Raw genomic sequence first — 182,725 nt, 5'->3', positions numbered from 1 at the left:
TAGAACCCGACCCATTTAGTGCGTGCCTCCCGACACAACACCCCAGGTCACAGCCCCGCAGACCCCAGAATCAGCCAACCGTGGCCCAAGTCGGGCCCCGGGCCGCCATGATCGATGACGGTTCCGGGGCTCTAAGTTGGTCGAGACACAGGCAGTGCCTCCGGCGGGGCGCTCGGGCGCTCTGGGATGGTGGCGCCATCCCGACAACCTCCGTCCGGGCGAAGCCGAGTAGGTGGGGCCTGCCCGGTCAAGGTCGTTCAGACAGTGGGGTGCTCCACCTTGACCGGGCAGGCCCCACCTACTCCACCAGGGTGCGGACGAAGGCCGACGGGATGGCTAGCTAGTATGCCCAGCGAGGGCGCAAGGTAGTTGGTCGAACACACCTGCTGAGCCCGTCATGATGCTTCGGACGTCCTGGTGGCGTTCGTACGGCTCAAAGCGTCGAGCTGCAAGGTGAGGCTGAGCTCGCCGTATAATCCGACGAGCGTGTCCAAGCTCGCAGATGGATCGTAACTCTTCCACATGCGGATAATCGAGTCAGCAATTTCTCCTATGGTCTTGACCGTCAGCGCGCAGATGATGTGGATGTCGTCGGACCTTGCCCCGGAATGCAAGATGCCGTCCTGGTCGATAGTCAGTAGGCCGCCGAGGGAGTCTGCGTGGACGCTGTGGTTGGCGCCAGCCAGGAGTGCGCTGTGCCCCTTTAGGTCTGCAATCTTCTCGAGGTGCCAGAACTGCGGCTTTTCGATGCCCAGCTTGCGCCTTGCGACCTCCGTAGCCCATCCGTAGGTGTTGGAGTAGTTCGGGCCGTAGCGGCGAATCAGCCGGGCAGCCATCTTTTCGATCTTGGGTTGCATCTGGGCCCACTCGTCCTCGTCGGGAAAGTACTCACGAGGCTTTTTCGCGACAAGGACCCAGCGATGGTCTATATATCTGGCCGCTGTCCCGCGAGGCCCCTTCCTCAAGACTGCTGCCACCACGTCTAGCTCGTAGAGGGTTCGCCACCGTGCGTACGCACCACCAGGAAACCCAGCCCGCAACATGGCGCAAATTTCATGGCCGACGCTAACTGCTCTCGAAAGTAGGGCCGAAGCTGCGTATTGCACTGCGTGAGGGGGCCGCTTCGAATGTTGAAATCGTCCCGTCGTCAGAAGTCGAGTTGCTGCGTACGTGATTGCGAGTATTGAATCTAGAGCCCTGAAGGCAAGAAAGAACTTCTCGCCGAGATTGCGCTCAAACCTCGCTCTGCTTTCCCACGTGCGGTCCGCAAGAGCTAGCAAGTCATCTTCGAAATCCGCGACGGATTCCTCTATCTGTCGGAAGACGTCGTGCTCATCGTCCGCTGCCGTCAGGTCGTGCTCGGTAGATAGGGTCAGGTCAAGTAGTGCTTGAAAATATCCGTCGTAGGGATCGGCGACCATGCACTGAGCATGCACTAGGCATGCTCGGTCGGGCCTCCCCATTTCGGCATCCACGTTGGACGAGGGGTCGGATCTTGCCCGCCCTGCCCCCTGTGTGGGACCGGCCGGCTGGCGGCCGCCCCGGCAACGCCGAGGGAGTCGCAAGATCATGCCGTCTACAGGCCGTCTGAGGTGAACCAACGGCGACCAACGATGACAATCGACGGCAGATCCCGCCGCAGGTCAGAGGCAGTTCGACCCGATTGCAGCGGATACGCTGATGGCCTTCCACATTGCAACGCCAAGTAATCGGGGTTGACCTGCAGCCCGAATGCCGGCGAGTACCGCTGACAGGAAGGCCCGCTAAGGTCCACTGTCGTCCGGCTTCGTGTTCGTCGGGCAGGACGGAGCCCTTGATGCAGAGAGCCCCGCGACTCGCCGTCGCCCTGGCGATCGGCCTGCTCGTACCGGCGCCGGTCGCCGGCTGTTCCCGCATCTTCGGGTGCGCGCCCCGGCCTCCCGACGACATCACCGTGTCCAACCTGGCAGGTGTCTACACCGGCGCCGCGGGCGGAAGGATCGAGCTGACCGAGGACGGCCACTACCGCGCCAGCAAGCTGTCGCCGGCCGCGGACGGCCAGCCCGAAGAGGGTACGTGGACCCTCGACCTCGACTCGGAGAGCACCGAGGACATGATGCTGGGCGACATCCAGCTGTGGATCTCCGGTGACCGGGAGGAGCCGTGGCTGTACCGCTTCGACGGCGATCCCGACCGGTGCCACCTCATCGAGTTCCACCGGAAGAGGTGACCTCCGGCGCGCGGGGGTGCGTGCGGAGCGCCCCGACCCTGCGCACACCGGCCGGCTGAAATGGGCGCGCGGCCACGCGTACCACGTGTCAGGATCTTCAGCATGCCTGGTCGCGCGCTGAGCTTCGGAGCGAGGGCGGGAGCGTACGAGGAGTTCCGCCCGGGCTATCCCGCGGAGCTCGGTGACCTGGTGCTGGCGTACGCGGGTCAACCGGTCCGGACCGCCCTGGAGATCGGCGCGGGGACCGGCAAGGCGACCCGGCTGTTCGCCGGCCGGGGGATCACCGTCACCGCGACGGACCCGGACGGGGCCATGCTCGCCGAGTTGCGCCGGCAGGTGCCGGCGGAGGTGCGGATCCTGCGGGCCGCGTTCGAGGACCTGCCACCGGGCGAGCGCTATGAGTTGGTCTACGCGGCGGCGGCCCTGCACTGGACCGAGCCGCGGGGCCGGTGGTCGCGGATGGCCGGACTGGTGGCCCCGGACGGCGTGTTCGCCTCGTTCGGCGGGCAGGTCCAGCTGGCCGACCCGGCCCTGCGGCGGGCCGTCGACGCGGCCCGGTCCCCCTTTCTCAGCAGCGACGAGATTCCCTCTCCGGACGGGACGCCGCCGGAGCACCACATGCAGTGGCCGGGCACGGAGCTGCAACGCTCGGCGTGGTTCGCCGACGTCCGGCAGTCGGTGATCGAGCGGCGGTTCACGATGAGCGCCGCCGACTACGTCGGCTACCTCTCCACCGTCTCGGCCTACCTCCAGCTGCCCGAGCCCGCGCGGGAGCAGGTGTTCGCCGGCATCCGGCGGGTGCTGCCGGAGACGGTCGGGATCGCCGCCGACATCACCGTCCACCTCGCCCGCCGCCAGCCCGACCGGTAGCGCCCCCGGAGGGACCGACCGGTAGTGCCCCCGGAGGGACCGGCCGGTAGCGCCCCCGGGAGGGGCCCGACCGGTAGCGCCCGGAAGCCGCCCGGCGGGGCCAGGCGAGCGCCGGGGGAGCCGGCCGGGCGGCGAGCGCCCCGGAAGCCGCCCGGACGGGCGAGACGAGTGCCCGGGGAGCCGAGGAACGCCGCGATACCGGCGCGCTGGTCGGGGCCGTCGCCGGCTGGGCGGCGGCCCCGGCCGGCGGTTCAGTACGCGTAGGTCACCGAGACGGTGGTGCTGGGGCAGTTCTTCGCCCAACTGGTCAGCGCGCTCTTCTCCGCGCTGTCCACGGTGAGCCGCCAGCGGATCTTCACGGCGACCCATTCCTTGACGTAGCGGCAGCGGGCGGAGGCGTACGGCGGCAGCCAGGTCGCCGGGTCCTGGTCGCCCTTGGCCTGGTTCACGTTGTCGGTGACCGCGGCCAGGGCCCGGGCGTCGCCCAGGTCGTTGGCGTAGGCCTGGCGGCGGCTGGTGGTCCAGGACCGGGCGCCGGAGTCCCAGGCCTCGGCCAGCGGCACCATGTGGTCGATGTCGAGGTCGCTGGTGAGGGTCCAGTAGGCGTTGTCGTAGTAGGAGTACCAGCGGCCGCCGGAGAGGGTGCAGGTGCCGCTGATGCTCGGCGCGGTCACGGCCTCGGCGAGGAGGGCTTCGTTGCGGGTGGTGCAGCCGTCGCCGTCGGCGTCGATCCAGTGGGGGAACAGGTCGCGGCTGTAGCCGGTGCGGACCTCGGTAGCGACCGGGAGGCCGCCGACGGCGGTGCTGAGGGAGGCGGAGTAGCCGGCGGCCGGGGTCGGCTGGGCGAGGCCGAGGGTGGCGGCCAGGATCGCGCCGAGGCTGATGGCCGTCGCGCGGAGGGTGCGGGTCATGGTGCTCCGTCCGATCGGGGGAAGGGTGGCACCTATATAGACCGGCCTGGAAGTAACGGTCTAGATCAATTTGAGTGAACGGCGGTTGAGGGCCGGACATACCTTCTGCGCCGTTGCGTCTGTCGTGTTCACCGCGGCTTTAACCGTTCCCAGGCGGATGGGCGCATGCTGGGGGATGCTGGCCTCACGGCATCGGGCCGTGGACCAGATCGAGGAGAGGGGCGGGGATGGCCGACGACACCCCTTCGCAGCTTCCGTCGGAGCCGCCCATGGCCGTACGCGAGCCGGCCGCCGCGTCTCCCGCCGGCCCGCCGAGCAGCCTGGACCTCTGGGCCCGGGCACAGGTGCTGCACCGCTGCTTCGGCGACGACGACGGCGAACCGCACATCATGCGCGGCCTGGACTAGTCGGGGCTCGCCCCCGCCGCCCGGTCAGCCGCCGGGCGGCCCTTCGGCGCGCCACGGCACGTCCGGCCGGCCCCCGTTCACCCCGCTGTGCCGCGCCGGGGAGCCATCGGAGTCAGGGGCGGGAGCGGTTGACCCGGGCGGAGCCGAGCAGGGCGGCGGTGGGCAGCCGCAGCGTCCCGTCGGCGTCCCGGTAGGCGGCGGTGAGCCGGTCGTACTCCTGGCGGATGCGCGCCTGGACGGCGGCCGGCTGCCGTTGGATCAGCAGGCCCGCGCTGCCGATGCCGGCGGCCGGGCCGGCCCACCAGTCCTCCGGGTCGGCCTGGTGCGTCCAGGTCAGGGTCCGGCAGCGCACGTCGGCCAGCCCCGCCCCGGCCAGCAGGCCGGCCAGGCCCGACTCGGTGCGCGGAAAGTCCCGCTCGGGCGCGAGCCGGGGCAGGTCGGCCGGCGGGGTTCCGCCGGCGGCGGCGACGGCCTCGCCCCACAGCCGCTGCAGCGGCGGGTGCGGCGACGGCCAGACCGTCACCGCCACCCGCCCGCCCGGGCGTACCACCCGGCACAGCTCGGCCAGCGCCGCGGCCGGGTTCCCGACGTGGTTGAGCACGAAGTTCGCCACCGCCGCGTCGCACACGGCGGCCGGGAACGGCAGGTCCGGCAGGGCCGCGGCGCAGCGCCGCGCATCCGGTGCCTGCCGCCCGGCCGCGTCGAGCATGCTCGCCTCGGCGTCGACCGCCACCACCCGGGCGGCGCGGGCCAGCGCGGCCGCCGCGACGGTGCCGGGCCCGGTGCCGGCGTCGAGCATCAGCCGTCCGGCCCGCACCGCCGCCGCGTCCAGCAGCGCCGGCGTCGGGTACGCGCAGAGCCGGGCGAAGCTGCGCTCGTACGCCTGCGCCCGGCCCGCCCAGCGGGACCGCTCGTGCCGGTCGTACTCCGTGTCGATCATGCGTCGAGGGTAGCCCCGGCCCTCAGACCAGCAGGTCCTTGTAGTAGACGCTCGCGGTGCGGGCGCCCGAGTCGCCGCCGGCGAAGCCGAAGCAGAGCCGCGCCGAGCTGGCGTCCCCGGTGGGCAGCTGGATGGCCATGCCCTCCGGCTCCCGGAACGGGAGGGTGTAGCCGGCCTTGGTAAGCCCGCGGTCGACCTGGGCGCCGGTGTTGAGGTCCACCACCGTGATGTACGTGTTGCCGGTGCCCTCGACCGAGTCGTACGTGCCGTACGCCGAACCCTCCAGCATGTACAGGTAGCTGCCGAGCGCGGTGTAGCCCTGGAACGGCCGGGCGGAGCCCACGGTCGTCGGCTGGGCGACGCTGGCCAGCGGGGTGTAGGTGCGGGCGCGTACGTCGGCCAGGTTGTAGACGTTGTAGCGGAAGCCGCTGCTGACCTTGTGCCGCAGGATGAGCCGGTTGGTGGTCGGGTCGATGGCGCAGGTGTTGTTGGTGGAGCCGCTGACCGGCCGGTGCTTCTCCAGCCCGCTGGTCGAGGTGGTGAACACGGCGCCGGGGGTGAACTTGAACCGGGTGATGGCGGTGCCCCACTGGTCGACCGAGTCGGTCTCGGTCCACAGGTAGGCGGTGCTGCCGACCGGCTCCACGCCGATCTGCACGCCGTGGCCGAAGCCCTTCAGGTACATGAAGGTGATCTTGTTGCCGGCCAGGTCGAGCTGGGTGACGCAGAGGTCGCCGTTGGCGGCCCGGGTGGCCCCCGGCACCGGGGCGCTCTCGCCCGGCAGTTGGACGCCGCCCTGCACCACCTGCACCGTGTAGATCCGCTTGTTGACGTTGTCGAAGGCGAGCGACTGCAGCACCGTGACGTTGTGCAGCCGCTTCTCGCGGATCAGCTTGTCCGAGGCGTCGCTCAGGTCGAACCGCCGGGACGCGGGGACCGACGCCAGCGCCGGACGGGCGGCGGCCGCGCCGAACGTGGCCCCGGCGGCGCCCACGCCGGCGGCGCGCAGCAGGGTTCGACGGTTGATCAGGTGCTCCATGGTAATCCCCCGTGCATCGAGATCAGACGATCGGCACACCCTACCGGCGGGGTGCCGGCCCGGCTGTCCCGTCTCGCGGTACGCGGCCAGGAGCACGCGTCTCCTACCCTGGCGGTCATGACGACAGTGCTGGTGACCCTTGCGGTGGTGGCGGTGCTGGTGGCGGCGGTGGTCGGCGTCGTGCTGCGGCGCGACCGGGGCCGGTCCGCGCCGGACGAGGACCGGTCGGCGGCGCACGACGCGGAGGCCCGCCGCCAGCGGTACGAGGCACAGCGCCACGCCGCCCAGTCGCACACCGTCCGGCGGGACATGCCGAACAGCATGTGACGGACCGCCCGGCCGGCGTCGGCGCTCGCGGTGCGGCACGGGCGGGTGAACGATGCCCGTCGCGCACGCGTGCTCCCCGGTGGGCATCAACGGCGCGCGGTCGGGGTACTTGCGCAGCCACAGTGACTCAGCCGGGGAGGCGACCGTGCGCGAGAAGGCGGGACGTCGGTGGCCGGGCCCGCTCGCGGGGCTCCTGGTGGCCGTGGTGGTGGCGGCCGGGTGCATGGGCGGCGGCCTCGACTCCGGTGAGCCGGGGGAGCCCGGCTCGCGGCAGCCGGCCTCCCCGGGCGCGGACACCACCCGGGCCGACGGCACCACCAGCGTCGCCGAGTTCAAGCAGGACTTCACCGACGCCGTCGGCATCGCCGAGCGCTACTGGACCGAGCGGTTCCGCGCCTCCGGTGAGCGGTTCCAGCCGATCCGTCGGGTGGTGCCCTACACCCGGGCGGGGGAGGTGTCCTGCGGCGGCGAGGGGCTGCCGCGCAACAACGCCGTCTACTGCTCGGCCGGCGACTTCATCGCCTACGACGTGAACTGGTCGGTGGCGGCGTTCCGGCAGGTCGGTGACGCGTTCCTGTTCTACCTCCTCGGCCACGAGTACGCCCACGGCGTGCAGGTGCGCCTCGGCGTCCGCTACAACTTCACCATCCAGCAGGAGTTGCAGGCCGACTGCATGGCCGGCGCCTACATCGGGGACAACGTGCGGTCCCGGACGCTCACCCTCGACCAGGGCGACCTGGACGAATTCCGGGAGGGGCTGCTGGCGGTCGGCGACGACCCGGACCAGCCGTGGTTCGCCGAGGGCTCGCACGGCACCGCCGAGCAGCGCACCGACTCGTTCTTCCGCGGCTACCGGGACTCCCTGGACGCCTGCGGGCTCGGATGATGCCGCAGGTCACCCTCGCGCGGGAGCCCGGCCACCGGACCCGGCCCGGCTGAGAGGATCAGCGGGTACGCCCACCCGAGGAGGCCCCCGCTGAGCAGCAAGCATCCCGCCGCCGTGCTCTTCGACATGGACGGCACCCTGGTCGACAGCGAGAAGCTCTGGGACGTCGCGTTGCAGGAGTTGGCGGCCGTCTACGGCGGCACCCTCTCCGACGCCGCCCGCGTGGCGATCATCGGGACCAGCATGGCCGACTCGATGCGGATCCTGCACGACGACCTGGGCCAGCCGGAGCGCGACCCGCAGGCCAGCGCCGACTGGATCAACGCCCGCATCCTGGAGCTGTTCCGCACCGGCCTGCGCTGGCGGCCGGGCGCGCTGGCGCTGCTGCGGGCGGTCCGCGCCGCGGGAATCCCCACCGCCCTGGTCACCTCCAGCGGCCGGCCACTGGTCGAGGTCGCCCTGGACACCCTGGGCCGGGACAGCTTCGACGCCGTGGTCTGCGGCGACGAGGTGGACGCGGCGAAGCCGCACCCCGAGCCGTACCTGACCGCCGCCCGGCTGCTCGGCGTGCCGATCGCGCGCTGCGTGGCGATCGAGGACTCGCCCACCGGGGTGGCCAGCGCGCTGGCCGCCGGCGCCGCCGTGCTGGCCGTGCCGGCCGAGGTGCCGCTGCCGCCGACCGCGGGCGTACACCAGCTGGCCAGCCTGACCGGGGCGGACCTGGAACTGCTCGCGGCGCTGCTCGGCGAACCGCCGGCCTGACCGGCGCCGGCCGGCCCGACCACGCGCGACGGCCCCCGCCACCTCGGGTGGCGGGGGCCGTTTGCGGCCCGTGGGCGGGGTCAGTCGTGCGCGATGGCCCCCAGCACGTTGATCCGCGCGGCGCGGATCGCGGGCAGCACCGCGGCGACCACACCGATGATCGCGGCCATGATCAGGAAGGTCACCATCTGACCCCAGGGCAGGATCAGGTCGGTGATGCCCTCGTCCTTGAGCGCCTCCACCACCGCCGCGCCGAGACCCGTGCCGACCACCACGCCGAGCAGCGCGCCGAAGATGGAGATCACCACCGCTTCCACCGTGATCATCCGCATGGTCTGGGCGCGTCGCAGACCGATCGCCCGCAACAGGCCCAGCTCCCGGGTCCGTTCCAGCACCGACAGCGCGAGCGTGTTGATGATGCCCAGCACCGCGATCACGATGGCCAGCGCCAACAGGATCTGGATCATCTGGAGCAGGGAGTCCAGCTGGCCGGTCTGCTGCTCGATGAACGCGGCCAGGTCGACCACCGACACCTCGGGGCTGTCCGCCAGCAGCCGCTCGACCTGCGGCTGCACCGTGTCCACCGACGTGCCGGGGGCGAGCTGCAGGAAGCCCTGGATGGGCTGCGGGATGGCGAGGTCCGCCGCCGCCTGCGGCGGCAGGGTCACCGGGTTGGTCAGTTGCGAACTGGAGTAGATGCCGCTGACCGTGTAGGTGCGGGCCTCGCCGCGGGCCAGCTGCACCGGCACCGCCGAACCGACCGTGAGGTTGCGGGCCTTCGCGGTGTCCGAGCTGACCAGCATCTGGTCCGGCGCCAGCCGGCTGATGTCACCGGCGGTGGCCTTCGCCCCGAAGACCTGCTGCAGCGCCGCCACGTTGCTCGACACCGCCACCCAGGTCCGCTCGCCGCCGACCACCGCCATGTCGCCGTACTCGCCGTCGACCATCCGCACGCCCGGGATCGCGGCGGCCTTCTCCAGCACCGCCGGGTCGAAGCTCGCCGGACGCGGACCGGACGACGCCCCGGCGATCACCAGGTCCGCCTTGATGGTGTCCTGGGCCAGGGCGCCGATGCTGCCCTTGGCCGAGTCCAGGATCACCGTCACGCCGGTGACCAGGGCGATGCCCACCATCAGCGCGGCGGCGGTGATCGCGGTGCGGCGCGGGTTGCGGCCCGAGTTGAGCCGGCCCAGCTTGCCCGGCACCGACCAGGAGAACACCGCGCCCAGCAGCGAGACCACCGGCCGGCTGATCACCGGCGTCAGCAGCGCCACCCCGATGAACGCGAACAGCACGCCGCCGAGGATGGTCGCCAGGGTGCTGCCGCCGGCGTGCCCGCCGAGGCCGAGGAAGAGCAGCACCGCGCCGATGCCGGTGACCACCGCGCCGCCGATGGTGACCTTGGTCAGCGGCCGGTCCGGCGTGGCGACGTCCTGCATCGCGGCGATCGGCGGGATGCGCGAGGCGCGCACCGCCGGCAGCAGCGCGGCGACCACCGTGATCAGCATGCCGACGCCGAACGCGCCGATCACCGCCGACGGCGGCACGCCCAGCCCGGCCAGGGTGAGACCCCCGGCGAGCTGACCGAACAGGTACGCCAGCAGCGCGCCCACCCCGATGCCGGCGGCGAGCCCCAGCACCGAGGCGATCAGGCCCACGGCGAGCGCCTCCAGCACCACCGAGCCGATGACCTGCCGGCCGCTGGCCCCGATCGCCCGCATCAGGGCCAGCTCACGGGTGCGCTGGGCCACGATGATCGAGAACGTGTTGAGGATCAGGAACGTGCCGACCAGCAGCGCCACCGCGGCGAACCCGAGGAGGATCTTGTTGAAGAACGACAACCCCTCCTTCAGGCCGGCCGCGGCGTCGTCGGCGAGCTGCTCGCCGGTCTTGACCTGGTAGTCGGCGCCCAACGTGCGGGCCACCTCGTCGCGCAGCGCCGTCGGCGACGTGCCGCCGGCGGCCTGGACGCTGACGCTGCTGAACACGTCGGGCTTGCCGAGCATCAGCTGCTGCGCCACCGGAGTGGTGAAGTAGATCTCGTTGGCGCCGCCGATCGAGTCCCGGCCACCGCTGTAGCCGAACACGCCGACGATCGTGAACTCCTTCTTCGGCGCCAGGGTCAGCACGCCGACCCGGTCGCCGACCGCTACCTTGCCCGCCTTGGCCAGCGCGGCGTTGACCACGATCTCGTCGTCGGCCTGCGGCGCGTGGCCCTCGCGCAGCTCCAGCAGGTCGCCCTCACCGAGCCAGTTCTCGCCCAGCTGCGGCGGGCCGAACGAGGAGACCACCTTGCCGTTGCTGCCGATCAGGCGGGCGCCCTCGGCGGCGACCACGCCCTTGGCGTCGGCGACGCCGGGCACCGTCTTGACCCGGTCGAGCACGGTCGCCGGCATCGGGGTGCTCACCGGTGTCCCCTCCGCCCCGGAGACGTCGATCTTCGGCTTCGCCTCGACGCTCACGTCGACCTCGGAGTACGCGTCGGCGAAGACCGCGTCGAAGGACCGCCCGAGCGTGTCGGTGAGCACGAACGCGCCGGAGACGAACATGACGCCGAGCACCACCGCCACGCCGGACAGCAGCAGGCGCAGCTTGCGCGCCAGCAGGCTCTTGAGCGTTGCCCGCAGCATCAGTTGCCCACCTCGGCCGGGGTGTCCAGCTTCTTCATGGTGTCCAGCACCGTCTCCGCGGTCGGCTCGATCAGCTCGGAGACGATCTCACCGTCGGCCAGGAAGACCACCCGGTCGGCGTACGCGGCCGCGGTCGGGTCGTGGGTGACCATCACGATGGTCTGGCCGTGCTCGCGTACCGAGTTGCGCAGGAAGTTCAGCACCTCGGCGCCGGAGCGGGAGTCCAGGTTGCCGGTCGGCTCGTCCGCGAAGATCACCTCGGGCCGGGCGACCAGCGCCCGCGCGCACGCCACCCGCTGCTGCTGGCCGCCGGAGAGCTGCGCCGGCCGGTGCCCCAGCCGGTCCCGCAGGCCGACCGTGTCGATCACCGTGTCGTACCAGGCCGGGTCCGGCTTGCGGCCGGCGATCGACAGCGGCAGCAGGATGTTCTCCTGGGCGGTGAGCGTGGGCAGCAGGTTGAACTGCTGGAAGATGAAGCCGACCTTGTCCCGGCGCAGCTTCGTCAGCCCGGAGTCGCCGAGCCCGGTCACCGTGGTCTCGCCGATCATGACGGTGCCGCGGGTCACCGAGTCCAGCCCGGCCAGGCAGTGCATCAGCGTGGACTTGCCCGAGCCGGACGGGCCCATGATCGCGGTGAACCGGCCCCGCTCGAACTCGGCGCTCACCCCCCGCAGCGCGACGACCTGCGCCTCGCCGCTGCCGTACACCTTCCACACGTCGTTGGCCCGGGCCGCGGCCTGCGCCTGCTGCCCCACCGTCGCGGTCACGTCATCTACCTCTTCCGTCTGATTCTCAAAATTTCCGCACCGCCCCCGCTGACCGGTGCGACCGTTCCATCCTCGACGCCGCGGCCGGGAGATCCGTCCGTCTCCGGACGTATCCGGTGCCGAAATCCCGGTGCGGGTCACCCCCGAGACCGGCTCAGGGTCATCCCCGACCGCCGCCCCGCGAGCACGGTGGCGAGGCTATGCCCTCACGTTGCGTGATGGTCAACCGTGCCACCCGGCTGATGGTCACGGTAGGTGACCGTCGCCACCCCGCCGCCGGGTCAGCCGCCCGGCCGCACCAGCCCCGTCTCGTACGCCAGCACCACGGCCTGCACCCGGTCGCGCAGCCCCAACTTGGTCAACACGTGCCCGACGTGGGTCTTGATGGTGGTCTCGCTGACCGTCAGCGCCCGGGCGATCTCCGCGTTCGACAGCCCTCGCGCCACCTGCACCAGCACCTCGCGCTCCCGCTCGGTCAGCGCGTCCAGCGCCTTCGGCGGGGTGGCCGCCGGGTCGGGCAGCGCGTCGGCGAACCGGTCCAGCAGCCGGCGCAGGATGCGCGGCGCCACCACCGCCTCCCCGGCCGCCACCGTGCGGATCGCGGTCACCAGGTCCTCGGCCGGCACGTCCTTGGCCAGGAACCCGCTCGCCCCGGCGCGCAGCGCGCCGACCACGTACTCGTCCAGGTCGAAGGTGGTGAGGATGAGCACCCGCACCGGCAGCCGGGCGTCGACGATGGCCCGGGTCGCCGCCACCCCGTCCATCCGGGGCATCCGGATGTCCATCAGCACCACGTCCGGCAGCAGCCGGCGGGACAGCTCCACCGCCTCCAGGCCGTCCCCGGCCTCGGCCACGATGTCCAGGTCGTCCTCGGTGCCCAGCACCATCCGGAACCCGGTCCGCAGCAACGGCTGGTCGTCGGCGAGCAGGACACGCACCGGCCGGCCCGTGCTGTCGGTCATCCCCGTCCCCCCGTCGCCGCGCCCGCCGGGACCGCCCCGGCGGAGTCCAGCGGGATCCGCGCGTACACCCGGAAGCCGCCGCCGGGCCGCGGGCCCGTCCGCAGGATCCCACCGTAGAGGGCGACCCGCTCGCGCATCCCGACCAGCCCGTGCCCGATCCGGTCGGTCGCCGGCGCGGGCCCCCGCCCGGTGTCGGTCACCTCCACCGCCAGCCAGCCGTCGCCCCAGGTCAGCTCGACCTCCGCGGTGGCCCGCCCGCCGTGCTTGAGGGTGTTGGTCAGCGCCTCCTGGATGACCCGGTAGACCGCCAGCGCCACGCCCTCCTCCAGCGCGGCGGGCGTCCCGTCCACCCGCAGCGTCACCGGCAGCCCGGCCTCCCGGACCTGCTCGACGAGGGCCTCGATGCCGGTCAGCCCCGGCTGCGGGGCCAGCTCGGCCGCCGGCTCGGCGTCGGTGCGCAGCACGTCCAGCAGCCGGCGCAGCTCCCGCAGGGTCGCCCGGCCGGTCTCCTCGATGGTGGCCATCGCCCCGTCGGCGGCCTGCGGGTCCCGGTGCAGCACCCGCCGCGCCCCGGTCGCCAGGACGCCCATCACGCTGACGTGGTGGGCCACCACGTCGTGCAGCTCCCGGGCGATCCGCCGCCGCTCGTCGGCGACGGCCTGCTCGGCCAGGGACCGCTGGGTGGACTCGGCGATCCGGGCCCGCTCCCGCAGCATCCGGGTCGACTGCCGGCGCGCCTGCACCGCCCGGCCCACCGCGAACGCCACCCCGGCGGTGAGCAGGTTGTTGAGCAGCAGGTACGCCGGACCCATGTCGAGCACGCCGTCCAGCGGGACGGCCAGGTTGGCCAGCAGCACCGGCACCCACAGCAGCAGCGCGGCCAGCACGGCCGGGCGCAGCGGCCGGTGGGCGGCCATCGTGTAGGTGAGCACCACGAAGGCCAGCCCCTGGGTGCCCGGCGCGTGCCGCAGCAGCACCGGCAGGGCCAGGGTCGCCACCGCCGCCACCACCGCCGGCCACGGCGCGACCCGGCGCACCGCCACCGGGGCGGCGGCGAGCACGCTGCCGCCCAGCGCGGCCCAGAGCTGCCCGGGCCGCAGCTCCTGCGGCATGAGCAGCAGGAACGCGGCGTCCAGCGCCGCCAGGACGAGGGCGAGGCCGGTGTCGGCGGCCAGCGGTCGACGCCGGAGCCACCCCGGCAGCCGGTTGGTCATGCCACGACGCTAGCCGCCACCCGGCCGGACCCGTCGTCGCCGAAGCCGAACCCGGCCTCCTCCGGAAGGAGGAGGGTCACTCGTCCGCCCCCGGCGCCGCCGGCCGGGACCGGGCGTCGGTGAGCGGGTCGCCGCCACCGGCGACCGGGAACGGCGGCGGGGTGCCGCCGAAGCTCGGGCAGCGCGCCTGGTGGCTGCACCAGTCGCAGAGCCGGCTCGGTCGGGGCCGGAAATCCTGCCGGGCGGTGGCCTGCTCGATCGCCTGCCAGAGCGCCACCACCGTGCGCTCGAAGCGCAGCAGCTCCTCGGCGTCGGGGGCGTAGTCGCACACCTCGGCGTCCTTCAGGTAGAGCAGCCGCAGCACCCGGGGCACCACGCCCCGGGTCCGCCACAGCACCAGGGCGTAGAACTTGAGCTGGAACAGCGCCCGCGCCTCGAACGCCTCGCGCGGCGCCCCGCCGGTCTTGTAGTCGACCACCCGCAGCGCGCCGTCCGGGGCCACGTCGAGCCGGTCCAGGTAGCCGCGGATCAGCAGCTCCCCGTCGACCACCGCGGAGATCAACGCCTCCCGCTCGGCCGGCTCCAGCCGGCGCGGGTCCTCCACCGCGAAGTAGCCCTCCAGCAGGCTCGCCGCCGAGCGGAGGAAATCGGCCTGCGCCGTGGCGTCGCCCTCGGCGAACAGGGTGGCCAGCTCCGGCTGCTCGGCGACCAGCCGGTCCCACTGCGGGGAAACCAGGTCACCGGCGGACCGCGGGGTGCGCGCCGCCGCCGGCAGGTCGAACAGCCGCTCCAGCACCGCGTGCACCAGGGTGCCCCGGGCCTGCTCCACGGTCGGCCGCTCGGGCAGCCGGTCGATGCTGCGGAACCGGTAGAGCAGCGGACAGGTCTTGAAGTCCGCCGCCCGTGACGGCGACAGCGAGGCCCGCACCGAGGGCGGCTCCGCCGCCGGGGGAAGGGGCTGCGCGTCGATCACCGGTTCCGCCGTCATGCCCGGAAGGTTAGGGCACCGGTGTGACAGGGCGGCCGTCGCCGCACCGGGGCATGATCCGCCGCGCGTACCATCAGGCCGGTGGAGCGCAGCAGCCGACCGTCCCGCCGGCCCGGGCTGACCGTCGGTCGGGTGTGCGGCGTCCCGCTGCGCGTCGACGCGTCGATGCTGCTGCTCACCGCCGTCGTCACCGTGCTGTACGCGGCCCTCGCCCGCCGCCAGCTCGACCTCGGCCAGCTCGGCGGCTACCTGGTCGCGCTGGGCTTCGTGATCTCCCTGCTCGGCTCGGTGCTGCTGCACGAGCTGGGGCACGCGCTCACCGCCCGCCGGCACGGCATCGGCGTGCGCGGGATCACCCTGGAGCTGCTCGGCGGCTACACCGAGATGGACCGGGACGCCCCCAGCCCCCGCGTCGACCTGCTGGTCTCGCTGGCCGGCCCGGCCGTCTCCGCGGTCCTCGGCGCCGCCGGCGTGGCCGCCACCCTGGCCCTGCCCGGCGGCACCCTGGCCCACCAGCTCGCCTTCCAACTGGCGGTCAGCAACGTGGTGGTCGCCGTGTTCAACAGCCTGCCCGGGCTCCCGCTCGACGGCGGCCGGGCGTTGCGGGCCGCGGTCTGGGCGCTCACCCGGGACCGGCACCTGGGCACCGAGGTCGCCGGCTGGGTCGGCCGGGCCGTGGCGGTGGTCACCCTGGCCCTGGTCGTCCTGCTCACCCTGCGCCGCGCCGTCGCCCCGCTCGCGCTGCCGCTGGTGCTGCTCGTCGCGGTCACCCTGTGGCGCGGCGCCGGGCAGTCCATCCGGATGGCCCGGATCGGCCGGCGCCTGCCGCTGGTCGACCTCGCCCGGCTGGCCCGCCCGGTGTTCCCGGTACCCAGCGGCACCCCGCTGGCGGAGGCGCAGCGCCGCCGCGCCGAGGGCGTCGATCCGGCCGCCGCGCTCGCCGTGGCCGACGCCACCGGCCGGCCGGTCGCCCTGGTCGACCCGGCCCGGGCCGACGCCGTACCCCCGGAACGGCGGCCGTGGCTCGCGGTGGACGCGGTCTGCCGCGACCTGGCCGGCCTGCCCGCCCTCCCGGTCGGCGCGGACGGCGAGCACGTGCTGGAGACCCTGCGCACCCACCCGGGCGCACAGTACGTCGTGACGGCAGGCGAAGATGTGGTCGGCGTCCTGCACATCGCGGATCTGGCCCAGCTCCTGGAACCCAAACGGAAGACGAACACGTGACCGCTCATTCCCCGACCGCCCCGGCGCTGCCTCCTGTGCACCGGGGGCCGTTCCGGCCCGGCGACCGGGTGCAGCTGACCGACCCCAAGGGCCGGATGCACACCGTGACGCTGGAACCCGGCAAGGAGTTCCACACCCACCGGGGGATCCTCAAGCACGACGCGCTGATCGGCCTGCCCGACGGCAGCGTGGTCACCACCGCCGGCGGCGGCACCGCGTTCCTGGCGCTGCGGCCGCTGCTGTCGGACTACGTGCTGTCCATGCCGCGCGGCGCCCAGGTGATCTATCCGAAGGACTCGGCGCAGATCGTGGCCATGGGCGACATCTTCCCCGGCGCCAAGGTCCTCGAGGCGGGCGCCGGCTCCGGCGCGCTCTCCTGCTCGTTGCTGCGCGCCGTGGGCACCGAGGGCGAGCTGCACTCCTGGGAGCTGCGGGAGGACTTCGCCGAGATCGCCAAGCGCAACGTGGAGGCCTTCTTCGCCGGCCCGCACCCGGCCTGGCGGCTGCACGTCGGTGACGTCGCGCAGTGCCAGGAGACCGGCTTCGACCGGATCATCCTGGACATGCTCACCCCGTGGGAGACCCTCGACATGGTCGAGCGGGCGCTCGTGCCCGGCGGCGTCTTCATCGGCTACGTGGCCACCACCCCGCAGCTGTCCGAGCTGGTCGAGGCGCTGCGCGAGCGCGGCGGGTGGACCGAGCCGCGGGCGTGGGAGTCCCTGGTGCGCGACTGGCACGCCGAAGGGCTGGCCGTCCGCCCCGACCACCGCATGATCGCGCACACCGCCTTCCTGGTCTCCGCGCGCAAGCTCGCCCCCGGGGTCACCGCGCCGCCGCGGCGGCGCAAACCCAGCAAGGGCACCGAGGCGTACGTCCAGCGCCGGCAGGCGCTGCGCGAGGCGGAACTGGCCCGCCGGGTGGCCGCCGAGGAGCCGGCGCAGGGCCAGCCGTGACCCCCCGGCGCGGACGGGGATGAGCGGGTGGATCATGTGTCCGGGGGACGGCGCCGGACGGGCGGAGACGGTGGCATGAGCGAGCGGATCGGTGGACGGGATCACCGGGAGGCGTGGGCATGAGCAGCCCCGGCTACGGCAACGGCGACCTGCCCGCGGTCTTTCCCGACTGGTCGCCCTACGCCGACCTGGAGTCGGCGGCCCGGGCCTACCTGCGCGACCCGGACATCGCCCTGGACGCCCTCGGCGGGGTGCTGCGCGGCGCGTCGGTGCTCGGCTTCACCCTGGAACGCTTCGTCAACGAGGTCAACGGGGTGTGGCAGGAGGTCGTCGTCTGCGACGGCAGCCGGCTGGTGCTCTGGCACGGCGAGGACGTCCCGCCGGGGGAGGGGCCGCCCGGGTCGATGACCTCCTCGTTGCGGGTGGTGCCGGTCTCCACGGTCACCGAGGTCGGCTGCCGGCGCCGGCTCACCCGCGCCGACAACGGCGAGGTCCGGGTCGACAGCATCGACGTCTACCTGCTGCTCAGCTCGCTGGACGAGGCCCCGCCCGGTGACGAGGCGGTCGGCGCGCCCCGGCACGACGCGCTGCGTTTCGGCAAGACCCTCGACGACGGCGGGGCCGGGCAGATCGCCCGGCTGGAGGAGTTCGCCCGGCTCGTCGCCTCGGTGGTCGGCCGCCCCCTGCTCTGACCGACGCACGCGGGCCGGGGACGTCGCCGTCCCCGGCCCGCGCTGTCGATCGTGCTGGCTGCTCCGCCCGGTCGGGCCTCAGTCCTCGGCCTCGGGCCCGGCCACCTCGACGCCGTCGCCGCGCACCACGTGGATGCACTCGCCCGGGCACTCCTTCGCCGAGTCGATCACCTCGAGGCGCAGGTGCTCGGGCACGTCCACCCGCGCGCCGGGGGTCAACCGCAGCTCGCCGTCGGCGCCCTTGACGTACGCCAGGCCGTCGACGTCGAACTCGAAGACCTCCGGCGCGTACTGCACGCACAGCCCGTCACCGGTGCAGAGGTCCTGGTCGACCCAGACCTGAAGCTGGTCCGTCGCGACGTCGGTCACGAAGCACCCCCCATGTTCTCCCGTCCCACCCCCCGACGGTACCCGAACGCCCGTACCCGCCCGCCGAGCAGCCCTTGGCGATCAAGCTTCGGTGACGAGCGCGTTGCGGAGGACCGAATCGGGCTCATAGCGGCTAGTGTTAGCTCAGAACGTTCAAGCCCCCCGGGGAGGTGGGACGTGGCACGCAGCGACGACGCGGACTCGCGCGCCGCACGGTGGGAGAAGGAGGCCCACGATCTCTCCACGCAGGTCGCGTTCCTGCAAGAGGAACTCGCTCTGGTGCGGCGCAAGTTGACCGAAAGCCCCCGACACGTCCGGCAGCTCGAGGAGCGGCTGGCGGCCACCCAGGCCCAGTTGGCGCGGCTGACCGAGAACAACGAACGGCTCGTGAGCACCCTCAAGGAGGCTCGCGCGCAGATCGTGACGCTCAAGGAGGAGATCGACCGCCTCGCCCAGCCACCGAGTGGCTACGGCGTATTCCTGGCCAAGCATGACGACGGCACGGTGGACGTGTTCACCGGCGGGCGCAAGCTCCGGGTGGCCGTCTCACCCTCGTTGGAGGTCGACGAGCTGCGTCGCGGCCAGGAGGTCCTGCTCAACGACGCGCTCAACATCGTCGACGCGCTCGGCTACGAGCGGGTCGGCGAGGTCGTGATGCTCAAGGAGATCCTCGCGGGTCCCGACGGCGCTCCGGGCGACCGGGCCCTGGTGGTCTCCCACTCCGACGAGGAGCGGATCGTGCACCTCGCCGAGACCCTGATCGGTTCGCCGATCCGGGCCGGCGACTCGCTGATGATCGAGCCCCGCTCGGCGTACGCCTACGAGCGGATCCCCAAGAGCGAGGTCGAGGAGCTGGTCCTGGAGGAGGTGCCCGACGTCGACTACACCGACATCGGCGGCCTCCAGGCGCAGATCGAGCAGATCCGCGACGCGGTGGAGCTGCCGTTCCTGCACGCCGACCTGTTCCGCGAGCACCAGCTCCGGCCGCCCAAGGGCATCCTGCTCTACGGCCCGCCCGGCTGCGGCAAGACGCTGATCGCCAAGGCGGTGGCCAACTCGCTGGCCAAGAAGATCGCCGAGCGGGAGGGCAAGGAGCGGCACACCAGCTTCTTCCTCAACATCAAGGGCCCGGAGCTGCTCAACAAGTACGTCGGCGAGACCGAGCGGCACATCCGGCTGATCTTCCAGCGGGCCCGGGAGAAGGCCGGCGAGGGCACCCCGGTGATCGTGTTCTTCGACGAGATGGACTCGGTGTTCCGCACCCGCGGTTCCGGCGTCTCCTCCGACGTGGAGAACACCATCGTCCCGCAGCTGCTCAGCGAGATCGACGGCGTGGAGGGCCTGGAGAACGTCATCGTCATCGGCGCCTCCAACCGGGAAGACATGATCGACCCGGCGATCCTGCGCCCCGGTCGGCTCGACGTGAAGATCAAGATCGAGCGGCCGGACGCCGAGGCGGCCAAGGACATCTTCTCCAAGTACATCCTCGCCGGCCTGCCCCTGCACGCCGACGACCTCGCCGAGCACGGCGCCGACCCCCAGGCCACCGTCGCCGCGATGATCGACGCGGTGGTGCTGCGGATGTACTCGGAGACCGAGGAGAACCGCTTCCTCGAGGTCACCTACGCCAACGGCGACAAGGAAGTCCTCTACTTCAAGGACTTCAACTCCGGCGCGATGATCCAGAACATCGTCGACCGGGGCAAGAAGATGGCCATCAAGGAGTTCCTCACCTCGGGGCGCAAGGGCCTGCGGCTGCAGCACCTGCTCGACGCCTGCGTCGACGAGTTCCGCGAGAACGAGGACCTGCCCAACACCACCAACCCCGACGACTGGGCGCGCATCTCCGGCAAGAAGGGCGAGCGGATCGTCTACATCCGCACGCTCGTCTCCGGCGGCAAGGGCGCCGAGGCCGGGCGGTCGATAGAGACCGCCAGCAACACCGGCCAGTACCTGTAACCCCACAGCGACACCGAAGGGCCCGCGGCGCACCCGCCGCGGGCCCTTCGCACGTCCGCGCGGCGCCGCCCGCGCCCGCCCCGGCCGCGGCGCGCGTCCGCGCGGCGCCGGCCACGTCGCACGCGCGGGCCCCGCCGCGCCACCTTCCCGGGTGACGGCGACTACGCTCGACGTGACGGGGACCGGGACGGCGAGCGGAGCGGGCAGGTCGATGAGCGTCAGACGGATCATGGGCACCGAGGTCGAGTACGGCATCTCCGTTCCCGGCCAGGCCGGAGCCAACCCGATGGTCACCTCCTCGCAGGTGGTCAACGCCTACGGGGCGCGCCCCGAACTCAACCGGGGCGGCCGGGCCCGCTGGGACTACGAGGAGGAGTCGCCGCTGCGCGACGCCCGGGGCTTCACCTACTCCGGTGCCGCGTACGACCCGGCCGAGGCGCTCGCCGACGAGGACCTGGGGCTCGCCAACGTGATACTCACCAACGGCGCCCGGCTCTACGTCGACCACGCGCACCCGGAGTACTCCACGCCCGAGGTGACCAACCCGCTGGACGTGGTGCGCTGGGACAAGGCCGGCGAGCGGGTGATGGCCGAGGCGGCGCGGCGGGCCGCCACCATCCCCGGCACCCACCCGATCCACCTCTACAAGAACAACACCGACAACAAGGGCGCCAGCTACGGTGCCCACGAGAACTACCTCATGCGCCGGCAGACCCCGTTCGCCGACATCGTGGCGTACCTGACGCCGTTCTTCGTCACCCGGCAGATCGTCTGCGGTGCGGGCCGGGTCGGCATCGGCCAGGACGGCGGCCAGAGCGGCTTCCAGATCTCCCAGCGTGCCGACTTCTTCGAGGTCGAGGTGGGGCTGGAGACCACCCTCAAGCGGCCCATCATCAACACCCGGGACGAGCCGCACGCCGACGCCGACAAGTACCGCCGGCTGCACGTGATCATCGGAGACGCCAACCTCTCCGAGATCTCCACGTACCTCAAGGTGGGCACCACGGCGCTGATCCTCACCATGATCGAGGAGAAGGCGCTCGGCGCCGACCTCGGCATCGCCGACCCGGTCAGCGAGCTGCGCGCGGTCAGCCACGACCCGGGGCTCACGCACCTCATGCGGCTGCGCGACGGCCGCCGGCTCACCGCGCTGGACGTGCAGTGGGCCTACCTGGAGCGGGTCCGGTCCTTCGTGGACGACCGCTACGGCGACGACGTGGACGCGCAGACCGCCGACGTGCTGGACCGCTGGGAGAGCGTGCTGGACCGGCTCGGCCGGGACGCCTTCGAGTGCGCCGACGAGCTGGACTGGGTGGCCAAGCTGCGGCTGCTGGAGGGCTACCGGGAGCGGGAGAAGCTCGGCTGGGGCGCGCACAAGCTCCAGCTGGTCGACCTGCAGTACTCCGACGTGCGCCCGGAGAAGGGCCTCTACCACCGGCTGGTCTCCCGCGGCTCGATGAAGACGCTGCTCACCGACGAGCAGACCCGCGCCGCGATGACCGAGCCGCCGGAGGACACCCGGGCCTACTTCCGGGGCCGCTGCCTGGCCCAGTACGCCTCCGAGGTGGTCGCCGCGAGCTGGGACTCGGTCATCTTCGACGTGGGCCGGGAGTCGCTGGTGCGGGTGCCGATGATGGAGCCCGAGCGGGGCACCCGCAAGCACGTCGGGGAGCTGTTCGACCGCTGCGCGAGCGCCAAGGACCTGCTGGAGATGCTGACCGGCGGCTGAGCCGGATGCCGGAAAGCCCGTCGAGTGCCGGAACCCGGCGCGCGACGGGCTTTTCGTCGTCTCCGCGAGGTAAGTTGATCGCAGGGCGATCGTGGAGGAGGCACCACCATGGCGACGCAAGAGGGCGGGCAGACCCAGTCCGGCAAGTCGCACGAGGAGGTCGAGGAGGTTACCGCGCAGGCCAACCCCGAGGTTGCCGAGCGGCACGCCGAGATCACCGAGGACGTCGACGACCTGCTCGACGAGATCGACTCCGTCCTGGAGGAAAACGCAGAAGAGTTCGTCCGCGGATACGTACAAAAAGGCGGGGAGTGAATATATCGGGGCGAAACAGACATGTCGCTTCCGGTGGATGATCAGGACGGGAAACGCCGCTGCCGCGATTGCGAGGAGTGGAAGCCGCTCGACGAGTTCTGTGCGGGCAGCAAGCGTTCGAGCGGCCGCGGCAGCTGCTGCAAACCGTGCTTCAACGCGCGCTCGAAGGCCACCCGCAACATGTGGACCACGATCATCGCACCGGATGGGTGCGCGGGATACTCTGCTTCAACTGCAATGGTGGTCTTGGCCAGTTCCGGGACAGTCCGGCGAGGCTGGCCAGGGCGATCACGTACCTGAGAGGAACCACGTGGCAGCGGGTTTTGATCCATCCGGGCGTCTTCCAGATGTGTTCACCAACGCGGGGACGTCCTCCTTCACAGCGTTCCTGAGCAAGGTGGCCCCCGAGATGCTGCCCGGCCGTCGGCCGCTGCCGCCCGGCATGGCCGCCGACCTGGCGCCGCACGCGACGACCATCGTGGCCATCTCGGCCGCCGGTGGCGTGGTGATGGCCGGCGACCGGCGCGCCACGATGGGCAATCTGATCGCCCAGCGGGACATCGAGAAGGTGCACCCGGCCGACGCGTACTCGCTGGTCGGCATCGCGGGCACCGCGGGCATCGGCATCGAGCTGATGCGACTGTTCCAGGTGGAGCTGGAGCACTACGAGAAGATCGAGGGCGCGATGCTCTCGCTCGACGGCAAGGCCAACCGGCTGGCCTCGATGATCCGGGGCAACCTGGGCGCGGCGATGCAGGGCCTCGCGGTGATCCCGCTCTTCGCCGGGTTCGACCTGGCCGCCGGCGACCCGGTGCGGGCCGGCCGGATCTTCAGCTTCGACGTGACCGGCGGCCCCTACGAGGAGACCGGCTACGACGCGATCGGTTCGGGCTCGCTCTTCGCCAAGTCGGCGCTCAAGAAGCGGTTCCGGGCCGGCCTCTCGGTCGACGACGCAATGCGGCTGGCCGTGGAGGCGCTCTACGACGCGGCCGACGACGACACCGCCACCGGCGGTCCGGACCTGACCCGCCGGATCTACCCGGTGGTGATGACCGCGACGGCGGACGGCACCCACCGGCTCACCGACGCCGAGACGGCGGCGATCGCCGAGAGCGTCGTGGCCGGCCGGATGGAGAACCCCGGCGGCTGAGCCGTCCGCGCGCCCACCTGACCCGTCAGCAGTCCCCAGCACAGCGCCCGAAGGAGAACCGCCGCCGTGGCCATGCAGTTCTACGCCTCGCCCGAGCAGATCATGCGCGACCGCTCCGAGCTGGCCCGCAAGGGCATCGCCCGGGGCCGCAGCGCGGTGGTCCTGAGCTACGACGGTGGGGTGCTCTTCGTCGCGGAGAACCTCTCCAGCACCCTGCACAAGGTCAGCGAGATCTACGACCGGATCGGTTTCGCCGCGGTGGGCCGGTACAACGAGTTCGAGAACCTGCGCCGGGCCGGGGTGCGGATGGCCGACCTGAACGGCCTGAGCTACGACCGCCGGGACGTGACCGGTCTGGCGCTGGCCAACGCCTACGCGCAGACGCTGGGAGCGATCTTCACCGAGCAGTCGAAGCCGTTCGAGGTGGAGATCTGCGTGGCGGAAGTGGGCGCGATCCCGGACGACGACGCGCTCTACCGGGTGACCTACGACGGCTCGGTGAACGACGAGCCGGGCCGGATGGCGATGGGCGGCCAGGCCGAGGCGATCACCGGGGTGCTGAAGAACGAGCACCGGCCGGAGATGTCGCTCTCCGAGGCGGTCCGGGCCGCGATGAAGGCGCTGAGCAGCGTCGGTGGTGAGGGCGGATCGGCGCGTACCATCGCCGCCAACCAGTTGGAGGTGGCGGTGCTGGACCGCCGCCGGGTGGGCCGGACGTTCCGGCGGATCACCGGGACGGCGTTGACCGCCCTGCTGGAGGGGGACCCGGCCGCGGACGCCGCGCCGGCGGCGGGGCGGGCGAAGACCCCGACGGTGCCCACCGAGGAGGCGAAGAAGCCGACCACGTCGGCGGGCTCGGCGGACCTGGAGGGCCCGCAGGACGAGGCCGGCGAGTAGTCCCGGACGGAGACCACGCCGGCCCCCGGGACGAAGCCGCGAGCGGCCCTGGGCTGAGCCGCACGCAGGCCAGGCACGAGACCGCGCCGGCCCCGGGGACGAGGCCGCGAGCGGCCCGGGCTGTGGCGGCGGCGGGGCAGGCACGAGAGCGCCGCCGGGCCGGGGAGGAATCCTCGGGACCGGCGCGATCCCGGAGCGGGGTGGGACGGCGACGTCCGTGGCCGCGTCCACCTGGGACCGGCACGCGAGCCCGCCCGCCGGCCGCCCGCGAGGAGGTCACGTCGCGCCGCCCGCTGCGCGTACGCCGGGTCGGAAAGCGGCACCCGCGGCGACCCGGATCGGCCCGGACGGCGACCGCCCCGACGGTGGGATGCGCGCGCGGTGGGAATGGTCGGGCCGATACCGGCCGGACCGGCGCAGTGAGCGCTGCCCATCCGCGGCCTCGGGCGGCTAATGTCACATCATGGAGCGGCGAATCTTCGGCCTCGAGACCGAGTACGGCGTCACCTGCACCTACCGCGGGCAGCGTCGGCTTTCCCCCGACGAGGTCGCGCGGTACCTGTTCCGGCGGGTGGTGTCGTGGGGCCGGTCGAGCAATGTGTTCCTGCGCAACGGAGCCCGCCTCTACCTGGACGTGGGCTCGCACCCGGAGTACGCGACGCCGGAGTGCGACGCGGTGACGGATCTGGTGGCCCACGACCGGGCCGGCGAGCGGATCCTGGAAGGGCTGCTCGTCGACGCGGAGAAGCGGCTGCACGACGAGGGCATCGCGGGCGAGATCTACCTGTTCAAGAACAACACCGACTCGGCCGGCAACTCGTACGGCTGCCACGAGAACTATCTGGTCTCCCGGCACGGCGAGTTCGGCCGCCTCGCCGACGTGCTGATCCCGTTCCTGGTCACCCGGCAGTTGATCTGTGGCGCCGGCAAGGTGCTGCAGACGCCGCGCGGCGCGGTCTACTGCCTCTCCCAGCGGGCCGAGCACATCTGGGAGGGCGTCTCCTCGGCGACCACCCGGAGCCGGCCGATCATCAACACCCGGGACGAGCCGCACGCCGACGCGGAGCGGTACCGCCGGCTGCACGTGATCGTCGGTGACTCGAACATGAACGAGGTCACCACGCTGCTGAAGGTCGGCACCGCCGACATCGTGCTGCGAATGATCGAGGCCGGGGTGGTGATGCGGGACCTGACGCTGGAGAACCCGATCCGGGCGATCCGCGAGGTGTCGCACGACATCACCGGTCGGCGCAAGGTGCGGTTGGCCTCCGGCAAGGAGGTCAGCGCCCTGGAGATCCAGGAGGAGTACCTGGCCAAGGCCACCGAGTTCGTGGAGCGCCGGGGCGGGGACCAGACCGCCAAGCGGGTGGTCGACCTGTGGGCGCGGGTGCTGCGCTCGGTGGAGACCGGCGACCTGGACCCGGTGGCCCGGGAGATCGACTGGGTCACCAAGCTGAAGCTGATCGAGCGGTACCAGCGCAAGCACGACCTGCCGCTGTCGCACCCGCGGGTGGCGCAGATGGACCTGGCGTACCACGACCTGCGGCGCGGCCGGGGCCTGTACGGGCTGCTGGAGCGGCGCGGCGAGGTGGACCGGGTGGCCACCGACCCGGAGATCTTCGAGGCGAAGGAAACCCCGCCGCAGACCACCCGGGCGCGGCTGCGCGGCGAGTTCATCCGGCACGCCCAGGAGAAGCGGCGGGACTTCACCGTGGACTGGGTGCACCTGAAGCTGAACGACCAGGCGCAGCGCACGGTGCTGTGCAAGGACCCGTTCCGGGCGTACGACGAGCGGGTGGAGCGGCTGATCGCCAGCATGTGAGGCGCGGCGGCCGGTGCCCCGGTGCCGGCCGCCCCGCCACCGGTACGCTGGCACGGCGATGAACACTTCCGAACCCTCCGGCCGCGACGGCGGCGCGCGCCCGGACCGCGACCGCGGCACCGAGAAGCTCAACTGGATCGACCGGCGCCGGGAGAAGATCCGCGCCGAGGTCGAGCGGAACCGCCGTGGCGAGTACACGGTGCCGACCTGGGTGCTGGCGGCGGCGCTGGTGCTGATCGTGGGCGCCTGGCTGGCGCTGATCTTCTTCGCCGGCTGAGCCGGCCGGCCGCGGCGCCGGCCGTGGTTGACCGCGGGTTGACCGGGGGCGTTCTGTCGGGGGTCGGGGTTAGCCTCGCCGGCGACGGGAACGGATTGCCTGCCGCCCCGTCCGTCGCTGGGAGGGGTGCCGGGTGTCCACGCGGAGCGCGCCCGCGGTGCCGTCGCTGTCGCGCCGGGCGCTGAACCGGGCCACCCTCGCCCGGCAGTTCCTGCTCGACCGGACACAACTGCCGGCCCTGGACGTGGTGCGCCGGCTGGTCGGGTTGCAGGGCCAGGTGCCGACCGCGCCGTACCTGGGGTTGTGGTCCCGGGTGAGCGGGTTTCGTCGCGACGACCTGACCGGGCTGCTGCTGCGGCGGCAGGTGGTGCGGGCGACCACCGTGCGCGGCACCCTGCACGTGACCGCCGCGGACGATTACCGGTGGCTGCGTCCGCTGCTGCAACCGCTGATGGCGCGGCTGCAACGGCAGTTCATGGGCCGGGCCACCGCCGGCGTGGATCCGGCCGAGCTGGTGGCGTACGCCGCCGCGCTGCTGGCCGAGGAGCCGCTGAGCCGGACCCGGCTGCGGGAGTTGCTGGCCCGGCGCTGGCCGGACCGGGACCGCAGCGCCCTGCTGCACTCCGTGCAGTACCTGCTGCCGCTGGTGCACCTGCCGCCGGCGGGCACCTGGGGCGGCCGGGTGGACGGCCCGTGCGCCCTGGCCGACGAGTGGCTCACCGCCGCGCCGGCCCCGGCCGACCCGGTCGTCCTGGTCCGTCGCTACCTGGCCGCGTTCGGGCCGGCGTCGGTACGGGACGTGCAGGCGTGGTCGGGGCTGACCCGGTTGGCCGAGGTGATCGAGCGGATCCGGGGCGAGCTACGGGTCTTCCGGGACGAGCAGGGGCGCGAACTGTTCGACCTGCCCGACGCGGCGCGGCCCGACCCGGACAACCCGGTGCCGCCCCGGCTGCTGCCGGAGTACGACAACCTCCTGCTGGGCCACGCCGACCGGACCCGGGTGCTCGGCGACGCGGAACGCCGACGGGTGATCACTCCGGCGGTGGCCGCGACGGTGCTGGTGGACGGGTTCGTGGCCGGCACCTGGACGATCGTGCGAGGAGACGGCACGGCGACCCTCGCGGTGCGGCTGTTCGGCCGGCTCGAGCCGGCGGACCGGGACGCGCTGGAGGCGGAGGCGCGACGGCTGCTCGCCTTCGCCTGTCCCGAGTTGCTCGACCTGGCGGTGCGGATCGGCCCGGCCGGGTCTTGACCCGTACCGGCCCGCATGATCGTCTGTCGGCGACAGTGGGGAGCGTGGACCGGATGGCACACATCGACCTCGGCCTCGACGAGCGGGAGCACCCGGGCATCCGGGGACTGACCCGGTTCCGGCCGGAGACCGCCGGGCCGCTCAACGCGCTGGCCGAGGCGCTGCTGCGCGCCCCGCACCCGACCCTGTCGCCGGGGGAGCGGGAGCTGATCGCGGCGTACGTGTCGGATCTGAACGACTGTGGTTTCTGCGCGGCGTCGCACGGGGCGACCGCGGCGGCTCAGTTGCCGGCGGGGGAGTCGCTGGTCGGGCAGGTCCGCGCCGATCCGGAGAGCGCCCCGGTGAGCGGGCGGCTGCGGGCGCTGCTGCGGATCGCGGCGGCCGTGCAGCGGGGCGGACGGGAGGTCACCGTCGAGCTGGTCGACGCGGCCCGGGCCGCGGGCGCGACCGACCTGGAGGTGCACGACACGGTGCTGATCGCGGCCGCGTTCTGCATGTACAACCGGTACGTCGACGGGCTGGGCGCGTTCACCCCGGACGATCCCGAGGCATACCGCCGTTCGGCCGGCTTCCTGGTCCGGCACGGCTACCTGGCCGGCTGAGCCGCGGTCAGCGGGTGAGCGCGGCGGCGTGCCGGCCGGCGGCGGCCGCGGCCAGGAAGTAGGCGTGGTCGGCGTCCAGGCCGCGGCCCATCGTGGACAGCCCGACCGGGCTGGCCCGCAGCGCCGCGTCGAGGCCGTCGGTGGGCACCGTGACGATCCGGTGCCGGCCGGCCAGCGGGGCCAGCGCCGCCGCGACCTCTTCGGCCAGCGCCGGATCGAGGTCGTCGGGGACCACCAGGTCCGCCGGGGCCAGGGCCACCCGCCCGTACGCGGTGAGGCTGTGGTGGGAGACGCCGCGGTGCCGGGGGCGGGGGTCGGCGGCGGAGAGGCGCAGCGAACCGACCGGGTGCCCGCCCAGCGCGGCGACGGCGTTGACCGCCTCGCCGACGGCCACCCCGGAGAAGCCCCAGCGGGTGCCGGTGCCGAGGTTGCCCGGGCCCTGGGCGACGATCGCGACGTCGGCGCGCAGCACGTGCCGGGCGGCGAGCAGGCCGCTGTGCAGGGTGCTGGCCTCCAGGTCGCCGCCGAAGGCCTGGCCGACGCTGATCGTGCCGGCGAGCCGGTCGGCGAGCCCGGCGAGGGTGCGGGAGAACCAGGCGGGTAGCGCCCCGCCGTCGGTGAGCAGGTAGGCCACCCGGGCGTCGGGGGCGTCGGCGTGCACGCCGGCGAGGATCGCCGGCAGCGCGGAGTGCAGGTCGGCGGTGACCACCGGCAGCCCGTCCAGGCTCTCCGCGGCGGCGAGCAGCGCGTGGTGCGGGCTGGCCTCCTCGTCCACCCCGAGCAGGATCGGCTGCAACGGCGTGTAGCGGGCCTTGACCAGGTGGCCGGCGGCCCGGGTGTCGGCGGGCTGCGGCGGGTCGGCGGGGAGCCGGTCGGGCAGGGCGACGACCAGGGCGTACCCGCCGGTGCCGAGCCCCATCAGCAGGGCGCCGGCGTTGAGCAGCACCCGGTCACCGGGCTGCGGGTCGCCGACCAGCGCCGGGTAGGCGAGGGCGCGCATCCGGGCGCCGTCGGGCAGGTCGACGTCGAGTTCCACCGCTCCGGCCCAGCGCCGCCGCACCGCCGTGACCGTGCCGGACCGCCATCGCACCATGCCCGGCACGCTATCGGCCCGCGCCGGGTCGGGGCACGGCCGGGTCGGGACACGGCGGGGTCGGGGGCACGGCGGGGGCACGGCCGGGTCGGGGGCACGGCGGGGTCGGGGGCATGGCCGGATCGGGGGTACGGCCGGGGCGTCGGGGGCCGCCGGTCAGGGCGGGCCGGGGACGCCGCCGGGGCCGTCCGGGCGGGCGTCGTCCTCCTGGACCAGCCGCGTCCCGCGCCGGGCCGCGCCGGGCCGGGAACGGGTGGGGTCGAGGAAGACGTACCCGATCTCCGGGAACTGCTCGGTGAGCCGGCGCTCGGCCTGGTCGGCGGCGGCCTCGATGTCGGCGCCGCTGGCCTCGTCGTCGAAGTCGACCTTGGCGGCGACCAGGATGTCCGCCGGGCCGAGGAACATGGTCATCAGGGTGTCCACCCGGTCGACGTGCGGCAGGGCGGACAGCTCGCGCTCGATCCGCCGGTGCACCCGGTCGGAGACCGCCCGGCCGACCAGCAGCGAGATGTTGCTGCGGGCCAGGATGCCGGCGACCACCAGCAGCAGCACGCCGATCAGGATCGAGGCGAGGCCGTCGTAGAGTTCGTCGCCGGTGAGGTGGGACAGGGTCAGGCCGGCGGCGGCGAGCAGCAGGCCGATCAGCGCGGCGCTGTCCTCCAGGAAGACCGCCTTGACCGTGGTGTCGGCGGTCAGCCGCAGGTAGCGGTGCGGGCTGGCGCGCCACCGGCGGGACGCGCGGCGGATCTGCCGCACCGCCCGGGCCAGCGAGATCGACTCGATGACGAAGGAGAGCGCCAGCACGATGTACGAGGCCGTGTAGTTGCCGGTGTGCTCGTGCACCAGGATGGTGGTCACGCCGTGGGTGATGGCGAAGCCGGCCCCGACCACGAAGGTGAACAGCGCGGCGAGGAACGCCCAGACGTAGCTCTCCTTGCCGTACCCGAACGGGTGCCGCCGGTCGGCGGGGCGGGCGCCCCGGCGCAGCGCCAGGTAGAGCAGCACCTCGGTGGTGGTGTCGGCGACCGAGTGGGCGGCCTCGCTGAGCATCGCCGCGGAGCCGGAGATCAGGCCGGCGACGAGCTTGGCGACCGCGATGGCGAGGTTCGCCGCGCCGGCCACCACGACCGTGCCGACGCTCTCGCTCGTGACCTCCGTCTCCGACATGCGCTTCACCCTATGGCGGCTCCCGCCGGCCCGCCCGGCGGGCGCGACGGGCCGCCGGGCGGGGTGACCGGGATCGCGCACCCGTGCGCCGCGCCCGCGCGGGTGCGCGCTCACGGCGTGCGGGCTGCTAGCGTTCTCCACGTGTCGCGGACCCGTACCGAACGCCTGGTCAACCTGGTGATCTGTCTGCTCTCCACGCGACGGTTCCTGACCGCCGCGCAGATCGCCGCGACCGTGCCCGGCTACGAGCACGATCCGGACGACGCCAAGGACCACGAGGCGTTCCAGCGCAAGTTCGAGCGGGACAAGGCGGAGCTGCGGGAGCTGGGGGTGCCGCTGGAGACCGGGACGGCCAGCGTCTTCGACGCCGAGCCCGGCTACCGGATCGCCCACCGGGAGTACGCGCTGCCGGACATCCCGCTGGAGCCGGACGAGGCGGCCGCCGTGGGCATCGCCGCCCGGCTCTGGCAGCACGCCGGGCTGGCCGCCGCCGCGTCGTCCGGGCTGGCCAAGCTGCGCGCCGCCGGCATCGCGGTGGACCCGCAGGCCACCCTCGGCCTGGAGCCGATGGTGACGGTCGACCCGGCGTTCGCCCCGCTGACCGCCGCCGCCCGGGACCGCCGGGAGGTCACCTTCGACTACCGGGTGCCCGACCGGGACGCCCCGACCCGCCGCCGGCTGCAGCCCTGGGGCGTGGTCTGCTGGCGCGGCCGGTGGTACGTGGTCGGCCACGACCTGGACCGGGCCGCCACCCGCTGCTTCCGGCTCTCCCGGGTGGTGGGCGCGGTGCGCGCCACCGGCGAACCCGGCGCGTACCAGCCGCCCGCCGGGGTGGACCTGATCAGTCACGTGGCCCGCTGGTCCGGGCCGGTGGAGCGGACCGGGCGGGCCACCGTGCTGGTGGCGCCCGGCCGGGCCGCCGGGTTGCGCCGCTGGGCGGTGGAGTCCACCGCCGGGCCCGACGGCGACCGGCTCGTCCTGCCGTACGCGGAGGCGGACTTCCTGGCCGGCCAGCTGACCGGGTACGGCCCGGACGTGCGGGTGCTGGACCCGCCGGAGGTGCGCGAGGCGGTCATCCAGCGGCTGAAGGAGATCGCCGCCCGGCACGACGAGCTGGCGGTGGCCGGGGGAACCCGGTGACCCGCCCGGCGGCCCGTGCCGGCCGCACCTCGGCGGACCGGCTGGCCCGGCTGCTGAACCTGGTGCCCTACCTGCTGGCCCGCCCCGGCATCGAGATCGCCGAGGCGGCGTCCGACCTCGGGGTGACCGAGAAGCAGTTGCGGGAGGACCTGGAGCTGCTCTGGGTGTGCGGGCTGCCCGGCTACGGTCCGGGTGACCTGATCGACATGGCGTTCGACGGCGACCGGGTCACCATCACCTACGACGCGGGCATCGACCGGCCGCTGCGGCTCACCCCGGACGAGGCGCTCGCGCTGGTGGTGGCGCTGCGGATGCTCGCCGAGACCCCCGGGGTGGCCAACCGGGAGGCCGTCGAACGGGCCCTGGCCAAGATCGAGGACGCGGCCGGTGACCTGGCCGGCGCGCCGGTGGAGGTGCGGCTGCCCGGCGACACCGCCCGGGCGCGCGAGCTGCGCGCCGCCGTGGAGCGGGGCCGGGCGCTGCGGATCACCTATTACACGGCGGCCCGGGACGAGACCACCGAGCGGACCATCGACCCGCTGCGGATGCTGATGGTCGGCGGCCGGGCGTACGTGGAGGCGTGGTGCCGCCGGGCCGAGGCGGTGCGGCTGTTCCGGGCGGACCGGATCGACGCGATCCGCGAGCTGCCGGAGGCGGCCGTGGTGCCGCCGCAGGCCCGCCCGCACGACCTCAGCGACGGGGTGTTCCGCCCCTCGCCCGACCTGCCGCTGATCACCCTGCGGATCGGCCGGGGCGAGCGGTGGATCACCGAGTACTACCCGTGCGAGCGGGTCGAGGCCGACGGCGAGCAGTGGCTGGTGTCGCTGCGGGTCACCGACCTGGGCTGGGCCCGGCGGTTCGTGCTGGGGCTGGGCTCGGACGTGACGGTGCTGGCCCCGGCGGAACTGGCCGAGCAGGTCCGCGCCCAGGCGGTGGCGGCGCTCGACGCGTACGCCACGCCGGGCCGCGCCGACCCGGCGGCGGCCGGCGTCCGGGAGTAGGGTGACCGCCGTGGTGACCTGGATCGTGCTCGGCGTCGTGCTGTTCGCCCTCGTGGTGCTGGCCCTGGCCGTCCGGCCGGTGCTGGCCCGGCTGCCCCGGCTGCGCCGGGCGGCGCTGGCCCTGCAACGCCAGCAGGCCGGCGCGACGGCGCTGCAGTCCGCGGCCGAGGCGCTCCAGGAGCGGGCGGTGGCGTTGCAGGAGCGCGCGGCCGAGGCGCAGCAGCGCACGGCGCTGATCAAGGCAAAGCGCGGAAAGTGATCGACAACGGTCGGTTCCCTGCTCGGTAGCTGCGCGTTCCGCGGGGCTTCGCGCACGATCGCGCCGCCGCGGGTGGTTGACGGGACGCGGCGAGTTGGTCGAGACTTCACCGGCCGGTCCCGCACCGAGGGACCCGGCGGGGGTGGCAAGCCTCGTCGACGCACGTACGATGGGCTGCGACCATCCCTCACCACACCTGAGCGACTGGAGCTTTCCCATGGGTGCCCTCAAGCCGTGGCACATCGCCGTACTCGTGGTCGTGCTGATCCTGCTCTTCGGCGCGAAGCGGCTCCCCGACGCGGCCCGTTCGCTGGGCCGCTCGCTGCGGATCATCAAGGCCGAGACCAAGAGCCTGCACGAGGACGGTGACCTGGCCGAGAAGGCCGACGCGCAGGCCGGCTACCAGCCGCTCCCGCCGCAGGCCGCCCCGCAGCAGCAGTACGTGCAGCAGCCGCCGCAGCAGCAGTACGCCCAGCCGGTCGACCCGGTGCAGCGCATCCGCGAAAACTGATCCGAGAGGGCCTCACCACCGTGGCCTTCGGGTTGAAGAAGCGCGGCCCGAGCACCTTCGAACGGGCCGCCGATGGCTCGATGACGCTCATGGAGCACATCCGTGAGCTGCGCAACCGACTGTTCCGGGCGTCGCTGGGCATCGTCGTCGGTCTGATCGCCGGTTTCTGGCTGGCCGAACCGGTCTTCATGCTGCTCAAGCGGCCGTACTGCCGGCTGCCCGACACCACGAACGCCGAGGGGAAGTGTCAGGACCTGCTGGCGCTGGCGCCGACGACGGGTTTCCTGCTGACGGTGAAGCTGGCGCTCTGGCTCGGCCTGATCATCGGCGGGCCGGTCTGGCTCTACCAGCTCTGGGCGTTCATCGCACCGGGCCTGCACCGGCACGAGCGCAAGTGGGCGTACGTCTTCGTGGCGATCGCCGCGCCGCTGTTCGCGGCCGGCGGGGTGCTGGCCTACTTCGTGGTCGACAAGGGCCTCGGGTTCCTCATGGAGGCCGGTGTCGGTGGCCTGTCCAACCAGTTCGAGGTCAGCGCCTACATCGCCTTCGTGACGAACATGATCCTGCTGTTCGGGGTCGCGTTCGAGTTCCCGCTGATCCTGCTCATGCTCAACTTCACCGGGGTGGCCAGCGCGCGGCGGCTGCTCAGCTGGTGGCGTGCGGTGATCTTCATATCCTTCGCGTTCGCGGCGATCGCCACACCCGACCCGGGTCCGTTCGGCATGACGCTGCTCGCCAGCGCGCTCTCCCTGCTCTATTTCGTCGCCGTCGGAGTGGCCTTCCTCAACGACAAGCGGCGCGGCCGGGGCCGGGAGATGTACGCGGGCGTCGCGGACGACGAGGTGTCGCCGCTGGACCTCTCCGTCGAGCCGGTCGAGGCCGCCGGGCGGGTCGAGGCGACCGCGCCGGTCGGTGCGCCGCAGCCGATCACCGCTCCGGCACCGATCGAACGCCGCTACGACGACATGACCTGACCGGGTCCGGGCCGTACCGGCACGGAACGCCGCTCCCGCTCTCGGGGGCGGCGTCTTCCGTCTTCGGCCGGTGCGCCCGCGGGCCCGGCCGGGAGCCGGCCCGCCGGGCGGGCGTCATCGGCAGGTCCGGCGCGGCCCGGGTGACCGGGCCGGGCTCAGACGATCCGGAGGACGCTGCCCGGCGGCGGGGCCGGCACCGCGTCCGGGTGCAGGACTGCCGCGATCGCCTCGACGCCGTCGACCAGGCGCGGGCCGGCCCGCACGATCAGGGCGTCGGCGTCCATGGCCCAGACCTGCGCGGCGGGCAGGTGCGGGGCCACCGACGCGGCCTGCCCGGCGGCCCCGTCCAGCCGGAAGCCGCACGGGGTCACCAGCACCACCTCCGGCCCGGCGGCGGCCAGGGCCGCCCAGGTGGTCGGCGTGGACCGGGCCCCGGGATGGGCGGCCACCGGCTCGCCACCGGCGGCCCGCACCAGGTCCGGGATCCAGTGACCACCGCCGAACGGCGGGTCGATCCACTCGACGACCGCGACCCGCGGCCGCGGCCGCCCGGCCACCGCCGCGTGCACCGCGGCGAGCCGGGCCCGCAGGCCGTCCACCAGGGCCTCGGCCCGATCGGGTACGCGGGCCGCCGCGCCGACGTCGAGAATGCTGCGCAGCACGTCGTCCAGGGTGTGCGGGTCGAGCGAGAGCACGTCGGCCCGGCAGCCCAGATGCGCCACGGCGTCCTCGACCTGCCCGGACGGCAGGGCGCAGACCCGGCACAGGTCCTGGGTGAGGATCAGATCGGGGTCCAGCCCGGCCAGCGCGCCGGCGTGCAGCGTGTACAGGTCCGCGCCGGCGGCCACCTGGCTCCGGACGTACGCGTCGATCTCGCCCGGGCTCATGCCCCGGGTGTCCCGGCCGCCGACCACCACGGTGACGCCGGACCGGTGCTCGGCCGGCACCTCGCACTCGAAGGTGACCCCGACCAGGTGCTCGCCGAGGCCGAGGGCGTAGACGATCTCGGTGGCGGAGGGGAGCAGGGAGACCAGGCGCATCCCGACATCCTGCCCGCCCGCGCCCCGGCAGTCGCACCGGCCCCGCAGTTCCCTCGATCCGGCCTGCGCTTCGGGGCCCGGCGATAGGCTGAGGCGGCGCCGGACCCGGGCATCTCCGGCGGATCGCCCGGGCCGGCAGGGTGACGTCCCTGCTCGAGAGGCGGGTGCGGTGTCTGATCCGATCGAGGCGTTCTTCACGTCGCTCGCCGGGCAGGCCCCGGGACGGCTGCACCGGCGCACGGCCGGCACGATCCGCTTCGAGCTGACCGGGGGCGACGCGGTCGAGCACTGGCACCTGACGATCGCCGACGGCCGGATCGCGGTGAGCCGGCGGGAGCAGCCGGCCGACACGGTGATCCGCAGCGACCGCGACGTCTTCGACCGGATGGCGCGCGGCGAGGCCCGGCCGCTCACCGCCTGGATGCGCAACGACTTCACCGCGGAGGGCCGGTTCCGCTTCGTGGTGCTGCTGGCGCGGCTCTTCCCGCCGCCGGCGGGCCCCGGGCGACCGGGTGCCCGGCTACCGGGGCGGGCCGGTGACACGACCGGGGCGGCGGAATGACGGACAACCTGGTCCGGGTGCTGGACGGCAACATCTTCGTGCTCAGCGAGGACAACGGTGACCTCGAGGCGACCGTCGCCAACCCGTGCGGCTTCTTCGACTTCGACACCCGCTTCCTGTCCCGGTGGCGGCTCAGCCTCAACGGCGAAGGGCTGCACCCGCTCTCCATCGCCGAGCGGGACCACGTCATGCTCCGCTTCTTCCTGGTACCGGGGCGGCCGACGCACTACGTGGACGCCCGGTCCTCGGTGATCCGCGAGCGCACGATCACCGGCGGCGCCTTCGTGGAGCGGCTCACCGTGATCAACCATCACCACGAGCCGGTGGACCTCACCGTCCGGCTCGACGTGGCCAGCGACTTCGCCCCGCTGCTGTCGGTCGGGCACGAGCGCGCCCCGGCGGGCCGGTTCTACCGGCAGGTCGAGGACGGCCGGCTGCGCCTCGGCTACCTGCGCGAGCGGTTCCGGCGCGAGACGCTGGTGTCCAGCAGCGAGCCGGTCGGGGTCGACGAGCAGGGCCTCACGTACGCCCTGCGGCTGGGGCCGAAGGAGACCTGGACCACGAGCCTGCGGGTGGAGGCGCTGGTGCTCGGCCCGGACGGCCGGGACGTGCGGGACCTGCTGGACCGGCCGCCCCGCCGCACCGTCGCGCAGCGGCAGGAGGACCTGCACGCGTGGCTGGCCCGGGCGCCCACGCTGAGCTGCGAATGGGACGCGGTGGCGAGCGCCTACCGGCGCAGCCTGGTGGACCTCGCGGCGCTGCGCTACTCGCCGCTGACCCTGCCGGACCAGGTCATCCCGGCCGCCGGGCTGCCCTGGGCGGCCACCATCACCGGCCGGGACAGCATCGTGACCAGCTTCGAGGCGCTGCCGGTGGCGCCCGAACTGGCCGCCGCGACGCTGCGGATGCTCGGCATCGACCAGGGCTCCGTGCGCGACGACTTCCGGGACGAGGAGCCCGGCAAGATCCTGCGCGAGTTCCGCTACGGCGAGACGGTGGCCTTCGAGGAGCACCCGGAGTCCCCGTACTTCGGCAGCGCCGACACCACCCCGCTGTACGTGATCCTGCTCGACGAGTACGAGCGGTGGACCGGCGACGCGGACCTGGTCCGCGATTTCGAGGACGAGGCGCGCGCCGCGCTGCGCTGGATCGACGAGTACGGCGACCTGCTCGGCGACGGCTACCTGCGGTACCGGCGGCGCAACCAGCGGACCGGGTGCGACAACCAGGGCTGGAAGGACTCGCCGGAGGCGATCTGCCACGCCGACGGCCGGCTGGCCGAGCCCCCGGTGGCGACCTGCGAGCTGCAGGGGTACGCGTACGACGCGAAGCTGCGCGGGGCCCGGCTGGCCCGGGAGTTCTGGCACGACCCCGGCTACGCCGACGAACTCGAGCGGCAGGCCGCGGCGCTGCGGGACCGGTTCAACCGGGACTTCTGGATCGCCGACCGGGGTCACTACGCGCTGGCCCTGGACGGTGCCGGCGAGCAGGTCGACGCGCTCGCGTCGAACATGGGGCACCTGCTGTGGAGCGGCATCGTGCCGCAGTCGCGGGCGGCCCGGGTGGCCGCCCACCTGATGGGCCCGGAGCTCTTCTCCGGTTGGGGGGTGCGCACGCTGGCCACCGGGCAGGCCCGGTACAACCCGCTCAGCCACCACCTGGGCGCGGTGTGGCCGTTCGACAACGCGCTGATCGCCTGGGGTCTGCGCCGGTACGGCTTCACCGAGGAGGCCGGCCGGATCGCCGAGGGGATCATCGCCGTGGCCGGGCACTTCCGGGGCCGGCTGCCGGGCTCGTTCGCCGGCTACGACCGGGACCTGACCGACTACCCGGTGCGCTGTCCGACCGCCAACAGCCCGCAGGCGATGGCGACCGGCGCGCCGTTCCTGCTGCTGCGGGCCGTGCTCGGGTTGGAGCCGGCCGGGCGGCACCTGCTGATGGCTCCCCGGGTGCCGGCCCGGTTCGGCCGGGTGGAACTGCTCGACGTACCCGGCCGCTGGGGCCGCATCGACGTGATCGGCAGCGGACTGGCCCGGGACGGGCGGTGAGCGGTACCGGGCCGCGGCCCGGGGTGCCGGCGGTGCTCGTCACGTTCGGTGCCCGCCGTCGTCGGGCCCGGCCCGGTCCGTGATTGGATGGCGGCATGCGGTTGACGGTGACAGACGTGCCGGAGCGGGAGCGGTTCGAGGCACGGGACGAGAGCGGGACGACGGCCGGGTTCGTCACCTACCAGCTGACCGGCACGATCATCGCCTACACGCACACCGAGGTCGACCCGGCGTTCGAGGGCCAGGGTGTCGGATCGACCCTCGCCCGCGCCGTGATGGACGACGCCCGGGAGCGGGGGCGCACGGTGGTGCCGATCTGCCCCTTCCTCAGCGGGTGGTTGGAGAAGCACCCCGAGTACGACGGGATCGTGGCCCGGTCGACCCGCCGGGCCAAGTGACCCGGGGCGGCTCGCCGGGCGCCGGTTCGGGGGTCCGCGCCATCTGGTGAGCGGGGCGGCCCGTGCCGTACGGTGCTCGCCGTGACCGCGCACGATCATGTCCCGGCCGGCCCCGTCGCCGTGCTCGCCAACCCGACCGCCGGGCGGGGCCGGCACCGTGGCCTGCTGCCCCGCCTGCTGGACCGGCTGGCTGACGCCGGCCGCCCGGTCCGGCTGCTGGAGGCGACCGGCCCGGCGGAGGCCGAGGCGGCCTGCCACGCGGCGGTCGCCGAGGGCGCCGGCGCGCTCGTCGCGGTGGGCGGGGACGGCACGGTGCACCGGGCGGTGCAGGCGGTCGCCGGCACGGCGGTCCCGTTCGGCCCGGTCCCGGCCGGCACGGGCAACGACTTCGCGGTCGACACCGGGTTCCCGGCCGACCCGCTCGACGCCGTCGAGGTGATCGCCGGCGCGTTGCGCGCGGGCCGGAGCCGCCCGGTCGACCTGGCCCGGGTGGCCGGCGTCGACGGTGCCGACCGCTGGTACGGGGCGGTGCTGGCGGCCGGGTTCGACGCGATCGTCAACGAGCGGGCCAACCGGATGCGCTGGCCGCGCGGTCCCCGCCGGTACGACCTGGCGATCCTGGTGGAGCTGGCCCGGCTGCGGCCGCGCCGCTACCGGCTGACCCTCGACGGGGTGACGCACGAGCTGGACGCGGTGCTGGTGGCGGTCGGCAACGCGGCCAGTTACGGCGGCGGCATGCGGATCTGCCCGGACGCCGACCCGACCGACGGGCTGCTGGACGTGGTGGTCGGCGGCCGGTTCGACCGGCTCACCCTGATGCGGGTCAAGCCCCGCATCTATCAGGGCACCCACGTCACCCACCCGTTGGTGCGCACGTTCCGGGCCCGCACCGTGGAGGTGGACGCGGCGGGCATCACCACCTACGTCGACGGGGAGCGGGCGCTGGAGCTGCCGGTGCGGATCAGCGCCGTGCCGGCGGCGCTGCGACTGCTGCGCTGAGCGCGATCTCCCGGTCCGGGTCGGGCGGGGTGTCGGGCGGCGCCGGGGCGGGCGCGCCGGCCCGGACCGCGCCGATGCTCGCCGCGATCACCAGGCCGATGGCCAGCACCTCCACCGGGTGCAGCGCCTGGCCGAGCACGGACCAGCCGGCCAGCGCGGCGATCGCCGGGCCGAGGCTCATCAGCACCGCGAACGTCGCGGTGGGCAGCCGCCGCAGCGCCAGCAGCTCCAGGGTGTACGGCAGCACCGAGGCGAGCAGGGCCAGGCCGGTGCCGAGCCCCAGCACCGCCGGGTGCCAGAGCCTCCCGCCGGCCCCGACCAGCCCGAACGGCAGGGTGACCAGGGCGGCCACGCCCAGCGCCAGGGCGAGCCCGTCGGCGCGCGGGAAGCGCCCGCCGACCCGGGCGGAGCAGATGATGTACGCCGCCCACAGCGCCCCCGCGCCGAGCGCCAGCCCGGCCCCGAACGGGTCGAGCCGGTCGAACCCGCCCTGGCCGAGCAGGGCCACCCCGGCCAGGGCCAGCGCGGCCCAGCACCAGGCGGCGAGCCGCCGGGCGGTGACCACCGACAGCGCCAGCGGCCCGAGCACCTCCAGGGTGACCGCCGGGCCGAGCGGGATCCGCTCGATGGCCTGGTAGAAGATCGAGTTCATGCCGGCCAGGGCCAGCCCGAAGGCGACCACGGCGGCCCAGTCGGCCCGACCGTGGCCGCGCAGCCGCGGCCGGCACACCGCCAGCATCAGCACCGCGCCGATGGCCAGGCGCAGGGTCACCGCCCCGGCCACCCCGGTCCGCGGGAAGATCAGCGCGGCGACCGCCGACCCGAACTGCACCGACAGCGCCCCGCCGAGCACCAGCCCGACCGCGCCCGCCCGGCTGGTCGAGAGGCGGCCCGGCGGGCGCGGGCGAAAGGGGCGGTCGGCCGGCATGCCCCTGACGCTATCCGTTCCTGCCAGCGGCGCCGGCGGCGGGACCGCGGGTCGTCAGGCGGGTCCGCGCCGGGCGCCGCGGGTGGTCAGGCGGGCCGGGCGCCGGCCAGCCGGTCCAGCCATTCGCCGAGCAGGGCCCGCTCGGCGGGGCTGAGCTCGGCGCCGAGCGTCGGCAGGGCGGTCCGCAGCGCGACCGCGTGCCGGACCGCGCCGGCGGTGGCGTGACCCTCGGTGCCGTCCGTGCAGACGGCGGCGAGGACGGCTTCCCGGGTGGCGACGGCGAGGGTGGCGTCGCGGTCCGCCGGCGGGGTCTCGATGAGGCTGAGGGTGACTCCCCGGGCGGCGGCGTGGAGCATGCCGGCGGCCCGCTCGACGGTGACGCGCAGCCGGCCCACCTCGGCCACCCGGATGACGAGCTGGCGGACGATGTCGCCGGCCACCCGCGCGGCGGTGGGCAGCAGACCGGGGCGGGGGTCGCCGTACATGAGGGTGTAGAAGGCGGGGTTGGCGAGCCCGAACTCGACGTGCAGGTCCCAGCCGTGTCGCAGGTCGTCCACCGGGTCGGCGGCCGGCTCGCGGTTCGACTGGGCGTGCAGGTAGGTGGCGAAGCCGTAGCTGGCGGCGGCGTCGAGCAGGCCCCGCATGTCGCCGAACTGCCGGTAGATGGTCGGCGCCTGCACCCCGGCCGCCCGGCTGACGGCGCGGGTGGTCACCGCCTCCCGGCCGCTCTCGGCCAGCAGCCGCGCGGCGGCGCGGACGATGCGGTCGCGGGACGAGTTCTCCACCCTGGCCACGATAGCCGTGTTATGCAGGTCATGTTAGCGGCGTTCCGTTATCCCGGATATCGTGATGGCGTTATCACCGATACCAGGCCGGAGGTAGGACATGAACGAGCAGCTCAGGGTCGCGATCGTCACCGGTGGCTCGCGCGGCATCGGGCGGGCGGTGGCCCAGCGGCTGGCCCGCGCCGGACAGGCCGTGGTGGTCGGCTACGCCGGAAACGAGGCGGCGGCCGAGCAGACCGTCGAGGCGATCCGGGCGGCCGGCGGCCGGGCCGTGGCGGTCCGCGGCGACGTGGCCGAGGAGGCCGACGTCCAGCGCCTCTTCGACCGCGCCGAGCACGAGTACGGCGGCGTCGACGTGGTGGTCAACTGTGCCGGGGTCATGGTCCTCGCCCCGGTTGCCGAGCTGGACCTCGCCGAGCTGGAACGGATGCACCGCACCAACGTGCGGGGCACCTTCGTGGTCAACCAGCAGGCCGCCCGCCGGGTACGCGCCGGCGGGGCGATCGTCAACGTCTCCACCTCGGTCACCCGCCTCAAGGCGCCCACCTACGCCGGGTACGTGGCGTCCAAGGCCGCCGTCGAGGCGATCGCCCTGGTCCTCGCCCGCGAGCTGCGCGGCCGGGACATCACGGTGAACACCGTCGCGCCGGGACCGACCAGCACCGAGCTCTTCCTCAACGGCAAGGACGCCGCCACCATCGAGCGGACGGCGATGGCGAACCCGATGGAGCGGCTGGGCACGCCCGAGGACCTGGCCGAGGTGGTCGCGTTCCTGGCCGGCCCCGGCCGCTGGGTGAACGGCCAGACCGTCTACGCGAACGGGGGCGCCGCCTGAGCCGGACCGGTCAGCCGCGCAGCGCGAGGTCGAGCACCCCGCCGAGCCCGTTGGGGCGGCCGGCGTCGGCGCAGGGCAGCACCAGCACCGCGCAGCCGGCCCGTACCGCGCCCGCGTCGGCCGGCGTGTCGCCCACCATCAGCGTCTGCTCCGGGTCCACCCCGAGCATCCCGCACGCCCGCAGGAAGATCCCCGGGTCCGGCTTGCAGCGCCCGACCTCGTAGGACAGCGCGTACGCGTCGACCAGCCCGTCCAGCCCCCAGGCGGCGAAGAGGGGCCGGATGTCGAAGCCGATGTTGCTGACCACGCCGACCTTCACGTCGCCCTGCCGCAGCGCCTTCAGCACCGCCTCGGTGTCCGGGTACGGCACCCAGCCCTCGGGCACCAGCAGCCGGTCGTAGAGCGCGTCGGCGAAGCCCTCGATGCCCGCGTCGACGGTCTCCGCCAGCCCGGTGAAGGCAGCCCGGTGGGCGTGCGGGTAGAGGTCACGGTCGGCCCACAGCTCGGCCAGCCGGGGCGGCACCCGGGCGGGCAGCGGGCCACCCGCCCGGCCGGCGGTGAGCAGCCGGTCCGCCAGCGACGTGGCCCGCGCCCGGTCCAGCTCCACCCCGCAGGACCCGGCGGCGGCCAACACCCAGTCCAGGGGGTCCTCCACCTGGGCGAGGGTGCCGTGGAAGTCGAGGAGCACCGCCGCCACCGGCCGGCGGGACGGGCTCGGGCGGTCGGCGTCGTCGGCGCCGCTCGAGGCGATGGGCGGTTCGGCATGGTCCGGCACGTCGTGCACCCTACCGACCCGCTCCGACCGGCCTGCCGGACGGCCTTGACCGGTGGTCGTCGGCGGCACCGATTAATCTTGACGACATGTCGAGCCCCGCCGAGCGGTACGCCGCGGCGCGCCGCCGGGCCGCGCAGGCCTCCGCCTTCCCGGCCCTGGACGAGTTCGCCCGCGATCTGGGGTTCGACCTCGACGACTTCCAGCGGGAGGCGTGCGAGGCGCTGGAGCGCGGCAGCGGCGTGCTGGTCTGCGCCCCCACCGGCGCCGGCAAGACGGTGGTCGGCGAGTTCGCCGTACACCTCGCCCTGCGGGGCGGCCCCGGCGCGGCGGCGGCTGCCGACGGAGGCGAGGGGGCGACCACCCGGCGCAAGTGCTTCTACACCACGCCGATCAAGGCGCTGTCCAACCAGAAGTACCACGACCTGATCGACCGCTACGGCGCCGAGCAGGTCGGCCTGCTCACCGGCGACAACGCGATCAACGGCGACGCGCCGGTGGTGGTGATGACCACCGAGGTGCTGCGCAACATGCTCTACGCCGGCTCGGCCACCCTCAAGGGCCTGGCGTACGTGGTGATGGACGAGGTGCACTACCTCGCCGACCGGTTCCGCGGCGGGGTCTGGGAAGAGGTGATCATCCACCTGCCCGCCTCGGTCACCCTGGTCTCGCTCTCCGCCACCGTCTCCAACGCCGAGGAGTTCGCCGACTGGCTGGTCACCGTCCGCGGCGAGACCGCCGTGGTGGTCAGCGAGCACCGGCCGGTGCCGCTGTGGCAGCACATGCTGGTCGGCAGGCGGATGTTCGACCTGTTCCACGACGCCGACGCCGCGCGCAAGCACGACGTGCACCCGGAGCTGCTGCGCTACACCCGGGACACGGTGCGCCGGCTGGAGTTGGGGGAGGGGCGCAGCGCCGGCCCCGGCGGCGGCCGGCGCGGCCCGCGCTGGCGCGGCCCGATGCGCCCGGACATCGTCGACCGGCTCGACCGGGAGGGCCTGCTCCCGGCGATCCTGTTCATCTTCAGCCGGGCCGGCTGCGACGCGGCCGTGCAGCAGTGCCTCGCCGCCGGGCTACGGCTGACCTCACCCGAGGAGCGCGCCGAGATCCGCCGGGTGGTCGAGGCCCGGATCACCGCCATCCCCGGCGAGGACCTCTCCGTGCTCGGCTACTGGGAGTGGCTCGACGGGCTGGAGCGCGGCCTGGCGTCCCACCACGCCGGCATGCTGCCGGCGTTCAAGGAGGTCGTCGAGGAGCTGTTCGTCCGCGGCCTGGTCAAGGCGGTCTTCGCCACCGAGACCCTGGCGCTGGGCATCAACATGCCGGCCCGCTGCGTGGTGCTGGAGCGCCTGGTCAAGTTCAACGGCGAGGCGCACGTCGACCTCACCCCGGGGGAATACACCCAGCTCACCGGCCGGGCCGGCCGGCGCGGCATCGACGTGGAGGGGCACGCGGTGGTGGTCTGGTCGCCGGAGACCGACCCCCGGCACGTGGCCGGCCTCGCCTCCACCCGGACCTACCCGCTGCGGTCCAGCTTCCGCCCGTCGTACAACATGGCGGTCAACCTGGTCGGCACGGTCGGCGCGGAGCCGGCCCGGGCGCTGCTGGAGTCCTCCTTCGCCCAGTTCCAGGCGGACCGGTCGGTGGTCGGCCTGGCCCGGCAGGTGCAGCGCAACACCGAGACCATCGACGCGTACGGCGCGGAGGCGGCCTGCCACCACGGCGACTTCGACGAGTACTTCGGGCTGCGGGTGGCCATCGCCGACCGGGAGCGCGCCATCGCCCGGCAGGGGCAGAGCCAGCGCAAGGCGGCGGCCGTCGCCTCGCTGGAGCGGCTGCGGGTCGGTGACGTGATCCGGGTGCCGTCGGGCCGGCGCGCCGGCCTGGCCGTGGTGCTCGACCCGGCAACCGGCGGCTTCGGCGAGCCGCGTCCGCTGGTGCTCACCCAGGACCGCTGGGCCGGCCGGGTCAGCCCCGGCGACTTCACCAGCCCCGCCGAGGTGCTCACCCGGATCCGGGTGCCCAAGCACTTCAACCACCGCTCCCCGGCGGCCCGGCGCGACCTGGCCGCGGCGGTCAGCGGCACCGGGCTGGACCGGCACGGCGGGCGGCGGGGCGGGCGGTCCCGGCAGGCCGTCGGCGAGGACCACCGGCTCAGCCAGCTCCGCGCCGAGCTGCGCGCCCACCCCTGCCACGCCTGCCCGGACCGGGAGGAGCACGCCCGCTGGGCGGAGCGGCGCCGCCGCCTGGAGCGCGACACCGAGGAGCTGCGTCAGCGGGTCGCCGGCCGGACCGGCTCGCTGGCCCGGACGTTCGACCGGATCGTGGCGCTGCTGACCGCGCGCGGCTACCTCTCCGCCGCCGGCGAGGTGACCGACGCGGGCCGGATGCTGGGCCGGATCTGGACCGAGGCCGACCTGCTGGTCGCCGAGTGCCTGCGCCGCGGGGTCTGGGACGGGCTCTCCCCGGCCGAGCTGGCCGCCGCGGTCTCCGTGGTGGTCTTCGAGGCCCGCCGGGACGTCGACGAACGGGCCTCCCTGCCGCGCGGCGCGGTCGGCGACGCGGTCGACGAGACGTTGAAGCTGTGGGGCGACATCGAGGCCGACGAGGCCGCCCGGGGGCTGGCCGTCACCCGCGAGCCGGACCTCGGCTTCGCCTGGCCGATCTACCGCTGGGCGCGGGGGGAGGCCCTCGCCAAGGTGCTGGCCAGCGGCCACCAGATCGACGGGGAGATGCCGGCCGGGGACTTCGTCCGCTGGGCCCGGCAGGTCGTCGACCTGCTCGGCCAACTGGCCGACTCCGGGGGCGCGTCGGCGGAGCTGCGCGGCACCGCCCGGCAGGCGATCGCGGCGGTCAACCGGGGCGTGCTGGCCTACCACGCCGTCGCCTGACCGTCACCGCCGACCGGGCGGCAGGTGGCGCAGCCGCCAGCCACGGTCGTGGCGTCGGTGCTGCTCGGCGGGTGGTCAGCCGCGGTCGGCGAGGGCGTCCACCAGCCGCCGGCACGAGCCGGCGAGGTTCCACCGCTGCGCCAGCTCCAGCAGCCGGTCCGGGTCGGCCGGGGCGGCCGGCAGCGCGGTGCGCAGCGCCGGCAGCGGCACGTCGGTGGCGACCCGCACCACCTTCGGCGCCACGGCCAGGTAGTCGCGCGCGGCGGCCAGCTTGGCGCGCAGCCCGGGGGCGAAGCCGCTCTCGCCGTCGTCCAGGGCGGCGAGGATCCCGTCCAGCCCGCCGTACCGCTCGATCAGCCGGGCGGCCGTCTTTTCGCCGACCCCGGGCACCCCGGGCAGCCCGTCGCTGGGGTCGCCGCGCAGGGCGGCGAAGTCGGCGTACCGGTCGGCGGGGACCCCGTAGCGGGCCCGGACCGCGGCGTCGTCGCAGTCGTCGAGCTTGGACACGCCGCGTCCGATGTAGAGCAGCCGCACCTGGCGGGCGTCGTCGACCAGCTGGAACAGGTCCCGGTCGCCGGAGACCACCTCCACCGGGCCGGGCTGGGTCACCGACAGGGTGCCGAGCACGTCGTCCGCCTCGTAGCCGGTCGCGCCGACCGCGGTGATGCCGAGCGCGTCGAGCACCTCGAGGATCATCGGCACCTGGGGGGAGAGGGTGTCGGGCACCACCTCGCCGCCCTCCGGCGCGACCCGGTGCGCCTTGTACGTCGGCAGCAGCTCGACCCGCCACGCCGGCCGCCAGTCGTAGTCGAGCGCGCAGAGCATCCGGTCCGGCCGGCGGGTGCGGACGAGCTGGGCGAGCATGTCGAGGAAGCCGCGGACGGCGTTGACCGGCTGGCCGTCGTCGGTCCTTGCCGCCGACTCCGGGATGCCGAAGTAGGCGCGGAAGTAGAGGCTGGGGGAGTCGATCAACAGGATCGGGGGTTGGTGGGCCACCTCGACAGCCTGGCACAGCCCTCCGACGGGTTGGGGGAGGCGGGAGAGCGCCCGGTCAGCCGGCCGAAACGCGCTCCCGCTCGGCCAGCTCGCCGAATGCGCAGGTCGGATCGATTTCCGGAAGGTTTTCCGAAAAACAGTCCGGAAGTTCTTGGTGGTCCCGGGTGCGGCGGCCTAGACTCCGAGCCGGGCAACTAGATCCGTGGTTGTCTATCTCGTCCCGAGGGTCCGGGCCGTCGTCGTGGCGCCTCGCCGGCGAGCGCGCAGGTGACAGGGCATCCCTGCGCGGCGTCCCACCACGTCAGGAGATCCCGGAAGGACCCTCCCGTGAGACACAGGATCAGACTGCTCGGCGCGGCCCTCGTCGCCGCCGGGCTGGCCGCGCTGGCGGCCCTCGCCGCTCCCGGCCCCGCCTCGGCGGCCGCCCTGACCGAGGTGACCAACTTCGGCACCAACCCGAGCAACCTGCGGATGTACCTCTACGTGCCGGACCGGGTCGCGCCGCAGCCCGCCCTCGTGGTGGTCATCCACTACTGCACCGGTTCCGGACCGGCGATGTACTCCGGCACCCAGTTCGCCTCGCTGGCCGACCGGTACGGCTACATCGTGGTCTACCCGTCGGTGACCCGCAGCAGCCAGTGCTTCGACGTCTCGTCCCCGCAGGCGCTGCGCCGCGACGGCGGCAGCGACCCGGTCGGCATCAACTCGATGGTCAGCTACGTCCGGCAGCGCTACAACGTGGACCCGAACCGGATCTTCGCCACCGGCACCTCGTCCGGGGCCATGATGACCAACGTGATGCTCGGTCTCTACCCGGACGTGTTCAGCGCCGGGGCGGCCTTCGCCGGGGTGCCGTTCGGCTGCTTCGCCACCACCAACGGTTCCGAGTGGAACAGCGAGTGCGCCAACGGTCAGGTCATCAAGACCGCCCAGCAGTGGGGCGACCTGGTCCGCAACGCGTACCCGGGGTACAACGGCCGGCGGCCCCGGATGCAGCTGTGGCACGGGACCAACGACGAGACGCTGCGCTACCCGAACTTCGGCGAAGAGATCAAGCAGTGGACCAACGTGCAGGGCCTGAGCCAGACCCCCACGTACACCGACAGTCCACAGTCCGGCTACACCCGCACCCGCTACGGCGGCAGCGGCGGCACCGCGCCGGTCGAGGCGATCAGCATGCAGGGCGTGACGCACAACCTGCCGGTCGACGCCGCGCAGGCGATCCGCTTCTTCGGCCTCGACGGCAGCACCCCGACGACGCCGCCGCCCACCACGCCGCCGCCGACGACTCCGCCCCCGACCACGCCACCCCCGACCACGCCGTCGCCGACGACGCCACCGCCCACCACGCCGCCGCCGACGAGCGGGTGCCGGGTCGGGTACACCGTCAACGCCTGGAACACCGGTCTCACCACGGACGTGACGATCACCAACACCTCGGCCACCCCGGTCAACGGCTGGAGCCTGGCGTTCACCCTGCCCGCGGGGCAGACCATCACCGGGGGCTGGAACGCCACGTACGCGCCGGCCAGCGGCGCGGTGACGGCCCGCAACGTCTCCTACAACGCCACCATTCCGGCCAACGGGTCGGTCAGCATCGGATTCCAGGCCACCCACACCGGTAACCCCGGCAAACCCACCTCGTTCACCCTCAACGGCACGCCCTGCGCGATCGCCTGACCGGCCACGGTCGCCGGGCGCCCCGCGGGCGCCCGGCGACCGTCGGGTTGGTGACACCCGCCCTGCCGGTGTGGCGGATGCGCCGGCGACCGCGGTCCTGATCAACTCATCGGTGGTGTTGACCGACGGTCGTCCCCCGCTCACCGGCGGTGGTCGGCGGGCTCGGGGCATCGTCGCCGACGAGCCGGATGGACCATGGTGCTCACCACTCGCCAGCCCCGCCCCGCCGCCCGGGGCTGGAGCCTCTTCGTCAGCCTCGCCCTGGTCGCCGCCTCGGTGCTGGCGCTCAGCCTCGGCGGCCAGCGGAGCGCCACCGTGGCGGACTTCCTCAGCCGCACCCCGGTGGCCCACCGCGACCTGCGGGTCGGGGTGTTCGGCGACCAGCCGCTGCTCGGCAGCGTCGACTCCCGCGGTCGGCGGGTCGGCTTCGACGTCGAACTGGCCGCCGCCCTGGCCCGGTCCCTGGGTATCCAGCCGTTCTACGTGCCGCTGGCCCCGCAGGAGCGGCTGCGCGCGCTGGTCGAGCGCCGGGTCGACGTCGTGTTCGCCGGCCTGCTGATGACCGCCGAGCGGCGCCGGACCATCGACTTCGCCGGCCCGTACCTGACCGGCGACATCGTCGCGCTCGCCCAGCGCTCCTGGTCGGGCCGGCTGGCCGGCGCCCGGGTCTGCACGGTCGAGGGTTCCACGGTGGACGACCTGCTCACCGGCCGCCGGGTGACCCTGACCCACCGGCGCGGCCAGCGCGACTGCGTGGACGACGTGCGCGCCGGCCGGGTCGACGCCACCGTCGGCGACGAGATCACCCTGCGTGGTCAGGCCTATCCCGTCGGCGGGGCACTGCACGTCTTCCCGCTCGGCGCTGGGCTGCCAGAGCAGCGCTACGGGATCGGGGTCACCCCCGGCGACCGCTACCTCCGGGCGCTCGTCGACTCCTTCCTGCTGGCCAGCTTCGGCAAGGGGGAGGCCGGCGCCTGGCAACGGGTCGCGGACCGCACCCTCGTACCGGCCGGTTACACCCGGGGCCAGCCGCGCCCGGAAGGGACGTTGCTGCGCGGCGCCGACGACGGCGAGCCGGTGGCCGGCGCGGCGGTGCTGCCGCCCGTCGTCGCGCCCGCCGCCAGCACACCGGCGCGGCGACGGCGCCCGGCGCGCCGGGGCCGCGGAGCCGCGCCGCCCCGCCGGCCGTGGCCGCCGAGGCGTCCGGTCGCGGACCCGCCGGAGCACCCGGCCGGCACCACCGTGGTCGACCGCTCGCCGGCCTGGTCCCTGCTGCTGGGCGTGCCGGTGGCGGTGTCCGCCTTGTACCTGTGGATCCAGTCCGGCGGCGACCGGCAGTTCACGCTGATGCTGGCCGACAGCGTGAACCCGATCACCTTCCTGGCCACGGTGAGCCTCTCGGTGGTGTGGATCTTCTTCGCCGTGCCGGCCATGGTCTGCACCGTCGGCGCGGTCGTGCTGGCCAGCGCCACCGACGCCGCGGACCGGCGCGCGCTGTGCCGGCGGCATCCGGTGGCCCGGTGGACGGCGCGTACGCCCCCGTGGGCGATCGGCCTGAGCGTGCTCACCGCGGCGCTCAGCACGCCCCTGGTGCTCCTACCGGCGTGGGGGTTCGCGCTGTACCTCGCCGTGCGGCCGGCCGCCGCCGGCCGGTGGCGCACGCCGCTGGCGGCGGTGCTGCTCGCCGTGCCGGCCGTCGCGATCGGCGCGGCGGCGTGGCGGGAGGGCGAGGCGGCGCTGGTGCTGATCGCCGGCTGGCCGGTGCCGGCGCTGCTGCTGGCCGGCGGGGGCACCGTGCACCGCGCCGCCGTGGCCACCTTCGTGCGGGCCGGCGGCGCGCTGGCCGCCGTGCTCGCCGTCGGCGTGCTGTACGCGGTGGTGACCACCCCGATCCTGCCGACCACCGCGATCCAGGTCGCCCGCCCGGTGGCCGCCACACCGACCGGCGCCCCCGCCGCCGACCCGGACACCGCCACCGGCGGCACCGCGGTCCGTCAGGTGCGCGGGTACGTGGTCTCGGTGGACGGGGAGACCACCACGATCCTGTCCGACCTGGGCGGTGTGGAGATCCTGCCCAACGCCGACATCGTGTCCCGGATCTCCTGTCCCAGCTTCACCGACCTGCCCGGCGACTCGGCGGCCCTGGCCGGGCTGCCGGTACGCGAGTCGCTGCTCAAGGCCCTCGCCCGGCGGCAACGGCCGGCCGCGTTGCAGGACCCGCGCTGTGTGGTCGGCCGGACCTCGGCACCGGACGAGGGGGCAGGCATGACGCCGGCCCCGACGGGTAGGCCAGGCGGGTAGCCGAGAGTCCAGCCGGAACGGGGTGAGTCTGCGATGAAGGTACGACGCTCCCTGCGTGGACTGAAGCGGAAGGTCGGCTCGATCGTGGTCCGCCGGCGCGGCAAGCTTTTCGTGATCAACAAGGCCGATCCCCGGCAGAAGTCCCGGCAGGGCTGACGGCGGACGGGGGACGATGGACATCCTGATCACCGGCGCGGGCAGTGGCCTGGGGCGGGGCGCCGCGCTCGGGCTGGCCCGGGCGGGGCACCACGTGATCGCCGGGGCGGAGATCTGGCCGCAGGTGCGGGCGCTGCGCGACGAGGCGCGGCGGGAGGGGTTGACCCTCGAGGCGATCAAGCTGGACGTGACCGACCAGACCGACCGGGCCGCCGCGCTGCGGCACCGGGTGGACATCCTGGTGCTCAACGCGGGCGTGCAGGAGGCCGGTGCCGTGGTGGAGATACCCATGTCCCGGGTCCGGCGGTCCTTCGAGGTGAACGTCTTCGGCCACCTGCACCTGGTCCAGGGCTTCGCCCCGCAGTTGCTCGACCGGGGCGCCGGCAAGGTGATCTGGGTGTCGTCCGCGGTGGGCATCCGGACCCGCCCCTGGGTCGGCGTGTACGCCGCCACGAAACACGCCATCGAGGCGCTGGCCTGGGCGATGAAGGGTGAGCTGGAGCCGCGTGGCGTCCGGGTGGCCACGATCAACCCGGGCCCGTACCGCACCGGCTACAACGACACCGGCGTCGAGGCGATGGACCAGTGGTGGGACGGGTCGAGCGCGCTGCTGGACCGCCCGGACCTGAGCGACTACCTGGCGCACCAGGACGATCCGCAGGAGATGGTCGACGAGATGGTGCGGGTCATCCCGGCCGCGCACCACCCGTACCGGACCACCCGTCCGGAGGGACTCCGGGAGCGGTTGCGGGAGTTCGAGGCACAGGTCTGGGACGCCGGCACCTGATCGCGTGCGGAAGCCGGCCCGGGCTTCGTTCCGGACTTTTCACAAGCCGCGAAAAAAGGCCGCCGGGGCCGGCGGTTTCATTGACATGCGTCACCGGCCGGGGAACTCTCCACCCGAACGGGCGGGTCACCCGACGCGGGGCCCGCCGTCCCGGCTCCCCACCCGTCCCGGAGAGACCCATGTCACCGGTCCCACCCCGCCCACCCCGCCCCCGCGCCCACCGCCTGCTCACCGCCCTGACCGCCCTGCTCACGGCGGCCGGACTGCTCGCACCGACCCCCGCCCGCGCGGCCGATCCGCTGCTGTCGCAGGGCCGCCCGACGAGCGCCTCGTCGGTGGAGAACGCCGGCAACCCCGCGACCAACGCCACCGACGGCAACGCGGGCACCCGCTGGTCCAGCGCCTTCGCCGATCCACAGTGGCTCCAGGTCGACCTGGGCGCCACCGCCACCATCTCCCGGGTCGTGCTGACCTGGGAGGCGGCGTACGGCCGGGCGTACCAGATCCAGACCTCGACCGACGGCGCCGCCTGGACCACCGTCTACGCCACCACCAGCGGTGACGGCGGCACCGACGACCTCACCGTCAGCGGCACCGGCCGGTACGTGCGGATGTACGGCACGGCCCGGGCCACCGCCTACGGCTACTCGCTCTGGGAGTTCCAGGTCTACGGCACCATTGGCGGCGGCAGCGGCTGCGACACCACCGGCAACGTCGCCCAGGGCCGCCCCGCCACCGCCTCCTCCACCGAGAACGCCGGCACACCCGCCGGGGCGGCGGTCGACGGCAACACCGGCACCCGCTGGTCCAGCGCCGCCGCCGACCCGCAGTGGCTCCAGGTCGACCTGGGCAGCGTGCGGACCCTCTGCCAGGTCGTGCTGACCTGGGAGGCGGCGTACGGCCGGGCGTACCAGATCCAGACCTCGACCGACGGCGCCGCCTGGACCACCGGCTACGCCACCACCACCGGCGACGGCGGCACCGACACCCTGACCGTCAGCGGCACCGGCCGGTACGTGCGGATGTACGGCACCGCCCGGGCGACCGCCTGGGGCTACTCGCTGTGGGAGTTCGCCGTGCACACCACCGGAGGGGGGACCATCCCCGGCGGCGGGTCGCTCGGACCCAACGTCATCACCTTCGACCCGTCGATGTCCGCCGCCACCATCCAGGGCCAGCTCGACGCGGTCTTCCGCACCCAGGAGTCCAACCAGTTCGGCACCCAGCGGTACGCGCTGATGTTCAAGCCCGGCGACTACTCCGGGATCAACGCGCAGATCGGTTTCTACACCTCGATCATGGGGCTGGGCCGGAACCCCGACGACGTGCGCATCCACGGCGACATCACGGTCGACGCGGGCTGGTTCAACGGCAACGCCACCCAGAACTTCTGGCGCTCGGCGGCCAACCTGGAGGTCTTCCCGTCCGCCGGGTTCACCCGCTGGGCGGTCTCCCAGGCCGCGCCGTTCCGCCGGATGGACATCCAGGGCGACCTCAACCTCGCCCCGAACGGCTACGGCTGGGCCAGCGGCGGCTACATCGCCGACAGCCGGGTCACCGGCGTCGTGCAGCCCTACTCCCAGCAGCAGTGGTACACCCGGGACAGCAACGTCGGCGGCTACCTCAACGCGGTCTGGAACATGACCAACTCCGGGGTGATCGGCGCGCCGGCCACCAGCTTCCCGAACCCGGCGTACACCACCCTCGCGCAGACCCCGGTCAGCCGGGACATCCCGTACCTGTACCTCGACGGGGCCGGCGCCTACCAGGTCTTCGTCCCGTCCACCCGGACCAACGCCGCCGGCGCCTCCTGGCTGGGCGGCGCGACCCCGGGCACCTCGATCCCGCTGAGCCAGTTCTACGTCGCCCGCCCCGGCGACTCCACCGCGACCATCAACGCGGCCCTGGCCCAGGGCCTGAACCTGCTGTTCACGCCGGGCGTCTACCCGGTGACCGAGACGATCGCGGTGACCCGGCCGGGCACCGTGGTGCTCGGTCTGGGCTTCGCGACGCTGATCCCGCAGAACGGGGTCACCGCCATGTCGGTCGCCGATGTCGACGGGGTGCGGCTGGCCGGCCTGCTCTTCGACGCCGGCCCGGTCAACTCCCCGGTGCTGCTCCAGGTCGGGCCGGCCGGCGCGACCGCCCGGCACAACGCCAACCCGACCTCGATCCAGGACGTCTTCTTCCGGATCGGCGGCGCGGGCCCCGGCAAGGCCACCACCAGCCTGGTGGTGAACCAGCACGACGCCCTGATCGACCACATCTGGGCCTGGCGGGCCGACCACGGCAGCGGCGTCGGCTGGACGGTGAACACCGCCGACACCGGCCTGATCGTCAACGGCAACTACGTCACCGCGCTCGGCCTCTTCGTCGAGCACTACCAGCGGTACGAGGTGATCTGGAACGGCAACAACGGCCGGACCATCTTCTTCCAGAACGAGTTGCCGTACGACCCGCCGAGCGCGTCGGCCTGGATGAACGGCTCGACGGTCGGCTACGCGGCGTTCAAGGTGGCCAACCCGGTCACCGCGTTCGAGGGCTGGGGGATGGGCAGCTACTGCTACTTCAACGTCGATCCCAGCATCGCCGCATACCACGGGTTCGAGGCGCCGACCGCGGCCGGCGTCCGCTTCCACGACCTGCTGACCGTCTCGCTCGGCGGCAACGGTTCGATCACCCACGTCATCAACGACACCGGCGGCACCGCGCAGGGCACCGCCACGGTGCCGGTGAACCTGGTCAGCTATCCGTGACCCGACCCGGCCGCGTGAGCTGCGGAAGCAGAAGTCGCCGCCCGGCGACGCCGCCGCGTACGGCGACTTGGCCAGGTCCGCCGAACAGGTCGCGTACGCCCGGGCCACCGGGCCGCCGGAGTACGCGTAGACGTTGGGCGCGTTCACCACCTGGATGCTGTCCGACCGGACCGGCCCCCAGTCGTGGTAGAAGTCCAGCTCGCCGGTCGCCCCGTCGACATGGTGGGGGACCGGCCGCTGGTCGGGGTGGTCCACGTCCACCGCGGCCTCCCGGGCCAGCACCACGGTCTGGTCCACCAGCTTCTTCGGGACGCCGTCGGTCCCTGCGCCCGCCGAATCCTCGCCGCCGGCCGCGTCGGTGCCGGACGGCGTGGCGGACGGGCCGTCGCCGGTCGCGCCGGCCGGCGCGGTGCGGGGCGTGGGCGCGGACCGGTCGGCCGGTGCGCCGCCCGTCCCGAGCGGGCCGGCGGTGGCGGTCTCCGGGGACCGGTCCAGCACCGCCCCGGCCCCGGCGGCGCCGCCGGCCAGGCAGGCGAGCGCCAGCAGGACCGTGGCGACCGTGGGCCGGCGGCGCCGCAGTTGCAGCGCGAACAGCAGCAGGACGATCACCACCGCGACGGCGACCAGCAGCAGGTCCTGGTGCAGCACGGCGATCGCCAGGCCGGCCACGCCGCCGACGTCGGCCACGATGCCCAGCGGGCGCATCGGCGACGGCACGCGTCGCTCGGCCGGCTCGCCGGTGGCCGGCTCCGGCGGCGGGACAGGATGGGTCATCGGGCTCCTCCGGGACGGCGCGCGACCGTGACGGTCGGTACCCGCACGGTCGCGCTACGGCGCGGTCATGCTGCCACGACGGTGGCCCCGCCCGGAGTCCCGACACCCGCCCGAGGGGTCCGCAGTCGGCATTCCGACTCCCTCCACCGGCCCGACAACGCGGGATGGGCGGCCCCGGCCGTGCCGAGGCGCTCCGGCCGGGCGCACCGGATCAGCGGCGAGCTGCCGGGCGGTCGGCCGGCGCCGGCGGCGCGCCGGTCGAGGGGCCGGGGCCGGACGACCGGGCACCGGCCAGCGGCCTGGTCGCCGCGAAGCCGGCCAGCGCCGCGTAGATCCGGGCGGAGTCGACCAGGGCGGAGAAGTGCGAGGCGGAGTTGCCGCCCCGGTAGCGGGTGGGGATCTCCACCTGCTCGATCGGCCACCCGTCGCGGACCGCGTGCAGCAGGACGTTCATCTCGTACTCGAAGCGGCTGCCCGGGATCGCGGCGAGCCGGTCGAGCAGCCGCGCCGGGTACGCCCGCAGCCCGGTCTGGGTGTCCCGCAGCGGGCAGCCGGTGGCCAGGTGGAACGCCTCCCGGGTGACCGCGTTGCCGAACCGGCTGCGCAGCGGCACGTCGCCGGCGAAGCGGCGCACGCCGAGCGTCAGCGCGCCGGTGTCCCGCATCCGCTGCGCGACGAGCCTGACGTCGCCGGCCCGGTGCTGCCCGTCGGCGTCCACGCACACCACGTCGCGGCCCGGGTGGTGGCTGGCCACGTACCGGAAGCCGGTCTTGAGCACCACGCCCTTGCCCCGGTTGACCCGGCGGCGCAGCACCGTGCAGCCCCGCTCGCGGGCCGCCGCGAGCACAGCCGTCGCGCCCGGGCCGCTGCCGTCGTCCACCACGACCGGAGGCCCGTCCCAGCCGGCGTCGGCCAGGTCGTCGACCAGACGCAGCAGGTCCTTGCCCGGCTGGTACACCGGCACCAGAACGATCACCGAACCTCCCGCGCGTCGAACGCTCCGGCGGCTACGGCCGCCGTCGTGGATCAGCTCCACCGATCGACGTCCGTCCTACCCGGAGCACCGGGCGGCCAATCACCGCGGCGCACGGGCGTCCGCCGCGAGGTCTCGCCTCGTCCGAAGCCGCCACGCCGTCGACCGCCCGCAGGGGCGACCACAGCTCACCCTGCGGGCCGACCACCCGGCACGGCGGCCACCAGGCGGGCTGGGCAGCACCCGGCCGGCGACCGGCGGCGGGCCGGGGCGCTACCGCCGGGTCCAGCCGCTGAGCAGCCGCGCGGAGCGGGCGATGCCGCGCTCCCGGCGCAGCAACCCGGCCGGGGTGTGCACGCCGAGGTAGCCGAGCCGGGCGGCGGCCCGGATCGCCCGCTCGCGACGCCGGGCCCGACCGGTGGCGGTGTCCGCCGCCGCGACCTCCAGCAGCGCCGCGCCGGACAGGCGCAGCACCTTGCCGGCGAGGAACCGGATCCGGGGCAGGTGCCAGGGGTGCGACACCAGGCCGAGAGGGCGCGCCGGGTCGAACTCGTGCCCGGCGAGCAGGCCGTCCTCGACGGTGTGCACCAGGTTCTGCAGGGTGGTCCGGGAGCGGGTCTCGGCGTGCAGGTCGGCGTACCGGTCCAGGCCGGCGGCGCGGGCCCGGGCCAGCATGAGCTCGGCCTCGCGGCACCCGGCCGGCGGGCAGGCCGCTTCGGGGCTGCCCAGGGGCCACCCGCCGGTGAAGACGACGCGGGGCAGGGCGGCGCGGCGGAACTCGGCGGCGTGCGCCGTGACGTACGCGACGGCCGCCCGGGTGCGCGCCTCGCCCTCGGCGGTCAGCCGGTGACCGTGGCCGTCCGCCACCACGCCGCAGCCGAAGACCAGCAGCACCGTGGCGGTCGGTGAGGTCATCCCCCCACGGTACGTCCGGGGCCGGCCGGATCCCCGTCCGCCTCGGGTGGCCAGGGTGGCTCGCCGACCCCGGTGATCCGCACGCCGCCCCACGGGTCGACCTCGGCCAGCCGGGCCCGGCAGACCCGCTCGCCGACGCGTACCGGCACGTCGCGGCGGCCGGAGCGGAGCAGCCGGACCATCCGGGGGTCCGGTTCGATCCGCCCGGCCCAGTGGTAGCGGCCGTCGACCGGTTCCCAGCGGGCGGCCGCGTGCAGCCGTACCGCGGTGTCGGCGACCCACGCCGGGCCGTGGTAGCTCACCGGTCGACCGGCTCGTGCGCGCGGGCCAGCTCGGCGGGCAGGTCGGCGCCGCGCCGCACCCCCTCGATGCCGCTCCACAGCAGGGTGGTCAGGTAGTCGGTGAGGGCCTCCCGGCGGATCGGCTGGCCGTGCGTGGTCCACCAGTCGCCGACCGCCTGCACGAAGCCGACCAGCCCGTACGCCCACGGCTCCGCGGGGCCGGCGTCCAGGCCGAGCGCGCGCAGCCGGTCCCCGATGGCCCGGGCCAGCCCGGCGGCGACCTGGCGGCTGGTGCCGGCGACCACCTGGTGGATGCCGGGGTGGCCGGCCTGGTGCATGAGGAACCGGTAGAGCGTCGGCTCGGACTCGATCACCCGCAGGTACGCGTCGATGGTCGCCTCGACCAGCGCGCGCTCCTCGCGGACCTGCTCGATGGCGGGGGCGATGCTGTCCACGACGCGGGTCGCCACCACCTCGCTGACCGCGAGCCAGAGCTGCGCCTTGTCCGCGAAGTACCGGTAGAGGACCGGTTTGGTGACGCCGGCGGTGGCGGCCACCTGGTCCATGTCGACCTGTGGGCCGTGGCGGAGCAGCGCCTGCACGGCGGCCCCGATCAGCTCCTGCCGGCGCTGCTCGCGGTGGCCGGCCCAGCGGTCCCGCCGCCCGGCGCGGGGCTCCCCGGCGGGGTCCGGGGCATTGACATCAGTGGAGGTGGGTCGCATGCTACCACTCGTAACAGTTACCCGAAGTTACGTCAATGGGGAGGGGCCATGGAGGGCACGTCGACCGGCTTCCCGCGCGAGGCCGTCGCCACCCGGCTGCTCGCCGCCTCGGTGCGCACCAGCTACGACCCCACCGTCGACATCGACTGGACGGCGCCACCCCGGCCCGACGCGTACTGGCTGCCGCCGCAGCGCAGCAGCCTCTACGGCACGGCCCTGTGGGAAGGGCTCAGCGAGGCGCAGCGCATCGAGCTGACCAAGCACGAGGTGGCCAGCGCGGCCAGCGCCGGGCTGTGGTTCGAGACGATCCTCATGCAGATGCTGATCCGGCACTACTACGACGCCGACCCGACCAGCCGGCACGCCCAGTACGCGCTCACCGAGGTCGCCGACGAGTGCCGGCACTCCATCATGTTCGGCCGGCTCATCGAGGCCACCGGCTGCCCGGTCTACCGGGCCGACCGGGTGGACCACGCGCTCGGCCGCTGGCTCAAGGCCACCGCGACCGGGCCGCAGATGTACGCGGCCATCCTCATCGCCGAGGAGATCCTCGACGCCTTCCAGCGGGAGATCATGGCCGACGAGTCGTTGCAGCCGCTGATCCGGATGGTGTCCCGGATCCACGTGGTCGAGGAGGCCCGCCACGTCCGCTTCGCCCGGGACGAGCTGGCCCGCCAGGTCGAGTCCGCCGGCCCGGTCGCGCTCGGCTACGCGCGGCTGGTGATCGGTCGGGCCGCGTACTCCATCACCCGCCGCCTGGTCCACCCGCAGGCGTACGCGGCGGTCGGCATCGCGCCCGAGGTCGGCCAGGCCGCGGCCCGCGCGAACCCGCACTGGCAGGCGACGCTGCGCTGGTCCGCGCAGCGGATCGCCGACCACCTCACCGAGCTGGGCCTGGTGGCCGGCCCCGGCCGGCTGCTCTGGCGCCGCGCCGGCCTGATCGAGGGCTGAGGGCGACCGGCGGCGACCCCGAGGCGCCGCCGCCGGTCGCGGCCGTCAGGAGGTGGGGAAGCTGTCCGGGGTACGGATGCGGTTGCGCATGAAGTTCCCCGAGTCGGTGAGCACCGCGGTGCCGGCGTAGCTGCCGCCGTTGCAGGTGCCCGGCCGGAACGCGGCGCTGCCCTCGCCGGCGTCGGAGTACGTCCAGTTCGCGTAGCTGATCTTCAGGCGGTCGAGCAGGTCGAGCCAGGTGGTGCTGCTGGCGGCGTCGACCGCGCCGTCACCGGTGTAGGTGACCGTGCCGAACTCGGTCACGAACAGCGGCAGCCGGGAGGCCGCCCGCTGCAGCTCGTTGCGGTAGGTGTCCTGGTGTGACGCCGCGTAGAAGTGGAACGTGTACATGATGTTGTCGGCCCGGACCGGGTTGTTGACGATCTCGTCGGAGTTGCCGCCCTCGGAGACGCCCAGCGACGACCAGCCCCGGGTGCCGACGATGACCACGGCGTCCGGGTCGTTGGCCCGGATCACCGGGATGACCTGCTCGGCGTAGTTCTTGATGGTGGACCAGCTCACGCCGTTCGGCTCGTTGGTGATCTCGTAGATCACGTTCTTCTTGGCGGCGTTGCGGGCCGACACCGCGGCGAAGAAGGTCTTGGCCCGGTCCAGGTTGTACATCGGGTCGCCGGGGGTCAGCGTGTGGAAGTCGATCAGCGCGTACAGGCCGCGCGCCTCCGCCTTGTCCACCAGCGTGTTGACCTGGTTGGTGAAGCCGCTCGGGTTGGTCTCGTAACCCTTCTCCTGCACGTACATCGAGATGCGCAGCAGGTCGGCCTGCCAGTCGTCGGCGAGCGCGTCGAGCGAGGCGTCGTTGTAGCAGTTGGCGAACCACTGCAACCCGTGGGTGCTCATGCCGCGCAACTGGATCGGCCGGCCGTACTGGTTGCAGAGGTTGACCCCGCAGACCCGGAGCTGGCCGTTGATCGCCACCGGCGTGGTGCCGGTCGGTGGCGGGGGAGTGGTCGGCGGCGGGGTGGTCGGCGGGGGAGTCGTGGGCGGCGGGGTGGTCGGCGGCGGCGTGGTCGGCGGGGCGGTGCTGGGGCTGATCCCGCCGGTGCAGGTCGTGCCGTTGAGGGTGAACGCGGTCGGCGCCGGGTTCGCCGTGGTCCACGCGCCGTTGAAGCCGATCGTGGTGCTCGCCCCGCTGCCGAGCGCGCCGTTGTAGCTCATGTTCTGCGCGGTGACCGCGCTGCCGCTCTGCTGCCAGGTCGCCGACCAGCCCTGCGTGACGCGCTGGCCCGAGTCGGGGAAGGTGAAACCCAGGGTCCAGGCGCTCACCGGGTCGCCCAGGTTCTGGATGGTGAGGTTGGCGGTGAAGCCGCCCGGCCAGGAGTTGGTGGTGTAGGTGACGGCGCAGCCGGTCGCCGCCGCGGCGGTGGTCATCGGCAGCACGGCGGTCGCGGCCAGGGCGAGGGCGCCGACGGCGCCGCTCACCAGAAGGGTGCGCCGGGGCGGGCGCGGAATCGAGGACATGCGGGTCGTCCCATCTGCGGGGTGGGGAGTGGACGGTGCCCGTCGCGAACTCGCCCGGTGAGTCGGACGCGGCGGCAGCCTCGGGAGCGCTCCCACGACGATAGAGGGGTGCGCCGCGCGGTGCAAGGTCGTCGATGTCCGCCCGGCCGCCGCTTGGTGGCGTGGCACCGGCCGCGCCCGGTGGCGGGGCGGGTGGTGTCCACGCTCACGGGCGGCGTACCGCCCCGGTCTCGCGGTTTCTCGCCCGTAATGCGTACGTCTGGGCGATACATCCATCGGCCGTTCGGTTGATATGGCCGCAACCTTTGGTCTAGGGTGACTGGCACAACCGGTGCTTGGGGAGCACCAGTTCTCCTCGGACAGGAAGGGCAGCATGACCACGACGACCATCGCGCCGACGACCACCGAGGCGCACCGTGCGGCGGTGACCGGCGAGGAGACCCGCGCCAGTGAGCTGATCGCGGCCCTGGCCGCGCTGCCCGAGGGGCACCCGGAGCGGCCGGCGCTGCGCAACCAGGTCATCGAGGCGTGGCTGCCGCTGGCCAACCACCTCGCCGCCCGCTACAGCGGCCGGGGCGAGCCGACCGGCGACCTGGCCCAGACCGCCGCCCTCGGGCTGATCAAGGCGGTGGACCGGTTCGACGCCTCCCGGGGCGTGGACTTCGCCGGCTTCGCCATCCCGACCATCCTCGGCGAGATCAAGCGGCACTTCCGCGACCGCACCTGGAACATCCGGGTCCCGCGCCGCCTCCAGGAGCTGCGGCTGCGCATCTCCGAGGCGAACGGCACCCTCACCCAGACCCTCAACCGGGCGCCGACCGTCGCCGACATCGCCGCCCACCTCGACATCACCGAGGAAGAGGTGCTCGAGGGCCTGGAGGGCGCCCGCGCCTACAACGCCGTCTCGCTCTCCACCCCGATCGGCGACGGCGAGAGCGCCACCGAGCTGGGCGACACCCTGGGCGCCGAGGACAACGAGTACGAGCTGGCCGAGCTGCGCGCCTCGCTCGGCCCCGCGCTGGCCACCCTCGACGAGCGCGAGCAGAAGATCCTCACCCTGCGCTTCTACGGCAACCTGACCCAGAGCGAGATCGCCGCCCGGGTCGGCGTGTCCCAGATGCACGTCTCCCGGCTGCTCGCCCGCGCGCTGACCAAGCTGCGCGGCCAGCTCACCGAGGCCTGATCCACCCCGGGCGGACCAACCGCCCGGCACCCGCCTTCCGGTCCGGCGAGCGCTACCGCCTCGCCCCCGGCCCCACGCACCGCCACCGGCTCCCTCCGGTGGCGGTGCGTTTCTGTCCACCCGCCCGGCGGCCCACCGGCCCACCCGCCCGGCGCCCGGCTCAGCGGCTGACCGGCTGACCGGCCTGGCTTTCGGCTGCGCCCGCCCCGCCGTCCAGCGGGCCGGGGCGGGCTTGTGCATACTTGCGCGGATGCAATCATTGCCGAGCGCCATCCGCCGCTCGGCTGTCAGTTTCGAAGGCGGTAGTGGTGGTCGACCAGACGATCCCGCGGCGACGCGAAGCGGCCCCGACGACCGGGGCGCCGGTGGCCGATCCGGGCCTGCGCCAACTGCTGGCCGGGCTCACCGCGGTACGGGACGGCGACTTCGGCACCCGGCTGCCGGAGGACGCCGAAGGGCTGCTCGGCGAGATCGCCACCGTCTTCAACGGGATGGTGGACCAGCTCTCCCTGTTCACCTCCGAGGTGACCCGGGTGGCCCGGGAGGTGGGCACCGAGGGTCAGCTCGGCGGCCAGGCGGACGTGCCGGGCGTCTCGGGCACCTGGAAGGACCTGACCGACTCGGTGAACGCCATGGCCGGCAACCTGACCGACCAGGTCCGCGACATCGCCGAGGTGGCCACCGCGGTGGCCCGGGGTGACCTGTCGCAGAAGATCACCGTCGACGTGCGCGGCGAGATCCTGGAGCTGAAGGTCACCATCAACACGATGGTGGACCAGCTCTCGTCGTTCGCCGACGAGGTGACCCGGGTGGCGCGCGAGGTCGGCAGCGAGGGCCGGCTCGGCGGCCAGGCCGAGGTGCCGGGCGTGGCCGGCACCTGGCGTGACCTCACCGACTCGGTGAACTTCATGGCCGGCAACCTGACCAGCCAGGTCCGCAACATCGCCCAGGTGACCACCGCGGTGGCCCGGGGTGACCTGTCGCAGAAGATCACCGTCGACGCCCGGGGCGAGATCCTCGAACTCAAGAGCACCATCAACACGATGGTGGACCAGCTCTCGTCGTTCGCCGACGAAGTCACCCGGGTGGCCCGCGAGGTCGGCACCGACGGCCGGCTCGGCGGTCAGGCGCAGGTCAGCGGGGTCGCCGGCACCTGGCGTGACCTGACCGACTCGGTGAACTCGATGGCCGGCAACCTCACCGACCAGGTCCGCAGCATCGCCCAGGTGGCCACCGCGGTGGCCCGGGGTGACCTGTCGCAGAAGATCACCGTGACCGCGCACGGCGAGATCCTGGAGCTGAAGAGCACCATCAACACGATGGTGGACCAGCTCTCGTCGTTCGCCGACGAGGTCACCCGGGTGGCCCGGGAGGTGGGCACCGAGGGCCGGCTCGGCGGCCAGGCCGACGTGAAGGGCGTCTCCGGCACCTGGAAGGACCTGACCGAGTCGGTGAACGTCATGGCGGACAACCTCACCGCCCAGGTACGCAGCATCGCCGAGGTCACCACCGCGGTCGCGAAGGGCGACCTCACCCAGAAGATCCGGGTGGACGCCCGCGGCGAGATCCTCGCCCTGAAGGAGACCATCAACACGATGGTCGACCAGCTGTCCGCGTTCGCCGACGAGGTGACCCGGGTGGCCCGGGAGGTCGGCACCGAGGGCCGGCTCGGCGGCCAGGCCCGGGTCTCCAACGTGGCCGGCACCTGGAAGGACCTGACCGACAACGTCAACGAGATGGCGAACAACCTCACCAACCAGGTGCGGTCCATCGCGTTGGTCGCCACCGCCGTGGCCCAGGGCGACCTGAGCCGGCAGATCACCGTCGAGGCCAAGGGCGAGGTCGCCGTGCTCGCCCAGACCATCAACACCATGGTCGGTACGCTCGGCGCGTTCGCCGACGAGGTGACCCGGGTGGCCCGGGAGGTGGGCACCGAGGGCCGGCTGGGCGGCCAGGCCCGGGTGCCCAACGTGGCCGGCACCTGGAAGGACCTGACCGACAACGTCAACTCGATGGCGAACAACCTCACCGGCCAGGTGCGCAACATCGCCCAGGTGACCACCGCGGTGGCGCAGGGCGACCTGACCAAGAAGATCGACGTCGACGCGCGCGGCGAGATCCTGGAACTCAAGACCACCATCAACACCATGGTCGACCAGCTCTCCAGCTTCGCCGCCGAGGTGACCCGGGTGGCCCGGGAGGTCGGCAGCGAGGGGCGCCTCGGCGGTCAGGCCGAGGTCGAGGGGGTCTCCGGCACCTGGAAGCGGTTGACCGAGAACGTCAACGAGCTGGCCGGCAACCTCACCCGGCAGGTGCGCGCCATCGCCGAGGTGACCAGCGCGGTGGCCACCGGCGACCTGACCCGCTCGATCACGGTGGACGCCTCCGGCGAGGTCGCCGAGCTCAAGGACAACATCAACTCGATGGTGGAGTCGCTGCGCGAGACCACCCGGACCAACCAGGAACAGGACTGGCTCAAGACCAACCTCGCCCGCATCTCCGGTCTGATGCAGGGCCACCGGGACCTGGAGGTGGTCGCCGGGCTGGTGATGAACGAGCTGGCCCCGCTGGTCTCCGCGCAGCTCGGCACGTTCCTGCTGGTCGACGACGGCCCCGGCGGCCGGGGCCTGCGGGTGGTCGGCGGGTACGGCCACGACGCCACCCGCCGCCGGTTCGTCCTCGGCGACTCCCTGGTCGGCCAGGCCGCCCTGAGCAAGCGGGCCATCGTGGTCGACGCGGTGCCGGCCGACTACGTCACGGTCTCGTCCAGCCTGGGCGCCGCCGCGCCGCTGCACCTGATGGTGCTGCCGATCCTCTTCGAGGACCAGGTGCTCGGCGTCATCGAGCTGGCCGGCATGGGCCGGTTCACCGAGATCCAGCGGGACTTCCTCGAGCAGCTCACCGAGACCATCGGCGTCAACGTGAACACCATCGTGGCCAACGCGCGGACCGACGTGCTGCTCACCGAGTCCCAGCGGCTCGCCGCCGAGCTGCGGACCCGCTCGGAGGAGTTGCAGGCCCGCTCGGAGGAACTTCAGCGGTCCAACGCCGAGCTGGAGGAGAAGGCCGCGCTGCTGGCCCGGCAGAACCACGACATCGAGACGAAGAACTCCGAGATCGAGCAGGCCCGCCAGGAGTTGGAGGCCCGCGCCCAGCAGCTGGCGCTCGCCTCGAAGTACAAGTCCGAGTTCCTGGCCAACATGAGCCACGAGCTGCGTACGCCGCTGAACTCGCTGCTCATCCTCGCGCAGCTGCTGGCGCAGAACCCCAACCGCAACCTCACCGCCAAGCAGGTGGAGTACGCCACCGTCATCCACTCCGCCGGCACCGACCTGCTCCAGCTGATCAACGACATCCTCGACCTGTCCAAGGTCGAGGCCGGCAAGATGGACATCAACCCGGAGACGTTCGAGCTGTCCGCGCTGCGCGACTACGTGGACGCCACGTTCCGCCCGCTGACCACCCCGCGCGGGCTGGAGCTGGATCTGGTCACCGGCCCGGACGTGCCGGACCGGCTGCACACCGACGAGCAGCGGCTGCGGCAGGTGCTGCGCAACCTGGTCTCCAACGCGGTGAAGTTCACCGAGCAGGGTCGGGTGCAGCTGCGCATCGAACGGGCCCGGCCCGAGGAGCTGCCGGCGGACCTGCCGCCGGCGGAGACGATCATCGCGTTCCGGGTCATCGACACCGGCATCGGCATCGCCGAGCAGCACCTGACCGCCATCTTCGACGCGTTCCAGCAGGCCGACGGCACCACCAGCCGGCGCTACGGCGGCACCGGCCTGGGGTTGTCGATCAGCCGGGAGATCGCCCGGCTGCTCGGCGGGCAGATCACCGCGCAGAGCGTGCTGGGCCAGGGCAGCACCTTCACCCTCTACCTGCCCAGCACCATCGCCGCCCCGCTGCCGGCGCAGAGCGTCACCGCGCCGGTCACCGGGGCTGCCGCGCCGCTCGGCGGGGCCGCCGCGCCGGGGGAGGCGCAGCGCTGGGTGGAGCAGCAGCAGCGCCGGGTGCTGGTCCTCGAGACGCACGAGAAGGGGCTGCTCACGCTCCTGGCCCGAGGTGTGGTGGCGGAGACCGGCGGGCCGGTGGAGGTGACCACCGCGGTCACCGTCGAGGCGGCCGTGCGTACCCTCGCCGGGCACCGCCATCAGCTGGTCGTGGTGCGGCTCGACGCGGGCGACGACCAGGGCGGCGCGCTGCTGCGGGCGTTGCACGAGCACGCCGGCCTGCGTGGGCTGCCGGTGCTGGCGTACCACGGGCAGCCGCTCGCCGCCGGGCAGGACGCGCTGTGGCAGGGGATGGCCGTCGACCGCCCGCTGGAGATCCTGGGCAGCCTCGACGAGCTGCGGGAGCGGATCGTGCTGCACCTGACGGCGGACGGCCCGGAGCGGCTGCCGGCGTTCCCGGCGCCGGCCGCCGACCGGCCCCCGGTGCTCGACCCCGTGGTGCGCGACCTGTCCGGCCGCACGGTGCTGGTGGTCGACGACGACGCGCGCAACGTCTTCGCCCTCACCAACATCCTCGAACTGCACGGCATGGACGTGGTCTACGCGGAGAACGGCCGCAAGGCCGTCGAGACGCTGATGCGCCAGGACGACATCGATCTGGTGCTGATGGACGTGATGATGCCGGAGATGGACGGGTACGCGGCGACCGCCGCGATCCGCGCGATGCCCCGCTACGCGGACCTGCCGATCATCGCGGTCACCGCGAAGGCGATGCGCGGGGACCGGGAGAAGAGCATCTCCTCGGGCGCCAGCGATTACGTCACCAAGCCGGTCGACGCCGAGGACCTGCTGAGCTGCATCCACCGCTGGTTGACCGGCTGACCCGGCGGGCGACCGCCCGCCGGGCCGTACGCGGGTCAGCTCACCACGGCGCCGGGGCGGGCGGCGGCACGACCGGCGGCCGGTCGTCGCAGGTGATGGTGTTGGGCAGCAGCCACGGGGCGAGCCAGCCGCCGTCGTTGCCGCCGAGGTCGGCCAGGGTGAACTCCGACCCGGCGGGGGTGAAGTGGAACGAGCCGCAGTTGTTGACGCCCACCGCGCCGACGTTGCGGGCGTCCACGTTGGCGAACGACGCCGAGCCGGCGGTCCGGGCGCTCACCACCGAGGTGCCGGTGCCGTCGACCCGGATGTCCCGGAAGTGTACGTTGCTGATCGCGTAGCTGTCCTTCACCGGCCAGTCGCTGACCAGCATGATCGCGTTGTAGGTGTTGTCGAGGAAGGCGTCGCCGACCACCTGGATGTCGGCGTCGATGCTGCCGTCCAGGGCGTAGAACCAGATCGCGCCGAGGCCGATGTTCCAGTTCAGCTCGTACGTGCCGGCCCGGACCGTGGTGTTGTCGGTGATCCGCAGCTGGCCGGTGAACGGCTCGGCGCCGAACCGGGAGCCGACATGGATGGCGCTGCCCTCGCGGACCGGGTCGGCGATCAGGTTGTTCGAGACGGTGAGGTCCGTGCCGCCGTAGAGGGCGATGCCGTTGGCCAGGACCGGCGACTGCACGGTGTTGTGGTCGAAGGTGTTCCCGACGTTGCCGGTCTTCTCCGACCACATGGCGAGCCCGTCGTCGCCGGTGTTGCGCACGAAGGTGTGCGAGACCGAGGAGCGGGTTACCCCGGTGTGGAAGTTGAGCCCGTCGGCGATCTGGTCGGCGATGACCGTGCGGGTCACCCGCAGGTCGGTCATCGGCCCGTCGAACCACATGCCGACCTTGGTGTGATGCAGGTACAGGCCGTCGATGGTGGAGTGGTTGAGCGCCCCGCCGACGCCGTTGACCTGGTCGGTGTCGACCCGTTCCCGCACGTCGCCCTCGACGGCGAAGCCGGAGAGGTGCACGTCGCTGCTGCCGCCGTCGGCGGCGTCCCGGCCGTAGAAGCCGACCCCGGTGTGCACCGACCCGTCCGGGGCCGGCGTGTCCAGGGCGACCTCGCGGCCCCGGACGATGGTGTACCAGCTGCCGGCCCCGGCGATGCTCACGTCGTCGACGACGATGTGCCGGTTCACCTGGTAGGTCCCCGGCGGCAGGTAGAGCGTGCGGTGCGCCCGGCGGGCGTACGCCACGGCCCGGTCGAACGCGTCGGCGGACTCCCGCCGCCCGGACGGGTCGGCGCCGAAGGCCAGCACGTTCACCGCGCCGGGCACCACCCGGGGCGGGCCGACCCGGTGCGAGTCGAGCAGGTCGATCACCGTCCACGCCGCGGCGGTGCCGGCGGGCGCGGTCAGCCGGACCACCTCGCCGGCCCGGTGCGGGCGCCCCAGCAGCAGCCGCTGCTCCTCGTAGAAGTGGTGCGGCCGGAACGGCCTGGTGACGGTGGGCGCCGGCGTGGTGGCGGCCGGCACGCAGCCGCACTCGGTGATCCACCAGTCGGGGTGCAGCAGGTCGGCGGCCGGGTCGTTGGTGAACGGGTACTGGTTGTACAGCCAGGCGTACCGCGAGGTGAGCGTCATGGTGCGGACCGGTTCGCGGCCGACGCGCACCTGCAGCGGCGCGGTGATGCCGCCCCCGCCGGGGGCGTCGGGGATGCTGTACCGGACGGTGAGCGCGTCGGTCGTCGCCGGGAGCGTGAACTCGACGTACTGGCCGGGGGAGAGGCGCACGGCGCGCCGCCCGGACGCCTCGCCGGCCAGGGTGTAGGCGGCCCGGTCCGGGCCGATCACGGTGCCGGTGGTGCGCGCGTGCTCGGCCTCCTGCTCGACGAAGTCGACGCTGGCCCCGCGCCCGGCGACCAGCGCGGGGTCGAGGCCGGCCCGGGTGATCACCGGGGCCGGCCCGGCGGGGCCGGCCGCCACGGCGGCGTTCCCGGCCGGTACGGCCAGCGCGAGGGCGGCGCCCGCCGCCGCGACGATCCGGACGATCGGCACCGACGGGCGACGGCCCGCCGCGCCTGCCACGCTCCGCTGCATGGGACTACCCACTTTCCGGGGGACGGGAGACGGTGGTGGCCTCGGCGCGGGTGAGGGCGCGCCCCGCCGGAGGGTGCCTCATGTTATTCCCGAGGTTTGTCGATATTCAAGCGTCCACCTGTCCGAATCTTTCGGATCCTCGAAGGGCGTTCGGGGCGGCCGAAACCGGCTCCGGCTAGTCCGGCCGCCGTCGCCCGCCCCGGTCGCTGTTCATTTCTTGCAAGAACACGACGTACGATTGCCGCCGTGACGAAACGGTTGACGGAGGTGGCCCGCAAGGCGGGCGTCAGCGAGGCGACCGTGAGCCGGGTGCTCAACGGTCGCGGCGGCGTGTCGGAGGCGACCCGGACGGCCGTGCTGACCGCGCTCGACGTGCTCGGCTACGAGCGCCCCACGAAGCTGCGGGGCGAGCGCGCCCGCCTGGTCGGCCTCGTCCTGCCCGAGCTGCAGAACCCGATCTTCCCGGCCCTCGCCGAGGTGGTGACCGGCTCGCTCGCCCAGCGCGGGTTCACCCCGGCGCTCTGCGCCCGCACCATCGGCGGGGTCTCCGAATCGGACTACGTCGAGATGCTCCTCGACCACCAGGTCTCCGGGGTCATCTTCGCGGGCGGGTCGTACGCGCTGGCCGACGCCGCGCACGAGCACTACCGCCGGCTGACCGACCGCGGCCTGCCCGTGGTCCTGGTCAACGCGGGCGTGGACGAGCTGGGCTTCCCCCGGGTCTCCACCGACGACGCGGTGGCAGTGGAGCAGGCGTACGGGCACCTGCGCTCGCTGGGGCACGACCGGATCGGCATCGTGCTCGGCCCGGAGGGGCACGTGCCGTCCCGGCGCAAGCTCGACGCCATGGTCCAGGCCGCGGGGTGGGCCGACGGCCCGGAGTTCGTCGAGCGGTCCAGCTTCTCCATGGAGGGCGCCCGGGTGGCCGCCACCAAGCTGGTGGAGCGCGGCGTGACCGGCATCATCTGTGCCAGCGACGTGCTGGCGCTGGGCGCGATCCGGGCCGCCCGCCGGCTCGGGCGCGTGGTGCCGACCGACGTCTCCGTGGTGGGCTTCGACGACTCCGCGTTCATGACCTGCACCGACCCGCCGCTGACCACGGTGCGGCAGCCGATCGAGACGATGGGGCAGGCCGCGGTGGACCTGCTGGTCACCCAGATCGAAGGGGCCGGCGTGCTGCACGACGAGCTGCTCTTCGAACCCGAACTGGTGGTGCGCGGCTCCACGGCGCCCGCGCCGCGCTGAACCAGGCCGTCCCGGCCGCCGACCGCGAACCGCGGTCGGCGGCCGTTTTTCGTGTCCGGCGGCCGCCCGGCGCTGGACCCGTCGGCGCCTGCGTGGTCCCCCTCTTCCGGTCACAAGTCGCGTTCTTTCAGCTCACGATCGAAACCTTGCGGAAACTAGTTCGGATAGCTACGGTGACTCCACTCACACCTGGCCCGACGCTCCACCAGGGACAGGTCCGGCGGCGGATGCGGCTCGACCGGCATCCCCGCGGTGACGTTCAGCGCAGATCAGCGAAGGCCGTGGATACACCCGTTCCCGAAGGGATGGACAGATGTCCGTACCGCAGTACCGGAAGGCTGCGGCGCTAGCGCTCGTGGCCGGCCTGGGGCTCAGCCTCGCGGCTTGCTCCACGAAGAGCGACGACCCGGCGAAGGATGCCAGCGGCAAGGTCACCATCACGGTCGACTGCCAGCCGGTCGGCGCCCAGAAGGAACTGCTGAAGAACTGGAACGACGACGTCGCCGAGTTCCAGAAGCAGAACCCGAACATCGTCATCAAGAGCGTCAGCGTCGGCGAGCAGTGCAACAACCCGCCGGACTTCACCGCCCGCCTCGCCGGCGGCACGGTGACCGACGTCTTCTACGGCTACATGACCGACCTGCAACAGGTGCTCGACTCCGGCCAGGCCATGGACATCACGGAGTACGCCACCAAGGACACCATCCCCACCTGGGACAGCGTCGACCCCGCGCTCAAGGAGGTCTTCACCGACGGCGGCAAGCTCTACGCCGTCCCGGTGAAGAACTACTCGATGGGCCTGGTCTACAACAAGGTCCTCTTCCAGCGGGCCGGCCTCGACGTGAACAACCCGCCCAAGACCTGGGCGGACGTCCGGGCCGCGGCGAAGAAGATCTCCGCCCTGGGCAACGGCATCGCCGGCTACTCCGAGTACAGCGCCGGCAACACCGGCGGATGGCACTTCACCTCCCTGCTCTACTCGCAGGGCGGCCAGGTGCTCACCGCGGACGGCAAGAAGGCCGACTTCAACAACGCCATGGGCAAGCAGGTCCTGCAGAACCTCAAGGACATGCGGTACGGCGACAACAGCATGGGCAGCCGCCAGCTGCTCCAGTGGGGCGACCTGCTGACCAACGCCGGCGCGGGCAAGGTCGGCATGTTCATCGGCGCGCCGGACACCACCCAGGCGATCGTCAGCCAGTTCCAGGGCAAGTTCCAGGACTGGGCGATGGCGCCGCTGCCCGGCCAGGACGGCCCGGCAAAGGGGACGCTCGGCGGCGGCGAGGGCTACTTCTTCAAGAAGGGCCTCACCCCCGACCAGGTCAAGGCCGGTCTGAAGTGGATCGCCTACCAGAAGCTGACGCCGGGCAAGGGCCAGCTCGACTACGTCCGGGCCAAGCCGCAGAACTACCCGGTGGGCCTGCCCCAGCCGCTGCTGTTCGCCAACGGCAGCGACGCGCAGAAGCAGGAGCTCGAACTGCGCAAGGCGAACGCAAACGTGGACACCGTCAACTTCGCGATCTTCGAGGCGAACCCGGTGCCGATCAAGGGCGAGCCGCGCAACGCGCAGGCGATCTACGCGGTGCTCGACGCGGCGATGTCCGGGGTCCTGACGAACCCGAACGCGAACATCGACGCGCTGCTCAAGACGGCTGAGGACAAGGTCAACCAGCTGCTGGCCGCCGCCAGCTGAGCCGCACGGGTGTGGGGGCCGGCGCGCCGGCCCCCACACCCCGCCCGTCCCGTCCGGTCACCGAACGTCCGCAGGAGAAGCCTTGGCGATCAGCACCGTCCCGGGTACCACCAGGCAACCGGGTCGCCCCCAGACGCCGTACCCGCCCGGGTCCCGGCGGACCAGCCTGGGCCGCAAGGTACGGGACAACCTCAGCGGGCACGCGTTCCTGATCGGCGCGGTCGGCTGCTTCGCCGTCTTCTCCTGGTACCCGATGGTCCGCGGCGTCGTGATGAGCTTCCAGCGCACCCGGCGGGGCGAGACCACCTGGGTGGGCTGGGACAACTACGCCCGCATCGTCGCGGACCCCAGCTTCTGGACCGCGTGGAAGAACACCTTCTACTTCACCTTCCTCGCGCTGGTCCTCGGGTACGCGGTGCCGTTCTTCGTGGCGATCCTGCTCAACGAGTTCCGCCACGCCCGGGGCTACCTGCGGATCCTGGTCTACCTGCCGGTGATGCTGCCGCCCGCCTCGGCGCTCTTCCTGTTCAAGTTCTACGCCTACGACCCCAGCGAGGCCGGCCTGTTCAACGCGGTCCTCGCGGCGCTGCACCTGCCGACCTCGGAGTGGATGCAGTCACCCGGGATGACCATGCCGGCCATGGTGCTCGCGTCGACCTGGATGAACATGGGCAGCGCGGTGCTGATCTACCTGGCCGCGCTGCAGAACATCCCCGGCGACCTCTACGAGGCGGCCGAACTCGACGGCGCCGGCATCTGGCGACGGATCCGGCACGTGACCATCCCGCAGACCCGGCTGATCCTCGCGCTGCTGGCGATGATGCAGATCGTCGCCACCATGCAGCTCTTCATCGAGCCGCTGATCCTCGCCAACGGCGCGGGCACCGGGGACTCGGCGACGTCGGTGGCGTACCTCATCTACCAGCACGGCTTCTTCCAGAACGACCTCAACGGCGCCGCGGCGCTCGGCGTGATCATGCTCGTTGTGCTGGCCGGCTTCTCCGCCGGCTACCTGCGGCTGACCGCGAAACAGGACTAGGACGGACGACCCATGGCCCAGGACTCCGGGACCCGTACCCTCATCTCCTCCGCCCAGCTCACCCGGGGACGCGGCCGGGTGATCTACTGGACGCTGCTCGCCGTCGTCGTGGTGGTGTTCACGCTCGTCTTCATCGGGCCGCTCTACTGGATGGTCACCGGCGCCCTCAAGTCCGGCCAGGAGATCGCGCAGACGCCCCCGTCGCTGTTCCCGAAGGACCCGCAGCCGCAGAACTACGTCGACGCGTGGCAGAACCTGGACCTGGCCAAGCTGCTGTTCAACACCTTCTACTACGCGACCGGCGCGGTGCTGTTCCAACTCGTCCTGGACACGGCGGCGGCGTACTCGCTGTCGAAGCTCCGGCCGATCTTCGGCAACGCGATCCTCGGCCTCATGCTGGCGACCCTCATGATCCCGGCGATGGTCCTCATCGTCCCGCAGTACGTGACGGTGATCGACGTGCCGATCCTGCACCTCAACCTGCTCGACTCGCCGTTCGCCATCTGGCTGCCCCTGGTCGCCAACGCGTTCAACATCTTCCTGCTGAAACGGTTCTTCGATTCGATCCCGGAGGACCTCATGGCGGCGGCCTTCGTGGACGGGGCCACCCCGCTGCGTACGCTCTGGTCGATCATCCTGCCGATGTCGCGCCCCATCCTCGGCGTGGTCTCGATCTTCGCGGTGACGGCGGTCTGGAAGGACTTCCTCTGGCCGAAGCTGGTCATGCCGTCGCCGGATACCCGGACGGTCAGCGTGGGCATCTACGCCTTCGCCGGCGGCACCCCCATGAACGTGGTGATCGCCGCCTCGGTCATCGCCGCGATCCCGACCGTCGTCATCTTCCTGATCTTCCAGCGGAACATCATGTCCGGCCTGACCACAGGCAGCCTCAAGGGATAGCCCCCGGCGCGGCGGACCGCGCCCCGCCGGCGGGGCCGCCGCGCCGGCGCACCACCCAGCGCGACCTCCCGGGCGAACAACGACCGTTCGACCGACACATCCCGGTCCGGCGAACCCGCCGACGTACCAACGCAGAAAGCAGGTGCTCGTGTCCACAGCAGACAGCGTTCCGTGGTGGCGTGGAGCGGTGATCTACCAGGTGTACCCGCGCAGCTTCGCCGACGGCGACGGTGACGGCGTCGGCGACATCGCGGGCATCCGGTCCCGGCTGACCCACCTGTCCGAGCTCGGCGTCGACGCCATCTGGTTCAGCCCCTGGTACCCGTCGCCGATGGCCGACGCCGGCTACGACGTGGCCGACTACCGCGACATCGACCCGGTCTTCGGCACCCTGGCCGAGGCGGAGGCGCTGATCGCGGAGGCGCACGCGCTCGGCATCCGGACGATCGTCGACGTGGTGCCGAACCACTGCTCGCACCTGCACCCCTGGTTCCAGGCGGCGCTCGCCGGCGGGCCCGGCGCGCCCGAGCGGGAGCTGTTCTGGTTCCGTCCCGGCCGCGGCCCGGACGGCGACCAGCGGCCCACCGACTGGGTCGGCGAGTTCGGCGGCCCGACCTGGACCCGGACCGTCAACCCGGACGGCACCCCGGGCGACTGGTACCTGCACCTGTTCGCCCCCGAGCAGCCGGACTTCAACTGGGACCACCCCCGGGTGCGGGCCGAGTTCGAGGACATCCTGCGGTTCTGGTTCGACCGGGGGGTGGACGGCATCCGGATCGACTCGGCCGGGTTGCTGGTCAAGGACGGGACACTGCCCGAGACCCGGCCGGACCGGCCGCACCCGTTCCGGGACCTGGACGGGGTGCACGAGGTCTACCGCGCCTGGCGGCGGATCGCCGACGGCTACCCCGGCGACCGGGCCCTGATCGGCGAGGTGTGGTTGCCCGACCGGCAGCGGTTCGCCAACTACCTGCGCCCGGACGAGCTGCACGCCGCGTTCAACTTCGACTTCCTCGGCTGCGCCTGGGACGCCGCGGCGCTGCGCGAGAGCATCGACGGGACGCTGGCGGCGCACGCGCTGGTCGGCGCCCCCGCCACCTGGGTGCTGTCCAACCACGACGTCACCCGGCACGTCACCCGGTACGGCCGGGCCGACACCACGTTCAGCTTCGCCGCCAAACGCGAGGGCATCCCCACCGACCTGGAACTCGGCACCCGCCGGGCCCGGGCCGCCGCCCTGCTCTCCCTGGCCCTGCCCGGCGCCGCCTACGTCTACCAGGGCGAGGAGCTGGGGCTCTGGGAGGTCGAGGACATCCCCCACGAGCTGCGCCAGGACCCGATGTGGGAACGCTCCGGACGGGTCGACCCCGGCCGGGACGGCTGCCGGGTCCCGCTGCCCTGGAGCGGTGACGCGCCGCCCTTCGCGTTCAGCCCGGACGGCGCCACGGTCACCCCGTGGCTGCCCCAACCCGCCGACTGGAAGGACCGCACCGCGCGCGCCCAGACCGGCGACCCGCACTCCATGCTGGAGCTGTACCGGGCCGCGATCGCGCTGCGCCGGCGCGAACCGGCCCTCGGCGACGGCACGCTGACCTGGCTGCCCGCCCCGGACCGGGTGCTCGCCTTCGGCCGGGACCCGGGCTTCACCTGCCTGGTGAACCTCTCCGACACCAGCGTGCCGCTACCCCCGCACCACGAGCCGCTGCTGGCCAGCGCGCCGCTCGACGACGACCGGTTGCCGCCGGACACGGCCGTCTGGCTGCGGACCGGCTGATCCGCCGGGTGCCGGCGGCCCGTCCCGGCCGCCGGCACCCCCGAGGAAAGGAGGGGGAGGAGCAACCAGACACGGGGGACCTGGCCACCTGACGAAAGGGAGAACACCCCTCATGGCCGACCACACCACCCCGCACCTCGGCAGCAGCCGCCTCCGCGCCGGGCTGGCCACCCTGGCCGCCGCCGCGCTGGCCGCCACCTCGGTCACCGTGGTGGCGCTCACCTCCACCGGCGCCCCGGCCCGGGCCGCCGGCCTGTCCCCGTTCGAGATCGCCGGTCGCGGCGCCACCGTCCCCTTCATCGAGCAGGAGGCCGAGCGGGCCACCCACACGGGCACCCGGATCGGTCCCGACCGGCACTACGGCACCCTCCCGTCGGAGGCCTCCGGCCGGGAGGCGGTCACCCTCGACGCCGTCGGCGAGTACGTCGAGTTCACCCTCACCGCCCCGGCCGACGCCGTCACCTTCCGGTACAGCCTGCCGGACAGCGCCGCCGGCACCGGCCGGGACGCCACCATCGACCTGCGGGCCAACGGCACCCTGGTCAAGGCGGTCCCGGTCACCTCCCGGTACGGCTGGTACTACGGCGGATACCCGTTCAACAACAACCCGGGCGACACCAACCCGCACCACTTCTACGACGAGGCCCGGACCCGGCTCGGCAGCACGTACCCGGCGGGCACGAAGATCCGCCTCCAGGTCTCCTCGACCGCGCAGTCGCCCACGTTCACCATCGACCTGGCCGACTTCGAGCTGGTCGGCGCGGAGATCCCCAAGCCGGCCGGGGTGCTGGACGTGGTCACCGACTTCGGCGCCGACCCGACCGGCGCCACCGACTCGACCGCGAGGTTCCAGGCCGCCGTGGACGCCGGCAAGGCGCAGGGGAAGGCGGTCTGGATCCCCGCCGGCACCTTCACCCTCTGGGACCACGTGGTGGTCGACGGGGTGACCCTGCGCGGCGCCGGGCCCTGGTACTCGGTGCTCGGCGGCCGGCACCCGACCGACCGCAAGCGGGCGGCCGGCATCTACGGCCGGTACGTCCCCGGCGGCGGCTACAGCGGCGAGATCCGGCCGCACGAGGCCGGCGGACCGAGCCGCAACGTCACCCTGCGGGACTTCGCGATCATCGGCGACATCCGGGAGCGGGTCGACGAGGACCAGGTCAACGCCCTCGGCGGGGCGATGTCGAACTCGGTGGTGGACAACCTCTGGTTGCAGCACACCAAGGTCGGCGCCTGGATGGACGGGCCGATGGACAACCTGACGATCCGCAACAGCCGGATCCTGGACCAGACCGCGGACGGGGTGAACTTCCACTGGGGGGTCACCAACTCCACGGTGACCAACACCTTCGTCCGCAACACCGGCGACGACGGGCTGGCCATGTGGGCGCAGAGCGGGCCCAACGTCAACAACGCCTTCACGCACAACACCGTGGGCGTCACCATCCTGGCCAACAACCTGGTCACCTACGGTGGCCGGGACATCCGGATCACCGACAACGTGACCGCCGACTCGGTCACCAACGGCGGCGGCATCCACGTGGCGAACCGCTATCCCGGGGTGACCGGGCCGACCGCCGTCGCCGGCACGATCACGCTGGCCCGCAACACCCTGATCCGCAACGGCAACTCCGACTACAACTGGCGGTTCGGCGTCGGGGCGCTCTGGTTCTCCGCGCTCAACGAGCCGATCCAGGGCGCCACCATCAACGTCACCGACACCGACATCCTGGACAGCTCGTACGCGGCGCTGCACTGGATCGAGGGGCAGACCAGCGGGATCAACCTGACCAACGTGCGCATCGACGGGGCGGGCACCTTCGCGCTCCAGGTGCAGGCGCCCAGCCAGGTCAGCTTCACCGGGGTGCGGGCCACCGGCATCGCCCAGGCCAACCCGATGTACAACTGCGTCGGCAGCGGCTTCCAGATCACCCAGGGCGCCGGCAACTCCGGCTGGTACTCGGCCAGCCCGTACTGCGGGCCGTGGCCGGAGCCGCAGTGGGGTAACGGGCCGACCACCCCACCGCCGCCCACCACTCCGCCGCCCACCACTCCGCCGCCCACCACTGCGGCGCCGACCACGCCGCCGGCCACGACCCCGCCGCCGGGCGGCAACCTGGCCCTGGGCCGGCCGGCCACCGCGTCGAGCAGCACCCAGACGTACGCGGCCGCGAACGCGGTCGACGGCAGCGCCGGCACGTACTGGGAGAGTGCCAACAACGCCTTCCCGCAGACGCTCAGCGTCGACCTCGGCGCGGCCCGCGCGGTCGACCGGGTGGTGCTGAAGCTGCCGCCCGGCTGGGAGCGGCGGACCCAGACCCTGTCGGTGCTCGGCTCCACCGACGGGTCGACCTGGAGCACGCTCAAGGCCTCGGCCGGCTACACCTTCGATCCGGCCACCGGCAACACGGTGTCGATCCCGCTGCCGGCCGGGGACCGCCGGCAGATCCGGGTCAGCGTCACCGGGAACACCGGCTGGCCGGCCGGGCAGGCCGCCGAGTTCGAGGTGTACGGCGGCACCACCACCACCACCCCGCCGCCGGCCAGCACGCCCCCGCCCACCACCGCGCCGCCGACCAGCCCGCCCCCGCCGAGCGGCAACCTCGCCGCCGGGCGACCGGTCACCGAGACCAGCCACGCCGACGTGTACGGCGCGGGCAACGCCGTCGACGGCAACCCCGGCACCTACTGGGAGAGCGCCAACAACGCCTTCCCGCAGTCGCTCACCGTCGACCTCGGCGCGACGTACCCGGTGTCCCGGGTGGTGCTGCGGCTGCCACCCGCGTCGGCCTGGCAGACCCGCACCCAGACGGTGGCCCTGCTGGGCTCCACCGACGGGTCGACCTGGACGACGCTCAAGGCGGCGACCGGCTACACCTTCGACCCGGCCACCGGCAACACCGCCACCATCACGGTCCCGTCCGCCGGACGCCGGCAGCTGCGGCTGACCTTCACCGGCAACACCGGCTGGCCGGCCGGGCAACTCGGCGAGTTCGAGGTGTACGCCGGCTGACCGCCCCGGGGTCCCCGCGGCGCGGCGGGGACCCCGACCACCCCCACCACCCCACCTCTCCACGTCCCCGGAAGCAGGTGTCCCTCCACCATGTCCAGATTCCGTACCCGCCTGGTCGCGGTCCTCGCCGCGGTCGCGCTGGCCGCCACGGCCCCGCCCTCCTCGCCGGCCGCCGCGGCCGGCGGCCCCAACCTCGCCCTCGGCCGTACCGCCACCGCCAGCAGCGCCAACGGGCCGTACACCGCCGGCAACCTGACCGACGGCAGCGCCGGCAGCTACTGGGAGAGCGCCGGCAGCGCGTTCCCGCAGTGGGCCCAGGTCGACCTGGGATCCGCCCGGTCCGTCGACCAGGTCGTGCTGAAGCTCCCGGCCGGCTGGGAGTCGCGCACGCAGACCCTGTCCGTGCAGGGCAGCACCGACGGCGGCGGCTTCAGCACCCTGCTCGCCTCGGCCGGCCGCGGCTTCAGCCCGGCCAACGGCAACACGGTCGCCCTGAGCTTCCCGGCCACCAGCACCCGCTACGTCCGGATCGCGGTCACCGCCAACACCGGCTGGCCCGCCGCCCAGCTCGCCGAGCTGGAGGTGTACGGCTCGGCCACCTCCTCCACCAACCTGGCCCTCGGCCGGCCGATGGCCGAGAGCAGCCACTCCGACGTCTACGGCGCGGGCAACGCCGTCGACGGCAACCCGGCCACCTACTGGGAGAGCGCCAACAACGCGTTCCCGCAGTGGCTCCGGGCCGACCTCGGCGGCGCCGTCGCGGTCGACAAGGTGGTGTTCAAGCTCCCCGCCGACTGGCCGGCGCGCAGCCAGACGCTCACCGTGCAGGGCAGCACCGACGGCGCGAGCTTCGGCACGCTGGTCGCCTCGGCCGGGTACGCGTTCAACCCCGGCAGCGCCAACACGGTCACCGTCACCTTCGGCGCCACCACCACCCGGTACGTCCGGCTGCTGGTCACCGCCAACACCGGCTGGCCCGCCGCCCAACTCGCCGAGCTGGAGGTCTACGGCCCGGCCACCGGCGACACCCAGCCGCCCAGCGCCCCCGGCAACCTGACCCTCACCGAGCCCGCCGCCGACCAGGTCCGGCTGGCCTGGACCGCCGCCACCGACAACGTCGGCGTCACCGGCTACGACGTCTACGCCAACGGGAGCCTGCGCACCAGCGTCGGCGCGTCCACCCTGTCGTACACCGACACCCAACCGGCCGGCGTCACCGTCTCCTACCAGGTCCGGGCCCACGACGCGGCCGGCAACCAGTCCGCCGCCAGCAACACCGTCACCCGCACCGGCAACACCGGCGACACCACCGCGCCCACCGCGCCGGGCAACCTCGCGTACACCCAGCCGGCGGCCGGGCAGATCCGGCTGACCTGGACGGCGTCGACCGACAACGTCGGCGTCACCGGTTACGACGTCTACGCCAACAACGTGCTGCGCGGCAGCGTCAACGGCACCACCCTGAGCTACACCGACAGCCAGCCGGACAGCGCCACCGTCTCCTACCACGTGCGGGCCCGGGACGCCGCCGGCAACGTCTCGGCCACCTCCGCCACGGTCACCCGCACCGGCAGCACCCCGAGCGGGCGCAACCTGGCCGCCGGCAAACCGATCACCGCCAGCTCGGTGGTGCACGTCTTCACCGCCGCCAACGCCAACGACGACGACGTGACCACCTACTGGGAGGGCGCGCCGGGGGCGTACCCGAGCACGCTGACCGTCGCGCTCGGCGCCAACGCCGCCGTCACGGCGGTCGTGGTGAAGCTCAACCCGGACCCGATCTGGGGGCCGCGCACGCAGACCTTCCAGGTGCTCGGCCGGGAGCAGTCCGCCGCCGGCTTCACCACCCTGGTCGGCGCGGCGACGTACTCGTTCAGCCCGGCCAGCAGCAACACGGTGACCATCCCGGTCGCCGCCACCACCGCCGACCTGCGGTTGCAGTTCACCGCCAACTCCGGCTCGAGCAACGGGCAGGTCGCCGAACTCCAGGTGATCGGCACCCCCGCGCCGAATCCGGACCTGACCGTCACCGCCGTGTCCGCCGCCCCGGCCGCGCCGGTGGAGACCGACCCGGTCACGCTCTCCGCCACCGTCCGCAACGCCGGCACCGCGCCGGCCGCCGCCTCGGCGGTCACCTTCTACCTGGGTACGACCCGGGTCGGCAGCGCGGCCGTCGGGGCCCTCGCGGCCGGCGCCGCCGCCACCGTCTCGGCGAACCTCGGCGTGCGCGACGCCGGCAGCTACCAGGTGACCGCCACGGTCGACGAGACGAACACCGTCATCGAGCAGGACGAGTCGAACAACAGCGGCACCGCCGCGCTGACGGTCCGCCCGGTGGCCAGCTCCGACCTGGTGGCCGGCGCGGTCACCTGGTCACCCGGCACGCCCGGCGCCGGGGCCGCGGTGAGCTTCTCGGTGGCGCTGCGCAACCAGGGCACGGTGGCCACCGCGGCCGGCGCGCACGGCGTCACGCTCACCCTGCTCACCGACACCGGGACGGTGGTCCGCACCCTCACCGGGTCCTACAGCGGCACCCTGGCGGCCGGGGCGACCAGCCCGCCGGTGAGCCTGGGCAGTTGGACGGCGGCGAACGGCCGGTACACCGTCCGGGTGGTGCTCGCCGCGGACGGCAACGAGCTGCCGGTCAAGCAGCAGAACAACACCACGCAGCGGTCGCTCTTCGTCGGGCGCGGCGCGAACCTGCCGTACGACACGTACGAGGCCGAGGACGGGCGGACCGGCGGTGGGGCACAGGTGCTCGGACCGAACCGCACCATCGGCGACCTGGCCGGTGAGGCGTCCGGCCGGCGGGCGGTCACCCTCAACAGCACCGGCGCGTACGTCGAGTGGACCACCCGGGCGGCCACCAACACCCTGGTCACCCGCTTCTCCATCCCGGACGCGGCCGGCGGCGGCGGTATCGACGCCACGTTGAACATCTACGTCAACGGGGTGCTGCACAAGCCGATCAACCTGACCTCGAAGCACATCTGGCTGTACGGGGCCGAGTCGGGCCCGAGCGACTCGCCGGGCGCCGGCGCGCCCCGGCACCTGTACGACGAGGCCAACGTGATGTTGAACGCGACGGTGCCGGCGGGCGCCACCATCCGCCTGCAGAAGGACCCCGCGAACACCAGCACGTACGCCATCGACTTCGTCAACACCGAGCTGGTGTCGCCGCGGGCCAACCCGGACCCGGCCCGCTTCGCGGTGCCGAACGGCTTCAGCCACGCCGACGTGCAGAACGCCCTGGACGCGGTGCGGATGGACAGCACCGGCACCCTGGTCGGCGTCTACCTGCCGCCCGGCAGCTACGACACCGCCCAGAAGTTCCAGGTGTACGGCAAGCCGGTCCAGGTGGTCGGCGCGGGCATGTGGTACACCCGGTTCCAGACGCCGACCAACCAGCAGAACACCGACGCCGGTTTCCGGGTCGAGTCGTCGGCGAGCGGGTCGACGTTCGCGCACCTGGCGTTCTTCGGCAACTACACCAACCGGATCGACGGGCCGGGCAAGGTGTGGGGCGAGCTGAAGGACGTCGACAACCTCACCCTGGACAGCGTCTGGGTGGAGCACACCGTCTGCGCGTACTGGGGGGTGAGCGTCAGCGGGCTGACCATCCGGGACAGCCGGTTCCGGGACACCTTCGCCGACGCGGTCAACATGACCAACGGCAGCACGGACAACCTGGTCACCAACTCGGAGGGGCGGTCCAACGGGGACGACGCGTTCGCCCTCTTCTCGGCCACCGACCAGGGCGCGACGACCGGCAACCACGGCAACGTCTTCGAGAACCTGACCGCCACGCTGACCTGGCGGGCGGCCGGCATCGCGGTGTACGGCGGCTACGACAACGTCTTCCGTAACCTGCACATCGCCGACCAGCTGACGTACTCGGGGGTGACCATCAGCTCGCTGGACTTCGGCTACCCGTTCGTCGGGTTCGGCGCCAGCCCGCCCACCGTGGTGCAGAACGTCTCGCTGGTCCGCTCGGGCGGGCACTTCTGGGGCCAGCAGACGTTCCCGGCGATGTGGCTCTTCTCCGCCTCCAAGGAGTTCCGCGGCATCCGCGTGTCCGACGTGGACATCGTCGACCCGACGTACTCGGGGATCATGTTCCAGACGAAGTACACCAACGGGCGGCCGGACAACCCGGTCACCGACACGGTGCTGACCAACGTGTCGATCTCCGGGGCGAGGCGCAGCGGGGACGCCTTCGACGCCAGGTCCGGGTTCGGTATCTGGGTCAACGAACTGCCCGAGCCCGACCAGGGCCCGGCGGTCGGCTCGGCCACCTTCACCAACCTCCGGCTGACCGACAACTACCAGGACATCCGGAACACCACCAGCACCTTCACCATCAACCGCAACTGATCGCCGCGACCGCCGGGGGGACCGCCGCGTCCCCCCGGCGGAAGGCATAGATAAATGTCATTTGGATCGATAGGCTGGCGCGACGGACCGGATCGAGGGGAGGACCCGATGGGTCGAACACCACGGTTGCTGGCCGCGCTCGTCGTCGGGGTCTGCCTGGCGCCCGGGGGAGCGGGGGTGGCGCGGGCCGGGACGGTGGTGCCCCGCCACGCGGTCGTGGTCTGCCAGAGCGCCAGCTTCTACGCCAACTACGACTCCGCCAACGGGCCGAGCGGGCTCAAGCGGGTCCTCGCCTACGGCAACAAGATCGGCCACACCCCGGGGGTGCACCCGGTCTACAACGGCTGGGCGGCGTCCTTCGACTTCGGCCCCAACGACTGGGGCTACCTGCGGCTCGAGTGCATCGGAGGGTACGACTCGTGGTGACCGCCGTGCGTCTCGCCGCCGCCGCGACGGTCGCCGTCCTCGCGGCCGCGGCCGTGCCCGGCGTCGGGTACGCCGCGAACGGCACCATCGGCGTCCGGGAGACCGTCTGCGCCCAGGACCTGTTCGTCCGTACCGACCCCAACGGCGCCTGGATGGGCACCCTCTACCGGGGGCAGACCTTCCTGGTGGAGGGGCCGCGCAGCGGCGGCTACGTCTACGGCTTCGCCTACGGCCACATCAACCGGCACGGCTGGGTGCAGGACGGCTGGTTCTGCTGACTTCCGGTGAGGGCCGGGCGCCGGCCGGTCACAGGCCGGTGCAGGGCGTGCCGTCGACGGCGCAACCGTCCGGGGCCGCGTGGAGCGGATCGCGGACGTCGAAGCGGACCGTCGCCGACGACCCGGCCGGCAGCGCCGCCCCCACGAAGGTGACCACCCGTCCGTCCTGGCTGAACTCGGCCCCGCTGACGTTGCCCAGGGTGGCGCCGTCGCCGAGCGTGACGGTGACGGTCCAGCCCGCGCTCGCCGTCTTGCTCGGGTTGTCCACCACCACCTCGCCCCGGTAGCCGAAGATGCGGTCGGCCACGGTCCGGTAGCCGGCGGTCAGCGTGGCCGTCGGGGCCGGGCGGGGACTCGCCGTGCGGCTCGGTGCGGCGCTCGACGTCGGTACGGCCGCCGTGCTGCCGCGGACGGCGGGCGCGGCGGTGCGGGACAGCCGGGGGGTGGCCGGCTGGCTGCGGGCGCTCGGCATCACTAGCGGGGTCGCCGCGGGCGGCGGCTGCGGCGCCTCGGGCGTCGGGCGGGTCGCCCAGACCGCGGCCCCGGCGGCCAGCGCCAGGCCGGCCACCCCGGCGGCGATCAACGCCCACCGGCGACCGGCCCGCCGGTCGGGCCGGACCACCGGCAGCTCCGCGGTCAGCGCCCCTTCCGCGCGGCGCAGGTCCACCTGCTGGAAGGCCAGCCAGTCGAGGATCGCCGGCAGCCGCACCGCCAGCGCCTGTTGGTGCTGCTCCGCGCGGCGGGCGCGCTGCGCCTCGTCCCAGTCGCCCTGCTCCAGGGTCTCCCGCACGGCCAGCCGGCAGCCGTGCGCGGTCGGCGCGACGGTGGCGGTGAGCAGGAGCAGCCGGTCGCCCTCCCGGGCGGAGAGCACCAGCCGCTCCGGCGCCCGCATCTCCCGCACCTCGACGGCGAGGTCGGCGTCGAAGCCGGGCAGTCCCGCCGTGCGCAGCACGAGGCGGTCCGACTCCGGCGCGACCTCGGCGAACCACTTGGCGAGCAGCGCCCGATCGGTGAGCGCCCGCCAGGCCCGGTCGACGGGGTGGAACAGCTCGACCTCGCTGTCGATCTCGATCACGCGGAGACTCTACGTCCCGCCGCCCGGGCCCGGTACGTCACTCCACCGGGGCTTCGGCGTCGCCGTCGTGCCAGCGGGCCCGCCAGGCCGCCTCGCTCGCCTCGTGACTCGCCCGCTCATCGAAGACGGCCTGCCGCAGCGCGTGGCGGGAGTCGGCCAGCACCAGCACCTCGACCGCGACCAGCGCCACGCAGATCGCGGTGAGCAGCGTCAACGCCAGCAGCGCGGACAGTTCCCGGGCGACCGGAAGCCCGACCGCCAGCACCACCAGCACGCCGATCCGGGTCCACGTCACGGTGTGCAGGGTGCGCCACTGGAACGCCAGGTCCGCGGCCAGGTACAGCATCACCCCGGCGAAGAGCAGCGGTACGGCCGGCCCGTGCCCGTGCTCGCTCGCCCCGCCGGCCGGGTCGGTGATGGTCCGGACGAGTTCCTCGGCGCCGATGGCGAACAGGATGATCCCGGCGATCATCGGCAGGTAGAGGTAGGCGTACGCGTCGCGGGCCATCGCGATGCGGGGCGCGCCCTGGGCGGCGTGCAGCGCGATCCGGGCGGCCGGTCCGATCATGTCGAAGTGCGCCCACCAGAGCGCCGCGGTGAACAGGATGCCGAGCAGGGCCGCCGGAATGGCCGGCCAGGTCACCGGCTTACCGATCAGGTTGCCGCCCACGCCCACGGAGATGACCGACTCGCCCAGGGCGATGATGAGGATCAGGTCGTAGCGTTCCGTCCAGTGCTCGGCCGAGGTGACCTCCCAACCGTGGCTGCCGGTCAGCAGGCCGCTGCTGTACTGGACCACCACCACGGCGATCCAGAGGCCGTCGCGTACCCAGAGGCCGACGTTCGGGTTCTCGATCGTCGGGGGGACCAGCGCGGCGACCAGCAGCAGGGTCGTGGTGATCGCGACCTCGGGGACGAACTGGTACAGCTTGCGGCGGGCCTTCGGCTTGCCCTCGGTGGCCCGCCAGTACAGCGCCGAGTGCACGCCCCGGATCACCACGTAACTGATGGTGACCAGGATCGGGCCGGCGGCGCCCTCGTGCAGGCCGCCGAAGGTCTGCGGCAGGGCCAGCGCGAAGGTGAACAGCGCCATCATGCCGACCACCATGAGCACCGGCACGAAACCCTCGCCGAGGCGCAGCCGGCTGGCGACCACGCTGTGCGCGATCCAGCACCACCAGAGCACGGCGAGCACCAGCATCGCGTGCAGCAGTTCCCGGCCGGTCACGTTGGCGGCGGTGGCCCGGGTGATGATGAAGAAGGACACCACGAAGACGAGGTCGAAGAAGACCTCGAACTTGTCCACCCGCGCGGCCGGCGCGATCTGAACGGCCGGGCCGAGCTTCCCGCGCCGCTCGCCGCCCACCGCCCGAGTCTGTCAGCGCCGACCGGGCGGCGGGGCGGATTCGGTGGCCATCGGTGCCGTCGGGTGGGGGGCCCACCGGGCGGTCGCGCCGCAGCTCAGCCGGGGGCGCGGCCCAGGTAGGTCAGTGGGCCGGGGTCGGGCACCGGGACGACGTGGAAGCCCAGGGCGTCGTAGAAGCGGCGGGCCGCCGCGTTGGCGGTGACCATGCCGACGTGCAGGGCGGGTGCGCCGGCCCGGGCGGCGGCGGACGCGAACGTCTCCAGCAGCCGCCGGCCGTGGCCGCGCCGTTGGTGGCCGGGGAGCAGGTCGATGTGCAGGTGGGCCGGGTATCCGGCCAGCTCCGGCAGGAGCAGCCGCTCCGGGTGGTGGTGCAGCGCGATCATCTCCTCGTCCGGGGTCCGGGGGGCGCGGGTCGGCTCGGGGTAGCGGTCGGCCAGCCGGGGGATCCATTCGCGGCGGTAGGCGCGGACGAAGGCCGGGGTGTCGGCGGTGCCCACCACGTACCCCACCACCCGGTCGGCGTCGGTGAGCACGAACGCCAGGTCGGGTTCCAGGTGCAGGTAGGGGCCGGCGAAGAGGTCGGGCATCAGGTCGTCGCTGGCGTAGCGGCCCCGGGCGTCGCCGCCGGCGTCGGCGGTGGGGACGCAGATGTCGTAGACCGCGTCGTGGTCGGCGGGCCGGTAGCGCCGGATGGCGGCCGTGGCCGGCGGCGGGGTGGTGCTGCTCATGCCCGGACGCTACGGCGTGAGACCGCTCTCACCGAAGCCCCGGGCGGCCGTCGCCCAGCCGCTCCCGGGCGAGGAACTTGGGCACCACCATCCGCCACGCCTCGGTCACCAGCTCGGTCATCTGCTCCGGGTCGAGCCGGTCGAGGTGGCAGCAGACCCAGTGAAAGCGCAGGTCGGACGGGCGGGGCAGGAAGAACAGGTCGGGTTCGGCGGCGATCAGGGCGTCCCGCTGCTCCTTCGGGTAGCCGAAGCCCATGCTCCGCTCGTCGCGGGAGAACGCGACGTAGACGATCCGCCCGACCCGGAACTTGATCCGGTCGTGGATGACGTGCTCGGTGGTGCGGGGGAGCGTCCGGGCGAGGGCGCGGACATCGTCGACGGTGACCACCGGCCGACGGTAGCGGTCCCCTCCGACAGCCCGCGGTGGCCCCGCCGTCAGGCCGCGGTGGCCCCGCCGTCAGCCGGCCGGCGGGCGGGGGGCCGGCGGGGCGGCGGCGAGCGCGGCCCGGATGGTGTCCACCAGCGGCTGGTCGGGGTGCTCGATCCAGTGCTGGATGCCGACCCGCAGGGTGGCCAGGAAGGTGGCGGCCAGGATCCGGGAGCGCAGCCCGCTGTCCGGGCCGCCGAGCCGGCGGGCGATCTCGCCGGAGAGCTCCCGCTCGATCGCCGTGTACGCGACGACCTGGTGGGCGAGCAGGCCCGGGTGGCCGTGCAGTTCACGGCGGCGGGCGAGCCAGGCCCGGGCCGGGTCGTCGTACACCTCGGCGGCGAGGTGCAGGGCCGCCGCGCTGAGCGCGGTCCACGGCGGCTCGTCGGCCGGGCGCTCGTGCAGCAGGTCGAGCAGCCGGCGCAGCCGGGCGGTGTCGCCGTGGAAGAGCGCCTCCTCCTTGCTGGAGAAGTAGTTGGAGAAGGTGCGCCGGGAGACGTTGGCGGCGTCGGCGATGGCCTCGACCGTGATCCGCTCCGGGCCCTGCTCGGCGGCGAGACGCAGGGCGGCCTCGTGCAGCGCGAGGCGGGTGGCCGCCTTCTTGCGCTCCCGGAGCCCGGTCGTCTCCCGCATGGCGGCCAGCATACGTGATCCGTTTCTCATTCGGCAAAGTTGCGCACTGAGCAAGATTCGTTGATTATTGCTTGAGGCAACCAACGCTGGCCGGAGGAGGACCGTGCACACCGCCACCCGCGAACTCGGCACGCGGCTTCAGGAACTGCTGACCGGCGTCCGGCTGCTCAAGCAGCGGCGCGCCCACCACCAGCCGGCCGTCCCGCCCGGGCTGGTCGGGCTGCTGCGGCAGATCGACGGCTGCCAGGCCCGCGACCTGGCCGAGCGGAGCCGGCTCGACCCGTCCACCGTCAGCCGGGCCGTCGCCACCTTGGTGGCCGACGGCCTGGTCGAGCGGACCGCCGACCCCGACGACCGGCGAGCCAGCCGGCTCACCCTGACCGAGGCGGGCCGGACCGCCCTGGCCGACACCGAGGACTGGTACGGCCGGGTGCTCGCCGGGGCGCTCGCCGACTGGACTCCCGACGAGGTGACGGCGTTCTCCGTCGCGCTCGGTCGGTTCACCCGCGACCTCGAGGTCGCCCTCGCACACCACGACAACCTGGAGGACGCGCGATGAGCGCACCCACCGCAACGGCTGAAGCCGAGCCCATGAGCCATCGGCGGACGCTGGAGGCACTCAGCGGTCTGCTGCTGGTGCTCTTCGTCGCGATGCTCAGCAGCACGGTGGTCTCGACCGCCCTGCCGAAGATCATCGGGGCGCTGAACGGGTCCCAGACCCAGTACACCTGGGTGGTCACCGCCACCCTGCTCACGGCCACCGCGACCACCCCGATCTGGGGCAAGCTGGCCGACCTGTTCAACAAGAAGCTGCTGATCCAGATCGCCATCGTGATCTTCCTGGCCGGCTCGGTGGTGGCCGGCTTCGCGCAGAGCACCGGCCAGCTGATCGGCGCCCGCGCCTTCCAGGGCATCGGCGTCGGCGGCCTGCAGGCGCTCGTCCAGGTCGCCATCGCGGCCATGATCCCGCCGCGGGAGCGCGGCCGCTACAACGGCTACCTCGGCGGCGTGATGGCGCTGGCCACCGTCGGCGGCCCGCTGCTCGGCGGCCTCATCGTCGACACCTCGTGGCTTGGCTGGCGCTGGTGCTTCTTCGTCGGCGTTCCGGTGGCCGCCGTCGCGCTGATCCTGTTGCAGATCACGCTGAACCTGCCGACCGTCCGCCGGGAGAACGTCAAGATCGACTATCTGGGCGCCGGCCTCATCGCGGCCGGGGTCAGCGTGCTGCTGATCTGGATCTCCTTCGTCGACGACTCGTTCGCCTGGCTGTCCTGGCAGACCGGGGCGATGGTCGGTGGCTCCGTGCTGCTGCTCGCCCTGGCGGTGTGGGTCGAGTCCCGGGCGGCCGAGCCGGTCGTGCCGCTGGCCATCGTCCGGGAGCGGACCACCGCCCTGGCCATCCTCGGCAGCCTCGCGGTCGGCATGGCCATGTTCGGCGGCGCGGTCTTCCTCGGTCAGTACTTCCAGATCGGCCGCGGCTACAGCCCGACCGAGGCCGGCCTGCTGACCATCCCGATGATGGCCGGCGTGCTGATCTCCTCGATCGTCGCCGGCCGGCTGATCACCTCCACCGGCCGGATCAAGCCGTACATCGTCGCCGGCTCGATCATCCTGGTCGCCGGGTTCGCCCTGCTCGGCACGATCGACCACCAGACCTCGCTGGTGCTGGTCGGTGCCGCCATGTTCATCGTCGGGGTCGGCGTCGGCATGACCATGCAGAACCTCGTGCTCGCGGTGCAGAACACCGTCGCGCTCAGGGACATCGGCGCGGCCAGCTCGACCGTCGCCTTCTTCCGCTCGCTCGGCGGCACCATCGGGGTGTCCGTGCTCGGCGCCGTCCTGGCCCGCCAGGTCACCGACCGGATCACCCACGACCTGGCCGCCGCCGGCATCCCCGCCGGCAGCGGTGGCGGCAGCAGCACCCTGAACCTGGCCGCGCTGCCGGCCCCGGTGCAGGAGATTGTGCGGGCCGCGTACGGTGACGCCACCGGGCACATCTTCCTCATCTCGGCGGCCATCGCGGTGGTCGGCATCATCGCCGCGCTGTTGCTCAAGCCGGTGATGCTGCGGTCCAGCCTGGACCTGCCGGACACCGGCCGGTCGGTCGCGGTGGCGGCCGACGCGGTGGACGGTGCGCCCGCCTTCGACGAGGTCGCCATCGACCCCGGCACGAAGGATCCGGTACGCCGCTGACGCCGCACCCCCGGGCCAGGGCCGTCGCCGACATCGGCGCCGGCCCTGGTCCGTGCCAGAGAGGCCGGACACCCGGCCGCGACCCGAATCGAGGAACTGTGGACACCACCGAGGCGGCGTCCCCCCGGCCAGCACCGGCCGGCCAGAGCCGGGCCGCGGCGGTGCACCGGGCGCTGCGCGAACTGGCGCTCGTGGCCGCGCTGTTCCTCGCGTACAAGGCGGGCCGGGTGCTCGCCGACGGCCGGGCGTCGACCGCGCTGACCAACGGCGAACGGGTCTGGGGACTGGAACGGCTGCTGCACCTGCCCGGCGAGGCCCTGCTGCAGGACCCGCTCCTCGCCCACGTGCTGCTGGTCAAGCTGGCCAACTGCTACTACGCCTACGTGCACTTCCCGGCCACCGCGCTCTGCCTGGTGTGGCTCTACCTCCGCCAGCCGGCGCACTACCGGTGGATCCGGCGCGCCCTCGTCGCGCTCACCGGGGCGGCGCTCGTGCTGCACATGCTGCTCCCGCTCGCCCCGCCCCGGATGACCGCGCTGACCGGCCTGGTCGACACCGGTCGCCGGTACGGTCCGGCCGTCTACGGGGCACCCGACGCGGACACCCTCAGCAACCAGTACGCGGCCATGCCCTCGCTGCACGTCGGCTGGGCGCTCGCGGTCGCCGTCGCGCTCGTCGCCGTCACCGCCGGCCGGCTGCGCTGGCTCTGGCTGGCGCACCCGCTGCTCACCCTGCTGGTGGTGGTCGGCACGGGCAACCACTACTGGCTCGACGGCATCGTGGCCGTCGCCCTGCTCGGGCTGATCCTGGCCGTGCTGCCCCGGCCCCGCGCGGTGCGCCGCCCGGCGGCGGTGCCGGTGCCGATCGTCCGGCTCCGGCCGCACCTGGTCGAACCGCCGCGCCCCGGGATGCGCCGGCCCCCGCGCCCCCGCCGCCCACCGAGCCGGGCCGGCACGGTGGGCGACGGTCGACGCTAGACCTCCGCCGGACCCGCGCCGCTCAACGCGGGTCCGGCCCGGCGGCGCGGGTCCGGTCCGGAGGCGGGCCCGGTCCGGCACCGCGGGTCCGGCCGCGCGGGTCCGGTCCGGCGGCGCGGGCCCGGGCGGCGTACCCCGGGATCACCGGCGGCGCGGTGCCGCGGCCCGGGGCCGCCCGGTGGCGTCGCGGTCCGGAGACCGGCCCGTCAGCGCGTGGTGCAGAGCGTGCCGTTCAGGCGGAACGCGGTCGGCAGGACGTTCGGCCCGCTGTACGCCCCGACGAAGCCGGTGCTCGTGGCGCCGCCACCGGCGGCGAGCCGGCGGTTGTCGTCGGTGCTGGTGACCTTCACCGCGGCGCCGGTCTGCGACCAGGTCCCGCTCCAGCCGCTGCTCACCTGCTGCCAGGGGGTCGGCCAGGTCCAGGTGAGCGTCCAGCCGTCGATCGGGCTCGGCCCGGTGTTGACCACGTCGACGGTGCCCAGGTAGCCGTTGCCCCAGTCGGTGCCCAGGGTGAAGCGGACCGCGCAGGCGCTCTCCGCCGGGGTGCCGGTGACGAAGGTCAGCGGCGGCGAGGACCAGGACACGTTGCCGGCGGTGTCCCGGGCCAGCACGTTCACGGTGTACCGGCGGCCGGGGTCGAGGTTGCCGACGGTGAGGCTGGTGCCGGCCGTCTCGCCGAGTTGCTCGCCGATCGCGCCGTGCTGCCGGTACACCTCGTACTTGGCGATCGGCGCGCCGCCCGGCGCGCGGGTGGCGGCCGGCCAGGAGATGGTGGCGGTCCGGTCGGCGACCGCGCCGGCGCTGGGCTGGCCCGGCGCGCCGGGCGTGACCTGGGTCGGGCCGGCCGGGTGCAGCACCAGGGTGGTCAGCGAGTACGGCGGCAGGGTCCGGCTGGTGGCGCTGCCGGACTGCCCGCTGGCGATGCCGGTGGCGCCGTTGGCGAGGGTGTGCACGGTCGGCGCCGCGCCCGACGGGGTGAACCCGGCGTAGTCGATGGTGACCGGGTAGCCGTTCTCCGGGTCCTTGTTCAGCAGCAGCACCGCGAGGTCACCGTCGGCCCGGCGGACCGCGTGCGCGCTGACCAGCGGCTGGTCGGTGCCGGCGCGGACGAACTGGTCACCGGCGCGGGCGAAGAGGTTCATCATGGCCAGCCCGTGGTACGGCGCGAACGGCGTGTTCAACGGCGGTTCGCAGACCGATCCGTCGGCGGTGCAGCCGCCGCTGGAGAGCAGACCGAAGTCGCCGTAGTCGGTCTGCCCGGCCACCTCGGAGACGGTGCCGATGCCGTTGTGCACGTTCCACCACTGGACCGTGAAGGCACCGTTCTCCAGCAGCCCGCTGTACGCGTCGGCGAGGAACAGCGCCCCGGGCTGGGTGTTCTGGCCGGCGCCGACGTTCAGCTCGGTGAAGCTGATGCCGATCCGCGCGGCGTTCGGGCCGGCGTACCGGGCGATCTGCTGGCGCAGCAGCCAGCTGGCGTCGGGGATGTGCGCGGTCCGGGCCAGCGAGTCGGCCGCGCTGCCGCCCGGGTACCAGTGCACGTCGACAAAGTCGATCTTCGGGCCGGCCAGGGTGAGGACGGTCTGGTTCCAGGGCCCGGGGTCGGCGCCGGCGGTCAGCCCGTCCGGCCAGTTCGCCGGCATGGTCAGCACAGCGCCGACCTTGATGCTCGGGTCGACGGCCTTCATCGCGTCGGCGTACTCGACGACCAGCCGGGCGTACTGGGTGGCGCTCTTGTCGGCGTGGTCGTCGGCCTCCCAGGCGGAGCCGTAGTGGCCGTTGCCGTAGTTCTCGTTGCCGATGGTCCAGTACTTCGCGCCGTAGCCCTTGGTCACGTTGGCGTACCGGACCCAGTCGGCGGCCTCGGCCGCGGTGCCGGTGCCGTAGTTGGCGATGATCATGGGCTGGGCGCCGACCCGGCGGGCTCCGGCCATGAAGGTGTCGAAGTCGGTCCCCGGGGCGACGTAGCCGCCGGGCGCGCTGTGGTCGCGCCAGTGGTAGATGTCGGCGTACGAGCCGCCGGGGTAGCGCAGCATCCGCACGCCGGCGGCGCGCAGCAGGTCCGAGGTCGGGGTGGTGCCGAGGTTGGCGTCCCAGATGGCGTGGTTGACGCCGAGCGCGGTGTCCGGCACCCGGGCCAGCCCGGCCCGCGCGTTGACGGTGACGGTGACCGGGGCGCCGTCCGCGGCCACGGCCGGGGCGTCGATGCCGGTGAGGGTGCCGGCGGTGAGCAGCAGGCCGGCGGCGAGCGCGGTCCAGCGGCGCCGGCCGGACGCCCGGGCGGGGGAGCCGGGCGTGGTGCGGTTGGTCATGGGGGGTTCCTTCGATGGGCTGGGCGGGTCCGGCCGCGCCGCGGCGGACCCTGGACGTGGTGCTGCCGGTGATGTGTCGCCGCCCCCCGGAAGCCCTGCCGGGCCCCGGTTGCCCATCGGACGACGCTCTGCCCCGCGCGCGGCAGACCATCGGCCACCAAGAATTCCACAGCGGTCCGACCCGGCTCAAGGCACGACGGGGGCCGTTCGAATGCATCGACAATAGTCTTTACTGTTAACAAAGTTTAATTTATCTTCATGGGTACCTTCCCCACCCATGAAGGAGTTGCCCGCCATGCGTCGAAGAATCACCCTCCCGCTGCTCACCACCGGCGTCGTCGGCGCCAGCCTGGCCGTCGCGGCACCCGCCCAGGCCCACGGCTACGTCTCCTCGCCCCCCAGCCGGCAGGCGCTCTGCGCGCAGAACCGGGTCCCCGACTGCGGCCAGATCAAGTACGAGCCGCAGAGCGTCGAGGGCCCGAAGGGCCTGCGCAGCTGCCACGCCGGGATCGCCCAGTTCGCCGTGCTCAACGACGACAGCCGCAACTGGCCGGCCACCACCGTCGGCACCTCGGTGACCTTCACCTGGGTCAACACCGCCCGGCACGCCACGGCCAACTGGGAGTACTGGATCGGCGGCACCCGGGTGGCCGTGGTCGACGGCGGCGGCCGGCAGCCCGAGGCCACCGTGTCGCACACCGTCAACCTGAGCGCCTTCTCCGGCCGGCAGAAGCTGCTGGCCATCTGGAACATCGCGGACACCGCCAACGCCTTCTACTCCTGCGTCGACCTCCAGATCGGCTCCGGCGGCGGCACGCCCACCCCCAGCCCCACCCCCAGCCCCACGCCGTCGCCGACGCGCCCGTCGCCGACCCCCAGCCCCACCACCTCGCCCGCGCCGGGCGGCACCTGGACCGCCGGCCGGACCTACCAGGTCGGCGACCTGGTCACCTACAACGGCGTGACCTACCGGTGCCGCCAGGCGCACACCGCGATCGCCGGCTGGGAGCCGCCCAACGTGCCCGCCCTCTGGCTGGCGGTCTGACCGTCCCGGTGCGGCGCACCCCGGACGTGCGCCGCACCACCATCCCGCCCCGATCGGAGGTACGGCATGCGCCGCCCGCTCACCGCCGCCCTGCTGGCCCTGCTGGCCACCACCGCCGGCTGCGCCGGCGACCCCGCGCCGCCGCCCGACCCGGCCCCGGCCACGCCGGCCGCCGCCCCGGTGACCAGCGGCATCGACGTGCTGTACCTGACCATGCTGGCGGCGCACACCGAGCAGACCCTGCAGATCGTCCGGCTCGGCCTCGACCGGGCCACCGACCCGCGGATCCGTACCCTGATCGCCGCCGTCGAGACGACCGAGACCGACGAGTTGGCCACCGTGCGTGGCTGGCTGCGCGAGGCCGGGCCCGCCGCGGCGGCCGCCGCCGCCCGGCACGACCACGCCGGGCACAGCGACGCCGCCGCCGGACTGGCCCGGCTGCGCGCCGCGCCGCCCGGCACGGCCGACCGGGTGCTGCTCGACGTGCTCAGCGAGCACCAGCGCACCGCCGCCGACCTGGCCCGGGCGCAGCTCCGCGCCGGCACCAGCGAACGGGTCCGCGACCTGGCCCGGCGCGTGGAGCGGTCACGCGCCGCCGAGGTGGCGCTGATGGCCACCTACCGAGCGGAGCAGCGCTGAGCCGGCCGCCGCTCAGCCGGTCACCGGCCGGGCGACCAGCAGCGCCCAGCCGAGACAGCCCAGGGCCGCGGTGTTCAGCACCGCCCGCACCACGTTCCAGCGCACCCACGAACCCTCGAACATGACCCGCAGTCGCGCCGGATCCGCCAGCCGGTCCGCGGCCGCGAGCCGGTCGTTGAGCGGCACGTTCACCGCGATCGTCACCACCAGCACCAGGCCGTAGAGCAGCAGGGCGGCCAGCAGCCAGGGCAGCGGTCCGCGCCGGTCGGCGGGCAGGTGCAGCAGGACCGCCGCCAGCGTGCCGATCAGCGCGCCGCCGAAACAGAGCGCGAACCAGCCGTTCAGGATGGCCGCGTTGATGGCGCGCATGCTGGCCACGAAGGCCCGGTCGTCCACCCGGGACAGACCCGGCATCACCGCGTACGCGAAGCCGGCGAAGAGGCCGGCCATCAGTCCCGTGGTCACCATCGCCAGCAGTAGCGCGGCGTTACGCAGCCCGGTCATCGGGCCCTCCCGTCGGTCGATCCGATCATGGAGCCAGTCCAGCGCGGGCGGGGCGCGCCGGCCATGGCCGAGACGCCCCGGCCCATACGCGCGCGTCTACGCTCGCCCGGTGGACGTCCTCGCCGGCGTGCTCCGCGGGCTGCGCGCCCGGGACGCGTTCCTGCTGCGTACCGTGATGGACCCGCCGTGGTCGATCCGGGTACGCGACGCCGCCCCGCTGAGCGTCACCACGGTGGTGCGGGGCGGGGCGTGGGTGGTGCCCGAGGCCGGCGAACCGGTGCCGCTGAGTCCCGGGGACGTCGCGGTGCTGCGCGGGCCGGCCCCGTACACCGTCGCCGACCAGCCCGGGACGCCGCCACAGGTGGTGATCCACCCGGGCCAGCGCTGCACGACCCTCGCCGGCCAGGACCTCACCGACGTCATGGCGCTCGGGCTGCGTACCTGGGGCACCCGGCCGGACGCGGCGACTGCCCTGCTCACCGGCACGTACGCCAGCGGTGGCGCGGTGGGCGCCGGGCTGCTCGCCGCCCTGCCGCCGCTGCTCGTGCTCCCCGCCGCCGACGGCGACCTGCCGGTCGTCGCGCTGCTCGCGGCGGAGCTGCACCGCGCCCAGCCCGGCCAGGAGGTGGTGCTGGACCGGCTGCTCGACCTGCTGGTCATCGCCGTGCTGCGGAGCTGGTTCGCCCGCCCGGAGGCCCGGCCGCCGGGGTGGTACCGGGCGGCCGGGGACCCGGTGGTCGGCCCGGCGGTGCGGCTGGTCCAGGGTGATCCCGCTCACCCGTGGACGGTCGCGGGGCTCGCCGCGGCCGCGGGCGTCTCCCGGGCCGCGTTCGCCCGCCGCTTCACCGACCTGGTCGGTGAGCCGCCGATGGCGTTCGTCACGAACTGGCGCCTCGCGGTCGCCGCTGACCTGCTGCGGGACACCGACCTGACGCTCACCGCGGTGGCCCGCCGGGTCGGCTACGGCAGCCCGTTCGCGCTCAGCGCCGCCTTCAAACGGCGGCGCGGGGTGAGTCCGCGGGCCTACCGGGAGTCGGCCTGAGCCGTCCCGCGGATCGGGGGCAGCCCGGTAATCCCCGCGCCGGGCGTCGGAGGCGGTCGCTAGTCTTCCTGCGGACGTCACGCAGCGTGGCGTGCCACCGCGCGCCACGGTGGGCGCCGCACCGCCACCGACCAGGGCCTAACCGGAAACTCAGGAGATTCTTCAGTGACCCAGCAAGCTGTCGCGACATCGGACAAACTCGACGCCGCGGTGCTCAAGGTGGCGGGCGTCGTCGTGCTCGGCGCGATCATGTCGATCCTCGACGTGACGGTCGTCAGCGTGGCGCTGCCGACGTTCCAGACCGAATTCGACGCCTCGTACGCCCGGGTGGCGTGGACCATGACCGCCTACACCCTCGCCCTCGCGACGGTGATCCCGGTCACCGGCTGGGCCGCGGACCGGTTCGGCACCAAGCGCCTCTACATGGCCGCGCTGGCCCTGTTCACCATCGGCTCCGGCCTCTGCGCCACCGCCGACACGATCACCGAGCTGATCTCCTACCGGGTCCTGCAGGGCCTCGGTGGCGGCATGCTCATGCCGCTGGGCATGACGATCATGACCCGGGCCGCCGGCCCGCACCGGATCGGCCGGCTGATGGCCGTCCTGGGCATCCCCATGCTGCTCGGCCCGATCGGCGGCCCGATCCTGGGCGGCTGGCTGATCGACACCGCGAGCTGGCACTGGATCTTCCTGATCAACCTGCCGATCGGCGCGATCTCGCTGGTCTACGCCGCGCTGGCGCTGCCGAAGGACAACCCCGAGCCGTCGGAGTCGTTCGACATCCTCGGCATGGTGATGCTCTCGCCGGGCCTGGCGCTGTTCCTCTACGGCGTCTCGTCCCTGCCGGAGGCCGGCCGGTTCGGCGCCACCACGGTGTGGCTGCCCATGCTGGTCGGCGCCGTCCTGGTCGTGGGCTTCGTGCTCTACTCGTTCAAGCCCAAGCACCCGCTGCTGGACCTGCGGCTGTTCCGCAACCGCAACCTGACCATCGCCTCGGTCACCCTGTTCGTGTTCATCATCGCGTTCATGGGCGCCGGCCTGCTCTTCCCCAGCTACTTCCTGCAGATCCGCGGCGAGTCGACGCTCACCGCCGGCCTGCTCATGGCGCCGCAGGGCATCGGCGCGATGCTCACCATGCCGATCGCCGGCATGCTGGCCGACCGGCTGCCGATCGGCCGGACGGTGCCGTTCGCGCTGGTGCTCATCGCCGCCGGGTTCTTCACCTTCACCCAGGTCGACCCGCACACCTCGTACTGGCTGCTCTGCGGCTCGCTGTTCGTGATGGGTCTGGGCATGGGCGGCACCATGATGCCGATCATGACGTCGGCGCTGAAGACCCTGCACGCGCAGGAGGTGGCCCGCGGCTCCACGCTGGTCAACATCCTCCAGCAGATCGGCGGCTCGGTCGGCGCCGCCGTGATGTCGGTGATCCTCACCAACGAGCTGAACGGCTCCCGCCCCATCCCGGGCGTGACCGACCCGGCGAGCGGCAAGCCGGTCACCGAGGCCGGCCTGGCCATCGTCACCCAGCAGCGGCCGGAACTGCTCGAGCAGTTCGGGCTGCCTCCGGCGCTGGTCGAGCGGGGCCTGGCCTTCGCCGCCGACGCCTTCGCCAGCACCTTCTGGGTCGGCTTCGTGCTGGTGCTGCTCACCTTCATCCCGGCCGCGTTCCTGCCCCGCCGCCGGGAGCCGGTGCGGCTGCTCGACGACCAGGCCGACGAGCAGCGGCCGCCGATGCCGGTCGGCCTGCACTGATTGCGCCCGGACCGGGCCGCCAGGCACCCTGGCGGCCCGGTCCGCCGCCTCCGCACCGGCGACGCCCGGCTCGCCGTACTGCGGTCGCGGCCGGCCGCGACCGACGGCCGCCGGTCCCGCGCCGCGCCAGCACCGCTCCGGTTCCGGTCCGACCTGCCGGGCTCCGGGCGGAGTAGCCCGCCGCGCACCGGGTAGCCCGGACCGGACGGACGACACCGGGAGGGACGGCATGCGGCGGCGGCGCGAGGCGGAGGTGGCCGTGATCACCGGCGCGAGCGCCGGCGTGGGCCGGGCCACCGCCCGCCTGCTCGCCCGGCGCGGCATCGCCATCGCCCTGCTGGCCCGCGGCCGCACCGGGCTCGACGCGGTCGCCGAGGAGGTCCGCGCGGCCGGCAGCCGGGCGCTGCCCGTCGAGGTCGACATGGCCGAGCACGACCAGGTGGTCGCCGCCGGCCAGCGCGTAGCGGACGAGCTCGGGCCGATCGACCTGTGGATCAACAACGCGTTCAGCTCGGTCCTCGCGCCGTTCCGGGACACCCGCCCGGCGGAGTTCCAGCGAGCCATGCAGGTGACCTACCTCGGCTACGTGCACGGCACCCGGGTGGCGCTGGACCACATGACGCCCCGGGACCGGGGCGTCATCGTGCAGGTCGGCTCGGCGCTGGCCTACCGGGGCATCCCGCTGCAGGCCGCGTACTGCGGGGCGAAGCACGCCATCGTCGGGTTCACCGAGTCGCTGCGCTGCGAGCTGATGCACGAGCACAGCAACATCGCGGTCACCATGGTGCACCTGCCCGCACTGAACACCCCGCAGTTCGACTGGCTGCTGTCCCGGCTGCCGCGCCGCGCGCAGCCGGTGCCGCCGATCTACGCGCCGGCCGTCGCGGCCCGGGCCATCGTGGCCGCCGCTGACCGGCCCGCCCGCCGCGAGTACTGGGTGGGCGCCTCCACGGCGTTGGCCATCCTCGGTAACCGCCTCGCCCCCGGTCTGCTCGACCGCTACCTGGCCCGCACCGGCTACGACGCCCAGCAGACCGACCGTCCGGCCGACCCCGACCGGCCCGCGAACCTCTGGCTGCCCGCCGACGGACCGGGCGGGCGGGACCGGGGCGCCGGTGGCTCGTTCACCGACCGCGCCCACCGGCACAGCGCCCAGGCCTGGCTGTCCCGGCACCGGCTGGTCACCGCGACGGGGCTCACCGCCGCCGCCGTCGGCGCGCTGGCCTGGCGCCGCGCCGCGGGGTGAGGCCGGCCCACCCGACGGCCAGCCGGCGGCGGGGCCGGCCGGTGGGCGGCTACAGGCGGTGCCGGACCCAGACGTTCGGCTCGACGTAGACGGCGTGGTCGTGCGCCACGTCGCAGAGCACCGGCGTCAGGGCGCCGGGCACGTGCACCGGCCCGCTGGCGTCGAAGGCCAGACCGGTCCAGCGCCGCCAGTCGGCGAGCGTCCCGCTGATCACCATCGACCGGGGCGCCACCCGCTCGATCCGCCCGCCGGCGCGTACGTGCACCCGCAGCCACGGGTCGACGGGCAGGCCGTCGGCGCGGACCTGGTGGGCGTACTCGGTCATCGGGAGGTCGGGGCGGGTGTGCTTGCCACTCGGGCGGACCGGCGCGACCAGGGTGTCGAAGCCGCGCTTCGCGGCGGCCTCCCGCATCGCGGCGAGCATCAGCCCGGACAGCCCGCCGCCCCGCCGGTCGGGCCGGATGCAGATCTCCAGCGCCGACACCATGGTCGGGGTGGCGCCGGTGAGCCGGTCGACGGCCGAGCGTTGGATCATCCGGTCCCAGCCGCCGTCGGGCAGCTCCGGCTCCGTCCACCGCACCGGCACCGCGTACGCCCGGGCGACGGCGCGTCCCGGCTCGGCCGGGTCCACGGCGGCGAAGACGAACTCGGGGTACAGCTCGTCGGCGACGGCGTAGTAGACGGCGCCCATCGGATCCCACAGCATGAACGCCGGCCAGGCCCCGGCGAAGTCGTCGTTGCCGAGCAGCGGGGCCAGGTCGGGACGGTCGGCCAGGGAGACGATGTCGAGGGTCACAGCCGCGACGGTAGCGTCGGCCGGCGGGCGCCGCGCGGCATATTCGGTCAGCCGCCGGAGCGGCGGATCGCCAGCAGCGCCACGTCGTCGGCCGGGTTCTCCGCGTCCAGGGTGGCCATCACGGTGTCGCACACCGTGTCCGGCGAAGCCAGCGGGACGGCGGCGGCCAGCCGGGCGACCCCGGCGTCGAAGAGTTCGTCGCGGCGTTCCACGAGCCCGTCGGTGTAGGCGACCAGGACGCCACCGGGCGGGAAGTCGATCGTCGTGGTGCGGCGCCGGATCCCGGTCCGGCCGATGCCCAGCGGTGGGTCGATGTGCGCCGCGACGGTGGCGGTGCGCCGGCCGGGGGCGGCCAGCACCGGCGCGGGATGCCCGGCCAGGGAAAGGTGGATGGTCGCGCCGTCGGGCGGGATCATCGCGTACAACGCCGTGGTGAGGCTGCCCGCCTCGAAGTGGACCACCTTGCGGTCGAGCAGGGTGAGCGCCTCCGCGGGGTCGTCGCAGACCAGCGCGTACGCCCGCAGCGCGCTGCGGATGCGGCCCATGATTATCGCCGACTGCAGGCCGTGGCCGGACACGTCGCCCATCACCACGCCCAACCAGCCCGACGGCAGGGTGAACACGTCGTACCAGTCGCCGCCGACGCCGGAGGCGTGGCCCGGCACGTACCGGCCGGCCATCCGCAGGCTCGGCAGGTCCGGCAGCTCGGCCGGGATCAGGCTGCGCTGCAGCGCCAGGGCCGCGGAGTGGTCGAGGGTGTTCTGCCGGACCCGACCCGCCAGCCCCACGTGGGTGGCGACCAGTTCCAGCAGGCGGACGTCGTCCGGACCGAACCGGCGCGGGACGAGCGAGCCGACGTGCAGCACGCCGACCAGGCTGCCGCCGGAGAGGATCGGCACCCCCAGCAGGGAGCGCACCCCGGTCTGCAACAGCACCGGGTTCACCACCTTGTCCCGGCTGACGTCCTCGATGATCACCGGCCGCTGGGTGAGCGCGACCTGGCCGGCGAAGCCCCGCCCGACGGAGACCCGGAAACCCTGCCGGACCTCCTCCTCCAGGCCCCGGGCCGCGGTGGCCACCAGGTGCCGGGCGCGTACGTCGAGCAGGAGGATGGCGGCGGTGTCGACCTGCAGCAGCTCGCGGACCCGGTCGAGCACCTCGTCGAAGAGGTCGGCGACGTCGAGGCGGGACAGCGTCGCCCCGGTGGCCGCCTCCACATGGCGCCACCGCTGCTCGTCCTGCTGGCTCTCCGCCCTGACCACCCCCGGATCGTAGTTGCATTTGGGCAAGCTTCGCTTGGGGGCACCCCGGACCGCCGGCCGGGCCCCCGGAACCCGCATTCGGTGACCGCGACGACACGCATCGTCGTGCTGGCCGCCGGGCGGGAGTGGGGCGGCCGAGCGCATCCCGGGCCGGTCCCGATCGTCCGGTCGGCCGCCGGTCGCCAGGTCCGTCATCCCGGCCGCGCCGCCGTGCCGAGCAGGTTCCGTCGGGCGAGCCGCATGCTCCGATCGTCCACCGCCAACGTTACGGCACGGTCACCGACGAGCCGGGCGGTCACCCGGTTCGTGATCCACTGTCGGCAACCGGCCACCGGGCCTCCCGCGGCGGGGCCCGGGCAAGTACTCTCCGGGCGGAGAGGAACGCGATGATCACTCGTCGAAAGTTGATCGGCACCGGGCTGGGCGTCACCGCCGGCCTGGTGACGGCCGGTTGCAACGACAAGGCCGCCTCCAGTGCCGCCTGGTCACCGCCCGGTCAGGTGGCGGCGGAGGAGCCCGTCCCCGAGGTCACGGTGGCCGTCACGCCGACCGCCGGCGCCAAGCGGGTCTCCCCGCTGGACCCGGTGGTGGTGTCGGTGCGGGGCGGCACGCTCAAGGACGTCTCGGTGACCTCCGGGGGCAGGACCGTCGCCGGTGAGGCGGGCGCCGAGGACAACTCGTGGCGTTCCACCGGCCGGCTCGCCTACGGCAGGACCTACACGGTCACCGCCTCGGTGGCCGACGCCGCCGGCGCGCTGACCCAGCACAAGAGCACCTTCAGCACGGTCAAGCCGGCCGGCGTCGCGTCGGTCACCTTCCAGGCCAACGCGCTGACCGCGCTGCGCTCCGGCGGCACGTACGGGGTCGGCCAGGTGGTGATGGTGAACTTCGCCAAGTCGGTGAAGAACCGCGCCGAGGCCGAGAAGTCCATGGTGGTGCAGACCACCCCGGCCGTGGAGGGGCGGTGGCGCTGGATCGACGGGCGGAACGCGCACTGGCGGCCGGCGAAGTACTGGACCCCCGGCACCAAGGTCTCCGTCCGGGTCGACCTGTTCGGCCAGGATCTCGGCAAGGGCGTCTACGGCGGCGCCAGCGCCAGCACGAGCTTCACCATCGGCCCGTCCCGGATCGCCATCGCCGACGCGCGCAGCCACCGGATGAAGGTCTACATCGACGGGCGGATGGTGCGCGACATCCCGGTGAGCATGGGCAAGGGCGGCACCGCCGTCGGCGCGAACGGCCAGACCGTCAGCTACTGGACCCGCTCCGGGCCGCACGTGGTGATGACCCGGGAGCCCTCGCACCGGATGACCTCGTCCAGCTACGGCATCGTCGACCGCGAGGACCCGAACTACTACGACGAGGTCATCAAGCTCTGCCTGCGGATCTCGTACTCCGGCGAGTTCGTGCACCTGGCCGACTGGAACATCGGCGCCCACGGCAACCGGAACACCTCGCACGGCTGCATCAACGTGGGCCCGGCGCACGCCCGCTGGTTCTACGAGACGTTCCGCCTCGGCGACGTGGTCGACGTCCGCAACACCCCCCGGCAGATGGCGGTCAGCGACGGCAGCGCCTGGGCCGTGCCGTGGGACAAGTGGTGACCCGCCGCCGCGTCCGGCCGGCGGCGTGCTGGCCGGCGGGCGGCGGTGCCGGCCGGCCGTCGTGACGCACGAGCGGGAGATCACCGAGCCGGTCGACCTGTGCCTGCCGAACGGCCGGCTCAACCCGGCCGCGATCGGCTGGACCCGCCGGCCGTTGCACCGGGCGAACCTGCGCGGGTGGGGGCGGGTCAAGCGGTGGGAGTACTGGGGGATCGTCACCCCGACCCACATCGTCGGACTGGTCGCCTCGTCGCTGGACTACGCCGGGGTGCACAGCGTCTACCTGCTCGACCGCCGTACCGGGCTGGAGCGGAACACCGAGGTGGTGGTCCCGTTCGCCCGGGGCGCGGCCCTCCCGCCGCGCAGCGGGGCCGGCCCGGTGCACGCCGCCGGCCCCGGCCTGACGATCGACGTCGACCAGCACCCCGAGGGCAGCGCCATCCGGGCGGTGGCTCCGGGGGTGCAGATCGACCTGACGGTGCCGCTGCCGCCGGGGCACGAGTCGCTCGGCGTCGTGGTGCCGTGGAGCAGGCGGCGGTTCCAGTACACCGTCAAGGACGTCGGCCGGCCGGTGCGCGGCACGCTGCGCGTGGACGGCACCGGGTTCCCGGTCGGTGCGGCGGACTCGTTCGCCGTGCTGGACCACGGCCGCGGCAAGTGGCCGTACGCGGTGCGGTGGAACTGGGCGGCCGGCAGCGGCCCCGGCCGGGCGATCCAACTCGGCGGCCGGTGGACCGAAGGCACCGGCTCGACCGAGAACGCCCTCGTCGTCGACGGCCGGCTGCACAAGATCGGCGCCGAGCTGACCTGGCGCTACGACCGTACGGACTGGCTGCGGCCCTGGCACATCAGCGGCCCCGGGGTGGACGTGCGGTTCCACCCGTTCCACGAGCGGCGGGCGAAGACCAACCTCGGCGTGCTGTTCAGCGAGACCCACCAGTGTTTCGGGCACTTCTCCGGCTGGGCCGCCACCGAAGCGGGGGAGCGGATCGACCTGGACGGCCTGGTCGGCTGGGCCGAGGAGGCGCGCAACCGCTGGTGACCGCGGGCGGCCGCCCGGGCCGCCCCCCCGTCGCGTCCCGTTGACCCTGCTCGGCCTGGTGGAGCGCGAGCCCAGCCACGGCTACGACCTGAAGCGCGACGACGCCACGGCCCGCACCGAGTGAGGCGGCGGCCGCCGGGTGCCCCGTGCCGGTGCCGGGGGCCGGGCGGCCGGAGCGCGGCCCTCGCTACGCTCGCGGACATGGCAGATCCGTTCCGGGTACGCGTCACCGTCCGCGGCTACGAGCTCGACACGCAGGGCCACCTGAACCAGGCCGTCTACCTGCAGTACGGCGAGCACGCCCGGTGGGAGTGCCTGCGCGCCGCCGGCATCTCCCAGGACCGGCTGCTCGCCGGCGGGGTTGGCCCGGTCACCCTGGAGGTCACCGTCCGCTACCTGCGCGAGCTGCGTGGCGGCGACGAGGTGGATGTGTCCTGCGAGTTCCGCTGGGGCGAGGGCAAGACCTTCCAGATCGTGCAGGAGCTGACCCGTGCGGACGGCACCCGGGTCGCCGAGGTGACCGGGGTGGGCGGCCTGCTCGACCTGGCCGCCCGGCGGCTGGTCCCCGACCCGCGCCGGCGCTTCGCGGAGCTGGCCACCGACCCGGGCCCGCTCAACCTGTGACCCCACCCGGGTCGCCCCCCGCGTCCGGGTCGCCCCCCCCGCGTCCGGGCCGCCCCCCGCGTTCGGGTCGCCCACCGCGTCCGGGTCGCCCACCGCGTCCGGGTCGCCCATCGTGTCCGGGTCGCGCATCCCGTGCGCGTCGTGCGCCGCGCCGGGACCGGCTCAGCGGGCGCCCAGGTAGGTGAGCACCGCCAGCACCCGGCGGTTGGTGTCGTCGCTGGGCGGCAGGTCGAGCTTGGACAGGATGTTGCCGACGTGCTTGCCGACCGCCGCGTCGGTGACGTGCAGCCGCCCCGCGATCGCCGCGTTGGAGTGGCCCTCGGCGACCAGCGCGAGCACCTCGCGCTCGCGGGGGGAGAGGGCGGCCAGCGGATCCCGCGGCCGGTGCAGCAGGTGGCGCACCACGTCCGGGTCGATCGCCGTGCCGCCGCCGGCCACCCGGCGCAGCGTGCCGGCGAACTCGGCGACGTCGGCGACGCGATCCTTGAGCAGGTAGCCGACGCGCCGGCCGTCGCCGCTGCCGAGCAGCGCTGCCGCGTACTCGGCCTGCACGTGCTGGCTGAGCACCACGACCGGGAGGTCCGGGCGTTCCTCGCGCAGCGCGACCGCCGCGCGCAGGCCGTCGTCGCGGCGGCCCGGCGGCATGCGGATGTCGGTGACGACCAGGTCCGGCGCGTGGGCGTCGACCGCGGCGCGCAGCTCCGGCGCCGAGCCGACGGCGGCGGCCACCGCGAAGTCGAACCGGGTCAGCAGGCCGACGAGCCCGTCGCGCAGCAGGACCTCGTCCTCGGCGAGCACGACCCGGATCACCGGCGGCACGGCAGCTCCACCCGCACCAGGGTAGGGCCTCCGGCCGGGCTGGCCAGCAGCAGCCGCCCGTCCACCGCGCCGACCCGATCCGCCAGTCCGGTGAGCCCGGTACCGCGGGCCGGGTCGGCGCCGCCGCGGCCGTCGTCCTCGATCTCCACGAGCAGGGTACGGCCGGCCCGGGTGAGCCGGACCTGGGCGCGGGTCGCCCCGGCGTGCCGCGCGACGTTGGCCAGGGACTCCGAGACCACGTAGTACGCGGTGGTCTCCGCCAGTTCCGGCACCGGCTGCGGCAGGTCGGTGTGGACGGTGACCGGGACGGTGGCCCGGGTGGCCAGTTCCCGGACCGCGCCGGCCAGGCCGAGCTCGCTGAGGTGCGGCGGGCGGATGCCCCGGACGATCTGCCGGAGCAGCACCATCAGCTCCTTGGCCTGCTCGTGCGCGGCCGCCAGCGGCGGCGCGGCGGGGGAGTCCTCGGGCACGTCGAGGCGGGCCATGCCGAGCTGGAGGGTGAGGCTGGTCAGCCGCGGCTGCGCGCCGTCGTGCACGTCGCGTTCGATGCGGCGCCGTTCCGCCTCGTACGCGTCGACCAGCCGGGCCCGGGAGCGGGTCACCTCGCGCAACGCGACCTGCTCGGTCGCGCCGCCGAGCAGCCACCGGGCCACCGCGGCCTGCCCGGCGACGAGCAGGCCGGCGGCGTACCACAGCACCGGCACCAGCAGCAGCGCCAGCAGCGCGTACGGGACCGCCTGCCGGGGCGTGTCGACGGTGGCCGCCAGCAGCACGATCCGCTCACCGTGGCCGGCCAGCCACGGGCCGGCCAGCAACGCCACGTCGACCAGCGCGAGCAGGGCGAACATCCCGTACCCGGCGGGCACCACCGCGGCCAGGAAGCAGAGGTACGCGGTCTCCCGCCACGCCGCCGCGCCGGTGTAGCGGGCGGCCAGGCCGGCGCCGCGCGGGCCGGGCAGCGGGCGGGCGTCGACCAGACCGAGCCGCCACCGCTCCACGGCGGCGACCGGACCGCTCGCCAGGGGCGCGAGCGCCAGCACCAGCAGGGCGACGACGGTGAGGAAGACGAGCACGGGCAGCGCCACCGGGCGGCCCTGGCGGGCCGCGCTGACGACCGCCAGCAGGGGAGCCGCGACGACGAACAGCCCGACGGCGAGCGGCCCGGCCACCGCCAGGGAGGTGGCCGCGTACGCCAGGGCCCGCCAGGGCCACGGGGAGAGCGGGTAGCCGCGCCGGCGCAGCGCCGCCGCGAGGTGGGTCGGTCGGTCCTCGATCATGCTGGTGACGCTAGCCAGGGCGGCCGGGCCGGCCCAGCCGGCTGGACCCCCTTCCGGGGTGGGCCTGGCCCTACCCGGGGGCCCGCGCGGGCGCCGGTCGGCTCCTATCCTGAGCCGGTGGAGCTGGAGTTCAGTGGCGAGATGTGGTTCTGGCGGGGCCCGGCGCCGTGGCACTTCGTCACGGTGCCGGCGGAGCAGTGCGGCGCGCTGGCGGCGGCGTCGCCCGCGGTGACGTACGGCTGGGGCATGATCCCGGTGACCGCGCGGATCGGCCGGACCAGCTGGCAGACCTCGCTCTGGCCGAAGGACGGCCGGTACATCGTCCCGGTCAAGGCGGCGGTGCGCCGGGCCGAGGGCCTGGAGCCCGGCGAGCCGGTGACGGTGCAGCTCACCGTCGCGCGGTGACCGCCACCGCCCGGCCCACCACCGCTCCGACCCGGCACCCGGACACCGCCGGCTCGCCACCCGGTCACCGTGCCGGTCCGCACCCGGACACCGCCCCGACCCGCCACCCCGGCCGACCGGTGCGCGGCGGCCGGGACGGCGGGGGCCGTCAGCCCGTGGTCGCCAGCGCGGCGGCCACCGGCCGCCCGCCGGGTGCCCGGGCCGGTCGCCCCGGCGGCCCGGTCCCGGTCGCGCCGCCCGTCGCGCGCCGGTAGACGGCCGGCGGCACGCCGAGCTGCTCGGTGAAGCGGGTGTGGAAGATGCCCGGCGACGGGCAGCCGACGGCCCGGCGGACCTCGGTGACGCTGAGGTCGCCGTGGCGGAGCAGGGCCGCCGCCCGCTCGACACGCCGGACCATCAGGTACGCGTACGGCGACCGACCGTAGGCGAGCCGGAACGCGCGGCTGAGCTGGCCGGCCGTCAGGTTCGCGGCGCGGGCGAGCGCCTCGACGTCCAGCGGTTGCGCGTACTCCCGGTCGATCCGGTCGCGGACCCGGCGCAGCCGCGCCAGGTCGCGCAGGCGCTGCGCGGCGGTCCGCGCGCGGGCCCAGGCGGGGTGACACATGAGGGGTGTCCGTTCCTCGGCGGGCGGTCGGGTCAGCGCCGCTGCTGGATGCGGACCAGGTTGCCGGCGGGGTCCCGGAACGCGCAGTCCCGGACGCCGTACGGCTGCTCGGTCGGCTCCTGGACCACCTCCACGTCGCCGGCCTGCACCCGCTCGAACACCCCGTCCAGATCCGGCGTGGCCAGCAGGATCCATCCGTAGGTGCCCTTGGCCATCATCTCCGCGATCGTGGCCCGCTCCTCCTCGGTCACCCCGGGGTCGGCCGCGGGCGGGGCCAGCAGGATCGACATGTCGGGCTGGCCCGCCGGCCCGACCGTGATCCAGCGCATCCGCCCCTGCCCCACGTCACCCCGCACCTCGAACTCGAGGACGTCCCGGTAGAACGCCACCGAGGCGTCCGGATCGACATGCGGCAGCACACACGTGTGAATCGTCAGGTCCATGCCGACCACGCTAGTGGCGGCGCGGCGACCCGCGCTTCTCGATTCCTGATCGGTGCCGGCCGACCTCAGGGCTTGCGGGCCACCGCCGCGTACATCGAGGCCTGCGCGGCCGGTACCCGCTGCTCCGCCGGCTCCTCCGGGTGCCAGTCGGTGATCGGGGTGATGCCCGGCTCGACGAGCTCCAGGCCCGCGAAGAACGCGCCGAACTCGTCCCGGTCGCGGAACGCCATGTCGATCATGCTGCTGGCGGTGGCCGGCGCGGCGGCCGTGGCGATCTCGCGCGGCACCAGATCGGTGGTGGCGTGGGAGATCACCAGGTAGCTGCCCGACGGCAGCGCGTCGACCAGCCGGCGGGTGATCGCGTACGGGTCGTCGGCCTGGGTGAGGAAGTGCAGGATCGCCACCAGGGTCAGCCCGACCGGCCGGTCGAAGTCGATGGTGGCCCGGACGGTGGGGTGGGTGAGGATCCGCTCCGGGTCCCGCAGGTCCGCGTCGACGTACGCGGTGGACCCGGCCGGCGAACTGGTCAGCAGGGCCCGCGCGTGCGCCAGCACGATCGGGTCGTTGTCCACGTAGACCACCCGCGACTCCGGCGCGACGCCCTGCGCGACCTCGTGCAGGTTCGGGCTGGTGGGGATGCCGGTCCCGATGTCCAGGAACTGCCGGATCCCGGCCGACCCGGCCAGGTAGCGGGTGGCCCGGTGCATGAAGCGCCGGTTCTCGATGACCGTCGTGCGGATCGCCGGGTAGACCGCTGCGATCCCGTCGCCGGACTTCCGGTCGGCCGCGAAGTTGTCCTTGCCGCCCAGCCAGTAGTCGTACCGACGGGCCGCGTGGGGCACCGACGGGTCGATCCGCGACGACGGCTGTTCCGGCACGGCTCGTACGCCCGATGTCGTCTCCGCCACCGCGACCTCCTTGATCCACTGTGGGCACGCACGCCGATCGTAGCCGCCCGAGCCGCGCGCGTGGGAGCACCGTCCCGAGCCATGGGGCCGCGCGGCCGGTCCGGGCGAGGCCGCCCGCCGCCCCCGACGGCGCCGGGATCCGCCGGCGGCACGGGGATCCGCCGGCGGCGGCTTGCCGACGGACCGGTGACCGGGCAACATGGCTCCCTGTCACCGGCCGGCTACGAAGCGGTGTCACGCGCGGCCCGCCGGTCGTCGCCGCCGGTGCCCGGCCCGTCGCGCGACCGACGCCGCACCCGAGGAGGCATCCGCATGGCCGACGCCACCGTCCCGGACGGGCCCCCCGCGCCGCCGCCGTCCAGTCCGGTCAGCGAACCGGTCCTGCCCGAGCTGCGCGAGATGTACTGGGAGACCGGGGTGCGGGCGCGCGCGCAGGCCGGCCTGTTCGCCGTCTTCGCCGAGCTGCCCCAGCTGGTCTGGACGGCGCTGCGGATCAGCTGGCGGGCGGACCGGATCCGGACCGGGGTGGTGGGCGCCGCGACCGTCGGCTCCGGCGTGCTCGCGGCCTTCGGCCTGGTCGCCACCCAGCGGGTGCTGGTCGAACTCTTCGCCGGCGGGCCCACCCCGGACAAGGTGGTCGCGGCGGCGCCGGCGCTCGCCGCGCTGGCGGCGGCGACCGCGCTGCGGGCCGGCGCCGGCATCGTCACCGGGTACGCGCAGAACGGGCTGACGCCCCGGCTCGACCGGGAGGTGGAACGGAGCCTGTTCGAGGTGACCACGGCCGTGCGGCTCGAGGCGTTCGACGCCGACGCGTTCGCCGACGACATGGAACGCGCGTCGCGGGGCACCGCCTCGGCGATCTCGCTGGTGCAGGCGTCGATGAACCTCTTCGCCGGCCTGGCCGGCCTGGTCGCGGTGGCCGTCGCCGTGCTGGTCATCCACCCGCTGCTGCTGGTGGCGCTGCTGCTGGCCACGTTGCCGAAGGCGTGGGCGTCGCTGCGCGCCGGTCACCTGCGGTACCAGACGTACACGGCGGGCTCGGTGCGGCGGCGCCGGGTGTGGCTGCTGCACCGGCTGATGGCCGAGCGGGAGTCGGCGCCGGAGCTGCGCTCGTACCGGCTGCGCCCGTTCCTGCTCGACCAGTACGACCGGGTGATGGCCGTGGAGACCGGCATCCAGCTCGCCCTGGCCCGGCGGGTCACCACGATGACCAGCCTCGGCGCGGTGGTCGGGGGAGTGGCCACCGGTGCGGTGTACGCCCTGCTCGGGCTGCTGCTGGTCGACGGGCGGATCCCGCTCGCCGCGGCGGCGACCTGCGTGATCGCGCTGCAGTCCGCGCAACGGTCGCTGTCCGTGGCCACCATCCAGGTGGACCTGGTGTACACCGAGGGCCAGCACTTCGGCGACTACACCGGTTTCCTGGCCCGGGCCGAGGCGTACCTGCCCGAGGCCGCCCCGCCCCGGCCGGTGGCCGGGCCGCTGCGCGAGCTGAGCGTGCAGGACGTCCGCCTCTGCTATCCGGACCGGGACTCCCCGGCGGTGGACGGGGTGACGCTGACCATCCGGGCCGGGCAGACGGTGGCCTTCGTCGGGGAGAACGGCTCGGGCAAGAGCAGCCTCGCCGCGGTGCTGGCGGCCCTGCGCCGGCCCACCGCCGGGGTGGTCCGCTGGAACGGGCGGCCGTTGGCCGACTGGGACGTCGACAGCCTGCGGTCCCGGATCGCCGTGGTGACGCAGGAGTACCACAAGTGGCCCTTCACGGCGGCCACGAACATCGCCATCGGCGACGTCGACGGCGAGGCCCGGCAGGACCGGATCGAGGCGGCCGCCGCCCGCGCGGTCGCCCACGACATGATCGAGAGCCTGCCGTACGGCTACGAGACGCTGCTCGACCGCACCTTCGCCCACGGCCAGGACCTCTCCGGCGGCCAGTGGCAGCGCATCACGGCCGCCCGCGGGTTCCTCCGCGACGCCGATCTGCTCGTCATGGACGAGCCGTCCTCGGCGCTCGACCCGCGCGCCGAGGACGCCCTGTTCCAGGCGATCCGCGACCGGCAGGGGCGGGTCACCACCGTCCTCATCACACACCGGCTGGCGAACGTCCGGCACGCCGACCGGATTTTCGTCCTGCACGACGGCGCGCTGGTCGAGGCGGGCGGTCACGACGAGCTGATGGCCGCCGGGGGCCGCTACGCCGAACTGTTCACCCTCCAGGCCAGCGGCTACGACGTGACCCGGGGCGGCCCGCCGAGCCCGCGTCAGCCGCCGGTCGCCGCGCCCTGAGCCCCGCCGGCCCGCGAGCCGGCATCCGACGCCGCGCCCCGATCCCGCCACCCGGCGAGCCGGAAACCGACGCCGCGCACCGCGACGAGAGTGACGCCGGCGTCGAGCCGGTCGAGCTTGCGCCGTAGCCGTTTCACCACGGACTGCACGTCGGCGCGGCGCTCCCGGTGCGGGTCACCCCAGACCGAGCGGTGCAGCTCCGGGTAGCTCCAGGCGCGTACCGGCTCGCTGGCCAGGCAGGTCAGCAGGTCGCGTTCCAGCCGGGTGAGGGCGACCTCGCGCTCCCCGGCCCGGGCGGTGGACCGGGCGGGGTCGATCAGCAGCGGGCCGGCGGCCCGCGGCGGCTCGGCGGCGGGCGACGCGGCGGGGTGGGTCGCCGGGGCGCGGGCCGCGAGCAGTCGGCGCAGCTCGTCGAGGTCGGCGACCACGAGCAGCGGCGCGACCCCGTCGAGCAGTTCGGCGATCCGGAGCCGGTCCGCGGGCACCGGGGTCACCGCGATCACCAGCGGCGACGGCGGCTCCGCCCCGCCGGCCGGTCCCGTGTCGTCCTCGGTCACGCATCCCCACCCGCGCCGATCGTGGGCGCAGCCCGCCCGAGGTGCGTGTCGCGCTGCCCGAAACTGTCAAAACCACCGCCCGGCGGCGAGCTGTTGGTGACAAGTTGCTCACCGGGCGTGCTTGATCGTTCTCTCCCGGAGATCCTACTGTCCACTCAGGTTGCCGGCGTGACCCGCACGGCGCCCTGGGGGCTGGGGGGTTCGTACATTCCGCTGTGGATCCGACGGGAGAAGAGTCGCCTGCGCCCTTCGACCTGGCTCGATGATTCGCGGGTCGTACCTGGAGGAGGCAGCAGCGATGCTGAGACGTCCACATCGGAGACCGTTGGCGGGCCGCCTGGTCGGCGCCGGCGCGGCCCTGGTCCTGGCCGCCACGAGCCTGGCGGTCACCGCCACCGGCGCGCAGGCGACGCAGACCGCGACCGGCGCCGGCACGGCCGCGTCGGACAAGATCCGCCCGGAGCTCACCCGGCAGTTGCAGGGCAAGAGCGAGGGCGACTTCTGGATCCACTTCGCCGACCGGGCCGACCTCGGCCGGGCCAGCGCGATCAAGGACTGGACCGAGCGGGGCGCCGCGGTCGCGGCCGCGCTGCGCCGCACCGCCACGGCCAGCCAGGCCAGGGTCCGGGCCGAGCTGGACAGCTCCGGCACCAGGTACCAGACGTTCTGGGCCACCAACGCCATCAAGGTCAGCGGCGGATCGCTGGCCATGGCCCAGAACGTCGCCGCGCACGCCGAGGTCGACGGCCTGTACGCCCCGACCGAGTACAAGGTGCCCGAGGTCACCAAGGGCAGCGACGAGAAGACGGTCAACGCCCTCGAGTGGGGCATCGCCAACATCAACGCCGACGACGTCTGGTCCCAGTACGGCGTCAAGGGCGCCGGCATCACCGTGGCCAACATCGACACCGGCGTGCAGTTCAACCACCCGGCCCTGGTCAACGCCTACCGGGGCAACAACGGCGACGGCACCTTCGACCACAACTACAACTGGTTCGACGCCGCCGGCACCTGCCCCACCGCGCCCTGCGACACCAACGGGCACGGCACGCACACCATGGGCACCATGGCCGGCGCCGACGGGGCCAACCAGATCGGCGTCGCCCCGGACGTGAGGTGGATCGCCGCGAACGGCTGCTGCCCCTCCGACGACGCCCTGATCTCCTCCGGGCAGTGGATGCTGGAGCCCACCGACCTCAACGGCGAGCACCCGGACGCCAGCAAACGGCCCAACATCATCAACAACTCGTGGGGCACCGAGCTGCCCTCCAACGAGCCGTTCATGGCGGACGTGACCGCGGCCTGGACGGCCTCGGGCATCTTCGGCACCTGGTCCAACGGCAACAACGGCCCGTCCTGCCAGACCAGCGGCTCACCGGGCAGCCTGGCCAGCAACTACTCGGCCGGCGCGTACGACGTCAACAACACCATCGCCAGCTTCTCCTCCCGGGGCGCCGGGCAGAACGGCGAGATCAAGCCCAACCTCTCCGCCCCCGGCGTGAACATCCGCTCCAGCGTCCCGGGCAGCGGCTACGCCAGCATCAGCGGCACCTCGATGGCGGCCCCGCACCTGGCCGGCGCGATCGCCCTGCTCTGGTCGGCGGCGCCGACGCTGGTCGGCGACATCACCGCGACCCGCGCGCTGCTGGACGACGCGGCCGTCGACCAGGCCGACAGCCAGTGCGGCGGCACCACCGACGACAACAACGTGTTCGGCGAGGGCCGGCTGGACGCCCTCGCGCTGCTCAACGCGGCCCCGATCGGCGACAACGGGACGCTGGCCGGCACGGTCACCGACGCGGCCACCGGCGGCCCGATCGCCGGCGCGACGGTGGCGCTGACCGGCGCGGCCACCCGCGAGCTGACCACCGGCGCCGACGGCACCTTCTCCTCGCTGCTGCCGGCCGGCGCCTACCAGGTCGCCGTCAGCGCCTTCGGCTACCAGACCCGGACCCTGTCCGCCACGGTCACCAAGGACGGCACCACCCGGCTCGACGTCGCGCTGACCGCGGTGCCGAGCGTGACGGTCAGCGGCGCGGTCACCGACGGCTCCGGGCACGGCTGGCCGCTCTACGCGAAGGTCAGCGTCGACGGCCTGCCGGTCTCCGACTACACCACCCCGGCCACCGGCCGCTTCCGGCTGACCCTTCCGGCCGGTGCGACGTACCGGCTGACGGTCGAGCCGCAGTACCCGGGCTACCTGACGGTCACCCGGGAGGTCGTGGTCGGCTCCGGCAACGCCGTGCAGAACATCGCCGTACCGGCCGACCCGGCCGCCTGCACCACCGCGCCCGGCTACACCAACAGCTCCGACGGGGTGTACGAGACCTTCGACGGCGCCTCCGTGCCCGACGGCTGGTCCGTGGTGGACCACGCCGGCACCGGCCAGGTGTGGGAGTTCACCGACAGCGGCGACCGGGGCAACCTGACCGGCGGCGACGGCCGCTTCGCGATCATCGACAGCGACAACTACGGCAGCGGTGGGCGGCAGGACACCTCGCTGGTCAGCCCGGTGGTGGACCTCAGCGGCGTCACCGCGCCGGTGATCCGGTTCAACCAGGACTACAACTGGCTGAACTCCGACCGCGCGGACGTCGACCTCAGCCTCGACGGCGGCACCACCTGGAGCAACGTGCTGCGGCAGGCGGCGGACGTGCGCGGGCCGAAGGTCACCGAGGTGCCCATCCCGCAGGCCGCCGGCCAGGCGCAGGTCCGGGTCCGGTTCCACTACTACGAGGCCTCCTGGGAATGGTGGTGGCAGGTCGACAACGTGCTGATCGGCAGCAAGCTGATCTGCAAGCCGACCAACGGCGGCCTGGTGCTCGGCCACGTCCGGGACAAGAACGACAACGGGTACGTCAACGGCGCCACGGTCACCAGCGACGACCGCCCGGCGGAGCGGGCCACCACGGTCGCGACCCCGGACGACACCGGGTTGCCGGACGGCTTCTACTGGATGTTCTCGTCGTTGACCGGCCAGCACCCGTTCACCGCGAAGGCCGGCAACTACGTCGGCCAGACCAAACAGGTCGACGTGGAGACCGACTGGGCGACCGCGGCCACCTTCCAGCTCGCGGCCGGCCGGCTGGCGGTGAAGCCGACCTCGGTCACCGGCACGGTCCGGATGCCCACCGGCAAGGTCAGCAAGACCTTCACGGTGACCAACACCGGCGGCGCGCCGGCGACCGTCGAGTTCAGCGAGCGCGACGGCGGCTTCGTCCTCCAGCGCGCCGACGGGTCCCGGCTGTCCCGGCAGGAGATTCTCGGCTCCGCCGGCGCGCCGACGCAGCGGCTGACCGCGCCGACGTCGTTCGCGGCCCGACCGACCGGCAAGTCGGCCACCGCCGTCGCGGCGGTCGCCCCGCAGGCCGAGCCCTGGACGACCATCGCCAACTACCCGGCGAACGTGATGGACAACCGGGTGGTCAACCTCGACGGCAAGATCTACTCGATCGCCGGCGGCGACGGCACCGCGTCCAGCGCGAAGAACTACGTGTACGACCCGATCGGCCAGAGCTGGACGGCGATCGCCGACCTGCCCGGGGCGCGTAACGCCATGACGGTCGGGGTCGTGGGCGGCCGGATCATCGCCACCGGCGGCTGGGGCGCGGCCGGCCCCGACGGCGCCACCTGGTCGTACGACCCGGCCGCCAACACCTGGACCAGGAAGGCCGACAACCCGAGGCCGCGGGCGGCAGCCGGGCAGGCGGTCGTCGCCGGCAAGCTGTACGCGGTCGGCGGCTGCACCACGGCGAGTTGCCTGCCGATGGCGAACGACGTGGTCCGGTACGACCCGGCCACGGACCGCTGGGAGACCCTGCCGGCCTACCCGAAGTCGGTGGCGTTCCTGTCCTGCGGCGGGATCGACGGCGCCGTCTACTGCACCGGCGGCAACGACGGCACCCTCGCCCAGAAGGCCGGGTACGCCTTCGACCCGGACGCGAACAGCTGGAGCGCGATCGCCGACGCGCCCTCGGACAGCTGGGCCAGCGCGTACGCGGTGGCCAGCGGCAAGCTGCTGGTCGTCGGCGGCTCGCAGGGCGGGGCCATCACCAACGCCGGCTTCGCCTACGACCCGGCCACCGACTCGTGGTCGAACCTGCCCAACGCCAACACCGCCCGCTACCGCGGCGGCGCGGCGTGCGGCTTCTACAAGATCGGCGGCTCCTCCGGCAGCTTCACGGCGACCAAGGACAGCGAGGCGCTGCCCGGCTTCACCGAGTGCGCCGAGGGTCCGGCGGACGTCAGCTGGCTGACCGTCGACAAGACCAAGGTCACCCTCGCCCCGGGCGAGCAGGTGACGGTCACCGTCGGGATGTCGGCCGCCGTCGACCAGCCGGGCACGTACACGGCCTCCGTGGCGATCAAGGAGAACACGCCGTACGCGGTGCCGCCGGTGGCGGTCACCATGGTGGTGAACCCCCCGACGACGTGGGGCAAGCTGATGGGCACGGTCACCGGCACGAGCTGTCAGGGGGCCGTCGCGCCCCTGCCCGGCGCGGTCGTGCAGGTCGACTCGTGGGCGATGTCGTGGACCTTCGCCACCGACGCCGACGGCGGGTACGCCTACTGGCTCGACCGGCGTAACAACCCGCTGACGATCATCGTGGCCAAGGACGGCTGGAAGCCGCAGACCCGGCAGACGAGGATCAACACCAGCACGCCGACGGTGGAGGACTTCGCGCTCGCCCCGATCCGCTGCTGATCCCGCTCGACCGACAGGTCCGGCCCGCCCGGTGCAGCACCGGGCGGGCCGGACCGCGTCACCGCCCGCTCACCGGATCGCCCGGGACCGCGCGGCGGCGCCGCCCGTCCGTGCGCGCGGGTGTGGTCAGGAGGGCGCGAGGCGGAATCCGACGCCGCGTACCGCGTGGATGGTCGACGCGGCGCCCAGCCGGGCGAGTTTGCGCCGGATCCGGCGCACCACCGAGTGCAGGTCGGAGCCGCGCCCCAGGTGCTCGTTGCCCCACACCTGCCGGTGCAGCCGCTGGTAGGTCCAGACCTGTCCGGGCGTGCCGACGAGGCAGAGCAGCACGTCGTGCTCCAGTGGGGTCAGGCCGACCTCGCGCTCGTGCCAGCGCAGCACCCGGCGGTCGGAGTCGACGCTCAGCTCCGGCGTCGGCGGGTCGCCCGGGACCGGACCGGCGTCGCCCGCCGCCGGTCCGCCGGCCGCTGCCGGCGCCGCATCGTGGGTTGCGGTCGCCGCGCCGGGCGGTGCCGTCGCCGCGGGCCCCGCCCGGCGGACCAGGTCGAGGAAGCGGCGCGCCTCGTGGACGCTGGACACGATCACGAACGCGTCGGCCCCGCCGAGCACCTGCGCGAGCTGGCGGCGCTCCGCCGCCGAGGTGGCGATGCCGATGACCAAGGACGGGATCCCCATTTTCCGCCCCTTCTGCTGTTCCCGCGTTTCCGCGGACCTGTTCGAGGCCGTCGACTCCCGTTCGACGGCACGACCGTCCAGCCCGTCCGGAGGAACCGGAGCGGGCTGCCGAGGGCTCGACGTGGCGCGGGGAGGGTGGTGGAGAGGTGAGGCTGCGGAACCCCCCAGGCGAGATCCTAGCGCCGCCCCCGGCCACCGGTATAGCAGTTCACGTCAATGTAACGACCGCCATCGCCATTCATGGTGGTCGTTGCCCGGCTCGCACCGGCCGCGACCGGCCCGGGCGTCGGTGGCCCTCCTGGCCGCGCCGTCCGCGGCCGGGGGAGGGCTGCGGCGGATAGGCTCGGTGCCCATGCGGACCAAGCAGGAGCTGACCGAGGCCGTCCGCCACGATCGGCGCGCCGCGCTGGTCGTCAACGCCCACTCCCGCCGCGGCCGCCGGCTCTACCACGCCGTGCGCGCCCGGCTCGTCGAGGCCGGCTTCACCCTGCTCGGCGCGTACCCGGTCGAGCGGCCCGGCGACCTCGACGGGGTGCTCGCCGGTGCCGCCGACCTCGGTCCCGACCTGCTGGTCGCCGGCGGGGGCGACGGCACCATCGGCACCGCGGCGCGGGTGCTCGCGCACCGGGACATCGCCCTCGGCCTGCTGCCGCTGGGCACCACCAACAACTTCGCCCGCACCGTCGGCGTGCCGCTGGACCTCGACGCCGCCGTCGGGGTGCTCACCGCCGGCAAGGTGATCGACGTCGACCTCGGGATCGTCGGTGACCTGCGCTTCACCAACCACGTCGGCATCGGCTTCTCCGCCGACATCATGCGCAGCGCGCCGCCCCGGCTCAAGCGGATCGCCGGCCGGCTGGCCTACCCGGCGACCGCCCTCGGGCTGCTCGCCCGGCACCGGCCGCTGCGGGTGCGGGTGCGCGCCGAGGCGCGCGAGCACGACTTCCTGACCCATCAGCTGTACGTCGCCAACGGCGGTTTCCACGCCGGCCGTCCGATCACCGCCGACGCCAACGCCGACGACCGGCTGCTGGTCGCCTACCCGGTGGGCGGGCCCAGCCGGCGCGGCCTGCTGCGCGCGACGGCGCGCAACGCGGCCACCGGCCACCGCCGCAGCCTGCGGGAGCAGCCGTTCCTCGCGGTGCGCCAGCTCTGGGTGGAGACCGACCGGCCGGCCCGGATCGAGGTGGACGGCGAACCCTACGGCCTGACCCCGGTCCGCATCGGCCTGGACCCCAACGCGCTGCGGCTGATGGCGCCGGCCGACAGCCCGGACCGCTGACCGACCGGCCCGCCTCGGTCAGCCGTCCCGCGGCGGTCAGCCGTCCCGCCGCGCTCAGCCGTCCCGCGATGGTCAGCCGGCCCGGCGCCCTCAGCCGGCCCGGCGCGCCCCGAGCGCCCCGGCGAGCCCGGCCCGGCTGCGCAGGCCGAGCTTGACGTAGGCCCGCTGGAGGTGGTTCTCCACGGTCCGCACCGACAGCACCAGGTCCGCGGCGATCGTGGCGTTGTCCCGACCGGCCGCGGCCAGCTCGCAGATCTGCCGCTCGCGCGGAGTCAGCTCGTCCCGCCCGTCGCGGTGGGGGAGCAGCGGGGGCCAGTAGCCGCCACACCGGTCCCGCAGCAGCTCCGCCCGCCGGGCCAGCAGGTTCGCCCGGCGGTGCTCGCCGCGGCGGCCGCACGCCGCCTCGGCGGCGATCACCGTCTCCAGCGCCAGGGCGAGGTATCCGCTGGCCTCCAGCGCGGTGCCGACCCGCTCCAACCCGGCCGGGTCGTCGGCGGCGAGCGCCCGGGCGTACGCGGCCCACAGGTCGAACAGCGGGCTGTCGCAGCCGGCCGCCGCCTCCGTCAGCCGCTCGGCGGTCTCCGTCGACGGGGCCAGCCGGGACAGCAGGTGCAGGCACTCCACCGTGATGGTCGCCGCCTGCGCGCCGGCCCGGCGCAGCTCGTGCAGCCGGCCGACGGCCGTGGCGAGCTGACCGTCGACCGCCGACAGCCAGGCCTCGGTCAGCTCGGCGTCGGTGGCCAGCAGGCCACCGGCGTCGCCCCGGCCGGCCTGCTCGGCGCGCAGGCTCGCCAACAGCCGGCGGCCCTCGGCCGGCTCGCCGCGCTGCGCCGCCACGTACGCGTTGGCCGACAGCACGTAGTCCCGGATCGGGAAGAGCGCCCGCTCACCGACCAGCGTGCGCGCCTCGTGCAGCCAGCGCACCGACTCGCTCAACTGCCCGCCGTGATAGGCGCACTTGCCCCGGGCGAAGGCCAGCAGCCCCACCGCGTCCGGTGCCCGGCGGCCCACCGCGTCCCGGTAGTACCGCTGCGCCTGCCGGGTGGCCTCGGCGAGCCGGCCGGACATCAGGAGCGACTGGACGTGACAGGCCTGCGCGGCGGCCCGCATCGTCGGCCAGGTCTCCGGCAGGTCCACCTCACCGGTGTCGAACATCCGGGCCGCCCGCCCCGGCTGCCCGGCGAAGAGCAGCAGGTACGGCTCGAGCGCGGCGACCGCGGTGGCGAGCAGCGGATCCCGGGGCCGGTCGGTCGCCAGCCGGGCCATCGCGTCCCGGGCCCCGTCCAGGTCACCGCCGAAGACCGCGATGCCCACCTCGGCGGCGAGCAACCCCGGCCGCGCCTCGGCCGGCAGCTCGCGGCGCGCCGCGTCGAGCACCTCCCGGGCCCGGTCCGGCCGGCGGTCACCCCAGAAGGCGTGCAACGCGCGCAGCGCGGTCGCCTCGGCGCGGTCCCGCGGCTCGGTCAGCTCGGCGGCGGCCCGCCCCAGGCACCCGCCCGCCTCGTCGCCGCGCCCCTGGGCCAGCAGCGCCCGGGCGACCTGCCAGTCGCCACGGGCGGACCGGATCCGCCGCCCGAGCCGCTCGGCCAGCACCGGGTCGTGCCGGCGCAGCGCGTGCTCGGAGGCGGTGAGCAGGTCCTCCGGGCTGACCGGCAGGTCCGCCTCGCAGCGCCAGGCCACCACCCGGGCCAGGTCGTCCGCGCCGCCGCCGCCCAGCTCCGCCAGCGCCGCGGCGAGGTTGCGGCGCAGCCGCCGGGCCCGCAGCTCCCCGGTGTCGTTGCGGACCGCCTCGGCGTACAGCGGGTGCCCGGCCTGGACGAGGACCGCCGCGTCGTGCCGCAGCAGCCGGATCAACCCGCGCTCCTCCAGCCGCTCGGCGATCCGTGGCTCGACCACCCGGTCGAGCACCGCCAGCGGCACCGGCTCGGCGTGCGCGACGTAGCGCATCGCCTCGGCCTCCTCCGGCGTGAGCGTGCCGAGGGTCTGCTGGATCAGGTCGGCCAGGTGGGTGGGGCAGAGCGACTCCGCCGGCCAGGTCCACATCCCGTCGCGCCGCACCAGCCCGCCGTCGCGCAGCCCGCAACGCAGCGCCTCGCGCAGGAACAGCGGGTTGCCCTGGCTGATCCGCCACAGCGCGTCGAGGGTCAGACCGTCGACCGGCCCGCCGAGCGCCGCCCGGATGACCTCGGTGCTCTCCTCGGCGGCCAGCGGCGGCACGTGGATCCGGTCGACCGACCGGGCCCGGCGTACCGCGGCCACCGGCGGGGCGTCCAGCCAGTCGGTCCGTACGCTCGCGACGACCTGCACCGCGTCGCTCGCGACCAGGCGTTCCAGCAGCGCCGCCGAGGCGTCGTCCAGCCAGTTCAGGTCGTCCACGCCGACCACCACGCCGCGCCCCGCCGCGACCTCCCGCAACCGCCGCTCGACGTCCCGGAACACGTCGGCCACGTTCGCGTCCGAGGCCTGCGGGACGCGGTTGGCCAGCACCCCGAACGGCACCGCCTGCCAGGCCGGCGTGGCGGTCACCCGCAACGTCACCCGCTGCCGCCGCAGCGCCTGATCGAGCACCTCGTCGAGCAGCCGGCTCTTGCCCACCCCCGGGTCACCGGTGAGCAGCACCCCCGCGCCGGACGCCGCGGTGAGCGCCTCGACCGCCCGGTCCCGCTCCCGGGCCCGGCCGACGTACGGCCAGCTGTTTTCCACCACACACCCTGGCGCAGACACTGAACCCCTTCACCCCCGGCCGGGCCCGCCGCCCGGTCGCCTCGCCGCCCTCGGCACCCTGCCGGGCGGGTCGGTGCGCGCGGCGGCCTGAGTGACCGCTGCCCCACCCTCACACACCCCACCCGGCGTCGCCGTCGGCTTCTCGACACGTCCGTCCACTCGACGCGGTGGGCGGCCGGATCGGTTGTCACCGTCGTGACAGGAGTGCCGCGCAGTGAGGTAGCGGCTACTCATGTGCCGGCCGACCGCCGGACCGCAGGCTGGATCCGCAAGCGACCGCCGGGCCGTCCGGCCGGTCGACCTGAAGGGAGAACCGCATGTCCATCACCGACATCGTCGCCAGCTGGAAGGACGAGTACGCCCGGGCCGCCGCGCCGGAGGCCGCCGAGGCCCACCCGGCCGGCATCGTCGAGCTGGACGGCGACCAGCTGGAGACCGTCGCCGGCGGCGCCGCCGCCACCACCGGCCACACCACGGCCTGCTGCCACTGCGTCTGCTGAGTCGCCGCACCGACCCGACGGGTCGGTCGGGGGTCCGGGCCGCGGCCCGGACCCCCGCCGGCCCGCCCGAGCCAAGCTGGAGCGCCGCATGTCTTCCCCGCACCCCACCGCCGACCCGACCGCCGCCGTCGCCGAGCGGCTCACCGCCGCCGCGACCCTGCCGGAACGGCTCGCCACGGCCCCGCCCGAGCAGCCGCACCCCGGCGACCGCGCCCGGTGGCGGCTGTCCCGCTGGCGTACCGGCGGCGCGTTCGCCGGCGACGCCGACTGGCACCGCCGGCTGGCCGCCGACGGCCTGGACGAGCAGGTGCTGCTGGCGCTCCTGGACGAGTCCCCGGCCCGGCTCGCCGCCCGCCTCGGCCGGCCCCCGGCGTGGGTCACCGACCTGCTGGCCGGCTACCGCGCCGCGCCGGCCGCGCCGATCGAGCCCGAGGTGCTGCCCGGCCGGCCCCTGGACGCGGCGCTGGTCCTGGTGGCCCCGCTGATCGCCGCGGCCCGGGCCCGGGTCGCCCGGCAGGCCCGGGAACTCGCCGCCGCGGCGCCCGACCTGATCCCGCCGGACGCCGACCGGCTCGGCCTCACCGGGCTCCTCGACGAGCTGGTCGTGCTGCTCAGCCGGGCCGTCGTCCTCGAACTCAACATCGACCGGCTTCGCGGCGCGTCCGCCGGCGCGACGGCCCGGGACCGCTTCGCCGCCTTCTTCCGCCGGCACGAGACGCCCGACGCCGCGCTCACCCTGCTGGCCGACTACCCGGTGCTGGCCCGGCAGGCCGACGAGCTGATCCGCGACTGGGCCGACCGCACCGTCGAGTTCCTCACCCGGCTGTGCCGGGACGCCGACCTGCTCGGCGCGACGTTCCACGGCGGCGCCCGGCCCGGCCGGCTGACCGGGACACGGGAGACCGGCGACCCGCACCGCGCCGGCCGGCGGGTGCTGGTGGCCACCTTCGACAGCGACCTGCGGCTGGTCTACAAGCCCCGTCCGGTCAGCGTGGAGGCCCGCTTCCAGTCCCTGCTGGACTGGCTCAACCGGCACGGCGCCGACCTGCACACCTTCACCGTGCTGCCGCGCGGCGCGCACGGCTGGGCCGAGTACGTGGTCGAGAACCCACCGGACACCCCGGACGGCCACCGCCGCTTCGCCCGCCGCTTCGGGGCGCTGCTGGCCCTGCTCCAGGCCCTCGGCGCGACCGACTGCCACCGGGAGAACGTGCTCGGCCACGGCGAGCACCCGGTCCTGGTCGACCTGGAGACGGTGTTCACCCCGGCGGTCACCCGCGCCGCCACCGCCCGCGCCGGCGACGCCATCGCCGACTCGGTGCTCGCGGTCGGGCTGCTGCCCCGGGCCGACGACGCGGCCGCCCCCGCCGCCGACAGCTGCACCTGCTCCGCCTGGCAGGGTGAGGGCACCGACGAGATGCGGCTGGGCGTACCCGAGCACCGCCACGACCACGCCGCGCCGACCGCCGGCGCGGCCGACCAGGTCGCCGCCGACCTGCCGCAGGTGCTCGCCGGCTTCGACGGCATGTACCGCCTGCTCACCACGCTGCGCGGCGCGCTGCTCGCCCCGGACGGCCCGCTGGCCGCGTTCGCCGGCGACGAGATCCGGGTGGTGCTCCGGCCCACCCGGACCTACCTGCGACTGCGCGACGCCGCGCTGCACACCGACGCGGTGCAGGACGGCCTGGACGCGGAGCGGCTGCGGGACTGGCTCTGGTCGGGCACCGCCGAGCTGCCGCTGCTGGCCGCCACCGTGGCCGCCGAACGCGCCGACCTGGCCCGCCGGGACGTGCCGATCTTCACCACCAGGGTGGCCTCGCGGGACCTGTGGACCAGCGCCGGACGGCGGCTGCCCGGCCTGCTGGCCCGCTCCGGCCTCGACGAGGCGCGGCGCCGGCTGGCCCGGCTGGACGAGGCCGACCTGGCCCGGCAACGCTGGCTGGTCCAGGCCGCCTACGCCGCCCAACTCGACCCCGCCGACGCCCCGCACGCGCGGGTCCGCTGGCGGCTCGCCGACCAGCCGCCCGCCCGGGTGCCCGGGCCGGACGCGTACCTGGCCGCCGCGGCCGAGGTGGCCGACACGGTCGCCGGCCTGGCCGGTCCGGGCGCCGAACCGACCTGGTTCGCCCTCACGCCCGGCCCGGGCGGGCCGGAGCGGCTGGCCCCGGCGCCGCTGGGCCCGCACCTGTACGACGGCGTCGCCGGGGTGGCGCTCTTCCTGGCCCACGCCGGCCGGCGCACCGGCGAGCACCGGTTCACCGACCTGGCCGAGCGCGCCGCCGCCGGGCTCGCCGCCCGCATCCTGAACCGGGCGGTGGCCGACCACCGGATCGGCGCCTTCACCGGCTGGGGCGGCCTGGTGTACACCTTCGCCCACCTCGGCGCGCTCTGGCGCACCCGCCGCTTCGAACCGGTCGTCGACGCCGCGCTGGACCGGATCATCGCCCTGGCCGACGTCGCACAGACCCCCGACCTGGTCGACGGGCACGCCGGCGCGGTCCTCGCGGTGGCCCGCGCCGGCCTGGACCCGGACCGGGCCGGACCCGCGGTGCGCGCCGCCGCCGGCCGGCTGCGCGCCACCGCCGACCGGTACGCCCGCCCCGCCGGCGCGCCGCTCGGCGGGCTCTCGCACGGGGCCGCCGGAGTGGCCGCCGCGCTGGCCCACGCCGGTCACCCCGACGCCGCCGCCCGTGCCCTCGGGTACGACCGCAGCCTGTTCCGGCCCGCCGAGGCCAACTGGGCCGACCTGCGCCGGCCCGGACAGTGCGCGGTGACGTGGTGCCACGGCGCCCCCGGCATCGGCCTGTCCCGGCTGCTGCTGCGCGACGCCCTGGGCCCCGACGACCGGCTGGCCGGTGAGATCACCACCGCGGTCCGGACCACCCTGGCCGCCGGCTTCGGCCGCAACCACTCGCTGTGCCACGGCGACCTCGGCAACCTCGACCTGCTGCTGGCGGCCGCGCCCGCAACCGCCGGCGCCCCCGCCGCCGCGGTGCTGCGCGACGGCCTCGCCGAGGGCTGGCGCTGCGCCAACCCGGCGATGCTCGCCTCGCCGGAGCTGATGACCGGCCTGTCCGGGATCGGGCTGGGGTTGCTGCGGCTCGCCGCGCCGGACCGGGTGCCGTCGGTGCTCCTGCTCGCCCCGCCCGCCGCCGCCCGCGACCGCCGGGAGCAGCGGTGCGCGGCGTGAGCGCGGCCGGCCGGCGCTGGCCGCCGCGCCGGCGGGTGCCGCTGGTGCTGCAGATGGCCGACGCCGACTGCGGCGCCGCCTGCCTCACCATGATCGCCCGGCGGCACGGCGTCCGGGCCACCCTGGCCGGGGTACGCGAGCGGCTCGACCTCGGCCGCGACGGCGTCACCGCCCGGGCGCTGCTCGCCGCCGGCCCCCGGTTCGGGCTCGCCGGCCGGGCCTTCCGCGCCGACCCGGCCCAGGTCGGCGCGCTGCCGCTGCCCGCCGTGGCGCACTGGGAGAACGCCCACTTCGTGGTGGTGGAACAGGTCGGCCCGCGCGGGGTCCGGCTGCTCGACCCGGCGCTGGGACGCCGGCTGCTCACCCCGGAGGAGTTCGCCGCCGGTTTCACCGGCACGGTGCTCACCTTCACCCGCGACCCGCGCTCCGCGCCCGAACCGCCGGCCGCCCGGCTCGGGCTGCGCACCCGGCTGCGCCGGGCCCGGCCGCTGGCGCGCCCGTTCCTGCCCCGGCTGGCCGCCGCGTTCAGCGTCTCGCTGGTCCTGCAACTGCTGGGGCTCGCGCTGCCGATGGCCACCACGGTCGCCTTCGACCAGATCATGCCGGCCCGCGAGACGGCGCTGATGCCGTACCTGGCGCTGGCCATCGTGGCGCTGGTGCTCACCCAGTTCGGGGTGGCCTACCTGCGCTCCCGGCTGCTGGTCACCCTCCAGGCCAGCGTGGACGCCGCCCTGATGACCCGGCTCTTCGGGCACCTGCTCAAGCTGCCGTACGCGTTCTTCCAGCAACGGGCCAGCGGCGACCTGATGCAGCGGCTGTCCAGCAGCATCCTGCTGCGCGAACTGGTCACCACCCAGGTGCTCACCGCGGTGATCGACGGGGTGCTGGTGCTCGCGTACTTCGCGGTGCTCTTCGCCAGCGACCTGGCCTTCGCCGGGCTGGCCGCGGCCATCGGCACCGCCCAGGTGGTGGCGGTCGCCGTCGTCAACCGCCGGCTGCTGCGGCTCGGCCAGCGGAACCTCACCGTGCAGGCCGACGCCGAGAGCGCGTTGATGGAGGCGCTGTCCGGCATCGCCACGGTGAAGTCGATGGGCGCCGAACGGCAGGTCTTCGACGGTTGGCTGCGCCGCTACACCACGGCGCTGGACGCCGACGTGGCGCAGAACCGGCTCTCGGCCACCGTCGCCAACATCACCGCCAGCGTCCAACTCGCCGGCCCGCTGGCCCTGCTCTGGCTGGGCACCGGGCGGCTCTTCGCCGGCGCCGGCCTCGGCGAGACGCTGGGCCTGCAGGCGCTCGCGCTCTCCGCGCTGACCCCGCTGGCCTCCCTGGTGGCCAGCGCCCAGGTGCTCCAGTCCGTCGTGTCGCACCTGCAACGGCTGCGGGACGTGTTCGCCGCGCGGCCCGAGCCGACCGGCGACCCGGACCTGCCCGCGCCCCGGCTGACCGGCCGGATCAGCGTGCGCGACGTGACCTTCCGCTACGACGGCACCGCCCCTCCGGTGCTGCGGGACATCTCCTTCGAGATCACGCCGGGGGAGAAGGTGGCCATCGTCGGGCCCTCCGGCAGCGGCAAGAGCACCCTGGCCATGCTGCTCACCGGCCTCTACCGGCCGAGCGACGGGGAGATCCTCTTCGACGGGGTGCCGCTGTCCCGGATCGACCCGACCGCGCTGCGCCGGCAGTTCGGCGTGGTGCTCCAGGAGAGCTACCTGTTCCGCGACTCGATCCGGCGCAACGTCAGCCTGGTCCACCCGGGCATCGGCATGCCGGCCATCCGGGCCGCCGCCGAGGTCGCCGCGATCGACCAGGACATCGCGGCGATGCCGATGGGCTACGACACCCAGGTGGCCGAGCGGGGCCAGGCCCTCTCCGGCGGGCAGCGGCAGCGGCTGGCCATCGCCCGCGCGGTCGCCGGGCAACCCGCCGTGCTGCTGCTCGACGAGGCCACCAGCCACCTCGACGTGGCCACCGAGCGCCGGGTCGACCGGGCGATCTCCGCCCTGCGCTGTACCCGGGTGGTGGTGGCGCACCGGCTGAGCACCGTGCGCAACGCCGACCAGATCCTGGTGGTCGCCGACGGCCGCATCGTCGAGCGCGGCCGGCACGACGACCTGCTGCGGGCCGGCGGCGTCTACGCCGACCTGGTGCGCTGCCAACTCACCGACGACGACTCATCCCTGCCGGGAGGCGAACCGTGGCTGCCCGTACCGTGACGATCCCGCCCCCGGCGGCGGACCCCGGGGTGTTCCCGGCGCGCCGGGTCCTGGTGGCCGCCTGCGGCTCCGCCGACGTGCTCACCCTGCCCCAGTCGATCCTGGTGCTGCGGCACGCGCTCGGCCTCGACGTGCGGGTCGTGCTCACCCCCGCCGCCGCCCGGTTCGTGCCGGCCCGCTCGTTCAGCCTGCTGACCGGGCATCCTGCCCTGGTCGACGAGGAGGGCGACGGGGAGGTGCCGCACCTGGCCCTGACCGGCTGGGCGGACCTGGTGCTGGTCCTGCCGGCGACCGCCAACACCCTGGCCAAGGCGGCGCTGGGCATCGCCGACAACCTGGTCGGCACCTGCCTGCTCGCCGCCGCCGCGCCCGTCGTCCTGGTGCCGTCGATGAACCAGGCCATGTGGGAGCGGCCGGCGGTGCGGCGCAACGTGGCGCGGCTGCGCGAGGACGGGTACCTCGTGGTCGAGCCGGTGCCGGTGCTCGCCCTGAGCACCGGCACCCGGGCCGGCAGGGGGATGCCACCGATCGAGGTGGTGCTGGAGCAGGCCGCCGCGCACCTGCGGGCGGCGGGAGCCTCCCGTGGCTGAGCCGCGCCGGGCCGCCGGGCCGCGGATTGCCGCGCTGGTCACCGCGCTCGGCACGCTGCTGCTGGCGGTGGCGGTGGTCCCGTTCGTCCGGGCGTACGCGGACTCACCGGCCCGCCGGCCCGCCGCCGCGATCGGGGTCCCGGCCGACCGGGCCGGCTGCGACGGGGAGTTGACCGACCCGGTGCGCGGTGCCGGCGTGCACGTCGGCCCCGGCACCGCCGAGCCCTACGCCACCCGGATCCGGTACGACCTGGTGCCGCCCTCGTCCGGGCCGCACTTCGTGGTGCCCGCCCCGGCGGTGCGCCGGTTCTACACCACCCGCGACCGCCCGGCCGTGGAGATCCTGGTGCACAACCTCGAGCACGGCTACACCATCCTCTGGTACGTCGAGCCGCTGCTCCGCGACCAGATCGAGGCGCTGCGGGCGCTGGCGGCCAAGTTCGGCGACGACCGGTACGGCGGCCGGTTCGTGGTGGCCCCCTGGGACCCGGGGTACGGCGAGTTTCCGGCCGGCCGCCCGCTGGCCCTGTCGCACTGGGGCGCGACGGCCGGCTACCGGCAGTTCTGTGCCGCGGCCAGCGGCGCCGTCGTCGAGCGGTTCGTCCGGGCCCACCCACCCGCCGACTCCCCGGAACCGACCGGGATGTGACCGTCGCCGCCGGGGCGCCGGCAGCGACGCCCGGCGACCAGAGGTGTCCGGTCGGCGCTTGTCGGCGGGCGAACCCGGCGGGGATCATCGGGGGTGGCCGGCAGAGAGGGGCGGGGACGTGGTCGTCGAGCCGAACGATTCCGCGACGGCTCGGGCCTACGCCATGGACGTGGCGGACGGCTCGTACCGGTGGTACCAGGTGGCGGCGAAACGGTCCCGGCGCGCGCACCGCGTCTCCGAACTCGCCACGGTGGTGCTCTCCGCCGCGATTCCGCTCGCCGCGGTGCTGGTGCCGAGGCTGCCGCAGATTCCGGCGGTTCTCGGCTCGGTTCTGGTGGTCATCGCCGGTTTCCGGGCGGTGTTCCATTGGCAGGAGAATTACCTGCGGTTCAGCCAGTCCCGGGAAGCGGTGGATGAACAGCGGAGGCTCTACCGGGTCGGCGCACCGCCGTACGATGATCCGGCGCAGCGGGACGCCGAACTCGTGCGGGCCATCACGCGGATCGAAGGCGATGAAATGATGCGTTGGGCGCAAATCGCGCAGGAGCGGGTGTCACCGCAGCGGTCGCTGCCCGGTTGACCCATCGGAAACCGCCGAGGTGAGGAGTCGTTTTCCGATCGGCGGTTTGTTTTAATGCAGGAAGTGAGGCAATTTCGCCGCGGCCAGGGGGCGGTATGCCGATAGGTGATGTGTCAGACCGGACCCCGCGCGTGTCGGCCGGCGGTCCCGGCCGTGCGACGGCCACGGTGGACGACGGGGACGGCGACGCCGACGGCCAGGGCCTGGACGTGCTCTCCCACCACCTGCGCGAACAGGGCCGCCGCCGACGCGAGCCGCGCGCCGTCGAGCGGGTCGCCTCCTGGGACTCCGCGATTTGACACCGGCGCTCCCGTTCCGGCAGTTCGTGGTCAAGATCCACGGCTGGTGCGACCTGGCGTGCGAATACTGCTACGTGTACGAACACGTCGACCAGAGCTGGCGGGACCGCCCCCGGGCCATGGCGCCGGCCGTGGTGGACGCGCTCGCCGCCCGCCTCGGCGCCCACCTGCGCCGGCACGAGCCGCCCGAGGCGCGGGTCATCCTGCACGGCGGTGAGCCGCTGCTGGCCGGGGCGCGGCACCTCACCAGGACGCTGGACACCCTGCGGGCCGCCGCTCCCGCGGCCACCACGCTCGAGTTCGCCGTGCAGACCAACGGGGTCCGGCTCGACGACGGGTTCCTGCGGCTGTTCCGCAGCCGGGGCGTGCGGGTCGGGGTGAGCCTCGACGGCGGGCTGCCCGGGCACAACCGGCGCCGCCGGTTCCCCAGTGGACGGGAGAGCTTCGACCGCGTCGCGCAGGCCCTGTCCCGGCTGGACAGCCCGGCCTACCGGGACATCTACGGCGGCATCCTGTGCACCATCGACCTGGACAGCGACCCGGTGGAGGTCTACCGCAGCCTGCTCGCGTTCGGCCCGCCGATGATCGACTTCCGGCTGCCGCACGGCAACTGGGCCCACCCGCCACCCGGACGGCAGCCGGACGACCCCGCGACGCCGTACGGCGACTGGCTGATCGCGGTCTTCCAGGAGTGGTACGACGCGCCCCGGCGGCGGGTGGCGATCCGGCTGCTCGACTCGATCATCCAGCTGCTGCTGGGCGGGCCCAGCGCCAGCGAGGACATCGGCACCACCCGCACCGGCGCGGTCATCGTCGACACCGACGGCAGCATCCAGGGCAGCGACGTGCTGAAGACCGCCCACCCCGGCGCCCCGGAGACCGGGCTGAACGTGCTCACCCACTCCTTCGACGACGCGCTCGACGCGCCGGCCATCCGGGCCGAGCAGCGTTCACCGCTGACCGTCCCGGCGGCCTGCGCCGGCTGCGACGTCGTCGACGTCTGCGGTGGCGGCCTGTACGCGCACCGGTACCACCCCGACGCCGGCTTCGACCACCGCTCCGTCTACTCCCCGGACCTGCGCCGACTCATCCGGCACGTCCGGGCGCGGGTGACCGCCGACCTCGCGGCCCGGCGCCGGCCACCCGCGCCCACCGTCAGATGACGAACGGCTCGATGTCGAGGTCGACCCGGTGCTTCTCCCGCCCCAACTCGGTGAGCGGGTGCTGCTCGCCCAGCACCTGCGTGGCGTACGCGACGGCCTCGGTCCAGCCCGACTGGTCGTAGTCCCCGCCGGCGAGCCGGCCCACGGCGACGTTCATCATCGCCCCGATCAGCGCGATGTTCTCCGGCCGTAGCGCCGTACGGAGGATGTCGTAGGCCCGCTCGTCGGTCCGCCGGGCGTACTCGTGGTCGCCGGCGGCGTCCGCGGCGTTGGCGACGTTGACCAGGGCCAGCGCCGTGATCGTGTGCCGCTCGCCGAGCACCTCCTCGAAGCCGGCCGCGGCCTGCTCGGCCATGGTGCGGCCGCCCGCCACGTCGCCACACCGGCGGGTGAAGACCCCGAGGTTGTTCAGCGCCACCAGGTACATCGGGTGCTGCGGGCCGAGCAGGTCCCGGTAGATCCGCTCACCGTCGGCGGCCAGCCGCCGGGCGGTCTCGTCGTCGCCGAGGTCGGAGGCGACATTGGCCCGCTCCAGCCGGCACCCCACGGTGGCCGAGTGGTTGGCGCCCAGCACCCGCTCGTAGCGCGGCAGCGCCGTGTCCAGCAGGCTGGCGGCCAGTTCCGTCTCGCCCAGCCAACGCAACGTGGTGGCGAAGTTGCGCATGCTGCGCAGGGTGACGTGGTGTTCCTCGCCGAGCACCTCCTCGCACGCCTTCCAGGCCGCCTCCAGCGTCTTGCGGGAGCCCTGCAGGTCACCGTTGTCGCGCTGGTCGGTGCCGTAGGCGTTGGCCGAGGAGAGGGTGAAGGGGTGCCGTTCACCCAGCAGCCGCCGGCGCTTGGTCAGCGTCTGCCGGTTCAGCCGCGCGGCCTCCCGGTAGTTGCCGGCCAGCCGCATGGTCAGCGCGTAGTTGTTCGCGGCCATCAGGGTCCGCGGGTGGTCCTCACCGAGCACCACCGGGATCAGCGCGAACGTCTTCGCCTCCCGCTGCTCCGCCTCGGCCCACCGGCCCTGCGACCGCAGGTCCTGCGCGTAGCTGCCGGCCACCATCAGCGTGTACGGGTGGTCCTCGCCGGCCACCCGGGTGAACCGTTCCATCAGGTCGTGGTCGATGTCGTACGCCTCGTCGGTGCGGCCCAGATCCCGGATGAGGACGGCGTACTGGAACCGCAGCAGCAGGGTCGTCACGTCGTCGGGGTCCGGGAACAGCTCGGCCCAGGCCGCCAGGGTCCGTTCGGCGAGCTGCTCGCCACCGGCGTGATATCCGCGCAGCCGCAGGAAGCGGACCAGGTCGACGAGCAGGTTGCGGACCGCCGGCGCGGTCGACGTCACCGCCGCGACCGCGTCGACGTGCAACCAGAGCGCCTCGTAGAGCGGCCAGTTGGCCGCGTTGTCGGCGTCGCCCGGGTTGATGTCGGCCAGCGCCTCCTGGACGACCCGCAGGTTGGTCGCGCGCTCGGCGTCGCTCAGGCCGTGCCGGATCGCCTGCTGGGTGAGCACGTGCATGGAGATGCTGTTGTGGGCCGGGTCGGACTTGAGCAGACCGAACCGGCCGATGTGCTGGATCAGCCGGCTGAGCAGCAGCGGATCGCGCAGTGACGCGTCGTGCTCGGCGAGCAGCGCGCCGATCCGCTCGGACTTGAGGATGGCGGTGGGGATCGGCGCCGGCGCCAGGAACGCGAGCAGCTCGGCCAGGCGCGCGGCGGCCGGGCTCCGCTCGCGCAGCGAGGACATCGCCACCGAGAACGTGGCGGTGATCGGCGCGTCGTAGCCGGGGAGCTGCAACGCCTCGGGGACGTGCGCCTCCAGCAGGCGCAGGTATTCCTCGACGGTGCCGGCGGTGCTGGCCAGCCAGTATCCGGCCGTCCCCACCGCGGCGGGGAGGTCGCCGAGCCGCTGCGCCAGCACCGAGGACTCGTCCGGGGAGAGCTTCGCCCCCTGGTTGGCGAGCAGCGCCACGCTCTCCGGCCGGTCGAAGACCTCGACCGGCAGCTCGCTGGTGATCCGGGACCAGGCCTGGTCCCGGGTGGTGATGATGGTGTCGCCCGGACCGGTGGGCACCAGGTCCGCCAGCGCCGCCGGGTCCTCGGCGTTGTCGAGCACGACCAGCCAGCGGCTGCCCGCCTCCCGCTCGCGCAGCGCGCGCAGGACCTCCTCGACCCGACCGGCGCCGTCCCGGGCGGGCGCCAACCCCAACACCTCGGCGAGCGCCTCGAGCCCGGCGGTCACCTGTTCCACCCCGCCGGCCGGGATCCACCAGACGACGTCGTACGCGGCGGCGAAACGGTAGACGTACTCCAGGGCGATGTGGGTCTTGCCGACGCCGCTCATCCCGATCAGCGCGACGGCGGTCGAACCGGCCAGGTCCAGCAGCCGGCCGCGCAGTTCCTCGATCGTGGCCTCCCGCCCGACGAAGGTCGGGTTGCGCCGGCTGGGCACCCGCCAGTGCCGGGTGTGCTGGGCGGGGTACCGGATCCGTCCGCCGTCGCCGCTCGGCGCGCGGTGCGGCGTGTAGCGGATGCCGAGCGCGGTGAACACGGCCTGCACCGCCTCCTCGGCGTGCAGGTTGGGGAAGTCGACCGTGCCGGCCACCGAGGCGGGCATCGGCAGCACCGGCCCGTTGATCCGCATCAGCGCCATGAAGTCGGCGGGGCGCAGGTCGGCCCGCTCGACCTCCCGCCGCCAGTACCGCTCGGCCGTCTGGTAGGCCAGGCCGTCGTGGGAGAGCAGCACCACCACCCGGTCGATGCCCTCCAGCGGCGGAGCCTGCCGCTGGGCCGGCCCGACGAGCAGGCAGTCGTGGCCGGCGCGGGCGAGCTCCTGGGCGATCCACTCCGCCCACACCCGGTCGATCGAGGCGTAGTGCACCACCACCCGGATCGGCGCCGACGTGGCCGTCCGCTCGAACCTCGCCAGTACCGCGAGCCGCTGCTTCTCCGGGGTGTCGGGCGCCCGCAGCGGGCGGTCGGCCAGCAGTTCGGACAGCGCCATGAACGCCGACAGCGGGGAGTTGGGCTCGTTCGGCCGGTCGCCGAAGACCGCCAGGATCTCCTCGTACGCGTAGTAGGGCTTGTACGGCACCTCGACCCGGCGCCAGTACTCGTCGGCGTCGAGGCCGAGCTCGTCGGTGTACCGGCGGAACTTGCGCTGGGCGTAGTCGCGGCCGCGTTGCAGCTTGGCCTGTTCGCCCGGCTCCACCCGGCCGGGCAGCGGGTAGATCCGGATGTCCGGGTCGGCGCGGGCGATCGACCGGGCGACGCTGACCGCGCCGTCGACGCCCTGGGTGTTCAGGGCGAAGCAGTCCACGACCGCGTCCGGGAGGGTGATGGTGCTGACCCCCGCGGTGTCGCTGAGCCCGGTGCGCGAGTCGATGAGCACGAAGTCGTAGTCGCGGCGCATGCCCTCGGCGAGCGCCTCGATGAACCGCTGGCCGTTGAGCCGCTCCCAGAAGTTGTCCCAGTCGAACTTGGACACCTTCGCCGAGTACCGGTGGTCCTGCTTGCCGGAGGGGAGGAAGTCGAGGGTGCCACCGTTGGGGAACATCCAGTTCAACGAGACGGTCGCGCTGTCCAGGCGGGTGACCTCCTCGAACCAGGACGGCGCGGGATCGTCGTCGGTGACCGTCGCCGCGCTGTAGCGCTGCAGCAGCTCGATCAGCCCTTCGGTCTGGCGCAGCTCCGCGTCGACGAGGAAGGGGTGGAAGTAGCGGTGCAGGCCGGGCGACTCCAGGTCCCAGTCGATGGTCAGCACCCGGTAGCCGTTGCCGGCGAGGATCCACGCGGTGTTCGCCAGCGCCATGGTCCGGCCGCTGCCGCCCTTGTACGAGTAGAAGGTGATGATCCGCCCGCCGCGCGGCGCGCCGGCGGCGGATTCGGGAACGGTGACGGACACCGGCTGACCTCCTCTGGATCGCTGTCACCAGTCAGGTGCCGTGCAGGCGGGGGAGCTCGTTGCTGCCGCTCAGGTCCGGCGGCCGGCGGGCCCCGTCCCCGGTGGACGGTTGCCGCGAGCTGATCGTGCCACCGGGGCGTTGCTCGGGAATGGTGCGTTCGGGTGGGGAAACTGTCGGAAAGTCGTACGGGAGGCGGGCGAAATCGGGGCCGAGCCGTGCCGGTGGAATCGGATGATCCCGAGCCGTCCGCACGATCTGGCCGGCGAGCACGCCCACGAATTCATGGTAGTCGTCGTGGCCACGCTTGAGCCGCATGACGTGTGCGAGTCCGTCGGCGAGCACCGCCGCCGGCCATTCCCGGTCGACATATTGAATGGTGCCGAGCTGGGCGGGTATGGGACTCGGCCGCCACGGCACCGGAAGAAGTGTGGGAGCGGTGCGTTTCGTCGACCGGCGGTACGCGGCGAGCCGGTCGGCGAATGCGCGCCATTCCCGTCCGCAGGAATCGCTGGCGAAATAGGCCGGCGAGCAGAGCGCCACGAACACGCGGCAGGTGCCCAGGGCCGCGAGAATCTGCTCCGACCAGTCGACGCCGGTCCGCAGGCTGGCGTGGCTGAGGAAGCCGACCGGCGCCGGGTCGCTGCGGCGGATGCCACCCACCGCCCGGACCTCGTCGCACAGGTCCCGGAAGAAGGTCCGTACCCGGCCGTCCTCGCGCTCGGTCGACTCGGCGAAGCTGAGGAAGAACCAGAGGTCGGGGTCCGCGGTGGTCCGCGCCGCCCCGGTCGACCGTTGCGGGGGCGGGCTCAAGGGGCGTCGAGCAACGGGCGGCTGCCGGCCGGGGCGCCCGGGGCGACCCGGCGGACATCCGCCGACCGGAAGCTGCGATTGCGGGCCGCCTCCAGAATGCCGCCCACCTCCTGGGCGAACTCCTCGGCGGACTCCGCCCCGATGCGCAACAGCGGATCCGCCCGGGCGGACCGGAGGGCCAGCAGTTGCGCCAGCATCGCGGTCAGCTGGCCCCGGGCACCGGTGGTCTCGGGGTCGGTCGCGCTGATCGGCACCACCACCGCGTGCCCGGGATCGGCATGTCGGTCCAGCTCGGCCAGCGCCCGCCGGTGGGCCGCCAGGCGCACCACCCAGGCGTCGACCAGCATGACGACCAGCTCGTCGTCGGCGTCGGCCCGCTCCAGGACGGCCACGATGTCCTCGATGTCGGCCACCACGTCGGAGTGGTAGAGGTGGTCGGCGGCGACGGCCTGCGCCTGCACGGCCAGCGGCTCCGGCCGCTCCGGCTGGTACGGGCGCCAGTCGGCGCGGTGGGCGCCGTAGAACTCGACGTCGTGCCGGACATCCGACATCTCGTCGCGCCGGCCGGCCGCGAGCACGAAACGCACCGCCGGTGGGGGAGCGCCGGACCCGGGCAACGGCGGCCGGGCCGGATGCCCGGAGATCCGGAACGCGTTCGGGGTGGCCCGCAGCGGCGGCAGCACCGCGGCCGGGCGTACCGGATCGTCGCGGCCGACCTCGACCACGTGCCAGGCCAGGCGCTCGACCAGGTCCCGGTAGCGCGGTCGGTTCCGGGTGAGCCGGGCCAGCGCCCGCACGTCGGTGTGCCGGGCGACGTCCGCGGTGAACTCGTCCGCGGGCAACTCGCCCCGCAGGCCGTTGTCGCCCCAGGCGACGGGGACGAAGGCGCGGGGCCGGCGCCCGGTGGCGGCCTCGTGCTGCGCCAACCGGTCCTGGAAGACCCACCATTCCTGGCCGCACCGCTCGGTGAGGAAATAGCGGGGCGAGCAGATGGCGACGAAGACCGTGCATTCGGCGAGGGCCTGCGCCGCGGCCCGGCTCCACTCGTCGCCGACCACGGCGTCAGCTCCCGCGGCGAAGACCTGAAGCGTCGCGTCGGGGCCGCTGATCAGCCGGATCGCGTCACAGAGGTCGTCGAGCAGCGCCTCGGCATAAGCGCCGTCGTCGTCTGGTCTGTAGCTAAAAAAAATGGAAGCCACAACCCCTCCGGACACGCTTGGTCGGACGCGGAGGCGCGGTCTCGGCGCAGGTCGCAGGATCCTCCAGAGCTACATACATACACGGCAAGCGGGTAAGAGCGCAATCGCCCGGCTATCCGGAGATGTGTCGGCCAAAACGGGCAAAGCCGATGGTCCGCCGGCGTTGGCGAATCACTTTTCACCGCCCGCCGCCGGCCACGGCGGACCGGTCGGCTGGCGAGGCGGGACGGCGTCAGGTCAGTCGCGGCGGTCCTCGTCGGGCACCGGGATCTCCAGGTTCTGCTCGATCGCGTCGGCCGGGTTCGGGGCGCCGCGCACCGCGTCGGCCAGGTCGGCCTGATCGCTCGGCGGCACCAGCACGCCCTGCTCGGCCAGGTCCGCCTCGGCGGCCTCGGGCACCGCGCCGGAGATGGTGTCCGGTGGCCCGACCACCGTCTCGTCCTGCCGCTGCTCCTGCGCGTCGGCCTCCGGCGGTCGGCTCAGCGGGTCGGCCTGCTCGTCCCAGCTCGCGGTCATCACAGCCCTCCGGTGGTGGTGCGCCAGTGTCCCCGGCTACCCGCGCCGGCACCGGTCATGCCGCCCGGTCCGTTCGGCGGCCTTGGTGGCGGGCGCGGGCGTCGGGCGGCTCAGCGGGTGCGCTCGACGTAGGGCGCGCTCTGGTCGGCGACCTCCCCGAACTCCCCGGGAAGCTGGGCGACGACCTGCTCGTACCCGTCGGCCGCCAACGCCTCGCGAAGGACGTCGAGGACCGCGGTCACGCCGTCCCTGGCCTGGTCCACGTCCACCTCGGCGCGGCCGCTGACCCGTTCGACGAAGACGTCGAGCCCGAACCGCTCGGCGGTCTCGCCGGAACCGAAGGCGTACGGACGCAGCGCCTCGGGAAGCTGATCGGCCAGGTCGCGCGCCTCGCCGCCGTCGATCCGTTCGGCCAGCGTGGTCAGCGTGGCGCGGGTGAGCGCGGTCGCCTGCTCCGCCGACGTGCCCGCGCGGGTGGCCACCAGGTCGATGAACTGGTTGTCGTCCACGTTCAGCGCCCTTCTCTCGGCTGGATACCCGGGCTTCCCCGCCACCACTCGATCAAACGGCGGCGCGGTGGCGGCGTCGACCTGCCGGCCGTGCCGGCCGGACGGCACGCGCGCTGGGTGCCGGCCCGGCCCGGCGGGGTAGCGTGCTCGGCGGTGAAACCAAGGGCGAGGAGGTCCGACAGTGCAGACGACGAGCGTGGACGTGCCGACCGGCGACGGGGTGGCTGACGCCTGCCTCGTCCGGCCCGACGGGGCGGGGCCCTTCCCGGCTGTGCTGGTCTTCATGGACGCGTTCGGGCTGCGGCCGCGGTTGACGGAGATGGCCGAGACGATCGCCGCACGCGGGTACCTGGTGCTGGTGCCGAATCTCTTCTACCGGTCCGGCCGGACCCCGCTGGTCGACCTGTCCGGGCTCGGCGACGAGACGCAGCGCGGCGCGCTGTTCCAGACGCTGTCCCCGATGATCGCCGCGTTGACCCCGGACACGGTGGCCCGGGACACCGGCGCCTACCTGGACTTCCTGGCCGGCCAGCCGGACGTCGCGGCCGGCCCGGTGGCCGTCACCGGCTACTGCATGGGCGGCACGAACGCGCTGCGCGCCATCGAGGCGCACCCGGACCGGATCGCCGCGGCGGCCGCGTTCCACGCCGGCCGGGTGGTCACCGACGCCCCGGACAGCCCGCACCGGGGCGTCGGCGCGGTCACCGGCGAGCTGTACTTCGGTCACGCCGACCAGGACCCGTCGATGACCGCCGAGCAGATCGCCACCCTGGAGCGGAGCCTGGACGCGGCCGGGGTCACCTACCGCTCGGAGGTCTACGCGGGGGCCCGGCACGGCTACACCCAGTCGGACACCCCGATGTACGACGCGCGGGCCACCGAACGGCACTGGGCCGCCCTGTTCGACCTGCTGGACCGCACGTTCCGGCGCTGACCGCCCGGGCGGTCCCGCCCGCTGCGCGCCGTACCGCCCGGCGACGGCCGCCGTGGGCGGTGCGGGCCGGGCCGCGGCGACGATTCACCGCGACCGCGCCGGGTATCCGCCGCCATGCCCGACGAGCGCGCGACGGCGGACCGGATCCGCTCACCGCTGGACCGGGTCGCCGAGGAGGGCGGCCGGGCCGTCGCCCGGGTCCGTAGCGAGAGCGGGCAGGCCGGGCGGGTGCGGAAGCGGCAGCTGGAGATCACCGCGGTGATCGCGGTGCAGGCCGGGCTGGCCGCCGCGCTCGCCGCGCTGCTCGCGCAGCGGCTGCTCGGGCCGGGGGCGCACGTCTTCGCGCCGGCCGCCGCGGTCGGCACCATCGCGACCGCGATCGGCCAGCGCGCCCGCCGTACCTTCGAGCTGCTCGTCGGGGTCGGTGTCGGCATCGCCGTGGGTGACCTGTTGCGCGCCCTGCTCGGCACCGGGGTCTGGCAGACCGGTGCGGTGGTCGCCCTGGCCGTCGCGACGGCCCTGCTGGTCGCCGGGCGGGGTGGCGCGCTGGTCGGGCAGGCCGGCGGTACGGCGGTGCTGATCGCCACCCTGGCCCCGATGCAACCCGGCCTGGAGGTGCCCCGCGTCTTCGACGCGCTGGTCGGCGGGGTGGTCGGCATCCTCGTGGTGGCGCTGCTGTTCCCGGTCAACCCGCTGCGGATGCTGGACCGGGCGGCCGAGCCGGTCTACGGCGGGCTCACCACGCAGCTCGACGCGGTCGCCCGCGCGCTCACCGACCGGGACGCCGACGCGGCGATCCGCGCCCTGGACGGGCTGCGCGGCCTGGAGGCCGACGTCGGGCGGCTCAACGACGCCCTCAGCGGTGCCGAGGAGGTGGTCACCATCGCCCCGGCCCGCTGGCGGCGCCGGGCCCAGTTCCACCGGTACGCCGACGGCACCCGCCACCTGGAACGGGTGATCCTGTACGGCCGGTCGATGGCCCGTCGGTGCGCCACGCTCCTGCAGTACGGCGAGCCGGTCCCGCCGGAGCTGCCCGCCGCGCTGGCCCGGTTCACCGAGGCCATCCGGGAACTGCACCGCGAGTGCCGCTCCGAGACGGATCCGGAATCTGCCCGCCGGCTCGTCCGGGAGTGCGCCGAACTGGCCGGCCGGGCCTGGGCACAGGGCGTCCGGGTGTTCGGGGACGCCGTGATCACCGACCTGCGTACCGCCGAGAGCGAGGTGCTGCGCGCCACCGGATGCCCGGCCGACGAGGCCAACCGGATCGTGCGCCGGGCGGCCGGTGCGGGCGAGGCGGCGGTGCGTCCGCCGGCGCGGGCCGAGCTGATCACCCGCCGGCACACCGCCCGGGCCCGGCGCCGGACCCGGATCGAGCGGCGCGCCCACGGCCGGCGCCGGCCCACCGGTCCGGCCGCCGCCCCGGTCCGGGCGCCCGCGGGATGACCGGGCACGACCGCGGGCGTCCGGCGGCCCCGCGGCCGTGGGCCGCGCCCCGGGACCGGGCGGTACGCCCGTTCGAGATCTTCTTCGACCTGGTCTTCGTCTTCACCCTCACCCGGATCATGGTGCTGATCGGCCGGCCGCCGACCGCGTCCACGATGGGGCAGGGGCTGCTCCTGCTGGTGCTGCTCTGGCTGGCCTGGTCGTCGTTCACCTGGCTGGGCAACCAGACGCCGGCCGACCTCGGCGTGGTCCGGGCCGGGTTCCTGGTCGCCATGGCGGCGCTCTTCGTCGCCGCGCTGGTGATGCCGCGGGCCTGGACGCCCGCGCCGGGTCTGGACGGTCCGCTGCTCGTGGCGCTGGCCTACGTGCTGCTGCGGGCGGTCCACCTGGTGCTGTACCACCGGGCGGCGGGCGACCTGCCCGGGCTGCGGCAGCGGATCCGCTTCTTCGCCGTGATCAGCGCCGTCAGTTGGCTCCCGCTCCTGCTCGGCGCGCTGCTGGGCGGCGCCGCGCACACCACCCTCTGGGTGCTCGCGTTCCTGGTGGAGGTCGGCGGGCAGCGGCTGTCGTACGCGACGCGCGGCGCCTGGCCGCTGCGCGCCCCGAACTACTTCGCCGAGCGGCACGGCCTCGTCCTGATCATCGCGCTCGGCGAGTCGCTGGTCGCCGCCGGGGTGGGCGCCGGCTCGGCGGCCACCGCGCCGGCTGTGCTCGGAGTGGCGCTGCTCGGCCTCGCCACCACCGTCTGCCTGTGGTGGCTCTACTTCGACCAGACGGCTCCCGCGGCCCGCCTTGTGCTGGCGCGGGCGCCGGAGGACCGGCGGGACCGGATCGCCGCGGACGCCTACAGCCAGACCCACCTGCTGCTCATCGTCGGGGTCATCTACCTGGCGCTCGGCGTGGAGCAGGTCCTCGCCCACGTCGCCGAGGAGCACTCCGCGCCGCTGGGCTGGCCCGGCGCGGTGGCGCTGTACGGCGGCGCGGGCACGTACCTGGCCGGCCGGCTGCTCCTGGGCCGGCTCACCGGGCAGGCGGTCCGGCCGGCGGCGGCCGTCCTCGCCGTGGCGGTGCCGCTCCTGCTGCCGTTGGGGCGGGCGCTGCCACCGGCCGCGGCGCTCGCGCTGCTCACCGCGCTGCTGCTCGCCGCCACCGTCGCCGACCGGCTGACCCGGTCGCGGCACCCGGTCGCCGGCGCGGACCCGGCGGGCTTCCCGACCGGGCCGACCTGAAGCGGCCGGGCGCTCGGCCGGAGGTCCCCGGCCGCTCGCCCTGAGGCCGCCGGGCACTCGGCCCGAGGTCATCGGGCGCTGCCGGTCGGGAGGGCCGGATCCGGGCGCCGGTGGCCGGCGGACCCGGCGCCGGCCGCGGAGGCCACCGGCCGGAAACTGGCTCCTCCCGGCCCGGCCGGCGCTGGCTACCGTCTGCCCATGAGCATCGATCCGGACGGGTTGACCGGGCGCTTCGCCGCCCTGACCACCGCCCACGTCGCCGACGCGTGCCTGCGGGCCGGTGTCCCGGTGCGCTGCGCACCGGCCGAGGTGCGGCCGGTGGTCGCCGGCGGACGGCTGGCCGGGCGGGTGCTGCCGGCCCGGCACGCCGGCAGCGTGGACGTCTTCCTCGAGGCGATCGACCGGGCCGCCCCCGGCGATGTGCTGGTGGTGGACAACGCCGGGCGCACCGACGAGGCGTGCGTCGGCGACCTGGTGGTGCTGGAGGCGCGGGCCGCCGGGCTGGCCGGCCTGGTCGTGTGGGGCCTGCACCGGGACACCGGCGACATCGCGGCCCTCGGCCTGCCGGTGTTCAGCCTCGGCGCGACACCCACCGGGCCCCAGCGGCTCGACCCACGGCCGGCCGACGCGCTGGCCGCCGCCCGGGTCGGGCCGTGGACCGTCGGGCCCGCCGACCTGGCGCTGGCCGACGCGGACGGGGTGCTGTTCGTGCCCGCGGACCGGGCCGGCGACCTGTTCGCCCTCGCCGAGTCGATCCGGGACACCGAGCGGCGACAGGCCGACCGGATCCGGGCCGGCGAGTCGCTGCGCGCGCAGGTGGGTTTCGACGCGTACCTGGCCGGCCGGGCGGAGCACCCGGGGCTGACCTTCCGGGAGCACCTGCGCGCGGTGGGCGGCGCCATCGAGGAGTGACGGCGCGGCGGCTCAGGCGCCCCGGGCGAAGAGCGCCAGGCGCACCCGGTTCGGGCTGTCCGTCTTGGCCATCAGGCTGGTGATGTGGGTCTTCACGGTGGTGACCCCGATGTGCAGCCGCTCGGCGATCTCCGGGTTGGACAACCCCTCGCCCACCAGGTCCAGCACCTCCTGTTCCCGGGTGGTCAGCCCCGGCACCGCCCGGGGCGTCCCGGCCTGCGCGTCCACCGCGCGCCGCACCAGCCGCCGCAGCACCTCCTGGCTGAACGGGCTGTCGCCGCCGGCGGCCCGGCGGATGCCGTCGAGCAGGTCGGCGGGGGGCGCGTCCTTGAGCAGGAAGCCGCACGCGCCGGCGGCGAGCGCCGGGTACAGGTGGTCGTCGTCGCCGAAGGTGGTCAGCACGACCACCCGGGTGGCCGGACGCGCGGCCAGGATCCGGCTGGTCGCGGTGATCCCGTCGACGCCGGGCATGCGCAGGTCCATCACCACCACGTCGGGCAGCAGCCGGGCGGCCAGGGTGACCGCGTCCCGCCCGTTGTCGGCCTCACCGACGACCGACAGGTCGGGCTGGGCGTCGCAGAGCATGCGCAGGCCCGCGCGGATCAGGTGCTGGTCGTCGACCAGCAGCACGCGGATCACGCCGGCTCCGGCGCGGCCGGCGTCTCGCGGGTGCCGCGGGGCGCGGGGGCACCCGCCGCCCCGCCGGGTGCCGCGCCGGCCGTCGCCGCGCCGGCTGCCGCGCTGCCGGTCGCCGTCGCCCTGCCCGGCACCCCACCGCCCGGCACCCCACCGCCCGGCACCCCACCGCCCGGCACCCCACCGCCCGGTGCCGTGCCGGCCGTCGCCGCCGGAAGCACCGTCCGGACCCGCCAGCCGGTGCCGGTGGGGCCCGCGTCGAGGCGGCCGCCGAGCACCTCGACCCGCTCGCGCATGCCGATGATGCCGTGGCCGCCACCGGAGGGCACCGCCGCGGGGCCCCGGCCGCGCCCGTCGTCCGACACCTCCCAGTGCACGGCGCCCTCGACCACGCCGACCGCCAGCCGGGCCCGCGCGGCGGGCCCGGCGTGCCGGGCCACATTGGTCAGCGCCTCCTGGGTCAACCGGAGCACCGCCAGGCCGCGTACCGCGTCGAGCGCGCCGACCGCGGGGTCCACCTCGGCCTCCACCGTCACCCCGGCCCGCCGGGCCCGGTCCACGGCGGCGCCCAGCGCCGCGGGCACCGCCGCCGGCTCGATCGCGGTCAGCGCCGCGTCGCCGCGCACCCCGCCGGGCTCCCGCAGGACCGCGACCAGCCGGCGCAGCTCGGCCAGGGCGGTCGCCCCGGTGCCGTGCACGTCGTCGAAGACCTCGTGCACCCGGGGGTCCAGGTCGGTCAGCACGTGCCGGGCCACCCCGACCCGCAGCACCATCGACGCCACGTGGTGCGCCACCACGTCGTGCAGCTCGCGGGCGATCGCGGCGCGCTCGTCGGCGCGGGCGGCCCGGTCCTCCGACTCGCGTCGCCGCTGCTGCTCGGCGGCCCGCTGCTCGGCCTGCCGGCCCAGCTCCTGGGAGGTCCGGATGACCAGGCCCAGCAGCAGCGGTACGCCCACCTCCAGGATCAGCCCGAAGACACCCGAGGCGAACCGCCGGGGCGGGTCGCCGATCGAGTCGACCAGGTCGACGGCGGCGAGCAGCCCGGCGGCGAGCCAGATCGTCCGGGTCCGGCGGGCCTGCCTGGTCACCTCCAACAGGGCGAAGCTCGCGCCCACCTGGTTGATGGTGAGGTCGTCGAGCAGGCAGATCGCGACCAGCAGCAGCCCGGCCTGGACGAGCAGGTTGACCAGCGGCCGGCGGTGCAGCACGGGGCCCGCGCCGAAGGCGCACAGCGCGAGCGTCCACTGGGTCCGGTCCGGCTGGCCGTGGGTGCCGAAGACCAGGTAGCCGACGCCGGTGAGGTTCAGCAGCAGGATCCGCACGAGCGCGTCGCGCGTGTCGAACAGGCGGCTCACCCACTGCACGGCTTCAGCCTAGGGGGTGCGGCGCGGGCGCCGGGGCCGCCGCCCCGCCCCGGGCGTCGAACCGGGGCGGGGCCGGCGCGTGGGGCGGGGTGGCCGGTGTCGCGGTCATGCCACCAGCGCCAGGTCGGGGCGGCGCCGCCGGGCCAGCGTCGCGCCGGCGGCCGTGGCGGTCGCGACCAGCAGGACGGTCAGCGCGGCGAGGGTGAGCGCGTCCGGGCGCAGCAGCGGCTGCCCGCGCAGCGCCTGCCAGGTGAGCAGCACGGTGAGCACCCCGTACGCCACGCCGGTGACCGCCAGCAGCCGCAGCCGGGTCCGCTCGTCCAGCCGGTCGGCCCAGCGGTGCAGCAGCAGCGCCAGGATCGGCATCGCCTGCAGGGCGTGCAGCCCGACGAAGTGCCCGATGCGCAGGTCCCCGCCGGTGGTGCTCCAGCCCAGCAGCGGCAGCCCCGGCCCGCCGTCCGGCACGCCCACGCTGTGCGCGCCGGCGATGCCCTCGACGTCCGGTGCCTGGCCGGGCAGCACCATCGGCACGGCGACCAGCATCCCGAGCAGGGTCAGCCCGAGGCCGAACCCGACCGCGCACCGGGCGACCCGGTCGGCCAGCGGCTGGCGTACCAGCACGATCCCGATGACCAGGTGCGCCGCGAACAGCACCATGATGGCCGCGCCCATCAGCTGCCAGAGCGCGGCGTCGAACGGCGTGCTCTCGTTGTAGTGGCTGGTCCGGCCGCGCAGCACCTGCCCGACGATCACGGTCATCTCGACCAGCCCCACGGCCACCACCACGGTGCCCGCCCACTCGGCGAGGCGGCTGCGCCGGGGCAGCAGGGAGAGCATCCAGGCGAGGGTGGCGCCGTACACGACGAAGGAGAGGCTGAACTTCAGCGGCTTGAGCCAGATCGGCACGCCGGTGAGCACGCGCGGGTCGGCGGCGAGACCGACCGCGCAGACGACGGCGAGCACCGCCATCGTCGAGACGAAGAGCATCAGGGGGCGGTGCCAGTGGGCCGCCCGGTGCAGGACAGTAGTCATGCCTGTAGATGCTGGTCGGGCCGCTTCGCGTCCGCGCCCGACCGGAAGCCCTGGTTGCGGCCGGTGGTCGGAGCGCCACCTCCTACCGGGGGAGGAGGCGGATCAGCCGAACCGGGCCGTGAACGCGGTGTGTGCCGGCCCGCCGGCCCGGTCCAGCACGGCGAAGGTGACCAGGTCGAACCAGCCCGCCACGTCGGCGAGCGCGAGATCGAACGCCTCGGCCACGGTGGCCGGGTCGTTGCGGAACACGCCGCACCCCCAGGCGCCCAGCACCAGCCGCCGGTGGCCGTACGCGGCGGCCACGGCGAGCACCCGGCGGGCCCGGGCACGCAGCACCGGGGCCACCCGGACGGCGTCGTCCGGCTGGTTGCGCAGCACCGCCCCCCGGTTGGGTGCCGCCGCGGTCAGGAACGACACCGGGTACGCCGCGTCGAGCAGCCGGCCCCGGTCGTCGCGGAACACCGGCACCCGGGGCGAGTGGATCACCCGGTCGCTGTAGAGCAGGTCCCGCTGTCCCCGGTGGAAGTCGTAGAACCCGGCCGCCGCGGTCAGGCACGGATAGAGCGCGGAGGCCCGGGCGATGCTTTCCTCCTGGGCCTGCGCGCCGGTACGGAAGCCACCGCCCGGGTTCTTCGCCGAGGCGAAGACCAGCGCGGCCACGTCGCCGTCGGCGGCGAGCCGGCGGGCGGCCAGCAGGGTGCTCTCCCCGGTCACCTCGATCCGCGGGCCGGCGTCGCCGCAGGTCGGGGTGGGCAGCGGCTCGTCGGGCAGGTGCAGGCGGGTGCCGGTGACCGCGGCGCGGACCGCCTCGGCGAGGGGCACGGTCGCGCCGTGCGCGTTGACGTACCGGCCGGCGTCGATGATGTCGAGGGTCTCGCGGGCGATCGCCCGCAGCCGGGTGCTCATGATGGGCCCGATTGTGCGCCCGGCGCCCGGACGCCGACGAGCGGATTACCGGCCGGGCCGGTCAGTCCGGCAGCCGGGGCAGCTCCACGCCGGGATCGCGGCCGAGCAGCACCGCCCGGGTCAGCGCCGTCGTGCCGAACCGGTCGCGTACCCGGTCGACCGCCGCGTCCAGCTCGATGCTCGGGTCGCCGGTGAACGGCAGGCTCAGCTGCACGTGCCCGCCGTCCAGGTTGCCCACCGACACCCCGATGAGGGTCACCCCGCGGGTCTCGATCTCCGGCAGCGCCGCGCGCAGCAACGTCCGCGCCGCGTCGCGCAGCGGGCCGGTCTGCGCGGTCGCCTTGTCCAGGGTGTGCGAGCGGGTGGCCCGGGTGTAGTCGCCGAAGCGCAGCCGCAGCGTCACCGTGCGCCCGGTGCGGCGGGCGCCGCGCATCCGGCCGGTCACCCGGTCGACCAGGCCGGCCAGCACGGCGTCCAGCTCGGCGGGGGAGTGCGGGCCGGCGCCGAGGGCGTGCTGGGCGCCCATCGAGGAGCGGCGCCGCCCGACCTGCACCGCGCGGGGGTCCCGGTTGTGGGCGAGGGCGTGCAGGTGCCGCCCGGCTCCCGCGCCGAGCAGCGACACCAGCGTCGGCTCGTCGAGCCGGGCCACCTGGCCCACCATGCGGATGCCCCGCTCGCGCAGCCGTGCCGCGGTCACCGGGCCGACGCCCCAGAGCCGCTCGACCGGCAGCGGATGCAGGAACGCCAGCTCGCCGTCGGGCGCGACGACCAGCAGCCCGTCCGGCTTGGCCACCCCGCTGGCCACCTTGGCTAGGAACTTCGTCCGCGCCACGCCCACCGTGATCGGCAGCCCGACCTGGTCGCGTACCGCCCGGCGCAGCGCCGCCGCGATGTCGGCGGGCGGGCCGACCAGCCGGCGCAGCCCGCCCACGTCCAGGAACGCCTCGTCGATGGAGAGCCCCTCGACCAGCGGGGTGGTCCGCCGGAAGATGTCGAACACGGCCCGGCTCGCCGCCGTGTACGCGGCCATCCGCGGCGGCACCACCAGCGCGTCCGGGCAGAGGCGGCGGGCCTGCCGGCCGCCCATCGCGCTGCGCACCCCGTACGCCTTGGCCTCGTAGCTCGCGGCCAGGACCACGCCGCCGCCGACGATCACCGGCCGGCCGCGCAGCCGCGGGTCGTCGCGCTGCTCGACCGACGCGTAGAACGCGTCCAGGTCGGCGTGCAGGATCGTGGCCTCGCTCGACACCCCCACATGTTCGCACACCTGTTCGGATGGGCGGTGGTGACCAGGGCGGTCAGGGGATGTCGACGGCCAGCTTGCCCAGCGAGCCCCGGAAGTCGGCCAGCGCGCGCGGCACCTCGGCCAGGGGGTAGCGCCGCTCGACCGGCACCCGGATCCGGCCGGCGACCACGTCGGCGGCGAGCCGGTCCAGCGTCCCCGGGGTCGGCTGGCCCAGCACGGCGGTGGCGGCCGGGTGCTGCTCCGGGCCGAAACCGATGGTGGACGCGAGGCGGCCGTCCGGGGCGAGCAGGCCGGCGAGCTGGTTGCCGTCACCGGCCAGGTGCAGCACCGCGGACACCCCGTCCGGGGCCACCGCCCGGACCTGGCCGGCCAGGTCGCCGGTGTGGTCGACCACGTCACCGGCGCCCAGCTCGCGGACGAAGTCGGCGGCCGCGCCGGCCCGGGCCGTGGCGATCACCCGGGCCCCGGCGGCGCGCGCGTACTGGATCGCGAACGCCCCGACGCCGCCGGTGGCCCCGGAGATGAGCACGGTGTCGCCGGGCCCGGGAGCGACCGCCGCCAGCGCGTCCAGCGCGGTGGCGCCGGCCAGCCCGAGCGCGCCCGCGTCGACCGGGTCGAGTCCGTCCGGGCGGCGGGTGACGGCGTACCCGGCGTCGACGGTCAGGTACTCGGCCCACGCGCCGTCGCCGAGGTAGGAGCGCATGACCACGCCGAACACCGGGTCACCGACCCGCAGCGGGCCGGTGCCCTCGCCCATCGCCTCGACCTCGCCGGCGAAGTCCTTGCCCAGCACCACCGGGAACCGGTACTCCATCGAGCCCCGCATCATCCCGGCGGCGGCCTTCTGGTCGAAGCCGTTGACCGAGGAGGCGCGCACCCGGATGAGCACCTCGCCCGGTCCGGGACTGGGCCGCGCCACGTCGTCGCGCGGCGCCGGGGCCGCCCCTTCGGCGTCCAGTGTGATCGCCCGCATCGGCGTCCCCTCTCGTCGCTGCGACCGGGTGTTCAGACGCCGCGGGTGCGGGGCCGGCCGGCGGAGTGGCGCAACGAGCTGGGCGCGTTCACGCCCGCCCCGTCGCTCACGCTCATGCCCAGCCGTTCCACCAGCTCACCGCCGAGCCAGCCGGTGAACCCGGCCAGGATGACGCCGGCGAAGCTGCAGATCAGCGCCCCCGCGTTCGGGTCCCAGTTGTCGGCGCCCCGGCGCAGCAGCCAGCTCACCGCGAACAGCACCAGCACCACCACGTTGCCCAGGCCGTGCGCCGCGCCGACCCGTTTCGCCCGGGTGCCGGCCGGGATGGCGGACCAGTCGATCAGGCCGAACACCGCCGCCACCAGCCCGCCGATGATGCCGGCGGCGATCGTGTACGCGGCGGAGATCTGGAACCCCGCCCGGTCGGTGATCAGGTAGAGAATGTCGAAGATCACCGAGGTGGCGAGCAGACCCAGCGGAAACACGATCAGGATGGGATGGATCCCGTGTCCCATCGCCCGCGCGCGACTCTCCATGCCGGTCCTCCTGTTCTCGGCCCCAGGCCGGGCCCGGGTTCCCCGCTTCGGCCGAATCACACCTGCGGAATGCTCAGCGGTGGCCGGGACCGGGCACGGCCTGGCGCGAGGCGCGCCGGACCACCACCAGCCGGTCGCCGCGGGCGCGCACCGAGATCCCTCCGCCGCGCCGGCGTCGCACCGTCAGGTCGACCGTCGCCCGGCCCACCCGGAGCCCTTCCAGCCGCAGGTCGGGCAGCCAGTCGGGCAGGTGCGGGTCGACGAAGACGGTGCGCAGCGGCGCCGCCGGGCGCAGCGCCAGCAGCGCCTGGACCAGGGCGATCACCGCGCTGGCCGACCAGGCCTGCGGCGAGCACGAGTCCGGGTAGACCCCCGGGTGGGGATGGTCCGGGTCGCGGGGCAGCCCGCTGAGCACCTCGGGCAGCCGGTGCTCGGTGAACAGCCCCGCCGCCGAGAACATCCCCTCGGCCAGCCGGTGCAGCTGCGGCCAGCAGCCGTACCGGGCCAGCCCGAGACCGATGGTGCCCGCCTCCACTGGCCACACGCTGCCCCGGTGGTAGCTGAACGGGTTGTACGCCGGGTGGTCGGCCGAGAGCGTACGGACGCCCCAGCCGCTGAACATGTCCGGGGCGAGGAGCCGCTCGGCCACCCGCGCGGCGGCCCGCTCCGGCACGATCCCGGTGGCCAGCAGGTGCCCGTCGTTGGAGTTGGTCGAGCGCACCGGCCGCTTGTCCGGCCCGAGCGCCATCGCGTAGCAGCCCCGCTCGGGCAGCCAGTACGCCTGGTGGAAGCGGCGGCGCAGCGCCCGCGCCCGGGCCAGCAGGGCGGCGCCCCGGGCCGGGTGGCCGGTGAGCGTGAACACCACCGCCGCGTGCCGCAGCGCCGCGTACCAGTAGCCCTGCAGCTCACTGGTGGCGATCGGGTTGGGCACCACCTGCCCGTGCTCGTCGACGATCGCGGTGTCGGAGTCCTTCCAGCCCTGGTTCTTCAACCCGGCCCGGGACCGGCAGTGGTACTCCAGGAACCCGTCGCCGTCGGGGTCGCCGTACCGCTCGATCCAGCCGAGCGCGCGCCGGGCGGTGGGCAGCAGCTCCCGGACCGTCTCCAGGTCGCCGGTCCAGGCCAGGAACTGGCCGAGGAAGACCAGGAAGTCCGGCGCGGTCGACCAGTCGCCGTAGTAGCGGTCGAACGGGTTGAGCCCGAGCACGGAGACCGGCCCCTGCCGGGCCTCGTGCAGCGGCTTGCCCGGTTCCTCGTCGCGCCAGTCGTCCAGCCGCCGACCGAGGTGCGCGGCGTTGAGCCGCAGGCTGTCGGCCAGCATGGTGGGCCCGGCCAGCAGCGCCTGCCAGGACGAGGTCATCGTGTCCCGGCCGAAGATCTCCTGGTAGATGGGGAGCCCGGCGATCGGCGCGGTGGGTCCGGCCGGCTCGCCGAGCGGCAGCACGGACAGGTCGGCCACCGCGCACCGCCAGGCCGCCGTGACGTCGAAGTTGCTGCTGTGCAGCCGGGTGAGTTCCCCGGCCAGCCGGGCGCGGGCCCGCGCGGCCAGGTCGCCCGGCTCGTCGTAACCGGCGTCCGGGGCGGCCAGCCGCTCGCCGTCGAAGACCGGCTCCACCAGCACGTCCACCCGGGCGCTGCCGCCCGGCGGCACGGTGAGGTCGACGGCGAAGGTGCCGTCGGCGTAGCCGACCGGGGCGTCGCCGGTCACCCGGATCGCCACCGCCCGGTCCAGGTCGTCGCGCCGGTAGGTCAGGCGCAGCTCGCCCGCCGCCGGGTCCCAGCCGGCGTCGACGGCGCCGCGCTGCAACCGCCGGCCGGTCTCGGCCTCGCTGGTGTCGGCGAAGTCCGCCTCGACCGCCAGCCGCAGCGGGAAGCTCATCGGGCCGGCGGCGTAGCTGACCACGGTGAGCCGGGTGCGCAGCCCCGGCCCGACGAACCGCTCGATCAGCAGGTACGCGGCCCGCGACGGGAGCTGCTCCCGGTCGCCCAGCTCGGCGTAGGACAGCTGGGCGTGTCCGCGCACGTTGGCCGTGCTGAACGGCACCGGCGGCCGGCCGGCGACCTCGATCCGCTCGCGGCTGAGCACCCGGGTGTTGCGGGCGAAGAAGCCCTGCGGGTCGGTGCCGCCGATCCGGCCCCGCACGTCGGTGACCAGCGTGCTCCACCCGCTCGCCAGGTAGAGCAGGTCGGGTCGGACGCGCTGGTTGTGGACGCGGACCATCGGGCCGGCTGTACCCCTTACCGCCGCGGGTACACCCCGCCCGGGGGCCGGCCGGCGGTGGTGGTCCGCCGGCCGGCCCGATCGGGTCGGGTCGGGTCAGGTCACCGGGCGTAGGCCTCGAACTCGTAGAGCGAGAAGCCGTACGAGGTGGCCCGCTTCACCCCGTACATCCGCAGGTAGCGGGCGGTGACCGGGGCGAAGGTCAGGTTGTCGACCCCGCCGTTGCCGGCGGTGGTGCTGAACACCGGCTGCCAGGTCGTGCCGTCCCCGGAGACCTCGATCCGGTACGCGCTGCCGTACGCGCTCTCCCAGCGCAGCACCACCCGGCCGACGGTGCGGGCGGCGCCCAGGTCGACCCGCAGCCACTGGTTGTCGTTGTAGCTGCTGCCCCACCGGCTGCCCAGGCTGCCGTCGACCGCCTTGTCCGGGGTGTAGCTGGTGAGGAACTGGGTGCTCGACGCGGTGGCGGACCGCCCCTGGGCCAGGTTGGTGACGTCGTCGCCCCGGCGCGCCGGGAAGGAGACGACCTGCTGGTAGGTGGGGCGGTTCTGCCAGGCGATGAGCGGGTGGGTGATGCCGCCGAGCCCGGACTGGGCGATGGTGTCGGCGCACCACTGGTCGCCGGCCCCGCAGTGCGAGTCGCCCGGGTAGACCGTGCTGGCCGGCAGCGCCGCGGCCTGGCCGAGAGCGCCGAGCAGGGCCTGCCGGCAGGCGCTCAGGCTGCCGTTGCCGCAGTAGGTGCGCCCGAGACCGCCGGCCACCGGGTCGCCGAGCACGGCCCGGATGTCCTTGTCGACGTAACCCCACCAGCCGTACTGGAACGCGGAGCCCTTGTGCGGCTGGCCCTGTGCCGCCCAGACGGCGGCGCCGTCGCGGCCCCCGTTCTGGCCGCCGGAGGGCGCCTCGTTGACCTCGATGGCGTCGACGAGGGCGGCGTAGAGGTCGCCGCCGAGGCCGGGGCGGAACTGCGCGGCGGCCAGCAGCGGCCACCAGGCGTCGAAGATCCGGATCGCGTCGGCGTGCTGGTACACCTTCGAGCCGGCGGCCGTCTCCACCCGCTTGGCGCCGGCCCGCTGCCAGGCCTGCAGCTTGGTGACCGCGTCGGCCAGGGTCGGGTCGGTGACCGGCTGACTGGTCAGCACCCGCAGCAGGTTGCCGAGCACCTCCTGACCGCGCAGGTCGGTGACGGCCGCGTCGGCCATGATCCGGACCACCCCGGCCCGGTCCAGCTTGCCCTGGGCGAGCGCCGCGCGTACCCGGCCGTCGAGCAGGTCGGCGCGGTGCACCGCGCCGTAGCTGAAGTTGCCGTCCGCGGCGCCGTAGTCCCGGGCCTGCTTGTTGTTCCAGCTGACGTAGTAGTCCTGGTTCACCGACTGCGGGTGGGCGCCGGTCGGGGTGTAGCTGGCGGTGTTCGTGTCCGGGTTCCAGCCCTGCCACTCGTAGGCCGCCTCGGCCCGGGTGGGCAGGTTCGGGTCGGCGCCGGCCGGGCGCACCGGGTTGCTGCCGGAGTTGTAGTACGCCGCCTCGGTGGAGTTGACGTAGAACCAGTTGAACGCGTAGCCGACGTTGGCGGCGGACTGCTGGAACGCCGCCGCGGAGCCCATCGCGGCCGGGTCGTTGTAGGCCTGGAAGCCGATCGCCGAGTCCGCCTCGTGCCGGTAGGTGGAGCGCAGCTTGGTGAAGGCGGTCGGCTGCCCGTTCACCGTGCCCCGGTAGGCCACCAGGCCGTATCGGGTGCGCAGCGCCCGCAGCGTGTACGAGCCGGCCGGGGTCGAGTCCGCCAGGGTGGGCGACCAGGAGTTGGTGTGCTCCAGCACCTCCATGGCCACGCACTGGCCGTGGTAGAGGTAGCGGTTGGACCGCAGCGTCGGGGCGCTGCCGTCGGTGGTGCACAGCGGCACCGCGTACGTGTCGGTGAGGTCCTGGCTGGCCGAGGTGGCGCTCCAGGCGTAGTCCTGGCCGCGGCCGAGCAGCACGTAGAGGTTCAGGCCGGCGAAGGCGGCGCCCCGGGCGCTGACGCCGGGGCCCTGCAACTCCTGGAGCATCAGCAGTTGCGGGGCGAAGTAGCCGGTCTGCGGGCCGAACACGGCGACCGGGTTGCCGCTGGTGGTGTGCCGTCCGGAGATCACCACGGCGTTGGACATGCCGTGCGCCTTCAGGCTGGCCAGCCCGCTGAGCAGCCCGTCGGTGCTGCCGCCGGTGCTCTTCGCGGCGGTGGCGCCGGCCGACCCGGTGCCGTTGTAGACCTGTGGTTCGGCCACCACGGTGCCGGCGTCCGGCAGCGCCGCACCGGGCGCGTTGTCGCTCGCGCCGCCGTACGGGAAGCTCTGTCCGTCGTGAAGGGTGAGCACGGTCTCCGGGTCGTTCTGCTGCCGGAACGCCCGCCAGACCTGGTCGCCCGTGGTGGCGCCGAACTTGGCGCGGGCGGCGATCCGGACCAGCGCGGACTGGATCTCCGATCCGCCGCCGCCACCGAACAGCCCGCCGACGACCCCGGCGGTGGCGATCAGGTCGGTCATCGTGAAGTGCGTCGGCTTGCCGTTGCCGGTCAGCACGTACTCGCCCGGGTAGTTGTCGTCGGCGATCGACTTGTCGATGTAGGCGTTGACGCCGGCGATGTAGTCGGTGACGTCGGTGTAGAGCTGCTGGCCCCGGGTGCCCTTCTGGCGCAGCGCGTCGGCCTGGGCCTGGAGGTCGGCCTCCGTGTAGGGGGAGTTGGCCCAGATGCTCTGCTCCAGGTCCCGGTTGCCGGGCGCGCCGCCGGCGAAGGAGGTGAGGGTGCCCCGGCCGGCGTGCCGGAGCAGGTCCATCACCCAGAGCCGGTCCTGGGCGCCGGCGTAGCCGGCCCCGAACATGGTGCCGGAGCGGGTGGTGCCGGTGACGTGCGGTACGCCGGTGGCCTTGTCCCGCACGATGGTGACGTCCGAGCGGGGCTGGATCCGGCTCTCCACCTGGGCGTCCGGCACGCCGAACGAGGCGTCGTTGTAGAACTGGGCGATCTGCTCGTCGGTCAGCCCGGCGTAGTTGTAGACCAGGTTCGCGTACTCGTCGAGCTGGTCGCTGGAGTGCGCGGGCCGGGTGCCGAGGGCCTGGTGGGCCAGGATCCCGGCGAGGGTGGCGTTGCCGTTCTCGCCCGGCGGCAGGATGTCGGCGCACTGGCCGAGGCAGTAGTCGTTGGGGGCGAAGGTGGTGGCGGCGAGGGCCGGTGACGGTGGGACGACCGTCAGGACGCTGGCCGCGGCGGTGAGGGCCGCGGTCAGCGCGGCGATCCGGGTGCGGGTGGTGGTGGGACGGGGCATGCGGATTCCTCCGGGGTGCGGAGTCGGGCCGATGGTCACGCCCGGCTGCCGCTGTGCCGACGTCTCGCCCTCCGCGCCCGGGCGTCATACCCGGAGGTGAGAGTGACTCATATCTACCTGCCGGTAATGATTGATCGAGTTCCATGCCTCGGGATAGGTGCTGTTCACCACGCGCCAATGCCGACCTATCGCCTGGATCGGGACGGGCGGTCATCGTCCGGCGAGGCGGGTCAGGCCGGGGGCGAGGCGATGTTGACCATCCAGCCGATGCCGAACCGGTCCACGCACATGCCGAACTCGTCGCCCCACATCTGCTTCTCCAGCGGCACCGTGACGGTGCCGCCCTCGGCGAGCCGCGCCCAGTAGCCGCGCAGCTCGTCGGCGTCGTCCCCGCTGAGGCTGATCGCGATGTTGGTGCCCGGCCGGTATTCCATCTCCGGCGGGGTGTCGGAGGCCATCAGGGTGAATCCCCGGTCGGTCTCCAGCATGGCGTGCATGACCTGGTCGGCCACCGCCGGCTCCGGGTTGCCGAACTCGCCGAACGTGCTCACGGCCAGGTTGCCGCCGAACACGTCCCGGTAGAACTCCATGGCCTGCCGCGCGTTGTCGCGGAAGCTGAGGTACGGGTTGAGCCGAGACGCCATGGTGCGACCCTCCTTCGTGGTGGACGAGGGTCATGGTCGCAGTCGGGTGTGCCGGCGGCAACGAAGCGTGACGGCGAGTCGCCCGGCGGACCGGGCGCGGTGGGACGGCGCCGTTGCCGCCCCACCGCTCTCCCCGCCGGTGCGGCGTCAGTGCTTCTGGAACGACTGCCGCACCACACCCCCCACCAGGGCGCACCAGGTGGTGGTGTTGACCTTGCCGTGGGCCGGCAGACCGTGCAGGCGCTGCAGGTCCTGGAGGGCCTTCTTGGTCACCCAGTCGTACTCGCCGGTGACCGCGACGTCGGCGTAACCCTTGGAGTTGAGCATGAACTGCACCGCGCTCACCGGGATGCCGGTGGCGTCCCGGTCCAGCTCCGGGGCGAGGGTCTCCCAGGTCGGCGCGGTGAGCGTCGCGTCGATGTCGACCGGGATGTTGTTCCTCGCCTGCCAGTCCTGCACCGCCGCGACGGTGGCCGCGTCGAAGACACCGGTCACCGGGACGGCGTAACCGCGGAAGGTGAGCAGGTACTGGGCGACCCGCACCACCGGGCCGCCGACGAACCGCCAGATGTCCGGCCAGCGGCGGGCCGGCACGTCGGCCAGGTCGGTGCCGAGCTCGGCGAAGACCCTGCGGCGCAGCGCCGGGAACTCCCGGTAGAACATCGCGCCCGGGCACTGGGTGGCCCGGAAGTCCCAGTGGCCGAAGATGTCGTGGGCGTGCAGCCCGTACTGCCGGCAGACCGCGGTGCAGAGCGTGACCAGCGAGTCGAGCAGCGCCTGCGGCGGCGTCTCGGTGACGTAGGTGCCCTCGTTCTCGATGCCGATGGCGCGGCCGTTCTCGCCGGGGCAGTGCGCCGAGATCATCTGCCGGTCGCCGGCCTGCAGCCGCTCCAGGCTGCCGTGCCGGCCCTCCAGCACGTGCCCGCCCCGGCTGACCGTGAAGTGCTGGCCGGTGTCGGACCAGCCGTTGCCGTCCATGTGCAGGTCCTGGCAGTCCCGCGCCAGCTGCTTGGCGTGCTCCTCGGAGTAGTCCGTGACGTTCGGGAACGCCATGTGGTGCACGATGATCTTGTTGGTGGCGATCGCGCTGATCGACAGCGGGTCGGCCGGCGGGCGGGCGCCCCACTCGTCGCAGCTGATGATCCAGTCGAGGTCCGCGCCCGGGTCGGCCTGCGCGGCGGCCGGGAAGGCGAGTTCGCTCCCGACGACCGCGACCGCGGCGGCGCCGAAGCCGGCCCGCAACAGGGTACGGCGATCCAGCTCGGGGTGGTCGAAGTGCATGTCAGCTCCTTTGTGGCCGGCCGGGCGGCCCACGACGGCACGCGGCAGGGGCGGCGGCCCGTCCCGGGGCGCCCTGAAAAGGACCTCCAGGAGTGGCGCGTGTTGTGGAGGATATTGCCAAGACGGTTCGAGGTCCAGAGGGTGCGCCGGATCGATGCGAACGGTGTGCAGTGGAGGGTCGACCCCGGGGCCGCTGCCCGGCCGCCCGGCCCGCCCCGGCCCTGAAGATTGCACTATGCAAATAATCTCGCCGGGCCCCGGTTTCCCCGCCCCCGGCCCGGGTAGCGACCTCTGTGACGCACCCCCCCGGTCAGGAGGCCCCCCCATGGCACGACCGCACGTCGTCATCGTCGGCGCGGGCTTCGCCGGCTTCCACGCCGCGCGCCGGCTGTCCCGCCTCGCCCGCGGCCGCGCCGACATCACCGTGGTGAACCCCACCGACTACTTCCTCTACCTGCCGCTGCTGCCCGAGGTGACCGGCGGCGTCCTGGACCCGCGGCACGTCGCGGCGCCGCTGGCCGGGGCGCTGCCCGGCGTCCGGCTGGTGCTGGGTGAGGTCGACGAACTCGACGTCGCACGCCGCCAGGTCGGCTACCGCAACCCCACCGGGCGACGCGACCGGCTGGGCTACGACCGCCTCGTGCTCGCCGCCGGCAGTGTCAACAAGCTGCTGCCGATCCCCGGCGTCGCCGACCACGCGCACGGCTTCCGCGGCATCCCGGAGGCGTTGTACCTGCGCGACCACCTGGTCCGTCAGCTCGAACTCGCCGACGCCACCGAGGACCGGGCGGAGCGGGCCGCCCGCTGCACCTTCGTGGTCGTCGGCGCCGGCTACACCGGCACCGAGGTCGCCGCTCAGGGGCAGCTGCTCACCGGTGACCTGGCCCGCCGCCACCCCCGGCTGGCCGACGTGCCGATCCGCTGGCTGCTGGTCGACACCGCCGACCAGGTGCTGCCCGGCATGCCGCCCCGGCTCTCCGGCACCGCCGCTCGGGTGCTTCGGGACCGCGGCGTCGAGGTCGTCCTCGGCGTCTCGGTGGCGGAGGCCACCGCCACCGGTGTCCGGCTCACCGACGGTCGCAACCTGGCCACCCGCTCGCTCATCTGGTGCGTCGGGGTACGCCCCGACCCCCTCGTCGAGGCCACCGGCCTGCCGCAGGAGCACGGCCGGCTGACGGTGGACGAGTACCTGGCCGTACCGGCCCACCCGGAGATCCTGGCCTGCGGCGACGCCGCCGCTGTGCCCGACCCGCAGCGCCCGGGCCACGCCACGCCGATGACCGCGCAGCACGCCGTACGTCAGGGCCGGCTCGCCGCCGACAACATCGCGGCCGACTACGGCACCGGCCGCCGGCGCCCGTACCGGCACCGGGACCTCGGCTTCGTGGTCGACCTGGGCGGCTGGCAGGCGGCCGCCGCGCCGCTGCACGTACCCCTGTCCGGGGTCCTCGCCCGCGCGGTGACCCGCGGCTACCACCTGGCCGCGCTCCCCGCCGGCCGCGCCCGGGTGGCCACCGACTGGCTGCTCAACGCGCTGGGCTCCCGCCCGGCCGTCAGCCTCGACCTGGTACCCGCGGCGGCCGTGCCGCTGGAGACCGGCGCCCCGGAGACCGTCCGAACCGGAGAGGAGGCGCGGTGCGCGCCCTGACCGTCGTCCCCCAGCACGCCGACACCGCCGCCCTGACCGACCTGCCCGACCCCCGCCCCGACGACGGGGAACTGCTGGTCGAGGGGATCGCGGTGGGCATCTGCGGCACCGATCGGGAGATCGTCCAGGGCCGGTACGGCTGGCCGCCGCCCGGCCACGACCGGCTGGTGCTCGGCCACGAGTCCCTCGGCCGGGTCCGTCACGCCCCGCCCGGTGGCGACTTCACCGCGGGGGACCTGGTGGTCGGCGTGGTCCGCCGGCCCGACCCGGTGCCCTGTGGGGCGTGCGCCAGGGGCGAGTTCGACATGTGCCGCAACGGCCGCTACACCGAACGCGGCATCAAGGAACTGCCCGGCTACGGCAGCGAACTGTGGACCGTCGAAACCGACTACGCGGTCCGGCTCGACCCGAAGCTGGAGCGGGTCGGCATGCTGATGGAACCCGCCAGCGTGGTCGCCAAGGCCTGGGAGCAGGTCGACCGCGTCGGTGCCCGTTCCTGGTACGAGCCGCGCACCGCGCTGGTCACCGGCGCCGGGCCGATCGGCCTCCTGGCCGCCCTGCTCGGCGTGCAGCGGGGCCTCGACGTGCACGTGCTCGACCTGGCCGACGACGGACCGAAGCCGGCCGCGGTGTCCGCGCTCGGCGCGACCTACCACAGCCGGCCCGTCGCCGAGGTCACCGACAAGCTCCACCCCGACGTCGTCATCGAGGCCACCGGCGTCGGCCGGGTGGTCGTCGACGCGATGGGCGGCACCGCGGCGTACGGGATCGTCTGCCTGACCGGCGTGTCCCCGGGTGGCCGGACCATCCCGGTGGACGCGGGCGCCACCAACCGGGAGCTCGTCCTGGAGAACGACGTGGTGGTCGGCTCGGTGAACGCGAACCTGCGGCACTACGCGGTCGCCGCCGACGCCCTGGCCGCCGCCGACCCGGACTGGCTGGCCGGCCTGATCACCCGCCGGGTACCGCTCGGCCGCTTCGCCGAGGCACTCACCGCCCGGCCGGACGACATCAAGGTCGTGCTCACCCTCGACTGAGAGGAGGGCGGGATGCCCCGCCGGATCGAGGACTACGCGCTGATCGGCGACCTGCACACGGCCGCGCTGGTGGCCCGGGACGGGTCGATCGACTGGCTCTGCCTACCCCGGTTCGATTCGCCCGCCTGCTTCGCCGCCCTGCTCGACGACGACGAGGCGGGGTGCTGGCGGTTGGCCCCGGCCGCCGGCGGTCCGGCCACCCGCCGCCGCTACCGCGACGGCACCCTGCTGCTGGAGTCCGAGTGGGACACCCCGGACGGCAGCGTCCGAGTGGTGGACCTGATGCCGCCGCGCGACCAGGCGACCCAGGTGATCCGGATCGTCGAAGGGCTGTCCGGACGGGTGCCGATGCGGATGGAGTTGCGGCTGCGCTTCGACTACGGCCACGTGGTGCCGTGGGTCCGCCGGCACGGCCGGGACCTCGGCGCGATCGCGGGGCCGGACGCGGCCTGGCTGAGCACCGAGGTGCCGCTGCACGGCGCGGACCGGTCCGGGCCGTCGGGCGGGCCGGACCGGTCCACCGTGGCCGACTTCACGGTGGCGGCGGGGGAGCGGGTGCCGTTCGTGCTCACCTGGCAACTGTCCCACCTGCCCCGGCCCACTCCGGTCGATCCCGAGACCGCGCTCGCCGACACCGAGCGGTACTGGCGGACCTGGATCGCCCGGTGCGACTACGACGGGCGCTGGCCGGACGCGGTGCGCCGGGCGCTGATCACCCTTAAGGCGCTCACCTACGCCCCGACGGGAGGCATCCTCGCGGCGGGCACCACCTCGTTGCCCGAGCAGTTGGGTGGCCCGCGCAACTGGGACTACCGGTACTGCTGGCTGCGCGACGCCACGTTCGCCCTGCAGGCCCTGCTCGGCACGGGCTACGTCGCCGAGGCCAGGGCGTGGCGGGAGTGGCTGCTGCGGGCCGTCGCCGGCGACCCCGCCGACCTGCAGATCATGTACGCCCTGGACGGCACCCGCCGGATTCCCGAGCTGACCCTCGACTGGCTCGACGGGTACGCCGGCTCCCGGCCGGTGCGGATCGGCAACGCCGCCGCCGACCAGTTGCAACTGGACGTGTGGGGCGAGGTGCTCGACGGACTGCAGCTCAGCCGCGAGGCCGGTATCGCCGCCACCGAGGAGGCGTGGGACCTGCAGCGCGCCCTGCTGGACTTCCTGGAGGGCAACTGGCGCCGGCCCGACAACGGCCTCTGGGAGGTCCGCGGACCCCGGCGGCACTTCGTCCACTCCAAGGTGATGGCCTGGGCCGGGTTCGACCGGGCGGTGACCGCCGTCGAACGGTACGGCCTGAACGGGCCGGTGGACCGGTGGCGAGCCCAGCGGGACGCCGTGCACGCCGAGGTCTGCGCCCGCGGCTTCGACCCGGACCGGAACACCTTCACCCAGTTCTACGGCTCGCGCGGGCTGGATGCCGCGTTGCTGCTCATTCCCCGGGTGGGCTTCCTGCCGTGGTCCGACCCGCGGGTGGTCGGCACGGTGGCCGCGATTCGCCGCGAGCTCTGCGTCGACGGCTTCCTGCTCCGTTACCGGCCCGAGCGCGACGGAAACGTCGACGGCCTGCCCGGCGGCGAGGGCGCCTTCCTCGCCTGCACCTTCTGGCTGGTCGACGCCCTGCACAACACCGGCCGTGCCGGTGCGGCGGAGGAGCTCTTCACCCGACTGCTCGACCTCCGCAACGACGTCGGCCTGCTCAGCGAGGAGTACGACCCGGTGGCCGGCCGGCAGCTCGGCAACACGCCGCAGGCGTTCAGCCTGGTCGGGCTGGTCAACTCGGCACGCCAGCTCAGCGGGGCCAGCACCCGCACCTCGGCGTCCCGCGCGGAGCAGCGTACGCCGGCCGGGCGGGCGTAGCGTCGCACGGGCTGGCCGGTGCGGGCGGGGCCACCGTCCCGGAACCGGCCGGTCCGACGGGTGAGCGCGCCGCCGGGCACCGCGGGGGGTGTCAGCCGTGGGCCGGGTCGTGGTGGGGGTGGGTCAGCCCTTCGGCGATGCCCTCGATCGTCTGGACCAGGTAGTCGAAGTCGGGCACCGCGACCCGCTCCGCGCGCTCGTGCAGGTTCGCGGTGGTGACCGTGTCGTCGATCCGGGCCACCTCGTGTCGTCCGTCGCGTTCCATGACTGCCTCCCTCAGGCTGGCGACCCTGCGGTGACAGCGCCGTCAAGCCGCTCGGTGCACAGACCAATCATTGCACCGTGCAACCTCTTTCGCCAGGATGACGGTCAGGCGTCGACGGACGCCTCCTCGTCCCGCGCGGCGAAGCCCAGCCACCACTCCTGCTCGGGCACCTCGCCCGCGGCGGCGGCGAACGCGGCGAGCGCCTCGGTCACCGCCGGCTGCCAGCAGTCCGCCGTGGCCGCGACGATCCGGGACAGTTCCTCCCGCCGGCGCCGGATCACCTCCGCCACGAGCCGCTGCCCGGCCGGGGTGAGGCGTAGCCGGACCACCCTCCGGTCGGCGGTGGAGCGGGTGCGGCGGATCAGGCCCTTGCGGATGAGCCGGTCACACATCCGGGTCCCGGTCGACGGGGCGACCTGCAACTCCGCCGAGACGTCCGCCGCGCGCTGCGGGCCCCGGGTCGCCAGCACGACCAGCGCCCGGAACTGCGGCAGGGTGACGTCGGCGTCCAGGTCGGCGAGGGACCGGGCGGCCAGCCCGACGAAGGCCCGGCTGGCGGCCATCAGCGCCTCGACGGCCCGCTCGGCGTCCGGAGCAGGTGGTGGCATGTCGACCATCATCGCAGTCCGGTGGCGGTCGCAGGCGTGAAGGCCCGCGGAACGGGTAGGCGCGCCGCCGGGAGGCGGGCGCCTCCGGGATCGAGGGGACCATGGGTGCCGCCGTCGCCGTCGCGCTGGTCGTCGTCGCCGCGATCATCGTGCTGGTGCTGTCGTTGAGCGTCCGGCTGGTGCAGCAGTACCAGCGCGGCGTGGTGTTCCGCTTCGGCCGGGTGCTGGACCGCATCCGGCAGCCCGGCTTCCAGCTGATCATCCCGGTCGCCGACCGGATGGTCCGGGTGAGCATGCAGACGACCGTGATCGGGGTGCCCGCGCAGGGCGTCATCACCCGCGACAACGTCACCCTCACCGTCGACGCGGTGGTCTACTACCGGGTGGTCGATCCGGTGAAGGTGCTGGTCAACGTCCGCGACTATTCCTCGGCGGTGCTCCAGGTGGCGCAGACCGCGCTGCGCTCGGTGGTCGGCAAGGCCGACCTGGACACCCTGCTGCGCGACCGGGACCGGATCAACGCCGAGCTGAAGGCGGTCATCGACGCGCCCACCGAGAAGCCCTGGGGCCTGCTCATCGAGCGGGTCGAGGTGAAGGACGTGGCGCTGCCCGAGGGGATGAAGCGGTCGATGTCCCGCCAGGCCGAGGCGGAACGGGAACGCCGGGCCCGGGTGATCGCCGCCGACGGCGAGTTCCAGGCGTCCCGGCGGCTCGCCGACGCCTCCCGGGCGATGGCGAACACGCCCGGGGCGTACCAGCTGCGGCTGCTGCAGACCGTGGTGGACGTCGCCGCGGAGAAGAACAGCACGCTCGTCATGCCGTTCCCGGTCGAGCTGCTGAAGTTCTTCAACGCGTTCACGGAGGGGGTCGGTGGGCGGGCGGCACCGGTCGGGCCGGGGCGGACGGAGCAGGGGCCGACGCTGGGCCCGACCACCGAGACCGTGCCCGCCACCGAGGGGGACGGGCACCGGCCCGAGCGTTGACGGGGCGGCGTATATACCGTCCGTCTGTATATCCTGTGCGCCATGGTCGACAGTCCACTCCGGGAACCCACCTTCCTGGTCCTCACCGCGCTGGCCGAGACACCCCAGCACGGCTACGCCGTCATCGAGGACGTGCTGCGCATCTCCGACGGCCGGGTCCGGTTGCGTGCCGGCACCCTCTACGCCGTCCTGGACCGGCTCCGCGCCGACGGCCTCATCGAGGTCGACCGGGAGGAGATCGTCCAGTCCCGACTGCGGCGCTACTACCGGCTCACCGCGCTCGGCGCGACCCGGCTCGCGGCCGAGGCCGACCGGCTGCGCCGGCACGCCGACGCCGCCGGTGCGCGGCTGCGTCGCGCCCGCCTGCTCCCCGGGGGAGGGGCGGCGTGAGCGCGGACCGGCTCGAACGCCGCTACCGCCGGCTGCTCGCCTGCTACCCCTGGGAACACCGGCGGACGTACGAGGAGGAGATGCTCGCCGTGCTGCTGGCCGGCGCCCGTCCCGGCCAGACCCGCCCCGACCTCGCCGACGTGGCCAACCTGATCGGCGGCGGCCTGCGGGCCCGGCTGCGGGTCGCCGCCCGGGGCCGCACCGAGCCGGCCTGGGTCGACGCCGCGGCCGTCACCGGCGTGCTGGTGGCGCTGGTCCTCTGCGCCGCCGCCGTCAAGGGCCTGCTCGACCAGGCCCTGCCGGCGCCGTCGCTGCCCCCGCCGTACCGGCCGGCCGGGCCGGACCCGGTGGACTGGCTGCGGGTCGCCGGCTGGGCGGCCGTCGCGCTCGCCGCGCTGGTCGGGCTGCGCCGGCTCGCCGCCGGACTGGCCTGGGCCGGGGTCGCCGGATGGCTGGTGCTGGTCGGGCCGGCCGTGGCCGACCAGCAGACGTACGTGGTGGACACCCTGCCCCAGTTCGCGCTCGCCCTCGTGACGGCCGCCGCGCTCACCGTCCCCGCCCCACCCCGCCGGGCGGTGGCGGTGCTCGGCCCGGCCCGCCTGGTGGCGCTGGTGCTCGCGCCCCTGTCGGTGACGGCCCTGCTCGAACTGAACCGGGTCAACCGGCCGGGCTTCACCGAGAGCACCGGGACGGGCTCGTTCGTGCGTCTGTCGGCGGACGTCGACCTGGAGGCCGGCACCTCGGCGGTGCTGTGGCTCTACGTCGCCGGGCTCGCCGCCGCCGGACTGGCCGTCCTGGCCGTCCTGGCCACGCTCGCCCCGCCGGTGCGCCGGCGGGTCGCCGTCCTGCTCAGCCCGGTGGCCGCGCTGGCCCTGGTGATCGAGAACGCGCTGTCCGGCTGGATGACCTCGACCGCGCACATGGGACACCTGATCCCGCTGGTGCCGGCACAGTGGGCGGTGCTGGTGCTGGCGCCCCTGGTGACCTTCCTGGCCGGGGTGCTGCTGGTCCGCCGCCGGGAGGAGACCCTGCGGATGATCGAACTCGGGCGGGCCGTCGACCGGGAACGGCCGGCACCGTAGCCACCGCCGGTGGCCCCGCCGGTCAGACCGGGGCTACCGGCGCCGGCTCGCCCGCCTGCGCCGGCACACTCACCGGCGCCGCCGGCTTCGGCAGGGTGAAGACGAACCGGGCCCCCTCGGCGTACCCGTCGTCCAGGCGCAGCGTGCCGCCGTGGTACTCGACGATCTTCTTGCAGATCGCCAGCCCGATCCCGGTGCCGTCGTACGTGCCCCGGGGGTGCAGCCGCTGGAAGATCAGGAAGATCTTGTCGGCGTACCGCGGCTCGATGCCGATGCCGTTGTCGGCCACCGCGAACGTCCAGCCGGCCTCCTCCTCGGCCACCTCCACCCGGATCCGGGGCACCCGGCCGGGGCGGCGGAACTTCACCGCGTTGCCGAGCAGGTTCTGCCACAGCATGGTCAGCAGGGTGGGATCGCCGCGCACCACCGGCAGCGGACCCGTGACCACCACCGCCGCGCCCGCCTCGGCGATCGGCCCGGACAGGTTCGACTCCGCCTGCGCCAGCAGCTCGGCCAGGTCCACCTCCCGGTCGTCGCTGTACACCCGGCCGATCCGGGAGAACGCCAGCAGGTCGTTGATCAGGTTCTGCATGCGGGTCGCCCCGTCCACCGCGTACCCGATGTACTGGCGGGCCCGATCGTCGAGCTGCTCGCCGTAGCGGCGCTGGAGCATCTGGCAGAACGACGCCACCTTGCGCAGCGGCTCCTGCAGATCGTGCGAGGCCACGTAGGCGAACTGCTCCAGGTCCTCGTTGGACCGGCGCAGCTCCGCGGCCTGCTCCTCCAGCGCGTCCCGGTGCCGCCGGCTGGTCTTCAACGCGTCGACCACGCGCTGCCGCATGGTCTCCACGTCCGCGGTGAGCCGGGCGATGTCGGCCGGCCCGTCGGCGGTGAGCTGGTGGTCGAAGTCGCCGCCGGCGACCCGGCGCACCGAGGCGCCCAGCCCGCTCAGCGGACGCAGTACGGTCACCCGGACCAGCGCCGCGATGACCACGCTGGACAGCAGCAGCGCCGCCAGGATCGACACGAAGAGCAGGTCACGCAGGGCCCGGGCATCGTCCAGGTCGGCCCGCCCGGCCGCCTGCACCCGGTCCAACCGGGCCTCCAGCGCGGTCAACGCCCGGCGGGCCACCTCGAAGGCCAGCCCGCTCCGCTCCACCACCGGGGCCAGCTCCACCGCCGTCGCGCCGCCCTGCCGGGCGGCGATCAGCCGGGTGGGGAAGTCGGTCCGCCAGCGGTCGGCCAGCGCGAGCGCCGCGTCCAGGTCCCGGCGCGCCTCCGGCTCGTCCGCGAGCAGCGCGCGGACCCGCTGCGCGGTCACCCGCTCCTCGGCCACCCCCTGCTCGTAGGGGCCGAGCAGCGCCGGGTTGCCGGTGATGACGTACCCGCGCACGGCCGCCACCTGCTCCAGCAGGCCGCTCTCCAGCCGGCTCACCGCAGTGCGGGCCGGCGAGATCCGGTCGGCCAACCGGTTGGAGACCGCGGCCGTGTGCGCGAGCGCCGCCGCACCCACCCCGCCGCCGGCGAGCACCAGGACGGTCATGGCGAGCATCATCACGCTCAGCCGCCGGCTGGTCGTCATCGGCGACCGTCGACGTTCGGGGGCGGCGCCGGCCGCCGTCACTGCGCTGCTCACGGCAGCACCCTAACCGAGCGTCCGGCGGCTCGCGGCGAGCGTCGTTCAGCCGAGCAGGTCGCCGGTGGGCAGCGGCAGCCCCGGCAACAACGGCGACAGCGTCGGCAACGGCAACGGCAGGCCGGGCAGCGGCAGCCCGGGCAGCGGCGGTCCGCTGCCGCCGCCCGACGGCGACGAGGAGGGCGAGGCCGAGGCGGCCGGCCCGGGTCGCCGGGGCGAGGGGGAGGGCGCGGGCCGGGCGTCGGACGGCGCGGTGGTCGGCGAGACCGACCGGGCCGCCGGGGTGGCGGCGCTGGGCCGGGGCGCCGGCGGCGGGGCCGCGGCGGCGGCGAGGTCCCGGGCGAGCGCGTCCAGCTCGGCGCGCAGCCGGGCGACGGCCGCCGGGTCGGTGACGTCGGCGAGTTCCCGCCCGGCCCGGTCGGCCCGCTCACGGGCCTCGTCGAGACGCCCTGCGGCCAGCGCGGCCCGGGCCTGGGCGATCAGCGTCTCCACGTCGCGCGCCTCGGCCTGCTGCGGGTACAGCACCCGGGTCAGCGACCACAACGGGCTGCCCGGCTCGGCCGTCCGGCTGCCCACCCCGAGCCCGCCGGCCAAGGCGAGCAGGGCGACCGCGGCGGCCGCCAGGCGTACCGCCCGGCGCCGGCGGGACGGCAACGGCGTCACCGTCGCGCCGGGCGCCTCCGGCGGGGTGACCGCGGGGTCCGGCGCGGCCGGGCGCAACGCCGGCGCGCCCTCGGCGACGTCGGCGTGCCAGGCGGCCAGCAGCGCGGCGAGGTCGTCGCCGGCCGGGGCCGGCTCACCGCGCCCGAGGGCGTTGAGGAGCAGGTCGTCGCGGGCGAGGACGTCCAGGTCCATCGCCTCGTCACCACCGCTCCGCCCGCTCATGCCGCCACCTCGTCCAGGGCACCCTCGGCCAGGGTACGGAGCCGGGCCAGCGCCCGGGACTGGGTCATCCGGACGGCGGCGGCGGTCATCCCGACGATGGTGCCCACCTCGTCGGCGGAGAGGCCCACCGCCACGCGCAGCAGGATGATCTCCCGCTGGACCTCGGGCAGCCGCCCCAGCAGCGCCGACAGCCGCCGGGCCAGGTCGGTGGAGACGGCCTGCTGCTCCGGTCCGGGGGCCGCGTCGGGCCGGTCCAGGGGCGCGCCGGTGGGGCTGACCGTGGCGTCCCGGACCGCGGCGCGGTGCGCGTCGGCGACCTTGTGCGCCGCGATGCCGTACACAAAGGCGGCGAAGGGCACCCCCTGCTCCCGGTAGCGGGGCAGCGCGCGCAGCACCGCCACGCACACCTCCTGGGCGACGTCGTCGGCGGTGGTGTACGCGCCGCCGACCCGGCCCAGCCGGGCCCGGCAGTACCGGACCAGCCCGGGGCGCACGTCGGTGAGCAGCGCCTCGGTCGCCGCCGGGTCGCCGGCGGCGGCCCGGCGGACGAGCTCTGACTCGATCGGTGAAGTCATGGGTTCGCGAGACACCCTCAATGCCGGCCGGTTTCCGGCACGCTATCGACACCCGGGCGGTTTTGCCTAGCTCGCCGACCGTCCGAGTCGCGTCACCCAAAGTAGTTGTTGCGCCCGGTCGCCGCCGCCCGATGTTCCCGGTGAGAGACGGAGGGAGGGGCGATGGGCGTCGAAGTGGCGGTCCGCGGGCTCACCAAGTCCTTCAACGGGCATCCGGTGTGGTCGGACATCAGCCTGACCCTGCCCGCCGGGGAGATCTCCGTCTTGTTGGGACCGTCCGGCACCGGCAAGTCGGTGTTCCTCAAGACCCTGGTCGGGCTGCTCCGGCCCGACCGCGGTTCGGTCCTCATCGCCGGGAAGGACCTGCCCCGGCTCTCCGAGCGGGAGCTGTACGAGGTACGCAAGCTCTTCGGTGTGCTGTTCCAGGACGGCGCCCTGTTCGGCTCGATGACCATCTACGACAACGTGGCGTTCCCGCTGCGTGAGCACACCCGCCGGACCGAGGCCGAGATCCGGGCCGTGGTCACCGAGAAGCTGGACATGGTCGGCCTCGTCGGCGCCGAGCAGAAACTGCCCGGGGAGATCTCCGGCGGGATGCGCAAGCGGGCCGGCCTGGCCCGGGCCCTGGTGCTCGACCCCCAGATCATCCTCTTCGACGAGCCGGACTCCGGGCTCGACCCGGTCCGCACCGCCTACCTCAACCAGCTCATCATCGACCTCAACCAGCGCACCGAGGCGACCTTCCTGATCGTCACCCACGACATCAACACCGCCCGGACGGTGCCCGACAACATCGGCCTGATCTACCACGGCCACCTCGCCATGTTCGGCCCCCGGGAGATGCTGCTCTCCAGCACCGAACCCGTGGTCCGGCAGTTCCTCAACGCCCAGCGGATCGGCCCAATCGGGATGGCCGAGGAGAAGGACGCGGAGGAGCTGGCCGCCGAGGCGCAGGCCGGGGTGGAACTCCCGCCGCTGCCGCCCATCCCGCCGCAGCTGCCCCCGTCAAACGGGCAGCCCCGGCGGGCCGAACGCCCGCCCGGGCAGTGGTGCCGCGAGCACGGCGTCGCCCCGCCGCCCGGCTCCTTCGACGACCGGTGGGACGACGACCGGTCCACCGTCGAGCTGCCGGAGGTGGTCTCGTGAGCGCGCCCGTGGCCGCCCTGCGGGCCTCCGGCGAGTTCGTCGCGTTCTGCCTGGACACCCTGCGCGGGCTGGTCCGGCGGCCGGTGCAGGTGCGCGAGTTCGTGCAGCAGGCGTGGTTCATCAGCTCGGTGTCGATCCTGCCCGCCGCGCTGGTGTCGATCCCGTTCGGCGCGGTCATCGCGCTGCAGCTCGGCTCGCTGGTCCGCCAGCTCGGCGCGCAGTCGTTCACCGGCGCCGCGTCGGTGCTCGCCGTGGTCCGGGAGGCCGGGCCGATCGTCACCGCGCTGATCATCGCCGGCGCCGGCGGCTCGGCCATCTGCGCCGACCTGGGCGCCCGGAAGATCCGCGAGGAACTGGACGCCATGCAGGTGCTCGGCATCGACCCGATCCAGCGCCTCGTGGTGCCCCGGGTGCTCGCCGCGATGCTGGTCGCCGTGCTGCTCAACGGGCTGGTCAGCGTCGTCGGGGTGACCGGCGGCTACGCGTTCAACGTGATCCTGCAGGGCGGCACCCCCGGGGCGTACGTGGCCAGCTTCCAGGCCCTCGGGCAGCTGCCCGACCTGCTGGTGGGGGAGGTGAAGGCGCTGCTGTTCGGGGCCGCCGCCGCGCTGGTCGCCAGCTACCAGGGAATGACCGCCAAGGGCGGGCCGAAGGGCGTCGGCGACGCGGTCAACCGCAGCGTGGTCATCACCTTCATGTTGCTGTTCGCGCTGAACTTCGTGGTCACGGCCGTGTACTTCCAGGTCGTCCCGCAGAAGGGGAGCTGACATGACCGTGCTGCGCCACCTCGACGACCTCGGCGGCCAGCTCGCCTTCCATCTGCGCGCCCTGGCCTGGGCTCCGCGCACCCTGCGCCGCTACCGGCGCGAAGTGCTCCGGCTGCTCGCCGAGGTCAGCTTCGGCACCGGCGCCCTCGCGGTGTTCGGCGGCACCGTCGGCGTCATCTGCTTCCTCACCTTCTTCACCGGCACCGAGGTCGGCCTCCAGGGCTACCAGGCGCTCGACCAGCTCGGCAGCAGCGCGTTCAGCGGCTTCATCTCCGCGTACTTCAACACCCGGGAGATCTCCCCGCTGGTGGCCGCGCTGGCCCTCTCCGCCACCGTGGGCTGCGGGTTCACCGCCCAGCTCGGCGCCATGCGCATCGCCGAGGAAGTGGACGCCCTGGAGGTGATGGGCGTGCCGTCGCTGCCGTTCCTGGTCACCACCCGGATGATCGCCGGCTTCATCGCGGTCGTCCCGCTGTACGTGCTCGGCCTGCTCGCCAGCTACCTGGCCACCCGCACCATCGCGGTGGGCTACTACGGACAGTCCGCCGGCACCTACGACTACTACTTCCACCTCTTCCTGCCCCCCGGCGACGTGCTCTGGTCCTTCGCCAAGGTGCTGGTCTTCAGCGTCATCGTCGTGCTGGTGCACTGCTGGTACGGCTACACCGCGCAGGGTGGCCCGGCCGCCGTCGGCGTCGCCGTCGGGCGGGCCGTCCGCACCGCCATCGTCGCGGTCAACGTCGTCGACTTCTTCCTGTCGCTGGCCATCTGGGGCGCCACCACCACCGTCCGGATCGCGGGGTGACGGCCATGCGACACCGGGTCCTCGGCATCCTCTTCGTCGCCGTGCTCGCCGCGGCGCTGACCGCCTCCGTGCTCCAGTACCGCCACGCGTTCACCCCGGTCGACCGGGTGACGCTGCACGCCGAGCGAGCCGGCCTGCAACTCCTCGACGGGGCCGACGTCAAGGTGCGCGGCGTCGTGGTCGGCGACGTCCGCTCGGTACGCAGCGACGGCCGGGGCGCGGTCATCGGGCTCGCCCTCGACCCGGCCACCACCGACCGGATCCCCGCCGACGTGACGGCCCGGCTGCTGCCCAAGACCCTCTTCGGCGAGCGGTACGTGGAACTCGTCGCGCCGCCGGCCAGCACCGCCGGGCCGATCCGCGACGGCGCGGTCATCACCCAGGACCGCAGCCGCACCGCCGTGGAACTGGAACGGGTGCTCGACCAGGCGCTCCCGCTGCTGCAGGCCATCCGCCCCGACCAGCTCGCCGCCACGCTCGGCGCGATCGCCACCGCCCTGGACGGCCGCGGTGACCGCCTCGGCGCGAACCTCACCCGGCTCGACGCGTACCTGCGGCAGCTCAATCCGGAACTGCCGACGATCAGCGAGGACGTGCGCCGCCTCGCCACCGTGCTGGACGGCTACGACGCCGCGCTGCCCGACCTGCTGGCCCTGCTACGCGACGTCACCGTCACCGCGGCAACGGTCGCCGACCAGCGCACCCAGCTCGCCGCGTTCCTCGCCGACACCACCGACACCGCCGACACCACCCGGGGCTTCCTCGACCGGCACGGGGACCAGTTGATCCGGCTCGGCCAGGTCAGCCGCCCGGTGCTGGAACTGCTCGCCACGTACGCCCCGGAGTACCCGTGCCTGGTGCGCGGGCTGGTCGAGCTGCAACCCCGGGTGGAGGAGGTGTTCGCCGGTGGCCGGATGCACGTCACCCTGGAGGTGACCCGCGACGGCGGCCGGTACGAGCGGGGCCGCGACGAGCCGGCCTACGCCGCCCACGACGGGCCGGACTGCCGGGGTCTGCCGCGCCCGCGGGTGCCCGCGCCGCAGGTGCCGGTCGCCGACGGCTACGACTACGGCGGCACCCGTACCCCCGCGCCCCTGCCGGTCGGGCTGCCGGCCGCCGCGGCCGCGTCCACCCCGGCGATGGGGCGGGCCGGCACCGGCGAGGAACGGGCGCTGGTCAAACCCCTGGTCGGTGGCCTGACCGGGACGCCACCGGCGGAGGTGCCGGACATCGCGGTGCTGCTCTGGGGCCCGCTGCTGCGTGGAGCGGTGGTGAACGCCCGATGACCGGCCGGACCACCCCCGCGCTGGTGAAGCTGATGCTCTTCGCCGCGGTCACCCTGCTCTCCACCGGGCTGCTCGCGCAGACCCTCGGCGCGTTCCCGCCGGACGGGGTCACCTACCGGGCCCGGTTCACCGACGTGACCGGGCTGCTCCCCGGCGACGACGTACGCGTCGCCGGGGTCCGGGTCGGCAAGGTCGCCGACATCGCCGTGGTCGACGACACCGTCGCCGAGGTCGCGTTCACCGTGGACCGGGACGTGCCGGTCGCCGTCGGGGTGCGCGCCGCCGTCCGCTACCGCAACCTCGTCGGGCAGCGCTACCTCGCGCTCACCGAGGGGCCGGGGGACCGCCGGCCGCTGCCCGCCGGCGGGCTCATCCCGCTCGACCGGACGAAGCCGGCACTCGACCTGACCGTGCTGTTCAACGGCTTCCGGCCGCTGTTCACCGCGCTCGACCCGGACGACGTCAACACCCTCGCGTACGAGATCATCCAGGTGCTGCAGGGCGAGGGCGGCACCGTCGCCAGCCTGCTGCGGCGCACCGCGTCGCTGACCACCACCCTGGCCGACCGGGACGCCGTGATCGGCCGGGTGGTGACCAACCTCAACGCCGTCCTGGCCACCCTGGCCGACCACGACCGGGAGCTGGACACCAGCATCACCGAGCTACAGCAGTTCGTCTCCGGGCTCGCCGCCGACCGCACCGCGATCGGCGCGGCACTGGCCAGCCTCGGCGAGCTCACCGACACCACCGCCGGCCTGCTGCACGACACCCGGGCGCCGCTCGCCGCCGACGTGCGCGCCCTCGACGAGCTGGCCGGCACCCTCGACCGCAACTCCGCCGTCATCGACGGCACCCTGGGCCGGCTGCCGCAACGGTACGAGCAGCTGACCCGGGTCGCCTCCTACGGCTCCTGGTTCAACTTCTACCTCTGCGACTTCGACGGCCGGGTGACCGTGCCCGGCCACCCGCCGCTGACCCCGGCCGGGGTGAGCGCCCCCGCCGCCCGCTGCGCCACCGGAGGTGCCCGGTGAAGCCGTTCCGCGACCGCAACCCCGCCCTCGTCGGCGCGGTCGGGCTGGCCGTGCTCGTCGGCGTGCTGCTCGGCGCCTTCCAGCTCGACCGGATCGCCGCGCTCACCGGGCGCGCGTACGCCGCCGCGTTCCACGACGCCAGCGGGCTGGCCACCGGCAACGAGGTCCGGGTCGCCGGGGTCCGGGTCGGCGTGGTCACCGGCGTCGACCTGGCCCACGACCCCGGACCGTACGTGCGGGTCCGGTTCCGGGTCGACGACGACGGGGTACGCCTCGGCCGGGACACCGGCGCCACCATCCGGATCAAGACGGTGCTCGGCCAGAAGTACCTGGCGCTCACCCCGGCCGGGCCGGGCACGCTGGACGAGCACGGGCAGATCCCGCTCGACCGCACCGCCGCCCCGTTCGACGTGGTGCAGGCCGTCTCCGGACTGGCCGACACCCTCGACCGGGTCGACACCGACCAGCTCGCGCGGGCGTTCAGCACCCTGTCGCAGACCTTCGCCGACACCCCGGCCAGCGTGGGCACCTCGCTGACCGGGCTGTCCCGGCTGTCCCGCACCGTGGCCTCCCGCGACGCCGAGCTGCGGACGCTGGTCGCCCGGGCCCGGAGCGTCACCGGGGTCCTCGCCGAGCGCGACGAGGAGTTCCGGCGGCTGGTCACCGACGGGGAGAAGCTGCTTGCCGAGGTCAGCCGGCGCCGCGACGCCATCCACCAGCTCCTCGTCGGCACCGACCAGCTCGCCACCGAACTGTCCGGGTTGGTCGCCGACAACCGGGCCCGGCTGGCACCGGCCCTGGGCAAGCTGCGCGATGTGGTCGCCGTGCTGCAACGCAACCGCGACGAGCTGGAGCAGACCATCCGGCGGATGGGGCCGTTCGTCACCACCTTCGCCAACGTGGTCGGCAACGGCCGCTGGTTCGACTCCTACGTCGACGGTCTGCTCCAGCCGTACCTGCCCACCACCAGAGGAGGACGCTGATGCCCGGCCGGATGCACCGCTGGCGCCGGCCCCTCGCGGCGGCCACCGTCCTGCTCAGCGCCGTCGCCGTCGGGGCGGTCGGGTGGCGGCACGAGGCGCCGCAGCGGCGGGTCGTCGCCTACTTCACCCGCGCGGTCGGGGTGTACCCCGGCTCGGACGTCCGGGTGCTCGGCGTCCGCGTCGGCGAGGTGACCGCGGTGATCCCGCAGGGCGCCGCCGTCCGCGTCGAGATGCGTTACGACCCGGCGCTGCGGGTGCCCGCCGACGCCCAGGCGCTGATCGTCCCGCCCAGCGTGGTCAGCGACCGGTACGTCCAGCTCGCCCCTGCCTACGCGGGCGGGCCGGCGCTTCCCGACCGGGCGGAGATCCCGGTCGCCCGGACGGTCGCCCCGATGGAGATCGACGACATCTACGCCGCGCTCGACGAGTTCAACCGCACCCTCGGCCCGGAGGGCGCCAACGCCGACGGCGCGTTGTCCGACCTGGTCGCCACCGGCCGGGCCAACCTGGAGGGCAACGGCGCCAACCTGCACGACACCCTCGACGGCCTGTCCCGCGCGCTGACCACCCTGTCCGACGGGCGGGGCGACCTGTTCGGCACGGTCGCCAACCTGCAACGCTTCACCACCACCCTGGCCCGCAGCGACCAGCAGGTACGCCAGTTCCAGCGGCGGCTCGCCGACGTGGCCGGGCAGCTGGCGGGGGAGAAGGAGGAACTGGCCGCCGCGCTGCGCGACCTGGCCGTCGCGCTGGCCCAGGTCACCACCTTCGTCCGGGACAACCGCACCGCGCTCACCTCGAACGTCACCGCGCTGACCGACATCACCCGGATCCTGGTCCGCCAGCAGCAGGCCGTCATCCAGATCCTCGACGTGGCGCCGCTCGCGGTGAGCAACCTCAACCTCGCGTACAACCCGCGCTCGGGCACCCTCGACACCCGCGACAACGCGCTCGGGCCGTACGACCCGGCCACCTTCGCGTGCTCGCTGCTGGTGTCGCAGCTCCCGGCGGCCGAGGTGCCGGCCATCTGCACCGCCCTCGCGCAGACCCTGCGCGCCAAGGGCCTTCCCCTCACCGACCAGCTGCGCAAGCTGCTCAAGCTGCCGCCCGGCGCCCCGGCGGCCGGCGGGTCCCCACCGGGTTCCATCAGCTCCCCCGGTGCGCCGACCGCCGACGAGGCGCCGGGCGGCTCCACCCTCACCAGCGACCCGACCCTGGGCGGCATCCTGCGAGGGCCGGCATGAGCGGGCGTCAGCGAGCGAATCGTCCGGCGCCGCGCGGTGGCGGCCTGATGGCCCGGTTGCCGCGCCTGCTGGCCGCCGCGCTCGCCGTGGCGCTGCTGCCCGCCGGTTGCGGCCTGCCCGAGGTCGCGGACCTCCCGCTGCCCGGCGGCCGGCCGGCCGGGGACGGCTACACCGTCGACGCGGAGTTCGCCGACGTGCTCGACCTGGTGCCGCGCGCCGCCGTGAAGGTCGACGACGTCACGGTCGGCACGGTCGAGAAGATCTCGCTGTCCGGCTGGCACGCCCGGGTCCGGCTGCGCATCGACCGCGCCGTGCGGCTGCCCGCGAACGCCACCGCGGCCGTGCGCCAGAGCAGCCTGCTCGGCGAGAAGTACGTGACGGTGGCCCCGCCACCCACCGGGGCGGCGCGCGGCCGGCTCGCCGACGGCGACCTCATCCCGCTGTCCCGCACCACCCGCGGCGCCGAGGTCGAGGAGGTCCTCGCCGCGCTCGGCCTGCTGCTCAACGGTGGCGGCCTGGCCCAGCTGCGGACCATCAACGCCGAACTCGGCGCGGCCCTCGCCGGTCGGGAGGCGGACCTGCGGGACACCCTCACCCAGCTGGACACCTTCGTCGGCGGGCTGGACCGGCAGAAGGCCGACATCGTGCGCGCCATCGACGCGCTCGACCGGCTCACCGGCCGGCTCGCCCGGCAACGGCAGGTGGTCGGGGACGCGCTGGACTCCCTCGGGCCGGGCCTGACCGTGCTTGCCCGGCAACGCGCCCAGCTCACCCGGGCGCTGACCGCCCTCGGTCAGCTCGGCACGGTCGGGACCCGGGTGGTCGAGCGCAGTCGGGCGGACACCGTGGCCAGCGTGCGGGCGCTGCAACCGATCCTGGAACAGCTCGCCCGGGCCGGTGACGACCTGCCGAAGTCGCTGGACTTCATGCTGTCGTACCCGTTCCCGCCGAACGTCACCGGTGCGATCGTCGGCGACTTCGTCAACCTCTCCATCACGGCGGACCTGGACGCCGCGACCATTCTGGCCAACCTGGTGGCGGCCCCGCCGCCTCCGGCGGCCCGCGCCGCCCCCCGGACGGCGGCCCCGGCCACGCCCCGCAGGCCGTCCGCCCCGACCGCCCCCGGCGCCCGCCCCGGCCGCGGCGGCGTCCTGCCCGAGCTGCCGCTCAACTGCCTGCCGGACCTCACCCACTTCCCGGCCACCTGGACCCCGCCGAAGGAGTGCGGGCTGCCGGAGGGCTGCCGGCTGCTCAGACCGGGCTCGACCGTGCCGCTCGGCGGGCTGCTGCTGCCCAAGGGCCTGGTGCCGCCGGGCACCGCGTTCCCCGCCGGCACGGAGCTGCCGGACGGCACCGTGCTCACCGCCGACTGCGTGCTCCCGATCACCGGGGCCGTCACCGGTCAGCTCGGCGGCCTCACCGACATGTTGGGCGGAGGGCTGATCCCGTGATCGGACGTAGCGTGAAGCTCCAGCTGCTCGCCTTCGTGCTGGTGAGCCTCCTCGGCATCGGCTACGTCGGGATCCGCTACGTCGGCCTCGGTGACCGCCTGCTCGGCGCGAACTACGTCCTGCACGTCGACCTGACCCGAGCCGGCGGCCTCTTCGCCAACGCGCCGGTCACCTACCGCGGAGTGCCGGTCGGCCGGGTCACCGCGGTCACCCTGCACGCCGACGGCGTCCGCGCCGACCTGCGCATCGAGCGGGGCGTACGGGTGCCCGACGCGCTGCGGGCCGTGGTCAGCCAACGCTCCGCCGTCGGCGAGCAGTACCTCGACCTGCGTCCCGACCGGGACGGTGGGCCGTACCTCGCCCCCGGCGCGGTGATCCCCGCGGACCGAACCGGGCTGCCGCTCGCCCCGGAGACCCTGCTGACCAACCTGGACGCCCTGGTCCGCTCGGTCGGCCCGGACGATCTGAGCGTGCTGATCAGCGAGCTGGGCACCGCGTTCGAGGGCAACGAGCAGGCCCTCGCCCGGATCCTCGACTCCGGCGACGCGCTGCTCAGCGAGGCCGACAGCCGGCTGCCCGAGACGCTCGCCCTGATCCGCGACGCGCGTACCGTGCTCACCACCCAGGCGGAGTCCACCGAGGCGCTGCGCCGCTGGTCGGCCGGGCTGGCGCAGCTCGCCGCCACGCTCCGCGCCGCCGACCCGGACCTGCGCCGGCTGCTCGCCGACGGGCCGCCCGCCGGCGCCGAACTGCGGGCGCTGTTGCGCGGGCTGGAACCCGACGTCGGCACCCTGCTCGGCAACCTGGTCACGGTCAACGGCATCGCCGCCCGCCGGCTGCCCGGCATCGAGCAGCTGCTGGTGGTCTACCCGATCGCGGTGGCCGGAGGCTTCACCGTCACCCCCGGCGACGGCACCGCCCACCTCGGACTCGTGGTCAACGTCGGCAACCCACCGTCCTGCGTCTACTCCGGCGGGGACACCCGGTGTGGTGCGCGCGACCGGGCCGCCGGGGCGAGCGTCCGGGGCGCCGGCAACGCGCCCCGACCCTCCGGCGCCGACCCGGCGCCACCCGCCGCCGACGAGCAGACCACCCCGGGGTACGACCCCGCGACCGGCCTGGTGCTCGGCTCCGACGGCCGGCCGCTGCAGTTCGGCGGCACCGGCGGGCAGTACCGCACGGCCGGTGACCAGTCCTGGAAACAGCTGTTGCTCGCCGGCCTGACCCCGTGACCGGCCTACCGGAGGAGGTGGCGGTGCCCAGCCGCAGGAACACCACGCTGAAAGTCATCAAGGGCGCGAAGCCCGGTGGCCCGAACCCGCCGCGCCGCCGACTGGTCACCCGGGCCGTCTTCCGCCCGGTCGAGCCGATCGAGCAGGTGCTGGAGCGCCTCGACCGGGAGCCGGTGGAGGATCCGCTGGAGGGCGGCGACCTGACCGTCGTCGGCGACCCGGCCGAGGTCGAGGACCTGCCCGACCCCGGCTCGCCGCCCGACCCCGGCTCGCCGCCCGACCCCGGCCCGCCGGCCGACCCCGGTTCGCCGGCCGCTTCCGCCCGCCCGCGTACCGGCCGGGCCGGCACCGCCCTGCTCGCCGTGCTGCTCGCCGCCGCCCTGGCCGGCGCCGGCGTCTTCGGCCAGCGCTGGTACGCCGACCGGGCCACCGACCGGGCGCACCGGGAAGCGGTCGCCGCCGCCCGGCAGGCCGCCGTCAACTTCGTCTCGGTCAGCGCCGCCAGCGTCGACCGCGACCTGCAACGCGTGACGGCCGCCGCCACCGGCGACTTCAAGGACGAGTTCAGCCGGGGCCAGGCGCAGGTCCGCGCCGCGGTGGTGGCGAACAAGGTGCGGTCGCAGGGCAGCGTGCTCCGCGCCGGCCTGGTCTCCGGCGACCGTCGGCACGCGGTGGTGCTGGTCGCCGTCGACGCCACCGTGCGGAACGTGAAGGCGCCCGACGGCCGCCCGTCGCACTACCGCATCCAGCTCGACCTGGTCCGTGACCGGGACTCGGGGCAGTGGCTGGTGTCCAAACTCCAGTTCGTCGGCTGACCCGGAGGAGAAGACCATGCGTGTCCCCACCGTGCCGCTGCGCCGCCCCGGGTGGCTGCGCGCCGGCCCCGCGCTCGCCGTCGCGATCGTCCTGGCCGCCGCGGTGGCCCTCGCCGGCTGGTACGGCGACCACCGGGCCGGCCAGCGCGACCGGGCCGTACGCCAGGCCCTGGCCACCGCCCCGGCGGCGGCCAAGGCGCTCTTCTCGTACGACTACCGCACCTTCGACGACAGCGTCGCCAACGGCCGCGCCTTCGCCACCGGCGGGTTCGCCGACGAGTACGCCCGGACCACCGCCGCGCTCAAGCCGACCGCCGCGAAACAGCAGGCCGTCGTGCTCGCCGAGGTTTCCGCCACCGGCGTGGTCCGCGCCGCGGCGGACCGGGTCGAGCTGCTGCTCTACCTCAACCAGTACCGGCGCAACGTGACCACGGCGGGGGAGAAGGTCGACCAGAACCGGGTGGTGCTCACCCTGGTGCCCGTCCGTGGCGAGTGGAAGGTCGCCCAGGCAACCGCCATCTGACCGGCGGGTTTGCCGGCGTCTGCTACCGCTGACGACGTGTCCGACACCGACCACGCCCCCGCCCGGCCGCCGGGCTCCCGCCCGACCGACCCCGGACCCGGCCGGCGCCCCGGCCCCGGGGTCGACGTCCGGCCGCCGGAAACATCCGTTGCGCCGATGGCCGGCGCCGCCCCGGCGGCCAGAATGATCGGCGAGGCGGACGCCGAGACCCGCCCCTGGAGCGCCGTGGAGTTCCTCGCATGAGCGGGTGGCAGCTGTCCGGCTACACGCCGGTGCGTCAGCTGGGCGCCGGTGCGTCGGGCAGCGTCGTGCTCGCCACCCACGACCCGACCGGCACCCCCGTCGCCATCAAGTACCTGGTGCGCGACATCGGTGACGACCCGTCGTTCCGGACCGCCTTCCGGGAGGAGGCCCGGCTCCTCGGCGCCATCGACGACCCGCACGTCTCCCGGCTCTACGAGTACGTCGAGTCCGCCGACGGCGCGGCCATCGTGATGGAACTGGTCAACGGGGTGTCGCTGCGGCAGATGCTGCGGGCACACGGCCCGACCTCGCCGGAATCGGCGCTCTGCGTGCTCAAGGGCTCCCTCGCCGGTCTCGCCGCCGCGCACGCCCACGGCGTCGTGCACCGCGACTACAAGCCGGAGAACGTGCTGGTCACCGGCGACGGGTTGAGCAAGCTGGCCGACTTCGGCATCGCCGTGCCGATCGGGCAGGGCGACGGCACGACCGTCTCCGGCACCCCCCGCTACATGGCCCCCGAGCAGTGGACCGGCGCTCCGGCCGGCCCGGCCTGCGACATCTACGCCGCGACCGCCACCTTCTTCGAGTGCCTCACCGGCCGGCCGCCGTACCAGGGACGGGACCTGCTCACCCTGCGCGAACAGCACGCCTCCGCGCCGATCCCGACCGATCCGGCCCCGGTGCCGGTGCACGACCTGCTCCGGCACGGCATGGCCAAGGAGCCCGCCGACCGCCCGCAACCCGCCCAGGTCTTCCTGGCCGTCCTCGACCAGGTGGCCGGCGAGGCGTACGGGCCGGAGTGGGAGGAGCGCGGCCTGCGCGAGCTGGCCCGGCGGGCCGCCCTGCTCGCCGCGCTGTGGCCGTTCCCGGACGGCAGCGGCGGCGCCACCAGCCTGGCCAGCACCGTGCTCGGCGCGGACCCGGGCCAGGCCCCGGCGCGCCGGGGCCTGGCCCACCGCGGCCGCAAGCGGACCGCGCTGGTCGGCGGCGCGCTCGTCGCGGCCCTGCTGGTCGGCGGCGCCGGCTACCGCTACGCCGCGCAGGACGACCCCGCCGGCGCGGCCGGACCACCCGCACCGCCCGGTCCGGCCGGCCCGTCCCCGAGCGGCCCACCGGCCACCGGCCCGACCGCCGCGCCGACCTCGACCCCGGCCCCCAGCCCGTCGGCGACCGGCACCCCACCGGCCACCCCGGGCGGCACACCCACCCGCACCGGCCCCGCCGCGCCCACCGCGTCGACGGTCCGCACCAGCGCACCCGCGCCGACCCCGACGACCAGCACCTCGCCGCCGCCCCCGCCGGACGTCACCGCACCGGTCGTCGGCGGCGTCGGCGGCGACCCCGGCGAACTGGTCCCGGACGGCTGCCCCTACGGCTACCGGACCAGCACGATCAGCGTGACGGCCACCGACGACCGCACCGGCCCGACCGCGCTGAAGGTGACCTTCCGCTATGCCCTGGCGGGCACCAGCTCGACCGTCGCGATGAGCCCGGTCGGGCGGGGAGTGTTCCACGGGACGCTCGGGCCGCTGCCGAAACCCGCGAAGAGCAGCCGCCTCCTGATCCAGGTCACCGCCGTCGACGCCGCCGGCAACACCGCCACCTCGGCCAGCCCGGCCTACGTGACGCTCTACGCAGACTGCCCCATCGGTTAGGAGTCACGACATGACCGATGCCCACACCGCCACCACGGCCCGGGGACGGCTCGGGTGACCCGGCCGGACGAGCCCACCGAGGCGCTGCCCACCCGCGCGCTGCCGGTCGACCCGTCGGCGACCGTCGACCTCGACCGCACCCTGCCGGTCGGCGGCGTCGAACCCACCGCGCCCCGGCCCGCCACCGACGCGACCGTGCACCTCGCCGCCCCGGCCCCGACGGTCCGCCCGGGCTCGGCCGAGCCGACCGTGCATCTCGCCGCGTCGGATCCGACCGTGCATCTCCCCGCGTCGGACGCGACCGTGCATCTCCCCGCGTCGGACGCGACCGTGCACCTCCCCGCGTCGGACGCGACCGTCCACCTCGCGGCGTCGGACGCGACCGTCCACCTCGCGGCGTCGGACGCGACCGTCCACCTCGCGGCGTCGGATGCGACCGGGCACCTCGCCGCGTCGGACCGCAGGGTGCCGTTCGGACAGTTCGGGGCCGGCTCCGGCAGCACCGGCGCCGCGTCGGGGCTCACCCTGCCCGGCGGCCGGTTCACCGGCGCGGGCACGCCCACCCGGGCCGCCGGGGCGCCGGGTGGCACCTGGCCCGCCGGCCCGGTCACCGGCGCGGGCGTGCCGACCCAGGGCACCGCGCCGGCGGCCGGGCACGGCGGGACGACCGGCGCGTACCACGGGGGAGCGGTCACGGCCCGGACCGCGGGTGACCCGGCCCGGCCGGCGGCCGGCGGGGAACTGCGCTTCGGGCCCGGCGTGCCGGCCACGCCGCCGCCCGCCCCACCCTGGCCGGCCGGGATCCCGGCGCGCCGGCCCCGGCCGCGGTGGCGCCGGGTGGTCTCGGTGCTGTCCAGCCTGCTCACCGCCGCGCTGCTGCTGGTGGTCGCGCTCTACCTGTGGCAGCGGCTCAGCCCGCTGGAGGTCGAGGGCGTCACGGTGGCCGTGCCGCGGCCGGCCGGCGAGCGCTGCGACGTCACCGTCGACGTGGTGGCCACGGTGCACACGAACGGCCGGGGCGGGATCATCCGCTACCAGTGGTTCCGGTCGGACGCGCCGCCGGGCGCGCTGCTCACCGAGCGGGTCGGCCGGGGCGAGCGGACGGTGACGTTGACTCTCAAGTGGACGTTCAGCGGGGTGGGCGCCACCACCGAGACCGCCACCGTCAACCTCATCGAGCCGTCCCCGCTGCAGGCCGGTACGCAGGTCGCCTACCGCTGCGCCGGTGGCTGACCGGGTTTTCCGGGCGGGCGGTCCGGGTAGGTCCAGGCGGACCGACCTGAACCCCTGCGTGGAGGCCCTTCGATGAGAGACAACTTCGGCGACGCGGTGGGCGACGCGTTCCGCTCGGTGATGCTGTTCCTGCCCAAGGCGGTCGCCTTCATCGCGATCCTGGTGGTCGGCTGGCTGATCGCCAAGGCCGTACGGAAGCTGGTCGACGCGGTCCTGGAGCGGGTGCACTTCGACCGCGCCGTGGAGCGCGGCGGCATCAAGACCGCCCTGGCCCGCTCCCGGTACGACGCCAGCGACATCGTCGCCAAGCTGGCGTACTACGCGGTGCTGCTGGTCACCCTCCAGCTCGCCTTCGGCATCTGGGGCCCGAACCCGATCTCGGACCTGATCGCCGGCGTCATCGCCTGGCTGCCCCGGGCGTTCGTGGCCATCGTCATCGTGGTGGTGGCCGCGGCCATCGCCAAGGCGGTCAAGGACATCATCTCCAGCGCGCTCGGCGGCCTCTCCTACGGCCGGATCCTGGCCAACATCGCCTCCGTCTTCATCCTCGGCCTGGGCATCATCGCCGCGCTCAACCAGATCGGCGTCGCCACCGCGGTCACCACCCCGGTGCTGATCGCCGTCCTGGCCACCGTGGGCGGCATCCTGGTCGTCGGCGTCGGCGGCGGGCTGGTCCGTCCGATGCAGAGCCGCTGGGAGAACTGGTTGACCCGGGCCGAGGAGGAGTCCCGCACCATCGCCACCCACGCCCGCGCCTACCAGGCCGGCCGGCGCGACGTCGAGGCGCGGCTGAGCCGGCCCGACCCGTACGCCGGGTCGGACCTGACCCAGCCGGTGGCGCGGGACGCCGAGGCCGACCGTACCCAGCCGGTAGCGCGGGACGCCGAGGCCGACCGCACCCAGCCGGTCCCGGCGTACGGGCCGGCGGAGGCCACCCAGCCGGTGCCCCCGTACGCCGAGGCCGAGCGCACCCAGCCCACGACCGCGCCGCGCCAGCCCACCGCCGAGCAGGCGGCGGACAGCGAGGCCACCATGGTCATCCCGGCGGCGGACGTGGAGAAGTTCCGCCGCTGAGCCGCCCGGACCGACGCACCGGGGTGGGACCCGACCGGGTCCCACCCCGGTGCGCGTTCCCGGCGCCGTCCACTCCCGCCGGCCGATGCCCGGCGTCGCCACTCCCGCCGGCCGATGCCTGGCGCCGCTCACCCGCGCCGGCCGATGCCCGGCGTCGCCGGGGCACCCGGGCCGGTCGCGCGCCGGATAGCATCGGCGCATGACCTGGCGATGTTGATCCTGCCCTGACGGCCGTGCCTGCGGGCCGCCACGGACACCGCACCTCCGGTGTCGGTCGCGTCCTCGTGGGAAGGCCTCATGATCATCACTCCGGCGCGCGCGCCCGGGACCCGGCCGCTGGCGGCTGCGC

General features: G+C 74.3%; 157 protein-coding genes (1 of these 157 running past the window's edge). 96 read left to right on the top strand and 61 right to left on the bottom strand.

Going from position 1 to position 182,725, the window contains the following annotated elements; genetic code table 11:
• Positions 1-395 precede the first annotated feature (395 nt).
• The gene (locus tag ACIBPB_RS14595) at positions 396-1,421 is read right to left on the bottom strand and encodes a DUF5677 domain-containing protein (protein ID WP_396840084.1); all 1,026 of its coding nucleotides are present in this window, start codon (positions 1,419-1,421) and stop codon (positions 396-398) included.
• 395 nt (positions 1,422-1,816) lie between these two features.
• On the opposite strand from ACIBPB_RS14595, the gene ACIBPB_RS14590 reads away from it, so the two are divergent.
• Both ACIBPB_RS14590 and ACIBPB_RS14585 read left to right on the top strand, forming a co-directional pair.
• A complete protein-coding gene (locus ACIBPB_RS14590; RefSeq protein WP_396840083.1) occupies positions 1,817-2,209 on the top strand; it encodes a hypothetical protein in 393 nt (130 codons plus the stop codon).
• A 102-nt stretch (positions 2,210-2,311) separates the two neighbouring features.
• Positions 2,312-3,079 (top strand): class I SAM-dependent methyltransferase, encoded by a 768-nt coding sequence (locus ACIBPB_RS14585; RefSeq protein ID WP_396840082.1) that lies wholly within the window; start codon positions 2,312-2,314, stop codon positions 3,077-3,079.
• Positions 3,080-3,330: 251 nt separating this feature from the next.
• Here ACIBPB_RS14585 and ACIBPB_RS14580 read toward each other — a convergent pair whose 3' ends face one another.
• On the bottom strand, positions 3,331-3,990 hold the full coding sequence (locus tag ACIBPB_RS14580) for an HNH endonuclease family protein (protein ID WP_396840081.1): 660 nt from the start codon (positions 3,988-3,990) through the stop codon (positions 3,331-3,333).
• Positions 3,991-4,259: 269 nt separating this feature from the next.
• Here ACIBPB_RS14580 and ACIBPB_RS14575 point away from each other — a divergent pair, with 269 nt between their 5' ends.
• A complete protein-coding gene (locus tag ACIBPB_RS14575) occupies positions 4,260-4,397 on the top strand; it encodes a hypothetical protein (RefSeq protein WP_357329398.1) in 138 nt (45 codons plus the stop codon).
• A 112-nt stretch (positions 4,398-4,509) separates the two neighbouring features.
• Here the strand turns inward: ACIBPB_RS14575 and ACIBPB_RS14570 are convergent, their stop codons facing one another.
• Both ACIBPB_RS14570 and ACIBPB_RS14565 read right to left on the bottom strand, forming a co-directional pair.
• A complete protein-coding gene (locus ACIBPB_RS14570; protein WP_396840080.1) occupies positions 4,510-5,337 on the bottom strand; it encodes a class I SAM-dependent methyltransferase in 828 nt (275 codons plus the stop codon).
• A gap of 22 nt (positions 5,338-5,359) precedes the next feature.
• On the bottom strand, positions 5,360-6,376 hold the full coding sequence (locus tag ACIBPB_RS14565) for a hypothetical protein (protein WP_396840079.1): 1,017 nt from the start codon (positions 6,374-6,376) through the stop codon (positions 5,360-5,362).
• A gap of 117 nt (positions 6,377-6,493) precedes the next feature.
• On the opposite strand from ACIBPB_RS14565, the gene ACIBPB_RS14560 reads away from it, so the two are divergent.
• The 3 genes from ACIBPB_RS14560 (at position 6,494) to ACIBPB_RS14550 (ending at position 8,351) form a co-directional block, all read left to right on the top strand.
• Complete coding sequence (locus tag ACIBPB_RS14560) at positions 6,494-6,703, top strand: hypothetical protein (protein WP_357329404.1); 210 nt, start codon at positions 6,494-6,496, stop codon at positions 6,701-6,703.
• Positions 6,704-6,755: 52 nt separating this feature from the next.
• Entirely contained in the window at positions 6,756-7,589 is an 834-nt protein-coding gene (locus tag ACIBPB_RS14555; RefSeq protein ID WP_396840078.1) for a neutral zinc metallopeptidase, read from the top strand.
• A gap of 114 nt (positions 7,590-7,703) precedes the next feature.
• Entirely contained in the window at positions 7,704-8,351 is a 648-nt protein-coding gene (locus tag ACIBPB_RS14550; RefSeq protein ID WP_046562757.1) for an HAD family phosphatase, read from the top strand.
• A gap of 80 nt (positions 8,352-8,431) precedes the next feature.
• Here ACIBPB_RS14550 and ACIBPB_RS14545 read toward each other — a convergent pair whose 3' ends face one another.
• The 5 genes from ACIBPB_RS14545 to ACIBPB_RS14525 all read right to left on the bottom strand — a co-directional run bounded on the left by ACIBPB_RS14545 (position 8,432) and on the right by ACIBPB_RS14525 (position 14,912).
• Entirely contained in the window at positions 8,432-10,981 is a 2,550-nt protein-coding gene (locus ACIBPB_RS14545; protein WP_396840077.1) for an ABC transporter permease, read from the bottom strand.
• A complete protein-coding gene (locus tag ACIBPB_RS14540; RefSeq protein WP_396840076.1) occupies positions 10,981-11,748 on the bottom strand; it encodes an ABC transporter ATP-binding protein in 768 nt (255 codons plus the stop codon). The genes ACIBPB_RS14545 and ACIBPB_RS14540 overlap by 1 nt, the downstream gene beginning before the upstream one ends.
• A gap of 281 nt (positions 11,749-12,029) precedes the next feature.
• Positions 12,030-12,710 (bottom strand): response regulator transcription factor, encoded by a 681-nt coding sequence (locus ACIBPB_RS14535; RefSeq protein WP_357329413.1) that lies wholly within the window; start codon positions 12,708-12,710, stop codon positions 12,030-12,032.
• Positions 12,707-13,924 (bottom strand): sensor histidine kinase, encoded by a 1,218-nt coding sequence (locus tag ACIBPB_RS14530; protein ID WP_396840075.1) that lies wholly within the window; start codon positions 13,922-13,924, stop codon positions 12,707-12,709. Before ACIBPB_RS14530 ends, ACIBPB_RS14535 begins: the two co-directional genes overlap by 4 nt.
• Positions 13,925-14,000: 76 nt before the next feature.
• Complete coding sequence (locus ACIBPB_RS14525; RefSeq protein ID WP_396840073.1) at positions 14,001-14,912, bottom strand: RecB family exonuclease; 912 nt, start codon at positions 14,910-14,912, stop codon at positions 14,001-14,003.
• Positions 14,913-15,044: 132 nt separating this feature from the next.
• Here ACIBPB_RS14525 and ACIBPB_RS14520 point away from each other — a divergent pair, with 132 nt between their 5' ends.
• The 3 genes from ACIBPB_RS14520 to ACIBPB_RS14510 all read left to right on the top strand — a co-directional run bounded on the left by ACIBPB_RS14520 (position 15,045) and on the right by ACIBPB_RS14510 (position 17,781).
• Positions 15,045-16,136 (top strand): M50 family metallopeptidase, encoded by a 1,092-nt coding sequence (locus ACIBPB_RS14520; protein WP_396840110.1) that lies wholly within the window; start codon positions 15,045-15,047, stop codon positions 16,134-16,136.
• A complete protein-coding gene (locus tag ACIBPB_RS14515) occupies positions 16,133-17,089 on the top strand; it encodes a tRNA (adenine-N1)-methyltransferase (RefSeq protein ID WP_357329419.1) in 957 nt (318 codons plus the stop codon). The genes ACIBPB_RS14520 and ACIBPB_RS14515 overlap by 4 nt, the downstream gene beginning before the upstream one ends.
• 119 nt (positions 17,090-17,208) lie before the next feature.
• A complete protein-coding gene (locus tag ACIBPB_RS14510) occupies positions 17,209-17,781 on the top strand; it encodes a hypothetical protein (protein WP_357329421.1) in 573 nt (190 codons plus the stop codon).
• A gap of 78 nt (positions 17,782-17,859) precedes the next feature.
• On the opposite strand, the gene ACIBPB_RS14505 is transcribed toward ACIBPB_RS14510, so the two are convergent.
• Positions 17,860-18,150, bottom strand: coding sequence for a ferredoxin (locus ACIBPB_RS14505; RefSeq protein WP_357329423.1), 291 nt, complete (start codon positions 18,148-18,150; stop codon positions 17,860-17,862).
• A 177-nt stretch (positions 18,151-18,327) separates the two neighbouring features.
• Between ACIBPB_RS14505 and arc the strand changes: the two genes are divergently transcribed.
• From arc to ACIBPB_RS14455, 10 genes are all read left to right on the top strand, one after another.
• Positions 18,328-20,109: a proteasome ATPase gene (arc, locus tag ACIBPB_RS14500; protein WP_396840072.1), complete on the top strand. Its 1,782-nt coding sequence runs from the start codon at positions 18,328-18,330 to the stop codon at positions 20,107-20,109.
• Between the two features lie 211 nt (positions 20,110-20,320).
• Positions 20,321-21,838 carry a depupylase/deamidase Dop gene (gene dop / locus ACIBPB_RS14495; protein ID WP_396840071.1) on the top strand — a complete coding sequence of 506 codons (1,518 nt, stop codon included), beginning with the start codon at positions 20,321-20,323 and terminating at the stop codon, positions 21,836-21,838.
• Positions 21,839-21,946: 108 nt separating this feature from the next.
• The gene (locus ACIBPB_RS14490) at positions 21,947-22,153 is read left to right on the top strand and encodes a ubiquitin-like protein Pup (protein WP_046562769.1); all 207 of its coding nucleotides are present in this window, start codon (positions 21,947-21,949) and stop codon (positions 22,151-22,153) included.
• A 77-nt stretch (positions 22,154-22,230) separates the two neighbouring features.
• A complete protein-coding gene (locus tag ACIBPB_RS14485; protein WP_396840109.1) occupies positions 22,231-22,545 on the top strand; it encodes an endonuclease VII domain-containing protein in 315 nt (104 codons plus the stop codon).
• Entirely contained in the window at positions 22,464-23,303 is an 840-nt protein-coding gene (gene prcB, locus ACIBPB_RS14480; protein WP_396840108.1) for a proteasome subunit beta, read from the top strand. Before ACIBPB_RS14485 ends, prcB begins: the two co-directional genes overlap by 82 nt.
• Positions 23,304-23,369: 66 nt before the next feature.
• A complete protein-coding gene (gene prcA, locus ACIBPB_RS14475; protein ID WP_396840070.1) occupies positions 23,370-24,200 on the top strand; it encodes a proteasome subunit alpha in 831 nt (276 codons plus the stop codon).
• Positions 24,201-24,663: 463 nt separating this feature from the next.
• Positions 24,664-26,022, top strand: a complete 1,359-nt coding sequence (pafA, locus tag ACIBPB_RS14470) for a Pup--protein ligase (RefSeq protein ID WP_396840069.1) — start codon at positions 24,664-24,666, stop codon at positions 26,020-26,022.
• Positions 26,023-26,080: 58 nt separating this feature from the next.
• Entirely contained in the window at positions 26,081-26,299 is a 219-nt protein-coding gene (locus ACIBPB_RS14465; RefSeq protein WP_396840068.1) for a hypothetical protein, read from the top strand.
• 133 nt (positions 26,300-26,432) lie between these two features.
• Entirely contained in the window at positions 26,433-27,551 is a 1,119-nt protein-coding gene (locus ACIBPB_RS14460; protein ID WP_396840067.1) for a winged helix DNA-binding domain-containing protein, read from the top strand.
• 53 nt (positions 27,552-27,604) lie between these two features.
• The gene (locus tag ACIBPB_RS14455) at positions 27,605-28,153 is read left to right on the top strand and encodes a carboxymuconolactone decarboxylase family protein (RefSeq protein ID WP_396840066.1); all 549 of its coding nucleotides are present in this window, start codon (positions 27,605-27,607) and stop codon (positions 28,151-28,153) included.
• A 7-nt stretch (positions 28,154-28,160) separates the two neighbouring features.
• On the opposite strand, the gene ACIBPB_RS14450 is transcribed toward ACIBPB_RS14455, so the two are convergent.
• A complete protein-coding gene (locus ACIBPB_RS14450) occupies positions 28,161-29,246 on the bottom strand; it encodes a DUF3866 family protein (RefSeq protein ID WP_396840065.1) in 1,086 nt (361 codons plus the stop codon).
• 156 nt (positions 29,247-29,402) lie between these two features.
• Positions 29,403-30,413, bottom strand: a complete 1,011-nt coding sequence (locus tag ACIBPB_RS14445; protein WP_396840064.1) for a cation diffusion facilitator family transporter — start codon at positions 30,411-30,413, stop codon at positions 29,403-29,405.
• 141 nt (positions 30,414-30,554) lie between these two features.
• On the opposite strand from ACIBPB_RS14445, the gene ACIBPB_RS14440 reads away from it, so the two are divergent.
• The 5 genes from ACIBPB_RS14440 to tatC all read left to right on the top strand — a co-directional run bounded on the left by ACIBPB_RS14440 (position 30,555) and on the right by tatC (position 34,298).
• The gene (locus ACIBPB_RS14440; protein WP_396840063.1) at positions 30,555-31,553 is read left to right on the top strand and encodes a helix-turn-helix transcriptional regulator; all 999 of its coding nucleotides are present in this window, start codon (positions 30,555-30,557) and stop codon (positions 31,551-31,553) included.
• The gene (locus ACIBPB_RS14435) at positions 31,550-32,554 is read left to right on the top strand and encodes a helix-turn-helix transcriptional regulator (RefSeq protein WP_396840062.1); all 1,005 of its coding nucleotides are present in this window, start codon (positions 31,550-31,552) and stop codon (positions 32,552-32,554) included. Before ACIBPB_RS14440 ends, ACIBPB_RS14435 begins: the two co-directional genes overlap by 4 nt.
• A gap of 10 nt (positions 32,555-32,564) precedes the next feature.
• Positions 32,565-32,813 carry a hypothetical protein gene (locus tag ACIBPB_RS14430; RefSeq protein ID WP_357323552.1) on the top strand — a complete coding sequence of 83 codons (249 nt, stop codon included), beginning with the start codon at positions 32,565-32,567 and terminating at the stop codon, positions 32,811-32,813.
• Positions 32,814-33,030: 217 nt separating this feature from the next.
• Positions 33,031-33,324 carry a Sec-independent protein translocase subunit TatA gene (tatA, locus tag ACIBPB_RS14425; protein ID WP_357323549.1) on the top strand — a complete coding sequence of 98 codons (294 nt, stop codon included), beginning with the start codon at positions 33,031-33,033 and terminating at the stop codon, positions 33,322-33,324.
• Between the two features lie 20 nt (positions 33,325-33,344).
• Positions 33,345-34,298 (top strand): twin-arginine translocase subunit TatC, encoded by a 954-nt coding sequence (gene tatC, locus ACIBPB_RS14420; protein ID WP_396840061.1) that lies wholly within the window; start codon positions 33,345-33,347, stop codon positions 34,296-34,298.
• 155 nt (positions 34,299-34,453) lie between these two features.
• On the opposite strand, the gene ACIBPB_RS14415 is transcribed toward tatC, so the two are convergent.
• Positions 34,454-35,338, bottom strand: coding sequence for an ABC transporter substrate-binding protein (locus ACIBPB_RS14415; RefSeq protein ID WP_396840060.1), 885 nt, complete (start codon positions 35,336-35,338; stop codon positions 34,454-34,456).
• A 169-nt stretch (positions 35,339-35,507) separates the two neighbouring features.
• Here ACIBPB_RS14415 and ACIBPB_RS14410 point away from each other — a divergent pair, with 169 nt between their 5' ends.
• The 4 genes from ACIBPB_RS14410 (at position 35,508) to ACIBPB_RS14395 (ending at position 39,345) form a co-directional block, all read left to right on the top strand.
• Positions 35,508-35,900 (top strand): SCP2 sterol-binding domain-containing protein, encoded by a 393-nt coding sequence (locus ACIBPB_RS14410; protein WP_396840059.1) that lies wholly within the window; start codon positions 35,508-35,510, stop codon positions 35,898-35,900.
• Positions 35,897-37,948, top strand: a complete 2,052-nt coding sequence (locus tag ACIBPB_RS14405) for a glycogen debranching N-terminal domain-containing protein (protein WP_396840058.1) — start codon at positions 35,897-35,899, stop codon at positions 37,946-37,948. The genes ACIBPB_RS14410 and ACIBPB_RS14405 overlap by 4 nt, the downstream gene beginning before the upstream one ends.
• A 95-nt stretch (positions 37,949-38,043) precedes the next feature.
• Positions 38,044-38,346, top strand: a complete 303-nt coding sequence (locus tag ACIBPB_RS14400) for a GNAT family N-acetyltransferase (RefSeq protein WP_396840057.1) — start codon at positions 38,044-38,046, stop codon at positions 38,344-38,346.
• Between the two features lie 72 nt (positions 38,347-38,418).
• On the top strand, positions 38,419-39,345 hold the full coding sequence (locus tag ACIBPB_RS14395; protein ID WP_396840056.1) for a diacylglycerol kinase family protein: 927 nt from the start codon (positions 38,419-38,421) through the stop codon (positions 39,343-39,345).
• Here ACIBPB_RS14395 and ACIBPB_RS14390 read toward each other — a convergent pair.
• Positions 39,308-40,273 (bottom strand): EamA family transporter, encoded by a 966-nt coding sequence (locus ACIBPB_RS14390; RefSeq protein ID WP_396840055.1) that lies wholly within the window; start codon positions 40,271-40,273, stop codon positions 39,308-39,310. The genes ACIBPB_RS14395 and ACIBPB_RS14390 overlap by 38 nt on opposite strands.
• 86 nt (positions 40,274-40,359) lie before the next feature.
• Positions 40,360-41,058, bottom strand: a complete 699-nt coding sequence (locus ACIBPB_RS14385) for a TetR/AcrR family transcriptional regulator (RefSeq protein WP_396840054.1) — start codon at positions 41,056-41,058, stop codon at positions 40,360-40,362.
• 100 nt (positions 41,059-41,158) lie between these two features.
• Between ACIBPB_RS14385 and ACIBPB_RS14380 the strand changes: the two genes are divergently transcribed.
• On the top strand, positions 41,159-41,893 hold the full coding sequence (locus ACIBPB_RS14380; RefSeq protein ID WP_396840053.1) for an SDR family oxidoreductase: 735 nt from the start codon (positions 41,159-41,161) through the stop codon (positions 41,891-41,893).
• A 10-nt stretch (positions 41,894-41,903) separates the two neighbouring features.
• Here the strand turns inward: ACIBPB_RS14380 and ACIBPB_RS14375 are convergent, their stop codons facing one another.
• Positions 41,904-42,644, bottom strand: a complete 741-nt coding sequence (locus ACIBPB_RS14375) for an HAD family hydrolase (RefSeq protein ID WP_396840107.1) — start codon at positions 42,642-42,644, stop codon at positions 41,904-41,906.
• Positions 42,645-42,754: 110 nt separating this feature from the next.
• Here ACIBPB_RS14375 and ACIBPB_RS14370 point away from each other — a divergent pair, with 110 nt between their 5' ends.
• Complete coding sequence (locus tag ACIBPB_RS14370; protein WP_396840052.1) at positions 42,755-45,556, top strand: DEAD/DEAH box helicase; 2,802 nt, start codon at positions 42,755-42,757, stop codon at positions 45,554-45,556.
• Positions 45,557-45,631: 75 nt separating this feature from the next.
• Here ACIBPB_RS14370 and ACIBPB_RS14365 read toward each other — a convergent pair whose 3' ends face one another.
• Entirely contained in the window at positions 45,632-46,552 is a 921-nt protein-coding gene (locus tag ACIBPB_RS14365; protein WP_396840050.1) for a 5'-3' exonuclease H3TH domain-containing protein, read from the bottom strand.
• A 327-nt stretch (positions 46,553-46,879) separates the two neighbouring features.
• Between ACIBPB_RS14365 and ACIBPB_RS14360 the strand changes: the two genes are divergently transcribed.
• The 5 genes from ACIBPB_RS14360 (at position 46,880) to ACIBPB_RS14340 (ending at position 54,232) form a co-directional block, all read left to right on the top strand.
• Positions 46,880-48,232: a PHB depolymerase family esterase gene (locus tag ACIBPB_RS14360; protein ID WP_396840049.1), complete on the top strand. Its 1,353-nt coding sequence runs from the start codon at positions 46,880-46,882 to the stop codon at positions 48,230-48,232.
• Between the two features lie 195 nt (positions 48,233-48,427).
• Positions 48,428-50,533, top strand: coding sequence for a substrate-binding periplasmic protein (locus ACIBPB_RS14355; RefSeq protein ID WP_396840048.1), 2,106 nt, complete (start codon positions 48,428-48,430; stop codon positions 50,531-50,533).
• A gap of 33 nt (positions 50,534-50,566) precedes the next feature.
• Positions 50,567-50,689: a 50S ribosomal protein L36 gene (locus ACIBPB_RS14350; protein WP_396840047.1), complete on the top strand. Its 123-nt coding sequence runs from the start codon at positions 50,567-50,569 to the stop codon at positions 50,687-50,689.
• 16 nt (positions 50,690-50,705) lie between these two features.
• Positions 50,706-51,476: an SDR family oxidoreductase gene (locus tag ACIBPB_RS14345; RefSeq protein WP_396840046.1), complete on the top strand. Its 771-nt coding sequence runs from the start codon at positions 50,706-50,708 to the stop codon at positions 51,474-51,476.
• Positions 51,477-51,655: 179 nt separating this feature from the next.
• Positions 51,656-54,232 carry a discoidin domain-containing protein gene (locus ACIBPB_RS14340; RefSeq protein ID WP_396840045.1) on the top strand — a complete coding sequence of 859 codons (2,577 nt, stop codon included), beginning with the start codon at positions 51,656-51,658 and terminating at the stop codon, positions 54,230-54,232.
• Between the two features lie 985 nt (positions 54,233-55,217).
• Here the strand turns inward: ACIBPB_RS14340 and ACIBPB_RS14335 are convergent.
• The 4 genes from ACIBPB_RS14335 to ACIBPB_RS14320 all read right to left on the bottom strand — a co-directional run bounded on the left by ACIBPB_RS14335 (position 55,218) and on the right by ACIBPB_RS14320 (position 57,897).
• Positions 55,218-55,982, bottom strand: a complete 765-nt coding sequence (locus ACIBPB_RS14335) for a glycosyltransferase family 2 protein (protein ID WP_396840044.1) — start codon at positions 55,980-55,982, stop codon at positions 55,218-55,220.
• 270 nt (positions 55,983-56,252) lie between these two features.
• Positions 56,253-56,894: a YdcF family protein gene (locus tag ACIBPB_RS14330; protein ID WP_396840042.1), complete on the bottom strand. Its 642-nt coding sequence runs from the start codon at positions 56,892-56,894 to the stop codon at positions 56,253-56,255.
• Positions 56,891-57,196, bottom strand: coding sequence for a DUF4873 domain-containing protein (locus ACIBPB_RS14325; protein ID WP_396840041.1), 306 nt, complete (start codon positions 57,194-57,196; stop codon positions 56,891-56,893). Before ACIBPB_RS14325 ends, ACIBPB_RS14330 begins: the two co-directional genes overlap by 4 nt.
• Positions 57,193-57,897: a TetR family transcriptional regulator gene (locus ACIBPB_RS14320; RefSeq protein ID WP_396840040.1), complete on the bottom strand. Its 705-nt coding sequence runs from the start codon at positions 57,895-57,897 to the stop codon at positions 57,193-57,195. Before ACIBPB_RS14320 ends, ACIBPB_RS14325 begins: the two co-directional genes overlap by 4 nt.
• A 48-nt stretch (positions 57,898-57,945) precedes the next feature.
• Here ACIBPB_RS14320 and ACIBPB_RS14315 point away from each other — a divergent pair, with 48 nt between their 5' ends.
• Positions 57,946-58,848 (top strand): diiron oxygenase, encoded by a 903-nt coding sequence (locus tag ACIBPB_RS14315; RefSeq protein ID WP_396840039.1) that lies wholly within the window; start codon positions 57,946-57,948, stop codon positions 58,846-58,848.
• A gap of 45 nt (positions 58,849-58,893) precedes the next feature.
• Here the strand turns inward: ACIBPB_RS14315 and ACIBPB_RS14310 are convergent, their stop codons facing one another.
• Positions 58,894-60,366 carry a cellulase family glycosylhydrolase gene (locus tag ACIBPB_RS14310; RefSeq protein WP_396840038.1) on the bottom strand — a complete coding sequence of 491 codons (1,473 nt, stop codon included), beginning with the start codon at positions 60,364-60,366 and terminating at the stop codon, positions 58,894-58,896.
• Between the two features lie 373 nt (positions 60,367-60,739).
• Between ACIBPB_RS14310 and ACIBPB_RS14305 the strand changes: the two genes are divergently transcribed.
• Positions 60,740-61,549: a SigB/SigF/SigG family RNA polymerase sigma factor gene (locus ACIBPB_RS14305; RefSeq protein WP_396840037.1), complete on the top strand. Its 810-nt coding sequence runs from the start codon at positions 60,740-60,742 to the stop codon at positions 61,547-61,549.
• A gap of 308 nt (positions 61,550-61,857) precedes the next feature.
• On the top strand, positions 61,858-66,381 hold the full coding sequence (locus ACIBPB_RS14300; RefSeq protein ID WP_396840036.1) for a HAMP domain-containing protein: 4,524 nt from the start codon (positions 61,858-61,860) through the stop codon (positions 66,379-66,381).
• 40 nt (positions 66,382-66,421) lie between these two features.
• On the opposite strand, the gene ACIBPB_RS14295 is transcribed toward ACIBPB_RS14300, so the two are convergent.
• The gene (locus ACIBPB_RS14295) at positions 66,422-68,458 is read right to left on the bottom strand and encodes a glycosyl hydrolase family 28-related protein (protein ID WP_396840035.1); all 2,037 of its coding nucleotides are present in this window, start codon (positions 68,456-68,458) and stop codon (positions 66,422-66,424) included.
• 246 nt (positions 68,459-68,704) lie between these two features.
• On the opposite strand from ACIBPB_RS14295, the gene ACIBPB_RS14290 reads away from it, so the two are divergent.
• The 9 genes from ACIBPB_RS14290 (at position 68,705) to ACIBPB_RS14250 (ending at position 83,200) form a co-directional block, all read left to right on the top strand.
• Complete coding sequence (locus ACIBPB_RS14290) at positions 68,705-69,703, top strand: LacI family DNA-binding transcriptional regulator (protein ID WP_396840034.1); 999 nt, start codon at positions 68,705-68,707, stop codon at positions 69,701-69,703.
• A gap of 313 nt (positions 69,704-70,016) precedes the next feature.
• A complete protein-coding gene (locus ACIBPB_RS14285; protein WP_396840033.1) occupies positions 70,017-71,396 on the top strand; it encodes an ABC transporter substrate-binding protein in 1,380 nt (459 codons plus the stop codon).
• Positions 71,397-71,478: 82 nt separating this feature from the next.
• The gene (locus tag ACIBPB_RS14280; RefSeq protein WP_396840031.1) at positions 71,479-72,435 is read left to right on the top strand and encodes a carbohydrate ABC transporter permease; all 957 of its coding nucleotides are present in this window, start codon (positions 71,479-71,481) and stop codon (positions 72,433-72,435) included.
• Between the two features lie 12 nt (positions 72,436-72,447).
• Positions 72,448-73,335 (top strand): carbohydrate ABC transporter permease, encoded by an 888-nt coding sequence (locus ACIBPB_RS14275; RefSeq protein ID WP_396840030.1) that lies wholly within the window; start codon positions 72,448-72,450, stop codon positions 73,333-73,335.
• A 187-nt stretch (positions 73,336-73,522) separates the two neighbouring features.
• On the top strand, positions 73,523-75,109 hold the full coding sequence (locus ACIBPB_RS14270) for a glycoside hydrolase family 13 protein (RefSeq protein WP_396840029.1): 1,587 nt from the start codon (positions 73,523-73,525) through the stop codon (positions 75,107-75,109).
• Positions 75,110-75,221: 112 nt separating this feature from the next.
• Positions 75,222-78,122: a discoidin domain-containing protein gene (locus ACIBPB_RS14265; RefSeq protein WP_396840028.1), complete on the top strand. Its 2,901-nt coding sequence runs from the start codon at positions 75,222-75,224 to the stop codon at positions 78,120-78,122.
• Positions 78,123-78,212: 90 nt separating this feature from the next.
• Complete coding sequence (locus tag ACIBPB_RS14260) at positions 78,213-82,496, top strand: discoidin domain-containing protein (protein ID WP_396840027.1); 4,284 nt, start codon at positions 78,213-78,215, stop codon at positions 82,494-82,496.
• A gap of 108 nt (positions 82,497-82,604) precedes the next feature.
• Positions 82,605-82,922: a hypothetical protein gene (locus ACIBPB_RS14255; RefSeq protein WP_357323439.1), complete on the top strand. Its 318-nt coding sequence runs from the start codon at positions 82,605-82,607 to the stop codon at positions 82,920-82,922.
• Positions 82,919-83,200: a hypothetical protein gene (locus tag ACIBPB_RS14250; RefSeq protein ID WP_396840026.1), complete on the top strand. Its 282-nt coding sequence runs from the start codon at positions 82,919-82,921 to the stop codon at positions 83,198-83,200. The genes ACIBPB_RS14255 and ACIBPB_RS14250 overlap by 4 nt, the downstream gene beginning before the upstream one ends.
• A 28-nt stretch (positions 83,201-83,228) precedes the next feature.
• On the opposite strand, the gene ACIBPB_RS14245 is transcribed toward ACIBPB_RS14250, so the two are convergent.
• The 5 genes from ACIBPB_RS14245 to ACIBPB_RS14225 form a co-directional block, all read right to left on the bottom strand.
• Positions 83,229-84,275 carry an SRPBCC domain-containing protein gene (locus tag ACIBPB_RS14245; RefSeq protein WP_396840025.1) on the bottom strand — a complete coding sequence of 349 codons (1,047 nt, stop codon included), beginning with the start codon at positions 84,273-84,275 and terminating at the stop codon, positions 83,229-83,231.
• A 37-nt stretch (positions 84,276-84,312) separates the two neighbouring features.
• Complete coding sequence (locus ACIBPB_RS14240; RefSeq protein WP_396840024.1) at positions 84,313-85,641, bottom strand: low temperature requirement protein A; 1,329 nt, start codon at positions 85,639-85,641, stop codon at positions 84,313-84,315.
• 95 nt (positions 85,642-85,736) lie between these two features.
• Entirely contained in the window at positions 85,737-86,369 is a 633-nt protein-coding gene (locus ACIBPB_RS14235) for a GNAT family N-acetyltransferase (RefSeq protein ID WP_396840023.1), read from the bottom strand.
• 28 nt (positions 86,370-86,397) lie between these two features.
• On the bottom strand, positions 86,398-86,757 hold the full coding sequence (locus ACIBPB_RS14230; RefSeq protein WP_357323424.1) for an MmcQ/YjbR family DNA-binding protein: 360 nt from the start codon (positions 86,755-86,757) through the stop codon (positions 86,398-86,400).
• A 69-nt stretch (positions 86,758-86,826) separates the two neighbouring features.
• The gene (locus ACIBPB_RS14225; protein WP_396840022.1) at positions 86,827-87,429 is read right to left on the bottom strand and encodes a TetR/AcrR family transcriptional regulator; all 603 of its coding nucleotides are present in this window, start codon (positions 87,427-87,429) and stop codon (positions 86,827-86,829) included.
• A gap of 103 nt (positions 87,430-87,532) precedes the next feature.
• On the opposite strand from ACIBPB_RS14225, the gene ACIBPB_RS14220 reads away from it, so the two are divergent.
• From ACIBPB_RS14220 to ACIBPB_RS14210, 3 genes are all read left to right on the top strand, one after another.
• On the top strand, positions 87,533-87,988 hold the full coding sequence (locus ACIBPB_RS14220) for a MarR family winged helix-turn-helix transcriptional regulator (protein ID WP_396840021.1): 456 nt from the start codon (positions 87,533-87,535) through the stop codon (positions 87,986-87,988).
• Entirely contained in the window at positions 87,985-89,622 is a 1,638-nt protein-coding gene (locus ACIBPB_RS14215; RefSeq protein WP_396840020.1) for an MDR family MFS transporter, read from the top strand. The genes ACIBPB_RS14220 and ACIBPB_RS14215 overlap by 4 nt, the downstream gene beginning before the upstream one ends.
• Before the next feature lie 98 nt (positions 89,623-89,720).
• Positions 89,721-90,599, top strand: a complete 879-nt coding sequence (locus tag ACIBPB_RS14210; protein ID WP_396840019.1) for a phosphatase PAP2 family protein — start codon at positions 89,721-89,723, stop codon at positions 90,597-90,599.
• Between the two features lie 206 nt (positions 90,600-90,805).
• Here the strand turns inward: ACIBPB_RS14210 and ACIBPB_RS14205 are convergent, their stop codons facing one another.
• Positions 90,806-92,911, bottom strand: a complete 2,106-nt coding sequence (locus ACIBPB_RS14205) for a cellulose binding domain-containing protein (protein WP_396840018.1) — start codon at positions 92,909-92,911, stop codon at positions 90,806-90,808.
• Between the two features lie 295 nt (positions 92,912-93,206).
• On the opposite strand from ACIBPB_RS14205, the gene ACIBPB_RS14200 reads away from it, so the two are divergent.
• Both ACIBPB_RS14200 and ACIBPB_RS14195 read left to right on the top strand, forming a co-directional pair.
• Positions 93,207-93,956 carry a lytic polysaccharide monooxygenase gene (locus ACIBPB_RS14200; RefSeq protein ID WP_396840016.1) on the top strand — a complete coding sequence of 250 codons (750 nt, stop codon included), beginning with the start codon at positions 93,207-93,209 and terminating at the stop codon, positions 93,954-93,956.
• A gap of 66 nt (positions 93,957-94,022) precedes the next feature.
• On the top strand, positions 94,023-94,595 hold the full coding sequence (locus ACIBPB_RS14195) for a DUF305 domain-containing protein (RefSeq protein ID WP_396840015.1): 573 nt from the start codon (positions 94,023-94,025) through the stop codon (positions 94,593-94,595).
• Between the two features lie 12 nt (positions 94,596-94,607).
• Here the strand turns inward: ACIBPB_RS14195 and ACIBPB_RS14190 are convergent, their stop codons facing one another.
• Positions 94,608-95,099, bottom strand: coding sequence for a DUF1772 domain-containing protein (locus tag ACIBPB_RS14190; protein ID WP_396840014.1), 492 nt, complete (start codon positions 95,097-95,099; stop codon positions 94,608-94,610).
• Positions 95,100-95,208: 109 nt separating this feature from the next.
• Between ACIBPB_RS14190 and ACIBPB_RS14185 the strand changes: the two genes are divergently transcribed.
• From ACIBPB_RS14185 to ACIBPB_RS14175, 3 genes are all read left to right on the top strand, one after another.
• Entirely contained in the window at positions 95,209-96,141 is a 933-nt protein-coding gene (locus tag ACIBPB_RS14185) for an AraC family transcriptional regulator (RefSeq protein WP_396840013.1), read from the top strand.
• A 165-nt stretch (positions 96,142-96,306) separates the two neighbouring features.
• Positions 96,307-97,896, top strand: a complete 1,590-nt coding sequence (locus tag ACIBPB_RS14180) for a DHA2 family efflux MFS transporter permease subunit (RefSeq protein ID WP_396840012.1) — start codon at positions 96,307-96,309, stop codon at positions 97,894-97,896.
• A gap of 229 nt (positions 97,897-98,125) precedes the next feature.
• The gene (locus ACIBPB_RS14175) at positions 98,126-99,142 is read left to right on the top strand and encodes an SDR family oxidoreductase (protein ID WP_396840011.1); all 1,017 of its coding nucleotides are present in this window, start codon (positions 98,126-98,128) and stop codon (positions 99,140-99,142) included.
• A gap of 49 nt (positions 99,143-99,191) precedes the next feature.
• Here the strand turns inward: ACIBPB_RS14175 and ACIBPB_RS14170 are convergent, their stop codons facing one another.
• Together ACIBPB_RS14170 and ACIBPB_RS14165 are read right to left on the bottom strand one after the other, a co-directional pair.
• Complete coding sequence (locus ACIBPB_RS14170) at positions 99,192-99,938, bottom strand: N-acetyltransferase (protein ID WP_396840010.1); 747 nt, start codon at positions 99,936-99,938, stop codon at positions 99,192-99,194.
• A 47-nt stretch (positions 99,939-99,985) separates the two neighbouring features.
• Complete coding sequence (locus ACIBPB_RS14165; RefSeq protein ID WP_396840009.1) at positions 99,986-101,200, bottom strand: PP2C family protein-serine/threonine phosphatase; 1,215 nt, start codon at positions 101,198-101,200, stop codon at positions 99,986-99,988.
• Positions 101,201-101,586: 386 nt separating this feature from the next.
• Here ACIBPB_RS14165 and ACIBPB_RS14160 point away from each other — a divergent pair, with 386 nt between their 5' ends.
• The 3 genes from ACIBPB_RS14160 to ACIBPB_RS14150 all read left to right on the top strand — a co-directional run bounded on the left by ACIBPB_RS14160 (position 101,587) and on the right by ACIBPB_RS14150 (position 104,470).
• Positions 101,587-102,804, top strand: a complete 1,218-nt coding sequence (locus ACIBPB_RS14160) for an Ig-like domain-containing protein (RefSeq protein WP_396840008.1) — start codon at positions 101,587-101,589, stop codon at positions 102,802-102,804.
• 61 nt (positions 102,805-102,865) lie between these two features.
• Complete coding sequence (locus tag ACIBPB_RS14155; RefSeq protein WP_396840007.1) at positions 102,866-103,846, top strand: DUF2804 domain-containing protein; 981 nt, start codon at positions 102,866-102,868, stop codon at positions 103,844-103,846.
• A 201-nt stretch (positions 103,847-104,047) separates the two neighbouring features.
• Positions 104,048-104,470 carry an acyl-CoA thioesterase gene (locus tag ACIBPB_RS14150; protein WP_396840006.1) on the top strand — a complete coding sequence of 141 codons (423 nt, stop codon included), beginning with the start codon at positions 104,048-104,050 and terminating at the stop codon, positions 104,468-104,470.
• A 162-nt stretch (positions 104,471-104,632) separates the two neighbouring features.
• Here ACIBPB_RS14150 and ACIBPB_RS14145 read toward each other — a convergent pair whose 3' ends face one another.
• On the bottom strand, positions 104,633-105,289 hold the full coding sequence (locus tag ACIBPB_RS14145) for a response regulator (RefSeq protein WP_396840005.1): 657 nt from the start codon (positions 105,287-105,289) through the stop codon (positions 104,633-104,635).
• A complete protein-coding gene (locus ACIBPB_RS14140; protein ID WP_396840004.1) occupies positions 105,277-106,566 on the bottom strand; it encodes a sensor histidine kinase in 1,290 nt (429 codons plus the stop codon). The genes ACIBPB_RS14145 and ACIBPB_RS14140 overlap by 13 nt, the downstream gene beginning before the upstream one ends.
• A gap of 117 nt (positions 106,567-106,683) precedes the next feature.
• Here ACIBPB_RS14140 and ACIBPB_RS14135 point away from each other — a divergent pair, with 117 nt between their 5' ends.
• Positions 106,684-106,971 carry a DUF1905 domain-containing protein gene (locus ACIBPB_RS14135; RefSeq protein ID WP_396840003.1) on the top strand — a complete coding sequence of 96 codons (288 nt, stop codon included), beginning with the start codon at positions 106,684-106,686 and terminating at the stop codon, positions 106,969-106,971.
• Positions 106,972-107,119: 148 nt separating this feature from the next.
• On the opposite strand, the gene ACIBPB_RS14130 is transcribed toward ACIBPB_RS14135, so the two are convergent.
• The 3 genes from ACIBPB_RS14130 to ACIBPB_RS14120 form a co-directional block, all read right to left on the bottom strand.
• Positions 107,120-107,575 carry a helix-turn-helix transcriptional regulator gene (locus ACIBPB_RS14130; protein ID WP_396840002.1) on the bottom strand — a complete coding sequence of 152 codons (456 nt, stop codon included), beginning with the start codon at positions 107,573-107,575 and terminating at the stop codon, positions 107,120-107,122.
• A gap of 32 nt (positions 107,576-107,607) precedes the next feature.
• Positions 107,608-108,018 (bottom strand): VOC family protein, encoded by a 411-nt coding sequence (locus ACIBPB_RS14125; protein ID WP_396840001.1) that lies wholly within the window; start codon positions 108,016-108,018, stop codon positions 107,608-107,610.
• 65 nt (positions 108,019-108,083) lie between these two features.
• Positions 108,084-108,926, bottom strand: a complete 843-nt coding sequence (locus ACIBPB_RS14120) for an SAM-dependent methyltransferase (RefSeq protein WP_396840000.1) — start codon at positions 108,924-108,926, stop codon at positions 108,084-108,086.
• 312 nt (positions 108,927-109,238) lie between these two features.
• On the opposite strand from ACIBPB_RS14120, the gene ACIBPB_RS14115 reads away from it, so the two are divergent.
• Positions 109,239-111,209 (top strand): ABC transporter ATP-binding protein, encoded by a 1,971-nt coding sequence (locus tag ACIBPB_RS14115; protein WP_396839999.1) that lies wholly within the window; start codon positions 109,239-109,241, stop codon positions 111,207-111,209.
• Here ACIBPB_RS14115 and ACIBPB_RS14110 read toward each other — a convergent pair.
• Positions 111,185-111,766 carry a winged helix-turn-helix domain-containing protein gene (locus ACIBPB_RS14110; protein WP_396839998.1) on the bottom strand — a complete coding sequence of 194 codons (582 nt, stop codon included), beginning with the start codon at positions 111,764-111,766 and terminating at the stop codon, positions 111,185-111,187. The two genes, ACIBPB_RS14115 and ACIBPB_RS14110, sit on opposite strands and share 25 nt — an antisense overlap.
• Positions 111,767-112,091: 325 nt before the next feature.
• Here ACIBPB_RS14110 and ACIBPB_RS14105 point away from each other — a divergent pair, with 325 nt between their 5' ends.
• Positions 112,092-116,471: a S8 family serine peptidase gene (locus ACIBPB_RS14105; protein WP_396839997.1), complete on the top strand. Its 4,380-nt coding sequence runs from the start codon at positions 112,092-112,094 to the stop codon at positions 116,469-116,471.
• 126 nt (positions 116,472-116,597) lie between these two features.
• Here the strand turns inward: ACIBPB_RS14105 and ACIBPB_RS14100 are convergent, their stop codons facing one another.
• Positions 116,598-117,146, bottom strand: coding sequence for a winged helix-turn-helix domain-containing protein (locus tag ACIBPB_RS14100; protein WP_396839995.1), 549 nt, complete (start codon positions 117,144-117,146; stop codon positions 116,598-116,600).
• Between the two features lie 352 nt (positions 117,147-117,498).
• Here ACIBPB_RS14100 and ACIBPB_RS14095 point away from each other — a divergent pair, with 352 nt between their 5' ends.
• A complete protein-coding gene (locus tag ACIBPB_RS14095; RefSeq protein WP_396839994.1) occupies positions 117,499-118,428 on the top strand; it encodes a diacylglycerol/lipid kinase family protein in 930 nt (309 codons plus the stop codon).
• Between the two features lie 90 nt (positions 118,429-118,518).
• Here the strand turns inward: ACIBPB_RS14095 and ACIBPB_RS14090 are convergent, their stop codons facing one another.
• Positions 118,519-121,131 (bottom strand): AAA family ATPase, encoded by a 2,613-nt coding sequence (locus ACIBPB_RS14090; RefSeq protein WP_396839993.1) that lies wholly within the window; start codon positions 121,129-121,131, stop codon positions 118,519-118,521.
• Between the two features lie 338 nt (positions 121,132-121,469).
• On the opposite strand from ACIBPB_RS14090, the gene ACIBPB_RS14085 reads away from it, so the two are divergent.
• The 8 genes from ACIBPB_RS14085 (at position 121,470) to ACIBPB_RS14050 (ending at position 130,339) form a co-directional block, all read left to right on the top strand.
• Complete coding sequence (locus tag ACIBPB_RS14085) at positions 121,470-121,652, top strand: mersacidin/lichenicidin family type 2 lantibiotic (RefSeq protein ID WP_396839992.1); 183 nt, start codon at positions 121,470-121,472, stop codon at positions 121,650-121,652.
• Positions 121,653-121,740: 88 nt separating this feature from the next.
• Positions 121,741-124,842, top strand: a complete 3,102-nt coding sequence (gene lanM / locus ACIBPB_RS14080) for a type 2 lanthipeptide synthetase LanM (RefSeq protein ID WP_396839991.1) — start codon at positions 121,741-121,743, stop codon at positions 124,840-124,842.
• The gene (locus ACIBPB_RS14075; protein ID WP_396839989.1) at positions 124,830-127,058 is read left to right on the top strand and encodes a peptidase domain-containing ABC transporter; all 2,229 of its coding nucleotides are present in this window, start codon (positions 124,830-124,832) and stop codon (positions 127,056-127,058) included. The genes lanM and ACIBPB_RS14075 overlap by 13 nt, the downstream gene beginning before the upstream one ends.
• Complete coding sequence (locus tag ACIBPB_RS14070) at positions 127,040-127,648, top strand: flavoprotein (protein WP_396839988.1); 609 nt, start codon at positions 127,040-127,042, stop codon at positions 127,646-127,648. Before ACIBPB_RS14075 ends, ACIBPB_RS14070 begins: the two co-directional genes overlap by 19 nt.
• The gene (locus ACIBPB_RS14065; RefSeq protein WP_396839986.1) at positions 127,641-128,297 is read left to right on the top strand and encodes a DUF3105 domain-containing protein; all 657 of its coding nucleotides are present in this window, start codon (positions 127,641-127,643) and stop codon (positions 128,295-128,297) included. Before ACIBPB_RS14070 ends, ACIBPB_RS14065 begins: the two co-directional genes overlap by 8 nt.
• Before the next feature lie 118 nt (positions 128,298-128,415).
• On the top strand, positions 128,416-128,877 hold the full coding sequence (locus ACIBPB_RS14060; protein ID WP_396839985.1) for a DUF4231 domain-containing protein: 462 nt from the start codon (positions 128,416-128,418) through the stop codon (positions 128,875-128,877).
• A gap of 167 nt (positions 128,878-129,044) precedes the next feature.
• A complete protein-coding gene (locus tag ACIBPB_RS14055; protein WP_396839984.1) occupies positions 129,045-129,176 on the top strand; it encodes a hypothetical protein in 132 nt (43 codons plus the stop codon).
• Positions 129,173-130,339, top strand: a complete 1,167-nt coding sequence (locus ACIBPB_RS14050) for an FxsB family cyclophane-forming radical SAM/SPASM peptide maturase (RefSeq protein WP_396839983.1) — start codon at positions 129,173-129,175, stop codon at positions 130,337-130,339. The genes ACIBPB_RS14055 and ACIBPB_RS14050 overlap by 4 nt, the downstream gene beginning before the upstream one ends.
• Here ACIBPB_RS14050 and fxsT read toward each other — a convergent pair.
• The 5 genes from fxsT to ACIBPB_RS14025 form a co-directional block, all read right to left on the bottom strand.
• The gene (gene fxsT / locus ACIBPB_RS14045) at positions 130,332-134,228 is read right to left on the bottom strand and encodes an FxSxx-COOH system tetratricopeptide repeat protein (protein WP_396839982.1); all 3,897 of its coding nucleotides are present in this window, start codon (positions 134,226-134,228) and stop codon (positions 130,332-130,334) included. The two genes, ACIBPB_RS14050 and fxsT, sit on opposite strands and share 8 nt — an antisense overlap.
• 31 nt (positions 134,229-134,259) lie before the next feature.
• Positions 134,260-135,039 (bottom strand): TIR-like protein FxsC, encoded by a 780-nt coding sequence (locus ACIBPB_RS14040; protein WP_396839981.1) that lies wholly within the window; start codon positions 135,037-135,039, stop codon positions 134,260-134,262.
• The gene (gene fsxC, locus ACIBPB_RS14035) at positions 135,036-136,238 is read right to left on the bottom strand and encodes an FxsC protein (protein ID WP_396839980.1); all 1,203 of its coding nucleotides are present in this window, start codon (positions 136,236-136,238) and stop codon (positions 135,036-135,038) included. The genes ACIBPB_RS14040 and fsxC overlap by 4 nt, the downstream gene beginning before the upstream one ends.
• Before the next feature lie 237 nt (positions 136,239-136,475).
• Positions 136,476-136,754 (bottom strand): hypothetical protein, encoded by a 279-nt coding sequence (locus ACIBPB_RS14030; protein WP_396839979.1) that lies wholly within the window; start codon positions 136,752-136,754, stop codon positions 136,476-136,478.
• A gap of 110 nt (positions 136,755-136,864) precedes the next feature.
• Positions 136,865-137,263, bottom strand: coding sequence for a DUF2267 domain-containing protein (locus ACIBPB_RS14025; protein ID WP_396839978.1), 399 nt, complete (start codon positions 137,261-137,263; stop codon positions 136,865-136,867).
• Positions 137,264-137,444: 181 nt separating this feature from the next.
• On the opposite strand from ACIBPB_RS14025, the gene ACIBPB_RS14020 reads away from it, so the two are divergent.
• From ACIBPB_RS14020 to ACIBPB_RS14005, 4 genes are all read left to right on the top strand, one after another.
• On the top strand, positions 137,445-138,197 hold the full coding sequence (locus ACIBPB_RS14020) for a dienelactone hydrolase family protein (RefSeq protein ID WP_396839976.1): 753 nt from the start codon (positions 137,445-137,447) through the stop codon (positions 138,195-138,197).
• A gap of 114 nt (positions 138,198-138,311) precedes the next feature.
• The gene (locus tag ACIBPB_RS14015) at positions 138,312-139,640 is read left to right on the top strand and encodes an FUSC family protein (RefSeq protein WP_396839975.1); all 1,329 of its coding nucleotides are present in this window, start codon (positions 138,312-138,314) and stop codon (positions 139,638-139,640) included.
• Positions 139,637-140,869, top strand: coding sequence for a low temperature requirement protein A (locus ACIBPB_RS14010; RefSeq protein WP_396839974.1), 1,233 nt, complete (start codon positions 139,637-139,639; stop codon positions 140,867-140,869). The genes ACIBPB_RS14015 and ACIBPB_RS14010 overlap by 4 nt, the downstream gene beginning before the upstream one ends.
• Before the next feature lie 198 nt (positions 140,870-141,067).
• Positions 141,068-141,781 carry an RraA family protein gene (locus ACIBPB_RS14005; RefSeq protein WP_396839973.1) on the top strand — a complete coding sequence of 238 codons (714 nt, stop codon included), beginning with the start codon at positions 141,068-141,070 and terminating at the stop codon, positions 141,779-141,781.
• Positions 141,782-141,793: 12 nt separating this feature from the next.
• Here the strand turns inward: ACIBPB_RS14005 and ACIBPB_RS14000 are convergent, their stop codons facing one another.
• The 11 genes from ACIBPB_RS14000 to ACIBPB_RS13950 all read right to left on the bottom strand — a co-directional run bounded on the left by ACIBPB_RS14000 (position 141,794) and on the right by ACIBPB_RS13950 (position 155,919).
• Entirely contained in the window at positions 141,794-142,420 is a 627-nt protein-coding gene (locus ACIBPB_RS14000) for a response regulator (RefSeq protein ID WP_396839972.1), read from the bottom strand.
• Positions 142,417-143,781, bottom strand: a complete 1,365-nt coding sequence (locus tag ACIBPB_RS13995) for a sensor histidine kinase (protein ID WP_396839971.1) — start codon at positions 143,779-143,781, stop codon at positions 142,417-142,419. The genes ACIBPB_RS14000 and ACIBPB_RS13995 overlap by 4 nt, the downstream gene beginning before the upstream one ends.
• Before the next feature lie 105 nt (positions 143,782-143,886).
• Positions 143,887-144,813 carry a hypothetical protein gene (locus tag ACIBPB_RS13990; protein WP_396839970.1) on the bottom strand — a complete coding sequence of 309 codons (927 nt, stop codon included), beginning with the start codon at positions 144,811-144,813 and terminating at the stop codon, positions 143,887-143,889.
• 102 nt (positions 144,814-144,915) lie between these two features.
• Positions 144,916-145,719 (bottom strand): TIGR02452 family protein, encoded by an 804-nt coding sequence (locus ACIBPB_RS13985; RefSeq protein WP_396839969.1) that lies wholly within the window; start codon positions 145,717-145,719, stop codon positions 144,916-144,918.
• A gap of 61 nt (positions 145,720-145,780) precedes the next feature.
• Entirely contained in the window at positions 145,781-146,968 is a 1,188-nt protein-coding gene (gene dinB / locus ACIBPB_RS13980) for a DNA polymerase IV (RefSeq protein ID WP_396839968.1), read from the bottom strand.
• Between the two features lie 49 nt (positions 146,969-147,017).
• Entirely contained in the window at positions 147,018-147,938 is a 921-nt protein-coding gene (locus tag ACIBPB_RS13975) for an NADP-dependent oxidoreductase (RefSeq protein WP_396839967.1), read from the bottom strand.
• 32 nt (positions 147,939-147,970) lie between these two features.
• On the bottom strand, positions 147,971-148,474 hold the full coding sequence (locus tag ACIBPB_RS13970; protein ID WP_396839966.1) for a DUF2231 domain-containing protein: 504 nt from the start codon (positions 148,472-148,474) through the stop codon (positions 147,971-147,973).
• Between the two features lie 73 nt (positions 148,475-148,547).
• Positions 148,548-150,695, bottom strand: a complete 2,148-nt coding sequence (locus ACIBPB_RS13965; RefSeq protein ID WP_396839965.1) for a glycogen debranching N-terminal domain-containing protein — start codon at positions 150,693-150,695, stop codon at positions 148,548-148,550.
• Positions 150,696-150,796: 101 nt separating this feature from the next.
• Positions 150,797-153,994 (bottom strand): penicillin acylase family protein, encoded by a 3,198-nt coding sequence (locus tag ACIBPB_RS13960; RefSeq protein ID WP_396839964.1) that lies wholly within the window; start codon positions 153,992-153,994, stop codon positions 150,797-150,799.
• Positions 153,995-154,224: 230 nt separating this feature from the next.
• Complete coding sequence (locus tag ACIBPB_RS13955; protein ID WP_357321652.1) at positions 154,225-154,638, bottom strand: VOC family protein; 414 nt, start codon at positions 154,636-154,638, stop codon at positions 154,225-154,227.
• Positions 154,639-154,785: 147 nt separating this feature from the next.
• Positions 154,786-155,919: an N-acetylmuramoyl-L-alanine amidase gene (locus tag ACIBPB_RS13950; protein ID WP_357321655.1), complete on the bottom strand. Its 1,134-nt coding sequence runs from the start codon at positions 155,917-155,919 to the stop codon at positions 154,786-154,788.
• A gap of 325 nt (positions 155,920-156,244) precedes the next feature.
• Between ACIBPB_RS13950 and ACIBPB_RS13945 the strand changes: the two genes are divergently transcribed.
• The 3 genes from ACIBPB_RS13945 to ACIBPB_RS13935 are packed head-to-tail and all read left to right on the top strand — an operon-like array spanning position 156,245 to position 160,464.
• A complete protein-coding gene (locus ACIBPB_RS13945; RefSeq protein ID WP_396839962.1) occupies positions 156,245-157,567 on the top strand; it encodes an NAD(P)/FAD-dependent oxidoreductase in 1,323 nt (440 codons plus the stop codon).
• Positions 157,555-158,604: a glucose 1-dehydrogenase gene (locus ACIBPB_RS13940; RefSeq protein ID WP_396839961.1), complete on the top strand. Its 1,050-nt coding sequence runs from the start codon at positions 157,555-157,557 to the stop codon at positions 158,602-158,604. Before ACIBPB_RS13945 ends, ACIBPB_RS13940 begins: the two co-directional genes overlap by 13 nt.
• 12 nt (positions 158,605-158,616) lie before the next feature.
• Positions 158,617-160,464, top strand: a complete 1,848-nt coding sequence (locus tag ACIBPB_RS13935; RefSeq protein ID WP_396839960.1) for a glycoside hydrolase family 15 protein — start codon at positions 158,617-158,619, stop codon at positions 160,462-160,464.
• Between the two features lie 91 nt (positions 160,465-160,555).
• Here the strand turns inward: ACIBPB_RS13935 and ACIBPB_RS13930 are convergent, their stop codons facing one another.
• Together ACIBPB_RS13930 and ACIBPB_RS13925 are read right to left on the bottom strand one after the other, a co-directional pair.
• Positions 160,556-160,729 carry a hypothetical protein gene (locus tag ACIBPB_RS13930; protein ID WP_396839959.1) on the bottom strand — a complete coding sequence of 58 codons (174 nt, stop codon included), beginning with the start codon at positions 160,727-160,729 and terminating at the stop codon, positions 160,556-160,558.
• Between the two features lie 104 nt (positions 160,730-160,833).
• Positions 160,834-161,337, bottom strand: coding sequence for a MarR family winged helix-turn-helix transcriptional regulator (locus ACIBPB_RS13925; protein WP_396839958.1), 504 nt, complete (start codon positions 161,335-161,337; stop codon positions 160,834-160,836).
• A 101-nt stretch (positions 161,338-161,438) separates the two neighbouring features.
• On the opposite strand from ACIBPB_RS13925, the gene ACIBPB_RS13920 reads away from it, so the two are divergent.
• From ACIBPB_RS13920 to ACIBPB_RS13910, 3 genes are read left to right on the top strand one after another with little or no spacing between them, the layout of a single operon-like run.
• Positions 161,439-162,320, top strand: a complete 882-nt coding sequence (locus ACIBPB_RS13920) for an SPFH domain-containing protein (protein ID WP_396839957.1) — start codon at positions 161,439-161,441, stop codon at positions 162,318-162,320.
• Between the two features lie 42 nt (positions 162,321-162,362).
• Positions 162,363-162,710: a PadR family transcriptional regulator gene (locus ACIBPB_RS13915; RefSeq protein ID WP_396839956.1), complete on the top strand. Its 348-nt coding sequence runs from the start codon at positions 162,363-162,365 to the stop codon at positions 162,708-162,710.
• On the top strand, positions 162,707-163,792 hold the full coding sequence (locus ACIBPB_RS13910; RefSeq protein WP_396839955.1) for a hypothetical protein: 1,086 nt from the start codon (positions 162,707-162,709) through the stop codon (positions 163,790-163,792). The genes ACIBPB_RS13915 and ACIBPB_RS13910 overlap by 4 nt, the downstream gene beginning before the upstream one ends.
• A gap of 22 nt (positions 163,793-163,814) precedes the next feature.
• Here ACIBPB_RS13910 and ACIBPB_RS13905 read toward each other — a convergent pair whose 3' ends face one another.
• The 3 genes from ACIBPB_RS13905 to shbA are packed head-to-tail and all read right to left on the bottom strand — an operon-like array spanning position 163,815 to position 166,888.
• Entirely contained in the window at positions 163,815-165,428 is a 1,614-nt protein-coding gene (locus tag ACIBPB_RS13905; RefSeq protein WP_396839954.1) for an ATP-binding protein, read from the bottom strand.
• A 45-nt stretch (positions 165,429-165,473) separates the two neighbouring features.
• Entirely contained in the window at positions 165,474-166,313 is an 840-nt protein-coding gene (locus tag ACIBPB_RS13900) for a hypothetical protein (RefSeq protein ID WP_396839953.1), read from the bottom strand.
• Positions 166,310-166,888, bottom strand: coding sequence for an RNA polymerase sigma factor ShbA (shbA, locus tag ACIBPB_RS13895; RefSeq protein ID WP_396839951.1), 579 nt, complete (start codon positions 166,886-166,888; stop codon positions 166,310-166,312). Before shbA ends, ACIBPB_RS13900 begins: the two co-directional genes overlap by 4 nt.
• 162 nt (positions 166,889-167,050) lie before the next feature.
• Here shbA and ACIBPB_RS13890 point away from each other — a divergent pair, with 162 nt between their 5' ends.
• The 16 genes from ACIBPB_RS13890 to ACIBPB_RS13815 form a co-directional block, all read left to right on the top strand.
• Positions 167,051-168,034 carry an ABC transporter ATP-binding protein gene (locus tag ACIBPB_RS13890; RefSeq protein ID WP_396839950.1) on the top strand — a complete coding sequence of 328 codons (984 nt, stop codon included), beginning with the start codon at positions 167,051-167,053 and terminating at the stop codon, positions 168,032-168,034.
• Positions 168,031-168,801 carry an MlaE family ABC transporter permease gene (locus ACIBPB_RS13885; protein WP_396839949.1) on the top strand — a complete coding sequence of 257 codons (771 nt, stop codon included), beginning with the start codon at positions 168,031-168,033 and terminating at the stop codon, positions 168,799-168,801. Before ACIBPB_RS13890 ends, ACIBPB_RS13885 begins: the two co-directional genes overlap by 4 nt.
• Before the next feature lies 1 nt (position 168,802).
• Positions 168,803-169,606 (top strand): ABC transporter permease, encoded by an 804-nt coding sequence (locus ACIBPB_RS13880; protein WP_357321698.1) that lies wholly within the window; start codon positions 168,803-168,805, stop codon positions 169,604-169,606.
• A gap of 5 nt (positions 169,607-169,611) precedes the next feature.
• A complete protein-coding gene (locus tag ACIBPB_RS13875) occupies positions 169,612-170,892 on the top strand; it encodes an MCE family protein (RefSeq protein ID WP_396839948.1) in 1,281 nt (426 codons plus the stop codon).
• Positions 170,889-171,923, top strand: coding sequence for an MCE family protein (locus ACIBPB_RS13870; RefSeq protein ID WP_396839947.1), 1,035 nt, complete (start codon positions 170,889-170,891; stop codon positions 171,921-171,923). The genes ACIBPB_RS13875 and ACIBPB_RS13870 overlap by 4 nt, the downstream gene beginning before the upstream one ends.
• Positions 171,920-172,906 carry an MCE family protein gene (locus ACIBPB_RS13865; protein WP_396839946.1) on the top strand — a complete coding sequence of 329 codons (987 nt, stop codon included), beginning with the start codon at positions 171,920-171,922 and terminating at the stop codon, positions 172,904-172,906. The genes ACIBPB_RS13870 and ACIBPB_RS13865 overlap by 4 nt, the downstream gene beginning before the upstream one ends.
• Positions 172,906-174,150 carry an MCE family protein gene (locus ACIBPB_RS13860; protein ID WP_396839945.1) on the top strand — a complete coding sequence of 415 codons (1,245 nt, stop codon included), beginning with the start codon at positions 172,906-172,908 and terminating at the stop codon, positions 174,148-174,150. The genes ACIBPB_RS13865 and ACIBPB_RS13860 overlap by 1 nt, the downstream gene beginning before the upstream one ends.
• Before the next feature lie 47 nt (positions 174,151-174,197).
• A complete protein-coding gene (locus ACIBPB_RS13855; RefSeq protein ID WP_396839944.1) occupies positions 174,198-175,601 on the top strand; it encodes an MCE family protein in 1,404 nt (467 codons plus the stop codon).
• Positions 175,598-176,833, top strand: coding sequence for an MCE family protein (locus ACIBPB_RS13850; RefSeq protein ID WP_396839943.1), 1,236 nt, complete (start codon positions 175,598-175,600; stop codon positions 176,831-176,833). Before ACIBPB_RS13855 ends, ACIBPB_RS13850 begins: the two co-directional genes overlap by 4 nt.
• A gap of 23 nt (positions 176,834-176,856) precedes the next feature.
• On the top strand, positions 176,857-177,648 hold the full coding sequence (locus ACIBPB_RS13845) for a hypothetical protein (RefSeq protein ID WP_396839942.1): 792 nt from the start codon (positions 176,857-176,859) through the stop codon (positions 177,646-177,648).
• A gap of 16 nt (positions 177,649-177,664) precedes the next feature.
• Positions 177,665-178,171 (top strand): hypothetical protein, encoded by a 507-nt coding sequence (locus ACIBPB_RS13840; protein WP_396839941.1) that lies wholly within the window; start codon positions 177,665-177,667, stop codon positions 178,169-178,171.
• 36 nt (positions 178,172-178,207) lie between these two features.
• The gene (locus tag ACIBPB_RS13835; RefSeq protein WP_396839940.1) at positions 178,208-178,414 is read left to right on the top strand and encodes a hypothetical protein; all 207 of its coding nucleotides are present in this window, start codon (positions 178,208-178,210) and stop codon (positions 178,412-178,414) included.
• Positions 178,411-180,069 (top strand): serine/threonine-protein kinase, encoded by a 1,659-nt coding sequence (locus tag ACIBPB_RS13830; protein WP_396839939.1) that lies wholly within the window; start codon positions 178,411-178,413, stop codon positions 180,067-180,069. Before ACIBPB_RS13835 ends, ACIBPB_RS13830 begins: the two co-directional genes overlap by 4 nt.
• Positions 180,070-180,123: 54 nt before the next feature.
• Entirely contained in the window at positions 180,124-181,302 is a 1,179-nt protein-coding gene (locus tag ACIBPB_RS13825) for a hypothetical protein (protein ID WP_396839938.1), read from the top strand.
• A gap of 72 nt (positions 181,303-181,374) precedes the next feature.
• The gene (locus ACIBPB_RS13820) at positions 181,375-182,376 is read left to right on the top strand and encodes a hypothetical protein (RefSeq protein ID WP_357321733.1); all 1,002 of its coding nucleotides are present in this window, start codon (positions 181,375-181,377) and stop codon (positions 182,374-182,376) included.
• A gap of 297 nt (positions 182,377-182,673) precedes the next feature.
• A protein-coding gene (locus ACIBPB_RS13815; protein WP_396839937.1) for an MFS transporter crosses the window boundary here: on the top strand, positions 182,674-182,725 show its beginning. 1,235 nt of this gene lie beyond the right edge of the window; only the first 52 of its 1,287 coding nucleotides appear in the window; the start codon lies at positions 182,674-182,676; the stop codon falls past the right edge of the window.

The organism is Micromonospora sp. NPDC049836 (assembly GCF_044465125.1).
GTDB lineage: Bacteria > Actinomycetota > Actinomycetes > Mycobacteriales > Micromonosporaceae > Micromonospora.
This window is presented reverse-complemented; position numbering and strand designations above follow the sequence as displayed.

Excerpts from the sequence above, each read along its gene's own strand:
- ACIBPB_RS14405 (WP_396840058.1), top strand. The coding sequence starts at position 35,897 with ATGACGGACAACCTGGTCCGGGTGCTGGACGGCAACATCTTCGTGCTC.
- pafA (WP_396840069.1), top strand. The coding sequence starts at position 24,664 with ATGGAGCGGCGAATCTTCGGCCTCGAGACCGAGTACGGCGTCACCTGC.
- ACIBPB_RS13965 (WP_396839965.1), bottom strand. The coding sequence starts at position 150,695 with ATGGTCCGCGTCCACAACCAGCGCGTCCGACCCGACCTGCTCTACCTG.
- ACIBPB_RS13950 (WP_357321655.1), bottom strand. The coding sequence starts at position 155,919 with ATGCACTTCGACCACCCCGAGCTGGATCGCCGTACCCTGTTGCGGGCC.
- ACIBPB_RS14330 (WP_396840042.1), bottom strand. The coding sequence starts at position 56,894 with ATGACCTCACCGACCGCCACGGTGCTGCTGGTCTTCGGCTGCGGCGTG.
- ACIBPB_RS14490 (WP_046562769.1), top strand. The coding sequence starts at position 21,947 with ATGGCGACGCAAGAGGGCGGGCAGACCCAGTCCGGCAAGTCGCACGAG.
- ACIBPB_RS13990 (WP_396839970.1), bottom strand. The coding sequence starts at position 144,813 with ATGACTACTGTCCTGCACCGGGCGGCCCACTGGCACCGCCCCCTGATG.
- ACIBPB_RS14305 (WP_396840037.1), top strand. The coding sequence starts at position 60,740 with ATGACCACGACGACCATCGCGCCGACGACCACCGAGGCGCACCGTGCG.
- ACIBPB_RS14225 (WP_396840022.1), bottom strand. The coding sequence starts at position 87,429 with ATGCGGGAGACGACCGGGCTCCGGGAGCGCAAGAAGGCGGCCACCCGC.
- ACIBPB_RS14215 (WP_396840020.1), top strand. The coding sequence starts at position 87,985 with ATGAGCGCACCCACCGCAACGGCTGAAGCCGAGCCCATGAGCCATCGG.
- ACIBPB_RS14555 (WP_396840078.1), top strand. The coding sequence starts at position 6,756 with ATGCCCGTCGCGCACGCGTGCTCCCCGGTGGGCATCAACGGCGCGCGG.
- ACIBPB_RS14570 (WP_396840080.1), bottom strand. The coding sequence starts at position 5,337 with ATGATCGACACGGAGTACGACCGGCACGAGCGGTCCCGCTGGGCGGGC.
- ACIBPB_RS14015 (WP_396839975.1), top strand. The coding sequence starts at position 138,312 with ATGCCCGACGAGCGCGCGACGGCGGACCGGATCCGCTCACCGCTGGAC.
- ACIBPB_RS14320 (WP_396840040.1), bottom strand. The coding sequence starts at position 57,897 with ATGCGACCCACCTCCACTGATGTCAATGCCCCGGACCCCGCCGGGGAG.
- ACIBPB_RS13975 (WP_396839967.1), bottom strand. The coding sequence starts at position 147,938 with ATGCGGGCGATCACACTGGACGCCGAAGGGGCGGCCCCGGCGCCGCGC.
- ACIBPB_RS14175 (WP_396840011.1), top strand. The coding sequence starts at position 98,126 with ATGCGGCGGCGGCGCGAGGCGGAGGTGGCCGTGATCACCGGCGCGAGC.
- lanM (WP_396839991.1), top strand. The coding sequence starts at position 121,741 with ATGTCTTCCCCGCACCCCACCGCCGACCCGACCGCCGCCGTCGCCGAG.
- ACIBPB_RS14310 (WP_396840038.1), bottom strand. The coding sequence starts at position 60,366 with ATGTCCTCGATTCCGCGCCCGCCCCGGCGCACCCTTCTGGTGAGCGGC.
- ACIBPB_RS14350 (WP_396840047.1), top strand. The coding sequence starts at position 50,567 with ATGAAGGTACGACGCTCCCTGCGTGGACTGAAGCGGAAGGTCGGCTCG.
- ACIBPB_RS14030 (WP_396839979.1), bottom strand. The coding sequence starts at position 136,754 with ATGACCGCGAGCTGGGACGAGCAGGCCGACCCGCTGAGCCGACCGCCG.
- ACIBPB_RS14115 (WP_396839999.1), top strand. The coding sequence starts at position 109,239 with ATGGCCGACGCCACCGTCCCGGACGGGCCCCCCGCGCCGCCGCCGTCC.
- ACIBPB_RS14450 (WP_396840065.1), bottom strand. The coding sequence starts at position 29,246 with ATGGTGCGATGGCGGTCCGGCACGGTCACGGCGGTGCGGCGGCGCTGG.
- ACIBPB_RS14530 (WP_396840075.1), bottom strand. The coding sequence starts at position 13,924 with ATGACCAACCGGCTGCCGGGGTGGCTCCGGCGTCGACCGCTGGCCGCC.
- ACIBPB_RS14190 (WP_396840014.1), bottom strand. The coding sequence starts at position 95,099 with ATGACCGGGCTGCGTAACGCCGCGCTACTGCTGGCGATGGTGACCACG.
- ACIBPB_RS14010 (WP_396839974.1), top strand. The coding sequence starts at position 139,637 with ATGACCGGGCACGACCGCGGGCGTCCGGCGGCCCCGCGGCCGTGGGCC.
- ACIBPB_RS13880 (WP_357321698.1), top strand. The coding sequence starts at position 168,803 with ATGACCGTGCTGCGCCACCTCGACGACCTCGGCGGCCAGCTCGCCTTC.
- ACIBPB_RS14130 (WP_396840002.1), bottom strand. The coding sequence starts at position 107,575 with ATGTGTCACCCCGCCTGGGCCCGCGCGCGGACCGCCGCGCAGCGCCTG.
- ACIBPB_RS14235 (WP_396840023.1), bottom strand. The coding sequence starts at position 86,369 with ATGAGCAGCACCACCCCGCCGCCGGCCACGGCCGCCATCCGGCGCTAC.
- ACIBPB_RS13930 (WP_396839959.1), bottom strand. The coding sequence starts at position 160,729 with ATGGAACGCGACGGACGACACGAGGTGGCCCGGATCGACGACACGGTC.
- ACIBPB_RS14295 (WP_396840035.1), bottom strand. The coding sequence starts at position 68,458 with ATGCAGCGGAGCGTGGCAGGCGCGGCGGGCCGTCGCCCGTCGGTGCCG.
- tatA (WP_357323549.1), top strand. The coding sequence starts at position 33,031 with ATGGGTGCCCTCAAGCCGTGGCACATCGCCGTACTCGTGGTCGTGCTG.
- ACIBPB_RS14140 (WP_396840004.1), bottom strand. The coding sequence starts at position 106,566 with ATGATCGAGGACCGACCGACCCACCTCGCGGCGGCGCTGCGCCGGCGC.
- ACIBPB_RS13985 (WP_396839969.1), bottom strand. The coding sequence starts at position 145,719 with ATGAGCACCCGGCTGCGGGCGATCGCCCGCGAGACCCTCGACATCATC.
- ACIBPB_RS14455 (WP_396840066.1), top strand. The coding sequence starts at position 27,605 with ATGGCACACATCGACCTCGGCCTCGACGAGCGGGAGCACCCGGGCATC.
- ACIBPB_RS14390 (WP_396840055.1), bottom strand. The coding sequence starts at position 40,273 with ATGCCGGCCGACCGCCCCTTTCGCCCGCGCCCGCCGGGCCGCCTCTCG.
- dop (WP_396840071.1), top strand. The coding sequence starts at position 20,321 with ATGAGCGTCAGACGGATCATGGGCACCGAGGTCGAGTACGGCATCTCC.
- ACIBPB_RS13900 (WP_396839953.1), bottom strand. The coding sequence starts at position 166,313 with ATGAGCGGGCGGAGCGGTGGTGACGAGGCGATGGACCTGGACGTCCTC.
- ACIBPB_RS14160 (WP_396840008.1), top strand. The coding sequence starts at position 101,587 with ATGATCACTCGTCGAAAGTTGATCGGCACCGGGCTGGGCGTCACCGCC.
- ACIBPB_RS14380 (WP_396840053.1), top strand. The coding sequence starts at position 41,159 with ATGAACGAGCAGCTCAGGGTCGCGATCGTCACCGGTGGCTCGCGCGGC.
- ACIBPB_RS14545 (WP_396840077.1), bottom strand. The coding sequence starts at position 10,981 with ATGCTGCGGGCAACGCTCAAGAGCCTGCTGGCGCGCAAGCTGCGCCTG.
- ACIBPB_RS14415 (WP_396840060.1), bottom strand. The coding sequence starts at position 35,338 with ATGCGCCTGGTCTCCCTGCTCCCCTCCGCCACCGAGATCGTCTACGCC.
- ACIBPB_RS14125 (WP_396840001.1), bottom strand. The coding sequence starts at position 108,018 with ATGGACCTGACGATTCACACGTGTGTGCTGCCGCATGTCGATCCGGAC.
- ACIBPB_RS13890 (WP_396839950.1), top strand. The coding sequence starts at position 167,051 with ATGGGCGTCGAAGTGGCGGTCCGCGGGCTCACCAAGTCCTTCAACGGG.
- shbA (WP_396839951.1), bottom strand. The coding sequence starts at position 166,888 with ATGACTTCACCGATCGAGTCAGAGCTCGTCCGCCGGGCCGCCGCCGGC.
- ACIBPB_RS13970 (WP_396839966.1), bottom strand. The coding sequence starts at position 148,474 with ATGGAGAGTCGCGCGCGGGCGATGGGACACGGGATCCATCCCATCCTG.
- ACIBPB_RS14445 (WP_396840064.1), bottom strand. The coding sequence starts at position 30,413 with ATGTCGGAGACGGAGGTCACGAGCGAGAGCGTCGGCACGGTCGTGGTG.
- ACIBPB_RS13945 (WP_396839962.1), top strand. The coding sequence starts at position 156,245 with ATGGCACGACCGCACGTCGTCATCGTCGGCGCGGGCTTCGCCGGCTTC.
- ACIBPB_RS13830 (WP_396839939.1), top strand. The coding sequence starts at position 178,411 with ATGAGCGGGTGGCAGCTGTCCGGCTACACGCCGGTGCGTCAGCTGGGC.
- ACIBPB_RS14315 (WP_396840039.1), top strand. The coding sequence starts at position 57,946 with ATGGAGGGCACGTCGACCGGCTTCCCGCGCGAGGCCGTCGCCACCCGG.
- ACIBPB_RS14510 (WP_357329421.1), top strand. The coding sequence starts at position 17,209 with ATGAGCAGCCCCGGCTACGGCAACGGCGACCTGCCCGCGGTCTTTCCC.
- ACIBPB_RS14465 (WP_396840068.1), top strand. The coding sequence starts at position 26,081 with ATGAACACTTCCGAACCCTCCGGCCGCGACGGCGGCGCGCGCCCGGAC.
- ACIBPB_RS14275 (WP_396840030.1), top strand. The coding sequence starts at position 72,448 with ATGGCCCAGGACTCCGGGACCCGTACCCTCATCTCCTCCGCCCAGCTC.
- ACIBPB_RS14525 (WP_396840073.1), bottom strand. The coding sequence starts at position 14,912 with ATGACGGCGGAACCGGTGATCGACGCGCAGCCCCTTCCCCCGGCGGCG.
- ACIBPB_RS14195 (WP_396840015.1), top strand. The coding sequence starts at position 94,023 with ATGCGCCGCCCGCTCACCGCCGCCCTGCTGGCCCTGCTGGCCACCACC.
- ACIBPB_RS13820 (WP_357321733.1), top strand. The coding sequence starts at position 181,375 with ATGAGAGACAACTTCGGCGACGCGGTGGGCGACGCGTTCCGCTCGGTG.
- ACIBPB_RS14585 (WP_396840082.1), top strand. The coding sequence starts at position 2,312 with ATGCCTGGTCGCGCGCTGAGCTTCGGAGCGAGGGCGGGAGCGTACGAG.
- ACIBPB_RS14100 (WP_396839995.1), bottom strand. The coding sequence starts at position 117,146 with ATGGGGATCCCGTCCTTGGTCATCGGCATCGCCACCTCGGCGGCGGAG.
- ACIBPB_RS14340 (WP_396840045.1), top strand. The coding sequence starts at position 51,656 with ATGTCACCGGTCCCACCCCGCCCACCCCGCCCCCGCGCCCACCGCCTG.
- ACIBPB_RS13870 (WP_396839947.1), top strand. The coding sequence starts at position 170,889 with ATGACCGGCCGGACCACCCCCGCGCTGGTGAAGCTGATGCTCTTCGCC.
- ACIBPB_RS14265 (WP_396840028.1), top strand. The coding sequence starts at position 75,222 with ATGGCCGACCACACCACCCCGCACCTCGGCAGCAGCCGCCTCCGCGCC.
- ACIBPB_RS13960 (WP_396839964.1), bottom strand. The coding sequence starts at position 153,994 with ATGCCCCGTCCCACCACCACCCGCACCCGGATCGCCGCGCTGACCGCG.
- ACIBPB_RS13920 (WP_396839957.1), top strand. The coding sequence starts at position 161,439 with ATGGGTGCCGCCGTCGCCGTCGCGCTGGTCGTCGTCGCCGCGATCATC.
- ACIBPB_RS13915 (WP_396839956.1), top strand. The coding sequence starts at position 162,363 with ATGGTCGACAGTCCACTCCGGGAACCCACCTTCCTGGTCCTCACCGCG.
- ACIBPB_RS13955 (WP_357321652.1), bottom strand. The coding sequence starts at position 154,638 with ATGGCGTCTCGGCTCAACCCGTACCTCAGCTTCCGCGACAACGCGCGG.
- ACIBPB_RS14535 (WP_357329413.1), bottom strand. The coding sequence starts at position 12,710 with ATGACCGACAGCACGGGCCGGCCGGTGCGTGTCCTGCTCGCCGACGAC.
- ACIBPB_RS14200 (WP_396840016.1), top strand. The coding sequence starts at position 93,207 with ATGCGTCGAAGAATCACCCTCCCGCTGCTCACCACCGGCGTCGTCGGC.
- ACIBPB_RS14095 (WP_396839994.1), top strand. The coding sequence starts at position 117,499 with ATGCGGACCAAGCAGGAGCTGACCGAGGCCGTCCGCCACGATCGGCGC.
- ACIBPB_RS14355 (WP_396840048.1), top strand. The coding sequence starts at position 48,428 with ATGGTGCTCACCACTCGCCAGCCCCGCCCCGCCGCCCGGGGCTGGAGC.
- ACIBPB_RS14580 (WP_396840081.1), bottom strand. The coding sequence starts at position 3,990 with ATGACCCGCACCCTCCGCGCGACGGCCATCAGCCTCGGCGCGATCCTG.
- ACIBPB_RS14345 (WP_396840046.1), top strand. The coding sequence starts at position 50,706 with ATGGACATCCTGATCACCGGCGCGGGCAGTGGCCTGGGGCGGGGCGCC.
- ACIBPB_RS13935 (WP_396839960.1), top strand. The coding sequence starts at position 158,617 with ATGCCCCGCCGGATCGAGGACTACGCGCTGATCGGCGACCTGCACACG.
- ACIBPB_RS14150 (WP_396840006.1), top strand. The coding sequence starts at position 104,048 with ATGGCAGATCCGTTCCGGGTACGCGTCACCGTCCGCGGCTACGAGCTC.
- ACIBPB_RS14565 (WP_396840079.1), bottom strand. The coding sequence starts at position 6,376 with ATGGAGCACCTGATCAACCGTCGAACCCTGCTGCGCGCCGCCGGCGTG.
- ACIBPB_RS13860 (WP_396839945.1), top strand. The coding sequence starts at position 172,906 with ATGCCCGGCCGGATGCACCGCTGGCGCCGGCCCCTCGCGGCGGCCACC.
- ACIBPB_RS14285 (WP_396840033.1), top strand. The coding sequence starts at position 70,017 with ATGTCCGTACCGCAGTACCGGAAGGCTGCGGCGCTAGCGCTCGTGGCC.
- ACIBPB_RS14005 (WP_396839973.1), top strand. The coding sequence starts at position 141,068 with ATGAGCATCGATCCGGACGGGTTGACCGGGCGCTTCGCCGCCCTGACC.
- ACIBPB_RS14205 (WP_396840018.1), bottom strand. The coding sequence starts at position 92,911 with ATGACCAACCGCACCACGCCCGGCTCCCCCGCCCGGGCGTCCGGCCGG.
- ACIBPB_RS14575 (WP_357329398.1), top strand. The coding sequence starts at position 4,260 with ATGGCCGTACGCGAGCCGGCCGCCGCGTCTCCCGCCGGCCCGCCGAGC.
- ACIBPB_RS13925 (WP_396839958.1), bottom strand. The coding sequence starts at position 161,337 with ATGCCACCACCTGCTCCGGACGCCGAGCGGGCCGTCGAGGCGCTGATG.
- ACIBPB_RS14590 (WP_396840083.1), top strand. The coding sequence starts at position 1,817 with ATGCAGAGAGCCCCGCGACTCGCCGTCGCCCTGGCGATCGGCCTGCTC.
- ACIBPB_RS14085 (WP_396839992.1), top strand. The coding sequence starts at position 121,470 with ATGTCCATCACCGACATCGTCGCCAGCTGGAAGGACGAGTACGCCCGG.
- ACIBPB_RS14370 (WP_396840052.1), top strand. The coding sequence starts at position 42,755 with ATGTCGAGCCCCGCCGAGCGGTACGCCGCGGCGCGCCGCCGGGCCGCG.
- ACIBPB_RS14595 (WP_396840084.1), bottom strand. The coding sequence starts at position 1,421 with ATGGTCGCCGATCCCTACGACGGATATTTTCAAGCACTACTTGACCTG.
- ACIBPB_RS13875 (WP_396839948.1), top strand. The coding sequence starts at position 169,612 with ATGCGACACCGGGTCCTCGGCATCCTCTTCGTCGCCGTGCTCGCCGCG.
- ACIBPB_RS14260 (WP_396840027.1), top strand. The coding sequence starts at position 78,213 with ATGTCCAGATTCCGTACCCGCCTGGTCGCGGTCCTCGCCGCGGTCGCG.
- ACIBPB_RS14560 (WP_357329404.1), top strand. The coding sequence starts at position 6,494 with ATGACGACAGTGCTGGTGACCCTTGCGGTGGTGGCGGTGCTGGTGGCG.
- ACIBPB_RS13855 (WP_396839944.1), top strand. The coding sequence starts at position 174,198 with ATGGCCCGGTTGCCGCGCCTGCTGGCCGCCGCGCTCGCCGTGGCGCTG.
- ACIBPB_RS14255 (WP_357323439.1), top strand. The coding sequence starts at position 82,605 with ATGGGTCGAACACCACGGTTGCTGGCCGCGCTCGTCGTCGGGGTCTGC.
- ACIBPB_RS13840 (WP_396839941.1), top strand. The coding sequence starts at position 177,665 with ATGCGTGTCCCCACCGTGCCGCTGCGCCGCCCCGGGTGGCTGCGCGCC.
- ACIBPB_RS14400 (WP_396840057.1), top strand. The coding sequence starts at position 38,044 with ATGCGGTTGACGGTGACAGACGTGCCGGAGCGGGAGCGGTTCGAGGCA.